232 protein-coding genes, 4 tRNA genes and 3 pseudogenes (2 of these 239 running past the window's edge) are annotated in these 221,568 nt (G+C 71.6%); 104 read left to right on the plus strand and 135 right to left on the minus strand.

What is annotated here, in order from left to right:
• Nucleotides 1-1,632, minus strand: partial view of a bifunctional metallophosphatase/5'-nucleotidase gene (locus MTP10_RS00620; protein WP_310706936.1) — the 5' portion only. Its footprint begins 150 nt before the window's first position; 1,632 of the gene's 1,782 nt are visible here — the first part of the coding sequence; it begins with the start codon at nt 1,630-1,632; the stop codon falls past the left edge of the window.
• 108 nt (nt 1,633-1,740) lie between these two features.
• Between MTP10_RS00620 and mshD the strand changes: the two genes are divergently transcribed.
• On the plus strand, nt 1,741-2,673 hold the full coding sequence (mshD, locus tag MTP10_RS00625; RefSeq protein ID WP_310706937.1) for a mycothiol synthase: 933 nt from the start codon (nt 1,741-1,743) through the stop codon (nt 2,671-2,673).
• Here mshD and MTP10_RS00630 read toward each other — a convergent pair.
• The 3 genes from MTP10_RS00630 to dcd form a co-directional block, all read right to left on the minus strand.
• A complete protein-coding gene (locus MTP10_RS00630) occupies nt 2,639-3,643 on the minus strand; it encodes an anion permease (protein WP_310706938.1) in 1,005 nt (334 codons plus the stop codon). The two genes, mshD and MTP10_RS00630, sit on opposite strands and share 35 nt — an antisense overlap.
• Before the next feature lie 5 nt (nt 3,644-3,648).
• The gene (locus MTP10_RS00635) at nt 3,649-4,266 is read right to left on the minus strand and encodes a DUF47 family protein (RefSeq protein WP_310706939.1); all 618 of its coding nucleotides are present in this window, start codon (nt 4,264-4,266) and stop codon (nt 3,649-3,651) included.
• 208 nt (nt 4,267-4,474) lie between these two features.
• Nucleotides 4,475-5,050, minus strand: coding sequence for a dCTP deaminase (dcd, locus tag MTP10_RS00640; RefSeq protein WP_310706940.1), 576 nt, complete (start codon nt 5,048-5,050; stop codon nt 4,475-4,477).
• Between the two features lie 140 nt (nt 5,051-5,190).
• Here dcd and MTP10_RS00645 point away from each other — a divergent pair.
• Nucleotides 5,191-5,264: transfer RNA gene (locus MTP10_RS00645), tRNA-Gly, on the plus strand.
• A gap of 80 nt (nt 5,265-5,344) precedes the next feature.
• On the opposite strand, the gene MTP10_RS00650 is transcribed toward MTP10_RS00645, so the two are convergent.
• Complete coding sequence (locus tag MTP10_RS00650; RefSeq protein WP_310706941.1) at nt 5,345-5,491, minus strand: hypothetical protein; 147 nt, start codon at nt 5,489-5,491, stop codon at nt 5,345-5,347.
• A gap of 232 nt (nt 5,492-5,723) precedes the next feature.
• Here MTP10_RS00650 and MTP10_RS00655 point away from each other — a divergent pair, with 232 nt between their 5' ends.
• Both MTP10_RS00655 and MTP10_RS00660 read left to right on the plus strand, forming a co-directional pair.
• Nucleotides 5,724-6,263 (plus strand): histidine phosphatase family protein, encoded by a 540-nt coding sequence (locus tag MTP10_RS00655; protein WP_310706942.1) that lies wholly within the window; start codon nt 5,724-5,726, stop codon nt 6,261-6,263.
• A 341-nt stretch (nt 6,264-6,604) separates the two neighbouring features.
• On the plus strand, nt 6,605-7,021 hold the full coding sequence (locus MTP10_RS00660) for an HIT family protein (RefSeq protein WP_310706943.1): 417 nt from the start codon (nt 6,605-6,607) through the stop codon (nt 7,019-7,021).
• A gap of 392 nt (nt 7,022-7,413) precedes the next feature.
• Here the strand turns inward: MTP10_RS00660 and MTP10_RS00665 are convergent, their stop codons facing one another.
• The 5 genes from MTP10_RS00665 to MTP10_RS00685 form a co-directional block, all read right to left on the minus strand.
• Nucleotides 7,414-7,839, minus strand: coding sequence for a spore-associated protein A (locus MTP10_RS00665; RefSeq protein WP_310706944.1), 426 nt, complete (start codon nt 7,837-7,839; stop codon nt 7,414-7,416).
• 453 nt (nt 7,840-8,292) lie between these two features.
• Nucleotides 8,293-8,715 carry a PIN domain-containing protein gene (locus MTP10_RS00670; protein WP_310706945.1) on the minus strand — a complete coding sequence of 141 codons (423 nt, stop codon included), beginning with the start codon at nt 8,713-8,715 and terminating at the stop codon, nt 8,293-8,295.
• Complete coding sequence (locus MTP10_RS00675; RefSeq protein WP_310706946.1) at nt 8,712-8,951, minus strand: hypothetical protein; 240 nt, start codon at nt 8,949-8,951, stop codon at nt 8,712-8,714. Before MTP10_RS00675 ends, MTP10_RS00670 begins: the two co-directional genes overlap by 4 nt.
• Before the next feature lie 272 nt (nt 8,952-9,223).
• Nucleotides 9,224-9,574 (minus strand): replication initiator, encoded by a 351-nt coding sequence (locus tag MTP10_RS00680; protein WP_310707517.1) that lies wholly within the window; start codon nt 9,572-9,574, stop codon nt 9,224-9,226.
• Nucleotides 9,568-10,101, minus strand: coding sequence for a hypothetical protein (locus MTP10_RS00685; protein WP_310706947.1), 534 nt, complete (start codon nt 10,099-10,101; stop codon nt 9,568-9,570). The genes MTP10_RS00680 and MTP10_RS00685 overlap by 7 nt, the downstream gene beginning before the upstream one ends.
• 200 nt (nt 10,102-10,301) lie before the next feature.
• Between MTP10_RS00685 and MTP10_RS00690 the strand changes: the two genes are divergently transcribed.
• Nucleotides 10,302-10,931 (plus strand): hypothetical protein, encoded by a 630-nt coding sequence (locus tag MTP10_RS00690; protein ID WP_310706948.1) that lies wholly within the window; start codon nt 10,302-10,304, stop codon nt 10,929-10,931.
• Nucleotides 10,932-11,056: 125 nt separating this feature from the next.
• Here MTP10_RS00690 and MTP10_RS00695 read toward each other — a convergent pair whose 3' ends face one another.
• Nucleotides 11,057-11,662: a hypothetical protein gene (locus MTP10_RS00695; protein ID WP_310706949.1), complete on the minus strand. Its 606-nt coding sequence runs from the start codon at nt 11,660-11,662 to the stop codon at nt 11,057-11,059.
• Between the two features lie 77 nt (nt 11,663-11,739).
• Nucleotides 11,740-12,108, minus strand: coding sequence for a DUF4440 domain-containing protein (locus MTP10_RS00700; protein WP_310706950.1), 369 nt, complete (start codon nt 12,106-12,108; stop codon nt 11,740-11,742).
• Between the two features lie 120 nt (nt 12,109-12,228).
• On the opposite strand from MTP10_RS00700, the gene MTP10_RS00705 reads away from it, so the two are divergent.
• The 4 genes from MTP10_RS00705 to MTP10_RS00720 all read left to right on the plus strand — a co-directional run bounded on the left by MTP10_RS00705 (nt 12,229) and on the right by MTP10_RS00720 (nt 15,336).
• Complete coding sequence (locus MTP10_RS00705; RefSeq protein WP_310706951.1) at nt 12,229-12,999, plus strand: methyltransferase domain-containing protein; 771 nt, start codon at nt 12,229-12,231, stop codon at nt 12,997-12,999.
• A gap of 72 nt (nt 13,000-13,071) precedes the next feature.
• Nucleotides 13,072-13,530, plus strand: a complete 459-nt coding sequence (locus MTP10_RS00710; RefSeq protein ID WP_310706952.1) for a GNAT family N-acetyltransferase — start codon at nt 13,072-13,074, stop codon at nt 13,528-13,530.
• A 118-nt stretch (nt 13,531-13,648) separates the two neighbouring features.
• A complete protein-coding gene (locus tag MTP10_RS00715; protein WP_310706953.1) occupies nt 13,649-14,365 on the plus strand; it encodes a TetR/AcrR family transcriptional regulator in 717 nt (238 codons plus the stop codon).
• Between the two features lie 260 nt (nt 14,366-14,625).
• Nucleotides 14,626-15,336 (plus strand): hypothetical protein, encoded by a 711-nt coding sequence (locus MTP10_RS00720; protein ID WP_310706954.1) that lies wholly within the window; start codon nt 14,626-14,628, stop codon nt 15,334-15,336.
• 18 nt (nt 15,337-15,354) lie between these two features.
• On the opposite strand, the gene MTP10_RS00725 is transcribed toward MTP10_RS00720, so the two are convergent.
• Nucleotides 15,355-16,815, minus strand: coding sequence for a protein kinase domain-containing protein (locus tag MTP10_RS00725; protein ID WP_310706955.1), 1,461 nt, complete (start codon nt 16,813-16,815; stop codon nt 15,355-15,357).
• On the minus strand, nt 16,815-18,296 hold the full coding sequence (locus MTP10_RS00730; protein ID WP_310706956.1) for a serine/threonine-protein kinase: 1,482 nt from the start codon (nt 18,294-18,296) through the stop codon (nt 16,815-16,817). The genes MTP10_RS00725 and MTP10_RS00730 overlap by 1 nt, the downstream gene beginning before the upstream one ends.
• 163 nt (nt 18,297-18,459) lie before the next feature.
• Between MTP10_RS00730 and MTP10_RS00735 the strand changes: the two genes are divergently transcribed.
• The gene (locus MTP10_RS00735; protein WP_310706957.1) at nt 18,460-18,885 is read left to right on the plus strand and encodes a DNA-binding protein; all 426 of its coding nucleotides are present in this window, start codon (nt 18,460-18,462) and stop codon (nt 18,883-18,885) included.
• 18 nt (nt 18,886-18,903) lie between these two features.
• On the opposite strand, the gene MTP10_RS00740 is transcribed toward MTP10_RS00735, so the two are convergent.
• Nucleotides 18,904-20,118, minus strand: a complete 1,215-nt coding sequence (locus MTP10_RS00740) for a cytochrome P450 (RefSeq protein ID WP_310706958.1) — start codon at nt 20,116-20,118, stop codon at nt 18,904-18,906.
• A gap of 274 nt (nt 20,119-20,392) precedes the next feature.
• Between MTP10_RS00740 and MTP10_RS00745 the strand changes: the two genes are divergently transcribed.
• Nucleotides 20,393-20,587 (plus strand): hypothetical protein, encoded by a 195-nt coding sequence (locus tag MTP10_RS00745; protein WP_310706959.1) that lies wholly within the window; start codon nt 20,393-20,395, stop codon nt 20,585-20,587.
• A 190-nt stretch (nt 20,588-20,777) separates the two neighbouring features.
• Nucleotides 20,778-21,401, plus strand: coding sequence for a shikimate kinase (locus tag MTP10_RS00750; RefSeq protein ID WP_310706960.1), 624 nt, complete (start codon nt 20,778-20,780; stop codon nt 21,399-21,401).
• 15 nt (nt 21,402-21,416) lie between these two features.
• On the opposite strand, the gene MTP10_RS00755 is transcribed toward MTP10_RS00750, so the two are convergent.
• Nucleotides 21,417-22,076, minus strand: coding sequence for a helix-turn-helix domain-containing protein (locus MTP10_RS00755; RefSeq protein ID WP_310706961.1), 660 nt, complete (start codon nt 22,074-22,076; stop codon nt 21,417-21,419).
• A gap of 198 nt (nt 22,077-22,274) precedes the next feature.
• Here MTP10_RS00755 and MTP10_RS00760 point away from each other — a divergent pair, with 198 nt between their 5' ends.
• The 3 genes from MTP10_RS00760 to MTP10_RS00770 all read left to right on the plus strand — a co-directional run bounded on the left by MTP10_RS00760 (nt 22,275) and on the right by MTP10_RS00770 (nt 25,688).
• Nucleotides 22,275-23,411 (plus strand): serine hydrolase domain-containing protein, encoded by a 1,137-nt coding sequence (locus MTP10_RS00760; protein ID WP_310706962.1) that lies wholly within the window; start codon nt 22,275-22,277, stop codon nt 23,409-23,411.
• Nucleotides 23,412-23,667: 256 nt separating this feature from the next.
• Nucleotides 23,668-25,053, plus strand: a complete 1,386-nt coding sequence (locus MTP10_RS00765) for an APC family permease (RefSeq protein ID WP_310706963.1) — start codon at nt 23,668-23,670, stop codon at nt 25,051-25,053.
• The gene (locus tag MTP10_RS00770) at nt 25,050-25,688 is read left to right on the plus strand and encodes a GPP34 family phosphoprotein (RefSeq protein WP_310706964.1); all 639 of its coding nucleotides are present in this window, start codon (nt 25,050-25,052) and stop codon (nt 25,686-25,688) included. The genes MTP10_RS00765 and MTP10_RS00770 overlap by 4 nt, the downstream gene beginning before the upstream one ends.
• A gap of 8 nt (nt 25,689-25,696) precedes the next feature.
• Here the strand turns inward: MTP10_RS00770 and MTP10_RS00775 are convergent, their stop codons facing one another.
• Entirely contained in the window at nt 25,697-26,179 is a 483-nt protein-coding gene (locus tag MTP10_RS00775) for a GNAT family N-acetyltransferase (RefSeq protein ID WP_310706965.1), read from the minus strand.
• 73 nt (nt 26,180-26,252) lie between these two features.
• On the opposite strand from MTP10_RS00775, the gene MTP10_RS00780 reads away from it, so the two are divergent.
• The gene (locus MTP10_RS00780; protein WP_310706966.1) at nt 26,253-26,516 is read left to right on the plus strand and encodes a hypothetical protein; all 264 of its coding nucleotides are present in this window, start codon (nt 26,253-26,255) and stop codon (nt 26,514-26,516) included.
• A gap of 158 nt (nt 26,517-26,674) precedes the next feature.
• Nucleotides 26,675-27,631 carry a MerR family transcriptional regulator gene (locus MTP10_RS00785; protein ID WP_310706967.1) on the plus strand — a complete coding sequence of 319 codons (957 nt, stop codon included), beginning with the start codon at nt 26,675-26,677 and terminating at the stop codon, nt 27,629-27,631.
• A gap of 68 nt (nt 27,632-27,699) precedes the next feature.
• Here MTP10_RS00785 and MTP10_RS00790 read toward each other — a convergent pair whose 3' ends face one another.
• Complete coding sequence (locus tag MTP10_RS00790; protein ID WP_310706968.1) at nt 27,700-28,107, minus strand: SRPBCC family protein; 408 nt, start codon at nt 28,105-28,107, stop codon at nt 27,700-27,702.
• 105 nt (nt 28,108-28,212) lie between these two features.
• Here MTP10_RS00790 and MTP10_RS00795 point away from each other — a divergent pair, with 105 nt between their 5' ends.
• Nucleotides 28,213-28,986 carry an alpha/beta hydrolase gene (locus tag MTP10_RS00795; protein WP_310706969.1) on the plus strand — a complete coding sequence of 258 codons (774 nt, stop codon included), beginning with the start codon at nt 28,213-28,215 and terminating at the stop codon, nt 28,984-28,986.
• Here the strand turns inward: MTP10_RS00795 and MTP10_RS00800 are convergent.
• Genes MTP10_RS00800 through MTP10_RS00810 form a run of 3 tightly spaced genes read right to left on the minus strand, consistent with a single transcriptional unit; the run spans nt 28,952 to nt 31,715 of the window.
• Complete coding sequence (locus MTP10_RS00800) at nt 28,952-29,773, minus strand: FAD:protein FMN transferase (protein WP_310706970.1); 822 nt, start codon at nt 29,771-29,773, stop codon at nt 28,952-28,954. The two genes, MTP10_RS00795 and MTP10_RS00800, sit on opposite strands and share 35 nt — an antisense overlap.
• A complete protein-coding gene (locus MTP10_RS00805; protein ID WP_310706971.1) occupies nt 29,770-30,324 on the minus strand; it encodes an FMN-binding protein in 555 nt (184 codons plus the stop codon). The genes MTP10_RS00800 and MTP10_RS00805 overlap by 4 nt, the downstream gene beginning before the upstream one ends.
• Nucleotides 30,325-30,353: 29 nt before the next feature.
• Nucleotides 30,354-31,715 carry a ferredoxin reductase family protein gene (locus MTP10_RS00810; protein ID WP_310706972.1) on the minus strand — a complete coding sequence of 454 codons (1,362 nt, stop codon included), beginning with the start codon at nt 31,713-31,715 and terminating at the stop codon, nt 30,354-30,356.
• A gap of 145 nt (nt 31,716-31,860) precedes the next feature.
• Here MTP10_RS00810 and MTP10_RS00815 point away from each other — a divergent pair, with 145 nt between their 5' ends.
• Both MTP10_RS00815 and MTP10_RS00820 read left to right on the plus strand, forming a co-directional pair.
• On the plus strand, nt 31,861-32,568 hold the full coding sequence (locus tag MTP10_RS00815; RefSeq protein WP_310706973.1) for a response regulator transcription factor: 708 nt from the start codon (nt 31,861-31,863) through the stop codon (nt 32,566-32,568).
• Nucleotides 32,565-34,076, plus strand: coding sequence for an ATP-binding protein (locus tag MTP10_RS00820; protein WP_310706974.1), 1,512 nt, complete (start codon nt 32,565-32,567; stop codon nt 34,074-34,076). Before MTP10_RS00815 ends, MTP10_RS00820 begins: the two co-directional genes overlap by 4 nt.
• A gap of 68 nt (nt 34,077-34,144) precedes the next feature.
• Here MTP10_RS00820 and MTP10_RS00825 read toward each other — a convergent pair whose 3' ends face one another.
• The 7 genes from MTP10_RS00825 to MTP10_RS00855 are packed head-to-tail and all read right to left on the minus strand — an operon-like array spanning nt 34,145 to nt 42,027.
• The gene (locus tag MTP10_RS00825) at nt 34,145-35,848 is read right to left on the minus strand and encodes an ABC transporter ATP-binding protein (protein WP_310706975.1); all 1,704 of its coding nucleotides are present in this window, start codon (nt 35,846-35,848) and stop codon (nt 34,145-34,147) included.
• Between the two features lie 40 nt (nt 35,849-35,888).
• The gene (locus tag MTP10_RS00830; RefSeq protein WP_310706976.1) at nt 35,889-36,740 is read right to left on the minus strand and encodes an ABC transporter permease; all 852 of its coding nucleotides are present in this window, start codon (nt 36,738-36,740) and stop codon (nt 35,889-35,891) included.
• On the minus strand, nt 36,740-37,690 hold the full coding sequence (locus MTP10_RS00835) for an ABC transporter permease (protein WP_310706977.1): 951 nt from the start codon (nt 37,688-37,690) through the stop codon (nt 36,740-36,742). The genes MTP10_RS00830 and MTP10_RS00835 overlap by 1 nt, the downstream gene beginning before the upstream one ends.
• Nucleotides 37,687-39,309 (minus strand): ABC transporter substrate-binding protein, encoded by a 1,623-nt coding sequence (locus MTP10_RS00840; RefSeq protein WP_310706978.1) that lies wholly within the window; start codon nt 39,307-39,309, stop codon nt 37,687-37,689. The genes MTP10_RS00835 and MTP10_RS00840 overlap by 4 nt, the downstream gene beginning before the upstream one ends.
• An 11-nt stretch (nt 39,310-39,320) precedes the next feature.
• Complete coding sequence (locus MTP10_RS00845; RefSeq protein WP_310706979.1) at nt 39,321-39,845, minus strand: flavin reductase family protein; 525 nt, start codon at nt 39,843-39,845, stop codon at nt 39,321-39,323.
• Nucleotides 39,842-40,996 (minus strand): LLM class flavin-dependent oxidoreductase, encoded by a 1,155-nt coding sequence (locus MTP10_RS00850; RefSeq protein ID WP_310706980.1) that lies wholly within the window; start codon nt 40,994-40,996, stop codon nt 39,842-39,844. Before MTP10_RS00850 ends, MTP10_RS00845 begins: the two co-directional genes overlap by 4 nt.
• Nucleotides 40,993-42,027 carry an LLM class flavin-dependent oxidoreductase gene (locus tag MTP10_RS00855; RefSeq protein ID WP_310706981.1) on the minus strand — a complete coding sequence of 345 codons (1,035 nt, stop codon included), beginning with the start codon at nt 42,025-42,027 and terminating at the stop codon, nt 40,993-40,995. Before MTP10_RS00855 ends, MTP10_RS00850 begins: the two co-directional genes overlap by 4 nt.
• 211 nt (nt 42,028-42,238) lie before the next feature.
• Between MTP10_RS00855 and MTP10_RS00860 the strand changes: the two genes are divergently transcribed.
• Entirely contained in the window at nt 42,239-43,252 is a 1,014-nt protein-coding gene (locus tag MTP10_RS00860) for a zinc-binding alcohol dehydrogenase family protein (protein WP_310706982.1), read from the plus strand.
• Between the two features lie 33 nt (nt 43,253-43,285).
• On the opposite strand, the gene MTP10_RS00865 is transcribed toward MTP10_RS00860, so the two are convergent.
• Nucleotides 43,286-44,389, minus strand: a complete 1,104-nt coding sequence (locus tag MTP10_RS00865) for a YbdK family carboxylate-amine ligase (RefSeq protein WP_310706983.1) — start codon at nt 44,387-44,389, stop codon at nt 43,286-43,288.
• 211 nt (nt 44,390-44,600) lie between these two features.
• Between MTP10_RS00865 and MTP10_RS00870 the strand changes: the two genes are divergently transcribed.
• Nucleotides 44,601-45,158, plus strand: coding sequence for a DUF5709 domain-containing protein (locus MTP10_RS00870; RefSeq protein WP_310706984.1), 558 nt, complete (start codon nt 44,601-44,603; stop codon nt 45,156-45,158).
• Nucleotides 45,155-45,457 carry a hypothetical protein gene (locus MTP10_RS00875; RefSeq protein ID WP_310706985.1) on the plus strand — a complete coding sequence of 101 codons (303 nt, stop codon included), beginning with the start codon at nt 45,155-45,157 and terminating at the stop codon, nt 45,455-45,457. Before MTP10_RS00870 ends, MTP10_RS00875 begins: the two co-directional genes overlap by 4 nt.
• 81 nt (nt 45,458-45,538) lie before the next feature.
• On the opposite strand, the gene MTP10_RS00880 is transcribed toward MTP10_RS00875, so the two are convergent.
• The 5 genes from MTP10_RS00880 to MTP10_RS00900 form a co-directional block, all read right to left on the minus strand.
• A complete protein-coding gene (locus MTP10_RS00880) occupies nt 45,539-46,171 on the minus strand; it encodes a DUF305 domain-containing protein (RefSeq protein WP_310706986.1) in 633 nt (210 codons plus the stop codon).
• Nucleotides 46,172-46,368: 197 nt separating this feature from the next.
• Nucleotides 46,369-48,633 (minus strand): heavy metal translocating P-type ATPase, encoded by a 2,265-nt coding sequence (locus MTP10_RS00885; RefSeq protein WP_310706987.1) that lies wholly within the window; start codon nt 48,631-48,633, stop codon nt 46,369-46,371.
• A 27-nt stretch (nt 48,634-48,660) separates the two neighbouring features.
• Nucleotides 48,661-49,458 (minus strand): hypothetical protein, encoded by a 798-nt coding sequence (locus MTP10_RS00890; protein WP_310706988.1) that lies wholly within the window; start codon nt 49,456-49,458, stop codon nt 48,661-48,663.
• Between the two features lie 224 nt (nt 49,459-49,682).
• Nucleotides 49,683-49,901 (minus strand): heavy-metal-associated domain-containing protein, encoded by a 219-nt coding sequence (locus tag MTP10_RS00895; protein ID WP_310706989.1) that lies wholly within the window; start codon nt 49,899-49,901, stop codon nt 49,683-49,685.
• A gap of 65 nt (nt 49,902-49,966) precedes the next feature.
• Nucleotides 49,967-50,248 carry a metal-sensitive transcriptional regulator gene (locus MTP10_RS00900; protein ID WP_310706990.1) on the minus strand — a complete coding sequence of 94 codons (282 nt, stop codon included), beginning with the start codon at nt 50,246-50,248 and terminating at the stop codon, nt 49,967-49,969.
• Between the two features lie 105 nt (nt 50,249-50,353).
• Between MTP10_RS00900 and MTP10_RS00905 the strand changes: the two genes are divergently transcribed.
• The 4 genes from MTP10_RS00905 to crcB all read left to right on the plus strand — a co-directional run bounded on the left by MTP10_RS00905 (nt 50,354) and on the right by crcB (nt 53,117).
• Entirely contained in the window at nt 50,354-51,715 is a 1,362-nt protein-coding gene (locus MTP10_RS00905) for a potassium transporter TrkG (protein WP_310706991.1), read from the plus strand.
• Nucleotides 51,716-51,835: 120 nt separating this feature from the next.
• Nucleotides 51,836-52,351 carry a CrcB family protein gene (locus MTP10_RS00910; RefSeq protein WP_310706992.1) on the plus strand — a complete coding sequence of 172 codons (516 nt, stop codon included), beginning with the start codon at nt 51,836-51,838 and terminating at the stop codon, nt 52,349-52,351.
• Nucleotides 52,348-52,764, plus strand: a complete 417-nt coding sequence (locus MTP10_RS00915) for a DUF190 domain-containing protein (RefSeq protein WP_310706993.1) — start codon at nt 52,348-52,350, stop codon at nt 52,762-52,764. Before MTP10_RS00910 ends, MTP10_RS00915 begins: the two co-directional genes overlap by 4 nt.
• Nucleotides 52,761-53,117, plus strand: coding sequence for a fluoride efflux transporter CrcB (crcB, locus tag MTP10_RS00920; RefSeq protein ID WP_310706994.1), 357 nt, complete (start codon nt 52,761-52,763; stop codon nt 53,115-53,117). Before MTP10_RS00915 ends, crcB begins: the two co-directional genes overlap by 4 nt.
• An 8-nt stretch (nt 53,118-53,125) precedes the next feature.
• Here the strand turns inward: crcB and MTP10_RS00925 are convergent, their stop codons facing one another.
• Entirely contained in the window at nt 53,126-53,542 is a 417-nt protein-coding gene (locus MTP10_RS00925; RefSeq protein ID WP_310706995.1) for a hypothetical protein, read from the minus strand.
• Between the two features lie 270 nt (nt 53,543-53,812).
• On the opposite strand from MTP10_RS00925, the gene MTP10_RS00930 reads away from it, so the two are divergent.
• A complete protein-coding gene (locus tag MTP10_RS00930) occupies nt 53,813-54,757 on the plus strand; it encodes an ATP-dependent DNA ligase (protein ID WP_310706996.1) in 945 nt (314 codons plus the stop codon).
• An 8-nt stretch (nt 54,758-54,765) separates the two neighbouring features.
• On the opposite strand, the gene MTP10_RS00935 is transcribed toward MTP10_RS00930, so the two are convergent.
• The 3 genes from MTP10_RS00935 to MTP10_RS00945 all read right to left on the minus strand — a co-directional run bounded on the left by MTP10_RS00935 (nt 54,766) and on the right by MTP10_RS00945 (nt 57,824).
• On the minus strand, nt 54,766-55,929 hold the full coding sequence (locus MTP10_RS00935; protein ID WP_310706997.1) for a hypothetical protein: 1,164 nt from the start codon (nt 55,927-55,929) through the stop codon (nt 54,766-54,768).
• A gap of 169 nt (nt 55,930-56,098) precedes the next feature.
• Nucleotides 56,099-57,280, minus strand: a complete 1,182-nt coding sequence (locus MTP10_RS00940) for a hypothetical protein (protein WP_310706998.1) — start codon at nt 57,278-57,280, stop codon at nt 56,099-56,101.
• A complete protein-coding gene (locus tag MTP10_RS00945) occupies nt 57,273-57,824 on the minus strand; it encodes an RNA polymerase sigma factor (protein ID WP_310706999.1) in 552 nt (183 codons plus the stop codon). Before MTP10_RS00945 ends, MTP10_RS00940 begins: the two co-directional genes overlap by 8 nt.
• Nucleotides 57,825-57,986: 162 nt before the next feature.
• Here MTP10_RS00945 and MTP10_RS00950 point away from each other — a divergent pair, with 162 nt between their 5' ends.
• Together MTP10_RS00950 and MTP10_RS00955 are read left to right on the plus strand one after the other, a co-directional pair.
• Nucleotides 57,987-58,970: an NAD-dependent epimerase/dehydratase family protein gene (locus tag MTP10_RS00950; RefSeq protein WP_310707000.1), complete on the plus strand. Its 984-nt coding sequence runs from the start codon at nt 57,987-57,989 to the stop codon at nt 58,968-58,970.
• A 126-nt stretch (nt 58,971-59,096) separates the two neighbouring features.
• Complete coding sequence (locus tag MTP10_RS00955; RefSeq protein WP_310707001.1) at nt 59,097-59,495, plus strand: hypothetical protein; 399 nt, start codon at nt 59,097-59,099, stop codon at nt 59,493-59,495.
• 1 nt (nt 59,496) lies between these two features.
• On the opposite strand, the gene MTP10_RS00960 is transcribed toward MTP10_RS00955, so the two are convergent.
• On the minus strand, nt 59,497-61,296 hold the full coding sequence (locus MTP10_RS00960) for an alkyl sulfatase dimerization domain-containing protein (protein WP_310707002.1): 1,800 nt from the start codon (nt 61,294-61,296) through the stop codon (nt 59,497-59,499).
• Nucleotides 61,297-61,434: 138 nt separating this feature from the next.
• Here MTP10_RS00960 and MTP10_RS00965 point away from each other — a divergent pair, with 138 nt between their 5' ends.
• The 4 genes from MTP10_RS00965 to MTP10_RS00980 are packed head-to-tail and all read left to right on the plus strand — an operon-like array spanning nt 61,435 to nt 64,345.
• A complete protein-coding gene (locus MTP10_RS00965; RefSeq protein WP_310707003.1) occupies nt 61,435-62,076 on the plus strand; it encodes an HAD family phosphatase in 642 nt (213 codons plus the stop codon).
• Nucleotides 62,073-62,576, plus strand: a complete 504-nt coding sequence (locus tag MTP10_RS00970) for a GNAT family N-acetyltransferase (RefSeq protein WP_310707004.1) — start codon at nt 62,073-62,075, stop codon at nt 62,574-62,576. The genes MTP10_RS00965 and MTP10_RS00970 overlap by 4 nt, the downstream gene beginning before the upstream one ends.
• 18 nt (nt 62,577-62,594) lie before the next feature.
• Nucleotides 62,595-63,533 (plus strand): ribose-phosphate pyrophosphokinase, encoded by a 939-nt coding sequence (locus MTP10_RS00975; RefSeq protein WP_310707005.1) that lies wholly within the window; start codon nt 62,595-62,597, stop codon nt 63,531-63,533.
• A 32-nt stretch (nt 63,534-63,565) separates the two neighbouring features.
• Nucleotides 63,566-64,345, plus strand: a complete 780-nt coding sequence (locus tag MTP10_RS00980; RefSeq protein ID WP_310707006.1) for an SDR family oxidoreductase — start codon at nt 63,566-63,568, stop codon at nt 64,343-64,345.
• An 89-nt stretch (nt 64,346-64,434) separates the two neighbouring features.
• Here the strand turns inward: MTP10_RS00980 and MTP10_RS00985 are convergent, their stop codons facing one another.
• Nucleotides 64,435-64,980, minus strand: coding sequence for a helix-turn-helix domain-containing protein (locus MTP10_RS00985; protein ID WP_310707007.1), 546 nt, complete (start codon nt 64,978-64,980; stop codon nt 64,435-64,437).
• Between the two features lie 77 nt (nt 64,981-65,057).
• Between MTP10_RS00985 and MTP10_RS00990 the strand changes: the two genes are divergently transcribed.
• The 3 genes from MTP10_RS00990 to MTP10_RS01000 are packed head-to-tail and all read left to right on the plus strand — an operon-like array spanning nt 65,058 to nt 66,653.
• Nucleotides 65,058-65,684: an NAD(P)H-dependent oxidoreductase gene (locus MTP10_RS00990; RefSeq protein ID WP_310707008.1), complete on the plus strand. Its 627-nt coding sequence runs from the start codon at nt 65,058-65,060 to the stop codon at nt 65,682-65,684.
• Nucleotides 65,681-65,995: a multidrug efflux SMR transporter gene (locus tag MTP10_RS00995; RefSeq protein WP_310707009.1), complete on the plus strand. Its 315-nt coding sequence runs from the start codon at nt 65,681-65,683 to the stop codon at nt 65,993-65,995. Before MTP10_RS00990 ends, MTP10_RS00995 begins: the two co-directional genes overlap by 4 nt.
• A 19-nt stretch (nt 65,996-66,014) precedes the next feature.
• Nucleotides 66,015-66,653, plus strand: coding sequence for a maleylpyruvate isomerase N-terminal domain-containing protein (locus tag MTP10_RS01000; protein ID WP_310707010.1), 639 nt, complete (start codon nt 66,015-66,017; stop codon nt 66,651-66,653).
• Between the two features lie 152 nt (nt 66,654-66,805).
• Here the strand turns inward: MTP10_RS01000 and MTP10_RS01005 are convergent, their stop codons facing one another.
• Together MTP10_RS01005 and MTP10_RS01010 are read right to left on the minus strand one after the other, a co-directional pair.
• Nucleotides 66,806-66,943 (minus strand): hypothetical protein, encoded by a 138-nt coding sequence (locus tag MTP10_RS01005; RefSeq protein ID WP_310707011.1) that lies wholly within the window; start codon nt 66,941-66,943, stop codon nt 66,806-66,808.
• 364 nt (nt 66,944-67,307) lie between these two features.
• The gene (locus MTP10_RS01010) at nt 67,308-67,874 is read right to left on the minus strand and encodes a TetR/AcrR family transcriptional regulator (protein WP_310707012.1); all 567 of its coding nucleotides are present in this window, start codon (nt 67,872-67,874) and stop codon (nt 67,308-67,310) included.
• Nucleotides 67,875-67,947: 73 nt separating this feature from the next.
• On the opposite strand from MTP10_RS01010, the gene MTP10_RS01015 reads away from it, so the two are divergent.
• From MTP10_RS01015 to MTP10_RS01030, 4 genes are all read left to right on the plus strand, one after another.
• Nucleotides 67,948-69,138 carry an FAD-dependent monooxygenase gene (locus MTP10_RS01015; RefSeq protein ID WP_310707013.1) on the plus strand — a complete coding sequence of 397 codons (1,191 nt, stop codon included), beginning with the start codon at nt 67,948-67,950 and terminating at the stop codon, nt 69,136-69,138.
• A gap of 214 nt (nt 69,139-69,352) precedes the next feature.
• Nucleotides 69,353-70,777, plus strand: coding sequence for an alpha/beta fold hydrolase (locus tag MTP10_RS01020; RefSeq protein ID WP_310707014.1), 1,425 nt, complete (start codon nt 69,353-69,355; stop codon nt 70,775-70,777).
• Between the two features lie 80 nt (nt 70,778-70,857).
• Complete coding sequence (locus MTP10_RS01025; RefSeq protein ID WP_310707015.1) at nt 70,858-72,102, plus strand: histidine kinase; 1,245 nt, start codon at nt 70,858-70,860, stop codon at nt 72,100-72,102.
• Nucleotides 72,099-72,740 carry a response regulator transcription factor gene (locus MTP10_RS01030; protein ID WP_310707016.1) on the plus strand — a complete coding sequence of 214 codons (642 nt, stop codon included), beginning with the start codon at nt 72,099-72,101 and terminating at the stop codon, nt 72,738-72,740. Before MTP10_RS01025 ends, MTP10_RS01030 begins: the two co-directional genes overlap by 4 nt.
• 199 nt (nt 72,741-72,939) lie before the next feature.
• Here MTP10_RS01030 and MTP10_RS01035 read toward each other — a convergent pair whose 3' ends face one another.
• The 6 genes from MTP10_RS01035 to MTP10_RS01060 form a co-directional block, all read right to left on the minus strand.
• Nucleotides 72,940-73,959 carry an ABC transporter ATP-binding protein gene (locus tag MTP10_RS01035; protein ID WP_397203289.1) on the minus strand — a complete coding sequence of 340 codons (1,020 nt, stop codon included), beginning with the start codon at nt 73,957-73,959 and terminating at the stop codon, nt 72,940-72,942.
• On the minus strand, nt 73,956-74,975 hold the full coding sequence (locus MTP10_RS01040; protein ID WP_310707017.1) for an ABC transporter ATP-binding protein: 1,020 nt from the start codon (nt 74,973-74,975) through the stop codon (nt 73,956-73,958). Before MTP10_RS01040 ends, MTP10_RS01035 begins: the two co-directional genes overlap by 4 nt.
• A complete protein-coding gene (locus MTP10_RS01045; RefSeq protein WP_310707018.1) occupies nt 74,975-75,871 on the minus strand; it encodes an ABC transporter permease in 897 nt (298 codons plus the stop codon). The genes MTP10_RS01040 and MTP10_RS01045 overlap by 1 nt, the downstream gene beginning before the upstream one ends.
• The gene (locus MTP10_RS01050; RefSeq protein ID WP_310707019.1) at nt 75,868-76,923 is read right to left on the minus strand and encodes an ABC transporter permease; all 1,056 of its coding nucleotides are present in this window, start codon (nt 76,921-76,923) and stop codon (nt 75,868-75,870) included. The genes MTP10_RS01045 and MTP10_RS01050 overlap by 4 nt, the downstream gene beginning before the upstream one ends.
• Nucleotides 76,920-78,731, minus strand: coding sequence for an ABC transporter substrate-binding protein (locus MTP10_RS01055; protein WP_310707020.1), 1,812 nt, complete (start codon nt 78,729-78,731; stop codon nt 76,920-76,922). The genes MTP10_RS01050 and MTP10_RS01055 overlap by 4 nt, the downstream gene beginning before the upstream one ends.
• Nucleotides 78,732-78,849: 118 nt before the next feature.
• Nucleotides 78,850-80,490: an ABC-F family ATP-binding cassette domain-containing protein gene (locus tag MTP10_RS01060; protein ID WP_310707021.1), complete on the minus strand. Its 1,641-nt coding sequence runs from the start codon at nt 80,488-80,490 to the stop codon at nt 78,850-78,852.
• A 46-nt stretch (nt 80,491-80,536) separates the two neighbouring features.
• Here MTP10_RS01060 and MTP10_RS01065 point away from each other — a divergent pair, with 46 nt between their 5' ends.
• Nucleotides 80,537-80,917, plus strand: a complete 381-nt coding sequence (locus tag MTP10_RS01065) for a DUF2809 domain-containing protein (protein WP_310707022.1) — start codon at nt 80,537-80,539, stop codon at nt 80,915-80,917.
• On the plus strand, nt 80,917-81,462 hold the full coding sequence (locus MTP10_RS01070) for a type 1 glutamine amidotransferase domain-containing protein (RefSeq protein WP_310707023.1): 546 nt from the start codon (nt 80,917-80,919) through the stop codon (nt 81,460-81,462). The genes MTP10_RS01065 and MTP10_RS01070 overlap by 1 nt, the downstream gene beginning before the upstream one ends.
• A gap of 48 nt (nt 81,463-81,510) precedes the next feature.
• Here the strand turns inward: MTP10_RS01070 and MTP10_RS01075 are convergent, their stop codons facing one another.
• Nucleotides 81,511-82,587, minus strand: a complete 1,077-nt coding sequence (locus MTP10_RS01075; protein WP_310707024.1) for a Gfo/Idh/MocA family oxidoreductase — start codon at nt 82,585-82,587, stop codon at nt 81,511-81,513.
• A 105-nt stretch (nt 82,588-82,692) separates the two neighbouring features.
• Between MTP10_RS01075 and MTP10_RS01080 the strand changes: the two genes are divergently transcribed.
• Entirely contained in the window at nt 82,693-83,295 is a 603-nt protein-coding gene (locus MTP10_RS01080) for a TetR/AcrR family transcriptional regulator (protein WP_310707025.1), read from the plus strand.
• A 66-nt stretch (nt 83,296-83,361) separates the two neighbouring features.
• Here the strand turns inward: MTP10_RS01080 and MTP10_RS01085 are convergent, their stop codons facing one another.
• A complete protein-coding gene (locus MTP10_RS01085; RefSeq protein WP_310707026.1) occupies nt 83,362-83,913 on the minus strand; it encodes a helix-turn-helix domain-containing protein in 552 nt (183 codons plus the stop codon).
• 114 nt (nt 83,914-84,027) lie between these two features.
• Here MTP10_RS01085 and MTP10_RS01090 point away from each other — a divergent pair, with 114 nt between their 5' ends.
• Both MTP10_RS01090 and MTP10_RS01095 read left to right on the plus strand, forming a co-directional pair.
• Nucleotides 84,028-84,954, plus strand: coding sequence for a zinc-binding dehydrogenase (locus MTP10_RS01090; RefSeq protein WP_310707027.1), 927 nt, complete (start codon nt 84,028-84,030; stop codon nt 84,952-84,954).
• A 74-nt stretch (nt 84,955-85,028) separates the two neighbouring features.
• Complete coding sequence (locus MTP10_RS01095) at nt 85,029-86,558, plus strand: amino acid permease (RefSeq protein WP_310707028.1); 1,530 nt, start codon at nt 85,029-85,031, stop codon at nt 86,556-86,558.
• A gap of 9 nt (nt 86,559-86,567) precedes the next feature.
• Here MTP10_RS01095 and lipB read toward each other — a convergent pair whose 3' ends face one another.
• The 4 genes from lipB to MTP10_RS01115 form a co-directional block, all read right to left on the minus strand.
• Nucleotides 86,568-87,203: a lipoyl(octanoyl) transferase LipB gene (gene lipB / locus MTP10_RS01100; RefSeq protein WP_310707029.1), complete on the minus strand. Its 636-nt coding sequence runs from the start codon at nt 87,201-87,203 to the stop codon at nt 86,568-86,570.
• Between the two features lie 26 nt (nt 87,204-87,229).
• Complete coding sequence (locus MTP10_RS01105; RefSeq protein ID WP_310707030.1) at nt 87,230-87,412, minus strand: PspC domain-containing protein; 183 nt, start codon at nt 87,410-87,412, stop codon at nt 87,230-87,232.
• Between the two features lie 62 nt (nt 87,413-87,474).
• Complete coding sequence (locus MTP10_RS01110) at nt 87,475-87,981, minus strand: HAD domain-containing protein (RefSeq protein ID WP_310707031.1); 507 nt, start codon at nt 87,979-87,981, stop codon at nt 87,475-87,477.
• Nucleotides 87,978-88,898: an AraC family transcriptional regulator gene (locus tag MTP10_RS01115; protein WP_310707032.1), complete on the minus strand. Its 921-nt coding sequence runs from the start codon at nt 88,896-88,898 to the stop codon at nt 87,978-87,980. Before MTP10_RS01115 ends, MTP10_RS01110 begins: the two co-directional genes overlap by 4 nt.
• 74 nt (nt 88,899-88,972) lie before the next feature.
• On the opposite strand from MTP10_RS01115, the gene MTP10_RS01120 reads away from it, so the two are divergent.
• A complete protein-coding gene (locus MTP10_RS01120; RefSeq protein WP_310707033.1) occupies nt 88,973-89,794 on the plus strand; it encodes an NAD(P)H-binding protein in 822 nt (273 codons plus the stop codon).
• Nucleotides 89,795-89,834: 40 nt separating this feature from the next.
• Nucleotides 89,835-90,665: an undecaprenyl-diphosphate phosphatase gene (locus tag MTP10_RS01125; protein WP_310707034.1), complete on the plus strand. Its 831-nt coding sequence runs from the start codon at nt 89,835-89,837 to the stop codon at nt 90,663-90,665.
• A 5-nt stretch (nt 90,666-90,670) separates the two neighbouring features.
• Here the strand turns inward: MTP10_RS01125 and MTP10_RS01130 are convergent, their stop codons facing one another.
• Nucleotides 90,671-91,048: a hypothetical protein gene (locus tag MTP10_RS01130; RefSeq protein ID WP_310707035.1), complete on the minus strand. Its 378-nt coding sequence runs from the start codon at nt 91,046-91,048 to the stop codon at nt 90,671-90,673.
• The gene (locus MTP10_RS01135; RefSeq protein WP_310707036.1) at nt 91,020-92,183 is read right to left on the minus strand and encodes an MFS transporter; all 1,164 of its coding nucleotides are present in this window, start codon (nt 92,181-92,183) and stop codon (nt 91,020-91,022) included. The genes MTP10_RS01130 and MTP10_RS01135 overlap by 29 nt, the downstream gene beginning before the upstream one ends.
• A 200-nt stretch (nt 92,184-92,383) precedes the next feature.
• Between MTP10_RS01135 and MTP10_RS01140 the strand changes: the two genes are divergently transcribed.
• From MTP10_RS01140 to MTP10_RS01155, 4 genes are all read left to right on the plus strand, one after another.
• The gene (locus MTP10_RS01140) at nt 92,384-93,301 is read left to right on the plus strand and encodes a TIGR03620 family F420-dependent LLM class oxidoreductase (RefSeq protein WP_310707037.1); all 918 of its coding nucleotides are present in this window, start codon (nt 92,384-92,386) and stop codon (nt 93,299-93,301) included.
• Between the two features lie 102 nt (nt 93,302-93,403).
• On the plus strand, nt 93,404-93,778 hold the full coding sequence (locus MTP10_RS01145) for a helix-turn-helix transcriptional regulator (RefSeq protein WP_310707038.1): 375 nt from the start codon (nt 93,404-93,406) through the stop codon (nt 93,776-93,778).
• Nucleotides 93,765-96,251 carry an ATP-dependent helicase HrpB gene (gene hrpB / locus MTP10_RS01150; protein WP_310707039.1) on the plus strand — a complete coding sequence of 829 codons (2,487 nt, stop codon included), beginning with the start codon at nt 93,765-93,767 and terminating at the stop codon, nt 96,249-96,251. Before MTP10_RS01145 ends, hrpB begins: the two co-directional genes overlap by 14 nt.
• A gap of 32 nt (nt 96,252-96,283) precedes the next feature.
• On the plus strand, nt 96,284-96,964 hold the full coding sequence (locus MTP10_RS01155) for a hypothetical protein (protein ID WP_310707040.1): 681 nt from the start codon (nt 96,284-96,286) through the stop codon (nt 96,962-96,964).
• Here MTP10_RS01155 and MTP10_RS01160 read toward each other — a convergent pair.
• Nucleotides 96,954-98,153: a pyridoxal-phosphate dependent enzyme gene (locus MTP10_RS01160; protein ID WP_310707041.1), complete on the minus strand. Its 1,200-nt coding sequence runs from the start codon at nt 98,151-98,153 to the stop codon at nt 96,954-96,956. The genes MTP10_RS01155 and MTP10_RS01160 overlap by 11 nt on opposite strands.
• Nucleotides 98,154-98,233: 80 nt before the next feature.
• Between MTP10_RS01160 and MTP10_RS01165 the strand changes: the two genes are divergently transcribed.
• Nucleotides 98,234-99,694, plus strand: a complete 1,461-nt coding sequence (locus MTP10_RS01165) for an amidase (protein ID WP_310707042.1) — start codon at nt 98,234-98,236, stop codon at nt 99,692-99,694.
• Between the two features lie 96 nt (nt 99,695-99,790).
• Here the strand turns inward: MTP10_RS01165 and MTP10_RS01170 are convergent, their stop codons facing one another.
• Nucleotides 99,791-100,828 carry a YihY/virulence factor BrkB family protein gene (locus MTP10_RS01170; protein WP_310707043.1) on the minus strand — a complete coding sequence of 346 codons (1,038 nt, stop codon included), beginning with the start codon at nt 100,826-100,828 and terminating at the stop codon, nt 99,791-99,793.
• 182 nt (nt 100,829-101,010) lie between these two features.
• Here MTP10_RS01170 and MTP10_RS01175 point away from each other — a divergent pair, with 182 nt between their 5' ends.
• Complete coding sequence (locus tag MTP10_RS01175; RefSeq protein ID WP_310707044.1) at nt 101,011-102,120, plus strand: serine hydrolase domain-containing protein; 1,110 nt, start codon at nt 101,011-101,013, stop codon at nt 102,118-102,120.
• An 18-nt stretch (nt 102,121-102,138) separates the two neighbouring features.
• Here the strand turns inward: MTP10_RS01175 and MTP10_RS01180 are convergent, their stop codons facing one another.
• Nucleotides 102,139-103,035, minus strand: a complete 897-nt coding sequence (locus tag MTP10_RS01180) for a LysR family transcriptional regulator (RefSeq protein WP_310707045.1) — start codon at nt 103,033-103,035, stop codon at nt 102,139-102,141.
• Between the two features lie 247 nt (nt 103,036-103,282).
• Here MTP10_RS01180 and MTP10_RS41870 point away from each other — a divergent pair, with 247 nt between their 5' ends.
• The gene (locus tag MTP10_RS41870; RefSeq protein ID WP_397334411.1) at nt 103,283-103,357 is read left to right on the plus strand and encodes a hypothetical protein; all 75 of its coding nucleotides are present in this window, start codon (nt 103,283-103,285) and stop codon (nt 103,355-103,357) included.
• 12 nt (nt 103,358-103,369) lie between these two features.
• Here the strand turns inward: MTP10_RS41870 and MTP10_RS01185 are convergent, their stop codons facing one another.
• The 4 genes from MTP10_RS01185 to deoC are packed head-to-tail and all read right to left on the minus strand — an operon-like array spanning nt 103,370 to nt 106,763.
• Entirely contained in the window at nt 103,370-104,221 is an 852-nt protein-coding gene (locus MTP10_RS01185) for an aldehyde dehydrogenase family protein (protein WP_310707046.1), read from the minus strand.
• Complete coding sequence (locus MTP10_RS01190; RefSeq protein ID WP_310707047.1) at nt 104,214-104,411, minus strand: hypothetical protein; 198 nt, start codon at nt 104,409-104,411, stop codon at nt 104,214-104,216. The genes MTP10_RS01185 and MTP10_RS01190 overlap by 8 nt, the downstream gene beginning before the upstream one ends.
• On the minus strand, nt 104,401-105,825 hold the full coding sequence (locus MTP10_RS01195) for an aldehyde dehydrogenase family protein (protein WP_310707048.1): 1,425 nt from the start codon (nt 105,823-105,825) through the stop codon (nt 104,401-104,403). The genes MTP10_RS01190 and MTP10_RS01195 overlap by 11 nt, the downstream gene beginning before the upstream one ends.
• 8 nt (nt 105,826-105,833) lie before the next feature.
• Nucleotides 105,834-106,763 carry a deoxyribose-phosphate aldolase gene (gene deoC, locus MTP10_RS01200; RefSeq protein WP_310707049.1) on the minus strand — a complete coding sequence of 310 codons (930 nt, stop codon included), beginning with the start codon at nt 106,761-106,763 and terminating at the stop codon, nt 105,834-105,836.
• A 286-nt stretch (nt 106,764-107,049) separates the two neighbouring features.
• On the opposite strand from deoC, the gene MTP10_RS01205 reads away from it, so the two are divergent.
• Nucleotides 107,050-107,196, plus strand: a complete 147-nt coding sequence (locus tag MTP10_RS01205; protein WP_310707050.1) for a hypothetical protein — start codon at nt 107,050-107,052, stop codon at nt 107,194-107,196.
• 119 nt (nt 107,197-107,315) lie between these two features.
• Nucleotides 107,316-110,192, plus strand: a complete 2,877-nt coding sequence (locus tag MTP10_RS01210; protein WP_310707051.1) for an AAA family ATPase — start codon at nt 107,316-107,318, stop codon at nt 110,190-110,192.
• 7 nt (nt 110,193-110,199) lie between these two features.
• Here the strand turns inward: MTP10_RS01210 and MTP10_RS01215 are convergent, their stop codons facing one another.
• From MTP10_RS01215 to MTP10_RS01230, 4 genes are all read right to left on the minus strand, one after another.
• Entirely contained in the window at nt 110,200-110,766 is a 567-nt protein-coding gene (locus MTP10_RS01215) for a TMEM165/GDT1 family protein (RefSeq protein WP_310707052.1), read from the minus strand.
• 241 nt (nt 110,767-111,007) lie between these two features.
• Nucleotides 111,008-112,069 carry a UDP-N-acetylmuramate dehydrogenase gene (locus MTP10_RS01220; RefSeq protein WP_310707519.1) on the minus strand — a complete coding sequence of 354 codons (1,062 nt, stop codon included), beginning with the start codon at nt 112,067-112,069 and terminating at the stop codon, nt 111,008-111,010.
• Between the two features lie 75 nt (nt 112,070-112,144).
• Complete coding sequence (locus MTP10_RS01225; RefSeq protein WP_310707053.1) at nt 112,145-113,131, minus strand: hypothetical protein; 987 nt, start codon at nt 113,129-113,131, stop codon at nt 112,145-112,147.
• Between the two features lie 64 nt (nt 113,132-113,195).
• Entirely contained in the window at nt 113,196-114,017 is an 822-nt protein-coding gene (locus MTP10_RS01230; RefSeq protein ID WP_310707054.1) for an AfsR/SARP family transcriptional regulator, read from the minus strand.
• Between the two features lie 158 nt (nt 114,018-114,175).
• Between MTP10_RS01230 and MTP10_RS01235 the strand changes: the two genes are divergently transcribed.
• Entirely contained in the window at nt 114,176-117,331 is a 3,156-nt protein-coding gene (locus tag MTP10_RS01235; RefSeq protein WP_310707055.1) for a tetratricopeptide repeat protein, read from the plus strand.
• 14 nt (nt 117,332-117,345) lie between these two features.
• Here the strand turns inward: MTP10_RS01235 and MTP10_RS01240 are convergent, their stop codons facing one another.
• The 10 genes from MTP10_RS01240 to MTP10_RS01285 all read right to left on the minus strand — a co-directional run bounded on the left by MTP10_RS01240 (nt 117,346) and on the right by MTP10_RS01285 (nt 123,036).
• A complete protein-coding gene (locus tag MTP10_RS01240; protein ID WP_310707056.1) occupies nt 117,346-118,851 on the minus strand; it encodes an aKG-HExxH-type peptide beta-hydroxylase in 1,506 nt (501 codons plus the stop codon).
• Between the two features lie 60 nt (nt 118,852-118,911).
• Nucleotides 118,912-119,037, minus strand: a complete 126-nt coding sequence (locus MTP10_RS01245; protein ID WP_310707057.1) for a hypothetical protein — start codon at nt 119,035-119,037, stop codon at nt 118,912-118,914.
• A gap of 158 nt (nt 119,038-119,195) precedes the next feature.
• The gene (locus MTP10_RS01250) at nt 119,196-119,624 is read right to left on the minus strand and encodes a MaoC family dehydratase (RefSeq protein ID WP_310707058.1); all 429 of its coding nucleotides are present in this window, start codon (nt 119,622-119,624) and stop codon (nt 119,196-119,198) included.
• Nucleotides 119,624-120,073 (minus strand): MaoC family dehydratase N-terminal domain-containing protein, encoded by a 450-nt coding sequence (locus MTP10_RS01255; protein ID WP_310707059.1) that lies wholly within the window; start codon nt 120,071-120,073, stop codon nt 119,624-119,626. The genes MTP10_RS01250 and MTP10_RS01255 overlap by 1 nt, the downstream gene beginning before the upstream one ends.
• 231 nt (nt 120,074-120,304) lie before the next feature.
• Nucleotides 120,305-120,469 (minus strand): 50S ribosomal protein L33, encoded by a 165-nt coding sequence (rpmG, locus tag MTP10_RS01260; protein ID WP_019632658.1) that lies wholly within the window; start codon nt 120,467-120,469, stop codon nt 120,305-120,307.
• Nucleotides 120,470-120,539: 70 nt separating this feature from the next.
• Nucleotides 120,540-120,613: transfer RNA gene (locus MTP10_RS01265), tRNA-Met, on the minus strand.
• A 379-nt stretch (nt 120,614-120,992) separates the two neighbouring features.
• Nucleotides 120,993-121,065, minus strand: a tRNA-Thr gene (locus MTP10_RS01270).
• Between the two features lie 79 nt (nt 121,066-121,144).
• The gene (locus MTP10_RS01275) at nt 121,145-121,348 is read right to left on the minus strand and encodes a transposase (RefSeq protein WP_310707060.1); all 204 of its coding nucleotides are present in this window, start codon (nt 121,346-121,348) and stop codon (nt 121,145-121,147) included.
• An 82-nt stretch (nt 121,349-121,430) separates the two neighbouring features.
• On the minus strand, nt 121,431-121,958 hold the full coding sequence (locus MTP10_RS01280) for an NlpC/P60 family protein (RefSeq protein ID WP_310707061.1): 528 nt from the start codon (nt 121,956-121,958) through the stop codon (nt 121,431-121,433).
• 55 nt (nt 121,959-122,013) lie between these two features.
• Entirely contained in the window at nt 122,014-123,036 is a 1,023-nt protein-coding gene (locus tag MTP10_RS01285) for a GH25 family lysozyme (RefSeq protein ID WP_310707062.1), read from the minus strand.
• A 283-nt stretch (nt 123,037-123,319) separates the two neighbouring features.
• On the opposite strand from MTP10_RS01285, the gene MTP10_RS01290 reads away from it, so the two are divergent.
• Nucleotides 123,320-124,294, plus strand: a complete 975-nt coding sequence (locus MTP10_RS01290; protein ID WP_310707063.1) for an ATP-binding cassette domain-containing protein — start codon at nt 123,320-123,322, stop codon at nt 124,292-124,294.
• On the plus strand, nt 124,275-125,018 hold the full coding sequence (locus MTP10_RS01295) for an ABC transporter permease (protein ID WP_310707064.1): 744 nt from the start codon (nt 124,275-124,277) through the stop codon (nt 125,016-125,018). Before MTP10_RS01290 ends, MTP10_RS01295 begins: the two co-directional genes overlap by 20 nt.
• A 59-nt stretch (nt 125,019-125,077) precedes the next feature.
• Here MTP10_RS01295 and MTP10_RS01300 read toward each other — a convergent pair whose 3' ends face one another.
• Entirely contained in the window at nt 125,078-126,130 is a 1,053-nt protein-coding gene (locus MTP10_RS01300; protein WP_310707520.1) for a hypothetical protein, read from the minus strand.
• Between the two features lie 188 nt (nt 126,131-126,318).
• Between MTP10_RS01300 and MTP10_RS01305 the strand changes: the two genes are divergently transcribed.
• Nucleotides 126,319-126,831 carry an NUDIX hydrolase gene (locus MTP10_RS01305; protein WP_310707065.1) on the plus strand — a complete coding sequence of 171 codons (513 nt, stop codon included), beginning with the start codon at nt 126,319-126,321 and terminating at the stop codon, nt 126,829-126,831.
• Nucleotides 126,832-126,911: 80 nt separating this feature from the next.
• Here the strand turns inward: MTP10_RS01305 and MTP10_RS01310 are convergent, their stop codons facing one another.
• Nucleotides 126,912-128,363, minus strand: a complete 1,452-nt coding sequence (locus MTP10_RS01310; RefSeq protein WP_310707066.1) for an N-acetylmuramoyl-L-alanine amidase — start codon at nt 128,361-128,363, stop codon at nt 126,912-126,914.
• A 323-nt stretch (nt 128,364-128,686) separates the two neighbouring features.
• Between MTP10_RS01310 and MTP10_RS01315 the strand changes: the two genes are divergently transcribed.
• Both MTP10_RS01315 and MTP10_RS01320 read left to right on the plus strand, forming a co-directional pair.
• Nucleotides 128,687-129,472: an alpha/beta hydrolase gene (locus MTP10_RS01315; RefSeq protein ID WP_310707067.1), complete on the plus strand. Its 786-nt coding sequence runs from the start codon at nt 128,687-128,689 to the stop codon at nt 129,470-129,472.
• A gap of 100 nt (nt 129,473-129,572) precedes the next feature.
• On the plus strand, nt 129,573-129,926 hold the full coding sequence (locus MTP10_RS01320; protein ID WP_310707068.1) for a hypothetical protein: 354 nt from the start codon (nt 129,573-129,575) through the stop codon (nt 129,924-129,926).
• Between the two features lie 75 nt (nt 129,927-130,001).
• Here the strand turns inward: MTP10_RS01320 and MTP10_RS01325 are convergent, their stop codons facing one another.
• Nucleotides 130,002-131,540, minus strand: coding sequence for an MDR family MFS transporter (locus tag MTP10_RS01325; RefSeq protein WP_310707069.1), 1,539 nt, complete (start codon nt 131,538-131,540; stop codon nt 130,002-130,004).
• 146 nt (nt 131,541-131,686) lie between these two features.
• Between MTP10_RS01325 and MTP10_RS01330 the strand changes: the two genes are divergently transcribed.
• Nucleotides 131,687-132,283: a TetR/AcrR family transcriptional regulator gene (locus MTP10_RS01330; RefSeq protein ID WP_310707070.1), complete on the plus strand. Its 597-nt coding sequence runs from the start codon at nt 131,687-131,689 to the stop codon at nt 132,281-132,283.
• Between the two features lie 25 nt (nt 132,284-132,308).
• Here the strand turns inward: MTP10_RS01330 and MTP10_RS01335 are convergent, their stop codons facing one another.
• From MTP10_RS01335 to MTP10_RS01345, 3 genes are all read right to left on the minus strand, one after another.
• The gene (locus tag MTP10_RS01335) at nt 132,309-132,965 is read right to left on the minus strand and encodes a winged helix-turn-helix transcriptional regulator (protein WP_310707071.1); all 657 of its coding nucleotides are present in this window, start codon (nt 132,963-132,965) and stop codon (nt 132,309-132,311) included.
• A 133-nt stretch (nt 132,966-133,098) separates the two neighbouring features.
• A complete protein-coding gene (locus tag MTP10_RS01340; RefSeq protein WP_310707072.1) occupies nt 133,099-134,361 on the minus strand; it encodes an MFS transporter in 1,263 nt (420 codons plus the stop codon).
• A gap of 165 nt (nt 134,362-134,526) precedes the next feature.
• Nucleotides 134,527-135,540 carry a zinc-dependent alcohol dehydrogenase family protein gene (locus tag MTP10_RS01345; protein WP_310707521.1) on the minus strand — a complete coding sequence of 338 codons (1,014 nt, stop codon included), beginning with the start codon at nt 135,538-135,540 and terminating at the stop codon, nt 134,527-134,529.
• 120 nt (nt 135,541-135,660) lie between these two features.
• Between MTP10_RS01345 and MTP10_RS01350 the strand changes: the two genes are divergently transcribed.
• Both MTP10_RS01350 and MTP10_RS01355 read left to right on the plus strand, forming a co-directional pair.
• Nucleotides 135,661-136,659: an RNA polymerase subunit sigma-70 gene (locus tag MTP10_RS01350; RefSeq protein WP_310707073.1), complete on the plus strand. Its 999-nt coding sequence runs from the start codon at nt 135,661-135,663 to the stop codon at nt 136,657-136,659.
• Nucleotides 136,660-136,732: 73 nt separating this feature from the next.
• Entirely contained in the window at nt 136,733-137,677 is a 945-nt protein-coding gene (locus MTP10_RS01355; RefSeq protein WP_310707074.1) for an LLM class F420-dependent oxidoreductase, read from the plus strand.
• Nucleotides 137,678-137,811: 134 nt separating this feature from the next.
• Here the strand turns inward: MTP10_RS01355 and MTP10_RS01360 are convergent, their stop codons facing one another.
• The 4 genes from MTP10_RS01360 to MTP10_RS01375 form a co-directional block, all read right to left on the minus strand.
• On the minus strand, nt 137,812-138,414 hold the full coding sequence (locus MTP10_RS01360; protein ID WP_310707075.1) for a polysaccharide deacetylase family protein: 603 nt from the start codon (nt 138,412-138,414) through the stop codon (nt 137,812-137,814).
• Between the two features lie 140 nt (nt 138,415-138,554).
• A complete protein-coding gene (locus tag MTP10_RS01365; protein ID WP_310707076.1) occupies nt 138,555-139,703 on the minus strand; it encodes a YncE family protein in 1,149 nt (382 codons plus the stop codon).
• 147 nt (nt 139,704-139,850) lie between these two features.
• Nucleotides 139,851-140,051 carry a ferredoxin gene (locus MTP10_RS01370; protein ID WP_310707077.1) on the minus strand — a complete coding sequence of 67 codons (201 nt, stop codon included), beginning with the start codon at nt 140,049-140,051 and terminating at the stop codon, nt 139,851-139,853.
• Nucleotides 140,052-140,077: 26 nt separating this feature from the next.
• Complete coding sequence (locus MTP10_RS01375) at nt 140,078-141,292, minus strand: cytochrome P450 (protein WP_310707078.1); 1,215 nt, start codon at nt 141,290-141,292, stop codon at nt 140,078-140,080.
• 113 nt (nt 141,293-141,405) lie between these two features.
• On the opposite strand from MTP10_RS01375, the gene MTP10_RS01380 reads away from it, so the two are divergent.
• Together MTP10_RS01380 and MTP10_RS01385 are read left to right on the plus strand one after the other, a co-directional pair.
• The gene (locus MTP10_RS01380; RefSeq protein ID WP_310707079.1) at nt 141,406-142,032 is read left to right on the plus strand and encodes a TetR/AcrR family transcriptional regulator C-terminal domain-containing protein; all 627 of its coding nucleotides are present in this window, start codon (nt 141,406-141,408) and stop codon (nt 142,030-142,032) included.
• A gap of 79 nt (nt 142,033-142,111) precedes the next feature.
• On the plus strand, nt 142,112-142,936 hold the full coding sequence (locus tag MTP10_RS01385) for an SDR family oxidoreductase (protein ID WP_310707080.1): 825 nt from the start codon (nt 142,112-142,114) through the stop codon (nt 142,934-142,936).
• A gap of 64 nt (nt 142,937-143,000) precedes the next feature.
• Here MTP10_RS01385 and MTP10_RS01390 read toward each other — a convergent pair whose 3' ends face one another.
• Complete coding sequence (locus tag MTP10_RS01390) at nt 143,001-143,606, minus strand: XRE family transcriptional regulator (RefSeq protein ID WP_310707081.1); 606 nt, start codon at nt 143,604-143,606, stop codon at nt 143,001-143,003.
• A gap of 399 nt (nt 143,607-144,005) precedes the next feature.
• Between MTP10_RS01390 and MTP10_RS01395 the strand changes: the two genes are divergently transcribed.
• The gene (locus tag MTP10_RS01395) at nt 144,006-144,554 is read left to right on the plus strand and encodes an EamA family transporter (RefSeq protein ID WP_310707082.1); all 549 of its coding nucleotides are present in this window, start codon (nt 144,006-144,008) and stop codon (nt 144,552-144,554) included.
• A 49-nt stretch (nt 144,555-144,603) separates the two neighbouring features.
• On the opposite strand, the gene MTP10_RS01400 is transcribed toward MTP10_RS01395, so the two are convergent.
• The gene (locus tag MTP10_RS01400) at nt 144,604-145,401 is read right to left on the minus strand and encodes a class I SAM-dependent methyltransferase (protein WP_310707083.1); all 798 of its coding nucleotides are present in this window, start codon (nt 145,399-145,401) and stop codon (nt 144,604-144,606) included.
• A 680-nt stretch (nt 145,402-146,081) separates the two neighbouring features.
• Between MTP10_RS01400 and MTP10_RS01405 the strand changes: the two genes are divergently transcribed.
• Nucleotides 146,082-146,348, plus strand: coding sequence for a MerR family transcriptional regulator (locus tag MTP10_RS01405; protein ID WP_310707522.1), 267 nt, complete (start codon nt 146,082-146,084; stop codon nt 146,346-146,348).
• Nucleotides 146,349-146,497: 149 nt separating this feature from the next.
• Here the strand turns inward: MTP10_RS01405 and MTP10_RS01410 are convergent, their stop codons facing one another.
• The 3 genes from MTP10_RS01410 to MTP10_RS01420 all read right to left on the minus strand — a co-directional run bounded on the left by MTP10_RS01410 (nt 146,498) and on the right by MTP10_RS01420 (nt 148,713).
• Entirely contained in the window at nt 146,498-147,043 is a 546-nt protein-coding gene (locus tag MTP10_RS01410) for a hypothetical protein (RefSeq protein ID WP_310707084.1), read from the minus strand.
• Between the two features lie 69 nt (nt 147,044-147,112).
• A complete protein-coding gene (locus tag MTP10_RS01415) occupies nt 147,113-147,838 on the minus strand; it encodes a LuxR C-terminal-related transcriptional regulator (RefSeq protein WP_310707085.1) in 726 nt (241 codons plus the stop codon).
• Nucleotides 147,839-147,930: 92 nt separating this feature from the next.
• Entirely contained in the window at nt 147,931-148,713 is a 783-nt protein-coding gene (locus MTP10_RS01420; protein ID WP_310707086.1) for an SDR family oxidoreductase, read from the minus strand.
• Between the two features lie 86 nt (nt 148,714-148,799).
• On the opposite strand from MTP10_RS01420, the gene MTP10_RS01425 reads away from it, so the two are divergent.
• The 4 genes from MTP10_RS01425 (at nt 148,800) to MTP10_RS01440 (ending at nt 151,557) form a co-directional block, all read left to right on the plus strand.
• On the plus strand, nt 148,800-149,657 hold the full coding sequence (locus MTP10_RS01425; protein WP_310707087.1) for a helix-turn-helix transcriptional regulator: 858 nt from the start codon (nt 148,800-148,802) through the stop codon (nt 149,655-149,657).
• Between the two features lie 212 nt (nt 149,658-149,869).
• Complete coding sequence (locus tag MTP10_RS01430; RefSeq protein ID WP_310707088.1) at nt 149,870-150,277, plus strand: DUF6069 family protein; 408 nt, start codon at nt 149,870-149,872, stop codon at nt 150,275-150,277.
• A 133-nt stretch (nt 150,278-150,410) separates the two neighbouring features.
• Complete coding sequence (locus MTP10_RS01435) at nt 150,411-150,896, plus strand: SRPBCC domain-containing protein (RefSeq protein ID WP_310707089.1); 486 nt, start codon at nt 150,411-150,413, stop codon at nt 150,894-150,896.
• Between the two features lie 82 nt (nt 150,897-150,978).
• Entirely contained in the window at nt 150,979-151,557 is a 579-nt protein-coding gene (locus MTP10_RS01440; RefSeq protein WP_310707090.1) for a dihydrofolate reductase family protein, read from the plus strand.
• Between the two features lie 53 nt (nt 151,558-151,610).
• Here MTP10_RS01440 and MTP10_RS01445 read toward each other — a convergent pair whose 3' ends face one another.
• The 6 genes from MTP10_RS01445 to MTP10_RS01470 all read right to left on the minus strand — a co-directional run bounded on the left by MTP10_RS01445 (nt 151,611) and on the right by MTP10_RS01470 (nt 156,383).
• Nucleotides 151,611-152,756 (minus strand): DUF6596 domain-containing protein, encoded by a 1,146-nt coding sequence (locus tag MTP10_RS01445; RefSeq protein WP_310707091.1) that lies wholly within the window; start codon nt 152,754-152,756, stop codon nt 151,611-151,613.
• 6 nt (nt 152,757-152,762) lie between these two features.
• The gene (locus tag MTP10_RS01450) at nt 152,763-153,170 is read right to left on the minus strand and encodes a YciI family protein (protein WP_310707092.1); all 408 of its coding nucleotides are present in this window, start codon (nt 153,168-153,170) and stop codon (nt 152,763-152,765) included.
• A gap of 122 nt (nt 153,171-153,292) precedes the next feature.
• Nucleotides 153,293-153,790: a pyridoxamine 5'-phosphate oxidase family protein gene (locus tag MTP10_RS01455; protein ID WP_310707093.1), complete on the minus strand. Its 498-nt coding sequence runs from the start codon at nt 153,788-153,790 to the stop codon at nt 153,293-153,295.
• A 162-nt stretch (nt 153,791-153,952) separates the two neighbouring features.
• The gene (gene pyrH, locus MTP10_RS01460) at nt 153,953-154,690 is read right to left on the minus strand and encodes a UMP kinase (RefSeq protein WP_310707094.1); all 738 of its coding nucleotides are present in this window, start codon (nt 154,688-154,690) and stop codon (nt 153,953-153,955) included.
• Nucleotides 154,691-154,895: 205 nt separating this feature from the next.
• Nucleotides 154,896-155,666 (minus strand): NAD(P)H-binding protein, encoded by a 771-nt coding sequence (locus MTP10_RS01465; RefSeq protein ID WP_310707095.1) that lies wholly within the window; start codon nt 155,664-155,666, stop codon nt 154,896-154,898.
• 84 nt (nt 155,667-155,750) lie between these two features.
• On the minus strand, nt 155,751-156,383 hold the full coding sequence (locus MTP10_RS01470; RefSeq protein ID WP_310707096.1) for a LysE family translocator: 633 nt from the start codon (nt 156,381-156,383) through the stop codon (nt 155,751-155,753).
• A 53-nt stretch (nt 156,384-156,436) separates the two neighbouring features.
• Between MTP10_RS01470 and MTP10_RS01475 the strand changes: the two genes are divergently transcribed.
• Complete coding sequence (locus tag MTP10_RS01475) at nt 156,437-157,135, plus strand: class I SAM-dependent methyltransferase (protein ID WP_310707097.1); 699 nt, start codon at nt 156,437-156,439, stop codon at nt 157,133-157,135.
• Nucleotides 157,136-157,213: 78 nt separating this feature from the next.
• Here MTP10_RS01475 and MTP10_RS01480 read toward each other — a convergent pair whose 3' ends face one another.
• A complete protein-coding gene (locus MTP10_RS01480) occupies nt 157,214-158,302 on the minus strand; it encodes an NAD(P)/FAD-dependent oxidoreductase (protein ID WP_310707098.1) in 1,089 nt (362 codons plus the stop codon).
• Nucleotides 158,303-158,367: 65 nt separating this feature from the next.
• On the opposite strand from MTP10_RS01480, the gene MTP10_RS01485 reads away from it, so the two are divergent.
• From MTP10_RS01485 to MTP10_RS01505, 5 genes are all read left to right on the plus strand, one after another.
• Entirely contained in the window at nt 158,368-158,700 is a 333-nt protein-coding gene (locus MTP10_RS01485; protein ID WP_310707099.1) for a metalloregulator ArsR/SmtB family transcription factor, read from the plus strand.
• A gap of 196 nt (nt 158,701-158,896) precedes the next feature.
• Nucleotides 158,897-159,031 (plus strand): hypothetical protein, encoded by a 135-nt coding sequence (locus MTP10_RS01490; protein WP_310707100.1) that lies wholly within the window; start codon nt 158,897-158,899, stop codon nt 159,029-159,031.
• Nucleotides 159,032-159,179: 148 nt separating this feature from the next.
• Nucleotides 159,180-160,493 (plus strand): FAD-dependent oxidoreductase, encoded by a 1,314-nt coding sequence (locus MTP10_RS01495; RefSeq protein ID WP_310707101.1) that lies wholly within the window; start codon nt 159,180-159,182, stop codon nt 160,491-160,493.
• 142 nt (nt 160,494-160,635) lie between these two features.
• The gene (locus tag MTP10_RS01500; protein ID WP_310707102.1) at nt 160,636-160,983 is read left to right on the plus strand and encodes a metalloregulator ArsR/SmtB family transcription factor; all 348 of its coding nucleotides are present in this window, start codon (nt 160,636-160,638) and stop codon (nt 160,981-160,983) included.
• Nucleotides 160,980-162,023, plus strand: coding sequence for an ArsO family NAD(P)H-dependent flavin-containing monooxygenase (locus MTP10_RS01505; protein ID WP_310707103.1), 1,044 nt, complete (start codon nt 160,980-160,982; stop codon nt 162,021-162,023). Before MTP10_RS01500 ends, MTP10_RS01505 begins: the two co-directional genes overlap by 4 nt.
• 27 nt (nt 162,024-162,050) lie before the next feature.
• Here MTP10_RS01505 and MTP10_RS01510 read toward each other — a convergent pair whose 3' ends face one another.
• From MTP10_RS01510 to MTP10_RS01555, 10 genes are all read right to left on the minus strand, one after another.
• Nucleotides 162,051-162,452: an arsenate reductase ArsC gene (locus MTP10_RS01510; protein ID WP_310707104.1), complete on the minus strand. Its 402-nt coding sequence runs from the start codon at nt 162,450-162,452 to the stop codon at nt 162,051-162,053.
• On the minus strand, nt 162,445-163,179 hold the full coding sequence (locus MTP10_RS01515) for an MIP/aquaporin family protein (protein WP_310707105.1): 735 nt from the start codon (nt 163,177-163,179) through the stop codon (nt 162,445-162,447). The genes MTP10_RS01510 and MTP10_RS01515 overlap by 8 nt, the downstream gene beginning before the upstream one ends.
• Nucleotides 163,176-163,535: a metalloregulator ArsR/SmtB family transcription factor gene (locus MTP10_RS01520; protein ID WP_310707106.1), complete on the minus strand. Its 360-nt coding sequence runs from the start codon at nt 163,533-163,535 to the stop codon at nt 163,176-163,178. Before MTP10_RS01520 ends, MTP10_RS01515 begins: the two co-directional genes overlap by 4 nt.
• A gap of 122 nt (nt 163,536-163,657) precedes the next feature.
• Entirely contained in the window at nt 163,658-164,893 is a 1,236-nt protein-coding gene (locus MTP10_RS01525) for a GNAT family N-acetyltransferase (RefSeq protein WP_310707107.1), read from the minus strand.
• Between the two features lie 11 nt (nt 164,894-164,904).
• A complete protein-coding gene (locus tag MTP10_RS01530) occupies nt 164,905-165,159 on the minus strand; it encodes a metalloregulator ArsR/SmtB family transcription factor (RefSeq protein ID WP_310707108.1) in 255 nt (84 codons plus the stop codon).
• Entirely contained in the window at nt 165,156-165,911 is a 756-nt protein-coding gene (locus MTP10_RS01535) for a hypothetical protein (RefSeq protein ID WP_310707109.1), read from the minus strand. The genes MTP10_RS01530 and MTP10_RS01535 overlap by 4 nt, the downstream gene beginning before the upstream one ends.
• A 272-nt stretch (nt 165,912-166,183) precedes the next feature.
• Nucleotides 166,184-166,969 carry an ABC transporter ATP-binding protein gene (locus MTP10_RS01540; RefSeq protein ID WP_310707110.1) on the minus strand — a complete coding sequence of 262 codons (786 nt, stop codon included), beginning with the start codon at nt 166,967-166,969 and terminating at the stop codon, nt 166,184-166,186.
• Nucleotides 166,959-168,056, minus strand: coding sequence for an iron ABC transporter permease (locus MTP10_RS01545; RefSeq protein WP_310707111.1), 1,098 nt, complete (start codon nt 168,054-168,056; stop codon nt 166,959-166,961). Before MTP10_RS01545 ends, MTP10_RS01540 begins: the two co-directional genes overlap by 11 nt.
• A complete protein-coding gene (locus tag MTP10_RS01550; RefSeq protein ID WP_310707112.1) occupies nt 168,049-169,125 on the minus strand; it encodes an ABC transporter substrate-binding protein in 1,077 nt (358 codons plus the stop codon). Before MTP10_RS01550 ends, MTP10_RS01545 begins: the two co-directional genes overlap by 8 nt.
• A 251-nt stretch (nt 169,126-169,376) precedes the next feature.
• Nucleotides 169,377-169,976 (minus strand): hypothetical protein, encoded by a 600-nt coding sequence (locus MTP10_RS01555; protein WP_310707113.1) that lies wholly within the window; start codon nt 169,974-169,976, stop codon nt 169,377-169,379.
• A 230-nt stretch (nt 169,977-170,206) separates the two neighbouring features.
• Between MTP10_RS01555 and MTP10_RS01560 the strand changes: the two genes are divergently transcribed.
• From MTP10_RS01560 to MTP10_RS01585, 6 genes and pseudogenes are all read left to right on the plus strand, one after another.
• Nucleotides 170,207-170,746, plus strand: coding sequence for a hypothetical protein (locus MTP10_RS01560; RefSeq protein WP_310707114.1), 540 nt, complete (start codon nt 170,207-170,209; stop codon nt 170,744-170,746).
• A 153-nt stretch (nt 170,747-170,899) separates the two neighbouring features.
• Nucleotides 170,900-172,291, plus strand: a complete 1,392-nt coding sequence (locus MTP10_RS01565; RefSeq protein WP_310707115.1) for a PepSY domain-containing protein — start codon at nt 170,900-170,902, stop codon at nt 172,289-172,291.
• Between the two features lie 42 nt (nt 172,292-172,333).
• Nucleotides 172,334-172,906, plus strand: a complete 573-nt coding sequence (locus tag MTP10_RS01570) for an MFS transporter (RefSeq protein ID WP_310707116.1) — start codon at nt 172,334-172,336, stop codon at nt 172,904-172,906.
• Nucleotides 172,907-172,976: 70 nt separating this feature from the next.
• On the plus strand, nt 172,977-173,606 hold the full coding sequence (locus tag MTP10_RS01575) for a copper resistance protein CopC (protein WP_310707117.1): 630 nt from the start codon (nt 172,977-172,979) through the stop codon (nt 173,604-173,606).
• Nucleotides 173,607-173,804: 198 nt separating this feature from the next.
• Nucleotides 173,805-173,984, plus strand: coding sequence for a hypothetical protein (locus MTP10_RS01580; RefSeq protein ID WP_310707541.1), 180 nt, complete (start codon nt 173,805-173,807; stop codon nt 173,982-173,984).
• Nucleotides 173,981-174,292: pseudogene (locus MTP10_RS01585) on the plus strand (hypothetical protein); the annotation flags it as partial. The gene MTP10_RS01580 and the pseudogene MTP10_RS01585, both read left to right, overlap by 4 nt.
• Here the strand turns inward: MTP10_RS01585 and MTP10_RS01590 are convergent.
• Complete coding sequence (locus tag MTP10_RS01590) at nt 174,289-174,744, minus strand: hypothetical protein (RefSeq protein WP_310707118.1); 456 nt, start codon at nt 174,742-174,744, stop codon at nt 174,289-174,291. The pseudogene MTP10_RS01585 and the gene MTP10_RS01590 overlap by 4 nt on opposite strands.
• 399 nt (nt 174,745-175,143) lie before the next feature.
• On the opposite strand from MTP10_RS01590, the gene MTP10_RS01595 reads away from it, so the two are divergent.
• The 5 genes from MTP10_RS01595 to MTP10_RS01615 all read left to right on the plus strand — a co-directional run bounded on the left by MTP10_RS01595 (nt 175,144) and on the right by MTP10_RS01615 (nt 180,920).
• Nucleotides 175,144-175,746: a superoxide dismutase gene (locus MTP10_RS01595; protein ID WP_310707119.1), complete on the plus strand. Its 603-nt coding sequence runs from the start codon at nt 175,144-175,146 to the stop codon at nt 175,744-175,746.
• Nucleotides 175,747-176,152: 406 nt separating this feature from the next.
• Nucleotides 176,153-177,922, plus strand: a complete 1,770-nt coding sequence (locus MTP10_RS01600; protein ID WP_310707120.1) for a cytochrome c oxidase assembly protein — start codon at nt 176,153-176,155, stop codon at nt 177,920-177,922.
• A gap of 162 nt (nt 177,923-178,084) precedes the next feature.
• A complete protein-coding gene (locus tag MTP10_RS01605) occupies nt 178,085-179,086 on the plus strand; it encodes an ABC transporter substrate-binding protein (RefSeq protein WP_310707121.1) in 1,002 nt (333 codons plus the stop codon).
• A complete protein-coding gene (locus MTP10_RS01610) occupies nt 179,083-180,180 on the plus strand; it encodes an iron ABC transporter permease (protein ID WP_310707122.1) in 1,098 nt (365 codons plus the stop codon). The genes MTP10_RS01605 and MTP10_RS01610 overlap by 4 nt, the downstream gene beginning before the upstream one ends.
• Nucleotides 180,177-180,920, plus strand: a complete 744-nt coding sequence (locus tag MTP10_RS01615; protein ID WP_310707123.1) for an ABC transporter ATP-binding protein — start codon at nt 180,177-180,179, stop codon at nt 180,918-180,920. Before MTP10_RS01610 ends, MTP10_RS01615 begins: the two co-directional genes overlap by 4 nt.
• 409 nt (nt 180,921-181,329) lie before the next feature.
• Here MTP10_RS01615 and MTP10_RS01620 read toward each other — a convergent pair whose 3' ends face one another.
• Nucleotides 181,330-181,884, minus strand: a complete 555-nt coding sequence (locus tag MTP10_RS01620; protein WP_310707124.1) for a helix-turn-helix domain-containing protein — start codon at nt 181,882-181,884, stop codon at nt 181,330-181,332.
• Between the two features lie 94 nt (nt 181,885-181,978).
• On the opposite strand from MTP10_RS01620, the gene MTP10_RS01625 reads away from it, so the two are divergent.
• Nucleotides 181,979-183,232 (plus strand): hypothetical protein, encoded by a 1,254-nt coding sequence (locus tag MTP10_RS01625; protein WP_310707125.1) that lies wholly within the window; start codon nt 181,979-181,981, stop codon nt 183,230-183,232.
• 416 nt (nt 183,233-183,648) lie between these two features.
• Here MTP10_RS01625 and MTP10_RS01630 read toward each other — a convergent pair whose 3' ends face one another.
• Nucleotides 183,649-184,794, minus strand: a complete 1,146-nt coding sequence (locus MTP10_RS01630) for an FAD-dependent monooxygenase (RefSeq protein WP_310707126.1) — start codon at nt 184,792-184,794, stop codon at nt 183,649-183,651.
• Between the two features lie 58 nt (nt 184,795-184,852).
• Here MTP10_RS01630 and MTP10_RS01635 point away from each other — a divergent pair, with 58 nt between their 5' ends.
• Nucleotides 184,853-185,431, plus strand: a complete 579-nt coding sequence (locus MTP10_RS01635; RefSeq protein ID WP_310707127.1) for a TetR family transcriptional regulator — start codon at nt 184,853-184,855, stop codon at nt 185,429-185,431.
• A 408-nt stretch (nt 185,432-185,839) separates the two neighbouring features.
• Here the strand turns inward: MTP10_RS01635 and MTP10_RS01640 are convergent, their stop codons facing one another.
• Nucleotides 185,840-188,182, minus strand: coding sequence for a DUF4132 domain-containing protein (locus MTP10_RS01640; RefSeq protein ID WP_310707128.1), 2,343 nt, complete (start codon nt 188,180-188,182; stop codon nt 185,840-185,842).
• A 322-nt stretch (nt 188,183-188,504) separates the two neighbouring features.
• Nucleotides 188,505-188,894: a nuclear transport factor 2 family protein gene (locus tag MTP10_RS01645; protein WP_310707129.1), complete on the minus strand. Its 390-nt coding sequence runs from the start codon at nt 188,892-188,894 to the stop codon at nt 188,505-188,507.
• Nucleotides 188,895-189,439: 545 nt separating this feature from the next.
• Here MTP10_RS01645 and MTP10_RS01650 point away from each other — a divergent pair.
• Nucleotides 189,440-189,772 (plus strand): hypothetical protein, encoded by a 333-nt coding sequence (locus tag MTP10_RS01650; RefSeq protein ID WP_310707130.1) that lies wholly within the window; start codon nt 189,440-189,442, stop codon nt 189,770-189,772.
• Between the two features lie 389 nt (nt 189,773-190,161).
• Here the strand turns inward: MTP10_RS01650 and MTP10_RS01655 are convergent, their stop codons facing one another.
• The 3 genes and pseudogenes from MTP10_RS01655 to MTP10_RS01665 form a co-directional block, all read right to left on the minus strand.
• On the minus strand, nt 190,162-190,773 hold the full coding sequence (locus tag MTP10_RS01655) for a hypothetical protein (RefSeq protein WP_310707131.1): 612 nt from the start codon (nt 190,771-190,773) through the stop codon (nt 190,162-190,164).
• Between the two features lie 93 nt (nt 190,774-190,866).
• Nucleotides 190,867-191,055 carry a hypothetical protein gene (locus tag MTP10_RS01660; RefSeq protein ID WP_310707132.1) on the minus strand — a complete coding sequence of 63 codons (189 nt, stop codon included), beginning with the start codon at nt 191,053-191,055 and terminating at the stop codon, nt 190,867-190,869.
• Nucleotides 191,056-191,550: 495 nt separating this feature from the next.
• Nucleotides 191,551-192,101, minus strand: a pseudogene (locus MTP10_RS01665) (DNA translocase FtsK); the annotation flags it as partial.
• A gap of 6 nt (nt 192,102-192,107) precedes the next feature.
• Between MTP10_RS01665 and MTP10_RS01670 the strand changes: the two are divergent.
• A pseudogene (locus tag MTP10_RS01670) lies at nt 192,108-192,365 on the plus strand (integrase core domain-containing protein); the annotation flags it as partial.
• A gap of 116 nt (nt 192,366-192,481) precedes the next feature.
• Nucleotides 192,482-192,769, plus strand: a complete 288-nt coding sequence (locus MTP10_RS01675) for a hypothetical protein (protein WP_310707543.1) — start codon at nt 192,482-192,484, stop codon at nt 192,767-192,769.
• 573 nt (nt 192,770-193,342) lie between these two features.
• Here MTP10_RS01675 and MTP10_RS01680 read toward each other — a convergent pair.
• Both MTP10_RS01680 and MTP10_RS01685 read right to left on the minus strand, forming a co-directional pair.
• On the minus strand, nt 193,343-193,696 hold the full coding sequence (locus tag MTP10_RS01680; protein WP_310707133.1) for a DUF2809 domain-containing protein: 354 nt from the start codon (nt 193,694-193,696) through the stop codon (nt 193,343-193,345).
• A gap of 291 nt (nt 193,697-193,987) precedes the next feature.
• Nucleotides 193,988-194,069: transfer RNA gene (locus MTP10_RS01685), tRNA-Tyr, on the minus strand.
• Nucleotides 194,070-194,331: 262 nt separating this feature from the next.
• On the opposite strand from MTP10_RS01685, the gene MTP10_RS01690 reads away from it, so the two are divergent.
• Nucleotides 194,332-194,832 (plus strand): YajQ family cyclic di-GMP-binding protein, encoded by a 501-nt coding sequence (locus MTP10_RS01690; RefSeq protein ID WP_310707134.1) that lies wholly within the window; start codon nt 194,332-194,334, stop codon nt 194,830-194,832.
• Nucleotides 194,833-195,911: 1,079 nt separating this feature from the next.
• Here MTP10_RS01690 and MTP10_RS01695 read toward each other — a convergent pair.
• Nucleotides 195,912-197,987, minus strand: a complete 2,076-nt coding sequence (locus MTP10_RS01695; protein ID WP_310707135.1) for an endo-1,3-alpha-glucanase family glycosylhydrolase — start codon at nt 197,985-197,987, stop codon at nt 195,912-195,914.
• A gap of 413 nt (nt 197,988-198,400) precedes the next feature.
• On the opposite strand from MTP10_RS01695, the gene MTP10_RS01700 reads away from it, so the two are divergent.
• A complete protein-coding gene (locus MTP10_RS01700; RefSeq protein ID WP_310707523.1) occupies nt 198,401-198,871 on the plus strand; it encodes an NUDIX domain-containing protein in 471 nt (156 codons plus the stop codon).
• Here MTP10_RS01700 and MTP10_RS01705 read toward each other — a convergent pair.
• From MTP10_RS01705 to MTP10_RS01740, 8 genes are all read right to left on the minus strand, one after another.
• Nucleotides 198,846-200,333, minus strand: a complete 1,488-nt coding sequence (locus MTP10_RS01705; protein WP_310707136.1) for a hypothetical protein — start codon at nt 200,331-200,333, stop codon at nt 198,846-198,848. The two genes, MTP10_RS01700 and MTP10_RS01705, sit on opposite strands and share 26 nt — an antisense overlap.
• A gap of 189 nt (nt 200,334-200,522) precedes the next feature.
• Nucleotides 200,523-201,374 (minus strand): zinc metalloprotease HtpX, encoded by an 852-nt coding sequence (gene htpX / locus MTP10_RS01710; protein WP_310707137.1) that lies wholly within the window; start codon nt 201,372-201,374, stop codon nt 200,523-200,525.
• A 244-nt stretch (nt 201,375-201,618) separates the two neighbouring features.
• Nucleotides 201,619-203,541 (minus strand): NADH-quinone oxidoreductase subunit N, encoded by a 1,923-nt coding sequence (locus tag MTP10_RS01715; RefSeq protein ID WP_310707138.1) that lies wholly within the window; start codon nt 203,539-203,541, stop codon nt 201,619-201,621.
• Nucleotides 203,538-205,274 carry an NADH-quinone oxidoreductase subunit M gene (locus MTP10_RS01720; protein WP_310707139.1) on the minus strand — a complete coding sequence of 579 codons (1,737 nt, stop codon included), beginning with the start codon at nt 205,272-205,274 and terminating at the stop codon, nt 203,538-203,540. Before MTP10_RS01720 ends, MTP10_RS01715 begins: the two co-directional genes overlap by 4 nt.
• Nucleotides 205,274-207,193: an NADH-quinone oxidoreductase subunit L gene (locus MTP10_RS01725; RefSeq protein WP_310707140.1), complete on the minus strand. Its 1,920-nt coding sequence runs from the start codon at nt 207,191-207,193 to the stop codon at nt 205,274-205,276. Before MTP10_RS01725 ends, MTP10_RS01720 begins: the two co-directional genes overlap by 1 nt.
• Nucleotides 207,190-207,606, minus strand: coding sequence for an NADH-quinone oxidoreductase subunit NuoK (gene nuoK / locus MTP10_RS01730; protein ID WP_310707141.1), 417 nt, complete (start codon nt 207,604-207,606; stop codon nt 207,190-207,192). Before nuoK ends, MTP10_RS01725 begins: the two co-directional genes overlap by 4 nt.
• Nucleotides 207,606-208,295, minus strand: coding sequence for an NADH-quinone oxidoreductase subunit J (locus tag MTP10_RS01735; protein ID WP_310707142.1), 690 nt, complete (start codon nt 208,293-208,295; stop codon nt 207,606-207,608). The genes nuoK and MTP10_RS01735 overlap by 1 nt, the downstream gene beginning before the upstream one ends.
• The gene (locus tag MTP10_RS01740) at nt 208,295-209,707 is read right to left on the minus strand and encodes a 4Fe-4S binding protein (protein WP_310707143.1); all 1,413 of its coding nucleotides are present in this window, start codon (nt 209,705-209,707) and stop codon (nt 208,295-208,297) included. Before MTP10_RS01740 ends, MTP10_RS01735 begins: the two co-directional genes overlap by 1 nt.
• A 139-nt stretch (nt 209,708-209,846) precedes the next feature.
• Between MTP10_RS01740 and MTP10_RS01745 the strand changes: the two genes are divergently transcribed.
• Entirely contained in the window at nt 209,847-211,037 is a 1,191-nt protein-coding gene (locus MTP10_RS01745) for a serine/threonine-protein kinase (RefSeq protein WP_310707144.1), read from the plus strand.
• A gap of 66 nt (nt 211,038-211,103) precedes the next feature.
• Here MTP10_RS01745 and MTP10_RS01750 read toward each other — a convergent pair whose 3' ends face one another.
• The 6 genes from MTP10_RS01750 to MTP10_RS01775 form a co-directional block, all read right to left on the minus strand.
• A complete protein-coding gene (locus MTP10_RS01750; protein WP_310707145.1) occupies nt 211,104-212,087 on the minus strand; it encodes a GNAT family N-acetyltransferase in 984 nt (327 codons plus the stop codon).
• A 68-nt stretch (nt 212,088-212,155) separates the two neighbouring features.
• A complete protein-coding gene (locus tag MTP10_RS01755; protein WP_310707146.1) occupies nt 212,156-213,163 on the minus strand; it encodes a hypothetical protein in 1,008 nt (335 codons plus the stop codon).
• A gap of 91 nt (nt 213,164-213,254) precedes the next feature.
• Nucleotides 213,255-214,196, minus strand: a complete 942-nt coding sequence (nuoH, locus tag MTP10_RS01760) for an NADH-quinone oxidoreductase subunit NuoH (RefSeq protein ID WP_310707147.1) — start codon at nt 214,194-214,196, stop codon at nt 213,255-213,257.
• On the minus strand, nt 214,189-214,743 hold the full coding sequence (locus MTP10_RS01765) for an NADH-quinone oxidoreductase subunit C (RefSeq protein ID WP_310707148.1): 555 nt from the start codon (nt 214,741-214,743) through the stop codon (nt 214,189-214,191). The genes nuoH and MTP10_RS01765 overlap by 8 nt, the downstream gene beginning before the upstream one ends.
• Nucleotides 214,740-215,258 carry an NADH-quinone oxidoreductase subunit B family protein gene (locus MTP10_RS01770; protein ID WP_310707525.1) on the minus strand — a complete coding sequence of 173 codons (519 nt, stop codon included), beginning with the start codon at nt 215,256-215,258 and terminating at the stop codon, nt 214,740-214,742. The genes MTP10_RS01765 and MTP10_RS01770 overlap by 4 nt, the downstream gene beginning before the upstream one ends.
• Nucleotides 215,259-215,354: 96 nt before the next feature.
• A complete protein-coding gene (locus tag MTP10_RS01775) occupies nt 215,355-215,726 on the minus strand; it encodes an NADH-quinone oxidoreductase subunit A (RefSeq protein ID WP_310707149.1) in 372 nt (123 codons plus the stop codon).
• 85 nt (nt 215,727-215,811) lie between these two features.
• Here MTP10_RS01775 and MTP10_RS01780 point away from each other — a divergent pair, with 85 nt between their 5' ends.
• The 5 genes from MTP10_RS01780 (at nt 215,812) to MTP10_RS01795 (ending at nt 221,557) form a co-directional block, all read left to right on the plus strand.
• A complete protein-coding gene (locus tag MTP10_RS01780; protein ID WP_310707150.1) occupies nt 215,812-217,455 on the plus strand; it encodes a polysaccharide deacetylase family protein in 1,644 nt (547 codons plus the stop codon).
• A gap of 38 nt (nt 217,456-217,493) precedes the next feature.
• Nucleotides 217,494-217,568: a putative leader peptide gene (locus MTP10_RS41875; protein ID WP_355437855.1), complete on the plus strand. Its 75-nt coding sequence runs from the start codon at nt 217,494-217,496 to the stop codon at nt 217,566-217,568.
• Nucleotides 217,569-217,712: 144 nt separating this feature from the next.
• Entirely contained in the window at nt 217,713-219,557 is a 1,845-nt protein-coding gene (locus MTP10_RS01785) for a 2-oxoacid:acceptor oxidoreductase subunit alpha (protein WP_310707151.1), read from the plus strand.
• Entirely contained in the window at nt 219,550-220,596 is a 1,047-nt protein-coding gene (locus MTP10_RS01790; protein WP_310707152.1) for a 2-oxoacid:ferredoxin oxidoreductase subunit beta, read from the plus strand. Before MTP10_RS01785 ends, MTP10_RS01790 begins: the two co-directional genes overlap by 8 nt.
• A gap of 64 nt (nt 220,597-220,660) precedes the next feature.
• Entirely contained in the window at nt 220,661-221,557 is an 897-nt protein-coding gene (locus tag MTP10_RS01795; protein ID WP_310707153.1) for an NAD-dependent epimerase/dehydratase family protein, read from the plus strand.
• Here MTP10_RS01795 and MTP10_RS01800 read toward each other — a convergent pair.
• Nucleotides 221,539-221,568: the 3' end of a hypothetical protein gene (locus tag MTP10_RS01800; protein WP_310707154.1), read on the minus strand. 1,299 nt of this gene lie beyond the right edge of the window; only the last 30 of its 1,329 coding nucleotides appear in the window; its start codon lies off the right edge, out of view — the gene reads right to left on this strand; the stop codon is at nt 221,539-221,541. The two genes, MTP10_RS01795 and MTP10_RS01800, sit on opposite strands and share 19 nt — an antisense overlap.

The raw sequence follows: 221,568 nt of genomic DNA on the forward strand, positions 1-221,568 counted from the left end.
GAAGTTGTTGGCCGCGACGCGGATCTGCTGCGTGTCCGTGACGGGGGCGCCGTCGATGCGGATGTCCGACACCTTCGAGCCCCACGGGGCGGACGTGCTGTAGGTGTAGGTCAGGTTCGCCGAGGGCTGGAGGATCTTGGTGAACGCCTGGTTGTTGGGCCCACCGGTGAACTGCTGCTCCAGCACCGTCTTGAGCTGCGCGCCGGTCAGCGTGACCACCTGCATGAGGTTGTTGAACGGCTGGACGGTGAACGCCTCGCCGTACGTCACGACGCCGGGGCCCTCGCCGGCCGGCGAGCCCGCGTAGGTGAGGGGCGCGCGGACGCCGCCCGGGTTCATGAGCGCGACCTGCGCGTTGCCGCCGGTCCTGGTGGCGGCGAGCTGCGCGTCGGCGATGAGGTCGCCCAGCGGCGTCTCGCCGCTCGGCCCGCCCGTGTTCGGGATGTCGGCCGTGATGCGGCCCACGGGCTTGTTGGCGACCGGCGCGACCCGGTCCTTCCAGGCCTTCACGAAGTCCGAGATATCCCGGTCCGGTTCGACCGTGCGCGTCACGACGTGGTTGTCCGCCACGACCGAGGAGCGCACGACGTCCCGCGTGCGGACGTCCACGTTCAGGTCCACCTGCGTGATGACGCGGCCGAACGAGCCGCCCTGCGAGTAGAGGCGGTCCTGGCCGGCCGGGTCCTTGACCTTGCACAGGTACGCCTGGTGCGAGTGACCGCTGAGCACCACGTCGATCTCGGGGTCGACCTGCGTGGCGATGCGGTTGCCGGCTCCGGGGACGGCGCTGCACGCGTCGGGCGACTGCCCGGCGTTGACCTGGTCGCCCTCGTGGACGAGCACGACCTGGGCCTTGACGCCGAGGACCTTGAGCACCTTGGAGGCGACGTTCGCGGCCTTGACCTCGTCCACGAACTTGAGGTCCTTGATGCCCTCGGCCGTGACGATGCCCGGCGTGGTCTGGGTGACCAGGCCGATGAAGCCGACCGGCACGCCGTTCATCCACTTGACGCTGACCGGCGGCAGCGCGGGAACGCCCCAGTCGGACAGCAGCTTCCGGACCGCGGGCTGCTCGCCGAGCGCCGCCAGCGCGTCGGTCTTCTCCCCGCGGTTCTTGAACAGGACGTTGGCGCCCACGTAGTCGTACTGGGCGCCCTTCCACTCCCCGGCGGGCGAGCAGCCGTCGACCGGGTGGCAGCCGCCCTTCATGATGCGCCGCAGCTCGGCGTAGCCCTCGTCGAACTCGTGGTTGCCGACCGCGGCGACCTTCAGCCCGAGCTTGCCGAGGAACTCGACCGACGGCTCGTCGTGGTAGGCCGCGGAGATGAGCGGGGTGGCGCCGATGAGGTCGCCCTGGGCCACCGCGATCGTGTTCTTGTCGGTGTGGGCCTTCATGTGGGTGGCGATGTAGGCGGCTCCGCCGGCTTCCACCGTCGCGCCGGTCTCGTCGACCATGCGTCCGGAGGAGCCCGTGGGGGGTTCGAGGTTGCCGTGGAAGTCGTTGAGGGCGAGCAGACGGACGGGAACCGTCCGGGGGGCCTGCTTCGCGTCCGCCGGGACCGCGGCCAGCAGGGCCGAGGCGGTGGCGACGGCTCCGGCCACCGCGAGCCGGAGGAGGGAACGAGACATCATGGCCCAAGACGTTACGGTGCGAAGCTTTGCGGCCAATGTCGCAAAGGTAACGATTCACCCGCCGGTGTCATGGCGTGTTTTGCCAGTCGTACGCCTAGAGTTCGATCTGTGACGGCACGCGTGGAAGTCCGGCAACGGCTCTCTGACCAGGAAATCACCGAGGTGCTCTCGCTCGTCGAGGCGGCGACGGAGGCCGACGGCGTCCGCCCGCTCAATGAGCACGTCATGCTCCACCTGCGCTACGGCGGCGACCCGCACGCGCGGTCGGTGCTGCTGTACGCGGGCGACGTCCTGACCGGGTACGCGCACGTGGACCCCACCGACGAGGTCGAGGGGCCGAGCGGTGAGCTCGTCGTCCACCCCGCCCACCGCCGCCAGGGGCACGGCCGGCGGTTGCTGGGGGCCGTGCTCGGCGAGGCCGGCGGGCGGCTGCGGCTGTGGGCGCACGGCGACCACGACGGAGCCGGGGCCCTCGCCGCCTCCCTGGGGCTCCGGCGGGTGCGGTCCCTCTGGCAGATGCGCCGGTCGCTGTACGCCCCGCTGGCGCCGTACACGCTGCCCGACGGGGTGGGGCTACGGGCGTTCAGGCCCGGCCAGGACGAGGAGGAGTGGCTCAAGGTCAACGCCGCGGCCTTCGCCCACCACCCCGAGCAGGGCGCGTGGACCCTGGACGACCTGCTCAGGCGGGAGCGGGAGCCGTGGTTCGACCCCGCCGGGTTCTTCCTGGCCGTACGGGGCGAGCGGCTCGTGGGGTTCCACTGGACGAAGATCCATGGATCCTCCGACCACGGGCACGAGCCGCTCGGCGAGGTGTACGTCGTCGGCGTCGACCCCTCCCAGCAGGGCACCGGCCTCGGCAAGGCGCTCACGCTGGCCGGACTGAGCCACCTGCGCTCGCGCGGGCTCGCGCAGGCGATGCTCTACGTGGACGAGACGAACACGGCCGCGATCAGGCTGTACGAGGCGCAGGGGTTCGCGCGCTGGGACGCCGACGTCATGTACGCCGCTACTCCACCACCCAGTGCAGAGCGAAGTAGGTGAGAGCGGCCACCAGCGCCGCGGCCGGGATCGTGAGGATCCAGCCGGTCACGATGTTGCCCGCCACGCCCCACCGCACGGCCGACAGCCGCTTGGTCGAGCCGACGCCCATGATGGCGCTGGTGATGGTGTGGGTCGTGGAGATGGGCGCGCCGAACCCGATCGCCGCGGTGTAGAGCACCGTCGCCGCCGCCGCCTCCGCCGCGAAGCCCTGCGGCGGGTCGAGGGCGATGATGCGCCGGCCGAGCGTGCGCATGATGCGCCAGCCTCCGGCGTACGTGCCGAGGGAGATCGCGCTCGCCGCGGAGATGATGACCCACTGCGGAATGGGGTCCTGCTCCCCGGCGTAGCCGCCGACCACGAGCGCCAGGAAGATCACGCCCATCGTCTTCTGCGCGTCCTGCAGGCCGTGGCCGAGCGCCATGGCGGCGGCCGAGACGGTCTGGGAGTAGCGGAAACCGCGGTTGGTCTTGCCCGGCTGCGCGTGCCGGAAGATCCAGTAGATCCCGATCATGATCGCGGCCGCCAGCGTGAAGCCGAGCAGCGGGGACAGGATCATGGGGACGACGACCTTCTCCAGCACGCCGTCCCAGTGGACGACGCTGGCCGAGGCCAGCGCCGAGCCCACGAGGCCGCCGATCAGCGCGTGGCTGGAGGAGGAGGGCAGGCCGAAGTACCAGGTGATGAGGTTCCAGACGATCGCGCCGACCAGGGCCGACGCCACGATGACCAGCCCGTGCGAGCCCTGTGGCGCGTCGATGATGCCCTTGCCGACGGTCTGGGCCACCTGCGTGCCGAGGTGGGCGCCGATGAAGTTCATCGCCGCGGCCATGAACAGCGCCGCCCTGGGGGTGAGGGCGCGGGTCGAGACCGAGGTCGCGATGGCGTTCGCCGCGTCGTGGAAGCCGTTGGTGTAGTCGAAGGCCAGCGCCACGACGACCACGCCGATGACGAGGGCGAGCGTGAGGTCCACGGGGCCTAGCTTTCCTTGACCGCGATCGACTCGACGGTGTTGGCCACGTGCTCGAAGGCGTCGGCCGCCTCCTCCAAGGCGTCGATGACCTCCTTCATCTTCATGACCGTCAACGCGTCGTACTCGCCGCTGAACAGCTTGGCCAGCAGCCGGCGGTAGACCTGGTCACCCTGGTTCTCCAGGCGGTTGACCTCGATCCAGTACTCGTTGAGGTTCTTCATCGAGCGAAGGCGCGGCATCGCCTCGGCGGTCAGCTCGGCCGCCCGCTCCAGCACCTCGACCTGACGCACGACGTCCTTGGGGAGGTGGTCGATCTGGTAGAGGACGATGAGGTCGGAGGCCGCTTCCATGGCGTCCATCACGTCGTCGAGGTTCGAGGCGAGGCGGTAGATGTCCTCGCGGTCGAACGGCGTGATGAAGCTCTCATTGAGCCGGTTCATGATCGCATGCGTGCGGTCGTCGCCGGCATGCTCGCAGGCGCGCATCTTCTCGGCCAGGGCTTCCCTGTCCGACCCGTCACTGATGATCTCAACCAGCAGACGGGAGGCCGTGACCAGGTTGTTCGCCGAGTCGGCGAACAGGTCGTAGTAGCTGTCCTCACGTGGCGTGAGACGCAGGCGCACGTCGTTCTCCAGATGTGCGGGGATGGTCCGTGGAAGAGAGTACGGCTTACCAGGCGAAATGCGAACTTCATGTCCCCTTCTCCTAGTCGCTACCCTCCGTATGCTCTGCGACACCGGGGAACCTGTCGGTCCGGGGGCCATCTCGCTGGGGACTTGTTTGCCGTACGGTCACCATCTTCGTGAGTTTCCTCCCGTACCGCCAGCCTGGTCAGATCCGCGTCCGATGGAAGTCCTTGAACGACCTGGACGGCGTCGGCCCCCGCTGTCCCTGGTACCGGGAGCCGTACTTCTCCGACCCGTACGGATGCTCCGCCGGCGAGCTGAGCCGGAACACGCAGAGCTGCCCGATCTTCATCCCGGGCCACAGCTTGATGGGCAGAGTCGCCACGTTCGACAGCTCCAGCGTCACATGCCCGCTGAACCCCGGATCGATGAACCCGGCCGTCGAATGCGTCAGCAGCCCCAGCCGCCCCAGCGAGCTCTTCCCCTCCAACCTGGACGCCAGATCGCTGGGGAGCGTGATGACCTCGTACGTCGAAGCCAGCACGAACTCGCCCGGGTGCAGGATGAACGGCTCGTCCCCGTCCGGCTCCACCATGCGCGTCAGGTCCGGTTGCTCGGTCGAGGGATCGATGTGCGGGTACCTGTGGTTCTCGAAGACCCGGAAGAACCGATCGAGCCGCACGTCGATGCTCGACGGCTGGATCATGTCCCGATCGAACGGTTCGAGCGCCAGCCGTCCCGAGTCGATCTCGTTCTGGATGTCACGGTCAGAGAGCAGCACGTGGAGCAACCTACCGTGTACGGGCTCGCTCCTACCGTGTGCGGGCCTGCTCCTGCCTTGTACCGGCTCGCTTCCGGCGTGTGCGGGCTTGTTGAAGTGGGCTGGGTTTCCGCTACAGTGGGACCGCGGCTTCGGCCGATGCGGGTGTAGTTCAATGGCAGAACATCAGCTTCCCAAGCTGACAGCGCGGGTTCGATTCCCGTCACCCGCTCCACGAACGAAAAGCCAGGTCAGGGCTTGCTTCCCGACCTGGCCTTTGATTTTCACGGGCTTGCCTTCGATCTTCCGTGCCCGTTACGTGCCCGATCCGTCGGGATCTTGCTTGCTCAGGGCCTCCTCGGCGAGCCTTCCGAGGGCGTCGGCGATGGCTCTGTCCCGCTCCATCGCGGTGTGCTGGTAGATCAACGCGGCCCGTGTCGTGGAGTGGCCCATGCGGCTCATCAGGTCACGGAGCGTCGCCCCGGACTGGGCGGCGAGAGTGTTGCCGGTGTACGGCTTGGGGGGGCCGGTCCCGGACGGCGGCGGCCCGGGCCGTCACCGCACCGCACACCCGCCGTACCCAACAAACACGCCGACCTCAGCGCCGCACCGCCGCCCCAATCCTTGGTCCTTCGTCGTTCAGCGCAGCAAACCACAGGTGTTCAACTACCAACCCTCTGGCATGATCCACCACATGCGAACACGTCTGTTCTTCGTGCGCCACGGGGACTCCCTCCACAAGAGAGAAGGCGTGATAGGCGGCCCCAAAGGATGCCGCGGCCTCAGCGATGCCGGACGCCAACAAGCCGCACGACTCGGCCGGCAGATCACCGCTGAAATCGGCAGCGACAAGACGACGATCTACTCCTCACCCCTGCCGCGAGCCGTACAAACAGCCGCAGCAATCGCAACGGTCAGCGGCCTACCCTCATCACAAGACTGCGGGCTCTGCACTTGGCACACGCCGCCAGAGGCAGACGGACTCACCCACGCGGAATTCCGGCGCCTCGACATCGAAGGCGGCGGCATCTACCGCCCCTGGCAGAAAGGCAATGAGACCTGGGCCGAGATGGTGACACGCACCAGCCGCACCATCACCGATATCGCCCACCGCCACCGCGGCGAAACCATCATCCTGGTTGGCCACGCCGAGACGGTCGAAATCTCGTCAACGCCCTGGGGCTGCTCCCGGTCTACCGGTCCTTCGATCTCAAGGTGTTGCCTGCCTCGATAACAGAATGGGTTACCGACCAGGACCCGACACAGTGGCCGCCTCCCAGATGGACACTCATTCGATTCAACGAAACCCCAGCCTCCGGCGGGGGCGCTCCGGCTCCGGGATGATCGCCGTGCCAGGGAAGGGGCCGTTGGTGGCTGAGGTGGAAGCCTGATCATCCCACCCACCATCGACCCGGGACAAGCCGAGCGGGCCGAGGTCGACGGCAGCCGGGATGATCAGGTGGCGGCTGGGTATACGCGTCCCGCGAGTATCGGCCGGGTACCGGCTTGCCTCAGCACGAGCATTTTGGCGAAACTTCGTGATCACTATCGGCCGCGACTACGAAGGCATCCGATATGGCCGCGAACGCCTGTGTCTTCTGCAGAATCATCGCAGGAGACGAACCCTCACAGACAATCCATGAAGATGATCACGCCATTGCGTTTCTAAACATCGCCCAGGTCACCAAAGGCCACAGCTTGGTCGTGCCGAGAAAGCACCACAGGGACCTTTCAGAGATCTCGCCCGATGAGGCAGCGCAGGTCATGCGAACTGCCGCTCATGTCTCTCGCCAACTAACTCAGGCTCTTCGTGCGCCTGGCATCAACCTCTGGCACGCGAGCGGCGAAACGGCGTGGCAGAGCGTCTTCCATTTCCACATCCACGTGGTTCCCCGCTACACGCTCACCGACCTCACTCCCCCTTGGACAGAGACCGAATTGCCGGTCGAATCGCTTGCGGGCTTGGCAGAGGAGATTCGCAGTCAGACTTGACCACAGCGCGACCAGCCTGCTGACATGGCCGCCGCCCGAACGTAGCGCCATACGCAGGCCCCGTGCCCGTTGCGTGCCCGTTCATACGGTGATCAACGGGGAGTCGCGGGAACTCACGGCCACTCGACCGACATCTGCCCAGGTCAGCGTTTTCCCTGGTCAGATGGTGTGATCTTGAAAGACTTCCCAAGCTGACAGCGCGGGTTCGATTCCCGTCACCCGCTCCATACACAAAGGCCCGGGTCGGGGACACGATCCCCGTCCGGGCCTTGGCTCATACCGCCAACCCTAGGCAGAAGGCCTCTGTCGGTGCGCGATGCCGGACCACCAACTCCGCCGGTGAACCCGGGGCCGAGTCACCCCGACGTTGAAATGACGACCTGTCTCGGTGATCAGCCGCAGTGAGTCCAGTTCGATTGCCAGCCCTCACCAACACCGGCGCTGTTCGAAGCATGGCCTCCCCACGAGACACAGGTGCCGGCAGCGTTGACCTTCACGGGACCGGCGTAGATCTTGTAGGAGCCGGTGTCACTAATCTTGCTGCCACCCTTCTTTTGGATGGTGGCCCCCGTAAGGGTGTAACCGCCCTGGTACTTGCTGCTCTTCCACGTCACCACACAGTTGGTGCTGCCGTTGTAGAGCAGGTAAATCGTGGCGAGCCCGCCGATGGCGTGGCTGTCGATGACGTGGTAGCTGCCGCCGCCGCACACCGCGGTCGGCGATGACGCGGCCATTGCCGGGCTGCTCATCACCACGGAACTGGCAAGTGCGACTGCCGTGGCGACCGTGAACACCGCTGCCTGTTTGAATCTACGCATTGTGTGGCTCACTCTTCTCAAGATCATACTTGACGCTGGGCAGCGTAACGGATCGTCACCATGCATGGTGACGAAGCTAGACATTTCGTAGAGCCGCACTCCGGGCTGCGGCTCTCATTCTGGGCGCGCCCATACTTAAGATCATGGAGCTGACCACGCCTCGGCTGCTGCTGCGTGACTTCCGTGCCAGTGATCACGCAGCCGTGCACGCGTTCGCCCAGCGACCCAGAGATGACCCGCTACACCGACTGGCCCGGGATGCGCGCGTCGCGCGAGAAACACCAGGTCGCAGACTGATCACCGGGCCATTAGCGGGCCATTAAGAGGGGTGACGAGGGGTCAACCACGGTCACTCAGGACCAGCCTTCCGCCCAGCTCAGTGCCCCAGCGGGCCGTGATCGATGCAGTTCCCAAGCTGACAGCGCGGGTTCAATTCCCATCACCCGCTCCACTTCACGGTAGTGTCTCGGGTAGCAGCGTGAACGCCGCCACATGGCGAGGACGCATCAGTGAGAAATCTCGATCGAGAGTGGCGATGTGCGTGATCGCAAGCCGCTCGGCGATCGCGACAACCGACACGTCGGCCGGGTCTAGGCGTGCGTCCCTGTAGGTCCGGACAAGTTCCGCCATTCGCCGAATGTCCGACGAAATCAGGTTAACTAGTTCAAACTCGTCAGTCACGAGATCCAGAAACTTGGCATGCACGGACGAACCCATGTGTCGATTGATGGTCCAGCCAGCCTCAATCAAGATTGTCGACGGCAGGAGCAGGGGCCCGTCCAAGCTTTCCAGTAGTCGGACGCAGGAAGCGTGGTGCTTGTCATCTCGATCGACCACGGCGATCAAGGGACCTGTATCCAGAAGAACAGCGGTCACGTCGACCGATTGAACCGTTCCGCCAGCAGATCTTCGACCCGTTCCGATAGATCGCCTTCACCGGACGCGCCGATGCCGGCGATCGAGAGACGACGACGTACCGGTTCGTCGCGTTCGTCTGAGACATCGGCGAGTTCCGGGTCGGTCTTGACCAAGCGCAGAAGGCGACGTGCCTGGTCATGCGATAGCCGATCCACCAGGTGGTGAAGCTCCTCATGCGCGTGTCCAGCGCTCATGCTAAACGAGTGTACGCGAGCGGTTTCGCTGGCGACATGGCGCGGCACAGCCGGGCCAAGAGGACCTGTGCCAGAGCGTTCTCGCGCTCGCCCGAAGAGCCCGCCCGCTGCGTGCCCGTTCGTAGGGCGATCAGTAAGGAGCCATGGGGACTCACGGTTACCCGACCCACATAAGCCCAGGTCGCCGCGAAGGCCCAGGTAAGGGAGAGATCCCAACCCGGGCCTTGATTGTCTCCAGGGCCTTCTCGACCTTGCGTGCGACCGGCGTGCGATCAGCCGAGGGGGACGGGGACGCGGCGGCCTGCGTAGCCGAGGTGGTCGGGCTTGTGGGCCTTGCCACGGTGGCGGCCGCGGAGCATCCCGGGTTTGGCGTTCTTGGGTTGGCTGCCGTAGCGCAGCCAGTTGGCGCAGGTGGGCGAGCATGGTTCGGTGCGCAGGGCCTCGACGAGGCGGGCGGCGTGCTCGCGCCGGGTCGCGTTGTCGGCGGTGGCGTCGAGGGGGTCGGCCAGGCTCTTGGTCAGGTACTTGGTGAGGTAGCCGAGGCACTTGCCGGCGGGGGCATGCCCGCGAGTGCGTCGCGCGAGAAACGCCAGGTCGCGGGGCTGATCGATTCGCGTCAGGATTCAGGCTTCAGAAGGTGCCGGAAGGCTTCATCTGTGGTCTTCAGCACGGCCGGGCCGTGGAGTGGCGCCGGCCATATCTGAAGGTAGTGGTCATCTACCCAGCAGCGCTCTTCATCGATTCCTCTGATGTGATATCGCAAACGGTATGTACGGGAGCCGGACAGCAGCGGGGAAAGGTCGTGTGCCTTTTCGTCGTCCCAGTCCATGAGCCATCCCGCCAGGAAGACCTCGCCCGATGGGGCGTCAAAACTCATCTCCCCGATGTCCTCATAGCCGTCGAGGTCAGCACCTGGATCCCGGTCGGCTGCGGTCACCGTAAACGGAATGTCCCCCCACTGCGTGGCGATGTTCAGGCTCGCGAGGCCTCTCCCCTCCGACCTCATGAGCCCAGGTGCGTGAGTTTGTGAGTCGCTTGACCCGTCGGCGGCTTCATAGTCCCCCCGATCCATGAGATAGACCCGACCACAGTCCTCCACCTCCACCTCCATCCGCTTCGTACGCACGGCTGAAGATCCGTCTCTGCTCATGGCGGAAGCATAGAATCCGTCCACGACGGTTTCAGATGCCGGAGCAGCGCAGCCGGCCTGCCCCGCGAACGATGGACACACGGCAGCTCCGTGCCGGACGCGTGCCAGAACAGGCGGGGAACCAAGCATCGCCTTCATGATCGCCGGGGTATCGCGGTCGCCGGCACAGGTGCGAGCTCCGGCGGGCGTAGTCTTCCCCGGTGAACACTCCGAGGGCCTCCTGGCGTAACACGACGCACGACTGGGCGAGCGGCGTGGACATCGAGCACCTCTCGTACATCCGGCAGAACCCGGCCGTGTTCGCTCCGGGTGGCGTCCGGCATCTGATCCTCGAGGTCCTCGCCTATGCGGCTGACGAAGCCGAGAGCAACAACGGGGGGCATTGCACCGTCACCCTCCACCCCGACGACTCGGTGTCCGTGGCGGATGACGGACGAGGCACCGACACCCGCATCGACGATCACGGACAAGCCGTGAAGAAGCCCGTCATGGCATCGAAAGACCTGCGGTTCTTCGACCTTCCCGACGCCCCGTTGCTACCCGATGGCCATCCGCGCCGGGGCATGTCCGTCGTCGCGGCGTTCAGCGTCCGGCTCGTCCACACCAACCGTCGCCGAGGTGGAGCCTGGACGCAGCGCTACGAACACGGCATCCCCGTCACGGGTCTGACGCCGATCAGCGATGACGGCACGACCGGGACGGTCGTCCACTTCCTCCCCCACGAGCACCTGGCCAGGTCGAGCGAAGAACTGGCCGGCGAGCTGGTCAAGCTCCGCGCCCAGTGGGGGATGTTGTCGGTCGAGGTGGACGACCGGCGCTCCCAGGAGTGATCCGAGTAGGTCGCGGGCGATCGGACGGCCTCTTCCGGCTGCCGGACGGGGTACGCGTCCTCGCACTCGCGACGATCAGCCGGAAGCACGGCCCCGGGCTTGCCTCCGGCGTTCGCAGGCATCTGTCATGCGAGGCGGTCTTGAACCAGCAGCCGGTGGTGAGCAGGAATGCGGTGGGCATCCATGGCCCGGTGCAGCAGATCAGGATCGAACCCGTGCGTACCCATGTGGTCGAGGAGAGGGCCATATCGATCAGCCCGGTCTCGCAGGAGCTCCGTGACCAACCGGAGTTCCAGCCGGACCACCGGCACCTGGTGAGAGCCGCAGGCGATCAGGACGTAATGCTGCCATGGCCCGCTGCCCACGCATTCCATGACATCCGAATCGACTTGCCGCTCGACTGTGCTGAGCTCGACTGCGACTCCATTCACCTCGAACCTGGCGAAGTATTGCGAAGATTCAGGCAGCCATGAAGCGGCGTTGAGGCAGGGAAACGATGAGAGTGCTGCGGCGAACGTGTCCACGTCCTCCCGCCCGGCGAGCAAGATGTCGATGTCCCCGACAGGGAGTGGGACGCCTTGCATGAGCGCTGCGCTGGTGCCACACACGCGATACGCCGTTTCGGTGCCCGCAGCTCCGAAGGCAACGAGCGCCATGTCCAATGCCGTCGTTATATCCGTCAGGTTCAGTGATCTCGTCCCGGCGCCCATGTAGATCAACGTATCAATCATGCAGGTGCGCGTGTCAGTCCCGAAACCCAGTGGGAGACGTCTCCGGCTTTCCGGAACGACCTCCGGTTCCAGACCCGTCAGTACGTGCTCAACGTCCCCTGGTGGAAGTACACCTGCCACCCCTTCTCGGTCGAGTACCGCCACAACGAACTACGGCGCGCACGGCGACCGTTGTAGTTCGACACATAGGTCAGGTGAACCAAACCGGGGGCGAGCAGCGTCCCTGCCATCTCGCTCACCTGGATCGGAGCCATCGATCGTTCCGGGTCCTGGGAAAGGGCCGCAATGATCGAATCACGGTCCCACACACGCCCCGAGGCGCCGATCTCGAAGAACTCCAGATCCATCAACTCGCCCATAAGAATGGCCGACGAGCGGACCTCATGGTCGAGAAGTCGAATTTCCCCGGCGACAGCAGCCTGGATCGAATCGTCCTCGCCCACCATGGCGATCAACCTACAGGACATGCCTCCGGCGAGGGCAGGGCCGGGGTCGGCAGGGCCAAGAAAGCCGGCCGAGCCAGTAATCCGGTGGCCACCAGCCGCCTTCCTGATTAGCGTGACCGCGTGCCCGGTTACGACGATCTCGTAGAACAAGCCATTCAGGCATCTGTTCGTGGATGGGACTTCGGCTGGTTGCGCGGCAGAACGACTGGCGGGCAACCATCCTGGGCCTACGCCGAGCGAGCCTCTGTGCTGCTTGCGACCACGCGGCGACTGCTCGACATGGACACCGGCGGAGGAGAGGTACTGGCTTCCCTGGCACCGCTGCCCCGCCACACCGTGGCCATGGAAGGCTGGCAGCCCAACATACCCATCGCCGCCGAGCGGCTCAGACCGATGAACGTCTCCCTGCTGGGTGGTGCGGCAGATCGCATCCCTGCACGCGACGCCACTTTCGACCTCGTGCTCAACAGGCATGGTGCGCTTGACGCAGTCGAGGTGGCGCGAGTTCTTGCCGCAGGTGGCCGTCTGCTCACCCAGCAAGTAGGCAGCCGCAATGGTCTGGAACTGAACCTCGCCCTAGGCGCACCGCCCTCCGCCGATCCGGAGAGCTGGACCTTGGGCATCGCGGTCGAGCGACTCCACGATTGCGGGATGCTCGTGCTGGACGCTCGCGAAGAGATGGTCGCCCACACCTTTCACGACATCGGCGCCGTGGTCTTCCACCTACGCGCCGTCCCGTGGCAGGTTCCCGGCTTCGATCACAAGCGCTACGAGAAACCGCTACGACGGCTCCATGAGCACATGCGGTCCGAGGGCGCTTTCACCCTGCGTGACCACCGCTTCTTCATCGAAGCCGAGCTTCCCCGTACCCGACGGCAAGGTCCGCTCTGACTACGTACTTGTCCGCCCAGAGGATAGGAGGCCCCCGGGTTGGCAGGATCTTGGGGCGATACCATCCCCATCATGGCGGATTGGGAGCTTCGGCTGGCTTCGGCGGCGGATGTCGAGGCGGTGGCCGAGTTGCGGGCCGTGGTGATGAGGCCGGATCTCGTGCGGCTCGGGCGGTACGACGAGCACCGCGTGCGACAGCGCCTGCGGGACGCGTTCGTGCCGGTGCACACCTGGATGATCGAGGTGGGTGGCGCCTTCGCCGGTTGCGTGGCGCTGCGGCCGGCGAAGGACGCCTACTGGCTGGAGCACTTCTACCTGAACCCCGATCTGCAGGGCAGGGGCATCGGTGCCGCCGTGCTGAGCAGGCTGCTGGAACGGTGCGACCGCGAAGACGCCGTGGTCCGGCTGAACGTGCTGCAGGGCAGTCCGGCCCGCCGGCTGTACGAGCGGCACGGGTTCACGGTCGAGACCGAGGACGAGGTGGACGTGTTCATGGTGCGCGCCCCGGCCTCGGCCTCCCCACGGCGATGAGGGAGCCACATCGCGCAGGTCATGGGCCGGATAATGAAGGGCCGGACATGAGCAACAAGGAGCTCGACGTCGCCGCCGTGTGACCCGACTCGAGCGTGAACGAAGAGGAACAGCTTCGGTGAGCCAGCTGGTCGAACACCACTCGCGCAAAGCCGCCCGCATCCTGGACAGCACGCGCCGGCTGGTGCTCGACCACGGCGTGCGCAAGGTCACCGTCACCGAGATCACCCGTTCGGCCGGCGTCGGCAAGGGCACCGTCTACCTGTACTGGCCCACCAAGGAAGATCTCATCCTCGGGCTGTTCGCCCGCGACCTGCTGACCTTCCTGGATGAGGTCATCGGCAGCATCACCGCCGACCCCGCCGACGTGCTGCCGCGCCGCCTCGCCCCGCTGCTGATCCGCACAGGATCACAACTCCCGCTGGCGCACCGCCTGCGCAGCGATGCCGAACTGCTGCGGCTGCTCACCCAGCATGCCGGCGACCGCGAGCTGTTCGCCCGAACCAGGCCCAGCGCCCTGTGCAACGCGGTCATGCCGATCCTGCACCGGCACGGTCTGGTCCGCCACGATCGTCCTCTGCCCAGCCAGGCCTACGCCCTGCACGCCGTGCTCACCGGGTTCGGCACCGCCATGACGGACCCGGCCACCGCCCCGCTCGGCGTCGACGACCCTTACGAGGTCCTCGCCGACACCGTGGCCCAACTGCTCGAACCCTCCACCGCACCCGGAGAGCCGGCCATCACCGCGGCCGCCGACCAGACCGTCGCCGTGTTCCGCGAGACCAGGGACGCCGTACTGGACCTCATCGACCGCGGCCAGACGCTCCAGCAGTGAGCAGGCTCCTGCGACGGCTCGGAGTGCCCGCCCGAGGGCCTGTCGCAGAGCATTCTCGTGATCGCGAGGACTTCAGGGATCACGTGCGGCGCATTCGCCGCGAAGGCCGGGTGCGTGTCCCGGTAGTACGGGAGCGCGGCGAGCGCGAGCAGGCGCGGGCACCGGGCGACGTAGGCGCGTGCTCACCTGACTTTCGACAGGGGTGCTGACTGTCGGTCGGCAGATGATCCGAGCGGCTCGCGGCCGAGAAGCTCGCCGGCATGAACACGTACTTTCCCGGACGGTGGATCGGGGGCGCGACGCTCGTCCTGGGGCCGGTCGTCCTGTGCGCGGGATTCCTGCTGCGCCACCTGAGCACCGTCACCGCGCTCAGCCCTCAGCAGCACGCGTGGGCCGAGAGGCAGCCGTTCGCCGCCTACGGCCAACTCCTCGCCTACACCTCTGCACCCGCCCTGCTCACCCTCTCCTACGCGGTTTTCGCCCTGGGAGCGGTGCTGCTCTTCCCCGCCTTCGTCACCGTGGCTCAACGCGTGGGTGGCGGCCTCGCGTTCTGGGGCGCCACCCTGCTCGTGGCCGGGCTCTTCTCCCGCCTGTACTTCGCCGGCGCCGACCAGACCGCCTTTCAGCTCACCGAGGCCGTCGGGCTGGACCGGGCAACGAACGCGATCATGACGGAGTACGTCGACATCTCCTACGGACCGTGGCGCGTACCGGTCTGGGCCTCGGTCGGCCAGTACGCGGGCTCGCTCCTGCTGGCCGTCGCCGCTTGGCGTACTGGCCTCTTCGGCACCGTCCGTGCCGTGATGCTGCTCCTGGCAGGAGGCACGTGGATGGGCGTGCTCAAGGGCGCTTCGATCTCCGATGTGCTCGTCACCGGCCTGCTCTGCGTCGCCCTGGTGCCGCTGGGAGTCCGGATGCTGCGTGATCGGCTGCCGGCTCCGACCGGCCGCTCGAAGGTACTGAGCTGGTGAGGGGCGGCAGAGGAGCGTCTACGAGTACGGGTCGCACACCGTGAACGACACTCTCCTGGTGGCCTTCGAGGGGGTCAGCAGGTGGAAGGCGATCGTGTGGTGGCCCGGCTCGAAGGCGCCGAAGGGGTTGCGCCGGTTCTTGGCCGTACCGGTCACCCAGTCCGTCCTCCATCCCTCGTCCTGGCCGTCCACGACCCAGCGGTAGCCGAACTCCACCTGCCTGCCCGACGGCCCCTTGATCATGGCTGTGGGGAAGAGGCTGGGCGACCAGCAGCCCTTTTCGGTCTTCAGTCCCTCCAGCGTCAGTGACACCAGGCGTACGGCCCCCGCGGCGGCGGCCGTGGTCGCGGTTCTGGAGGGGGAGGCGGTGGCTTCGGGCGTCGGCCGTCTGTGGGAGGCGGTGGGGCTGGAGCCGCCGGTCCTGGTGGGCTGCGGCTTCTTGGCCGCCGCGCTGGGTGTCGTGGTGGTGCCCGGCTTCGTGGCCGCCGAGGTGTGCGTCGTGGTAGGGCCCGGCTTCGTGGCCGGTGGGGAGGACGCGTCCGTCTTCGCGGGCGCAGGCGTCCACATGATCGCCCCGCCCACCAGGGCGGCGGACACCACCAGTGCCCCGGTGGCCGCCAGCAGCGCCTTCCGGCGTGAGCGGCTCGCAGGAGGACCCGCCGTACCGCCCCAGCGGCCCGTCGGGGCCGCTGTCGTGCCGGCGGCGGGCTGCGCGCCGATGAGCCGCAGGAGGACGTCCTGCATGGCGGGCCGGGCGGCGGGGTCCTTGGCCAGGCAGGAGAGCACGATCGGGCGCAACGGGTCCGGCAGGTCGCCCAGGTACGGCTCGCCGTGCAGGATGCGGCGGATCACCGCGGGCAGCGAGTCGTTGCCGAACGGCGGACTTCCCGTCGCGGCGAACACGATCACCGACGCCCACGCGAAGACGTCCACCGCGGGACCGAGCGGCGCGCCCGCGAGCTGTTCGGGCGCCATGTAGGCGGGCGTGCCGACGATGCTGCTCGTCACCGTCAGGGAATGGCCGGACGCGCGGGCGATGCCGAAGTCGATGACCCGCGGCCCGTCCCTGCCGAGCAGCACGTTGGCGGGTTTGAAGTCGCGATGCACCACCCCTGCCCGGTGGATCGCCGCCAGCGCGGTGGCGGTCGCCACGGCGAGCCGCTGCAGGTCGGCGCCGGCGTGCCGGCCCGCCTGCTGGAGCGAGGGCCCCTCCACGTACTCGGTCACGATGTACGGCCGGCCGCCCAGCGAGGCGTCGAGCACCTGGGCGATGCAGAACGGCTCCACCCGGCGCGCCGCGTCGATCTCCTTGGCGAAGCGGTGGTCACCGGCCAGCCCGTCCTGCAGCACCTTGACCGCGACCGGCCGCCCGTCGGGGCCCTGGCCCAGGTAGACGACCCCCTGCCCGCCCGCGCCCAGCCGCCCGAGGAGCCGGTAGGGGCCCACGGCAGAAGGGTCTTCGGGCAGGAGCGGGTTCATCACTCGGTCCCGGGCGGGCAGGCGGTGAACCGGAGCTCCCTCGACGCCGTCGCCGGCGAGGTGACGCGGAGGGTGATCCGGTGGGGGCCGGCCGAGGTCACGAGCGGGCCGGAGAGCTCCTGGGTGTGGGTCTCGGCGATGGCGGCCTCAGAGCGCCGCATCACCTTTCCGTCCAGGACCCATTCGTAATGGAAGGTGGTGGACAGCTTGGTGCCCTCGACCAGGGCGGAGGTCAGGATGGAGCCTACCTGGCAGTCCTGGGTGTTGGCCTTCCTGGCGCCCAGGGCTCGCACCCACACGACCCGGAAGGCTCCGGTGCCCGACGAGGTCCTCCGCGGTGAGGCCGTCGGCTGGGGGGCGGACCGCGTCGGCCTCACGGTCCGCGTCGCGGTCGGCTTCGTCGTGGTCGGCTTCTTCGTGGTCGCCGGTTTCGGTGTGGACGGGCTCCTGGTCCTCTTCGAGCGCTGGCGCGTTTTCGTCGAGGTCGGTGTCCCGGCGGAGTGGAACGCCAGTTGCCGCGTACTCGTTCGCGGTTCCCGGAGATCCCAGACGCTCGTGGCCCCCCAGACGAGGGCGCCCGCGACCGCCAGCGCCCCCACCCCGGAGACGCCCGCGACCAGCGCCGTCCTGCTCCCCCGCCGTCGCCGCCCGGGAGCCGTGGACGGGCCGCGGCCCTCGGCACCGGCCGGATGGCCGGAGGCCGGTCCGCCCAGGAGCCGCAGCAGCACGTCCCGCATGGCCGGCCGGCGCGCCGGATCCTTGGCCAGGCACTCCAGGACGATCGCGCGCAACGGTTGCGGCAGGTCGCCGAGCTGCGGCTCGTTGTGCAGGATCCGATTGATCACCGCGGGCAGGGAGTCCTCGCCGAACGGGGGTGTCCCGGTGGCGGCGAACACGATCACCGACGCCCACGCGAAGACGTCCACCGCGGGACCGATCCGCTCGCCGGCCAGCTGCTCCGGCGCCATGTACGCGGGTGTCCCCACGATGCCGCTGGTAGCCATGAGCCCCGATTCGACCGACCGGGCGATCCCGAAGTCGATCACCCGGGGCCCGCCCTGCCCGAGCAGCACGTTGGCGGGCTTGAAGTCGCGGTGGACGATGCCCGCCTGATGGACGGCCGCCAGCGCGGTGGCGGTCGCCACGGCGAGCCGCTGCAGGTCGGCGCCGGCGTGGCGGCCCGCCTGCTGGAGCGAGGGCCCTTCGACGTACTCGGTCACGATGTACGGCCGGCCGCCGCCCAGCGAGGCGTCGAGCACCTGGGCGATGCAGAACGGCTCCACCCGGCGCGCCGCGTCGATCTCCTTGGCGAAGCGCTCGTCGGCGAGTCCCTCGCGCAGCACTTTGACCGCGACCGGTCTGCCGTCGGGCCCCCGGCTCAGGTAGACGACTCCCTGGCCGCCCTCGCCCAGCCGGCCGAGCAACCGGTAGGGCCCCACGGCGGCGGGGTCGCCTTCCCGGAGAGGCTCGACGTGCGACATGGCACTCCTGCGACGCGCGTATGGGATCTTCGGCACCATAGCGGGAAATGTCAGACCCAGTGAGCCAGTCGCGTGAACCAGCCCCTCCGAGATCAGGACGGCCCCAGTCCTCGGTTTGAACATAATGTTGACAACGATCGGTTCCATGGCGCACTCTGGTCGCATGTCAGAAGATCCCTTCGTTCCGCCGGACCCCGACCAGGTGCGGGCGCACCGCGTGTACGCCGCCCTCGCCCGCATCGCCGAGCGGCACGCCGCGACGCGAGACCAACGCGATCGTCAGATCCATCCGCAGGTCGTCGGCGCGCATGAGGCCGTCAGGCTGGTGTCGTTCCTCGCCGCGGGAACCGCACAGCACGACGACGGCGAGCCGGAGGTCGACCAGGCCGACATCACCGCCGCGCTCACCCTCGTCCCGCTGGTCCGGGCCGAGATGGACCAGCTGGAGACCTCGCTGCTGCTCATGGCACGGGGCCGTGGCCTCACCTGGCAGGAGATCGCGTTCGGGTTGGGGCTCGGCACCCCGCAGGCCGCCCGGCAGCGGTACGAGCGGCTGGCCGGCCGCGTGGAGGAGAGCCCGGCGCAGTAGGTCGTACGGGTACGCGCGTCAGCCGCCCGTGGTGACGTGCATGGCGACCGGCCGGTACACCAGGCCGTCGGTCCAGGTCACCGACTCGGGCGTACCTGTCAGGCGGAGGCCGGGGCGTTGGGTGACCAGCGCTTTGATCGCCTCGGTGAGTTCGACTCTGGCGAGGCTGGCGGCCAGGCAGCGGTGCGGGCCGTAACCGAATGCCACATGCGGGTTGGGGGGATGGCCGGTGAAGCGGTGGATGTCGAACCGGCCGGGCTCGGCGAACGCCCGCGGGTCGTGGTTGGCCGCGTTCAGGTTCGGCATGACGACCGTTCCGGCGCTCAGCGAGCCGCTGGGGAGGTCGGTGTCCTTCGTGAGGCGGCGCATGAAGGCGCTGGCGGGCGGCCCGTCGAAGCGCAGGATCTCCTCGACCGCGACAGCCGTCAGGGTCGGGTCCGCCACCAGCTCGGCCCACTGGCCGGGATGCAGGAGCAGGCGGAAGACACCGCGGGCGATCATCGAGGCGGTCGTCTCGTGGCCGGCCGTGATGAGGGAGAAGACGGTGTTGACCAGCTCGCCCTCCGACAGCCGGTCGTCCTCGTCCCTGGCCTGGATGAGCAGGTCGATGAGGTCTTCGCCGGGCTCGGCGCGATGCTGGGCGACCAGCTCCGCGGCGTAGGCCATGAAGTCGGTGTAGCCCTCGTAACGAGCCTGCTCGGTGGCCGTGGACGTGGTCAGGAACATGTCCGTCCACCGGACGAACTGCTCATAGTGGTCCAGCGGCACGCCCAGCATCTCGCAGATGACGCGGCCGGGTAACTGCAGCGCGTACCCCTGGACCAGGTCGAAGTCGTCGTCCAGGCCGTCGAGGAGGTCCTGGGCGATTCGCGCGATACGAGGGCGCCACGGCTCGATCTGGCGCGGGGTGAACGTGCCGTGCATGATCCGGCGGTAGCGGGTGTGCTCCGGCGGGTCCTGGTTCACCAGGGCGTCGGGGTCGTCGTCGATGCCGATGCCGCTCACGAACCGCGGCAACCCCGGCAGCCGCAGGTTGCGGCTGGAGGTGGGCGAGGCCAGCAGGGCGCGGACGTCCTCGTACCGGACCGCCAGCGGGACCCGGTCGCCGCTGGGCATGGCCGCCGGCTCCAGCGGCCCGGATTCGCGCCTGTGGGCGAACTCCGGCGGCGGCGTGGCGAGTGGTCCGGGGACGATGTCGGGCCAGATCCCGTCCGGATTCCGTTCGGTGGTCATCACAACCCCTTCCGATCCGGGCCCCCGGGGGGACGGCTCACGCGGAACATACGAAATGCTGTGCCCCGCGTCAACGGACGCCCGGCATCGCGCGTCCGATGGCCGGAATGCGATTCCCGTCACCTACCCCTCGTGGAGGCCCAGGTCGAGGGCCGATTTTCTCGCTCCGAGCTTGATCTTTTGGCAGAGCTTGTCCATCTTCGGTGGCGAGTGTCCTCGCAGGCGGCACATACTGGAGGGGATGAAGCCAGCTAGCGGCGCGTCCCGTCGCCACATGCCCACAAGTCCCTTCAAACCCCCGCCCCCGGCTCCGCCTGCCGAGCGGTTCAGCGTCAACGACCAGGTGACGCATGATCGCTACGGTCTTGGCGTCGTCATCAGCGTGGAAGACGAAGTCGCCGTGTTCGTCGATTTCGGCTCCCGTCAGGAGCGGATAACGGCCCCGTTCAACAAGCTGTACAAGCTCTGAACCCGCGCACTGCGGGCAGGCACGTCAACGCGAGAGCGTCCACGTCGGCGGTCGATCTGGCGGATCGGCCAGTCCGGCGTGGGACGGTGCGGGGTCTTTCTCCGCTCGCCCCGTCTGACGAGCACGGCTGTGCCGATGCTCGGCAGCCGTTACTCGTGCGCTCTCGCCCGTCCGTGCCGCAGAGCCCGCGGTGACGAGTACGCCGTGGATGGTCCTCATCGGGCCGGCCGCGGCAGGCAAGAGCACGCTGGGCCGGTTGCTCGCCGAAGCCACCGGACGCCGGTTCGTCGACGTCGACGAGATCGGCGAGCCGTACTATGCCGAGGTCGGCTGGACCATGGATCGGCTGCGTGAGCGTGCCGCGGTCGTCGGCCGGGTGGCGGCCGAGCGCGAATGGGAGCCCGCCCGCGCCCATGCCGTGCGACGCGCCGTGGAGGCACACCCGCACGCGATCGTCGCGCTCGGCGCGGGGCACAGCCACTACACGGACTCAGGGCTGTTCGCCGACGTCCGGCAGGCGCTCGCCGCCATCCCGCGCGTGGTCCTCGTTCTCCCGTGCGCCCGGCCCGAGCGGTCCGTGGAGGTGCTGCGTCGCCGGAGCATGAGCGCCAAGGGGACCGACTGGATCAGCGGGGACGGGCACGACTTTCTCGACGAGTGGGTGCGCGACCCGGGGAATGCACTGCTGGCCACCGAAACGGTCTACACCGACGGCCGGAATCCCACGGAGAGTGCCGACCGGCTGCTCGCCGTGCGTGTGGAGCCGATGCTGAAGGACGCGTCGGGCGGCGCGCCAGGTGGGCTCCTCAGGTGACCGGGCTGAATCCCGTCACGCCAGCAGGGTGCGCCAGCGGTCGGCCGACTCGATCATGTCCAGGCTGACGCGTTCCAGGAACTCCGCCGTCTTGGCCAGCCGTTGCCCCACGGGGCTGTCGAGCCCGTAGGTCTCGGCCACCGCCATGGTGGCACGCACCGTTTCGAGGGTCTGCCGCCTGCTGATCACGATGGAGTGGTACCAGGCGTCGTTGTCGATCACGTAGATGTCGCGACGGCGCCGCGGATCGCGCTCGCGCCGGGCATACCCCTGCTGGACCAGGAAGTTCACGGCCACGGAGACAGAGGCGGGGCTGACGTTCAGCCTGCGGGTCAGCTCCGCGGCGGTGCGTCTGCCGTCTTCGGACAGCATCAGGTCGTGGTGCACGCGCGCGGCTGTCGCCGGCATCCCCGCTTTGACCGCCATCTCGAGGATCTCCTGCTCCATCGCGCTGCCCGGCGGTGTGGCCGCGTGCGGCAGCGCCGGCGTGCCGCGCCGTGCCCGCTGGACCGTCGCCTGGTGCGCCTGCTGGGGCCGGTAGCCCGCGGGGCCGCCGTTGCGTGCGACCTCCCGGGTGATCGTCGAGGTCGGCCGGTCGAGCCGCCTGGCGATCTCGCCGTAGGAGAGTCCGTCGGCGAGTCCGGCCGCGATGTGCCGGCGGTCCTGCTGGGTCAATCGTCCTCCTGGCATGCCGCCAGTATTGCCTTCGCCGCCATCCATTGCAACATGGCGTTGCTTTCGGGCGCAGCGTCATTGCACCAATTTGTCCTCAACAACCTGCGCAAACGCTTCTGCGTAGATTGACGAAGGTCTGAATGCAACGTAGCTTTCGAGTTGCACAGAACACGTACTATCGCAAAGCGAGGACTGGTCATGGGTGAATCCCTCCACACCGTCGAGGACAGGCCGGCGCCGAAGGCCGCAGCCGGGCAGGATCGCCCGGACCTGCGGCAGGCTGTCCAGGAGTTCGTCGATGCCGGTTTCGCCGGGATGCAGCTGCGCGTGCACGATGAGCGGGGCGAGTGGGCCGGCAGCGCCGGGGTGCGCAGGCTGGGCGAGGAGGCGAAGCCGCCGGCGAACGGGCGCTCCCGGATAGGCAGCACCACCAAGACCTTCACCGCGACCCTGGTGCTGCTGCTGGTGGCCGCCGGCGAGATCGGGCTGGACACCCCGGTGGACGACTATCTGCCCCAGTTCGGCCTGGACCGGCGGATCACGGTGCGGATGCTGCTGCAGCACACCAGCGGGGTGTTCAACCACACGGGCGAGCTCGACCCCGACGGGACATACGTGCCGGGCATCCCCTCGGTGGGCCAGGAGTGGGTGGACCTCCGGCTCAAGACGTACCAGCCGGAGGAGCTGGTGCGGTTCGCGTTGTCGAAGCCGGCGCGGTTCGAGCCGGGGACGGACCAGAGCTACTCCAACACCAACTACACGCTGGCCCTGCTGCTGATCGAGAAGGTCACCGGCCGCTCCTACGCCGAGGAGATGCAGCGGCGGATCCTGGGGCCGCTCGGACTGTCGGACACCGTGATGCCGGGCTCCCGGACGGACATCCCCGGGCCGCACGCCCACGGCTACTACCGGTACGAGGACGCCGGCCAGTGGAAGGTGGTCGACGTCACCCGCCAGAACCCGTCCCTGCTGCCCGGCACCGGTGACATGATCTCGACCACCCAGGATCTCCAGACGTTCATCTCCGCGCTGATGGGCGGCGAGCTCCTGCCGGCCCCGCTGCTGGCCGAGATGCGCAAGCCGCACGGGAAGCTCGGCTACGGCCTGGGGCTGTTCGTGCAGGACCTGGGCCCTGACTGCGGCGGCACCGTCTTCCATCACAACGGCAGCACCCTGGGCTACGGGGCGCTGATGTACAGCACGCCCGACGGCAGCAAGACCCTGACCGCGTTGCTGACCAGCGGGGACGCCGCAATCGACGTGATGCAGGCGTTCCCGAAGGCCCTGGAGGAGCTTTTGAAGGTTGTCTTCTGCGGCGGGCCGGGCGCGAACTGAGCCTGGAGCGCCGGCGACCGGGACCCCCGACGACCCCCGGATCGACCGGCGCCCGCATTGACAGAGTGCTTTGACCACCAAAGGATCACCCTGAGGTCACAACAAGCACTCAGTACCCATTTGCACCATCCGCCCCTTGCGACGCGACCCTCCGCTACGGGAGGATCACGGGTCGAAACTCCGCGATGTCCGAACCTTCGTCCGGACCGGCGGTCACCCCCCGCACACCGGTGCATGGCGACATGGAGAGACTGTCGTGCAGCCACAAGAGCACATCGAGCAGTTCGGCTACCGACAGGAGTTGCGTCGCGGGGTCGGGCTGACCGACCTGGTCCTCTACGGCCTCAACTTCATGGTGCCGATCGCGCCGTTCGCCATCTTCGGCCTGGTCTACTACCGCTCCGCCGGCATGCCGGTCCTCGCGTACCTGGTCGGCATGGTCGCCCTGCTGTTCACCGCGGCCTCGTACGCGCAGATGGTCAAGGCGTTCCCGCTGTCCGGCTCGGTCTACAACTACGCGGGGCGCGGCATCAGCGCGCCGGTCGGGTTCATGACCGGGTGGGCGATCCTGCTCGACTACCTGCTCCTTCCGGGGCTGCTCTACCTGATCGCGTCCAAGGCCATGAACGCCGGCGTGCCGCAGGTGCCGGTGTGGGCCTGGCTGATCATCTTCGTGGCCGTCAACATGGTGATCAACCTGCGTGGCGTCCGCATGACGATCAAGCTCACCAGGGTGATGATCGCCGCCGAGCTGGTCGTGCTGGCGCTGTTCCTCGTGGCCGGCTTCTGGGCGATGCTCCAGGGCGCGGGCAGCGGGTTCAGCCTGTCGCCGCTGTTCAACCCGGAGACGTTCTCGTGGCCGGTGGTGTTCGCGGCGGTGTCGGTCGCGACACTGTCCTTCCTCGGGTTCGACGGGATCAGCATGCTGGTCGAGGAGTCGACCGGCGGCTCGGCGCAGGTGAGCAGGGCCATGCGATTCGCGCTGATCCTGGCCGGCGTGCTGTTCATCGTCCAGGTGTGGGTCGCCGCCCTGCTCGTGCCCGACCCGGCCGGCCTGCTGGCCCACAGCAGCGACACCGCGTTCCAGGACGCCGCCGCCGTCGCCGGGGGCGACTGGTTGCGGCAGCTCACCTCGAACGCCACCGCCATCTCATGGGGCGTGGCCAACACCCTGGTCGCCCAGGTCGCCGTCTCACGCCTGCTGTACGCGATGGCGCGTGACCGCCAGCTCCCGGCGTTCCTGGCCAAGGTGTCGGTCAAGAACTCCGTGCCGACCAACGCGATCCTGCTCGTCTCCGCGCTGTCCGTCGGGCTCGGGCTGTGGGTGTCCGCCCTCAAGGACGGCGTCGAGGTGCTCAGCAGCCTGATCAACATGGGCGCGCTGTTGGCGTTCATCGTGCTGCACGTGTCCGTCATCGTGCACTACCGGATCCGGCAGCGCTCGGCCGACCTCTGGTCGCACCTGGTCTCGCCGTTGATCGGGATGGCGATCCTGGTCTTCGTCGTGATCAACGCCAACATCCTGGCGCAGGTGACGGGCTTCGTCTGGCTCGGCGTCGGGGCGATCATCCTGGCCGGCATGTACGTCGCCGGACGCCGGCCCACCGTCCAGGGCCTGGCAGCCCCACGGGAGCGGGTGTGAACCGGCTGCCGCTCCACCAGGACCTCCACCTCATGGCCCACAACGAGGCCGGCAAGCTCCTGACCCACCAGTCGTCGCTGGCCCTGGCGCTGGCCGGGGCAGTGCTGACCGAGCTGGTCCTGGCCGAACGCGTCGCCGTCGTCCAGGGCCGCATCACCGTCTCCGACCGCCGCCGCACGGACGACCCGGTCATCGACGCCCTCCTCGACCTGATCCCCCGGGACCGGGACCACCGGGACGTGCGGTCCTGGTTCAAGGCGGCGGCCAAGGACATCTACGTCCGTACCCGCGACGACCTGGTCGCCAAGGGTGTGCTGGCCCCGGTGACCAGGCGGCGCATGGGCATGCTGCCCTACCTGCGCTACCAGCTCACCGACATCTCCTGGGCCGTACGGGCGTCGTCGGGGGTGCGGTCGGCCGCGGAGGGCTTCAAGCAGCCCGACGCGGGGTGCGCCACGCTGTGCGGCCTGGTGGCGGTGCTGCGGGTGGAGGCGGAGCTGTACCTGAGCCAGCCGTCGGGCCGGCTCGTCGAACGCCTGCGCGCCATCGCCGACGAGCACTCGCCGACGGTGAAGGAGCTCGTGCACATCGTCGACACCCTGGTCGCCGAGGCCGCCGTCGCCGTGTACCGGTGAAGGGGGGGTCAGAGGGGCTGCTCCAGCATGCGCTTCATGGGCTGGAGGCCGGCCGCCTCGTAGAAGGAGCGCGCGCCCTCGTTGAACTCCCAGACCTCGGTCACCAGGCGCCGGCACCCGGCCTCCCTGCCCGCCTCCCGCACGGCGTCCAGCAACGCGGTCGCGACCCCCAGCCGCTTGGCCTCCGGCGCCACGACGATCTGGTTCAGGGCGATGAACGAGTCCGCGTTCAGCAGCACGCTGGGCCCCCGGTGGTACACCGTCGCCTCCGCGTACCCGGCGCACTCACCGTCCGCCGGCTCGGCCACGAAGATCCGCGTGGACTCCTGCCCGAGCCGCTCCGCGAACCGCTTCGTGAGCTCCTCGGCCGAGGGCCGCGCCTGGAACAGGTCCGGCCGATTGTCGGCGTGCAGGCCGTGGACGTGGGGGTTCATCCCGGCGAGGAGGGCGGCGTCCTGGCGGGTCGCCTGACGGACTTTCAACGCTGACACGGGCTACCTCTCTCTCGGACATGGTGTGCGACCATGGGCGCATGGACCCTGAAAAGGCCCTGGTGGACATCTCATGACGGACGAGCGGATCACCACGATCGGCCGCTGTTACGGCTGCAGGCGGACGTTCGGCTTCGATCCGGCGGCGGTCACGATGTTCGCGATCGACCCGGAGACCGGCTTTCCGCCCGGCATGACGGTCCTGGGCTCGATGCGCGAGCCCACCCCGGAAGCGGTGGCCCGGTCGGTCGAGGAGCCCGTCTGCCCGGACTGCGTGGCCAAGGCGAAACGGTTCCTGGAGCCCCCCGATCCCCTGACCCCCTGGTCACGCCCCTAGCGTCCAGGCGAGATCCGCGACGTCGTCCAGCCGCCACGGGCGCAGCAGGAGTCCGCCGCCGGCCGGGAGCTCGGGCATCGCGAGGGGACGATCATCCATCCCGGCATCATGCCACCGCCGCTTGAGTCTCCCGTACGGGGAGACGGCAGGGTGAGGGCATGGACGGTGACGCGCTCTACTCGATCGGTGACCTGGCACGGCGGACCGGCCTGACGGTCAAGGCCATCCGGTTCTACTCCGATCAGGGCATCGTGCCGCCGGCCGGCCGCACCCCGGCCGGTTACCGCCTGTACGGCGTCGAGGCCGTCGCGCGGCTGGATCTCGTACGGACGCTGCGCGAGCTGGGGCTGGACCTGCCCACGGTGCGCAGGGTCGTGGAGCGGGAGGTGTCGCTGCCGGAGGTCGCCGAGGCGCACGCCGAGGCCCTCGCGGTGCAGATCCGGACGCTACGGCTGCGGCGGGCGGTGCTGACGGCGGTGGCCAGGCGCGGATCAACCCCTGAGGAGACGAAGCTCATGCACAGACTGGCCAGGCTTTCCGAGGACGAGCGGCGCCGGCTGATCGGGGAGTTCCTCGACACCGCGTTCGGCGCTCCCGGCGACGCGGGCGCCGAGGCGTTCGCCGGGATCCGGCGCTCGATGACGCCCGAGTTGCCCGACGATCCCGAGCCCGAGCAGGTGGAGGCGTGGGTGGAGCTGGCCGAGCTCTCCCGCGACCCCGGCTTCCGGGCGCTGATGCGGCGCGTGGCGGACTCCTACGCGGCCGGCACGGCTCCCGGCGCCGTGCCACGGCCGGACGCGGCCGCGATGGTACGGGAGGAGGTGCGGCCGGCGGTGGCGGCGGGGGTCGATCCGGTGTCGGCGGAGGCGGAGCCCGTCGTCGCGGCGGTCCTGGCACGCTGCGCCCGGCTCGTGCCCCCGCCCGGCGGGACGGCGCCCGCCGATGGTGTCGTGGGCGGCGAAGGGTTGCTGGAGTACCTGGAGGCGGTGAACGATCCGCGCAGGGAGCGCTACCTGCGCCTGCTCGCCGTCGTCAACGGCTGGCCCCCTCCCGAGAGCCTGACGCCCTCACTCGACTGGACCCTCCGCGCCCTGCGCGCCCGAGTCGCTCAGTGACCAGGGGGTTCACAAGGCCGGGGTGAGGCATCGGCCACCCAGGCCCTCGTGAGCTGAGCGCCCGGCCGTCACCCGGCGGTGAAGTTCTCGCCCACCTCCTCCTGGAGGTGGGTCAGGGCGCTCTCCGTCAGGCTCTCCACGGTCGCGTGGGCGTCGGCGGGGGCCGTCACGCACACCTCTACCCGGGACGCGCCGGCGCCGGCCTGGCCGACCTCCAGCCAGCCGCCCACTTCCGGCACGTCCTGGGCGCGCCACTCCACGCGCAGCCGCTCGTCGTCCGTGGACAGGGCGCACCGCGTCTCCCCCTGCCGCCCGCCGAGCCGCCAGCGGACCAGCACGAGCCCGTCCTCCAGGTGCTCGGCGGTGACGCCGTCGGGCAGCCAGCGCCCCAGCCGATCCAGGTCGCCGGCGGTGTTGTAGACGACCTCGGCCAGGGCCTCCACCTCGCGGGTGGCGTGGTATTCCTTCGTGCTCATGGTGCTGTCGCTACCCGATCGTCACGAGTGTTACCGCTTGTAGGCGCGCGGGCGGGTTTGGCGGGACTCATGATAGGTAGTCCGGGATGGCGGGGACACGGACGAGTGGGTGAAGGAATGGGGCGGGTGCGGGTGGACGAGCGCTGGGACGGCGCCGGAGGGCGGCGGGTACGCAGCCTGGAGACGGGCCGGGAGAACCCCGACCGCCGGACCGTCGTCATCGTCCCCGGGCTCGGCGCCCTGGGCTACCTGTTCGACACGCTGGCCGGGTGCGGCTCGTGGGCGCGCTCGTTCCTGCTGGACGTGCCCGGGTTCGGGCGCCGGCCGCCGTGGTCGTGCGCGCCCGAGCTGCCCGCCGTCACCGAGCTGGTCACGCGGTGGCTGGAGTCCGTGCCGGCCGGGCCGGTCGTGCTCGCGGGGCACTCCACGGGGGCGCAGGTCGCGCTCCGGGTGGCCGCCGAGCGGTCCGATCTCGTGCGGGCGCTGGTCCTGCTGGGGCCGACGTTCCCGCCGAAGCTGCGCACCGGTCCCGGGCTGATCGTGCCGTACCTCCGGACGACCCGTCACGAGCCGGCGGGCCTGCTGCCGGCCACGATGCCGTACTACGGGCGGGCGGGGCTGAAGGCGCTGGCCCGGTTCGTGCGCACGGCGCAGGAGGACGAGCCGGAGAAGCTGGTCCCGGCCGTGTCGTGCCCGATGGTCGTCGCCCGGGGCGTCCACGACGCGTTCTCGCCCCAGGCGTGGGCCGACCGGCTGGCCACGGCCGCCGCCGACGGGCGGTCGGTGACCGTGCCGGGGGCGCACGCGTTCCCGTACCAGCACGGCGGTCTGACGGCCGCGCTCATCAACGGGGCGGCCAAGCGGGCAGGAATCCTCTGAACTCGGGCGGCACGTGCCGGTGGAAGCCGCTGGTCCGCCACGTCTGCCCCGCAGCCGTGACCGCGAGCGCCTCCAGGTCCTCCATGTCCTCCACCCAGTCGCGGGCCGCCTCCCCCATGGCGAACGCGGCGGTGGCGTAGGCGTCGACGGTCGTGAGGCGGGGGCCGGCCAGGGTGATGGAGGCGAGGGCGGTGGCGGGCCGCCCGGTGTGCGGGTCCACGATGTGGTGGCCGCGCTCGGCCGTGCCGGAGGTGGCGACCGCCAGGCCGGCCCCCGCGACCACGGTGGCCAGCGCGCCGTCCGCGGGACGGCCGGCCGCCGTCGGCGGTGCGGCGACGCCGACGCGCCAGGGGCGGCCGGGCTCGGGCTCGGCGCCGAGCTGGACGTCTCCCCCGCCGTTCACGCTGTGCCGGGGCAGGCCGGCCGCCGTGAGGAGGTCCGAGGCGCGCTCGATCGCCCAGCCCTTGACCAGGCCCGAGGGGTCGAGGCGCCCGCCGGGCGGGTGGGCCGTGAAGTAGCCGCCGCTGTCGCGCTCGACCCGCGCGCACAGCGCCAGTACTTCGGCCACCTCGGCGGGGCAGCTCGTGAGGCCGATCTCGCCGCGGCCGAGCCGGCTGACGGGGCTGTCGGGGCGGTAGGTGGAGAAGACGGCGTCCACGTGGCGCAGCCAGGCGACCGCCCGCCCGATGCCGTCCCGGTGGTCGCCGTCGCCGCGCACGTCGAAGGAGAAGACGGTGCCCATGACGTGCTCGGCGTGCCGCGTCACGGGCGCCGCGGCGGCGGTCACAGGCCCGCCTGGTCGATGGCGCTCTGGAGAGAGGTCATGTAGCCCACGCTGGTGTACGTGGCGCCCGAGACGGTGTCGATCCGCGCGCTCTGCGCCGTCAGCGTCTCCTGCTGCAGGACGGGCAGGGCGCGCTGGTTGATCTCGATGTCGCGGTGGTTGCCGTCGGGCGCCTGGAGCACCTCCACCTGGGTGATCTTCTTGTCGGCGACGGTGATGCGCACCTGCACCGGGCCCCAGCGGGTGTCGGCGGCCGCCCCGGTGACGGTCTTCCCGCCGGAGCCCGCGGCCGGCGGCGTGGCGCTCGTCGTGGGGGCGGGCGCCGGGAGATCGAGCCGGTCGGACCCGCCGGAGCCGTCGGAGTCACCGGAACGGTCGAAGCCGTCGAAGCCGTCGTGGTCGCCGGAGTCGTCCGAGCCGCCGGAACGCCCCGCCGGCGCCTGCGCGACCGCGGCCGGCGGCGTGGCGGCCGAGGTGACCTGGTGCGGTTTGAACGACAGCAGCAGCACCAGGCCCGCGGCTGTGACGACGATGGCGAGCAGTGCCCTGCGCATCGGTTCCCCCTTGGAAGATCGCGAGATTCCTAGAACGTGAACGACTCGTGGTGGACGCGGCCGGCCGGCACCCCCGCGGCCCGCACCGCCGCGATGGCGGCGCGGGTCATCTCGGGCGGCCCGCACACGTACACGTCGTGGTCCCTCAGGCCGGGCGCCAGGCGGGCGAGCACGCCGGGGTCGAACAGCGGCTCCGCGTCGCTCCTGGGCCCGGTCGAGAAGAACAGCCGGGCGCCGCGCGCGTGGGCGATCCGCTCCAGCTCCTCCTTGAGCACCAGGCCGGCCTCGGTGCGGGCGCGGTAGAGCAGGGTGACCTCGCCGGGCAGCGTCTCGAACAGCGCCCGCAGCGGCGTGATGCCGACCCCTCCGGCGATCAGCAGCACCTTGTCGCGGCGGCGCAGGCGGCCGGTGAGCGCGCCGTACGGACCCTCGGCGAGCACCCGGGTGCCGGGCCGGAGCGCCGTGAGGGCGGCGCTGTGGTCGCCCAGCGCCTTGACCGTGATGCGCAGCGTCCCGCCCGGCGCGGCCGACAGCGAGTACGGGTTGGCCGACCACCACAGCTCCCGGGTGAGGAAGCGCCAGCGGAAGAACTGGCCGGGCTCGGCCCGCAGCCGGCCCAGGTCACGGCCGGTGACGTGGATGGACACCACGTCCGGCGCCTCCCGGACCACCTCGGCCACGCGCAGCCTGTGCCGCAGCGACAGCCGGACGGGCGCCAGGAACCGGTACCAGACGACCAGCGCCGCCACCCCCAGGTAGAGCGCGTACCAGGCGACCCGGGCGACCGGGTCACCCGTGAACTCGGCCCCCGTCCCGAGCTGGTGCCCGAACGCCAGGAACGCCGCCAGGTAGGTGTAGAAGTGCAGGTGGTACCAGGTCTCGTAACGCAGCCGGCGGCGTGCCGCGCGGGCGGAGACGATGCCGGTGCCGAACAGGAGGAGCACGGCGACGGTGGCCTTCAACATGTCGGGGAAGGTCAGCACCATCGTGACCGTCTCGTCCACGACGCCGATCCGGTCGGCCAGCGAGTACCCCCAGACGACGGTCAGGACGTGCGCGGCCGCGAGCCCGACGACGTACCTGCCGCCGAGGGCGTGCCAGCGGGTGAGCCGGTCGGTGCCGACGCCGTGCTCCAGCGCCGGGACCCTGGCCATGAGCCCGATCAGGACGGCCATCGCGTAGCCGGCGAGCAGCCCGGTGATGCGGGCGGCGTTGGTGAGCCACCCGTCGGCTCCCGCCACGTACGGCGTGTCGCGCCACCACAGCGCGACGACTGCCACCGCGCCCAGCCCGATGAGGGCGAGCAACGGCTCGGGGCGGACGATGGCGGCGCGCCGGGGCGCCGGGGCCGGCGGCCCGGACACCCGGGTGGGGGCGTAAGCGGTGGTCACGGATCCTCCTCGCGTCGCTCGTGTGCGGGTCACACCGGAGTCACCGTGCCAGCCGAACCTCTGAGAGTCCTCTGAAAGGCCGTGAACCAGGAGTTTTCAGAGGAGTCTCAGAGCTGGGACATATGTTGTGGGAACGGGGGTGGATATGACGACGCTGCTGCGTCCGGACGGCGCGCCGATCCGCGTGCTCGTCGTGGACGACGAGCCCGACATCGTCGAGGTCCTGGAAGAGGTCCTGCGTCAGGAGGGCTGGGAGGTCCGCTCGGCCGGCGACGGCCCGGCGGCGGTGCGGCTGGCGGGCGAGTTCCGGCCCGACGCCGTGGTGCTGGACGTCATGCTGCCCGGCTTCGACGGGCTGGAGATCCTGCGCCGGATCCGGCGGGACGCCCCCGAGGTGTGCGTGCTGTTCCTGACGGCCCGCGACGCCGTGGAGGACCGCGTGGCGGGCATCACCGCCGGCGGCGACGACTACGTGACCAAGCCGTTCAGCCTGGACGAGGTGCTGGCGCGGCTGCGCGGGCTGCTGCGCCGCGCCGGGATGGCCCGCCCCGGCAACGGCAACCGGCTGGTCGTCGCCGACCTGGTGATGGACGAGGAGGCGCGGGAGGTGACCAGGGGCGGGACGCTGATCGACCTGACGCCGACCGAGTTCGAGCTGCTCCGGCTGCTCATGTGCAACCCGCGCGTGGTGCTGAGCAAGTCACGCATCCTCGACGACGTCTGGTCGTACGACTTCGGCGGGCAGGCGCACGTGGTGGAGCTGTACATCAGCTACCTGCGCAAGAAGATCGACGCGGGCCGGTCCCCGCTCATCCACACCGTGCGCGGCGTCGGGTACGTGCTCAAGCCATGACCGGACCCGTGACCGAGGCCGCCACCGGCCCGGCGGCCGGGAAGGGGCGCCGGGCGTGGCGGCCGGCGGCGCCGCGGACGCTGCGCGGGCGGCTGATCGCGGGGCTGCTGGTGCTGCTGGCGCTGGCCTGCGTCGCCGTGGGCGTCGCCACCTCCCTGGCGATGCGGCACTTCCTGCTCGAACGCGTCGACCAGCAGCTCGTGGGCGCCGGCGGCCGGTACGCCGCCAGCCTGGAGCACGCGGAGGAGTCCAGGGAACGGGGCGACACCCGGGGACAGGCGCGGGGCACGCTGGGCGTGCGGCTGCTGAACGGCAAGATCACGAATGCGGCCGTGGTGACCTCCCGGCTCGGCGCCGAGCCGGTGCTCACGGCGGAGGACCAGGCCGTGCTGGCCGCCGTCCCGGCCGACGGGGTGCCCCGCACGGTGGACCTGGGCGACCTGGACGACTACCGGGTGCTCGCGCTGCCCGGCGCGGACGGCGACGTGCTGATCACGGGCCTGCCGCTGCACGAGGCGGAGGAGACGATGCGCCGGCTCCAGTTCTTCGAGGTCGTGCTGTTCGGCGCCGCGCTGGCCGTGACGGGCGTCGCCGGGGCGGTGTGGGTGCGGCTCGCGCTGCGCCCGCTGGACCGGGTGACGGCGACGGCCCGCCGGGTGTCGGAGCTGCCGCTGGCCAGCGGGAAGGTGACGCTCGCCGAGCGGGTGCCCGACACCGACCCGCGGACGGAGACCGGGCAGGTCGGCGCGGCCCTGAACCGCATGCTGGGGCACGTGGCCGACGCGCTGGGCCGACGCCATGCCGTGGAGCAGCGGCTGCGCGCCTTCGCCGCCGACGCCAGCCACGAGCTGCGCACCCCGCTCGCCGCCATCCGCGGGCACGCCGAGCTGGCGTTGCGCGCCACCGATCCCATGCCGGGTTCCGTACGGCACGCGCTGGACCGCATCGACGCCGAGTCGGGCCGGATGGGGGAGCTGGTGGAGGACCTGCTGCTGCTCGCCCGGCTGGACGCGGGACGGCCGCTGGCCCGCGACGAGGTGGACCTGACGCGCCTGGCCATCGAGGCGACGGGCGACGCCCGCGCCGCCGGACCGGACCACCGGTGGCGGCTGGAGCTGCCGCACGAGCCCGTCACGGTCCCCGGCGACCCGCTCCGCCTGCACCAGGTCGTGGCCAACCTGCTGGCCAACGCGCGGGTCCACACGCCGGCCGGCACCACCGTGACGGTCACCGTGCGGCGGCTGCCGGACGGCGCCGAGCTGGCCGTCGCCGACGACGGCCCCGGCATCCCGGCTGAGCTGCGGGAGGAGATCTTCGAGAGGTTCTCCCGCGTGGACAAGGACCGCTCGCGCGCCTCCGGCGGCACGGGCCTCGGGCTGGCGATCGTGCGCGCCGTCGTCTCCGCGCACGGGGGCACGGCCGGCGTGGACGGCGGGCCAGGAAGTACCGTCTTCTGGTTCCGCCTGCCCGACGACCCGCCGTCCCCCGCGGAGCCGCCACCGCCGTGAGCTCACGCCGGCAAGTCTCACGCGGGCGGGTCCCACGGCCGAGGAGTTCCGCAGGCGGCTGGCCGCGTTCACGCCCTCCCAGGAGACGGGGTCAGCCGGGGCACGGCGGCGACCAGGTCCCGCGTGTACGGGTCGCGGGGGCGGTGGAACACCTCGTCCACGCCGCCCTCCTCCACCACCCGGCCGTCCTTCATCACCAGCACCCGGTCGCACAGGTGGTGGACGACGCCCAGGTCGTGCGAGATGAACAGCAGCGCCGTGCCGTCCCGCCGCTGGATCTCCGCCAGCAGGTCCAGCACCTGGGCCTGGATCGAGACGTCCAGCGCGGAGACCGGCTCGTCGCAGACCAGCACCTCGGGGCGGGAGGCGAGCGCCCTCGCGACGGCCACGCGCTGCCGCTGCCCGCCGGACAGCTCGCGTGGATGCCTGCGGGCCAGCTCCGGGGGCAGGCCGACGCGTTCCAGCAGCTCCAGCGCCTGCACGAGGCGCGGCCCGCGCGGCCCCCTCAACGGCTCGGCGACCAGGCGACCCACGGTGTGGCGGGGGTCGAAGGAGTCGAGCGGGTTCTGGGAGACGACCTGGATGAGGGACCGGCGCGAGCGGCGGTGGCGCTCGGGGACGCCGCTCCAGGGGCGGCCGTGCAGCCGCACCTCGCCCGCGTGCGGCTCCAGCAGGCCGAGGACGAGCCTGGCCAGGGTGGTCTTGCCCGAGCCCGACTCGCCGACCACGCCCAGCGCCTCGCCGGGGCGCAGGGTGAAGGAGACGCCGTCCACGGCGGTGCGCGGGCCGTACCGGACGGACAGGCCGGACGCGTCCAGCGCGGCCGGACCGTTCCCGGCGGCCGGGTCCGGTGGCACTGACGGGGTGGGCACGGGAGGAGGGGGCGCGGTGCGGGTGGGAGGTGAGGCGGACAGGCGCGTGCCCTTGGTGGCCGCCGACGGGACCGCCGCCAGCAGGGCGCGGGTGTAGGGGTGCGCGGGCGAGGCCAGGACGTCCCCGGCGGGGCCCTCCTCGACGACGCGGCCGTCCTTCATCACGAGGATCGTGTCCGCGATCGACGACACCACGGCCAGGTCGTGGCTGATCATCAGGAGCGCCGTGCCGGCGGCCTTGCGGGCGGCGAGCAGCCGGAGGATCCCGGCCTGCACGGTGACGTCCAGCGCCGTGGTGGGCTCGTCGGCGATGATCAGCGGGGGCCCGGCGGCGATGGCGGAGGCGATGAGCGCCCGCTGCCGCAGCCCGCCGGACAGCTCGTGCGGGTACTGTCCCGCCCGCACCTCGGGCTCGGGCACGCCGACGGCCTCCAGCAGCTCCCGTACGCGAGCCGCCCGCTCCGCCCGTGACCCGGCTCGGGAGACGGCGGAGGATCCGGGGCCGTGGACGGCGAGGACTTCGGCGATCTCCGCGCCCACGGTGCGCAGCGGGTCCAGCGAGACCAGCGCGTCCTGCAGCACCAGCCCGGCGAAGCCGCCGCGCACGCGCCGCCAGTCGCGCGGCCCGAAGGCGAGCGCGTCCCGGCCGTCCACCGTCAGCGCCGACGCCCCGACGACCGAGCCCGGTCCGGCCAGGCCGAGCAGGGCGCGGGCCGTGACGCTCTTGCCCGACCCCGACTCGCCCACGACGGCCACGCACTCGCCGGGCGCGATCGTGAACGACACGCCCCGTACGGCCTCCACCCCCGCGCCGGGGAACGACACGCGCAGGTCCCGCACCTCCACCAGCGGCCCACCGGCCGCGACGGGACCCTCCTGGCGTACGGCGAGCTCGGTCATCGGTCGTCCTCCGGTGTGGTGTCCTGTACGGCCGGGCGGGTCATGCGGCCCTCCCCTCGAAGCGGCGTTGCAGGCGGCGGCCGACCACGGTGACGCAGACGACGGTCAGGGTGACGGCCAGGCCGGGGAACAGCGCCTCCCACCAGGCGACCCGCAGGTAGTTGCGGGCCTCGGAGAGCATCGCGCCCCATTCGGCGGCGGGCGGCTGCGGCCCCATGCCGAGGAAGCTGAGCCCCGAGGCGGCGACGATCGCCTGGCCGAGCCCGAGGGTGGCCAGGACGGGGATGGGGCCCAGGGCGTTCGGGAGCACGTGGCGGGCGACGATCCGGCCCCGGGAGTGGCCGAAGGTGACCGCCTGCTCCACGTACCCGGACCTGCGGACCACGAAGGTCTGGGCGCGCACCACCCGGGCGTACGTGGGGATCTGGGCGATGCCGATGGCGAGCACCACGTTCACCGTGCCGGGGCCGGTGACGGCGACGACCAGGAGCGCGAGCAGCAGCTCGGGGAAGGTCGAGAGCACGTCGAACGCGCGGGCCAGCGCCTCGCCCGCCCACCGGTGCGCCAGACCGGCGGCCAGGCCCAGCAGCACGCCGGCCGTCACGGCGACGGCGGTGGCCAGGACGCCGATGCTGAGCGAGTGCCGCGCCCCGTGGACGACCCGGGCCAGCACGTCGCGGCCCAGGTGGTCGGTGCCCAGCAGATGCCCGGCGCCGGGGGGCGCCAGCGCGCGCAGCGGGTCGGCGGCGAGCGGGTCGACGCCTGCGACGAGGCCGGGGGCGGCGACGGCCACGGCCAGGACGGCGAGGAAGAGGATCGGGAGGAAGAGGGCCGGGAGGACCAGCGGGGCGCGGGTGGGGCGAGGCGGGGCGGCGTCCGCGGCGGCGGTCATCACGTGCTCCTCAGTCGCGGGTCGATGAGGCGGTAGGCCAGGTCCAGCAGCGTGCTGACGGTCACGTACACCCCCGCCGACAGGATGACCACGGCCATGACGACCGGCATGTCCTTGCCCGTGACCGCCTGCATCGTGACCTGGCCGAGCCCGGGCCGGCCGAACAGCGCCTCGGTGATGACGGCCCCGCCCAGCAGCACGCCGACGAACCAGCCGGTCAGCGTCACGGTGGGGAGGGCGGCGTGCCGGAGCGCGTGCCGGGCCACCAGGGCGCGCTCGGTGAGACCGCGCGAGCGGGCCGTGACCGCGAACGGCTGCTCCAGCGCCCGTTCCAGCCCCTCGCGCAGCACCTGCCCCAGCACCCCGGCGATCGGCAGCCCGAGAGCCAGGGCCGGCAGGACCAGCGCCGACAGGTCCCGCGCCCCCGAGACGGGGAACCAGCCCAGCGAGAACGAGAACACGACCAGGAGCAGCATGCCGATGACGAACTGCGGCACGGACACCGACACCAGCTCGGCGGCGGAGGCGAGGCGGCGCGGCCACCGTGACCGGCCCGCGGTGAGCAGGGCGATCACGACGGCCAGCGCGACGCCGGCGCCGGCCGCGGCGAGGGTGAGCTGCGCCGTGGGCCACACCTGCGTGGCCAGCACCTCGCCGACGCCCCGCTGGAGCTGGTACGACCGGCCGAGGTCGCCGTGGAGGAGGCGGCCGAGGTAGGCGAGGTACTGGACCACCTCGGGGCGGTCCAGGCCCCACTCGGCGACGATCCTCGCCCTGATCTCGGGGGTGTCGGGGCCGTCGCCGACGAGGATGTCCACGGTGTCGCCGGGGGCCAGCCAGAGCGCCAGGTAGGAGACGGTCGCGGCGGCCCACAGCACGGCCACGGCCGACCCGATGCGCAGCACCGCCCGCAGGGCCGCCACCCGTAACGGATTCAAGGGGGCGGTCACGGGGCGATCCGGACGTCGTAGGCGCTCTTCGGGGTGCCCGAGACCGGGTCGAAGCCGAGGCCGCTGACGCTGCGCCGGGCGGCGAGCTGGTCCGACGGCACGTAGATCGGGAAGGCGATCGCGTTCTCGGCGACCACGGCCCGCTGGACCTTCGCGTACAGGGCGGTCCGGGTCTTGACGTCGGACACGCGCGACGCCCGCGTGAGCCACGTGTCGATCGAGGCGTCGGAGAAGTGGGTGCGGTTGATGGGCGCCTGCCTGGCCAGGATGAGGTTGAGCGCCGCGCCGGCGTCGGTGTCGCCGCGGGAGTTCTCGAACACCTCGTACTCGTCGCGGTCCAGCGCCTGCTGCGCCGAGCCCTGGTCCACGATCCTGATCTGGAAGTCGATCCCGGCGTTCTGCTTGACCTGGGCCTGGATGGCCTGGGCGAGGATCTCGCGCCGGTCGCGGACGAACGGCGCCGCGGAGACCGTGCGGACCGTCAGCCTCTTCCCGTCCCTGGTGCGGAACCCCTGGGCGTCGCGGGTGGTCCAGCCGGCCTGGTCGAGCAGGGCGTTGGCCTTGGCGGTGTCGCCCCCGTACGTCCGCTCCAGCGAGGCGTCGTAGAACGGGCCGGCCTTGCCGACGACGCTCCACGCGCGCGTGGCCTGTCCCCGGTAGACGGAGGCGAGCACGGCGTCGAGGTCCACGGCCTCGCGGAACGCCTCCCGCACCCGCTTGTCGTCGAAGGGGGCGTGGCCGGTGTTGAAGTAGTAGGTGTAGGCGGAGCCGGAGTTGAGCGCGGTCTGGAAGGCGAGGTCCGGGTCCTTCTTGACCAGGTCCACCTCGGTGGCCGGGACGCCCTCGATGACCTCGGCCTGGCCGGAGGTGAGGGCGCCGACCCGGACGGCCGACTCGGGCAGGAACCGGTAGGTGACCTCGGCCAGGTGGGCGGGCCCCTGGTGCGCGGCCGTGGGGGGCGCCCAGGCGTAGGCGGGGTTGCGCCGGTAGTGGACCTCCTGGCCCTGGACGTACCGGTCCAGGATGAAGGGTCCGGTGCCGACGAGGTCGGGGCCGCCGGCCTTGAGGTTCTTGGCCGTCCTGAGCGACTTGGGGGAGACCTGCCCGCCGTACGGCGAGGCGAGGAAGTCGAGGAAGAGCGCGTCGGGCCGCTTGAGGTGGACCTTCAGCTCGGCCGGGGACACCACCTCGACCCGTTCCAAGGCGCTGAGCTGGATCGACGCCACGGTCGGGTTGTAGCCGGGGACGCGGAACCGGTCGAGGTTGGCCTTGACGGCCGCGGCGTCGAACTTCTCCCCGTCGTGGAACGTCACACCCTCCCTCAGGTGGAAGGTGTAGGTGCGGCCGTCGGCCGACACCTCCCAGGAGCGGGCCAGCCAGGGCGCGAACGAGCCGTCCTCACCCCGGGACAGCAGCGCGTCGAACTGGTTCCACACGAGCAGGCGGGCCTTGTTCTGCGCCCACAGGTGCGGGTTGAAGGTGACCGGCTGCGTCTCGACGGCCCAGGTGAGGCTGCCGCCGTCGGCGGCCGCGGCCGTCTCGCGGGGCGCGCCGCCGCACGCGGTCACCGTCAGCGACGCGGCGACCAGCAGGGGAAGCGTCCTGCGGAGGTGCTTCACGGGTGTTCCCTTCACGACGGGGGATGGGCGAGGAAACGGCCGAACCGGCCCTGGTGGTAGAGGAGGGGACGGCTCTCGCCGTGCACCGTGGCCTCGGCGACGAGGCCGACGACGAGCACGTGGTCGCCCACGTGCGAGGTGTCGTACGGCAGGCAGATCAGGTGGGCGGACACGTCCTGGAGCAGCGGCGCGCCGAGCGGGCCCGGCCGCCACCGGGTGGGCTCGGCGAAGCGGTCGACGTTCTTGCGGGCGAACCGGGCGGCCAGCTCCGCCTGATCGCCGGCCAGGATGTTCACCGCGAAGTGGTCGGCGGTGCGCAGCCAGGGCCAGGTGGTGGAGGAACGATCGACGTAGAAGGAGACGAGCGGCGGGTCGAGGCTGACGGACGAGAACGACGTCGCGGTCAGCCCCACGGGGACGCCCTCGCTCCGCGCGGTGATCACGACGACGCCGGCGGCGTGGACGGCCAGCGCCTCCTTGAACCGGTCCGCGTCCACCGCCTCGCCCCGCGCCCGGCCGTGCAGGGTCTCCGTCATGCCGCCGTTCCTTCCGTGCGGGCGTCCAGCTCGTGCCAGGCGGCGGCGAGCAGCTCGTACGAGCGGACCCGCTCGGCGTGGCCGTGGGCGATGGTGGTGACGAGCAGCTCGTCGGCGCCGGTGACGCGGCGCAGCACGTCCAGCCGCTCGGCGACCCGCTCGGGGGTGCCGACGAAGCGGGTGTCGATCCGGTCCTGGACGAGCGCCCGCTCCTCGTCGCTCCAGGTGTGCGCGCGGGCCTGGCCGGTCGTCGGGTACGGCGGCGCGCCCGCCCCGGTGCGGATGTCGCGCACCCACAGCCCGTACGGCTCGGCCAGCTCGGCGGCGGTGTCGTCGTCGGGCGCCACCAGCACGTCCGCCGAGACGATCACGTACGGCTCGGCCAGCGCCGCCGACGGCTTGAACGCCTCCCGGTAGCCGGCCACGGCCTCCAGCACCGTCGCCGGGCTGACGTGGTAGTTGGCCGCGAAGGGCAGGCCGCGCTCGCCCGCCACCCGGGCGCTCTCGCCGCCGCTGCTGCCGAGGATCCACACCTCCACGTCGGCTCCCTCGCCCGGCACGGCGTGGACGGTCCAGCCCTCCGGCGCCCGGTACTCGCCGTGGAGGAAGGCGAGGATGTCGTCCACCTGGTCGGCGAAGGCCGGGGCGTGGCCGCCGGGCTGCCACAGCAGCGACGCCTGGAAGGCCAGTCGGGGCGAGGCGATCAGCCGGGTGGGGTCGAAGGGCGGCGGGATGAGCAGCCCGTCCACGACGCGGCCGGCGCGGGTGACCGGCTCACGAGGCGTTCCGGGGGTCTTCTCGGACGACGGCCCGCGGTGGCCGGAGCGGCCGAGGCCGAGATCGACGCGGCCCGGGTGCAGCGCCTCGATCAGGCCGAACTGCTCGACCAGCGCCAGCGGCGTCTGGTGCCCGAGCTGGACGGCGCCGGAGCCGACCCTGATGCGGCTGGTGGCGGCGGCCACGAGCCCGATGAGCACGGCGGGCGCCGAGCCGGCCACCCCGGCGGCGAGGTGGTGCTCGGCCAGCCAGTACCGGTGGTAGCCGAGCTCGTCGGCCCGCCGGGCCAGGTCGAGGGTGTTGCGCAGCGCGTCGGCGGCGCTCCCGCCGGACGGGATGGGTGACAGGTCGAGGACGGACAGCGGGGTCGTCATGCGCGTGCCTCCGGGAAGGGCCGGCTGGGGATCTCCTTGCGCAGCACGGGCGCGATCTCGGCCTGGAACAGCTCCATCGCCTCGCGGTGCTGCTTGTCGGTCAGGCCGTCGGCGTCGGCGTGCAGGTGCATGACCTCGTGGCCGAAACGCCCGTGGTAGCGGTGGACCTTGTCGATGATCTGCTGCGGGCTGCCGACGAGGATGGAGCCGCGTTCGACGGCGTCCTCCAGCGAGTGGAAGACGGGCCGCACCCCGTGCTTCTCGGACAGGGCGCGGCGGGCGTCGAAGATGGGGCGGTAGGTCTCGATGGCCTCCTGGGAGGTGCGGGCGGCGTAGTAGCCGGCGGTGCCGGCTCCGACGAGCGCGTCGGCGGGGTCGTGGCCGTGGTGGGCCCAGCGTTCGCGGTAGTGGTCGATCAGCTCCGCGTACGGCTCGATGGGGTTGGTGACGTTGGCCGAGAACAGCGGATCGCCGTACTTGGCGGCCAGCTCGACGGAGTCCTTGCTGGTGGCGCTGCCGTGCCAGACGCGGATCGGCCGCTGGAGCGGGCGGGGCCAGGTCTCGGCGTCGGTGAGCGACGGGCGGAAGCGGCCCTCCCAGGTGACCTTGTCCTCGCGCCACAGCCGCCGGAACAGCTCGTAGCCCTCCTGGTTGCGCGCCCACTGGTCCTCGGGGGTGACGTGGAAGAGCTGGGCCTGGGCGGCGCCGTTGCCCTTGCCGATGATCAGTTCGAGGCGGCCTCCGGACAGGTGGTCGAGGGTGGCGTAGTCCTCGTAGGCACGGACGGGGTCGAGCAGGCTGAGCGTGGTGACGGCGGTGAACAGGCGGATGGTGGAGGTGTGGGCGGCGATGTGGCTCAGCACGACCGGCGGCGAGGACGAGATGAACGGCCGCTCGTGCCGCTCCCCCACGCCGAACCCGTCGAAGCCGAGCTCTTCGGCGAGCACGGCGTTGGCGACCACCTCGCGGAACCGCTCGGTGGCGGACTTCCGGCCGTCGTACGTGATCAGGGTGATCAGCAGGAACTTCATCGTGCCCCCACGGGCTCGTAGCGGTCGGGCTCGTAGTGGTCGGCCGGCGGGGGCCCCTCGGGGCCGCCGCCGTATTACCTATAAAAACTGTAGGAAAACTAGGTTTCAAGGTCAACCCCTTTGTCCCTTTTTGTCGGCGACCCTTTCGTCGGGCACGAGGCCGGGGCGGGCGCGACAGGGCGGGACCGGGCCGGCATGTGACCATGGAGGTATGGCGGAGACGATGACCGCGTGGGTGGTGGCGCGGCCCGGGCCCATGGCCACGGGACCGCTGGAGCGCGTGCGGACGGCCGTGCCCGTACCCGGCCCCGGCGAGGTGCTCGTCAAGGTCGAGGTGTGTGCCGTCTGCCGTACCGACCTGCATCTCGCGGAGGGCGACCTGACGCCGCGACGGCCGCGCACGGTCCCCGGGCACGAGGTCGTGGGCCGCGTCGCGGGCCGCGGCCCCGGGGCGGACCTGCCCGACGGCGCCCGTGTGGGCGTGGCCTGGCTGCGCTCGGCCTGCGGCACCTGCCGCTACTGCGTCCGCGGCGCCGAGAACCTCTGCCCGTACTCCCGCTACACCGGCTGGGACGCCGACGGGGGCTACGCCGAGTACCTGACCGCCCCCCAGGACTTCGTCCACCCACTGCCCGCCGATCCTCCGGCCGAGAAGCTGGCGCCCCTGCTCTGCGCGGGCATCATCGGCTACCGGGCGCTGCTGCGCGCCGAGCTGCCGCCCGGCGGGCGCCTCGGGGTGTACGGGTTCGGCGCCTCGGCCCACCTGACCGCCCAGGTGGCCATCGCCCGGGGCGCGACCGTGCACGTGCTGACCCGCGCCGCGCAGGCCCGGCGGCTGGCGCTGGAGCTGGGCGCCGCCTCGGCGGGCGACGCCTACGACGCGCCGCCGGAGCCGCTGGACGCCGCCATCCTGTTCGCGCCCGTGGGCGACCTGGTGCCGGTCGCGCTGGCCGCCCTGGACCGCGGCGGCACGCTCGCGGTGGCCGGGATCCACCTGACCGACATCCCGTCCCTGAACTACCAGGAGCACCTGTTCCAGGAGCGCACCCTGCGCAGCGTCACCGCGAACACGCGCGCCGACGGCCGCGCCCTGCTGGAGCACGCAGCGCGCAGCCCGCTGCACGTCACCACGGTCCCGTACGGGCTGGACGAGGCCGGGCAGGCCCTCGCCGACCTGGCGGCCGACCGCGTCACCGGGGCCGCCGTCCTGCACATGGACGCCTGAGCGAGGCCGGGAAGGGCTCCGGGCGCCGCCGTCTCACCCCCTGCGCAGCGTGGCGTCGGCCATCATCCGGGCGAACTCCTGGGGCGAGCCGGCCGCCGCCCACATCGCCCGCTGCCGCGCGGCGCCGGTCCCCCGCTCCCGGAAGCGCTGGAGCAGCCCGGCGATCGGGCCGGGATCGGCGACGCGGTCCAGCAGCGTGGCCAGCATCCGCTCGTGGTTCACCACCCGGCCCGTGTACGGGTCGCGCGTGAGGGCGCCCAGCCCGTGGCGGGCGGCGGCGTTCAGCGCGGCGGCGACGCGCATGTCGCCGATGCGCCGGATCGGCTCGCCCGCCCGCAGCTCGGCCAGGGCGAGGCCGACCAGCGTCCGCGCCAGACCGGTCACGAGGACGGTGTCGTCGATCGACAGGCCGGTGTCCATGACGCGCAGCTCAACCGTCGGGTAGCGGCACGACAGCCGGGCGTGGAAGTACACGCCGCGCTCGTCGATCGCCTTCCCCCGGCGGATCAGCCGGCACACCGCCGCGTCGTAGTCGGCGGCCGATCGCCACACCCGGGGCGCCATGGCCGAGGGCCAGCGCGTCCAGCGTTTGTACCTCGTGCTCTCCCACCCGGTGTCGTGGCCGTTCGCGATCGGCGAGTTGGCGCTGACCGCGAGCAGCGTGGCCAGCCACGGCCGCATCCGGGTCAGCACCTGCACGCCCACCTCGCGCGACGGTATGCCGACGTGGACGTGACAGCCGCAGGTGCCGGTGCGGGCCAGCAGCCGGCCGAAGCGCCTGTCCAGCTCGCGGTAGCGCGGGTCGGGCGTCACGGCGGGCTCGCCGGGAAGGCGCTGCGGCGCGACCCCGGAGGCCAGGAGCAGGCAGCCCGTCTCGGCCGCGGCAGCGGCGGCGCGGCGGCGCAACTCCAGGAGCTGGCCGCCCGCCTCCTCGGGACAGCCGCACACGCCGGTGACCGTTTCGAGCTGGTAGCGCATGACTTCGGTCTTGACCCGCTCGTCGCCGAGCAGGCCGGTGATCTCAGGGCCGCACAGGGAGAGGTCGCCGCCTGCGCGGTTCACGAGGAGGAACTCCTCCTCCACACCCATCGTGAGCGTCCGGGTCGCGGCTCCGACCGCCTCGGAGGTGATGACCACGTGCCCACCTCCTCGCCATCACTAGCTATGCGCACAGAGGGGGTCGTCCGTGGTTCTACCCACCTGAGTTTTTTGTCACCCTTCGTGCGGGTTTGCCTGGGCGGACCCCTCGAAAGACCGGACCGAATCCGTGAGGCCGCGGCGGCCGGGGGTACGTGCGGGGTTCGGACAGGACCAGAGACACGACACCAGAGACCACGAGGGGGACGCAGTGACGCAGCACACTCCCGAGCACGACCCGCGCTCGCGGTTCGAGGACGAGGGCATCCCGGACCTCCAGGACGGCACTCCCGAGCAGCAGTGGGCGGTGGACCCGCAGGAGGCGCCGCTGCCCGGCGACCGGCCGATCGCGGTGGACGAGCACGGGACCACGATCGACGAGCAGATCCAGGGCGAGTCGCTGGACGGCCGCCTGAGCCGCGAGGTGCCCGACGACCAGCCGCTGTACGAGGTGGACGGTCCGGCGACCGTACGCGACGAGACCGCCGGGGACGACGACGAGCGGGTGACCGAGGACGGCGGGCTGGGCGTCGGCTCGGACCTCGACACCGACTTCCAGCCGGACGACGACGTGGACCCCTCCTGGCAGGCGCAGCCGGAGGAGCCGTCCGGCGCCGTCTGGGACGACCCGCGACCGGCGGGCCGGCTGGTCGCGCCCGACGAGGGCGTTCGCGGGGACGTCGAGCCGGACGAGGTGGCCCGGGAGGTCGGCCCGGACGCGGGCGGCTTCACCGCCGAGGAGGCCGCCATGCGCGTGGAGCCCGAGTGAGCCAGAGCGGCTACGCCGAGCCCATGGGGTACGTCACGGGCCGCGACGACGAGTGGGGCGTGACGGCCGGCTCCGGCGAGAAGTCCGTGGCGGCGCGCACGGACGAGATCGAGGACCACCTGGAGACGGCGGGTCCCAGCCCGCACCCGATGCCGCCCGGCGCGGTCGAGCAGCAGGGCCACGACGGGCACCCGGACTTCCGGGTCGAGGGGCCGGTGGACGAGGCCACCCACGGGGTGGTCGAGGACGACGGCGGCTACCTGCCCGGCGAGGGCACCGGCCGCCCGTACGACACCTGACACGACGACGTGGCATGACAGGGCCTGACCCGGCACCTGGCCCAGCGCCGGCACGCGGGCGCCTGCACGCGGGCGCCGCGCTCAGAGGCGGTCGAGGATGCGCCGCATCTGGTCGATCTCATCCCGTTGCGACGACTCGATGCTTCGGGCGAGCTGCTTGGCGCCGGCGTTCAGGCCCTGCCGCTGCTCGGTCTGGGCCATCTCGACCGCCCCCTTGTGGTGCTCGATCATCAGCCGCGTGAACTCCTTGTCGAAGATCTCGCCGCTGACCGCTTCGAGGTCCTCCATGTCGTCGGCGGACATCATGCCGGGCATGCGGTGCCTCATGTGCCCGCCGGCGGACTCCGGCTCACCCCACTCGTGAAGCCAGCCGCTCATGGCGGCGATCTCCGGCTCCTGAGCGGCCTTGATGCGCTCGGCCAGCTTCCTGACCTCGGGGTCCTCGGCACGGGTGGCGGCCAGGTCGGCCATCTCGACGGCCTGCCGGTGATGCGGGATCATCATCCGCGCGAACATCACGTCGGCGTCGTCGTGCTCGCCGGAGGGCTGGGCGCTGGTCTGCCGGGCGGCCGGCACGGGCGCGTCGGCCGCCGCTCCGGGAGCGGCGGCCTCGTCGCCGGTCCCGCCGCAGGCGGTCAGCAGCGCGAGAGCGGCGGCCGCGACGGTCGCGGCGCGGGCGGTCGTACGGTGGGCGAGCATGCGGTGGGCGAGCATGGCGATGTCACTCCCGGCGATGGACTGTGCGTTGACCGTAATCGTGGGAGTGATCGGCCCGTGCGCGCGGCACCGACACGCGGGCGGTCCGGAGACCGAGCCCCGCCTGACCCGCGCCTGACCGGAAACAGAGCCGAGGCGGCCGGGACTCTCTCGTCACCGGCCGCCTCGGCCGCTCTCGGGCGGCTGCGCTTCGATCACTTGAACCCGCGCAGCCGCAGGCTGTTGCTGACCACGAAGACGCTGGAGAACGCCATCGCGGCACCGGCGATCATGGGGTTGAGCAACCCCATGGCGGCCAGCGGCAGGGCGGCCACGTTGTAGGCGAACGCCCAGAACAGGTTCCCCTTGATCGTACGCAACGTCCGCCGCGACAGCCGGATCGCGTCCGCCGCCACGCGGAGGTCGCCCCGCACGAGCGTGAGATCGGACGCCTCGATGGCCACGTCCGTGCCGGTGCCCATGGCCAGGCCCAGGTCGGCCTGGGCGAGCGCGGCGGCGTCGTTGACCCCGTCGCCGACCATGGCCACCGACCTGCCCTCGGACTGGAGCCGCTTGACGACGTCCACCTTGTCCTGGGGCAGCACCTCGGCGATGACCTCGTCGACGCCGACCTCGGCGGCCACGCTCCGCGCGACGGCCTCGTTGTCGCCGGTCAGCAGCACCGGCCTCAGGCCGAGCGCCCGCAGCCGCCGGATCGCCTCGGCCGAGGTGGGCTTGACCACGTCCGCCACGACGAGGACCGCGCGGGCCTTGCCGTCCCATCCGACCGCCACGGCCGTGCGGCCGGCCTCCTGCGCCTTGTCCAGCGCCCGCTCCAGGTCCGGCGGCAGGTGCTGCGACCACTCGGCCAGCAGCCGGGGCCGGCCGACGAGCACGGCGTGCCCGTCCACGATCCCCTGCACGCCCAGGCCCTCGACGTTGGCGAAGTCCTCGGGCACGGGCAGCTCGCCGGCCTGCTCGGCCGCGCCCCGGGCGACGGCCCGGGCGATGGGGTGCTCGGAGGCGTTCTCCAGGGCGCCGGCCAGGCGCAGCACCTCGGTCTCGTCCTCGCCGTCGCCGACGTGCGTCTCGACCAGCGTCATGCGGCCCTCGGTGACGGTGCCGGTCTTGTCCAGGACGACGGTGTCCACCCGCCGGGTCGACTCCAGCACCTCAGGCCCCTTGATGAGGATGCCGAGCTGGGCGCCCCGGCCCGTGCCGACCAGCAGCGCGGTCGGGGTGGCCAGGCCCAGGGCGCACGGGCAGGCGATGATGAGCACGGCCACCGCGGCGGTGAAGGCCGCCGCCGGGCCCGCGCCCGCGCCGAGCCAGAAGCCGAGCGTGCCCAGCGACAGCGCGATCACGATGGGCACGAACACGCCGGAGATCCGGTCGGCCAGCCGCTGCACCTGCGCCTTGCCGGTCTGGGCCTCCTCCACGAGCCTGGCCATCTGGGCGAGCTGGGTGTCGGAGCCGACCCGGGTGGCGCGCACGACCATCCGGCCGCCCGCGTTGACGGTGGCGCCGGTGACCGCGTCGCCCGGCCGTACCTCGACCGGGACGGACTCCCCCGTCAGCATCGAGGCGTCGACCGCGGAGGTGCCCTCGTCGACCACGCCGTCCGTGGCGATCTTCTCGCCCGGCCGGACCACGAACCGGTCGCCGGCGGCCAGCCGCGAGATCGGGACGCGCACCTCGGCGCCGTCGCGCAGCACGGCCACGTCCTTGGCGCCCAGCTCCATCAGCGCCCGCAGCGCCGCCCCGGCCCGCCGCTTGGAGCGGGCCTCGAAGTAGCGCCCGGCCAGGATGAACGCGGTCACCCCCGCCGCGGCCTCCAGGTAGATGTTGCCCGAGCCGTCGGTGCGGGCGATCGTCAGCTCGAACGGGTGCGTCATGCCGGGCACCCCGGCCGTGCCGAAGAACAGCGCCCACAGCGACCAGCCGAGCGCGGCCAGCGTGCCGAGGGAGACCAGCGTGTCCATCGTCGCCGCGCCGTGCCGCAGGTTGGTCCAGGCGGCCTTGTGGAACGGCCAGCCGGCGTAGACCACGACCGGCGCGGCCAGCGTGAGCGACAGCCACTGCCAGTTGGTGAACTGCAGCGGCGGCACCATCGCCATGGCGATCACCGGGACGCTCAGCACCACGGCGGTGATGAGCCGGGCCCGCAGCGGCGCGAGCTCGTCCTGGGCCGCTTCCGGCTCTCGCGGCTCGTCGGTCTCGGGCGCCGGTGGAGCGGGGAGCGCGGCGCTGTAGCCGGCCTTCTCCACCTCCGCGACCAGGACATGGGGGTCCAGCCCGTCGGGGAAGATGACCTTGGCCTTCTCCGTGGCGTAGTTGACCGTGGCGGTCACGCCGTCCAGCTTGTTCAGCTTGCGCTCGATGCGGTTGGCGCAGGACGCGCAGGTCATGCCACCGATCGACAACTCGACCGCGTCGTGCGGCCTCTCACCGGTGATCGGGGACTCCGTGATGGGAGACATCGCCTCTCCTTTCGTCGCGTCCCGCGCTCAGTGCGCGTGCTCGCCCTGGTCGGCGTGGTCACCCTCGCCGGCGCTCGGCGTGCTGCCGGGCTTGCCGCTCGGCGTGGTGCTCGGCGCCGGCTGCGCGGCGGACGGGCCGGCGTGGACGGTGAAGGCGGCGGTGCGAACCTGGCCCTGGTGCTGGAAGTCCAGGAACAGGCGGTAGTCGCCGCCGCTCGGCGCCTCGGCGTAGAAGACGATCTCGGGACCGGCCTTGGTGACGCCGTCGCCGGGCGCGCCCTCCGGGTGGACGTGCAGGTACGCCAGGTCGCCGCCGCGCAGGGCGACGAGGTGCCCGTACGCCCCAAGATACGGCTGCAGGTCGGTGACCGGCTCGCCGGCCTTGGTCACCTTGAGCGCCAGCCTGCTCGACCGGCCGGGGACCAGGTCGCCGGCCAGCTCGACCGTGTAGCCGTCCACGGTCGTCGTACGGCTCGCCGCGGGCAGCGGCCGGGGCGTGTAGCCGCCGGCCACGAACACATCGGCGCCGAGGGTCAGCGCGGGGCCGCCGGCCGGCGCGAAGTCGGCGAAGGCCCGGTAGGCGCCCGCGGCGGGCAGCGTCAGCTTGACCGTCCAGACGCCGTCGGCCGACATCTCCGGATGGACGTGCTGGAACGTCGTCAGGTCGCGCGAGGCCACGATGAGGTGGAGCCGCTTGTCGTGGCGCACCTCGAAGCCGGTGACGTTGCGCCCGCCGGGGCCCGTCACGGCGAAGCGGAAGTCGGTGGGCTCGCCGGGCCGGATCTCGCCGGTCAGCGGGACGAAGGTGTAGCCGCTCTCTGACACTTGAAGCCCCCCGGGGGTATCCTCCGCACCTGCCTGTGCCCCTGTGCCCCGGCCCCCACTGCCGTGACCCTCGCCGCCGTGACCTTCTCCGGGCTGCTCGGCGTGGGCGCCGGGGACCGCGGTCCCCGGCGTGCCCGTGTCACCCACGGCGCCGCCCACACCGAACGCCCCGCCGAACGCCACAGCCAGCCCCAGGGCGTACAGCCCGAGCCTGCCCGCCGTGTTCACGACGTACTCTCCACCGTGTAACCGGCCCCCTCGACGGCGGCCACGATGCGCCCCGGCTCGATCGGCTGCTCGCTGCCGACGGTCAGCAGCCCGCTCGCCAGGTCGACCTCGACACCCGTCACGCCGGGCACCTCGCCGACCTCCTCCTTCACCGAGCTGACGCAGTGGCCGCAGGTCATGCCCTTGACGGTGTAGGTAGCGGTGGTGGTGGCCATACCGAATCACTCCTCGATAACGTCGGTGGAAGAACGCTGAATCAAAAACGGAACTCGAAGCCGGGTCACGAGCGGACGAGCCGCGCGATCGCGTCGGACGCCTCCTTGACCTTGGCCTGCGCCTCGGGCCCGCCCTCGCGGGTGGCCTCGGCGACACAGTGGGCCAGGTGCTCCTCCAACATGGAAAGAGCGAACGACTGGAGGGCGCTGGTGGCCGCCGACACCTGGGTCAGGACGTCGATGCAGTACTTGTCGTCCTCCACCATCCGCTGCAGCCCGCGGACCTGCCCCTCGATCCGGCGCAGCCGCCGGCTGTGGTCGTCCTTGCGTGCGGAGTATCCCGCCATGCCGATCCCCCTCTCCCTTGCTGTCACCCACTCTAACACGATACCCCCCTACCGTATTCCGACGGGGGTGCGGAGCCTGCCGCGAAGGCTGTTACGGTTTGCGCGATGAGACGGCGCGCCGGACGTTACTCGTCCCTCCTCGACCGGTTCCACCACCCCGCACAGGTCATCGCCACCGGGTTCGGCGCGGCGATCGCCCTCGGCACGGGGCTGCTCTCGCTGCCCGTGGCCACCACGACCGGGGAGTCCGCCGGACTGGTGACGGCGCTGTTCACCGCGACCTCCGCCGTGTCCGTGACCGGGCTGGTGGTGGTGGACACCGCCTCCCACTGGTCCGTGTTCGGCGAGGTGGTGATCGCCGGACTGGTGCAGGCGGGCGGGCTGGGCATCATGACGCTGGCCACCCTGTTCACCGTGCTCGTCGCCGGACGGCTCGGACTGCGGGCGCGGCTGTTCGCCCAGGCCGAGACCAAGGCCCTCAGCATGGCCGAGGTGCGGCGGCTGGTGCGCAAGGTGGCGCTCTTCAGCCTCGCCTGCGAGGTCGTCATCGCCGTCGTGCTCACCGCCCGCTTCGTCGCCGGGTACGACGAGCCGCTGTCCCGGGCTCTCTACCTGGGCGCCTTCCACGCGGTGTCGGCGTTCAACAACGCCGGGTTCGGGCTGTGGCCGGACAGCCTGATGCGGTTCGTGGCCGACCCGTGGATCTGCCTGACGGTGGCCACGGCCGTGATCGTGGGCGGGCTCGGCTTCCCGGTCGTCTTCGAGCTGCTGCGCTCCTGGCGGCGGCCGAGCCGGTGGTCGATCATCACCCGCGTCACGGTCGGGGCGACGCTCATCCTGCTGGGGGCGGGCACGCTGGCGTACCTCACCACCGAGTGGCGCAACCCGGCGACGCTGGCCCCCCTGGACGACGGCGGCAAGCTGCTGGCGGCCTTCTTCACCTCCGTCATGGCGCGCTCGGCCGGCTTCAACAGCCTGGACATCGCCCAGATGCAGCCGTCGAGCTGGCTGGTGACCGAGGTGCTGATGTTCGTCGGCGGCGGCAGCGCGGGCACCGCGGGCGGGATCAAGGTGACCACGTTCGGGCTGCTGGCGTTCGTCATCTGGGCCGAGCTGCGGGGCGAGCGGCACGTCGCGGTCGGGCGGCGGCGGCTGCCCGAGTCGGCGCAGCGGCAGGCCGTGTCGATCTCGGCGATGGGCATGGCGCTCGTCGTCGTCTCGACGTACGTGCTGCTGGTCCTCACGCCGCACGGTCTGGACCGGGTGCTGTTCGAGGTGGTGGCGGCCTTCGGCACGGCGGGGATGTCCACCGGCATCACCTCCGACGTGACGACCGCCGGGCACGTGTTGCTCGTGACGCTCATGTTCGCCGGCCGGATCGGGCCGCTCACGCTGGGGTCGGCGCTGGCCCTGAAGGAGCGTACCCGCCGCTACGAGCTGCCGGAGGAACGGGTGATCGTCGGCTGAGGATCTCCGCCCGCGGGTAGCCTCGCTACGAGAGCCGGCACCTGATGGACGTGCCCCATGAGAGATGCCCGGCCGGAATGCCCGGCGAGAACGCCCGGTGGAAGAGCCGGTAGGAGAGCCATGTCCGACGCCCGCCCGGAGTCCGGAGCGCCCCGCCTCGCCGAGACCGGCGTCGGCCCGCGGCCGCCGCGCCCGGACCGGCCCCTGGGGCGCCGGCTGCGGCGGGTCCCCTGGGCCACGCTCGGCGCGGTCTCCGTGGGCGGGATGCTCGGCGCGCTGGCCCGCTGGGGCATCACGCTGGCCTTCCCCCACGCGCCCGGGGCGTTCGCCTGGGCCACGTGGGGGGTCAACGTGACGGGGTGCCTGCTGATCGGCGTGCTCATGGTCGCCGTGACCGAGGCGTGGCGGGTCCACCCGCTGGTGCGGCCCTTCCTGGGGGTGGGCGTGCTGGGCGGGTACACCACCTTCTCGACGTACGTGGTGGACGCGCAGCGGACGCTCCAGGCGGGCGAGCCGCGCACGGCGCTGGCCTACCTGGCGGGCACGCTGGTCGCCGCGCTGTTGGCGGTCCACCTGGGCGACCGTCTGGGCCGCCTGCTGTTCCTGGACCGGCGGTCGAGAGAGGAGGAGCGATGAGACTCCACGGCTCGGCGTTGCGCCTGACCGTCTACGTCGGGGAGAGCGACGTGTGGCGGCACAAGCCGCTCTACCACGAGATCGTGCACCGGGCCCACCGCGCGGGGCTGGCGGGGGCCAGCGTGATGCGCGGCATCGAGGGCTTCGGCGCCTCCAGCCGCATCCACACCACCCGGATCCTGTCGCTGTCGGAGGACCTTCCGCTGGCGATCGTGATCGTGGACGCGCCGGACAAGGTGCGGTCCTTCCTGCCGCAGCTCGACGAGCTGGTCACCGAGGGGCTGGTGATCCTCGACGAGGTGGAGGTGATCCGCTACGCGGGCCGCTCCTCCGGAGACGCCTTCACGGAGCCGGCGGACGGGACGGACGCGGACGGGCCGTACGGGACCGGCGCGGGCGGGCGCGACTCGTGACCGTGCTGCTCGTCGCGCTGGGGGCCGCCGTCGGCGCCCCGCTGCGCTATCTGGCCGACCGGGCCGTGCAGGCGCGCCACGACTCCCTGTTCCCCTGGGGCACCCTCACGGTCAACGTGCTCGGCTCGGCCCTGCTGGGCTTCCTCGCCGCCGTGCCGGCGCCCGGCCCCGTCATGGCCCTGCTGGGCACCGGCTTCTGCGGCGCGCTGACCACGTACTCGACGTTCGGGTACGAGACCGTGCGGCTGGTCCGCGACGGCGCCAGGACGTACGCGCTGCTCAACGCGCTGGGCAGCGTGGCGGCCGGGTTCGGCGCCGCGTGGTGCGGCATGACGGTCGCCCTGGCCCTGTGATCGCCGGATCAGAGGAAGACGTAGCACTCCACCTCGGAGCGCCGGTAGGACAGCCCCTGCGCGACCGAGTCCGTGACGCAGGAGCGCTCGGACGGGCTCAGCATGAGCTTCCCGCACACCGTCACGCCGGAGTAGGTCCGGCAGTCCAGTGACGGGTCGGCCGCGCCGATGCGGTAGGTGGCCCTCACGTTCGAGCGGCAGCGGGCGCGCGCGCCGGGCGTGTTCGCGTACGAGCACTGGCGGAGCAGGATTCGGTACTGGCGGCTGCTGACGTTCTGGCCATCGCCGTCACCGTCCGCAGCGGCCCCATGGCCGTCGGAACTCGCCGAGCTCAGGTCGCGAAGATCCCCGTCGGCCCGCGCCGAGGCGGCGCACAGGCCGAGCATGACCACCACTCCGAGACCAGCGGCAACGATCTGTTTCATGGCACCCCCCACAAGCGGAATACCGTCCCTAACCTCGCCCAAAACACCACAATTCGCCTCCCCCGAGCAGACTCGGCGTGTCGCGCCCGGGAAGGCCTTCGCCCGGCGGGAGAGCCCGGGAGGCAGGAGGTGCCGACGTTACACCTGTGGCCGGTGGCCCACCTGGCGGAGCAGCGCGACCAGGGAGGACCTGAGAGCGTCCAGGTCGCTGTACGGCCGGCGGCGTGGAGGTGTTGCCTGACGAGCCGTGAGGCGGGCAGGGTGGGGCGGGTGAGCAGTGATGAGACGCGCGACGGTGTGCCGCTGACCAACCTGGACCAGCCACTGTTCGACGGGTCCGGCGCCACGAAACGGGACCTGGTCGACTACCTCGACGCCGTCAGCGACCGGATCCTGCCCGCCCTGCGCGAGCGCCCCCTGTCGGTCGTGCGGGTCCGCCCCGGTCAGCCGGCCTTCATGCAGAAGAACGTCCCCAAGTACGCCCCGTCCTGGGTACGCACGGTCTCCGTCTGGGCCGAGGCGTCCCACCGGCAGGTGTCGTACGCCCTGTGCGACGACCGGCGCACGCTGCTGTGGTTCGCCAACCAGCGGGCGGTGGAGTACCACCCGGCGCTGGCGCGTGCCGGCGTCCCCACCCACCTGGTGCTCGACCTCGACCCGCCGGAGGGCGCCGCGTTCGACCTCGCCGTGCGCGCGGCCCTGCTCGTCCGGCAGGCGCTCGCCGACGCCGGCCTGGCCGGGGCGGTCAAGACCAGCGGCGCCAAGGGCGCGCACGTGTTCGTCCCCGTGGAGGAGGGCGTCCCGGCGGAGGACCTGGCGGCGGCCACCCGGGCCGTGGGCGCCCGGGCCGCGCGCCTCGACCCGGAGCTGGCCACGACGGCGTTCATCCGGGAGGACCGCGAGGGCAAGGTGTTCATCGACTCGACCCGGGCGGGCGGCGCGACGGTGGTGGCCGCCTACAGCCCGCGTGTCCGGCCGGAGGTGCCGGTGTCGTTCCCGGTGCCCTGGGAGGAGCTCGAACAGGTGAGCCCGCGCGACTTCACCGTCCGGTCCGTGCCGGGGCTGCTGGACGGTCGTGACCCGTGGGCGGAGCTGATGCCGCCGCCGCAGCGGCTGCCCGCCGGCCTGGTCGAGGAGGGGCACACGATCCCGGTGGCACGGGTGCAGGCCATGCACGAGGGCAAGCGCCGCGCCCGTGCCCGCCGGGGCGAGTGACCTCGTCGCTACTGGATCTGCTCGAACGGGGTCGGGGCCTGGCCGGTCCAGCGGTGCAGCTGGGCGCGGCCGGTCTGCTTGGTCACGCCGTCCTCCACGACCGTGCCGTCCTTGGCCAGGTAGAAGCGGCCGTCGTCGAGCGAGGCCAGGCCGTACTGGCCGCCCGACTCCCATCCCCACACGTCGGTCGCGTCGTGGTGCAGGCCCTGGCGCAGCAGCGGGAGGAGCGCGCCACGCTCCGGCTGCGGCTGCCCCTCGATCGGGCCTTCCACCGGGCGGGCGGAGCCGTCGACCACGAACAGCGAGTAGTTCGGGAACTGGGGCTTGACGCCCTTGTAGACGGCCATCAGCCAGTTGCCCGACCGGCGGTCGTACTCCAGGTTCTGCACGCCGTAGGTGGTGTTGCCCGTGCGGACGAAGTACTTGCCGTCCGACCGCTCCGGGCCGGCCGTGTGCGGCTGGGCCTGGGTGAGCGGGCGCTCGTACCGGCGCCAGTCGCGGATGTCGTACTGGAGGATGACCTGGTGGTCGTTGTCCTGGCGCGTGGTGTTGGAGTAGATGCCGTAGGCGACGGTCAGCTTCTGCCGGCCGCCGCGCTTGCCGAACTCCGGCCCGAAGGCGACGCCGTCGATGCCGCTGCACCCGTAGCGGTGGTCGGGGGTGTTGCCCATGTTGCCGTCGAAGACGCCGTCGCCGTTCATGTCGGCGCTGTAGTCGTCCACCACGTCCTTGAGGTAGACGGCGGTCACCACGTCGGAGCCCTCGGCGTTCATGCCGAGGCTGGTGATCCGGTCCACGTCGAAGATGGCGATGTAGAACGCCTTGGCGTCCTTGTACTCCAGCGAGCCGTAGACGCGGCCGTCCTTGTCGTTGAAGTCGAGGTCGCCCAGGTGGCCGGTGAACCCGGTGACCGAGCCCACCGGCTTGCCCTTCATGTCGGTCTTGACCAGGAGGTTGGTGAAGGAGAAGTACATGTACCCCTTCTTCTGGTCGATGGCGATGCCCTGCACGTGACCCGACTGCCAGGCTCCGCCGTTCACCTCCGCCGGTAGCTCGATCGGCCGTGCCTCCGCCCGCGCCGCGACGGCCGGGGCGGAGGCGAAGGTGCCGGTGAGGGTGGAGGTGAGGGTGGAGGTGAGGGCTGCCGTGAGCAGTACGTGTGCGACCCGCATGTTCTTCCGTGTGCCTTCCGAGGGGGAAAAGTACTCGAAAGATCCTTACAGACCATGTCCGGCCCGTCCATGGCCGGAAGTCAAACTCCGGGCGACGCGCGCCGGAACGGTTCGGCGTCGCCTGAACGCGTTGACCGTCCGCGCCACCGCCTGACCCTCCGCGCTCCCGTCAGGGGATGACGCTCTTGCTGAGCCGGCAGGCGTGGGGCCGCCCGGGGCGCTCGTCGGTCCAGCCCGCCTCGGGCGCCCATGCCTGGTAGTAGATCATCGTTCCTTTCGCGACCCCCTCGGTGCTCTCGCCTGCGGCGGTGGTGTGGGCGAGGACGGTGCCGGTTCGCGGGTCCAGGATGGTGGCGTGCACTTCCGGCACTTCGTCGTCCGCGCCGAACTCCATGAAGAAACCCTCGCTCTTCACGAACGTGACCGCGAGACCCTCGCGGCCCAGGGGGTCGACGGCCGGGCCGAGCACCTTGGTCGTCGGCAGGCCCGCGAGAAGACGCAGGGCCGCCGCCCGGACCGAGGGCCTGACCGGCATCTCCAGGAGAGCCCCGGCGACGGGAAGGAACTCGTCGAAGCTCTCCCGGCGCATCCTGTCCGCACGCCCCTCCCAGCGGGTCCGCAGGACTTCCCGCAGCCGCGCTGCGTCATCCGGCAGCGCCGCGAGCTCGGCGAGGGTGAAGTCGCCCAGCCGCCGGTCGCCGAACACGCCACCCGGGTCGGCCGCGCGTGTGTAGAGGCAGTCGGAGGGCTTGGACCGCAGCCGCGGCATCACGCACTCGTCGTCGGCCACCGACGCGCACACGCGCTGGAGCGTCGTCGGAGAGCCGGCCTTCCGCCAGGCCCGCTCGTCGGCCGGGGTGGCGGGGCGGGTGAACATCTTCCGCTGCACCGCCTGGACGGGATCGCCGGGGTCGCGCGGCTGCCAGAGATCGATTCGGTCGGAGTGCAGCAGGTTGAACGTCTGGTCGCCCGCGCGGACGCGGATGAGCCCGTTGTTGAGCAGCGGCCTGCGCCAGTAGGCGTCGCTGTCGTCGGGCAGACCGGCGACCCGGTCCGCCAGCCGGAGCAGGGCGCCGGCGCCGGCGTCGGGCGCGAGCACCGGCGGCGGCGCGGGCGCGGTGGTCAGGTTCGCGACCAGCGCGACGACGGCCATGACGACGGCGACCGTGGCCGCGGCCGTCCCCAGGGTCCACCCCCAGGTCCTGCCACGCCCCCCTGCCCGCCCCGCCTGGCGTGGCCGTACCGGCTCCTTCCGGGCCGCGGCCAGCCGGGCGCGCGCCTTCTCGACCACCTCCGCCCGGGGCGGCGGCGCGTCCGGCAGTGACCTCGCCAGGAGGTTCAGCTCATCCATGGGTCTCCTCCAAGGGGTTGACGTCGCCGAGTGCTTTGCGGAGCTTCCTGCGGGCCCGGCTGAGGCGGGACGCGACCGTCCCCGCCGGTATCCCGAGGGCGGCGGCGACCTCGGCGTGGCTGAGGTCGCCCAGCACGCTGAGCAGCACGACGTCACGGTCTCCGCGGCTGAGCCCGGCCAGCGCCCCCGCCAGCCTGCCGGTCAGCCCACCTGCCGCCACGCGGGCCAGCGTGGCGTCCTCGTGGTCGTGCTCGGGACGCTCGGCCGTGCGGCTGAGCGCCTTCCATCTGCGGATCTCGGTACGGCGGTGCCGCGCGACGAGGTTGGTGGCGATGCCGTACAGCCAGGGCCGCACCCCTCCGCGTGAGGCGTCGTAGCCGCCCCGGTAGGCCGCCAGGAACACCTCCGCCGCCAGGTCGTCGGCGGCGTCGTCCGACAGCCGCCTGGCGATGTAACGGTGGATCTCGGAGAAGTGCGCGTTGAAGACCTCCTCGAAACCGGCCCGGAGATCGGGCGGGTCGGCCAGGTCAGGGGGAACGGCCATGCAGGCATCTCCGCTGGGTCGGTGGACGACGATCGCCCCTTCTTTCCCGGAGGGCCCCGATGCTTTCACGGCCCGCCCTTCCGCCCGGCTTCCGCTGTGGGCGATTCCGCTGTGGGCGTGCGGAGCCACCCGGGTGTGCCGGAGTGCGCCAGAGTGTGGGGCATGAAGCTGCTGGTGCTGGGCGGGTCCGACTTCGTCGGCCGGGCCTTCGCCGAGGAGGCGCTCACCCTCGGCCACGACGTGACGGTCTTCAATCGGGGCACCCGGGCGGCCCCCGCGGGGGCGAGGGCCCTGCGCGGCGACCGGTCGGCCCCGGGCGGGCTGGCCGCGATCCAGCGCGGCGAGTGGGACGTCGTGGTCGACACCTGGTCCTCCGCGCCGTCTGCCGTCCGCGACGCCGCCGACCTGCTGGCGGGGCGGGCCGAGCACTACGTGTACGTCTCCAGCCGCTCCGTCCACCCCTACCCGACGGCGGCGGGCGCCGACGAGAGCGCGCCGGTGGTGGAGGCGTCACCCGACGACGGCGGCGACGTCGACTACGTCCACGCCAAGGCGGGTGGCGAGCTGGCGGCCGTGGCCGCGTTCGGCGACCGGGCGCTGCTGGCCCGTCCGGGGCTCATCCTCGGCCCGTACGAGAACATCGGGCGGCTGCCGTGGTGGCTGAGCCGCATCGCCCGCGGCGGCACGGTGCCCGCCCCCGGCTCCCCCGGCCTCGGCCTGCAGTACATCGACGCCCGCGACCTGGCCCTGTGGTGCCTCGACGCCGCCGGGCGCGGGCTCGGCGGGGCCTACAACACGGTGAGCGTCCCGGAGTTCACGACGATGGGCGAGCTGCTGGAGACCTGCGTCCGGGTCACCGGCTCCGACGCGGAGCTGCGCTGGATCGACGCCGGCGCGGTCCTCGCGGCGGGCGTCCAGCAGTGGACCGACCTGCCGATCTGGGCCGTGGACGAGGGGCACGAGACCATGCATCAGGGCGACGTGTCCAAGGCGGTGGCGGCGGGCCTGCGGTGCCGGCCGGTCGAGGAGACGGTGGCCGACACCTGGACCTGGCTGACCGGCATCGGCGGCCAGGCCCCGCCCCGCCCCGGCCGCCCCCCGGTGGGCCTCACCCCGGAGGCGGAGGCCAAGCTCCTCAGCCTCTGACCGGCTCACCGAGGCCAGGTCGCCTTCGCGGGAAGCCGGTCGCCTTCACGGAGGCCCGGCGCCGTGGGACTCGCGGGGCCCCGGTGAGTGCCTCGCGCCGCCGCGACGGTTACCGTGGGTGATCGTATGAGTCGATTCCTGTTCTCACCGCGGCGGCCGGGCGCGCTCCGGTGGATCTCCCACGGCGCGTTCGGCGCGCTGCTGGTGTCCGCCCTGGCCATGACCGCCGGCGACGGCGGCACGGCCGTGGCCGCCGGCGGCGCGCTGCTCGGCGGCCTGTACGTCGCCTGGGTGCTCCTGGAGGGCGAGCTGGTCCCGGGCCGGCCGGGGCTCGCGCTGCTGTGCCTGCTCCCGGTCGTGCTGACCTGGGCCGCGCTCGCCGCCGCCGCGCCGCCGTTCGTCTGGCTGGTCCTCCCGCTCGCCCTCACCTGCGCGCGGGCGCTGCCCCTGTGGGCGGGCGCGTTCGCCGCGAGCGTGCTGGCCTGCGGGTCCGTCATACTGATGATCACCCACACCGGCCTGTGACTCAGGGCGTGACCACCGGGAAGTCCGGCATGGCGTCGTCCAGGAGGGCCACCAGGCGTTGCAGCGCCCCGATGTTGCCCTCCCGCTCGACGCCCTCCGCGCCTCGGCCGCAGAGCAGCCCGACGAGCTGCTGCCTGCTCAGCCGCAGCGTCAGGTCCACCGGCCCGTCCGGCGGGTCCTGCTGCCGGACGAGCGCGCCGTTCGACAGCGTCGTGCGGTGGCGCTCCCCCAGGTCCGTCAGGTGCCAGTCGATCGCCAGGCTCTCGTTCCAGGCGCGTGGTCCGTGCAGGCGGATGGCGATCGAGTCGAAGATCCGGTCCACGGGAAGCGCCGCGACCAGGTCGGGGCACTGCGCGGCGGGCACGGCCGGCACGATCCCGTCGGCCAGCTCCAGCGCCCCCGTCAGGTAGAGGTTGCGCCACGTGGCGTTCTCCGCGCCGTGCCCGAGCCTGGTGTAGACCTCGGCGAGCAGGTCGCGGGCCTCCTTGTTGCCCTCGTCGGCGAAGACCGCGTGGTTGAGGAGCTGAGCGGCGAAGCGCAGGTCGCCCTGGGAGAGGTAGCCGCGCGCGAACTCGACCACGGCGCCGCCGCCGCCCAGGCACCTGACGTACCGGATGGCGCTCTCGCGCGGCGGGTGCTCCCACAGGTGCGCGGGGTTGCCGTCGAACCAGCCGAGGTAGCGCTGGTAGACGGCCCGGACGTGCTGGCTGAGCGCGCCGTGGTAGCCGCGCGTGTGCCAGGCGTCCTCCAGCGCCGGCGGCAGTGGAAGCGTCTCGGCGATCTCGGACGCGGTGAGCCCCTTGTTCATCAGGCGCAACGTCTGGTCGTGCAGGTACGTGTGCAGGTCCCGCTGCCCGGTCAGGAACCGGGCGACGGCGTCCGCTCCCCAGACCGGCCAGTGGTGCGAGGCGAGCGCGACGTCGGCGCGGCCGGCGAACCGCGTGATCGTCTCGGTCAGGCAGCGGACCCACACGCGGGGGTCGCGGACCGCCGCGCCGTGCAGGGGCAGCAGGTCGTGCTGGTCACGGGTGACGTTCTCGGCCAGGAAGAGGGCCCGGTGGCCGGGGAGGAGGAACGCCATCTGCGGCGGGTCCCCCGCGCCGGCCATGAGCTGGAACTCCATCCGCACCCCGTCCACGACCTCCTCCTGGCCGGTGCGGGTGACGGTCACCGTGGGCGGGACGAACGAGATCGCGCCCGTGGAGGCGGCCAGGCCGAGGCCCGCGCCGATCTGGCCGAGCGGGGAGCGTTCGAGCGCCTGGCCGTACGTGTAGACCGAGCGGCGCGTCACGGCGGAGCGGGCGTGGCCGTGCTCGGACGCCGCGTGCTCCATGAACCCGTCCGGCGCGAGGATCGGCACGCCGCCGCTCGTGACGCCCCGCACGCCGCCGAAGTGGTCCGCGTGGGAGTGCGTGTAGACGACACCGGTGACGGGCCGGTGCCCCCGGTGCGCGCGGTACAGGCCGAGGGCCGCCGCCGCGCACTCGACCGAGACGAGCGGGTCGACGACGACGACACCGTGTTCGCCTTCGACCAGCGTCATGTTCGACAGGTCGAGCCCTCGCACCTGGTAGACGCCCTCGGTCACCTCGTACAGGCCCTGACGGGCGCAGAGCCGGCCCTGCCGCCACAGGCCGGGATGCGCGCTGTCGGGGCACTCCTCCTGGAGGAAGGCGTAGGAGTCGCCGTCCCAGACGACCCTGCCGTCGCTGTTCCTGATCACCCCGGGGTCGAGCCTGGCGACGAAGCCACGGCCGGCGTCGTCGGAGTCGTCACGATCATGGAATGGAAGGTCCGACATGCTCCCCTGCATGCCCGCCTTCCGGTACGGACAGGGTCAACAGAGTCTGGCAATACGGACAAACCCCTACCTCTGCCGGAGGTGCGCGGGCGCCGTGTGATTGGCTGGAGGCTGACTGATCGTCATGGGGGTTTCGCGGTGGAAGCGTGTGTGTTCGACCTCGACGGGGTGCTCGTCGACTCCGAACCCGTCTGGGAGGAGGTACGGCGCGCCTACGTCGCCGACAACGGCGGCACGTGGCGGCCCGACACGCAGTCCCGGCTCATGGGCATGAGCACCGGCGAGTGGGCCGTGTACCTGCACGAGCTCGGCGTCGGCCGGCCGCCGGAGGAGATCGCCCGCCAGGTGGTGGACGCGATGGCCGAGCGCTACCGCGAGTCCATCCCGCTGATGCCCGCCGCCCAGGAGGCCGTACGGCGGCTGGCCGGGCGCTTCACCCTCGGACTGGCCAGCTCCTCGCCCCGGCGGCTGATCGACGTCGTCCTCGACGCCGCCGGGCTGGACGAGTGCTTCGCCGCCACGGTCTCCACCGAGGAGGTCGAGCGCGGCAAGCCCGCCCCCGACGGCTATCTGGAGGCCGCCGCCCGGCTGGGCATCGACCCCCGCGCCTGCTTCGCCGTCGAGGACTCCAGCAACGGGCTCCGGTCGGCGCACGCGGCCGGGATGCGGGTCGTCGCGGTGCCGCACCCCCGGTACCCGCCCGCGCCCGACGCCCTGGAGCTGGCCTGGCTCGTCGTCCACGACCTGGGCAAGCTCACCCCGGAGACCCTCCAGCCATGACCCGCCGCCCCGCCCTGATCCGCCCCCGGACCGCCGGCGACCTGCCCGCCTGCGTACGCGCCCTGCAGGAGGTCCACGCCGCCGACCGCTACCCCGTGGACTGGCCCACGGACCCGGCCGGTTGGCTCACGCCCGACGACCTCGCCCAGGCGTGGGTGGCCGTCGACGACGACGGCCGGACCGTGCTCGGCCACGTCGGGCTGGCCCGGCCGGACCAGCACGTCAGGCGGCTCGTCGGCGTACCGGTCGGCGCCGTCGTGTCCCGCCTGTTCGTCGTCCCGCGCGCCCGCGGCCGGAGCGTGGCGGCCGGCCTGCTCGCCGCCGCCCGCGCCGCGCACGCCGCCGACGCCCCGCCCCTGGCCCTGGAGGTCTCCAGCGAGGGCCGCGCCGCGATCGCGTTCTACGAGCGGACCGGCTGGCGGCGCGTGGCCAGCAGCCGGGCGGACTGGCTGAACGCGGCGGGCGAGCCCGCCCTGCTGCACCACTACGTGAACCCCTAGGGATATCCTCTGGAAATCGTGCGTGACATCACGGTTTTCTCCGGCTCCGCCCACCCGCAGCTCGCCGAAGAGATCTGCGCCCATCTCGGGACCCCGCTCCACCCCGTGGCGATCAACCGCTTCGCCAACGACGTGCTGGAGGTCCAGCTCCAGGCCAACTGCCGCGAGCGGGACGTGTTCCTCATCCAGCCGCTCGTGCCGCCCGTACAGGAGCACCTCGTGGAGCTGCTGCTGATGCTGGACGCGGCCCGGGGCGCGTCGGCGGCTCGCACGACCGTAGTGCTGCCCCACTACGCCTACGCCCGCAGCGACAAGAAGGACGCGCCGCGCATCTCGATCGGGGCCCGGCTCGTCGCCGACCTCATGGTGGCGGCCGGCGCCGACCGGGTGCTCGCGATGACCCTCCACTCGCCGCAGGTCCACGGCTTCTTCAGTGTGCCCGTCGACCACCTGCACGCGCTGCGGGAGCTGGCCAAGCACTTCCGCCGCTACGACCTGTCCAACACCGTCGTCGTCTCGCCCGACCTCGGCAACGCCAAGGAGGCCGCGGCCTTCGCCCGGCTGCTCGGGGCCGGGGTGGCGATGGGCGCCAAGCAGCGCTTCAGCGACGACCGCGTGGTGATCAGCTCGGTCATCGGTGACGTCGCCGGCAAGGACGTGATCATCCTGGACGACGAGATCGCCAAGGGCAGCACGGTCATCGAGCTGCTCGACCGGCTGCGGGAGCGCGGCGTCAACTCGGTGCGGATCGCCTGCACGCACGGCCTGTTCGCGGCCGACGCGATCGAACGGCTCGGCGCGCTGCCCGAGGTCGCCGAGATCGTCTGCACCAACACCGTCCCGCCGCCCCGGCCGAGCGACAAGCTCACGGTCCTGTCGATCGCGCCCGCCCTGGCCGAGGCCATGCGCCGCATCCACGACGGCGAGTCGGTGAGCGCCCTGTTCAGCACGTCCTGATCGTCGTCCGGGCGGCATGGCATGCTCGTCAGGTGATCGACACGGGACTCGCCGGCCAGGTCGTTCTCGTCACCGGCGGCGGCCGCGGCATCGGGGCGGCCATCGCGCGCGCCTTCGCGGCCGAAGGCGCGCGGGTGGCCGTCCACGGGTTCGCCGGGTCCGCGCCGCCACCGGGCGTCACCTGGGAGCACCTCACCCCTCCCCTGGACGAGGCCGAGGAGCTCGCGGCCGGGCTGGGCGGCGGCGCGATCGCGGTGCGTGCCGACCTGATGGGGCCGGACGCCCCCGTGCGGCTGTTCGACGTGGTGGAGAGCCGGCTCGGGCCCGTTGACGTGCTCGTGAACAACGCCGCCCACTGCGAGAGCCCCGACACGTTCGACACGGTCACGGCGGCCGGGCTCGCGCGCGCCTACCAGGTGAACGCGATCGCCCCCACCCTGCTCATCGCCGAGCTGGCTCGCCGCCGCCGGCCAGGGCACTCAGCCAGTGCGGTCAACGTCTCCACCGACGCGGCCCGCGCGTTCCCCGGCCAGGTGGGGTACGGCACCTCGAAGGCGGCCCTGGAGGCGCTGACCCGGGCGGCGGCGCTCGACCTGGCAGCGGCCGGGATCAGGGTCAACGCGGTGGCCCCGGGGCCGGTGCAGACGGGCTGGATGGACGCCGCCACGGAGGAGCACGTCCGGTCGATCGTGCCGCTGGGACGGGCCGGGGAGCCGGCCGACATCGCCGGCGCGGTGGTGTTCCTGGCCTCGCGTCAGGCCCGGTACATCACCGGCCAGGTCCTTCAGGTCGCCGGCGGCCACGCCCTCTGACCCCCGCCGGCCGACGGAGGCCGGCGGCCGTGGACGGGGCGGCGTCGCGCTGTCGTCGCGGTGGGCAGGGGTCCTCGCTTCACCGGCGGTCACAGGACGCGGGTGAGCCTGGTCAGGGCCTCCGTGATCTGCTCGGTGGTGAGGCCGAGGTCCGAGCGCTGGTAGGAGTACACCTCGGGGGCGAGCGGCGCGAGCAGCGGGTCGACGAGCGCGTCCGGGCGCGGCGTGCCCGCCGCGACGAGCAGCGAGCGGACGTGCGCCCGCCAGAAGCCGTACGCGCCGGTCTCGAACCGCGTGCGGCCGACCTCGCTGCCCAGCACCAGGTGGACGTGGTCCTCCAGCAGCCGCACCATCGCGGCGTAGAACGCGGCGAGCCGTTCGGCCGGCGGCGCCCCCGGGCCGAGCGGCGGGTCGCCGCGCAGCAGGCGCTCCTGCAGCTCCCGCTCGTGCTCGTCGAGCAGCGCGACCGCGATGGACGCGCGGTCCGGGTAGCGGCGGTAGAGCGTGCCCCGGCCCACTCCGGCGGCCTTGGCGATGTCGTCCATCGTCACCTCGTGCGGCGGCCTGGCGGCGAACAGCGCGGCGGCGGCTTCGAGGATCCGGGCGCGGTTGCGCGCGGCGTCGGCTCTCTCCATGCCCACCAGTTTAGGTGGACACCGCGTCCGGTTATGGTTAACTGGACGTAGTGTCCGCTTAGAGATCGGAAGAAGCCATGCTGCTCCACCTGGACGCCAGCGCGCGCCGCGCCTCGTTCTCCCGCCGGCTGTCGAAGGCGTACGCCGAGAGCTGGCGCGCCGCGCACCCCGACGCGGGATACGTCTACCGCGACCTGGCCGCCGACCCCGTGCCGCACATCGGCGAGGCGTGGACCGAGCTGTGCGACCACATCCTCGAACACCAGATCACCGACATCTCCCGCTACGAGGAGGCGGTCCGCACCCCCGCCCGGCGCGAGGCCTGGGCGATCGTGAAGCCGCTGCTGGACGAGGTGGTGGCGGCCGACGTGGTGCTGATCGGCACGCCGATGTACAACTTCTCGATCCCGTCGTCGCTGAAGGCCTGGATCGACCAGATCACGTTCCCGAAGATGTCGCTCAAGGGCCGCTCGTTCGTGGTCACCGGCGCCCGCGGCGGCGCGTACGGCCCGGGCACCCCGCGCGAGCCGTACGACCACCAGGAGCGCTACCTGCGCGACTTCTTCCAGGGCCACTTCGCGGTCGAGGACGTCACGTTCTTCCACGCCGAGCTGGTCAACTCCCGGCTCGACCCGGCACTCGCGCACCTGCGCGGCAAGCACGAGGAGTCGCTGGCCGCGGCCCTGAAGGCGGTGTCGTCGTGAGCTGGCTCGTCCTCCTCCTCGCCGGGCTGGTGGAGGTGGCCTGGTCCCAGAGCATCAAGCCGACGCAGAACTTCACCCGCCCGGTGCCCACCCTGCTCTGCCTCGCCCTGATGGCCGCCGCCGTCTGGCTGCTCTCCCAGGCCATGAACACGCTGCCCGTCGGCACCGCCTACGCCGTGTTCACCGGCATCGGGGCGGTGGGGGCGATCACGCTGGGCGCCGTGCTCGGCGACGACCCGATCTCGGTGGGGCGGATGGCGGCGGTGAGCCTGATCGTCGTGGGGATAGTCTTGGCGCGAATCACGACATAGGCGGAAAGGATCGGATCTTATGGGGGAGATCAGAGCGTCCTACTTGACAGCCGCGATGTCGGCGGTGGCCCTGCTGGGCGATCCCGCCGTGGCCGCCGCCTGGGACAAGCCGAGCGCGCTCACCGAGTTCAGCGTCGCGGGGCTGGCCGGACACCTCGCCCACCAGCTCGTCCGGGTCGACCGGCTGCTCGCCGCCGGCACGACGCCGGGGACGGAGCCGATCGGCCTGCTGGAGCACTACGCCAGGTCCCCATGGGTCGAGGCGGGCCTCGACCACGAGATCAACGTCGGCATCAGGCGCGCCGGCGAGGAGTCCGCCTCCGCCGGCCCCGCCGCGCTGGCCGCCGCCACGGCCGAGCTGCTGGAGCACCAGCGCGCCACCCTGCCCGCCGAGCCGGTCGACCGGGTCCTGGACCTGCCGTCGGGCTGGTCGCTGCTGCTGGACGACTTCCTCCTGACGCGCGTGATCGAGCTGGTCGTCCACTCCGACGACCTGGCGGCGAGCGTGGGCGTGGGGACACCGGCCCTGCCCTCGACGGTCGTGGACCCGGTCGTGGACCTCCTGGCCCGCCTCGCCGTCCACCGGCACGGCGCGACGGCCGTCATCCGCACCCTCAGCCGCACGGAGCGCGCCCCGGCCACCATCAGCGCGTTCTAGGACCAGGGGCCGTCACCCGCGACCCGGCGGCCCGACAGCGGCGGCCCGACAGCGGCGGCCCGACAGCGGCGGCCCGACAGCGGATCAGGCGCGGGCCCGGGGCCCGCGCCTGATCCGTCCGGCACGGAGTCGACGTGCCGGAGGGCGAGCGCTCAGTGACGGCGGCGACTACTGCGGCGGCGCCTGTCGCTGGATTGCTGGAGTTCCTGCAGCGCGACGTCCGGTTGCTTCGGCGGCCGGAACACGAAAGGCAGGAAGTGCTGGATGGACATGGAGTGCTGGATCGACATGACGTCTCCCCACTCATCTCTGGTTCGCCGGTCGGATGCGGACCGGCATGTCGGCTTCGAGCGATTCAATGTCTCCAACCAGGGGCGCGAGGGGAGGCTTCCAGGAAAGCGCGTGGCTTTGGGGGCATTTCGCCCGAGGTTGGCCGCGTGCCAACCTGGTCCGATCGTCCGTTGGCGTTGCGGGACCGATACGCGACCCCGATGCCATGAACCGCGGCCGCGTGCAGTTCTCGCGGGTCGTGCGCCGCTGCCGCCCCGGACGCGAATCGCTCTCTGGTCGGCGGTCTGGGGGTCGCCGCGACGCTCCAGATGAGAGCCGGCTACGTCAAATCTTTCGCGATCGTCAGGTCCCCGCCCTCGTGAGTCAGGCGGTGGCCAGGCGGAGGGCCTGGGCCACCTCATGGCCCCTGAGGGCGCTGGACGGGTCCAGGAGCCACTGTGACAGGAAGCCCGTCAGCATGGCCTGGTAGAGCGAGCCCACCAGCCGGGCCCGCTCCGGGTCCGTCGCCGGGTCGATGCCCGCGAACAGCTCCGCCAGCCCGTCCTGCGCCGCCCGCAGCCCCTGGACGAGGTAGGCGCGCACCTCCGGCAGATGGTCCACCTGGCCGACCAGCTCGAACTGGGTGATCCAGAGCGGCCGGAGCCGGTCCAGCGACTCGACGACCCGGTCCCACGCCACCTCGAAGCGCCGCAGCGGCGTGGCCCCGGGCTCCACGGAGCCGGCCAGCGTGGCCGCCAGCTCGTCGCCCCACTCCCGCATCGCCTCGAACAGCGCCTCGTTCATCAGCGCGTCCTTCGAGCGGAAGTGGTAGCCGATGCCCGCCAGGCTCACTCCCGAGGCGCTCGCGATGTCGCGGGCGGTGGTGCGGGAGTAGCCCTTCTCCATCAGGCACCGCTTCGCCCCGGCCAGCAGATCCTCACGATTTCCCATGCGAAGAGAGTAGCACAACCGTCTCATACAATCGTTCTGGACAAGCGTCTGACACGCGTGTACCGTTCAGGGCATGACGAACATCCTGATCTCCGGGGCGAGCATCGCCGGCACCACGGCCGCCTACTGGCTGCGCCGCCACGGTTTCACGCCGACCGTGGTCGAGCGGGCGCCCGCGATCCGTGAGGGCGGCTACAAGGTGGACATCCGCGGTGCCGCGATCGACGTGATCGAGCGCATGGGCCTGCTGGAGGCGGTCCGCGCCCGGAGCACGGCGATGCGCCACGTGACCCACTACGACGCCACGGGCCGTCGCGTCGCGACCATGGACGCCGACCTGTTCGGCGGCCGGCACGGCGGCGACGCGGAGATCATGCGCGGCGACCTCAACGAGCTGCTGTACGACCTGACGCGCGACGACGTCGAGTACATCTTCGACGACACGATCACGGGGATCGCCGAGGACGGGACCGTGACGTTCGAGCGCTCCGCGCCGCGCCGGTTCGACCTGGTCATCGGGGCCGACGGGGTCCACTCCGTCACCCGGCGGCTGGTGTTCGGCGAGGAGGAGAGGTTCCGGCGCGACCTCGGCTGCCACATCTCCATCTCGACCGTCCCGAACCATCTCGGCCTCGACCGCGAGGAGGCCGTGCACGTGGCGCCCGGCAGGACCGCGAACGTCTACAGCACCCGGCAGGACCCGACCGCCAAGGCGCTGTTCATGTGGTCGTCGGCGCCCCTCGCCTACGACCACCGCGACACGGCCCGGCAGAAGGAGCTGCTCGCCGAGGCCATGGCCGGGGCCGGCTGGGAGGTGCCCGAGCTGCTGGAGGCCGTCCGGCGCTCCGACGACTTCTACTTCGACTCGGTCAGCCAGATCCACATGGACCGCTGGTCGAGCGGCCGGGTCGTGCTGGTGGGCGACGCCGGCTACTGCGCCTCGCCGGCCTCCGGGCAGGGCACGAGCCTCGCGCTGGTCGGCGCGTACGTGCTGGCGGGCGAGCTGGCCCGGGGCGCCGAGGGCGCGCTCGACCGGTACGAGGCCGTGCTGCGGCCGTTCGTCGAGGCCAACCAGAAGCTCGGCCCGGCCAACCTCAAGGGGATGGTGATCGGGTCGCGCCTGGCCATCCGGATCCAGCTCATGATGATCAGGCTGCTGCCCCACCTGCCCGGCCGCGACCGGATGATCGAGCGGGTCGCCGGCGCCATCCACCGCGCCGCCAACGCCATCGCGCTGGCCGACTACACGACCGTGGAGGGCTAGAGCCAGGACCTCCTCATGCGCCCAGGATCCACAGGATCGCGCCGCGCGGGTGGAGTCCGTCGAAGAGGCCAGGCCGAGCCCCGGCGGGTCGGATGTATGCCCTGTGGCAGATGTGGCGGGACATGCCTCTGCCTAGCCTGTGACGACATCCGCGGCGCTCGCCGCACCACCTGTGGAGGATTCGATGATCTGGCCGAGATCAGCCTTGCTCGCTGTGCCTCTGGTGATGACGCTGGGAGCGTACGCTCCCGCCGGCGCCGCCTCCCTTTCGTCCACTTCATCCACCCCGGCCCCGGCGCCGTCCCTCGCCTGGTCCGCGTGCGGCGCGGACGTCCCGGCCGAGATGCGGTGCGCCCAACTGGCCGTTCCCGTCGACTGGAAAGATCCCGGCGGCAAGACGATCTCCCTCACCCTGGCCAGGGCATCCGCGACCGGCGAGGCCGCGGGCACCGTCCTGTTCAGTCCCGGAGGTCCTGGCGCCGCCGGCGTTCAGGCGCTGTCCCGGTCACTGCCCCGTTTCGCCGGTTTGCGTACCCGGATGAACGTCGTCACATGGAACCCGCGCGGCGGGCAGAGCGGCGAGCACCTCCCGCTGGCGTCCTGCGCGACCGGGCCCGCGTTCGCCACTCCGGAGAACCGGCGTGAGTACGACCAGGCGCTCAAGGCGAACGCCGCCGCAGTCGCCGCCTGCAGGGACGCCGCGCCCGGCCTGTTCGGCCACATGGACTCCGCCACCCAGGCCCGCGACATGGACGCCATCCGCGCCGGCTTGGGCGAGGAGAAGCTCTCCTATCTGGGCAACTCCTACGGCGGCGTGCTGGGCGCCTCCTACGCGCGGCTGTTCCCGCAGCGGGTGCGCGCCATGGCGCTGGACAGCGTGCCCGACCACGTGTCCCCGGTCGCGGAGTCCGAGCGGCTGCAGTACAAGGGCCTGGAGGAGGTGTTCAAGCGCTTCGTCCGATGGTGCGCCGGCTCCTCCGACTGCGCGCTGCGCGGGACCGACGCGGAAACGGCCTGGCAGGACGTCGTGAAGCGGGCCGAGCGCCATCCCCTGCCCGGTTCCGCGGCCGCTGGGGAGCGCCGCTACGACGGCGACGACCTCAAGGCACTGGCGCAGGGCATGATCTTGCGCGAGGCGGGCTGGCCCGCGTTCGCCAAGGCCATCGCGAGCGCCTCGAAGGGCGACGCGTCCGGTTTCGACCCGCAGGGCCGCGGCGTGCCGCCGCAGCCGAGCGCCCTGCTCGCGGTGACGTGCGCCGACGGGTTCCGCTATGACGGCTACCGCGCCTACCGTACGGCGGTGCGGCGCTCAGCCAAGGTGTCGCCGAACTTCTCCGGCGTACGGGAGAACGCGCGTCTCACGTGTTCGCCGTGGGCTGCCGAGGCCGCCAACCCGCCGGCGCCGTTGCCTGCTCGCGCGCTTCCGCCGCTGCTCGGCGTCGGGCCCGTCTACGAGTACAGCTCTGTCCGCGCCATCACCGACCAGGTCCCCGGCTCGGTCACGGTCAGGTACGACGGCATCGGCCACGGCCTGTACGTCAACCACGGCGATCCCTGCGTGACCGAGCACGTGGACAGATACCTGATCAACGGTACGCTCCCCGCTCCCGGCGCCACCTGCCCCGCAAGGCCGGCGTGATACTTGGTCGCGTGAGACGGTCAGCGGCTTTCCGGTCCTTGGCACGGGACGCGGACGGCGTCTGGAGGCGTATCCCCGTCATGGGCCGCGACGCCCTGCTGGCCTGCGCCACGGCGATCATCGCGCTGACGCTCTCGGCGCTGGACGGATGGTGGCGCGGCCGGCCTGCTGAGCTCACCGACGTGGGCGCGGCGGCGCTGTGGGCGGTGCCGACCCTGGCGGCCTGCGCACCGCTGGTGGTACGCAGGAGGCTGCCGCTGACGGCGGTCGTCGCCTCCGCGGCGGTGATGCCGGCGGTCAGTCTCGCTCTGGAGCGCGACACCGGCACCTGGATCCTGGGCCTGACCGTCGCGTCGGCGGCCTTCCACCGCCACCGCCTGCGCTCGGCGCTTCTGATCGGCTCCGTCGTCTGGGCGGTGGCGGCAGGCATCGGGGGCATGTCCACGCCGGGCCTCACCAGCATGTCCGTCTACGCGGCGGCCGGGGCGGCGCCGGTCGCCGCCGGATACGCGCTGCGACTGCGGGCCGACCGCGCCGCTCAAGCGGCGCGGCTGCAACGTGCCAGGGAGGAGCGGGCACGCTCGCAGGAGGCAGCACGGATCGCCCGAGACGTCCACGACATCGTCGGTCACCACCTCAGTGCGATCAGGCTCCAGGCGGTCGGCGCCCGGCGGGCGCTGGCCGGTCGCGACTCCGAGGCCGACCGCGCGCTGGCCGGCATCGCCGGTCTGTCGGCCGAGGCGCTGGCCGAGATCCGGGCGCTGCTCACGACATTGGTGCGGTCGGACAGCGAGGACCAGCCGCAGGGGCGAGGCCTCGCCGACCTGCCCGCGCTCGCGGAACGCAGCGGCGGGTCGGAGCTGGCCGTCGCCCTCGACGTCGATCCCCACCTGGAGAGCACCGTCCACCCGGAGACGGCGGCCTGTGCCTACCGGATCGTGCAGGAAGCGCTGACCAACGTGGCGCGGCATTCCACGGCCGGAACGGCCTCGGTCAAGGTTCGTGGGGCGAACAGCCGGGTCGTTGTCACCATCGACGACCCGGGTCCGCCCCGCCCATCGGCCGGCGGCGACCTGGCGGACGACCGCGTTCCGAGCGGAGGGCGCGGCCTGACGGGCATGCGTGAGCGCGTGGAGGCGCTGGGCGGGCACTGCCACATCGGGTCACGCGGCAAGAACGGCTGGCGGGTGCGCGCCGACCTCCCCGTGCTCCCCCCGGACGTCCGTGTGGATCGTGGGCCGGCGGCGAAGGCGGGCGATGGCGGGGCCGGCTCTTCCCCGGAGCCGCCCGGGCACGATCGTCTGGTCCGGCGGGTGGGTTCGTGATCCGCCTCCTGATCGCCGACGACCAGCATCTCGCCCGTGAGGGACTACGGCAACTGCTGAGCCACGAGCCCGACATCGCCTTCCTCGGCGCCGCGCGCGACGGGGCCGAGCTGGTCAGCATGGCGCGCGAGCACCAACCGGACGTGATACTCACCGATCTCCGCATGCCGGGCACGGACGGGATCACGGCCATCCGGCGGCTGATGGCCCGGGCGCCGTACATGGCGATCATCGCGCTGACCACGTTCGACACAGACGAGTATCTTTTCGGGGCGCTCGAAGCGGGCGCCGTGGGCTTCCTGCTCAAGGACGGTGACCCCGACCTCTACCTGGCGGCGGTGCGCGCGGCCCACCGAGGTCAGGGATTGATCGACCCGCAGGTCACCCGCAGGCTCGTGCGCCGCTTCGCGACCCCGCCCGTCCAGGCCGACGCCCGCGAGCTCACGGTGCGGGAGACGGAGGTGCTCCGGCTGGTCGCGCTGGGCCGGTCCAACGCTGAGATCGCCGATGAACTCGGCATCGCCGCGGGAACGGTCAAGATCCACGTGTCACGCGTCCTTGCCAAGATCGGCACGCGCACCCGTGTCCAGGCCGCGATCTACGCGTATCGATCAGGGCTGGTGCCCCCGGACGAGTAGACGCACCGGACGACCTCCCACCGGAGCAGCGGTAGGTCCACGATGTGGTGTCCGAGACGTTGCCGGAGGCATGCAAACACCGGCACCGCTCCGATCCCGCCCGGGCCGCCGCGATGATCGACCCGTCCCAGTCCGTGGGGCAGTCGGCGGAGGCCGGCCGGCGGCGGGATCGTGCTCGTCATGACGTCTGCGGGGCTGACTAGTGGTCTCCCGGACCGGTGGTGGCCGCCGCGTAGTGGCAGGCCGCCTGGGCCGCGGGCACCGCCGGCAGGACGGCCAGCGGCTCAGCCCGGCACCTGCCGTCCACCCCCGCCTCAGCCGCGCGGCCGGAGGCGAGCACCTGGCAGCGGGCGTGGAAGCGGCATCCGCCGGGGATGCGCGTCGGGTCCGGCGGCTCGCCGGTGAGCACGATCCGCTCGGGCGACTCGGGGAGCACCGACAGCAGGGCCTGCGTGTACGGGTGCCGGGGCGCGGTCAGCACCTGCTCGACCGGGCCCGACTCGACGATCCGGCCCAGGTACATGACCGCCACCCGGTCGGCGATGTTCCAGGCGAGGCCGAGGTCGTGGGTGACGACCAGCGCCGACAGGCCCAGCTCGTCGCGCAGCCGGAGCAGCAGCGCGAGGATCTCGCCCCGCACCGAGGCGTCGAGCGAGGCCACCGGCTCGTCGGCGATCAGCACCTTGGGCTCCAGGGCGAGCGCCCCGGCGATCACGACGCGCTGGCGCTGGCCGCCGGACAGCTCGTGCGGGTAGCGCAGGAAGAACCTCTCGGGCGGCCGGAGCCCGGCCCGGGACAGCGCCGAGGCGACGACCTCCTGCTCGCCGGCCAGGCCGTGGATGCGCGGCCCCTCGGCGACGGCCTCGTAGACGGTCTGGCGCGGGTTGAGCGAGCCCATCGGGTCCTGCAGGACGAGCTGCACCTCCCGGCGGTACGCCTTGAGCGCCTTGGAGCCGTACTGCAGGGCCGTCCCGCCGTACAGGACGGAGCCGGAGGTGGGGCGTTCGAGGCCGAGCAGGGTGCGGGCGAGCGTGGTCTTGCCGCAGCCGGACTCGCCGACGAGCGCCACGATCTCGCCCTCGCCGATCGCGAGGTCCACCCCGTCGACGGCGCGGGCGCGCCGCCCGCGCGAGGGGAACTCCACGTGCAGGTCGCGGGCCTCCAGCAGGGTGGGGCGGACCGTGCCGACGGTCTCCACGGGGGCTTGCGTCTCGGTCACGAGGTCTCCAGGGTGGCGGTCTCCGCGGGCTCGGCGGGCTCAGTGGCGGCGTCGGCGGCCGGCCGTACGTGTACGCAGGCCGCGCGGTGTTCGGGGCCGGCGCGCCAGAGCTCGACGTCCAGGGTGGGGCACTCCTCCACCGCGACCGGGCACCGCGGGTGGAACGAGCAGCCCGTCGGCAGCTCCATGGGGTCGGGCGGGTCGCCGCCGAGCCCCTTGGGCGCGAGCCGCGAGACCGGGTCGCCGACCGTGGGGAAGGCGGCGGCCAGCGCGGCGCTGTAGGGATGCCGGGGTTCGTGGAACACCTCGTGCGACGGTCCGTGCTCGACCACCCGGCCCGCATACATGACGGCGAGGCGGTCGCAGACGTCGGCGAGCACCGACAGGTCGTGCGAGATCATGATCAGCGAGATGCCGCGCTCGGCGAGCAGCTCCTTGACCAGGGTCAGCACCTGCGCCTGGACCATCACGTCGAGGGCGGTCGTCGGCTCGTCGGCGATGATCAGCCGGGGCGAGCAGGCGAGCGCCATGGCGATCATCACGCGCTGCCGCTGCCCGCCGGACAGCTCGTGCGGGTAGCTGCGCGCCCGCCAGGCGGGCAGCCCGACCTGCTCCAGCAGCTCGGCGACGCGCCCCCGGGCGGCCTCGGGCCGGGCCAGGCCGTGGACGAGGAGCGGCTCGGCGATCTGGTCGCCGATGCGCTGCACCGGGTTGAGCCCGTGCTGCGCGCCCTGGAAGACGATCGACGCCTCCGCCCAGCGGACGGCGCGCATCCGGCCCCACTTCATGGTCAGGACGTCCTCGCCGTCGAGCAGGATCCGGCCGCCGACGCGGGCGTCGCGCGGCAGCAGCCGCAGCAACGCCATGGCCAGCGTCGACTTGCCGGACCCCGACTCGCCGGCGACCCCGAGCGCCGTCCCCGCGTCCAGCGCCAGCGACACCCCGCGCACGGCGGGCACCTCGCCCGCCGCGATGCGGTAGGTCACGGAGACGTCGTCCAGTTCGAGCAGAGCCATCAGCCCGCCTTCCTGAGTCGCGGGTTGAGCACGGCCTCCAGCGCCCGGCCGCAGAGCGTGAACGCCATGACGACGGCGAGGATGCAGAGACCGGGGATGAGGATGTACCACCACGCGCCCTGCGTCGCCGCGCCGAAGTCGTAGGAGGCGCGCAGCATCGTGCCCCACGAGGTCTTGTTGGCGCTGACGCCGAGGAAGGCCAGCGTCGACTCGGTGACGATGGCGCTGGCGACCTCCAGGGTGGTGCTGGCCAGCAGCAGGGGCGCGACGTTCGGCAGCACGTGGCGGGTGGTGATGTGCCAGTGGCCGCCGCCGAGGGCCCTGGACCGCTCGATGTACGGCCGGGCCTCCACCGCGAGGGTCTGCGCCCGGATGAGGCGGGCCGTGGTGGGCCAGGTGGTCACGCCGATCGCCACGATGATGGTGAACGTGCTGCCGCCCAGGATGGCGGCCAGGACCATGGCGGTGATCAGCGAGGGCAGCACCAGGAACCAGTCGGTGACCCGCATGAGCACGCCGCCCAGCCAGCCGCGGAAGTGCCCGGCGGCGATGCCGACGACCATGCCGATGACGATGCTGAGCAGCGCGGCGAGGAAGCCGATGAGCAGCGAGGCCCGCGAGCCCCACCAGACCATCAGCAGGATGGACCGGCCGGACTCGTCCGTGCCGAACGGCTCGGCCAGGCTCGGCGGCGCCCACTTGGCGCCGGTGCCCGACACGACGCTGGTCACGCTCTCGTCGATGAACAGCGGCGCGACGAGCGCCAGCACCACGGCCACGACCAGCGCCACCAGGCCGGCCATCCCGGCCTTGTTCTGCCGGAAGCTCCGCCAGAACCGGCCGAACGCCAGCCGCCTGCGGCTCCAGGCGACGGATTCCACAGTGGCGGTGGTCACGCCGACCTCACTCTCGGGTCGAGCAGCCGGTAGACCACGTCGGCCAGCGTGTTCATGAGGATCACCGCGACGGTGATGAGCATGAACGTGCCCTGCATGAGCGTGAAGTCCGGCACCTTGATCGCCTCGTAGAAGAGCTGCCCGAGACCGGGCCAGCTGTAGATGGTCTCCACGGTGACCGCGCCGCCGACGACGAAGCCGATGCGCATGAACACCAGCGTCACCGTGGGCAGCAGCGCGTTGGGCACCGCGTGGCGGCGCCGTACCTCGTCGTCGCGCAGGCCCTTGGCGCGGGCCACCGTCACGTAGTCCTGGCTGACCTCCTCCAGCAGGGAGGAGCGCATGACCAGGAGGTACTGGGCGTAGACCACGGCCACCAGCGTCAGGCAGGGCAGCACCATGTGCGAGGCCACGTCCAGCACGTACGCGAACCCGTCGGGCGCGTCCACGCTCTCGATGCCCCGCGTCGGGAACAGCCCCGGGATCGGCCCGATGCCCACGCCGAACACCATGAGCAGCAGCAGCCCGAGCCAGAACGTCGGCACGGACCACAGCACCAGCGAGATCCCGGTCGAGACCCGGTCGAAGCGGGAGTTGTGCCGCCAGCCGGCCCGCGTGCCCTGCCAGAGCCCGAGGCTGACCGCGATGACCAGGCCCACGCCGGCGAGCAGCAGCGTCGGCCCGAGCCGCTCGCCGATCAGGCCGAGGACGGGCCGCTTGTACTCGTAGGAGGTGCCGAGGTCGAAGCGGAGCGTCTTGCCCACGAAGTCGACGAACTGGTCGAGCACCGGCTTGTCCAGGCCCAGCCGGTGGCGCTCCAGGGCGAGCTGGGTGGGGGTCATGTTGCGGCCCTGCGCGAGGTTGCGCACCGGGTCGCCGGGCAGCAGCCGGAACACGAAGAACGTGCCGACGATCACCATGGCGATGCTGAACAGCGCCCCACCCAGCTTCGACAGCGCGTACCGAAGCGTGCCGCCGTGGGTGGAGCGCTCGTCACCAGGACCCGCCGCCTGGACGGCGGCGGGCTCTGCTGCTTCGAGCGGTGCTGTCATTCGCGCTCGTCCGCGACGCCCTTGCGTCGCCTGGTCACGAGGAACACCACCAGTCCGAGGACGACCACGCCGCCGACCACGCCGAGGATCAGCCCGGTGTTGGACCCGCCGTCGGCGGTCGAGCCGGCGGCCGGGGCCGCGACCGTGTCCACGGTGTAGAACGGCCAGTAGCCGCTGCCGCCGTAGAGCAGGCCGTTCTCCTCGGGGATCGAGGTGATGCTGGTGATCCGGTCCTTGCGGTAGCCCTCAAGGTCGTTCGTGTAGTAGACGGCGATGATCGGGGCCTCGGTGTAGAGGCGCTCCTGCATCTGCTTGATGAGGTCGGCGCGCTTGGCGCGGTCGAGCTCCTTGAGCTGCTCCTGGTAGAGCTTCTCGTAGGTCGGGTCGCAGTAGAACGACTCGGTGCCGCCGCCCTCGCCCTTGGGGGTCGGCCGGCGGCTGCACAGGTGCGTCGCCAGGACCTCCTCGGGGTCGGGGTTGACCGACCAGCCGCTGATCGCGATGTCGTAGTTGCCCGTGACGCCGGTCTCCTCGGAGAACTTGCTGGAGTCGAGCTTCACGGTGGTCAGCGTGACGCCGATCTCCTTGAAGAAGCCGGTCAGGTACTCGGCGAGCTTGTCCTCGATCGGCGTGTCGGTGTGGATCGTGAAGCGGAACTCCAGCTTCTTCTTGCCGTCGGGCATCGTGCGGACGCCGTCGGCGCCCTTCTTGTAGCCCGCGTCGTCGAGGATCTTGTTGGCCTTGGCCGGGTCGTAGGTGACCTTGGTGTCGCCGGTGGCCTCCCAGAAGAAGTCCTTGTACATCGGCGGCACGATCGAGCCGTCGGCCGGCTTGGCCAGGCCGCTCTGCACCTCGGCCACGAGCTTCTGCTTGTCGATCGCGTAGTGCAGCGCCTGGCGGACCTTCACGTCCTTCAGCGCGGGGTGACCGTCGCCGACCGGCTTGTCGTCGGTCGTCGTGGCGCCGGGGTTGACCTCCAGGTACGCGGCACGGCGGCCCTGGTTGTTCCACGCCACGATGTTCGGGTCGTTCTGGATGGCCTGGAACTCCGGCGGCGCGAGGCGGCCGATGAGGTCGATGTCACCCTTCTTCAGGCCCGCGATGGCGGCCTGCGGGTTGTCGTAGAAGATGACCTGGAGGTCGTCGATCTTCGGCTTGCCCCGCCAGTAGTTGGGGTTGGCCTGCAGCTTGACGTACTGGTCCTTCTTGTGCTCGACCGCGATGTAGGGCCCGCTGGAGACGGCCGGGTAGGTGTCGGCCTCGTAGTTGGCGAGGTCGGTCACCTTCTCCCAGACGTGCTTGGGCATGATCGGGATCGGGTTCTCCAGGATGGAGGCCTGGGGCGCCTTCAGCTTGATGACCAGGTCCTGGCCGTTGGCCGTGACGCTCTCGAAGTTCTCCACGGCCGGGCCGTTGGCGGTCTTCGCGGCGTCATCGGTCATGATCTTGTTGAACGTCCAGGCGGCGTCGTCGGCCGTGACCGGCTGGCCGTCGGACCACTTGGCCTGCCGGATCTTGAACGTCCACGTGAGGCCGTCCTCGGAGGACGTCCACGACTCGGCGAGGTCGGGGCTGGGCTGGAGGGTCTTCGAGTCGGGCACCGTGAGGTAGCCGTACATCCACCGGTGGATCGAGGTGGAGACGAGACGGACCGCCAGGAAGGGGTTCATCGAGTCCACCGCCTGGGTGGCCCCGACACGGAGGACCTTCTTCCCCGCCGCAGGCTCCTGGGCCAGTGCCACCTGACCCTGACCTGCCAGTAACAGCGCTACGCCCAGCACAGCCAGGCGTGCGATCCATTTCCTCATATGTGCCTCACCTTCAGGCGGGAATTCCTGTGTAGAGAAAGGCACACCATACGAACAGTGCGTGTCAACGAGTGACGGAAAATTGTTTCATCTTCGTTTCCTGATCCGGTGTAAATTTTCAGTCGGTCTCGATGACCTTGCCCTGGTCCACGCGGAGCCGGCGATCCACGTGGACGGCGTCCAGCATCCGGCGGTCGTGGGTGACGAGCAGCAGCGTGCCGGGGTAGGCGTCCAGGGCCGACTCCAGCTGCTCGATGGCGGGCAGGTCGAGATGGTTGGTCGGCTCGTCCAGCACCAGCAGGTTGACGCCCCTGGCCTGGAGCAGCGCCAGGGCGGCCCGGGTGCGCTCGCCCGGCGACAGCGTCGAGGCCGGCCGCAGCACGTGCGCGGCCCGCAGCCCGAACTTCGCCAGCAGCGTCCGCGCGTCGGCGGGCACCATCTCGGGCACGTGCCCGGAGAACGCGTCCAGCAGCGGCTCCTCCCCCTCGAACAGCCCCCTGGCCTGGTCCACCTCGCCGACGACCACGCCCGGCCCCAGCGCGGCGTTGCCCTCGTCCAGCGGGATCCGGCCGAGCATCGCGCCGAGCAGCGTGGTCTTGCCCGAGCCGTTGGCGCCGGTGATCGCGATCCGCTCGGCCCAGCCCACCTCCAGGTCCACCGGTCCGAGCGTGAACGTGCCGCGCCGCACCATCGCGCCGCGCATGGTCGCCACGACCGCTCCCGCGCGGGGCGCGGCGGCGATCTCCATGCGCAGCTCCCACTCCTTGCGCGGCTCCTCCACGACGTCCATGCGCTCGATCAGCCGCTCGGTCTGGCGGGCCTTGGCGGCCTGCTTCTCGGTCGACTCCACCCGCATGTTGCGGCCGATCTTGTCGCCGTCGGTGGCCTTGCGCCGGGCGTTCTTCACGCCCTTCTCCATCCAGGCGCGCTGGGTGCGGGCGCGGGCCTCCAGGTCGGCGCGGGTGCCCGCGTACTCCTCGTACTGCTCGCGGGCCTGCCTGCGGGCGACCTCCCGCTCCTCCAGGTACGCCTGGTAGCCGCCGCCGTACAGCCGGATCCGCTGCTGGGCGAGGTCGAGCTCCAGCACCTTGGTGACGGTCCTGGCCAGGAACTCGCGGTCGTGGCTCACCAGCACCGTGCCGGCCCGCAGGCCCGTGACGAACCGCTCCAGCCGGTCCAGCCCGTCGAGGTCGAGGTCGTTGGTCGGCTCGTCCAGCAGGAACACGTCGTACCGGCTGAGCAGCAGCGACGCGAGCCCCGCGCGGGCCGCCTGGCCGCCGGACAGCGAGGTCATGGCCTGGCCCAGGTCCACGGCGAGACCCAGGTCGGCGGCCACCTCCTCGGCCCGCTCCTCCAGGTCCGCGCCGCCCAGCGCCAGCCAGCGCTCCAGGGCGTCGCTGTAGACGTCGTCGGCTCCGGGCCGCTCGTCGACGAGGGCCTGCGTGGCCGCGTCGAGGTCGCGCTGCGCCGCCGCCACGCCGGTGCGCCGGGCGAGGAACGCCCCGACCGTCTCGCCCGCCCTGCGCTCCGGCTCCTGCGGCAGGTGGCCCACGGTCGCGGTCGCCGGGCTCAGGCGTACGGCGCCCTCCTCGGGGGCGTCGAGGCCGGCGAGCATCCGCAGCAGGGTCGACTTGCCGGCGCCGTTGGCCCCGACCAGGCCGATGACGTCGCCCGGGCTCACCACCAGGTCGAGCCCCGAGAACAGCACCCGATCCCCGTGACCCGCCGCGAGGTCCTTCACCACCATGGTCGCGCTCATGTGGTCCGATGGTATCGAGCCGCGTCAACCCGGCTAGGGTGGCCCGATGCCGCGCCTGCCCGTCGCCCTCGTCGCCGTCCTGACGGTCGTGGCGGGGCTCGGGGTCCGGGCGCTGGCCGACGGCGCCTTCGCCAAGTACGCGGGCGACGCGCTGTACACGGTCCTCCTCTACACGCTCGTCGTGCTGGTCCGCCCGCGGATCCGGCCCGCCGTGGCCGCGCTCGTGGCGGGCGGGCTGAGCTGGGCGATCGAGTTCGCCCAGCTCGCCGAGATCCCCCCGGTCCTGCGGCCGGTGCTGGGCAGCACCTTCAACCCGCCTGACCTGCTCTGGTACGCCGTGGGAGCCGCCGCGGCGTGGGCCGCGCACGCATACATCCCAGGACGCCGGATAGGGGGTGAGGACATCCGCTCCAAGGAGGAATCCTGATGATGGACGGCAAGACGATCGCGTTCCTCGTCGCCCCCGAGGGGGTCGAGGAAGTGGAGCTCACCGAGCCCTGGAAGGCGGTCACGCAGGCGGGCGGCACTCCGAAGCTCGTCTCCACCGCCTCCGGCCGGATCCAGGCCTTCAAACACCTGGACAAGTCAGACACCTACGCCGTGGACGCCACGGTGGACGAGGTCTCGGCGTCGGACTTCGACGGCCTGGTGCTGCCGGGCGGCGTCGCCAACCCCGACTTCCTGCGCATGGAGCCGAAGGCCGTGCGGTTCGTCCGCGACTTCTTCGACGCGGGCAAGCCCGTGGCCGCGATCTGCCACGCGCCCTGGACGCTGGTGGAGGCCGACGTGGTGCGCGACCGCACCATGACCTCCTGGCCCAGCCTCCGGACGGACCTGCGCAACGCGGGCGCCACCTGGGTGGACAAGGAAGTCGTGGTGGACACCACGGGACTCAACATCCTGGTCACGAGCCGCAAGCCCGACGACCTCAAGGCGTTCAACCAGGCGACGGTCGACGCGTTCAGCGCCTGAGCCCGTCCGGCACGGACGGCGGCCAGGAGACGGCCCGCCCGCCGCACTTCACGAGACCTCCTCCGCGCCGCCGCTCAGGGCGGCGCGCTCGACGGCCGCGAGCAGCCGGTGCAGGCGCGCCGCGGCGTGGAAGTCGGGATCGGCCGGACGGCCCTCCCGGATGGCCCGCCCGACCTCCTGGTAGAAGGCGGCGACGTTGGCGACCGGACCGCCGGCCGGGTCGAAGGGCACGGTCCGGTAGGAGGCGGGCACCTCGACGCGCTCGCCGCCGACGCGGATCTCCCAGTCGGTCCAGTGCATGTACACCCCCGGCCGGGTGGGGCCGGCGGTCAGCGTTCCCTCGGAGCCGACGAGCTTGACGAGGAACCCGTCCGGGGTGCCGCTGCCCCCGTGGACCGTGACGGAAGCGGTGGCGCCGCCGGCCAGGGTGCCGTGGAGCAGCACCTGGCTCGGCACCCGGTTCGCGACGGTCCGGCCGGTCTCGCCCACCGCGACCGTGTCGTACCGGCTGGGCAGCCGCGCCGACATCTCGGTCAGCGGGCCCGCCATCCGCTCCAGCGTCGCGAGGAAGTGGCCGGCCATGATCGTGAGGATGGTGGTGCCGCCGGCGGGGTCGGTGCTCCACTCCATGCCCGCCGGGATGACGGCGCCGCCCAGCGGGTCTCCCGCGGCGACCAGGACGGCCGACTCCAGCCGGCCGACGCGGCCCGCCGCGACCAGGTCGCGGACGAAGCGCGCGTCCGGCGAGTGGTGCCCCTGGAGGCTGACGGCGTGGACCACGCCGGCCGCCGTGGCGGCGTGAGCCAGCTCGTCCGCCTCGGCCGGGTCCACGGTCAGCGGCCACTCCGACACCACGTGTTTGCCCGCCTCCAGCGCGGCCCTGATGACCGCGGCGTGCCCGGGCGCCTTCACCGACACCACCACGAGGTCCACGTCGGGATGGGCGGCCAGCGCGCCGGCGTCGGCGAACGCCAGCGGCACGCCGTGCTCGGCCGCCGCCTTCCCGGCGCTGGCCCGGTTCGTGGTCGCCACCGCCGTCACCTCGAACCCGTCCAGCCCGGCCAGCGCGGGCAGGTGGGACACCCCCGCCCAGCCGCTCGCTCCGACGACTCCGGCTCTGATCATGTCGGACCTCTCCTAGTTACGTATCGATCGGTATGAAACTAGGGGAGGCGGAGCGCGGGATCAAGAGGTAACGTACCGATAGGTATAAAACTTGGGAGGTACGGCATGCCCGGCGGCAGACCACGCGCCTTCGACGCCGACATCGCGCTCGACCGGGCGCTGGAGGTGTTCTGGAGACAGGGCTACGAGGGGACGTCGCTGTCTGATCTGACCGCGGCGATGGGGGTCAACCGGCCCAGCCTGTACGCCGCCTTCGGCAACAAGGAGGAGCTGTTCGCGAAGGCGCTCGACCGTTACGTCAGCGGCCCGGGAGCCTTCGCCGCCGAGGCCCTGACCGCGCCCACGGTCCGGGAGGTCGTCCGGCGCCTGGTCGAGGGCGCGGTCGAGCTGACCACCGGCGCCGGCGGGCCGGGCTGCCTGAGCGTCAACAGCGTCCACGCCTGCGGACCGGACTCCGCCACCGCCCGTGAGGCGGCGATCGCGTGCCGCAGGGCCGGCGAGACCGCGCTGCGGCGGCGCTTCGAGCAGGCGCCCGACCTGCCACCGGGCTGCGACCCCGCCGTCCTGGCCCGGCTGGTCCACACCGTCACGGACGGCATCGCGGTGCAGGCGGCGAGCGGCCGCACCCGCGAGGAGCTGCGCCAGGTGGCGGACCTGGCGTTGCGCACCGTCCTCGCGGAGCTCACGGACATCCCCGAGCCCGCCTGATCTGCCCGATCCACCCGGTCTGCCCGACCCACCCGATCTGCCCGACCCACCCGGTGTGGCGCCGGATCAGCCCAGCAGGGCCTCGGCGAAGGCGCGGACCGACGACCGCAGCCGCGTCACCCCGCCCTCGCGCATGACGTGCCTGACCAGGTCGGCGTCGAAGAGCCCCAGCAGGGCGTGGGCCGCGAAGGAGGCGTCGAGGCCGGGCCGCGCCTGCCCGGCGAGCGCGGTGACGTGCGCGTGCCAGCGCACGTAGGTCGGGTCGGCGTACTTGTCCTCCGCGCATGCCCGCTCGTGCGCCGCGAACAGCGCGAGGTTGCGCTCGGCCAGTCCCGCCAGCTCGTCCAGGAAGGCGAGCAGCCTCGTCAGGGGCGGCGAGCCGGGACCCAGCGGCGAGCCCGGGGTGTCGATGGCGCGCGCCAGCGCCTCCGCCCGCTCCGCCAGGAGCTCCTGGAACAGCCCCGTACGGCTGCCGAACCGGCGGAACACCGTGCCCTTGCCCACCCCCGCCGCGGCGGCCACCCGGTCGAGCGAGACGTGCTCGGCCCCGTGCGCGGCGAGCAGCTCCTCGGCCGCGCGCAGGATCGCCTCCCGGTTACGCGTCGCGTCGGCTCGCAATCCGGCCCACCTCGTTCCGTCTCGCCCACTTGCAACCGGACCAACGGTCCCCATACTATCCCCACAACGAAGCGGACCGTCAGTCCGCTAATCTGGATGTCAAGGAGTCAAGCGATGCGTGCCCTGGTCGTCTCCGGCGGAGCCCTTCCCGCCGCACCCGTCACCGTCCCCGACCCCGAGCCCGGCCCCGGCCAGGCGCTCGTCGAGATCCACCACGCCTCCGTGAACCCCTCCGAGCTGCGCCACATCGGCCACTTCCCCGACGGGGCGGTCCTCGGCTACGACTCGGCCGGCGTGGTCCTCCGGGCCGCCGAGGACGGCACCGGGCCGGCCGCCGGCGCGCGGGTCGTGGCCTTCGCGGCGGGGGCGTGGGCGGAGCGGGCGGCGTTCGCGACGGACGCGCTGGCCGTCGTGCCGGACGGCGTCCACCTCGCCGACGCCGCCGCGCTGCCGATGGCGGGCCTCGCGGCGCTGCGCTCCCTGCGCGCCACCGGGCCGCTGCTGGGCAGACGGGTGCTGGTGACGGGCGCGTCCGGGGCGACGGGACGGCTGGCCGTGCAGCTCGCCCGGCGGGCCGGGGCGCACGTGATCGCCCAGGTCCGGGACCCGGCACGCGCGGGCGACCTGGGGGCCGAGACGGTGACGGACCTCGACGGCGTGGAGCCGGTGGACGCGGTCATCGAGCTGCTCGGCGGGCCGTACCTGGTGGCGGCGTGGCGGCTGCTGAGGCCGGGCGGCAACCTGCAGAGCGTCGGGTGGGCGGCCGGCGAGCCCGCGGTGTTCGTCCCGAACTCGACGTTCGTGCTCGGCGAGGCGCGGACGATCAGCTCGTTCGGCGACGCCGCCGCGCCCGCGGCCGACCTGGCGTACCTGGTGGAGCTGGTGGCGCGGGGCGAGCTGTCGGCCGGAGTGGGCGGGCGGTGGTCATGGGAACGGCCGGGCGAGATGGCGGCCGCGATCCGCGACGGAAAGGTCCGCGGCAAGGCGGTCATCGACATGGATCCGACAAGGACCGATGACCCCGCCAACAATCAGCTGTAACGCCTTGCCCTGACCTCCGAAATGGTCTACAGGTAGACCAATCAGTGACTCCCCCCCGCGCACAGGGAGACCTCATGACCACTGAAGAGGATTCCAGGCGGCTCGCCGAGCTCGGCTACAAGCAGGAGCTGGCAAGGACCTGGAGCGGCTTCTCCAACTTCGCGATCTCCTTCTCCATCATCTCGATCCTCGCCGGCTGCTTCACGACCTTCGGACAGGCCTGGAACAACGGCGGCCCCATCGCCATCTCGTGGGGCTGGCCGCTGATCTCCGTGTTCATCCTCATCATCGGGTTATGCCTGGCGGAGCTGGTCTCCGCCTACCCGACCGCGGGCGGCATCTACTGGTGGGCCGCCACGATGGGCAAGCCGATCCACGGCTGGTTCACCGGCTGGCTCAACCTCATCGGGCTCATCGCGGTGACCGCCTCGGTGGACTACGGCTGCGCGACGTTCCTGAGCATCACCCTCAACCGGGTGACGGGCGGCGCCTGGGAAGCGACGCTGCACCAGGCGTTCCTGCTCTTCGTGGTCGTCCTCGTGCTCCACGCGCTGATCAACATCTTCAGCCACCGGCTCATCTCGCTGCTGCAGAACGTCTCGGTCTGGTGGCACGTGGCCGGCGCCGCGGTCGTGGTCGCCATCCTGGTCTTCGCGCCGGCCGAGCACCAGTCGCTCGGGTTCGTCTTCACCGAGAAGATCAACAACTCCGGGTTCGCCAGCGGCGACGGGGGGCTGCCGTTCTGGCTGTACGTGCTGCCCCTGGGCTTCCTGCTGACGCAGTACACGATCACCGGCTTCGACGCGTGCGCGCACGTGTCGGAGGAGACCCAGGGCGCGGCCAGGACGGCGGCCCGCGGACTGTGGCAGTCGATCTTCTACTCGGCGATCGGCGGCTGGATCCTGCTGCTCGCGTTCCTGTTCGCCGCGACGGACGTGGACGAGATCAACAAGCAGTCCGGCTTCGTCGGCGCCATCTTCGAGACCGCCCTGTCCTCGCCGCTGGCCACGGTGATCTTCGCCATCTCCACGATCGGCCAGTTCTTCTGCGGGATGAGCTGCGTGACGTCGATGTCGCGGATGATGTACGCCTTCTCGCGGGACGGCGCGGTGCCGGGATGGCGGCTGTGGTCGAAGGTGGACCGCAACCGCACGCCGGTCAACGCCATCCTCGCGGGCTGCGCGGTGGCCGCCCTGATCACCCTCCCGGCCCTGTACGCGCCGCCCGGCACGACGACGCCGGTCGCCTTCTTCGCCGTGGTGTCGATCGCGGTCATCGGGCTGTACCTGGCGTTCATCATCCCGATCTGGCTGCGGCTGCGGATGGGCGACAGGTTCCGGCCGGGGCCGTGGACGCTCGGCGGGAAGTACCGGGTGATGGGCTGGATCGCCTGCGCGGAGATCGCCATCGTGTCGGTCTACTTCATCATGCCGTTCTCACCGGCGGGTGTGCCGGGCGACCCGAAGTTCACGTGGACGTCGGTCAACTACGCTCCGCTCGCCGTGGGCGTCGTACTGATCGGCATCGCCCTGTGGTGGGCCCTGTCGGCCCGCCACTGGTTCACCGGCCCCCGCCGCACCGTCGACGAACTCCCCGTCAGCTGACGCCACCCGTCAGGCGGCCTCGAAAGAGGCCGCCACGGCGGCGCGGACCTTGTCCATCATGGTCTCGCCCAGCTCGCGCTTGAGCGAGGTCATGTCCACGTCGGGCATGCCGCAGGCCACCGCCCAGTGCCAGGGCTCCAGGTCGCCGTCCACGTTGAGGGCGAAGCCGTGGCTGGTGACGCCGCGGCTCTGCCGCATCCCGATCGAAATGATCTTGCGTCCGGTGGCCGACGTCCAGACGCCCGTCAGCAGCTCCGAGCCCGGCGGGGTGTCGCGGCGCTCGGCGGGCAGACCGAGCGCGCCCAGCGCCTCGACGAGCCGCAGCTCCACCTCGCGGACGTAGTCCACGATCCCCTCGTCCTCGGCCAGCTTGACGACGAGGTAGCCGACAAGCTGGCCCGGGCCGTGGTAGGTGAGCTGGCCCCCGCGGCCGGTCTCGACCACGGGGATGCCGCGCGACGGGTCGGGCAGGTGGGCCGCGGGAGTGCGGCGGCCCACGGTGTAGACCGACGGGTGGCTGAGCAGCCAGAGCGTGTCCGGCCGCTCGTCTCGCTGGCGCTCGGCGACGAGGTCGCCCATGCGCTCCATCGCCTTGTCGTAGTCGACCAGCTCGTCCTGGATGAGGGTCAGCGGCCTAGCCTTCATGGTTAGAGGATAGGCCGCCCGCGCGGTCAGTACTTCCTCGGCTCCTCGGGCACGAGGAGCCACATGGCGACGTACAGGACCCACATGGGGCCGGGAAGAAGCGACAGGATCAGCCACAGGACGCGGACGAGCGTGGGCGGCAGGCCCATCTTGTCGGCGAGACCGCCGCAGACGCCGGCCAGGACTCTGTGCTCTCGTGAGCGGTACATGCTGTTTCCTCCGTGTGGTTGCACCTATCTGGACAACGGACAACCAGACGTTCGCTCTCCCCTCACGCACCCTGAGAAAACCCTGACAGGGTCAGCCACCGGTGCGCCCGCGCCAGATGCTCGCTGGTCAGGCCCCCTCTGGGGTCCACGGGGACGAGCAGGAAGTCGTCGAGACCCTGGCGCTCCCTGAGGTAGTTCTCGTCCTCCCACCGCACCTGGTCGTCGAACCAGACGAACGGCCTGCGCTCCACGTACGCGGCCACGTGCGGCGTCTTGAACATCTCGCCCATGTCGCTGCCCAGCACCGGCCCCATCGGCACGACGGGCAGCTCCGGCAGGCCGATGCGCGGGCCGATCCACTCGTTGGCGTGGTCCTCCCAGGTGGTGGCCCAGGCCAGCTCCGCGCCCGTGGCGATGGCCAGCTCCAGCAGCCGGGCCCCGTGGCGGGGATTGAGATGGACGGTGTAGACCTCGTGGCCGACCGTGCACCGGTAGCGGCGGAAGCCGGGGTCGGGCCGGCCGAACGGGTTGAGCACACCGTCCACGTCGACGAGCAGCAGCGGCTTCATCTGGCCGCTCCCGCCCGGTGCTCCTGCGGGCTGATCCCGCGCACGCGCTTGAAGGCGGCGCTGAGCGCGAACGAGCTGCCGTAGCCGACCCTGCGGGCGACGGAGCCGATCGTGGCGTCGGGCTCGCGCAGCAGGTCGGCGGCCAGCGCCAGCCGCCAGTCCGTGAGGAACGCCATGGGCGGCTCCCCCACCAGGTCGGTGAAGCGCCTGGCCAGCGACGCGCGGGAGACGCCGACGGCGGCGGCGAGCGAGGCGACCGTCCACGCGTGGGCGGGGTTGTTGTGCAGCATGCGCAGGGCCCTGCCCACGATCGGGTCGCTCTGCGCGCGGTACCAGGCGGGGGCGTCGTTGTCCGCGAGCCACGACCGGAGCGTGGAGATGAGCAGCAGGTCGAGCAGCCGGTCGAGGACCACCTCCTGGCCGGGCTCGTCCCGCACGATCTCGGCGCCGAGCAGCCCGATCACCGGGCCGCCCGACTGGACGAGCAGGGGCGGCAGCGCCTCCAGCAGCCGCCTGCTGATCTCGCCCTCCATCTGGTACGTGCCGGTGATGAGCACGGTGGCGCCCTCGGGGTCGTTGCCCCACGTGCGCACGCCGAGCTCCATGGACTGGTAGAGCGCCTCGCCGTCGAGCGTCGTGCAGCGCTGGCCGGGGTGGATGACGATCTGCGGCGGGGTGGCGGGGTCGTCGGCCACGGTGTACGGCTCGGGCCCGCGCATGAGGGCCACGTCGCCGGGTGCGAGGCGCACGGGCTCACGGCCGTCGGGCACCACCCAGGCCGCGCCCCGGACGAGCGCGGCGAGCGTCAGCGGGGCCTCGTCCTGCACGCGCAGCGACCACGGCGGGTCGAGCAGGGAGCGGAGCAGGAAGGCGCCGCGGGCGCGGGGGCCGTCGAGCAGTGCGGCCAGATGATCCATGCGTTAGACGATCGCATATGGAAGTGCGCTTCTCAACCATGGAGAGTCCAACGATCATCGGGCTTACTGGAGGCATGACAACTTTGGTGCTGGGCGGCACCGGCAAGACCGGCCGCCGTGTGATCGACAGGCTCACCGCTCTCGGCCGTCCCGTGCGGTCCGGGTCCCGCTCCTCCACGCCGGCCTTCGACTGGGCCGACCTCGACGGCTGGCCGGCCGCCCTGCGGGGCGCCGAGTCGGTGTACGTGACCTACTACCCCGACCTGGCCGTGCCCGGGTCGCGGCAGGACATCCGGGCGCTCACCGAGCTCGCGGCCGAGAGCGGCGTCCGGCGGATGGTGCTGCTGTCCGGCCGGGGCGAGCCGGAGGCCCAGGCGTGCGAGCGGATCGTCCAGGAGTCGGGGCTGGAGTGGACCGTCGTCCGCTGCGCCTGGTTCATGCAGAACTTCAGTGAGGGCTACCTGCTCGACGCGGTCCAGGCGGGGGTCATCGCACTGCCGGCCGGGGAGGTGGCGGAGCCGTTCGTGGACGCGGACGACATCGCCGACGTGGCCGTGGCCGCGCTCACGGAGGACGGGCACACGGGGCGGGTCTACGAGCTGACCGGGCCGCGGCTGCTGACGTTCGCGGACGCCGCCGCCGACCTGTCGGCCGCGCTGGGCAGGGCGGTGGAGTACGCGCCGGTCAAGCCGGAGGAGTTCGCCGCAGGCGCCGCCGAGGCGGGCGTGCCGCAGGACGAGATCGAGATGCTCAAGGCGCTGTTCGCCGAGGTGCTGGACGGGCGCAACGCGTACCTGGCCGACGGGGTGCGGGAGGCGCTCGGCCGGCCCGCGCGCGACTTCACCGCCTTCGCCCGCGACTGGGCGAAGGGCATGCGGGGTCCCCGCATCCGCTAGCCTCACCTCGTCACTTTCGCGGCTTTGGAAAGGTGCTCCGGTGATCGGCTGGTTCGAAGCGGTGGTGCTGGGCCTCATCCAGGGGCTGACCGAGTTCCTGCCCATCTCCTCCAGCGCCCACATCCGGGTGGTGTCGGCGTTCTTCGGCTGGCAGGACCCGGGGGCGGCGTTCACGGCCGTGATCCAGCTCGGCACGGAGACCGCCGTGCTGATCTACTTCCGGCGCGAGATCTGGGAGATCGTCTCCATGTGGACGCGCTCGCTGTGGACCCCCGCGCTGCGCTCCCACCACGCGGCCCGCATGGGCTGGTACGTCATCGTCGGCAGCCTGCCCATCGGCGTGCTCGGCCTGCTGCTCAAGGACCAGATCGAGACCGTCTTCCGCGATCTCCGCCTGGTCGGCACCACCCTGATCGTCTTCGGCCTCATCCTGTGGTGGGCGGACCGCACCGCCCGCAACAGGCTCACGCTGCAGAAGCACCTCAGCTTCACGCACGCCATCGTGTACGGCTTCGCGCAGTCGCTGGCGCTCATCCCGGGCGTCTCCCGCTCCGGCGGCACCATCACCGCGGGCCTCCTGCTCGACTACCGCCGCGAGGACGCCGCGAAGTACTCCTTCCTGCTGGCCATCCCGGCCGTGCTGTCGTCCGGCCTGCTGGAGCTGCGCGAGATCGGCGGGGGCCAGTCGCCGGCGTGGGGTCCGACGATCCTGGCCACGATCATCTCCTTCGTCGTCGGCTACGCGGCGGTGGCGTGGTTCCTGCGCTACATCAGCAAGCACCGCTTCACCGGCTTCGTCGTCTACCGGATCGCGCTCGGCCTGTTCGTGATCCTCGCGGTCACGCTGGGCTGGATCCCCGCGCAGGGCTGAGGCCGCTACGCGCTCAGGGTGCGCGGGTAGCGGCTGGCCAGGGCGAAGACGACGGCGAACAGGGCCCAGGCCGTGACGTACGCGAGCGGATGGGCCCAGGAGTCGCCGACGACGTCGCCCAGCGCCTCGCGGCCCTCGAAGTAGAGCGTCAGCCCCAGCACGGCTCCCGGCACCGCGCCCCACCAGCGCTGCCACCACACCTCGTGGACCATCACCTCGAACACGACCAGCGCGATCGGCCCGAGCAGCAGGAATTTCAGGCTGGGCGGCTCGTCGAGCAGGCTGGTGACGGCCATGACGGCCACGGCCGAGGCGACGGTCAGGAGGACGACGGCTCCGAAGGGGGCGGGCTCGTCACGCGGGTCGGTCTGCGGCTCGGACATGCGTCAATTCTGGGGCATCCACGGCGGGCCGGTAGGTCGCCAGCGTGAACAGCACCGCCACCACGCCGATCCCGGTCGCCAGGACCACGACCCCCGCGCGGCCGTACCAGTCGAGCGCGAGCCCGCCCGTGATGCCCGCCACGAACAGCCCGAAGTACTGGGCCGAGGCCAGCAGGCCGAGGCCGATCGACACGTTGCCGGGCACCGCGCCGACCGTCCGGTACTGCTGCGCGGGCGCGATCAGCCAGCCGAGCGCGCCCCACAGGAACGCCCACACCAGCGCGACGGGCAGGGCGAGGTTCGCGACGGGGATGAGGGCCAGCGCCACGGTGGAGGCGACCAGGCCGGTCAGCACCATCCGGCGCGGCCCGTACGCGTCGGTGAGCCGCCCGCCGAGCTGGTTGCCCACCACGCCGCCGATCCCCCACGCCCACAGCACGGCGGGCAGCGGAAGGTCGAACAGCGAGCCGATGTAGGTGTAGGCGGTGAACCCGGCGCCGAACATGAGGAGCTGCGTCGTCAGCACCGCCAGCACCCGCCGGTCGGCCAGCGGCGCGAACCGCTCGGCCAGCCGTCCCGAGGTGGCCACCTTGACGTCGGGCACCACGGCCGCCACGCCCACGAACCCGAGGACGCCCAGCCCGGCCACCAGCCACAGCGTGGCCCGCCAGCTCGCGACGCCGCCCAGCAGGGTCCCGAGCGGCACGCCGACCGCCGAGGCCACGGTCAGCCCGCCCATCACCAGCGCCAGGGCCCGGCCCCGGCGCTCGGGCGTGCTCAGCGCCGTCGCCACGCCGGACGCGGTCGGGGTGAACATCGCCGCCCCCGCCGCCGCGATCACTCGCGTCGCCATGACCAACGGGTACGTGGGCGCGAGGGCGGTCAACGCGTTGCCCACGACGAGGACGGCCAGCGCGACGAGCAGGAGCCGCCTGCGGGACAGGCGTGCCGTCGCGGCGGCGAGCACGGGTGACAGCAGGGCGTAGGCCAGCGCGAACACGGTCATGAGCTGCCCGGCCGCCGACGGGGAGACGTCGAGGTCGCGGGAGATGGGGGGCAACAGCCCGGCGGTCACGAACATGCCGGTGCCGACGGCGAAGTTGCCCAGCGCCAGGGGGTAGAGCCGGGTGGTCACATGATCCTCCGTACGCGTCAGTTGGACGCCCATCAAACTGTCGCACGGTTTGATAATTGTCAAACCATTTGGCGGAGAAGCGTTGATCGCCGGGAATGCGGCAAGTCATGAATCGGGCGTTAACCCGCCCCGACGATGGGCTGCATATCGTGAGCAGGTGTGACCCGGTGACCAGGTGTCGATGAGGAGGTGATCCCGCGATGGCCGACACGAGCATCGATGTCGCGGCGTTGAAGCGGCGCATGGGGCGCGTAGGGGTCTGGAGCGGCACCCTGGGCGGGGAGCCGGCCGCGTTCGAGCGGGAGGCCGCCGCCGAGATCGAGAGCCTGGGCTTCGGGACACTGTGGGTCGGCGAGGCTCCGCACGGCAAGGAGGCGCTGGTCCATGCGTCGATCCTGCTGGGCGCGACGCGGCGGATGCTGATCGCCACCGGCATCGCCAACATCTGGGCCCGCGACGCCACCGCCGCCTCGAACGGGGCGAACGCCCTGGCGGAGGCGTTCGACGGCCGGTTCGTGCTCGGGCTGGGCGTCAGCCACGCGCCCGCGGTGTCGATGAGAGGCCACGACTACCGCAAGCCGGTGTCGGTGATGCGCGACTACCTCGACGCGATGGACGCGACGGAGTACGCCGCTCCCTTGCCGGCACCCGCCCCGCGCCTGCTGGCAGCGCTCCGAGCCAGGATGCTGGAGCTCGCCGCGCGGCGCGCCCAGGGCGCCCACCCCTATTTCGTCACCCCCGAGCACACCGCCCGCGCCCGGGCGGCCCTCGGCCCCGATCCCGTGCTGGCGCCGGAGCAGACGGTCGTGCTCGACACCGATCCGCAGCGGGCGCGGCAGACCGCCCGCCGGTTCATGTCGCTCTACCTCTCCCTGCCCAACTACGTGAACAACCTGCGCGAGCTCGGCTGGGACGACAGGGACGTCGCCGACGGCGGCAGTGACGCGCTGGTGGACGCCATCGTGGCGTGGGGCGACCCCGAGACGATCATCGAGCGGGTACGGGCGCACCACGACGCCGGCGCCGACCACGTCTGCGTCCAGGCGCTCGCCGACACCCCCCGCGACATGCTGGAGCACCTGCGCCTCCTGGCCCGCAGCGACCTGACCGCAACCTGACCCGCCGAGCCGCCGAGCGTCCGTACGCATCGATTGGACACCCATCGGACCGTCGCATAGTTTGATAATTGTCAAACTATGCGACGGAGATAGGGTCTGACCATGCGCCAGCTACCGCATCCGGCGACGGAGGCCATCCAGCTCACGGAGGTCCTGCGGGCGCTGGCCGACCCGGTACGCCTGGAGATCGCCGTCCGGCTCGCCGCGCAGACGGAGCAGAACTGCTCGAGCGTGCTCGAGGAGCTCGGCGTGCACAAGTCCACGGCCTCACACCACTACCGGACCCTGCGCGAGGCCGGCGTGCTGCTCACCCGGCAGGACGGGCGGCAGAAGTACATGCGCCTGCGCCGGGAGGACCTCGACGCCCGCTTCCCGGGCCTCCTCGACACCATCCTGCGGGCCGCGCGGACGGACGTCACCACCGTGCCTGACGCCCTGCCCGCCGCTCATGGCGCTTCCGCTCATGGCAGCGTTTGAGCCGGCCTCGGTGACGGGGACCGGGGACGGGCTGCCCGTACGGCACGCGCTGCCCGAGCTGCTGAGGGTCTTGGAGAGGCACGGCACGGCCGTGCTGACCGCCCCGCCGGGCAGCGGCAAGACCACCGTCGTCCCGCCGGCTCTGGCCGAGACGGGGCTGCGCGTGCTGGTGGCCGAGCCGCGGCGGCTCGCCGTCCGGGCGGCGGCCCGCCGGATGGGGGTGAGCTACGCGATCCGCGGCGAGCGGCACACGGGCGCGAATCCCATGGTCGAGGTCGTCACCACCGGCCTCCTCCTCCAGCGGCTGCAACGCGACCCCGAGCTGCCCGGCACCGACGTCGTGGTGCTGGACGAGTGCCACGAGCGTCACCTGGACGCCGACACCGCGCTCGCGTTCCTGCTGGACGTGCGCGAGACGCTCCGTCCCGACCTGCGCCTGCTGGCCACCTCCGCGACGGCCGACGCCGGACCCTGGTCGCGGCTGCTGGGCGGGGCTCCGGTGGTGGCGGCGTCCGGGGCGCCGCATCCGGTGGAGACCGTGTGGGCGCCGCCCGTCCGCCCGGTCGCGCCCCCGCACGGGCTGCGCGTCGACCCGGCGCTGCTCACGCACGTGGCCCAGGTCGTACGGCGGGCACTGACCGAGCGCGAGGGGGACGTGCTCTGCTTCCTCCCCGGCACGGCCGAGATCGGCAGGGTGGCCGGCCTGCTGCACGGCGTGGCGGACGACCGGGGAGCGCCTGTGGAGCTCCTCCAGGTGCACGGGCAGGCGCCGGCCAGGGTGCAGGACGCCGTCCTGTCGCCCGGGACGCGCCGCCGGATCGTGCTGGCCACCTCGGTCGCCGAGTCGAGCCTCACCGTGCCGGGCGTCCGCGTCGTGGTGGACTCCGGCCTGTCCCGCGAGCCGCGTACCGACCATGCCCGCGGCCTCGGCTCCCTCACCACCGTCCGCGTCTCCAAGGCCGCCGCCGTCCAGCGCGCCGGCCGGGCGGGCCGCGAGGCCCCCGGCACCGTGTACCGCTGCTGGCCCGAGGCCGAGCATGAGCGCCTGGCCGAGCACGGCAGACCGGAGATCGCGCTCGCCGACCTGACCGGATTCGCCCTCCATGCGGCGTGCTGGGGCGTGACCGACCCGGCGGCGCTGGCGCTGCTGGACCCGCCGCCGGCCGCCGCGATGGCCGCCGCCGCCCGGACCCTGACCGCTCTCGGCGCCCTGGACGGCGGCCGGGTGACCGCCCGGGGCAGGCGGATGGCCAGGCTCGGCGTGCATCCCAGGCTGGCGCGGGCGCTCATCGACGCCGGTCCGCGCGCCGCCGAGGTGGTCGCCCTCCTGTCGGAGCAGCTCCCCCGGGACGCGGGCGACGACCTGGTGGAGGTCTGGCGGGCGGCCCGCCGCGGCGGCGACGCGTTCGCCGCCCGCTGGCGCCAGGAGGTCGGACGCCTGTCGAGATCGGCCTCCGGAGGCGACCGCGACGACGGCCGGACACCGGGCGGCGGTGCCGCCGCGGACGACGCGCTCGCGGGGCTGGTCGTCGCGCTGGCGTTCCCCGAGCGGGTCGCCAGGCGGCGTGGCGGCGGTTACCTGATGGCCTCCGGCACGGCCGCCGCCCTCGGCGAGGGCTCGAAGCTGGCCCGCGCCCCATGGCTGGCCGTGGCGGTGGCCGACCGTCCCACGGGCTCGGCGTCGGCTCGCGTAAGGCAGGCCGTGGAGATCGACGAGGCGACGGCACGGCTGGCGTACCCGGTCACGTTCGAGGAGGAGGTCGTCTGGCGCGTGCCTCCGCGGGAGCGGCGCGGCGACGTCTCCGCGCGGATCGTCGAGCGGCTGGGCGCGATCGAGCTGTCGTCCGCGCCGCTCCCCGACGCGGACGTGCGCGCCGCCCTCCTGTACGGCCTGCGCACCGAGGACGTCCTCACCTGGACGAAGGAGGCGCTGGCGGTGCGCGACCGGCTGGCGTTCTGCCACCGCGCCGCCGGCGACCCCTGGCCGGACGTAGGCGGCCAGGGCGGGGGGACGGGCATGGACGCCCTCGTCGACCTGGCCGACCGGTGGCTGGAGCCCGAGCTGTCACGGGCCCGCCGCCGGGCCGACCTGGAGCGGATCGACGTGGCGTCGGCACTGCTGCGGCTGGTTCCGTGGAGCGAGCGGCTGGAGTCGGTCGCGCCGGAGCGCGTCGAGGTGCCCAGCGGCTCGCGCGTGCGCGTGGACTACTCCGGGGAGCGGCCGGTGCTCGCGGTCAAGCTCCAGGAGCTGTTCGGCTGGGACGCCGCCCCGGCCGTCGCGGGAGTGCCGCTGCTGGTGCACCTGCTCTCGCCGGCGGGGCGTCCGGTGGCGGTGACGGCGGACCTGGCGTCGTTCTGGCGCGACGGCTACCGCGCCGTCCGGGCGGAGCTGCGCGGCCGCTACCCCCGGCATCCGTGGCCGGAGGACCCGCTGACGGCGACGCCCACGCGCCGGGCCAACCAGCGATCATGACACGCGCCCGCCGGCCGGGCGGGGAGGACACCATGACCCACGCGCTCGCAGCGGCCCGCGACAACGCGGCCTGGTGTGACACGATGTGCCGCGCCCACGGGCTGACCGGCCGCTTCACCTCCCTCGCCTGGACGAGCCCGTGCCGGACCCCGCCGTACTATCCCGACGCCGTCACCCTCTCCCCGGACGCCACCGAGGCCGACGTGCTCGACGGCATCGACGCGGGCCCGGGGGCCTCGGTCAAGGACAGCTTCGCCACGCTGGACCTCACGCCGCACGGCTTCCACGTGCTGTTCGAGGCGCAGTGGATCCACCGGCCGCCGATGCCGGCCCCGGAAGGAGCCGGGAACGCCGGGGAGGTCGTCTGGCGGCGGGTGCGCACGGCGCCGCAGCTCCGCGCGTGGGAGAACGCCTGCTTCGGCGGCGGGACGGACGGGCTCTTCCCGCCGTCGCTGCTGGAGGAGGTCGCGATCCTGTACGGCCGGCGGGACGGCGAGATCGTCTGCGGCTGCGTGCTGACCGTCGGCGGGGAGGCGGTGGGGGTGTCCAACGTCTTCGCGAACGGCTGCGACGACGACACGGCCTGGGCCGGGACGGTCGCCCGGGCCACGGGGTCCGGCCGCCCGCTGGTGGGTTACGAGGCGGACACCGCGCCCGCCGAGCGCCACGGCTTCACCCCGGCCGGCCCCCTCAGGATCTGGCTCAGGAGCTGAGGGCGCGGAGCACGTCGTCCAGCCCGGCGTTCTCCCGCACGCTGACCCGCTCCCGGCCGGTCTCGATGTCCTTGAACCCGCTGGAGGTGCCCACGCACACCACCGGCCCGTCGAACTCCCGCCCCAGCCTCCGGTAGCCGGCCAGCCCGGCGGCGCCGGACAGCTCCTGCCACAGTCCCTGCCCGGCCAGGACGTCCCGGGCCGCCAGCAGCTCGGCGTCGGTGACCGGCACCGCCTCACCCCCGCTGTCGCACACCGCCCGCACGCCCCGGTGCCCGCCGACCGTGCAGGCGATGCCGTACGCGCCGGTGGGCCCGGTCTCGACGATCGCCGCGGGCGCGCCCGTCGCCAGGGCCCGCGCGTGCGGGGCGCCCACGGCCGGCTCGCAGGCGAACATCCGCGGCGCCGACTGCGCGACCCCGAGCCGGCGCAGCTCCGTGAACCCCTTCCACACCCCGTACAGCATCTCGGCGTAGCCCGTCGGCGCGAACACCGCCGCCGGGACCCGCCCGAGCTGGGCGAACAACTCGTACGCGATGGTCTTGTAGCCCTCGGCGCCGAACGGGTGCCCGGTGTGCGTCACGGTGAGGTTGCTGACCGGGTGGTAGCCGAGCCGGTCCACGATCTGGCGCATCAGCGGCCAGCGTTCCTCCTCCGGCACGGTCAGCACCTTGGCCCCGTACGCGCGGACGAACGACTGCACGGCCGGCGGCGAGCCCGCCGAGGCGAGCACGATCGCGGGCAGCCCGGCGCGGGCGGCGTAGGCGGCGGCCGAGGCGCCGTGGTTGCCGGAGGAGGAGACGACCACACCCGGCGCGCCGGCGCCCACGGCGGCGCTGACGGCGACCCGGTTCAGGCGGTCCTTGTGCGACCAGGTGGGATTGCGCGACTCGTCCTTGAGGTGGACGCCGGGCAGCCCGTCCAGCTCCAGCAGCGGCGTGCCGCCCTCCCCCAGCGTCGGCACGCGCAGCGGCGGCAGCAGCGGCGCCCAGCGCGCCAGGTCCGGCCCGGGCTCCTGGCCGAACAGCGCGGTGTCCACGCGCGCGTAGTCGTAATCGACCTCCACGGGGTACGCGATCTCGTCCGTGCTCGTCCCGGGGCAGCCGAGCAGCTGCGGAGGCCACAGCGGGAACGTGACGGACGGGTCGCCCAGGGAGCGCTGGCAGGTGGCGAGGGAGGGGCCGTTCATTCCGCCGAGCCTAGGCGGAGACCCACGAGCGCCCGAAAGGGGCCTCGCCACGGGACGCCGGACGTTGCACACTTCTAGGCATGTCGTGGGCCGGAAGATCAGCAGGAGAGATCGCCTCCGCCGTGCGCCGCGGCGAGGTCAGCGCCGCCGCGGTCGTCGAGGAGCATCTGGACCTGATCGCCCGGCGCGACCCGCAGGTGGGCGCGTTCCGGGTGGTCAGGAAGCGGGCCGTGGAGGAGGCGCGGGCGGTGGGCGAGCGCCGTGACCTCGCCGATCTGCCGCTCGCCGGGGTGCCGGTGGCGGTGAAGGACAACCTGGAGGTCGCGGGCGAGGCCATGCGCGCCGGTTCGGCCGCGACGGCCGACTCGCCCTCGCCGCGCGACCACGAGGCCGTTGCCCGCCTGCGCGCGGCCGGCGCGATCGTGGTCGGCCTGACGAACCTGCCCGAGCTGGGGCTGGTCGCGTTCGGCGACAGCGTGTTCGGCACCGTCCGCAACCCGTGGAACCCCTCCCGCACGGCCGGCGGCTCCTCCTCGGGCAGTGCCGCGGCCGTGGCGGCGGGCATGGTGCCGATCGCGCTGGGCAACGACGGCATGGGCTCGCTGCGCATCCCGGCGGCCGCGTGCGGCGTGTACGCGGTCAAGCCCGGCGCGGGGCTCGTTCCGGCGCCCGGTGACGACTGGGACGGGCTGAGCGAGAACGGCCCGCTGGCGGCGCGCGTGCCGGACCTGGCGCTGGCCCTGTCGGTGCTGGCGGCCGATCCCACGCTGGCCGAGTCGTGGCGGGCCGGCCGGCGGCTGGAGCCGGCGCCCCGGATGCTGCGGTCGGTGTGGGCGGGCGAGGACGAGGTATGGGACGCGCCGCCGCCGCCCGCCGAGGTGGAGCCGTTCGACCTGCGGATCGCGTACGCGCCGCAGCCGCTGCCGACGGGGCTGCCGATGGACCGGGAGTTCCGGGCGGCGGTGCGCGGGGCGGCGGAGACGCTGCGGGTCGCCGGGCACACGGTGGTCGAGCATGAGCGCCGTCTGCCGTTCTGGCTGGGGCCGTCCACGGTCGCCACCTGGCTGTCCCGCGCGGCGCAGGCCGCCGACGCCCTCCCGGCCGCGGGGAGGGCCGGTGGCCGGGGGCTCGATCGTCGCAGCCGGGCGCTGGCCCGTGCCGGCCGGCTGCTGCGGACGCTCAGCCTGGACGGGGCCCGGGGACGGGCGCGCTGGCAGGCGTACGGAGCCGACCAGTGGTTCGGGGACGCGGACGTGCTCATCACGCCCGTCCTGGCCACCGTGCCGCCCGCGGCCGGGGGCTGGCGGGAGCGCGGGTTCGCCCGCAACGCGCCGGCCAACATCAGGTTCGCCCCCGCGACGGGGCCGTGGAACATGTGCGGCTGGCCGGCCCTGGCCGTGCCGATCGCGACGCATTCGAGCGGCCTGCCGATCGGCGTGCAGCTCGTCGCGCCTCCGGGCGGCGAGCCGCAGCTCCTCGGCCTGGCCGCCCAGCTCGAAGCCGCCCACCCGCTGGTCCGCCCGCCCGGCATGTCCGCGTGACGCCCGCCGGGCATGTCCGCGTGACGCCCGCCAGGGCCGGGAGCGCGGGCTCGACGGCCGCCCCCTCCGACCGGTCGGGCCGGCCGCCGCCCGCGGTCAGGGCTTGCCTGGACGCTTCCCGCCCAGCATGGTGACCACGCGGCGGGCAGTCGTGATCACGCCGGAGCCGACCGCCCCGACCAGGGGCTCGCGCTCCTCCTCCGCTGTGGGCCCCGTGTCGGGGTGCGCGGGCGGGACACCGCCGGCCCGGCAGGCTTCGAGCTGCGCCGCGAAAGCGACGCCCAAGAAGAGCGCGATCGAGCTGAGGAACGACCACAGTAACAGCGCCATGACCGCCGTCAGCGGGCCGTACGTGGCGCCGAAGGTGCTGTTGTTCGCCGTGTACAGAGCCAGCGCCAGCGTGAACAGGGTCCACAGGGCCAGCGCCACCAGCGCGCCGAAGGCGAGCCAGCTGTGTCCGGGCTGCCTGCGCCGGGGCGAGGCCCTGAACAGGGTGACCGTGGACACCAGCGCGAGAAGGAAGCCGAGCGGCCACCGGACGAGCGCGAACGCCTGCCGCGTCCCGTCGCCCCAGCCGAAGACCTCGGTCATCGCCTCGCCGATGGCCCCACCGCCGACCATGACCGTGAACCCGGTGACCATACTCACTCCGGCGACCAGCGCGAGCAGGGCGGCCCTGGCGTACTTGCGATGGAACGGCCGGTCGCGCTCGACACCGTAGATCCGGTTCGCGCCTCGCTCGAACTGCGCCATCGCCGTGGTCAGCGCCGCCAGTGTGGTCGCCAGGCCCAGCCACAGGGCGAGCGCGCCCCGTGCGTGATGCCCGTTGCCCAGGGCCTCCGTGACCGCCGCGCCATCGCCGGGGGCCAGGCGGCGCAGGGTGAGTTCGAGCACCTGGCCGAGCTCTTCCTGGTGGGTGACGGAGCTGAGGCCGACCAGCGCGATGGCGCCGGGGATGATGGCCAGGCAGATCTGGAAGGCGAGCGCGCGCGAGTGGCTCATGCCGTCGCCGTACCTGAACCGGATCAGCGAGTCGCGCGTGAGATGCCATCCGCCGTACTTGCGCAGGGTCGCCCACGCGTCGTCGGCGGACAGCTCGTCGCCGACCATGGCGCGCGTCTGGGGGACGGACACGGTAGATCCCACGGCGAAGACTTATACCCGTTTTCGACGGAAACGCGTAAGCGCGGCTCGACATCGACCGCTGGACGGTCGGACTTACCCCGATTGAACACTCCCCTCCCTAGAACAGTGACTCGACATCTGTTGCTTCGGCTTCCGACAAGGGAGATCTCATGGTTTCGCATCGAGCGGCAATGGCTCGCATGGCCTCGGTGGTGTGCGCGGCGCTGGCTCTGAGCGTGGCCGCGCCCGCCACCGCCTCGGTGTCCGCCGGCCCCGTCAAGGTCGGGGACGTGCAGAAGGCCATGGAAGGCTTGGTGAAGACGGGCCACGTGGTGGGCGCCATCGGCGAGGTCTACGTGGACGGCAAGCGGGTCGGTAAGGGATCGGCCGGCTCCCGCCTGCTCTACGGCAAGGGCGGCGCCATCCCGTCGAACGCCCGCTACCGGATCGGCTCGCAGACCAAGACCATGACCGCCACCGTGGTGCTGCAACTGGTCAAGGAGGGCAAGCTGAGCCTGGACGACAAGCTCGGCGAGGTTCTGCCCGAGGTGGCGGAGAAGGACCTGGTCGAGCGGGCCGGCGAGATCACGGTACGCCACCTGATCCAGCTCACCTCGGGCATCCCCGACTACATCGGCCCGGACACCTCGGACCCCGCGCGTGACTACCGCCCGACCGACCTGCTGGCGGCCTCGCGCAGGAACTCCCGGCCCGTGGAGGTCGGGACCTTCAACTACTCCAACACCAACTACATCCTGCTCGGCATGATCATCGAAAAACTGTCCGGAAGGTCACTGGCGGCCGAACTCAACCGGAGACTCTTCGCCCCACTCGGAATGCGCGACACCTACCTGCCCACCAAGGCGACCGAGGGCATCAAGGGCCCGCACGGGCACGGCTACGCCCCGGACGAGACGGGCAAGCTGCGCGATGTCGACAGGCTCAACGTCACCACCATGCTCGGCGCCGGCGGAGTGGTCTCCACCGCGCGCGACGTCAGCACCTTCCAGAGCGCCTTCCGACAGGGCAGGCTCCTGCCGGAGTCACTGCGCAAAGTGATCACTGATCCGGCGCCCGGCCAGCTGCCGCCGCCTTCGGGCGGCCCGTGCGCCGGCAACCCCGAGTTCGCCGCAGGGGGCGGGGGCAGCGCCCCCGGCTTCACCGCCGCGACCTACACCTCCTCGGACGGCCGCCTGCAGTTCGCCGTGTCCGTGACGGTGGCCATGGACGATGCCGAGCGCATGACCATGCCGCGACGCATCACCAGCGCTCTCCAATCGGTGTTCTGTCCGGCGACATGAAGCGAGCGCGGTGTGCACCTACTCGGAGCCGAGGTCGGGGAGGCGGCGTCTGGCGTGGTCGATGAGCGCCCGGGCCGCCGGGCCGGCCTGTCCCTCGGACCGCCACGCGATGGCCATCCGGCCGCGCAGCCGGGGCCGGGTGATCTGGATGACGTGCAGCCGTCCCTCGGCCGCGCTCACCGCCGTCTCCGGCAGCACGGCGATGCCCAGGCCACGGGCGGCCAGCCGGGCGAGCACCAGCGGCTCGCTGGCCTCCAGCGCGACCCTGGGCCGGAACCCCGCCGCCGCGCACCCCTCCTCCAGGCCGGCCCGCAACCCGGTGCCCGGCGGCAGGCTGAGCAGCACCCGCCCCTCCAGGTCGGCCAGCTCGACGCCGGGCCGGCCGGCCAGCTCGTGGTCGAGGCTCACGGCGGCGACGAGCGGCTGACTCGCCACGATCTGGACGTCCAGCCCCGGCGGCACGGCCGGTCCGAGGCCGAACAGCCCGAGGTCCATCCGCCCGGACCGCACCTCCTGGATCACGGTCTCGGGGTCGGCCTCCTTGAGGGTGATCTCGACGGCCGGGTGGGCGTCGTGGAAGTCGGCCAGCAGCCCCGGCACGTCGAGCACACCGGGCAGGGAGACGGCGCCCATCACGACGTGCCCCCTCAGCAGCCCGGTCAGCTCGTCCACCACCTGCCGGACGCCGGCCACGGCCTTCAGCGCCGCCCGCGCGTAGGGCAGGACGGCCTCGCCCGCCGCGGTCAGCCGCACCGTGCGCCCGGACCGGTCGAACAGCGGCTGGCCCAGCTCCCGTTCGAGCTGGCGGATCTGCGCGCTGACCCCGGGCTGGGCGACGTGCAGGGAGGCGGCGGCCCGGGTGAAGCTCGCCTCCTCCACGACGGCCACGAAGTAGGCGAGCTGACGGAGCTCCATAACTGAAGCTTATACCAAGGAGTAGAAGCATCTCTTTGACTTCTGAGTCCGGCCTGGCCGGCATGGCTGCCGGTGCCGGCCGAGGGCGGGCTGCTCGTCAGCACGCGGCGGATGACGGGCGTGCGGGTCGACCCGCGCGACGCCCTGGCCCCGTGGTCGACCGGGGGCCGCGCGCTCACCTTCCTGTCCGGCGAGCACGCGGCCCCCGACCACGTACGAGCGGCCTACGCCCCCGGCGACTACACGCCTGGCCGCGCTCAAGGCGGTGCGGGACCCGGCCGACGTCTTCCGCCTCAACCACAACATCCCGCCGGCGACCTGAGCCGGACGGGGCTCAGACGCCCAGCGGATGCCAGACGGTCTTGGTCTCCAGGAAGCGGGTCATCCTGGTCAGACCCGGATCGGCCGTCCAGTCCACGGGCTCCGGCGCCGGCCGCAGGACCCTCTTGAGGTTGCCGGCCGCCTCCTGCTCGCAGCGCAGCGCGAGGTCGGCGTCGTCCACCCCGGTCAGGTCCAGCCCGTTGACGTCCATGTGGGCCGCCAGCCACGGGGCCAGCTCCGCCTGCCGCCCGGTGAGGACGTTGACCACCCCGCCCGGCAGGTCGGAGGTGGCCAGCACCTCCGCGAACGTGATCGACGCCAGCGGCGACGGCTCGGAGGCCACCACGACGCACGTGTTGCCGGTGACGACGACGGGCGCCACCACCGACACCAGCCCGAGCAGCGGGTCGGCCGGCGCGACGACCGCGACCACGCCGGTGGGCTCCGGCGACGAGAGGTTGAAGTACGGCCCCGCCACCGGGTTGGCCGTGCCGTGCACGGCGGCGATCTTGTCGGACCAGCCCGCGTACCAGACCAGCCGGTCGACCGCCGCGTCCACCGACGCGAGGGCCTCCGCGCGGCCGAGGCCGAGCTCGTCGGCGAACTGGGCGCGGCGGCCTTCCAGCATCTCCGCGACGCGGTAGAGGATCTGCCCCCGGTTGTAGGCCGTCGCCCCGGACCAGCCGGGGAACGCCTTGCGCGCGGCCACCACGGCGTCGCGGGCGTCCTTGCGCGAGGCGCGGGAGGCGTTGGCCAGGAAGTCGCCGTCGGGCGAGGTCACGGTGTAGGACCTCCCACTCTCCGAGCGGGGGAAGGCCCCGCCGATGAACAGCTTGTAGGTCTTGCGCACGGCCAACCTACTCATCGCCGCGTCCCCTCCACGTGATCTCCTGCGACATCTCGACCGGCACGAAAACCTGGCCGCACCGGCTCACGCCGCAGCGGTGGGCGTACCAGCCGGTGCGTACGGGCCGCCCGGCGCGGGCGTAGGCGTGGCCACGGGTGGCCTGGGCACGGCGCGCCCTGCGGCGGGCGCGGCGGTGGTCACACGTCAAGGTACGCCTCCAGCCCGTGCAGCCCGCCTTCCCGGCCGTAGCCGGACTCCTTGTAGCCGCCGAACGGCGAGGCGGGGTCGAAGCGGTTGAAGGTGTTGGCCCACACGACCCCGGCCCGCAGCCGCTCGGCCATCCACAGGATGCGCGAGCCCTTCTCGGTCCAGACGCCGGCAGACAGCCCGTACGGGGTGTTGTTGGCCTTCTCCACGGCCTCGGCCGGGGTGCGGAAGGTCAGCACGGACAGCACGGGGCCGAAGACCTCCTCCTGGGCGATGCGGTGGGACTGGGCCACGCCGGTGAAGAGGGTCGGCGGGAACCAGTAGCCGCGCTCGGGCAGGTCGCAGGCCGGCGACCAGCGCTCGGCCCCCTCGCTCTCCCCGATGTCGCTGAGCGAGCGGATCTTGGCGAGCTGCTCGGCGGAGTTGATCGCGCCGATGTCGGTGTTCTTGTCGAGCGGGTCACCGAGCCGCAGCGTGCCGAGCCGGCGCTTGAGCGCGGCCAGCAGCTCCTCCTGGACCGACTCCTGCACGAGCAGGCGGGAGCCGGCGCAGCACACGTGGCCCTGGTTGAAGAAGATGCCGTTGACGATCCCCTCGACGGCCTGGTCGATCGCGGCGTCGTCGAAGACGATGTTGGCGGCCTTGCCGCCGAGCTCCAGCGTGAGCTTCTTGCCGGTGCCCGCGACGGTCCGCGCGATGAGCCGGCCGACCTCCGTGGAGCCGGTGAAGGCCACCTTGTCCACCTCGGGGTGGGCCACCACGGCGGCGCCGGTCTCGCCCGCGCCGGTCACGATGTTGACCACGCCGGGCGGCAGCTCGGCCTGGCGGCAGATCTCGGCGAACAGCAGCGCGGTCAGCGGCGTCGTCTCGGCGGGCTTGAGCACCACCGTGTTGCCGCAGGCCAGCGCCGGGGCGACCTTCCAGGCCAGCATGAGCAGCGGGAAGTTCCACGGGATGACCTGGCCGGCCACCCCCAGCGGGCGCGGGCTCGGCCCGAACCCGGCGTGACCGAGCTTGTCGGCCCAGCCGGCGTAGTAGAAGAAGTGCGCGGCCACGAGCGGCAGGTCCACGTCCCGCGACTCGCGGATCGGCTTGCCGTTGTCGAGGGACTCCAGCACCGCCAGCTCGCGCGAGCGCTCCTGGATGATCCGCGCGATGCGGAACAGGTACTTGGCCCGCTCGGAGCCGGGCAGGGCGCTCCAGCCGCCGAACGCCTTGCGCGCGGCGCGCACCGCGCGGTCCACGTCGTCGGCCGAGGCGAAGGCCACCTCGGCGAGCGTCTCCTCGGTGGCGGGGTTGACGGTCTTGAACTCCGGGCCGGAGCCCTCGGTGAACTCGCCGTCGATGAACAGGCCGTAGGACGGCCGCAGGTCGACGACCTCGCGCGACTCGGGGGCCGGCGCGTACTCGAACATCGCCATCCTCAGTCCAGGGTGAAGTAGTCGGGACCGGCGTAACGGCCGGTGGCCAGCTTCTCACGCTGCATCAGCAGGTCGTTGAGCAGCGACGAGGCGCCCAGGCGGAACCAGTCGGGCGAGAGCCAGTCGTCGCCGGCGACCTCGTTGACGAGCACCAGGTTCTTGATGGCGTCCTTGGTGGTGCGGATGCCGCCGGCGGGCTTGACGCCGACCTGGCGGCCGGTGCGGTCGCGGAAGTCGCGCACCGCCTCCAGCATGACGAGCGTCACCGGCAGCGTCGCCGCGGGCGAGACCTTGCCGGTGGAGGTCTTGATGAAGTCGGCGCCGGCCAGCATCGCGAGCCACGAGGCACGCCGCACGTTGTCGTAGGTGGCCAGCTCGCCGGTCTCCAGGATGACCTTGAGGTGGGCGTCGCCGCAGGCCGCCTTGACCGCGACGATCTCCTCCCACACCTTGAGGTAGTCGCCGGACAGGAACGCGCCCCGGTCGATCACCATGTCGATCTCGTCGGCGCCCGCGGCGACCGCGAGCTCGGTGTCGGCCACCTTGACGTCGAGGGAGGAGCGGCCGCTGGGGAAGGCCGTGGCCACGGAGGCCACCTTCACGCCCGAGCCGGCCACGGCCTCCACGGCCACGGGAACCATGTCGGGATAGACGCAGACGGCCGCCACGCGGGGGACCCCGGCGCCGGGGTGGACGGCCTTGACGCACATGGCCCGCACCTTGCCACGGGTGTCGGCGCCCTCCAGAGTGGTCAGGTCGACCATCGAGATGGCCAGATCGATCGCCCGGGCCTTTGCCGTCGTCTTGATGGAACGGGTGCCCAGCATCGCCGCCCGCTGGTCCGCGCCGACCCGGTCCACACCGGGCAGGCCGTGCAGGAACGCTCTGAGCGTCGTGCCGGAAGCGGCCACGTCCGCGAGCGAAGTAGTCATAGTTGACACCTCCACAGCATCGCCGACCAGGGTGGCCAGCTCCAAACCGGATCTTTCCCCTGGTGTCCGGCCACTCGTGTCCGGCGAGCCGAGGAGAGGGCTCCCAGGGCGGCGTAAGGCGGCTCTGAGGTGCGCGTAGGGCTGTCTAAGGCGGTACGGGGCCACGTCCTAGGTACCCCTCTGCCAGAACCGCCCCGGAGATAGGGAATCCGCCCGATGTGGCGGGGTGGGCCTTAGCCCGAATCTTAAAGATGTCAGGAAGAAGCGGGTTGAAACAGGAGACACCATGAACCCCGAGATGGACTACCAGCTGATGAAGAGCCACGCGCGGGAGCTGCGCGCCGCCGCCGAGGAGCACCGCCGCGTACGCGAGGCGGAGAAGGGCAACAAGTCCGAGCGTCGCTCGGTCTTCGGCAAGCGCCGTTCTTCATGAGCACGTCACGAGAGCCCGGCCGCATCCTCCCTCGCGGCCGGGCCTCTGCGCCCACCTGAAGAACCGTCCCCACCGGGAATCCCTCATAAATACGGCGAAAGCTCACCAAAGGGCATGACATGCTGGAAGACATGCTGGGCCGTTCGGTGAGTCCCGTCTTCGTCGGACGGGCGGAGGAGTTGACGACTCTCTCCCAGGCGTTCGCGGAGGCCCGGCAGGGCAACGCGACGGCCGTGCTGCTCGGCGGCGAGGCCGGCGTCGGCAAGACCAGGCTCGCGCAGCGCTTCGCCGAGCAGGTCACCCGGGACGGCGCCCTCATCCTGTACGGCGGATGCGTCGAGCTGTCGGCCGAGGGCCTGGCCTACGCGCCGTTCACCGCCGCGCTGCGGCAGCTCGTCCGGGAGCAGGGCCGCGCCCGGGTGGCGTCACTGCTGCCCGAGGGCGCCGAGCGCGACCTCGCCCGGCTGCTGCCCGAGTTCGGCGAGCCCAGCGGGGACGGCGACACCGACACCGGCCGGGCACGGCTGTTCGAGCAGATCCTCACGCTGCTGGAGCGGCTGGCCGAGAGCCGTCCGACCGTCCTCCTCATCGAGGACATCCACTGGGCCGACAGGTCCAGCCGCGACCTGATCGCGTTCCTGTGCCGCAACCTGAGCGCGCCTCAGGTGCTCATCGTCATGACGTACCGCTCCGACGACCTGCACCGGCAGCACCCCCTGCGCCCGGTGCTGGCCGAGCTGGGGCGGGTCAGCGGCGTTCTCCGGCTCGACCTGCCCCGCCTGTCCAAGGACGAGGTGGCCCAGCAGATGGCCGGCATCCTCGGCAAATCGCCCGCCTTCCACAAGGTGGAGAAGGTCTACGACCGCAGCGAGGGCATCCCGCTGTTCGTCGAGGCGCTGCTCGACGGCGGCGTGGACTGCGCGTTCCCGTCCTCGATGCAGGACCTCATCCTCGGCGCGGTCGAGCGGCTGCCCGAGGAGACGCAGCGGGTGCTGCGCATCGCCGCCGCCGGCGGCATCCGCGTCGGTCACGCGCTGCTCGCCGCCGTCAGCGGCCTGTCCGACCCGGAGCTGGAGGGCGCGCTGCGCCCGGCCATCGCCGGCAACGTGTTACAGATCGCCGACGGCCGCGCCTACCTCTTCCGCCACTCGCTCATCCGCGAGGCCGTCCACGACGAGCTGCTGCCCGGCGAGCACCAGCGGCTGCACGCCCGCTACGCCGAGGAGATCTCCCGCGACCGCACGCTCGTGCCGCCCGGCCGCGCCGAGGTCGAGCTGGCCCACCACTGGCACGGCGCGCGCGACGACGAGTGGGCGCTGATCTCCGCCTGGGAGGCGGCCCGCGCGTCGTTCCACGCCTTCGCCTACACCGAGGCCATCCCCTTGCTGGAACGCGTGCTCATGCTGTGGGACCGCGTGCCCGACGCGGCCGAGCGCATCGGCGCCGACCACACCGCGGTGCTGGAGAAGGCCAGCGAGGCCGCGCGCGCCAGCGGCGACCTCGACCGGGGCCTGAAGTTCGTCAAGGCGGCGCTGGCCGAGCTGGACGAGACGCGCGAGCCGGCCCGGGTCGCCAAGCTGCTCGTGCGCTGGGCCCAGCTCAAGGTCTACAAGGAGAAGACCGACGTCGTCGAGCAGCTCCGCCACGCGCTGCGCCTCGTGCCCGAGCCGAACCTGGCCCGCGTCGACGTCATCGTGCCGATGTCGCAGCACCTCATGCTGCGCGGCGACGCCGAGGAGGGCATCGCGCTCGCCGAGGAGGGCCTGGCCCTGGCCAGGAAGCTGGGCGACCGTTGCCAGGAGGCCGAGCTGCTGCTCAACCTGGCGCTCGGCCAGTCGCTCGCCGGCGACACCGAGGCCACGCTCGCCACCAACCTGCGCGCGCTGGAGATCGGCCGCGAGGAGGGCTCCGGCCGGGTGATCACCCGCGCGATCGGCAACAACGTCGACACGCTCAACGACCTCGGCCGCTGGCAGGAGGCCCTGGCGCTGGGAGAGGAAGGCTGGCGGCAGGCCAAGAAGTACGGCCGGGTCCGGCTGTCCGGCCTGTTCAGCCTGCTCAACATGGCCGAGACGCTGGAGGCGATCGGCCGCTGGGACGAGGCCCTCGACACCGTCGATCGGGCGCTCAACCTCGGCCCGGTGCTGCGCAACCGCCACCACCTGCTGCGGGTGCGGGCCGACGTGGCCATCGGCCGGGGCGAGGTGGACCTCGTGGAGAGCATCCTGCGCGAGACCGGCGTGCTGTCCGAGCGGCCGGAGGACTTCGTCCAGGACATCACCAACAGCATGCGGCTGCACATCGGCTGGCACCTGCTGCGGGGCGAGCCGGACGCAGCGCTGGCGGTCGCCGAGCGCACGCTCGCCCGGCCCGCCCAGTCCCCGAAGGCCATGCTCGGCTGGCGGCTGCTCGCCCTGCTGACCGTGGTCTGCGACGCGATGCAGGACGCCGAGCCGGCCCGTGCCCGCGCGGTGCGCGAGCAGGCCGCCGAGGTCGCCGCCCGGCTCAAGGTGAGCGGGCCGGTCGCCGAGGCGTACCGGCTGTCGTACTCACGCGACTTCGACGCGGCCGCGGCGGCGTGGGAGCGGCTCAACCGCCCGCACAACCAGGCCAAGGCCCTCCTGCGGGCCGCCGGGGTCGCGGCTCGGTCGGGCGACCGCGAGGGGGCCGCGTCACGGCTGGCGCCGGCCCGGCCGCTGGCGGCGGAGCTGCGGGCCGCGCCGCTGCTGGAGGAGATCGACGCGCTGGCCCGCCGCGTCGGCGGGATCCAGCCGCAGCAGCCCGGCCAGGTGACGCCGGAGCTGCTCACGCCGCGCGAGCTGGAGGTGCTGCGGCTGGTGGCGCTCGGCCGCACCAACCGCGACATCGCCGGCGAGCTGTTCATCTCGGCCAAGACGGTCAGCGTGCACGTGTCGAACATCCTGGCCAAGCTCGGGGTGACGACGCGCGGCGAGGCCGCCGCAGCGGCCCACCGCCTCTCGCTGCTGTCGCTCTAGGCACGCCTCACACGAACGCCTCCACCAGCAGGACGACGCCGAACACGGCGAACGCGGCGGCGGCGCCGTACCGGATGACCTTCTCCGGCAGGTGCTTGCCCAGCATGCGGCCGACCACGATGGCCAGCGCGTCGGCGGCCACCATGCCGACCGTGGAGCCGATCCAGGTGCCCAGCCAGCCGTGCTGCGTGGCCAGCGTGATCGTGGCCAGCATGGTCTTGTCGCCCAGCTCGCTCAGGAAGAACGCCACGGTGACGGCGATGATCGCGTTGCGGGTGGTGCGCTGCGCCTTGTTCGACTCCTCGTCGGACAGCTCGTCGCCCCTGAGCGTCCAGAGGGCGAACCCGAGGAACGCGATGCCCGCCACGACGGAGATGGCGGTGGTGGGCAGCGCGTCGCCCACCAGCCGGCCGACGGCCACGCTGAACAGGTGGACGACGGCCGTCGCCAGGGTGATGCCGGTCAGCACCGGCCAGAACTTGAAACGGGTGGCGAACGTCATCGCCATCAGCTGGCTCTTGTCGCCCAGCTCCGCCACGAAGATGACGGCGAGACTGATCCAGAACGCTTCCAACGGTCCTCTTCCGCGCGGCCGGGCCGTGAGCGGGCCGCCCGGGGGAGATCCGGGCATGACTCCGGCCCGGCAGCGTCTTCGTCCATGACGTACATGTCCACGACTGCCAGGCCGAAGGTCTCGTCCGCCCGTCAAAGGCCCGCGTGACCGGGCGCCGCGGCGCCAGTGTGTCGATCACGCGATTGGGACTACTCCCCCTCGGTGTGTTTCCGGAGAACTCTAACAAGCCTCCGGGTGTGCCCTATTCCGGGGCCCCGGCCACGGGCGGCTGCCCGGGGTCCAGCTCGCAGCCGACCAGCACCGGCTCGTTGACCAGCGTCACCCCGAACTTCTCCCGCACCCCGTCGCGCACCTCGCCGGCCAGCGCCAGCAGGTCGGCCGCGGTGGCCTCGCCCTGGGGGTTGGTCAGCGCCAGCGTGTGCTTGGTGGAGATGCGGGCCGGGCCGCGGGAGTAGCCCTTGGCGAAGCCCGCCTGCTCGATCAGCCAGGCCGCGGGGATCTTGACGGAGCCGTCCGGCAGGTCCCAGCGCGGGTGACCGGGCGCGCGGGTCCCCAGCTCCTCCGCCTCCTCCCGGCTCAGCACCGGGTTGGTGAAGAACGAGCCCGCGCTGCGGGTGTCGGGGTCGGCCGGGTCGATCACCATGCCCTTGGAGCGCCGCAGCTCCAGCACGGCCTCACGGGCGTCCGCCAGCGGCACCCGCTCGCCGGGCTCGACGCCGAGCCGCCCGGCCAGCTCCTTGTACGCGATGGGCGCCGACAGCCCGGACACGTCCAGGGCGTAGGTCACCGCGAGCACCACGTGCCGCCCGGGGTCACGCTTGAACGCGCTGTCGCGGTAGGAGAAGGCGCACTGGCGCGCCTCCACGTCGACGACGTGACGGGTGCGGCGGTCGTAGGCGCGTACGCACCTGATGGTCTGGGAGACCTCCTGGCCGTACGCGCCGACGTTCTGGATGGGGGTGGCGCCGACGAGGCCGGGGACGCCCGACAGGCACTCGACGCCGGCCCAGCCCTCCGCCACGGCGCGGGCGGCCAGCGACTCCCAGCTCTCGCCCGCCTCGACCGTGACGAGCACCTGCTCGCCGTCGCGCGAGACCGACACGCCCTCGGAGGCGACCTTCACGACCAGGCCGTCGAAGCCGTCGTCGGCCACCACGACGTTGCTGCCGCCGCCGAGCACGAGCACCGGCTCGCCCGTCCGGTCGGCCTCGGCCACCTCGGAGACCAGCTGCTCAGCGGTGGCTGCCTCGACGAAGCGGCGGGCCGGGCCGCCCAGGCCCAGCGTGGTGTACGGCGCGAGCATCTCCATGAGCCCCAAGCTTAGGAGATGCCCGGACCGCTCCGGAGTCGCTCCTCTTCGATGGGATCGGGAGGCTCGTCAGCGCTGGCGGCGGACCGGGAGGCGGTCGCCGGGGACCACCTGGACGCCGCGCAGTCCCCGGGACAGCTCCGAGCCGTCCCGCGCGTCCTCGGGTGCGTCGCCGAGGGCCGCCGACCTCCGTACCGCCAGCAGGTCGCCGCCGAGCGCGGAGACCTCCCGCGCGGCCTCTCCCGGACCGCTCTCGCGCCAGGCGCCGCCGTCCTGCTCCAGGCCCGTCCACCCGGCCGCCACCGCGCCGTCGTCGATCGCCGCGACGAGAGGCGTGATCGCGTCGCCGTCCAGCACGACGGAGCTGTCCATCACGACGTGCACCTCGGCCGTGTCCAGCCGCAGCAGCTTGGCCCGGCACTCCCCCCACGTGGCCGTGCCGCCCCGCCAGGCGGGCTTCTCCTCGACGTGCCAGACGGTGAAGCGCTCCGGGTGGCGGCCGGCCAGCTCGCTCAGCACCGCTCCGGCGCCGTCCACGTCGCCGAGGTCGAGGGCCAGGATGTGCGCGGCGGTGTGGTCGATCACCGAGCGCAGCGTCCGGCGCGTGTCCTCGGGGTTCCCGTCGACCACGACGCCGACGGTGGTCGTGATGTCCTCGGTGCGTACCCGCTGCCGCTCGGCGTTGACGCCGAGGTCGTCCAGGCGGTTGACGGCCAGCGAGCCGTCCCAGACGCGCTGGGCGTGGAGGAGGTCGTCGCCGGGGTCGCCGTGCTGGGCCGGGTCGCCGGAGAAGCCGAACTCCGCGGCGGGGTTGCCGCGCGCGCCGGACCCGGCGGCGCCCCCCGCGCCCGCCCCGGCGGAACGGGCCCGGCCCGTGCCGACCCCGGTGGCTACCGTCTGAGCGCTTCCCGCCGGCCGGTCGGCGGGGCTCGGGCCCGCGCCGCCCGGGCCCGCGCCGCCCGCGGTGTCGCGGCCGGTGCCCGTGCCGCCCGCGATGTCCTGCGGCCTCGGGGGATGCAGGCGGCGCGACGGCGTGCCGTCGGTCACGGCGGACACGGGGATCGATCGGACCGTTGGCCAGACTGTGACATGGTGCGGAGCTTCGGTCATGTCCACCCCGCTACCCCGAAGCCACCCGCCCTATCGACTCGCTCGGCTGATCCGCGTCCGGACGCCCGTCGGTCCGGTCGAGGGCCGGGTCGGCGGCCAGGATGCGGCGGTGGAGCTCCTGGACGGGTCTGCCGGGCTCCAGGCCGTGGTCGGCGATCAGCGTCGCGCGGAGCACGCCGTACGCCGACAACGCCTCCGCCTGGCGGCCCGCGCGGTACAGCGCCAGCATGAGCAGCGCGTGCAGCGGCTCGCGGGCCGGGTACGTCAGGGTGAGCTCCCGCAGCTCCGGGATGGCCGCCGCGGGCCGGCCGAGGTCGACGTCGGTCCGCAGGACCGCCTCGACGGCCAGCAGCCGAGCCTCCTCCAGGCGGCCGGCGTGCGCCCGGACCATCGGCGTGGCGGGGACGTCGGCCAGCGCGGGCCCGCGCCACAGGGTCAGCGCCGCCTCCAGCCGCGCGCGGGCCTGCGTCAACTGCCGGTCCCGGACGGCACGCCGGCCGTCCGCGAGCAGCCGCTCGAAGCGGACGACGTCCGTCTCCTCCGAGGCCACACTCAGCTCGTACGAGCCCTGCCGCGTGCGCAGGTCGTCGCCGAGCAGCCGGCGCAGCCGCCACACGTACCCCTGGAGCGTCTTGCGCGCGAACTTCGGCTCCGAGCCCTGCCACAGCTCCTCGGCGATCCGGTCCGCCGAGACGGGACGGCCGGCGTTGATCGCGAGGATGGCCAGGACGGCGCGGTGCTTGGGCGCGGTGACGGCCACCGCGCCGTCACCCCGGAGGACCTGCAGCGGGCCGAGCAGGCCGAGACGGACTCCATGGGACGTCGGGGGCAATGACTCCTCCTGAGCTCCTGCTGAAACGGACAGGCCACATCAGTGCTATCGGGCGGAGCGGATCCCGATCTAGACTGCCACGCCGCGCTTGCGCGGACCTTGCGCGCATGGGGCGGCTTCGCCGGGTACTTCGCCGGGTACGAGGGGGCTTGACAGGCTTGACGGGTTCGACAGGTGCGACGGGTGCGACGGGATGCCTGGAATTCCGGATCCTCGGGCCCCTGGAGTTCCGGCGCGAGGGCTCTCCCGTGCCGCTGACCGCGCCGAAGCAGCGGGGGCTGCTGGCCGTTCTGCTGATCAGGGCGGGGCGGCCCCTGCCGGCGGAGAGACTGGTCGACGAATTGTGGGGAGCGGAGCCTCCGCGCAGCGCGGACGGCACGCTGCACTCCCTGCTCTCCCGGCTGCGCGGCAAGGGCCTGAGCGGGCTGGTCAGAGAGCCGGGCGGCTACCGGCTGGAGCTGGACGGGGCGACGCTCGACGCCCGCGTCTTCGAGCGGCACGCCGTACGGGCGCGCGAGCTGGCCGAGGCAGGACGGCTCGAACGCGCCGCGGGGGTCTTCCGTGAGGCCCTGGGTCTGTGGCGGGCGGAGTCCCTCACCGACGTTCCGGACTCGCCGATCGTGACGGCCGAGCGGGCGCGCCTCGACGGGCTGCGGCCCGCGGTCGTCGAGCAGTACGCCGACGTGCTCGCCCGGCTCGGCCGGCACGCCCAGGCGGCCGGGGAGCTGCGGGAGATGCTGGCCGAGCACCCGCTGCGCGAGTCCCTGTGGGAACGGCTGATCCTGGCGCTGGACCGGTCGGGACAGTCGGGGGAGGCACTGGCCGCGTACGAGGAGGCGCGCCGCGTGCTCGCCGAGGAGCTGAGGCTGGACCCGGGGCCGGAGCTGCGCCTGCTCCAGCAGACGATCCTCCGGCGCCGCGCCAGAGCCGCCACCGGCGGCTCCCAGGCGGGCGGCTCCCAGGCCGGCGGCTCCCAGGCGGGCGGCTCCCAGGCCGGTGGTGACGGGGAGGCCGGGGTGGAGGCCGGCGGGGAGGCCAGCGGGGAGGCGGGCGGGAAGCCCCAGGGGCTGCCGCCCGATCTGGCGTACTTCACCGGCCACCGCGCCACCCTGCGGGAGCTGACCGCGCTCGCCGAGGGCGGGAACGCGACGGCGACCGCGGAGGGCGGGGGCCCGCCGCCGGCCCTCGTCAGCCGCCCGCCGGCCGACCACGGGCCTTCCCCGGCCGACCACGGGCGGACCCCGGCCGACCACGAGCGCACCCCGACCGGCCGTGGGCCGTCCCCGGCCGACCTCGGGCGCGAGACCGTGGTCGTGGTCAGCGGCATGCCCGGCGTGGGCAAGTCCGCGCTCGCCGTCCACTGGGCGCACCGGATGGCCGGGCGCTTCCCCGGCGGGCGGCTCTTCATCGACCTGCGCGGGCACCGGCCGCGGGAGGCCGTCACGCCCCGGGAGGCGCTGGACCGGTTCGTGCGCGCCCTCGGCATGCCGCCGGAGCGCGTCCCGGCCGGGGAGGACGAGCTCGCCGCCGCCTACCGGTCCTTGCTCACCGACCGGCGCGTGCTCGTCGTGCTCGACAACGCCCGCGACCCCGCCCAGGTGGAGCCGCTCCTGCCGGGCACCGGCGGCTGCCTGGCACTGGTCACCAGCCGCGACCGGCTCGCCGGGCTGGCCCTTCGCCACGCGGTGACGACCGTCGAGCTGGACGTCCTGACCGAGCCGCAGGCCGTGGCGCTGCTGGCCGCGGTCGTCGGCCCCCGCGCCGCCGACGATCCGGAGGCGGTGGCCGAGCTGGCCCGTCAGTGCGGGCGGCTGCCGCTGGCTCTGCGGATCGCCGGCGCCCACCTGGCCGGCCACCCCCACCGGCCGATCCGGACCTACCTGGCCGACCTCGCCGAGCGGGGACGGCTCGCCGCGTTGCGCCTCGGCGACGCCCCGCCCGCCGCGGTCATGGCCGCGTTCGACCTGTCGCACGAGGCGCTGGCCGGGCCCGACCGGGTCGCGTTCCGCCGTCTCGGGCTGGTCCCCGGCGGCGACTTCACCGCTCCGGCGGCGGCCGCGATGCTCGGCGTCTCCGCCGCCGAGGCCCGTGCCCGGCTGGACGCGCTGCGCGCCGCGAGCCTGCTCCAGTGCCGTCGCGGCCGGCTGGGCGAGGAGCGTTACCGCTTCCACGACCTCCTCCGCGACTACGCCCGTCACCAGGCCGAGACCGAGGACGCCCCCCACACGCGACAGGAGACGCTACGGCGGCTGCTGGAGTGGTACGTCACGCTCCGCGACCCCCGCGCGCTCGACGAGGAGCACGAGAACGTGCTCGCCGCCACGCGCCACGCCGCGGAGCACGGCCTCGACGCCGCCTGGCGGCTGCCTGCCGCGCTCGCCGAGCCGCTGCGGCTGCGCCACCGCCTGATCGACGCCGCCGAGCTGCACGCCCTGGCCGCCGCCGCCGCGGGGCGGGCGGGAAGGAGCCGCGAGGAGGCCGCCGCCCGCGGTGACCTCGGCACCGTGTTCGAGCATCTGGGCCGCTACCCCGAGGCCCTGGCCGAGCACCGCGGAGCGCTCCAGATCCACCGGCGGCTCGGGGACGCACATGGCGCGGGCGTCGCGCTGCGCAGCATCGGCGCCGTCTCCTGGCTGCTCGGCCGGTACGACGCCGCGCTGGCCGAGCTGGACGAGGCCCGGCGCCTCCTGGAGAGGTCGGGCGACGACGACGCCGTGGGCCGGACGCTGAACCTCACCGGCATCGTGCTGCGGCACCTCGGCCGCCTGGAGGAGGCCGTCACCTGCTACGAGCGGGCGCTGGCCGTCCACCGTGGCACCGGTGACGTCCACGGCCAGGCGAACACCCTCAACAACCTCGGCGTCGTCCGCAACACCCAGGGCCGGCCCGCCCAGGCGCTGGAGTTGTACCGCGAGGCGCTGGCCCTGCGCCGGGCGGCGGGCAGCCGCAAGGGCGAGGCCCGCGCGCTCAACAACATCGGCCTGGCCGAGGTCGCCCTCGGGCGGCACGCGGCGGCGCTCGGGCACCTGCGGCAGGCGCTGGCCCTGCACCGCGAGACGGGCGACCGCAGGGGCGAGGGGCAGGTGGCCAACGACCTCGCGGGCCTCTACCACCGGCTCGGCCGGGAGGAGGAGGCGCTGGCGCACTACGCCGCGGCTCTGCGCATCCGGGACGGCATCGGAGACCGCAAGGGGCTGGCGGAGACCCACCAGGAGCTGGCCGAGGCTCATGCGGCCCGGGGCGACGCCGAGGCCGCCCGGCACCATCTGGCGACGGCCGAGCGGCTCTTCGACGAGCTGGGCGTGACCGGCTGACCGCACCCCGCCGGTCAGGCGCCGACCGGCTCGATGAGACCGGCCGACAGGAGGCCCGCCAGGCCGGCGCCGAGCCCGGCGTCCGCGTCCGGCCCCGCCGCCTCGCGGTAGCGGGCGCGCAGCGAGGTCAGGTCCCCGCCGTCGCACAGGGCGTACAGCAGCCAGGCGTGGCCGTTGAGCCACTGGAACCGCGGCGTTCCGGGAGAGACGGCCACGAGCTGCCCCTGCTCGGGGATCGGGCACACGTGAACCGGCCGCGCCTGGCGGTAGCCGCGCGCCTCCAGCTCCACCTCCGGCCGCACATCCGGCCGCGCCTGGGCAGGACGAGAGGGGGCGGGCACGGGCAGGTGGACCGGCGCGAGGGGAGACACGGCTCCCACCAGCCAGTCGACGAAGCGCCGGCCGTTGTCCGTCAGCCCTTCGCCGTACGCCAGCGCGGCCTGCCGGGCGAGGTAGGCGACCCGTTCGAGGCCGGTGGTGTGCGTGCCCTCCGCCGCGGCAGGGCTGCCCGGCGTGGCCCGGTCGGCGAACGCGGTCGCCGGCGGCGTGCCGTACCGGGACCGGACGGCGGGACTCGCCGCCGCGGCCGCCGCCTGGAACAGCAGCAGGTGGGCGTACACGTGCAGGGCGAACAGGACCCGCGTCAGCGTCCACGGCCGCACCCGCCACGGGATGGGGACCATCTGGTCGGCGTCCGCGACCATGGAGCCGGTGCGGAGCACGTCGAACAGCTTCAGGTGCAGCCCCTCGTGGAACAGCGTCTCGGCCGCCGTCCACGGGTCGTCCAGCCGTTCGGGAGCCAGGAACAGCGCCGAGGGCAGCGGGTCGCCGCCGGAGATCGAGTTGAGTGCGCCGTCGGCCAGCTCGTCGCGGACGAACCCGGTCAGCGAGACGTGCGGCAGCACCCCGGCGCCCGTGCGGGGCAGCAGCTCGCCAAGGAGCGCCGCGGCGCGGGTCAGGGCCGACAGCAGGCCGGCGTCGGGGCGGACCCGGCCGCCGGAGCCCTCCTGCGACAGCGTCCCGGCCAGCAGCTCCTCCAGCCGGGCGCTCAGCTCGCGCTCCGGCCCCGAGGACGGGTGGAGGTCCGTCCACACCCACGAGACGGCCCCCGGCCAGGGGCGCACCCTCGGCTCGGACAGGCGCTCGCACGGGCCCACCCCGTCGAGCGTGTCGGCGACGCCGCTCTCCAGGAACCCGGCGAGGGCCCCGATCTGACCGGCTCCCCGCTCCAGGGCCGTCAGGTCGTTCTCGAACGCGTTGCGCAGCACCGGGTCGTACATCAGGGGCCGCAGCTCGGCGTCCCCGGCCTGCGCCAGCCGCTCCAGCCTGCCGGCGGCGCCCGGATGGTGCCGGGCCAGCACGCCAAGACCGAGGCGGTGACGGGCGAGGTTGCGGGTCTCGATGGCGGCGGCGTCGCCGAACCGGGGGTCGGAGCCGAGCGCCAGGTCGATGCGGGATATCAGGTCGTCGTTCGGTACGGCGTCCACGGGCGTCACCTCGATCTCACCAGGGGGTCTCATGGGGGACCTCGCCGGGCGGCCGGCGGCGGGAGTGCCCGCCGCCGGCCGCCCGTCCTCGCGTTACTCGGCGCGGGGGGACGCGAAGGGCGGGTACCAGGCGCGCTCGTGCTGCGCGTCGGTCGTGACGGCCGGCGTCGCGTTCGCGGCCAGCGTGAACTGCGGTACTTCCACGGTCTGAGTCGGCATGCTGTTGGCTCCGTTCTCCTTGATCGCTTGGCGTACTCGAATGTACGGAGCGCCGGTGTGGAGCCGGTGTGGCGGCGATCTCGCCGCAGGAGGAGCACGGAGCGGAGGGACGCGGAGGGCCGGATGAGCGGAGGGTCGGAGGGTCAGGCGGCCACGGCTCAGGCGAGCTGGACGACGGCGCGCGCCTTGGACAGCACCCTGGCGTCGCCCGAGCGGGCCGTCAGGCCGACGACCACGCGCCGGTCCGCCAGCTTCTCCTCCACCACGCCACTGACCGTGATCGTGGCGCCCTCGTCGTCGTCGGGCACCACCACCATCGAGGAGAACCGCACCCCGTAGTCGACCACCGCCGCCGGATCCCCGGCCCAGTCGGTGACGAAGCGGCCGGCCTGCGCCATGGTGTACATGCCGTGCGCGATGACGTCGGGCAGCCCGACCACCTTGGCGAAGCGCTCGTTCCAGTGGATGGGGTTGTAGTCGCCCGACGCCCCCGCGTACATGACCAGGTTGACCCGCCGCACCGGGTAGTCGACGGCCGGGAGCTCCCGGCCCACCTCGACCTCGTCGTACTGCACCGTCGCGGTCATCAGGCCGCACCTCCGCGCTCGACGATCGTGTTGTACGTGGTGCAGACCGCCTCGCCGGACACGGTGGTGACCTCGCTGCGGATGGTCAGCAGCTCGTTGCGGCCGGCGCTGCGGATGTCGGTGATCGTGGAGCTGGTGACCAGCTCGTCGCCCGCGTAGATGGGACGGACGTACTCGAACCGCTGCTCGCCGTGGACGACCATCGCGATGTTCAGGCCGAGCTCGGGGTCCACCAGCGCCTCGCTGCCGCCCTGGAGACTGAACACGATGGGGAACGTCGGCGGTGCGACGACGTCGGGATGACCGGCCGCCCGCGCGGCCTCCTTGTCCCGGTAGATGGGGTTGCCGTCGCCGATGGCGGCCGCGAACTCCCTGATCTTCACCCGGCTGACCTCGTACGGGGCGCTGGACGCGTACGTGCGCCCGACGAAGTCACGGTTCAAGGCCATCTGTGCTCCTTCGCATCGGCTCCCCCGCATGGGCTGCGCCGTCGAGCCAGACGCTAACAGAACAAGGTTCGGCTGTCGTCGCCGCTTTCCCGGGATTTTGCCGAGCGGATCAGACCACCGGGCGGGCGACACCGGTGGGCGAACACGACAAACCGGCGCCTCGATCCGGGGCGCCGGTTGTGTGGTGCGTGTGGCCAGGCAGTGCTGCCCGGCGAGCCGCGCTCGGAAGAGCTAGCGGGTCTCGCGGTGCGCGCGGTGGCAGCGGCAGTTGGGGCAGTACTTCTTCAGCTCAAGCCGATCCGGGTCGTTGCGCCGGTTCTTCCGCGTGATGTAGTTGCGGTGCTTGCACTCCTGGCAGGCCAGCGTGATCTTCGGCCTAACGTCGGTGGCAGCCACGTGGGAGTGCCTTTCTACGTTCGGGACTAGGACATGCCCAAGCCCAGGTCGGCGACCTGGGGAGGGGCAGTAGCGGAGGCCGGACTTGAACCGGCGACACAACGATTATGAGCCGTTTGCTCTGCCTGACTGAGCTACTCCGCCTTTGAGCCGGATGAAACGACCCGGCCCGTCGAGGATACCCGACCCGTGAAGCACATATGTACTTCGCCTGATCGGGTGAGTGCTCCCAGTATGCCTCAGGAACACCACTCTGACGAAATCAACGTCAGGGGCCCGTTCCCGCATTCCGGGGACCGGCCGATCGCTCCGAGCGGGGCTGGAGGGGCGGCGGGCTCACTGGCCGCGCGGAGTGCGCGTCAGCGTAGCAGCGGGGCCCCGGCCGCGCGACCTCTTCCCGCTCTTCCATGGACCGGTGGTCAGTGGTCGGTGGGTCGGTGCGCGGGGCCGGAAAAGGCGGCACAACGAGAAACGCCCGACTCCGCGTTCCTGCGGGTCGGGCGTACTGTCTGCTCGTGCTGTGAGCCCCCAAACGGAATCGAACCGTTGACCTTCTCCTTACCATGGAGACGCTCTGCCGACTGAGCTATAGGGGCCTGTCCGGCGCTGCGGACAGGTGTAACCATACACGGCCCTCAGCGATGATGCGAACTCGTCGAGGCCGCGCAGGTCGCGCTAGCCGACGGCCTCGAAGCCCCGCCGTGGCCGCAGGCTGACGACCTCGCAGAGATCGGCCAGGTCGACGAACGCGGCCACCTCGGCGACGGAGAAGCAGTCGGCGACGACCTGCCCCTGACGGCACACCCGCAGCACCTGCCGCCCCTCGCGCAGCCCCGGAACGATCTCATAGCCGTCGGGCCCGACCCATCGCCTGTCCATAGCGGCACAGATTAGCCCTCCGGTCTCTCATTTTTCGGCAGGCGACTGTCGTTACACCCCTACCAAGCAGGTCCGGACGGCGTCAGAGCCGGTAGAAGCCGGCGAAGTCCTTGAGCCGGGAGATGGAGTCCACGCGGACGAACGCCCCCGTCTCGGGCGCGTTGATCATCTTTCCGTCGCCCAGATAGATCCCGACATGGTGGGTGTCGAGGCCCTTCCGCGTGGCCCTGCCGAAGAAGACGAGGTCCCCGGGCGCGGCCGAGCCGACCCGGCGCATCCGGCGCACCTGGTCGTTGGTGGTGCCCGGCCCCAGCACGTCCTCGCCGTGCGCCTGCGCGTACACCCATCGGGCGAACCCCGAGCAGTCCAGCCCGCGCGTCCGCTCGGCCGGGCACGGCAGGATGCTCCCCCGGTAACCGGCGCACGTGCCCTTCGACGGACCGGGCTCGGCGCCGTGGCCGCCGCCCCACGAGTAGGCGATGCGCTGCCCCTCGATCCGGAGCGCGATCCGCACGATCTCGGGCTGCACGTACGGCATGAGCGGCACGGACGCGGTCGCGGTCAGCAGGAGGAGCGCCGTCACGAGCGCGAGCCGCCGCCTCACCGACACCCAGGGCTCCCTCCGGTCACAAAGGTCTGCTCTGGACAGATACTGCCTTATCAGCTCACGAGGCGCTCAGCGTGAGCCGTACGGACCCGACCTCGAACCGCAGTCCGACAGTGCCCTTGGCCGACCGGGGCCTGGTGGTGAAGGTCAGCGTGGCCTTCTGCCCCCGCCGCAGCTCGGCGATCTCGCAGCGCACCGCCGTGCCGCTGAACGAGCAGCCGGGCGCCGCCACGACGCGCTGCCCGCCGTATGCGCGGCCGGAGACCTTGATGCGCGTCACCGGGTGCGGCCCCGTGTTGGACACCGTGACCGTGTAGTGCCTCCTGTCCCTGGCCGCTCCCGCGACCGTGATCTCGGCCGGCGGGTTGGCCAGGTCGTCCAGCTCGTCCTGGGTCCCGTTGAAGGAGTTCTGCCCGCCCGGCAGCGTCCCCTTCTCGGCCGACTGCCAGAACGTGTGCCGCTTCCACCCCTTGGGCAGCTCGCCCGGGTCGGCCCCCCAGCGCGCCAGCCACAGCGGGTTGGCCTTGAAGGCGGCGGAGTCGCCCGTGCAGGTCCGCCACCAGCTCACGGTCGTGTAGATGATCGCCCGGCGGCCGGTCTCCTGCAGATACCTCCCCGTGAACCCCTTGATCCAGGTCACCATGTCGGCGGGCGACAGGCCGTAGCAGGAGTTCTTGCCGTTGCGGTCCTTGTACGGGTTGTCCTCCAGGTCGAGCACGCCGGGCAGCGTCCACCCGTCGGACCTCCAGGCGCCGCCGTTGAGCAGGAAGAAGGCCGCCTGCGTCGCGCCGTCGGACTCGTGCGGCTGGGCGAAGTGGTACGCGCCGCGGGCCAGGCCGGCCGCCGCGGCGCCGTCGTACTGCGCGTCGAAGCGCGGGTTGCGGTAGTCGACGCCCTCGGTGGCCTGGACGAAGGCGAACTTCCCGCCGCCGGACACGACGGTGCTCCAGTCGACCTCGCCGGTCCAGTTGCTCACGTCCACCCCGGCGATCGCGCCGTCCGCCGCGGCGGCGGCGCCGCCGGACGCGCTCAGGGCGCCGGCCATCACGGCCGCGAGCGCGGCCCCCAACAGACGATTCACGCCGGTGATCATCGTGGAGCCCGTACGGGCCCGCAAGGCGATTCAGTTCACCGTTATCAAAGCGCTTTCTCCGAAAAATGTCCTTATTTCTAGAAATCGCAGCTCAATGACCGAAAAGACCTCATATCGAGCGCGTGCTCACGACACCATCTCCGCAGGTCAGCGCCGTACATGAACATGCGTTTCACGTTTGCCGGAAAGGGACATGCGGCCGCAAGATGTCCTGGATTCCCCAGACCGACCCCGCCCGGGGTCTCCCCGCCATGCTCAGAGGAGCCACAGCATGATCCATACCCGGGGACTGACCCGAGACTTCACGGTGAAGAAGGAGACCGTCCACGCCGTACGCGGCATCGACCTCGACGTGGAGGCCGGCCGGCTGGTCGCCTTTCTCGGCCCGAACGGCGCCGGCAAGTCCACGACGCTGCGCATGCTCACCACCCTGCTGCCCCCGACCTCCGGCACCGCCGTCGTCGCCGGCCACGACGTCGTCCGCGACCCCGGCCGGGTGCGCGCCCACATCGGGTACGTCGGCCAGAAGAGCAGCGCCGGCGAGAACTTCCAGGTCCGCGACGAGCTGGTCAGCCAGGGCCGCTTCTACGGCATGACCACCGCGACAGCGGCCGGGCGCGCCGACGAGCTGCTGGACCTGCTGGGCCTGCGCGCCCTGGCCCGCCGCCGGCCGGGCACGCTGTCCGGCGGCCAGCGCCGCCGCCTCGACATCGCCCTGGGGCTCGTCCACCGGCCCTCCCTGCTCTTCCTGGACGAGCCGTCCACCGGTCTCGACCCCAAGAGCCGCGCCGACATCTGGGAGCACATCCTGCGGGTGCGCGAGGCGTACGGCATGACCCTGTTCCTGACGACGCACTACCTGGAGGAGGCCGACACCATGGCCGAGCGGGTGGTGATCGTGGACGGCGGCCGGATCATCGCCGACGGCACGGCCGAGCGGCTGAAGAACGACCTCGCCGGCGACCACATCACGATCACGACCCGGACCGAGGGCGAGGCGGCGACGGCCGCGGTCGTCGCCCGCACGATGGCCGCACCCAGGACCTCGGGCGACGCTGTCACCGTGGACGGCACGACCGTGCGCCTGCGCGTCCCCGGAGCTCCCACCGCCCTGCCCGTCTACCTGCGCGCGCTGGAGGAGGCGGGCGTCAAGGCCGTCACCGCCGAGACCGGCCGCCCCACCCTCGACGACGTGTTCCTCACTCTCACCGGGAGAAGCCTCACCGATGAAGACCTTCCTGCGTGACACCGCCATCGTCTTCGGCCGCGAGGTCACCCCGGCGCTCCGGCAGCCGGCCGGGCTCCTGCTGGAGATGGGCCAGCCGCTGCTGTTCCTGTTCCTGTACGGGGCACTGCTGGACGGGGCGGTCGGGTCGTCCTGGCAGTGGTTCGTGCCGGGCATCCTCGTGATGATGTGCCTGACCGGGCCGATGGCCTCCGGCTACACGATGCTGGTGGAGCTGATCGGCGGCTCGCTGGAGCGCCTCCTGGTCACCCCGCTCAACCGCACGGCCATGCTCGTCGGCAGGACGATGAAGGTCACCGTGGTCCTGCTCTGCCAGGCCCTGCTCATCGTGGTCCTGGCGCTCCCGCTCGGGTTCCGGCTCCACCCCACGGGGGCGCTGGCCGGGATCGCGATGCTGCTGCTGTTCGCCACGGGGCTGGGCTCGCTGTCGTACACGCTGGCCATCAGGTCGGCGCCCGACGGCACCCTGTTCTACCTGGTCACCCAGGCGTTGTTGTTCCCGCTGATGCTCCTGTCCGGGGTGTTCCTGCCCATGAGCGGAGGGCCGTCCTGGCTGCGGGCGGTGGGCGAGGTCAACCCCGTCACGCACGTCGTGGACGCGCAGCGCGCCCTCTTCTCCGGCGACCTCACCCACCCCTCGGTCCTGTACGGGACGGCGGCCGCGGCGCTGGTGGCCGTCCTCGGCCTCGTCGCCGGCAACCGGGCCCTGCGCAAGGGCGTCTGAGACCCTGGGCGGCAGGCGTCACGGCCGGCCGCCAGGTGTCACGGGCCGATGGCCGTTCGTCAGGGGCTGACCGCCAGGAAGAGGAACGCGGCGAACAGCCCGAGGTGCACCCCGCTCTGCAGCAGCGTGGCGCGCCCCGGGACGACGGTGAGCGTGGAGACGGCCACGGTCAGCGCCAGCAGCACCAAGTGCGTGCCGCCCAGGCCGAGGAGCAGGGGCCCCTTCAGCCAGATGGACATGACCGCGATGGCCGGGATCGTCAGGCCGATGCTGGCCATCGCGGAGCCCAGCGCCAGGTTCAGGCTGATCTGGATCTGACCGCGCCGGGCCGCCCTGACCGCGGCGATCGTCTCGGGCAGCAGCACGAGCAGCGCGATCACCACGCCGACGACGGCCTGGGGCAGCCCGGCGTTCGCCACGGCCAGCTCGATGACCGGCGACTCCACCTTGGCCAGGCCGACGACGGACACGAGGGCCACCAGCAGCAGCCCGAGGCTGGCCAGCGCCGTGCGCCCGGACGGCCGCGGCGCGTGCTCCACCTCCGCGACCTCCGCCTTCCCCTCCCTGGTCTCCGTGGTGACCGGGAGGAAGTAGTCGCGGTGCCGTACGGTCTGCGTGAGCACGAACAGCCCGTACATCGCCAGCGACACCACCGCCGCGAACGCGAGCTGGGCCGACGAGAACGCGGGCCCGCGCGCGCTGGTCGTGAACGACGGCAGGACCAGGCTGAGCGTGCTCAGCGTGGCGACCGTGGCCAGCGCCCCGCCGGTCCCTTCGGCGTTGAACACCGCGACGCGCCGCCGCAACGTGCCGGCCAGCAGCGACAGCCCCACGATGCCGTTACACGTGATCATCACGGCGGCGAACACGGTGTCGCGGGCGAGCGACGCCGTCTTCTCCCCTCCGGAGAGCATGAGGCTGACGATCAGCGCCACCTCGATCACCGTGACAGCCACCGCCAGGACCAGCGAGCCGAACGGCTCGCCGACCCGGTGCGCGATCACCTCGGCGTGGTGAACGGCGGCCAGCACGGCTCCGGCCAGGACGATGGCCAGCAGGACTGCCCAGGCCATGGGCAGGCTGCGGCCCCAGCCGAGCGCCAGCGAGAGCACCGCCAACGCCGGAACTGCTACGGTCCACCACTTCGCGATGTGACGACGCATATAGGCTGTAACGCCCTTTCTTTCGCAAGAACAACGACAATCACTTCCATCATGCCCGTTTCATGCGAAATGTCGCTCAGCGTGACGCAAGGGAGGATCGGCGCCCCGAGGGTGGCCCGCCGGTGGAGAATGAGCCAATGACCCGTGTCCTCGCCACCATCACCGTGCCGTGGATCCCCGCGCCCCACCGCCTGGAGGTCGCGCTGACCCGGAGCCTGCCGCCGGTGGAGCAGACCACCTCCGCCTTCGCGTTCGTCCTCGACGGCGCGGGCCGCACGCTGCTGACCCGCGTCGGCCGCGAGGGGCGCGGCTGGGACATCCCGGGCGGCCACCTCGACCCGGGCGAGCAGGCCGCCGAGGCCGCCTCCCGCGAACTGGCCGAGGAGACGGGCCTGGCGCTGCCGCCGGAGCGGCTGTCGGTGTTCGCCTGGCAGCGCATAGAGCTGACCGGCCCGCCTCCGGCCGGCTACCGCTACGCGCCGCTGACGTACATGGTGATGTTCGAGGCCCGGCTCGCCGAGCCTGGGCCGCCCACCGCGCCGCCTCCCGGGTCGGAGAGCACGGGGGCGGAATGGCTGGCGCCCGAGGAGGTCGAACGGCGCTGCGCCGGCCAGGTGTGGCTCACCGCCCACCGCGCCCTCCTCGGTTGACCGGCCACCCCAGAACCGGCCACACGGAGAAGGGTGCCGGCCGGTGAACCGGCCAGCACCCTTCGCGTCGTTCTCAGCCGCTATCCGCAGTGCTCGAAACCGCTCTCGTAGGTGGACGAGCCGGCCTTGCCTCCCCACTTGACGCACTTGTCGGCCGCCGCCGCGATGACCGGCCCCGCGTAGTACGAGAAGTTGCCGCTGTCGGTGACCCGGGTCTTGCCCTGCACCTCCAGGAAGGCGCTGGTGGCCGTGGCCTGGCCGAGGGAGGACGTCTTGAGCGTGGCCACGCAGTTGTTGCCGCTGGTGGAGTTGTAGAGCAGGTAGACGTTGCCCGCCGTCCCGAGGGGCGCGGAGTCGATCACCTTGTAGCCGGTGCCGCAGACCGACTCGGGCGTGTGCGGGTTCGTGGCCCCGCCGCCGTTGGTGACGTACCGCATGTACGTCGTCCAGTTCCAGTTAGGACCCGGGTCGGTGTGGTCGGCGGTGGGGACCTCGCTGTGCCCGATGATGTGGGCGCGGTCCTTCGGGATGCCGTAACGGTCGGCGATGCTGCGCGTCAGCGCGGCCGAGGAGCGGTACATCGCATCGGTGAACCAGGACGCGTTGTCCACGTAGCCCTCGTGCTCGATGCCGACCGACCGGCGGTTGTAGTCGCCGGCGTGGAAGGCCCGGTCCTTCTCCCTGACCATCTGCGTGATGGCGCCGTCGGAGGAGCGGACGACGTAGTGCGCGGAGGTCGGGTTCGGCCGGGGCCCGGTCTGGAACCATGAGATCGTCCCGGCGTACGAGCCCTGCGTCACGTGGATGACGATCCGGTCGATCGCATCGCTGTTGGGACGGTCGGACACGGCGTAGTTGGAGCTGTGGGCGGCCGCCCAGGTGGCCCCCGGGTAGTCCACGGCCGCCGCGGCGAGCGTGGAGCCCTGCTCGCCCAGCTTCTGGACCTTGGCGTACGTGCCCCGGTCGGGCTCCACACCGCGCGCCGCCACCTTCACGGTCTCGCCGGCGGGCGTGGTGGCGCTGACGCCGTCGCCCATGATCTCGTACACGGTGTCCGCGTACAGCCGGGCGACCTCGGGCGAGGCGGAGTTGCCGTACCTGGCCACCGCGGAGTACCACTTCGCGGGGTCCTTGCGCGCGGCGGCGCCCAGCCCCAGCTCGTCGGCGTAGGCGCGCAGCACGGCGGCGCCGCCCGTGATGTTGGCCGCGGTGTCGGACTTGAGGGCGGACACGGACTGCTTGGTCAGCGTGGCGGCCCGCTCCAGCGAGTGCACCTTGGGGTTGCTGACCAGGTGCATCACGCCGTAGCCGCCCGAGGAGCTGGGCTTGCCGTCGTGCCCGTCGAGGTGGGTCTCGGCGTACGCGACGGACACCAGCAGATCGCGCGGCACCTCGTACGCGGAGGAGGCCCGCGCGAAGGCGTCGGCGACGGGATCGGCGCTCGCGGCGCCGGCCGGTTGCCCCGTGAGAAGCGAGAGGGGGATGATCGCGCCCGCTAACAGCGCGGCTGGACGGCGGAGTCGAGCCTTCAACGTGTGTCTCCTCAACATTACGTCGGGGACCCGCACGGACGCCGAGGACGTACCTCGGCGGGCGCCGTGTTCACCGAGCCCCCGAAACGCTCCTGCTAGCGGACAAGCGTGATGGGAGCGCGCACAGAAAACGTCCAGAAACCGCGGACGGGGATGCTTCAGGCGCGCCGGCGACGCCCCCGCGGACCCTCGGAAGAGAATGTCAGCCCTCTCCCATACCGTTGACCTCGGCCTTGTCCTGGCCGCGTGCCCACCCGGCACTCCGGAGGGGCGGAGCCCGACCAACGATCATCCGACCGCCATCACGCAGGGAAGGCACGATCTTGAGCACAGTCACCTCGCAGGACGGCACGGTCATCGACTACGACCGCCACGGTGACGGGCCCGCCATCGTCTTCGTCGGCGGGGCCACCCAGTACCGCGGCATCGACCCGAGCACCGGGCAGGTCGCGCGGCGGCTCGGCGCCGAGGGCTTCACGGCGATCGACTACGACCGGCGCGGACGCGGCCGATCCGGCGACACCGCGCCGTGGGCACTGGAGCGAGAGGTCGAGGACGTCGCCGCGCTGATCGAGGCAGCCGGGGGCAGCGCGACCCTCTACAGCAGCTCGTCCGGCGCGACCGTGGCCCTGGCCGCCGCGACCGCCGGTGTCGGGGTCACCGCGCTGGCGCTCTACGAGCCGCCGCTGTTCGCCGGCGCCGACCATGCCGAGCATCTGGACACGCTGCGCTCCTTGCTGGCCGCCGGCAAGAACGACGAGGCGATGCGCTACAACCTGACCGCGGTGATCGGCGTCCCGTCCGAGGCCGTCGACGGGATGGCCCGGTCACCCGGATGGGCGGACATGGTGGCCGTCGCCCCGACGCTCGCCTACGACCTCGCGGCCGTCCACGACATCAACGTCGACCCGGACTGGACCGGCCGCTGGTCCTCGATCACCGTGCCCACGATCGTGTACTCGGGCGACCAGACCTTCCCCGGCATGCCGGAGGCCGCCGACGCGGTGGCGGCAGCCCTCCCCCACGCCGGCCGACGCATCCTCCCGGGCCAGGGCCACGGCCCCACCCCGGAGGCCATCGTCCCGGTCCTCCTGGACTTCCTCCGCTGAGCGGCCCACCCCGGCGCGCGGATCTCCGGCAGCGGACGGGCCTGTTCACGTGCCGGTCTACGCTGGCCGGTCAGAGACACCGTCGTCACTTGGAGGTTCCGTGCCCTTCCAGAGGCCGCTGCCGAAGCGAGCGATCGGCCGCTTCAACTCCTGTGTCATGACGTTGCGCACCTCTCCTCGATGGGGCCGGCTGGTCAGCGGGCATCTCACGGTCGTCACCTACACCGGACGCCGCTCGGGACGTACCTTCAGCACACCGGTCGCCTTCCGGCGCGCGGCCGACACCGTGACGATCGGCGTTCAACTCCCCGACGCCAAGGTGTGGTGGCGCAACTTCCTGGACGAGGGTGGTCCGATATCGCTGGAGTTGGAGGGGATCGACCGCACCGGGCATGCGGTGGCCCGACGTGACGAGGCGGGCCGCGTGACCGTCACCGTCCGCCTGGACCCCTGACGAACAGGGACTCCTGACCAACAGGGAAGGCCGCGTCCTCGCGGGCGATGCGAGGACGCGGCCTCCCGGATCGGGTCAGGCGGTGGTGGTCGCGGGCTCCGGCGTGGCTGCCTGCTCGGGCAGGTCGAGGCTGTCGCGCAGCTTGGCCGGCTTGAGGAAGGCCGCGGCGATCAGGCCGACCACGGTGATCCCGGCCGAGATCAGGAAGATGTGGCCGGTGGCGTCGCCGTAGGCGGACCGGACGATCACCTTGATCGGCTCGGGCAGCGCGGCGATGTTGAGGCTGCTGCCCGCCGCGCCGCCGCCGGTGGGGATGCCCGCCTTGGCCAGGCCTTCGGCGATGTTGGCGGCGACCCGGTTGGCCAGGACGGCGCCGAGCACCGAGACGCCCACGGTGCCGCCGAGCGAGCGGAAGAACGTGATCGCACCGCTGGCGGCGCCGATCTCGCGCAGCGGGACGGTGTTCTGGATGACCAGGACGAGGTTCTGCATGGACATGCCGACACCGATGCCGACGGCGAGCATGTACGCCGAGACCAGCACCAGCGCGGTCTCGTGGTCGATCGTGGCCAGGCCGGTGAAGCCCAGGAACAGGATGACCAGGCCGACGAGGATGAACGGCTTGGTCTGGCCGGTGCGGGAGACCATCCTGCCGCTGATGGTGGAGGAGAACAGCACGCCCGCCATCATCGGGATGGTGAGCAGGCCGGCGGCGGTGGGGCCGTAGCCGCGCCCGATCTGGAAGTACTGGCCGAGGAAGACCGCACCGCCGAACATGGCCATGCCGACGGCGAGGCTGGCCAGGATGGCCAGGGCGGGCGTCCGCCTGCTGATGACGTGCAGCGGGACGACCGGCTCCTTGACCTTGGACTCGATCCAGGTGGCCAGCGCGAGCACCAGCACGCCGCCGCCGGCCATGGCCGCGGTCTGCCAGGACAGCCAGTCGAAGTCGTTGCCGACGAAGGTGACCCAGATGAGGAGAACACTGACGCCGACGGCGATGAGGGTGGCGCCCCAGTAGTCGATGCTCACGTTCGCGCGGCGCTGGGTCGGGAGGTTCAGGGTCTTGGCCAGCAGCGCCAGAGCGGCGACGGCGAACGGGACGGCGATGAAGAAGCACCAGCGCCAGCCGAGCCAGGACGTGTCGGCGATGAGGCCGCCGAGAAGCGGGCCGCCGACGGTGGCCACGGCCATGACGGCGCCGAGGTAGCCGTTGTAGCGGCCGCGCTCCTTCGGGCTGATCATGGCGGCGATGACGACCTGGACGAGGATCTGCAGGGCGCCCATGCCCAGGCCCTGGATCGCGCGGAAGGCGATGAGTTGCCCGGTGTTCTGGGCGAAGCCGCAGGCCAGCGAGCTGACCATGAAGATCGCGATGGAGATCTGGAGCAGCAGCTTCTTGTTGAACAGGTCGGCGAGCTTGCCCCAGATGGGAGTCGAGGCGGTCGAGGCCAGCAGCGATGCGGTGACGACCCACGTGTACTGGGACTGGCTGCCCTCCAGCGCTCCGATGATCTGCGGGAGCGCCACCGAGACGATGGTGCCGCTGATCATCGCGACGAACAGGGCGAGCAACAGGCCGCTGAGGGCTTCGAGGACTTGACGGTGGGTCATCGGCTCCGCCGCGGTTGGCGCTGCCGGCTGTGCGCTCACGCGCAGCCTCCGATCTGAGGACTGAGAGGTAACGGGGACACCATACATGCACATACGGCAACTTTGCGCACTGAGCAATTATTCCCGTTGGGTAAGCTGTCCGCATCATGGACAGCACAGCAGGGTTGCGCGAGCGCAAGAAGGCCGAGACCCGGCAGGCGGTGCACGAGGCCGCGCTACGGCTCACCGTCGAGCACGGCCTGGACCACGTCACGGTCGAAGCCATCGCCGACGCCGCGAACATCTCCCGGCGGACGTTCTCGAACTACTTCGACGGCAAGGAAGACGCCCTGCTGTACGGCGACGAACAGCGCCTGGGCACCCTGGTGCAGCGCGTGCGCGAGCAGCCCGCGGACCGCTCCGCCTGGCAGGCGCTGCGCGGCGCGCTGGAGAGCCTGTACGACGAGGTCGGCGACACCGACCGTGAGCTGCACCAGCGCACCCGGCTGGCCATGCGCCACCCTTCCCTCCTGGCCAGGCAACTGGCGAACAGGGTCCGGCTGGAGCGCGAGCTGAGTCAGGCGGTGGCCGGCCGGGAGCAGCAGAGCGACGTCAGCCCGGAGATGCTGACCGCCGCGTTCCTGGTCGCTCTGCGCGTCGCCACGCAATGGTGGTGCGCCGAGCAGGAGACGCGTACGCTGCGCGAGCTCACGGAGGAAGCACTCACGCAGATCGCCGAGCCGTTCGGCCGACGTCCCGCCTGACCCCCATGATCAGACGGGCCGCCGGTCATCCCGTGGCGAGGGCTTCCAGCAGACGCTGGAAGGCGTCACCGTCGCCCCCGATCTCCACCCGGTCCCCGAACTCGGCGACGGACGCCCCGTCGATCACCAGTGCCTTGAGGACGGCGGTGTCGGCACGTACCTCCGCGTCCCACTGCGGCGGTTCGCCCCGCTGGATGGTCAGCTCTCCTGCGGCGACGCGGAGCGTGAAGACATCCTCGCCGAGCTCCATCCGGAACGTGGCGTCCAGGTCGCCGAGGCGCGCCGGGTCGAGATGGCTCTTCACGGCGAGCATCAGGGAGTCGGCGCCCAGCGTCCCGGCGGCCTGCGTCATGGGGGCCCGGCTGCCCCACCGGCCGAGACGGACGAGGATGGGCTCCAGCTCGTGCCCCCACCTGGTGAGCTCGTACACCCATGCCCGGATCGGCGCGCCCATCCTGCGCCGCTGGATGACCCCGCCCGCCTCCAGATCGCGCAGCCGTTGCGACAGCACGGTGGGGCTGGCGCCCGGAAGTCCGGCCTGCAGGTCGCTGTAGCGCTTGGGACCGAAGAGCAGCTCTCGGACGATCATGAGCGCCCATCGTTCGCCGAGCAGGTCCAGGGCGCGGGCAGCGGCGCAGGGATCGCCGTACGTGCGGGCCGTGGCCATCTCGTCAACCTCCACCGTTCGAAGCGGCTGCTCCTCCATACGTAGTCAATCAGGTGTGCGGGGCGGCGACGTTCGCGTCGCCGCCCCGGCCGTCGTCCTAGTTGGGCAACCAGTTCGGGATGTCGGTGGTCTCCTTACGCATGTCGTCTCACCTCCTTTCACCTGCACTTTCACCTGGACCGATGCGAGCGCGCCCGGCTGAGCGGCGCACCGACCGCAGGACGCCGAGCACGCTCAACGTGCCGATGGCCCCGGCCCCGCAGATCACCGCGTCCGCGGGCACCACGTCCGCGATGGCGCCGCCGACGGCCATGCCGAGTCCCTGGAGCGTCATGATCCCGGCGCCGAGCAGGGACATGGCCTGCCCGCGCAGCCGCTCGGGCACCGCTTCCACGAACCACCTGTCCATGCCGAGCGTGTAAGCCGCGCACAATCCGGTGAGCAGCATGAACCCCACCCCCACGGGCAGCGGCGGATGAGCCGCGAACGCGACCATGGGAAGCAGGGACACGGCGGCGAGCGGCAGCGCGACGCGGTCGCGGGTGGCAGCCGCGAGCAACGTGCCGGCCAGGACCTCGCTCACCACGGTTCCCGCGGGCATCGCGGCCAGGAACAGGCCGAAGCCCGCCGAGCCCGCCCCCGCGTCCCTCGCGTACGGCGCGGCCACTCCTTCGGCGACGACGAAGAACATCGGCGGGATCCACCACATCAGCAGCAGGGCGCGGATGCGGCGCTCACCCAGCAGCCGCCCGGCCGAGGCGAGGGACTGGCGCATGGTCGCGCCGCTCGCGGACGCGCGGGCCGGCCGGTCATGTGTTCCGAGGCGGAGCAGGAGCGCGGAGCCGAGGAAGGTGGCGACGGCCACGCACAGCGCCACGCGCGGTGACAGCCACACCAGCGCCAGTCCGCCCAGCCCGTAACCGATGATCTGGGAGCTCTGCGAGACGATCCGCACCAGCGAACGGCCCAGGACGTACAGGTCGCCCTGGAGGATGTCGGCGAGGCTCGCCGCCCGGGTGCCGGTGAACAGCGGTGCGATGCTCGCAGTGGCGAACCGCAGGACGAACAGCACGGCGAGCGGCGTCCGCGGTGCGGCCATCATCGCCATGCACGCCGCGCTGAGCAGGTCGCAGACGACGAGCAGCCGACGGGGCGGATACCGGTCGGCGAGAGCGGACAGCAACACCCCGCTGAGGGCGTACGGCAGGAACCCGAGAGCGAAGATGAGCGCCGTCAGCAGCGCCGAGCCGGTGCGGTGGAAGACGAGCACGGCCAGCGCGACCTCGGCGAAGACGCCGCCCAGGACGGAAAGGAGATGCGCGGCGAAGATCGCCCGATACTCCCGCACCGCGAACACGGCCCGGTACCCGCCGATCGGGCGCGGGCTCTTCCGCCGCGCGTGGCGGGTCATCGAGCCTCGTCCTCGATCAGTGAGCGGGGCGGCTTGCCCCGCCGCGCCGTGACCGCTTGTTCGTGCAGATCGGAACTCATCCCGTCCTCCAGAGATGGGCTGGCCGCCGTCCGGCGGTCCACCTGACCGGCGCGGCGCCCGCGCCGGTTCCGACAGCGGGCCGCCTCAGAACACCAGGAGGGGTCTCCCGCCACGGCCGGCCGTCTCGGCCAGGCGGGCCGCGTGCGCCGCCCGGTCGGCGGGGATCGGCTGCCCCTCGGGGATGACCATCACCGCCGTCTCGACCAGCGCGATCACCGATTCAAGTGCGCGCCGAACGTCATCCGGGGATGTCGTGGCGAACCAGTGGGGCAGGAAGAAGCCACGCACGGTCTTGCTGCCGTAGACGACGGAAGGAGCGGAAACGGGGATGGTCAGCATGGCCGGGTCGGTCTGGCGGTGCGTGGACAGCGCCCCGTAGACCACGAGCTCCCCGCCGGGGGCCAGGACGCGGGAGACCTCTGCCCCGACCTGTCCGGCGACGCAGTCGATCGCTCTGGTGATCGGCCGGTCGGCGGTGTGGTGGGCCAGCCGCTCCGGCAGGTCCTCGTCCTCGGTGCAGATGACCTCCGTGCCACCCCGGGCGTGGATCAGCTCCGCGGCCGCGCGGCGACGTATGACGTTCAGCGTGTGGAAGCCCAGGTGGTGTGACAGCGCGATGACGAGCTGCCCGACCGTGGACCCCGCGGCCGTCTGCAGCAGCCAGTCGCCGCGTCCGAGCCCCAGATGGGTGACCAGCAGCCACGCGGTCAGCGGGGCGATGACCATCTGGGCCGCCGTGGAGGTGCTCAGCGACTCCGGCACGGGCAGGACCCGCGAGGCGTCGGCGACCACGAACTCCTGCCAGGTTCCGGTCACGCCCACCGTCGCCACCCGCCGGCCCAGCCGAAGCCCCTGGGCGCCGCCGCCGACGCCTGGCCCGAGCGCGGCGACCATGCCGACGCCCTCCAGGCCGAGCACCGCGGGAAACGACGGCGCGAAGCCGTACCGCCCACGCATGAGGTGCAGGTCACTGGCGTGCACCGGGGCCGTGTCCACCCGAACGAGCACCTGTCCCGGACCTGGTTCGGGTGCGGGCACCCGCTCGACCGCGAGGACGTCGTCGGGTTCACCGACCTCCCGCGCGATCACCGCTCGCATCGTCACCACTGGCGACCGCCTCCTGTAGTGCCCGCCGTTCCGGCCGAAAGGATCACAGGTACGACGGTAGTATCAATTGCTACAGAAAAACAAGTAGTTCCTGCGACAAGGAGGAGTGCCATGTCGGCAACGGTGCTCACCGGGGCCACCCGCGACGAGTTCCTGCGGGAGGCCGACGCGTACCGCGGCGAACTCATCGCGCACTGCTACCAGCTGGTCGGCTCGGTCCACGAGGCCGAAGACCTGGTCCAGGAGACGTTGCTGCGGGCGTGGCGCGGCCGGGACTCCTTCGAGGGCCGTTCCTCTCTACGCACCTGGCTGTACCGGATCGCCACCAACGTCTGCCTGACCGCGCTGCGGCACAGGAGCCGCCGGGTTCTGCCGTCCGGCCTGGGTGCGCCCGCGGACGACCCGGACACGGCCATGGCGCTCGCCCCCGCCGGGACCCGCTGGCTGCAGCCGTTCCCGGACGGCGCATACGGCTCCGGCGATCCTGCCGACGTCGTCGCCGGGCGGACCGTCGTGCGGCTGGCGCTGCTGGCCGCGCTGCAGTACCTGCCCGCCCGGCAGCGGGCGGTCTTCATTCTGCGCGAGGTGCTCGAGTTCTCCGCCGCCGAGATCGCGGGCATCCTGCGGATGAGCGTCCCGGCGGTGAAGAGCTCCCTGCAGCGCGCCCGCGCCCGGGTGGAGGAGATCGCCCCGACCGCCGACAAGCTCACGGAGCCGGATTCGCCGGAGGCGCGCCGCGTCCTGGACCGCTACATGGCCGCCTTCGAGAACGCCGACGCCGGCGCCCTTTCCGACCTCCTGCGCGACGACGCCTTCCTGCAGTCGGCCCCGATGACGACCTGGTTCTCCGGCAAGGCGAGCTGCGTCCCCCACCTGATCCGGCACACGCTGGCCCGCGCCGTTCCCGGTACCTACCGGATGTACGCCACCGTCGCGAACGGCCAGCCCACCGCCGTGGCGTACCTGCGGGAGGACGCCGGCCGGCCGTACACGCCGTTCGGGGTCGCCGTCCTCGACACCGACGGCACGCACATCACCGGCATCAGCGTGTTCGCCGATCCCGCCCTGGTCGCCCTGTTCGGGTTCCCTGACGAGCCGCCTGTGCCGTGATCCCGCGATTCCTCCCCGCGCCGCGACCGGTCTACCTCCCCGGCGTATCGACGCGGAAAGGATCACGCCCACCATGAAACTGAGCTTGTACATCCCCACGGGGACCACCCAGGAGTTCGCCGCGTACACCGACCCGGTGGCCGCCTTCGACACGATCCGCGAGCTGGCCGCCGTCGCCGACGGCAGCGGCTTCGAGACCATCTGGGCGCCTGACCACTTCGTCCCGTTCGGGCCTCCCGGCGCGTACGTCTTCGAGGTGTGGACCACTCTGGCCGCCCTGGCCCGCGAGACCAGTCGGATCCGCCTGGGTCAGCTGGTCACCGGCAACGGATACCGCAACCCGGCGCTGCTGGCGAAGATGGCCTCCACCCTCGATGTCATCTCCGGCGGGCGGCTCACCTTCGGCATCGGCGCCGGCTGGTACGAGGAGGAGTACCGGGCCTTCGGATACGACTTCCCGCACGCCCCCGAACGGCTGCGGCGGCTGGACGAGGCCCTGCAGATCATCACCTCGATGCGGACCGGGCAGCCGACCACCTTCGACGGGAAGTACTTCCAGGTCCGGGACGTGGTCAACCAGCCGGCCGGCATCCAGCGCCCGCACGTCCCCATGATGATCGCCGGTGGCGGGGAGAAGGTGACCCTCAAGCTGGTCGCCAAGTACGGCGACCTGTGCAACATCCAGGAGCCGCCCTCCGAGGTCGCCCGCAAGCTCGACATCCTCGCCGGGCACTGCGAGGCGGTGGGCCGCGACTATTCCACGATCACCAAGACGTCGACGTCGTACTGCATCATCGCCGACACCGACGAGGAGGCGCGGGCCACCGTGCCGCCCTGGGCGCCGATGGTGTTCCCGGGCGACCTGGCGGAGTACGGCCTGGTCGGGACCCCCGACACCATCCGCGGGAGGCTGGCGGTGTACGAGGAGGCCGGCGTGGACGAGCTGATCGTCGGCTTCCATGACGGGCTCAACCCCGAGACGCTCAAGCTCTTCGCGGCCGAGTTCATCGACCGCTGACCTCCCGGGCCGCCGGCCCGTGATGCTCGGGGCGGCGGCTGGGAGCAGTCCTGCGATGTGCTGCTCAGGCACACGGCGAACACGCGAAGATCTTCCTGTTCGGCGGGGTGCGCTTACCAGGGAAGCGCCGATGGTCAGGTGAGCAGTTCGGTGACGGTGACCGCACGCAGATCGCGGCGGTGCAGGCCGTCCAGGATGCGGGGGATCGCGGCCAGTGTCCCCGGGTGGCCCAGGTGCAGGCTGACCAGGCTGCCGGGCCGTACCTCGCGCAGGACGTCGGCGGTGATCGCCCGCGCGCCCGGGTTCAGGTAGTCGCGGGAGTCCACGTCGTAGGACAGGCACGTCAGGTATCCGGCTCGGCGGGCCAGCTCCTGGACCAGGGGCGTGGCTCGGCGGGCCGCGGACGGGCGGAACCACGAGCCGACGGTCCCGGTCAGCGCGTGCAGCCTGGCGGCGCAGTCCTCGATCTCCCTGCGGGCCTGGTCCGCGGGCAGCGCGGAGATGTCCAGGTGGTGCATGGTGTGGTTGCCCAGGTCGTGGCCCGCGCCGGTGATGCGGTCGGCGATCGGCCGGTCCAGCCAGGTGCCGACGGCGAGGACGGTGGCACGGGCGTGTTCCCGTTCGATCGCCGCGAGCACCTTCTCGGTCAGCGCGGGCGTCCCCGCCCCGTGGAAGGTGAGCGCGACCAGCGGGCGGTCACGTGGACCGTGCAGCACCTCGCCGGGCAGGCGGGGCACGGACGGGCCCCACCTCGCGGACGACGGCTGTGGCGCCCCGGCGGCCGGTTCCCCGGAGGGTTGAGCCGTCGGAGGACGAGGCGTCGAGCAGGCGGAGAGGGCCGCCGCTCCACCGGCGGCCAGGAAGCCGCGGCGGTCGATCACCGGAACACTCCGGTGTGGCCGAGGGAGTAGCGTCCGGGCTGGGGATAGACGCACAGGCCGTGCGGTCCCCGGCCGACCTTGATCGTGTGGAGCAGCTTGCCCGTCTCGGTGGAGAAGACGTACACGACCCCGTGGTACCTGCCGGACAGCCACAGCTGCTTGCCGTCCGCCGACACCCCGCCCATGTCGGGTGAGCCGCCTCCCGGGATCCGCCACCGGTCGACCACCTTGCGCCTGCCGAACGAGATGACGGAGACCGTTCCCTGTCCCCTGTTGGAGACGTAGAGGGACCGCGAGTCCCTGCTGACGTACAGGCCATGGGCGCCCTTGCCGGTGTGCAGGAAGCCTGTCCGCCTGAAGGTGCGGGCGTCGATGATCCACACGCCGTCGGCCATCATGTCGGCGACGTAGAAGAGCCGTCCGTCGGGCGAGAGCTTGACGTCCTGCGGCATGTTGCCCGCGTGCACGTCGATCGTCTTCAGCACCCGCGGGCGTTTCCAGTCGATCGCCACCATCTGGCCGGAGAACTCGCAACTGGCCAGGAACACCGATCCGTCGGCGGTGAAGTCGCCGTGGTTGATCCCCCTGCACGGCACGGGGAGTGAGCGGATCAGGCGCATCGTGTGCGGGTCGCGGAAGTCGAGCCGGTTGAGGCGTTCGGCCATGACCAGCGCGTACGAGCCGTCCGGGGTGAAGTACAGGTTGTACGGGTCCTCCACCGGCACCGGCTTACCGGGGCGGCCCGTCACCGGGTCGATGGGGGTGAGCCGGTTGCCCTTGTTCTCGTTGACCCACAGTGTCCTGAGGTCCCAGGAGGGCACGACGTGCTGTGGCAGGCTGCCCATCCGGTAGCGGTGCACGACCCGGAACGTCCGCGGGTCGATGACGTCCACGGTGTCGGACTCGCTGTTGGGGACGTACACGCGCGGTGTCAGGTCCTTGGCCTTGGGGCTGAACATCCCGGGCCGGTCGTGGGCGTAGACGTCCACCGGCGCCTTGTGCGCAGATGTCCGCGCGTGCTGCGGGGGCGCGGGCTGCTGGGGCGCGGGCTCGGGGGCCGCCATCATCGGCTGGGCCGGCGCGCTGCACGAGATCACGGCGATGGACAACGCGCCCAGCATGCTCAACATCCGCGGCAGTCGCATGCGGCTCAGCCTAGAAACGTGTTCGGCAACGTCCGCCGAGGTGAGGGTCAAGGTCGCGTACGGTCGGCGCCCGGGAATGGCATCGTCCGCCCGCCGGGTCGAACCCTCAGCCGCCCACGTCCCGCGCGGGGCACGGACGGCTGATGGTCAGGCCTGGTCGATCACCTGGATGGCGGCGCCGGGGCAGACGGCGGCGGCCTCGCGGACCTGGGTGTGCTGATCAGCGCCGGGCTCGGACGCCAGCAGGATGACGATGCCGTCGTCGTCGCGCTGGTCGAACACCTCCGGCGCGATCAGCACGCACTGGCCGGCGCCGCAGCATCTGGCCTCGTCCACAGTGACTTTCATCCGGGATTCCTCCTTCTCGATCCAGGTCACCAGCGGACCGGGACGGTACGCAGGCCGCCGACGGCCAGCCCCTCCACCCGCTCCAGCTCCTCGACGGGCACGGCCAGCTCCAGCGACGGAAGCTTGCGCAGCAGCACCTCCAGGACGACCTGCAGCTCGGTGCGGGCCAGCGCCTGGCCCAGGCAGGAGTGCGCGCCGGAGCCGAACGACAGGTGCGGGTTGGGGCTGCGGGTCAGGTCCATCCGGTCGGCGGCCTCGAAGGCGCTCTCGTCGCGGTTGGCCGCGGCCATGCTGCAGATCACGGTGGTGCCCTTGGGCAGGACCGTGCCGCTGACCTCGGTCTCCTCCTTGAGGTACCGCGGCAGGCCGAAGCCGGAGTTGGCGTCCATGCGCAGGCTCTCCTCCACCGTGGTGCGGATCAGCGACGGGTCGGCCAGCAGCGCCTCCCACCGGCTGCGGTCGGCCAGCAGCATGGAGATCATCTTGCCGATCATGTTGGCGGTGGTCTCGTGCCCGGCGACCAGCAGGGCCATGCCGGTGACCAGGATCTGGATGTCCGACAGGCCGCCGTCCTCGGGGCCGCCGGCCGCGATCAGCTCGCTCAGCAGGTCCTCGCCCGGCTCGGCGCGCTTGGCGGCCAGAAGGTCGGACATGTACTGGAAGAACTCGGCCTGGGCGGCCTCGATCTCGGCCTTGTCGTACCGGGTGAGGTTGAGCAGCGTGTCCGACCAGTACGAGAACCGGTCCCGATCACTGGCGGGAACGCCGAGCATGTCGCAGATGACGTACACCGGCAGCGGGAAGCCCAAGGACGCCTTGAGGTCGCCGGGGGCGCCGCTCTCGACCATGTCGTCGATGAGGTTCTCGGCGATCCGGGTCATCACGGGGCGCAGGGCGTTCATGCGCTTGGCGGTGAACCACTTGCCGACCAGGCGCCGCCAGTGCTGGTGCTCCTCCCCGCCGTCGGGGATGATCGTCGCCATCTCGCTGTTGAACAGCCCGCCGTCGTCGGTGGCCGACAGCCGGGCGGCGTCAGGCGCGTTCAGCAGGCGGCTGAAGCGCGGATCGGCGAGCACCTGCTTGACGTCGTCGTAGCGGGTCAGCAGCGCCGCCTGGTCACCGCTGGGCAGCTTCACGTGAGCCACCGGACACGTGCCGCGCAGCTCGGCCCATTCCGCGGGCGGCTCCAGTGCCGCGTCGGCGGGGATCGGGTAGCTCAGGACCTGCTCATTGACACTCATTCGGCGTCTCCTCGTGAACGATCGTGAAGGGGAAGGGTCTCGCCACCGGCAGGCACATTCGCCTACAACTGCAAGATAACTTACATCTGTCGTCGTTCGGTATGCTGGGAGGCATGGCCGGCACCAGAGCGAGCAATACCCCGTCGGGTGACCGGCGCGTGCGCCGCACCCGCTCAGCCCTGGCGCGCGCGCTGATCGAGCTGGTCGAGGAGCAGGACCTCGCCCGGATCAGCGTCTCCGACGTCGCGGAGGGCGCCGGGGTGAGCCGCTCCGCCTTCTACGCCCATTACCGGGACGTGCACGAGCTGGCCGAGGACGCCTGCACCGCGATGATCGACGGCCTGATCGAGTCCTTGCCCGCTCCCGCCTTCGACTCGGCCGACCTGGCGCAGGAGGCGACCCGGTCGCTGGCGGCGTTCTTCGCCAGCCTCTCCGCGCACGCCGGGCTGTATCGCGCGCTCCTGGGGCCGCTGGGCAGCGCGCGCGTCGTCGAGCACACGCGCCGCCGGATCGCCGACGTCATCCGTGAACACCTGGTCCACACCGGCACCGGCGAGCCGCTGCGGCGCATCCCGCATGACGTCACGGCCTCGTTCACCGCCGGCGCCCTCATCGGCGTGGCGATCGACTGGCTCCAGGCCGGGTGCTCCCGGACCCCGACCGAGATCGCCGAGATGACCTGGCCCCTGCTGCAGGGGTACTACCGCATCGACACGCGCGACGAGGACAGCGCGCGATGAGGCGCGTCAGGTAGTCGAGGCGCGGTTCACACCGGTCCAGGGCCGGCGCCATCCCCTTTCACCCTGAAGGAGACCATTCATGTCCATTGCCGATGTGTCCGGCAAATCCCTGGCCGAGCTCGTCTCCCTGCGCGGGCGGCGTGCGGTCGTGACCGGAGGCGGTCGCGGGCTCGGCAAGGCCATCGCCTCGCGCCTGGCCGAGGCGGGAGCCGACATCCTGATCGGCGACATCGACGAAGCGCTCGCCGTGACCGCCGCCAAGCAGATCGCGGAACAGCACGGCGTGCGCGCGGTCCGCGCCGCCATGGACGTCACCGACGCGGCGTCCGTGGCGTCGGCGGCCGCCCGCGCGCTCGCCGAGCTCGGCGGCCTGGACATCTGGGTGAACAACGCCGGCGTCTTCCCGGCCGTCCCCGTGCTGGAGATGACCGAGGAGACGTGGGACAACGTGTTCGCCGTGAACGCGCGCGGCGTCTTCTTGGGCGCTCGTGAGGCGGCACGGCGCATGTCGGCCGGGGGCACGGGCGGTGTCATCGTGAACATCATCTCGACCGCCGGCTTCCGCGGCAGCGCCCCCGGCCTGGCCGCCTACGTCGGATCCAAGCACGCCGCCCGCGGTCTCACCCGGGAGCTGGCCCTCGAACTCGCTCCGCTCGGCATCCGCGTGCTGGGCGTCGCACCGAGTTATGTCCCCACGGAAGGCAACATGATGGCGGCCGCGGCCGCGCTGGGCGACGACGCCCCGCCGACCGACGTCCCCCCGACCGACCTCATGCTGAACGGTCCCGTCGGCCGGGTCGGCGTTCCTGACGACATCGCGCGCGTCGTGCTGTTCTGCGCGTCGGACCTGTCGGCCTTCATGACCGGCAGCACGCTGCTCGCCGACGGCGGCGACACCGCCTGAACGGCCGCCGGCGGGCCCGCGTGGGGCCCGCCGGCGGACTGCCTTCCACTCGGTGGCCGGCGGTTCACGCCCGGCGGGCGGCTTCCGGCGGGCCCGCGCCGGGGCCGGGCGGCAGATGGACGGTCATGATCAAAGTGCAGGTCTCGGTGCCCGAGCCACGGTAGGTGTGCGAGGCGTCGCCGTCGAACGTGGCGGTCTGCCCGGCTTCGACGGTGTGCTCGGTGCCGTCGACGACCAGGGTCATCCGGCCGGAGATGACGCTGACGGTCTCCACGACTCCGGCGTGGTGGGGCTGGCTGGGGTACTCCTCGCCCGGTTCCAGTCTCCAGCGCCAGACCTCGACCGGGGCCGGCCCTGAGGTCGTCAGCATGAGCCGGGCCTCGCTGCCCCGCTCGCCGGTCCACAGTGGCGCCACGGCCTCGGCGGTCACGACGCGGACGCGACCTTCGGACGGCCCCTGCATCAGGGCGGACACCGAGATGCCGAGGGTGTCGGCCAGCCGGACCAGGGTGGCCAGGTTGGGGTTGCCCTGGGCCTTCTCCAGCGCGACCAGAGCTCCCTTGCTGACCTGGGCGCGCCGGCTGAGCTCCTCCAGGGACAGGCCCGCGCGGGTGCGCGCCGCCCTGACGTTGTGCGCGACCGTCCGCAGGGCTGCGGCCGTCTCGGCCATCTGATCACCATCCTCGCAATGGACCATTTCGATGCACCGTGCGGTCGTTCGATTGGCAGTTACCGGTCGATTGATTGTACTCTGTGGTCGTTCCATTGATGGTGAGGTCTGTTGTGTTCGCTCTCCTGCTCGCCCTGGGCAGCTCCCTCGCATACGGATGCGCCGACTTCCTCGGCGGCCTGGGCGCCCGCAAGGCTCATGTGCTGCGCACCGTGATGATCGCCGCCCCGGCCAGCCTCGTGGTCGAGCTGCTGCTGTGGCCGGCCCTCGGCGCCTCGTTCAGCCCTGCGGCCCTCGGCTGGGGCGCCGCCTCGGGGGTCGCCTCGGCCGCCGCGTTCGCCCTGCTCTACCGCACTCTGGCGATCGGTCCGATGAACGTGCTGTCGCCGGTGAGCGCTGGTGTCGGCCGTGCTGCCCGTCGGCGTGGGTCTGCTCCAGGGCGAGCACCTGTCCGCCACCGGACTGGTGGGCCTGCCGCTCGCACTGGCGGCGGTGGTGCTGGTCAGCGCCGGTCACGGCGCGGGCTCGACGCGCCCCTCACGGACTGCGCTGCTGCTGGCGTTCGGCGCGGGCGCCGCCATCGCCCTTCAGCTCGTCTTTCTGCACCAGGCGCCGCCGGACAGCGGGGTGGCTCCGCTGATCGTGGGCCGGGCGGTCGCCTCGGCTGTCACCCTGACCGCGGCCGGGCTGATGCACCGCAGGCTGGGCTCCGAGCGGCCCGCGTACGCGATGTCAGCGACCGCGGGTGTGCTGGACTCCGTTGCGAATTTGCTGTTCCTGCTCGCCGCCCGCAGCGGGGACCTCGCCGTCGTCGCCGTGATCGTCGCCCTCTACCCGGCCGGCACGGTCCTGCTCGCCCGCGGCGTGCTCGCCGAACGCATCGGCCGCGGCCAGCTTGCCGGCCTGGGCGCCGCCGCCGTCGCCGTCACCCTCCTCGCCCTGACCTGAACCACCCGCGGCCGGCCCCTGAGCACCGGCCGCACCCCTTACCCCAAGGTCACAGGCGTCGGCCGACGGTGAGGACGGCCGACCAGTGGCGGGTGAGCGTTCCGTCCGAGCGTGCGGCGAGGCGGCGGCGTATCTCCTGGTAGAGGTGTTCGCGCTTGGCCCGCTCCATGGCGATGTGGCCGGAGAAGGTATCGAGCAGGGCGATGTACTCGCCCGCCGTGTAGCGCAAGGCCCATACGTAGAGCCTCGTCCCCACCACCGTGAAGTGCCCGGAGGCCTCGAACTCGGTGGCCATGGGATCTGGCTGGTCCTCGGGCAGAGGCGGGGGCCACGGGTCGCCATGGCCTTCGCCGATCTCCTCATAGACCTCCTGGATTTCCGCGAAGAAGGGATCGAAGCCTGCCGGGAAGGCGTGGTCGGCGTTCCATACGGCCAGGTGGCCGCCCCGGGCGAGAAGGGCGGCCGCTTTCGCGTACTTGACCTCCGGGTCCACCCATTTCCACGCCGTAGCCGCGTAGAGGAGATCGAAGCGGACCCCGGCCGGCGGTTGCCAGTCTTCGAACGACGACGTGATCACGGAGACGCCGGCGAATCCAGCGAGTCGGTGCCGCGCCTCCGCCGCCAGGGCGCCGCCGAGTTCGACCCCGGTGATCCGGAAGCCCATCCGGGCCAGGGGCAGCGTGGCCTTCCCTGGACCGCATCCGACTTCGAGCAGGTGCGCGGCCGGCGTGACCCCCGTGGCTGCCAGGAGGTCGGAGTACAGCTCCCCCGGGTAGTCGGGGCGCGCGTCCTGATAGAAGGCAGCCGCTTGGTCGAAGGTGGCTCGCAGCCGAAGATCGCGGGACATACGCCAAGCCTGGCAGCGTTCTCGCCTTCGCGAGTAAGAAAATCTGCATCCGTCGCTGTAGACATCCGCGTTGGGTGGGGGTAGAGTTTCTGACATCGCAAGGGACGGATCCACGAGGGCAGCGCAGTACGAGCACGACGACGAACTGCCCGGACGAACGTGGACTGCAAGCTGGAAGTGAGAAGTAGGCAGAAGGTCGGACTGCCGCGGCCAGTGCGGTTGCAGGAAGGGCCGGGGCGGTGGACGCGCTGCCATTGCACGAAGTCGGCACAGCTGTCGAGGTGCCGACGTACGAATAAAAACGGAAAGGAGTGTTGAACGCCATCAGGATCGCCCGTCGCCGGCCGCAAGGCGCCGCACGGGTACCGCAGCTCCACGAACAGGACGGTGGTCTACGGTCACGCTTACGCGATCCCCGCATCCCGCCCCGACGGGCCGGCAGATGCGGAGCAAGTGAACCGGCCTCAAAGCCGGTGGATGGTGTTAAACCTCATTCGGGCCCCGGCGCAGCATGGCGCCGGGGCCCCTGTCCGCGTTCGGGAGGTTGAATGGATCGAACCCACCAGGCATTGGCCACCACCTTCAGGCGAGACCGGCCCCGCCAGAGCGACGAGCCGGTCGGCGCCTCAGGTGACAGTCCCGAGCTCCGGCTCGACGACGAGGACTACCCTGCCTACAGCATGGGCCGGGCCGCCGAGATTCTCGGTGTCACCCCGGCGTTCCTGCGCAGTCTCGGCGCCGCCAAGCTGATCGAGCCGCTGCGCTCGGAGGGCGGCCATCGCCGCTTCTCCCGCTACCAGCTGCGCCTGGCCGCCCGCGCCCGCGAACTCGTCGATGCCGGCACCGCCCTGGAGGCGGCCTGCCGCATCATCATCTTGGAAGACCAGCTCGCCGAGGCCCTGCGCATCAACGAAGAACTTCGCCAACGCCACACAGTACCCAACTGACCACACCCGGCGCGGTCCGCCCGGCCGGCGCCCACGACACCCCGGCCGACGCCTGCGACAGCGCGCGACGACGAACTCTCACCGTTGCTCGCTGTCCCGCCGTGCTCCTTCACCGGCCGAGGCGTCGCGTCAGGAGGTCGCGGCCGCGCTCATGACGCCTGTGCTGCCCGAGTCGCCACAGCGCGCCAGCCGAAGGCGACGGCCCCGGTCAGCAGCACCACCCCGGACAACACGCCGCTGACGAACGACACCCAGGCGACGGCGTCCGTCGACGCCAGTACCAGACCCACGGCGCCGAGCAAGGTGAGAACCACGCCGGGTACGGCGATGCTCCAGTCCTTCCAGATCGGCGCCAACGCGATGAAATGCACCCCCACCACCAAGGCCACCCATCCCACGTTGGCCTGCTCAGGTCGTCCCAGGGCGGCCAGCATCCGGAGCCCGCCGAAGAGCAGGATCGCCTCGGCGGCGACGACGATCAGGTAGCCGCGGCTGAACATGTTCCGCTGCCGCCCCGCGGTGGACGGCTCTCTCCGGGCGGAGACGAACCACATGCCGATGACGCTCGCGGCCGCCAGGCAGGCGGCTGCCCGCAGCAGGTTGACGGTCACGGTGTTCAGCGGACTCTGCGCGTTCACGATGACGAAGACCGCGCCGAAGACCGCGCCGACCAGTAATCCATTCATTCGTTGCATGACGTCATTGAAGTGCGCCCCGGATTGCGCCCGCAGGGGGGCTGGGGCGAGAACATGGTCGGCTTGGCCCTACCTCACTGTGCCGCGCAGGTAAGCGAGCACCGCCAGCACCCGCCGGTTGTCGTCAGGGGTCTCGGGCAGCTCGAGCTTGGCGAACACGCTGGCCACGTGCTTGCCGACGGCCGCCTCTGTGATCGAGAGGGCGCGCGCGACGGCGCTGTTGGAGCGCCCCTCCGCGATCAGAGCGAGCACCTCCCGCTCGCGGGCACTCAGCCGGTGCGTGGGTTCGTCGACCTCCCTGGCCCTGTCCCAGGTCCGCTCGAACAGGTCGATGAGGGCGGTGAGGAGACTCTGCTGCCTGATCACCAGAGTGCCCGGCGCGTACGCGAAGGGCGTCATCCGCAGGAACGCCACGGCGCGGTCGAAGATGAGCACCTGCTGAATCGGCTCGTCGACGATCCGGTGCAGGTCGCCGGAGGCATGCAACTGCCTGATCCGGGCTGCCTTGCGCGGGTCGTCCATCACGCTCATGTGGATGATCGTGCGCATCCTCATGCCACGCTCCAGCGCGTCGAGTACCGCGCGCCTGCTCTTGTGCTCGTCAGAGCCCTTGTCCATCGCGCCCCAAGGGTGCATGGCCCGCAGCTCGCCGGCCGCCGGGACCACCTCCGCGATCCGCTGCCGGACGAGCGCATCGTCATCGACCCGCTCGACGTCGACGGGAATTCCTCGTAGCTCGCCCACCACCCCTTCCAGGCGATTCATGAGCTGGTTCAACGACCCGCTGTCGTCCACGTGCCTCCCTCATGTCCTCTCGCTCACCGCCAACATTCTGACCGATGCACTGCTACGGGCGCGGGCGTGGTGGCGAGAGCGGCCGGCAGGTTTCAGGCGCCGGCGCCGCCGTCCACCGGCACGATCGCGCCGGTCACCATCGATGCCCGGTCGCTGAGCAGCCACGCCGCCACCTCGGCGACTTCGCGGGGCTCGGCCATCCGTCCGAGCGGGATCGATCCCTTCACGTGCTCGACGATGCCGGGGGTCGCCGCCTCCCACGCGTCGATCATCTCCGTGGCGGTGCCGCCGGGGGTGATGCCGTTGACCCGGATGCCATCACGAGCCCAGCTCACCGCGGCGGTCTCGGTGATGCTGTTGAGCGCACGCTTCATGGCGCCGTATGCGGGTAGGGCGGGGTTCGCGCGGCGGCTGCCGATGCTCGAGGTGTTGACGATCGCCCCGCCACCGTTCCGTCGCATGAGTGCGGCCTCGGCGGTCATGGCGGTCCAGTGCGCCCGGAAGTTCACCGCGAACTGCTCGTCGACGTCCTCGTCGCTCGTGGTGTCGAGCGGGCCGGGGTGCTGGATCACCGCGCCGTTGTTGAACGCGCCGTCGAGCCGTCCGTGCAGCTCCTCGACGCGGTCGACCGCCGCGCGGATGCTCGCACGGTCGGCCAGGTCCAGGGTGACGGCGTCGGCGGCGCCGCCCTCGGCGCGGATCTCGGTGACGATCCGCTGCAGGGCGTCGGTGCTACGGGCGGCGAGCACGACGGCGGCACCCTCGCGGGCGAAGAGCCGGGCCGCGGCCGCCCCGATGCCGCGGCTGGCGCCGGTGATGAACACCACCTTGCCGGTGAGCAGGCCGATGGGTGCGATGTCGATGTTGTTCGTCATGACGACAGTGTCGGGTCGGCCACCGGACCGGATGCAGGCACAGGCAGTACCAGGATCTGTCGCCGCACAGCGTGCACACTTGCGATATGGACAAACAGGAACTCGGGGCGTTCCTCCGCAGCCGTCGCGAGCGGCTCCGGCCGCAGGACGTGGGCCTGCCCGCGGGCCCGCGACGCCGGACCCCGGGGCTTCGCCGTGAGGAGGTGGCGGTCCTCGCGCACATCTCCACGGAGTACTACGTCCGGCTTGAGCAGGGCAGGGCGCCGCGACCGTCGGGCGAGGTCCTCGCCGGGATCGCCGGCGCGCTGCGGCTCACGGACGCCGAGTCCGATCACCTCCACGTCCTCGCCGGTACGGCGCCGAGCCGTACCGGGCTGCATCGGCGCGACGTCCGCCCGAGCATCCTCGCGCTCCTCGAACGGCTGCCGCAGACGGCCGCCATCGTCACGTCGGCCGTGTTCGAGGTGCTCGCGTGGAACGACCTCGCCGCCGCGCTCATGGAGGACTTCGCCGAGCTCGCGCCCAAGGACCGCAATCTCGCGCGCCGGGCATTCCTCACTTCGGCACGTGCCGATGCGACGCCGTACGGCATCTCCGACGCCGCGGAGTTCCGGCACCACGTCGTCATGGGGCTCCGGTCCACCCTCGCCCGGTACCCGTCCGACCCCGCGGTGACCGAACTCGTCGACGAGCTCCGCGACGCCAGCCCCGACTTCGCCCGCCTCTGGGAGCGGCACGACGTGCACGCCGCGCCGACGCTGACGAAGACGTTCCGTCACCCGGTCGTCGGGGAGATCACCGTCGACTGCGACTCGCTCACGCTCACCGACCGCGACCAGCGCCTCGTCCTCTACAGCGCACCGCCGGGATCCCCTGGCGCCGACGCCCTGGCTCTCCTGCCCGTCCTTGGAACCGAGTACATCAAGGCGAGCAGGTCACTCTGACGGAGGGGCGGGAACGCGCGCGATCGGCGTGATCGGCACCGGCTGTTCGTTCGAGTTCGACGCCGTGGTGTGTTCGTCACTGGTGGGGTCGGTCCCTCCTTCGTGGCGTCTTCTGATTTTTTTTCCGGTGGTGGTGTCGGATGGCGTCGAGCGCGTTCGTAGCCAAGGTGAGAGACCGGCAACGGCCGGTCGCCACACAAGGGAGGCCCACGATGTCCGTCCACACCACCGTCACCACCACCGCTCCCGCTAAGCCGCTGATCATCGGCGGCCTGGCCGCCGCGGCCGTCGCCGCCGCGGCGACCGCGGCCGTCGCCGCGGCGGGTGACTTCGCCGGGATCAGCCTCGCTGTCGGCGGCGTGCCGATCCCGGTCTCCGGATTCGCCCTGCTGACCGTCGTCTTCTCCGTGGTGGGCCTGGTACTGGCCCTGGTGCTGGCCCGCTCGGCCCGCCGCCCGCGCGCGGCGTTCGTCCGCATCACGATCGTGCTCGCCGCGTTGTCGCTGGTGCCCGATGTGCTCGCGGACGCGTCCGCGGCCACGAAGGCGCTGCTGATGCTGACGCACGTGGTCGCCGCCGCGATCGTGATCCCGGCCGTCGCCCGCCGCCTGTCCGCCTGATCCTTTTCGAGCAGTTCGCCGTGAAGCAGTACCCAACGGCACGACCACGATGACGGACGGACCCGAACGAACCGTCCCGCGGACGCGACGGACGCGCCCGGGGCGGAAGACCGGAGATGGGACGACAAGGAGCGTGCACACCGTGGACCAGGAGAACGTGAGCGCCACACTGACCGTCGCCGTGCCCGCCGCGAAGGTGTTCGCGGTGCTGGCGGACCCGACGACCCATGCGGCGATCGATGGCACCGGCTGGGTTCAGGAAGCCGCCGACCGGGCGCCGCTGACCGAGGTGGGGCAGATCTTCCGGATGGACATGCACTACGCCAAGCACCCGGACGGTGACTACAGGACGGCCAACCAGGTCGTGGTGCTCGACCCGCCGCGCGCCATCGGCTGGCTCGCCGGGTACGAGAAGGACGACGGTCAGCTGGAGCTCGGCGGCTGGATCTGGCGTTACGACCTTACGCCGCTCGGTCCGTCCGAGACTGAGGTCACCCTCACCTACGACTGGTCGGCGGTGCCCCAGTTCCGCCGGGAGTACATCCGGTTCCCGCCGTTCGGCCCCGAGCATCTGGCCAACTCGCTGCACCACCTCGCCGAGCTCGTCTCCGGCGGGTGATGTCGTCGACCAGACGACCATCCTTTCGCCGTGGTTCGCAGTCCGTGTCCACACCCGATCAACCGCGTTCGAGGAGAGCAGCATGGCCGCTACCTACACCTTCGACGTCTTCACCAGCCTCGACGGCTTCGGCGCCCACAGCGGCGACTGGGGCGGCTACTGGGGCAAGCAAGGCCCCGAGCTGCTCGACCACCGCCTCGCCTTGTACGACAAGGAGCAGCGGATGGTCTTCGGAGCCAACACGTATCGGGCACACGCGCAGATGCTGGCCTCGAGCACCGAGGAGTCCGAGGCTCGTGACCCATGGGTCACCCGGATGAGGAATCTGCCGGCAACGGTGGTGTCGACCACGCTGCGAGGACCGCTCGACTGGCCGGACGCGACCGTCGTGAGCGGCGACGCCGTCGACATCGTCGCCCGGCTCAAGGAGGAGTCCGAGGTGCCGTTGCGCTCGCACGGCAGCCTGTCGCTGAACCGGGCGCTGATGGCCGCCGGTCTGGTGGACCGTGTCCAGGTGACGCTCTTCCCTGTGATCACCGGTCGGACCGGAGCGGACCCGATCTTCCAGGGTGGGGCCGACTTCGACCTCGAGCTGATCGAGAGCCGGACGCTCGACGGCCACACCCAGGAGCTGACGTACCGGCCCACTCTGCATGTCTGATTCCGTCCATGCGCGGGTGTCCTGGACCGACGTTCAGACCTTGAGGGGACCGCTCAACCCCGGAGTTTCGCGTTGAGGCGGGCGGCCTGCCGGGTGAGGTGGTCGCGTTCGGGGAGGTTCGGCGCTGATTGGGCGGCTTCGGCGTAGAGCCGTGCCGCGGTCACCAGGTCACCATCGCGCTCGTGCAGGTACGCCGAGACCGCGGTGTGGCGGGGCAGGGACGGGTCCAGCTCCGCCAGGGCGGCCAGGCCGGCCCGCGGGCCGTCGGCCTCACCGACCGCGACGGCCCGGTTGAGGCGGGCCACCGGGTTGCCGGTGAGGCGGACCAGCTCGTCGTACCACTCGACGATCTGCACCCAGTCGGTCTCCTCGGCCGCGCGGGCGTCTGCGTGCAGCGCGGCGATGGCGGCCTGGGCCTGGAACTCACCCAGCCGGTCGCGGGCGAGGGCGGCCTGCAGCACGTCCACGCCCTCGGCGATCAGGCGGGTGTCCCACAGGCTGCGGTCCTGCTCGGCGAGAGGGACGAGCCTGCCGCCGGGAGCCGTGCGTGCCGGCCGCCGCGCGTGGTGGAGCAGCATGAGCGCGAGCAGCCCCGCCACCTCCTCGTGCCTGGTCCTGGCCGCGAGCTGGCGGGTGAGCCGGATCGCCTCGGCGGCGAGGTCGACGTCGCCGGAGTACCCCTCGTTGAAGACGAGGTAGAGAACGCGCAGCACCGTGGCCACGTCACCGGGCTGGTCGAACCGGATGGAGGAGACGGTCCGCTTGGCCCGGCTGATGCGCTGGGCCATGGTCGCCTCCGGCACGAGGTAGGCCTGCGCGATCTGACGCGTGGTCAGGCCGCCGACCGCGCGCAGCGTCAGAGCGACGGCCGAGGCCGGGGTCAGGGACGGGTGCGCGCACAGGAAGTACAGCTGGAGCGTGTCGTCCGCCATCTGGCCCTGGCCGGGTACGGGCTCGGCCTCGACGAGCACCTCGCGGTGCCGCCGGGAGGTGTCGGCGCGGGCCGCGTCGAGGAACTTGCGCCACGCCACGGTGACCATCCAGCCCTTGGGGTCGCGCGGCGGGTCGTCCCGCCACACGCGTACGGCCTCGATCAGGGCGTCCTGCACGGCGTCCTCGGCCGCCGCGAAGTCGGCTCCGCGACGGACGAGGACGCTGATCACCGTGGGGGTGAGCGTCCGCAGCAGGGACTCGTCCACCGTTCGTCACTCCGTGATGGTCGGGGGCTCGGACAGGAACGGGCGCACCTCGAGCCACTCGTGGATCGGCCTGCCACCCGCGCCCGGGGCCGCGGACAGCTCCGCGGCCAGTTCGAGCGCCCGCTCGTAGCTCTCGACGTCGATCATCATCCAGCCGGCGATCAGGTCCTTGGTCTCCGCGAACGGGCCGTCGGTGACCGGCGGACGCCCCTCGCCGTCGTAGCGGACGAACGTGCCCTCCGGGGAGAGCGCCTGGCTGTCCACGAACTCACCGGTGCTCTCGAGCCGGGCGGCGAAGTCCCGCATGTACTGCACGTGGGCCGTGACCTCCTCCGGCGTCCACTGGTCCATCGGCACGTCGTTGACCGCTGCCGGCGCGCCCCGGTAGTGCTTGAGGAACAGGTACTTGGCCATCGTGTTCTCCCTTGAGCGGTACGGCCATTGTGGCCGGTGTTCACTGCGGGGACGGAGTCGCGCGCGGGTTCTCGACATCCCGCCGTGAATTCTTCTGCGGCGGCTGTGTGCGCGGGTCCCGCTCAGGCGCTCCGGCGTTCTTCGCGCGCCCGGACGAGCTCCTCGACCGCGCTCGGCAGGGTCGTCTCGAAGTCGATCAGCTTGGCCCACGTCGGGGTGACCACGATCCGCACCATGCCGTCGTAGAGCGAACGCACCTCCGCCTCCCACTCGACCCGCTGCTCGGGCGTCATCTGGTAGCTGCCGTTCATCTGGAGGTACTCGTCCGGGATGCCGTCGACGACGTCCAGCTCGGCCCGGCCGCGAATGAGCAGGATCTTGGGCGGGTGCGCCTCGGTGTCGATCGTCAGGGCGACCGCCGGGTTCTCGCGCAGGGCCGGGAGCTTCGGGGCGTTCTTCGTCGTGCACATGACGATCTGCGAGCCGTTCCAGGTGAACGCGATCGGGATGTTGCGGGGGGTGCCGTCCTTGGCGATGTAGGCGAGGCGGGTCAGGTCGCGGGCGAGCAGCTCCTGGCTGATCGGCCGGTTCAGGATCTCGTCGATCTCGTGCGGGATCATGGTGGCTCTCCTCCGTCCGCGGCGGCCCGTGGTGGCCGCTGATGCCCCTGGGACGGAGCCGGGAGAGCATTCTCGACATCCTCAGCGTGCCGAATCTCCTGCCTGGTTCGTCTCCGGAAGGACGCCCAGGGCCTGGCGAATGCACACGGCAGTCACCCGGTCCTAGGCGGGCGGCGCCGGGTCGTCGGTGGTGATGCGGGTGCCGATGTCCTCGCCCTCGCAGATCGCCCGCATGACGCCCCGCGCGGCGACGTCGAAGACGTGCATGCGCAGGCCCCGCTCGTTGGCGAGCACGAACGCGCTCTCGTCCATGACCCGCACCCCGGCCGCCAGCGCCTCCCGGTAGGTGAGGGTGGTGAAGCGTTCGGCGTCCGGGTTGAGGTTCGGGTCGCTGTCGTAGACGCCGTCCACGCCTCGCTTGGCCACCAGCAGGGCGTCGGCGTCGAGTTCGAGGGCTCGCTGCACGGCGGGATAGTCGGTGGTGACGTACGGCTGGCCGATGCCGCCGGCGAGCAGCACGATCAGGTCGCGACGCAGGTGCCGGTCGGCGCGCAGCCGGATGAACGGCTCGGCCACGCTCTGCATGGGCACGGCCGTCATGACCCGGACGTCCGTCTCCGAGCGGGCGGTCAGCACGCCGCGCAGCATCAACGCGTTCATGACGGTGCCGAGCATGCCGATGTTGTCGGCCTCGGCCCTGCCGATGCCCCAGCCCTCGGCCATGCGCCCGCGGAAGTAGTTGCCGCCGCCGATCACCACGGCGATCTGCACGCCGAGGTCGTGGACCGAGAGGATCTCGTCGGCGAGCTGGGCCAGGCTCGCCGGGTCGGTGCCCCAGCCGGCCTCTCCCGAGAGTGCCTCGCCGCTGAGCTTGACCACGACACGTGAGTAACGACGCATGCCCGCGATCCCTTCTGCGGTCGCGCGCTCGGCGACCCGATCAAGAGTACGCGCACACCGTCACACGGCCGGTACGCCGACCGTCCGGTCGCCGCTCGTCTCCCCCATGAGCTCGAACCCGAGCCTGCGATAGAACCCCTCGGGCGCGCCGTCCGCGGATGCACGTGGGCCTCGGCCGGCGACTTCACCACCGACGTGACACAGGTCAGGCATCATGTACGGACCCCGCGACAAGGCGGGAGACGACCGTCTCGGCGGGCCTGCCGAGCACGGCCTCCAGATCGGGGGTCTGCCGCTCCAGCTCCCCCGCCCGGATCCGGCCGTTGATCCAGCTCATCGGGCCGGGGCCGGTGTCCGGCACCTCGCGGTAGGCGACGCCCAGGGCCTCGGCCACCTCGGGGTGGCTCCAGAGCGGACCGGTGAAGTCGTAGGCGCGGCCGAGGTGGGCCCGGCTCTCCAGCACGTTCGCGGCGGCCTCGGCCAGGTCGGAGCGGAACGCGGTGTTCAGACCGCGGCCGGCGGTGCTGCTCATGAGCTCCCCGCCGGTGACCCGCGGTAGGAAAGCGTCGCTGTAGAAGGGGTGGCGCAGGAACGTGTACGGCAGGCCGGTGGCGAGGATGGCCTGCTCCGTCGCGTGATAGGCCTCGGTGAGGCCGGTGGCTGCGGTGTCGGCGCCCAGGAAACTGGTGAAGGCGATGCCGCCGACGCCGGCGTCCGCGGCGGCGGTCACGGCGGCCAGGTGCTGGGCGATCCTGCGGGGGGTCTGGAGCTCCGGGGAGGAGATCAGCAGCAGGCGCTCGACCCCCTCGAAGGCCGCGCGCAGGCTCGCCGGGTCGTCGTAGTCGCCGCGCCGTACCGGGACGCCCGCCGGGGCGCGTACGGGATCGCGGACCACCGCCACCACCTCCGCCCGCGCGCGTAGACGGTCGATGACGAGGCGGCCGAGCGCGCCGGAGGCGGCCGAGACGGCGATCACTGTGAGCAGACTCCCTCAGGAAACGGTCGCTCCAGTGCACCCCCACCGGCGGCCCCGCCGCCACTCATTTTCCGCGCGCCGCCGTCACCGCTCCAGCGCCAGCTTTACGCCCAGCCCGACGAAGATGCCGCCCGTGGCGACGTCGATGCGGCGGCGGGCGGCGCGGCGGTGGCGGAGCCAGCCGCCGATGCGGCCCGCGAGGACGCCGACCGCGCCGTCCACGAGGAACTCCAGCGCGATGAGAATGACCCCGAGAATCGCGAACTGCAGCCACACCTGGCCCAGGCCCGGGTTGATGAACTGCGGGAGGAAGGCGATGGTGAAGGTCACCATCTTCGGGTTCAGCAGGTTGGTCATCAGCCCGCTCAGGTACGCCCGCCGCCCCGTGATGCTGCCGCCGCCCACCGCCACGTCCATGGGGCTGTCGTCGCGCTTGCGGATGGCCTGGACACCCAGGTGGATCAGGTACGCGGCGCCGGCGATGCGCACCACGGTGAACGCGACCGGCACCGCCTCGAACAGCGCCGCCAGGCCCGCGGCCGCCACGGCGACGTGGATGGCCTCGCTGGTGGCCACGCCCGCGGTGGCGAGCAGGCCGGCCCGCGGGCCGCCGCGCATCCCGCATCCCAGCACGAACAGCATGTCCGGCCCCGGTGTGATCATCGCAATGATCGTGGTGACGCTGAAGAGTGCGAGAAGGTGGGGGTCGATAGGCATAGTCGAATTCTCCCATGGTGTCGAAAAGTGCGACTGGTAGGAGGAAAAAGGGCGTGACATCAACCTGGGACGAGGCGTTCGCGCGTCGATATGCGGAATGGTCGGGCCACATGGCGGCCGACATCGCCTTCTACGTTGCCCTCGCCAGGGAGGCGGACGGGCCGCTCGTCGAGCTGGCGATCGGGAACGGGCGGGTCGCCGTTCCCGTCGCGCGGGCGACCGGGCGGCAGGTCATCGGCGTCGACCTCTCACCCGCGATGCTCGAACAGGCCCGCACGCACGCCGCCGAGCAGGGCGTCCGGCTCGACCTGCGCGAGGGCGACATGCGCGAGCTCACCCTGGAGGAGCCGGCGGCACTGGTCTACTGCCCGTTCCGGTCGCTGCAGCACCTGCCCACCTGGGCCGACCGCCGCCGCGTCTTCGAGCGGGTGGCCGCGGCGCTGCGCCCGGGGGGCCGCTTCGCCTGGAACGCCCTCGCCTTCGACCACCACATCGCCGCCCGCTTCGACGGGACGCGGCAGTCGGAGCCGGTGCCGCACACGACCCGCTTCGCCGTGGGCGACAACCGGATCGACCTCGTGCTGGACGACGGGGCGACGAGCTCGTCCTGGTGGGCGACGAAGAACGAGTGGCTCGGGCTCATCGACGTGGCGGGGCTGGAGGTGGAGGCGCTGTACGGGGGGTTCGCCGGCGAGCCGTTCACCGAGGACAGCCGCGAGTACGTGTTCGTCACCCGCAGGCCCGCCCGGTAGCGCCTTCACCGCGCATCGCGGAGAACGCCATCGGCCGTCCGACCAGGCCGAGCGTCACCACGGGTGAGCCGTCCATCGCTACACGCCTGCCCGGACGCGGCGCGCACCCAGGCGGCTCCTGAGCTTGCCGATCAAGTAGCGAGCGTCACGGCCCACTCCGCGCAGGCTGTTGGAGGCCGGGTTGCGCTGCCACTCCAGGCCGAGGAAGCCGAGTCCTGGGTGGGTGGTGGAAAGGCCCCGGTCATGGCGCGGGTGGCCGCGCTCGTCCAGGGCCCCAAGGCCGTCGAGGTAGCCGAGTTGCGGCCGGTATCCGGTGGCCAGCAGCACCACGTCGGCGTGCTCGCGACCGCCGTCAGACCACACGACCTCCTCGCCGTCGAGGCGGGTAAGCATCGGGCGCCGGTCGACCCGTCCTTCGCGCAGCGCCTGGCGGTAGCTGCCCTCGTCCAGGACGGGGCCGGTGGGCGGAGAGGTGACCAGGCGGGCGGGCAGGCGGTCGAAGCCGGTGACCTTGAACCAGAAGTGCACGTCCTTGCCCAGGGGGCGCTGTTCGAGGAAGCGGACCGGCTCGCGGGTGGCCAGCGTCACCGTGGCGATCTCGGCGAGTTCGGCGGCGATCTGGACGGCGGAGTTGCCGGCGCCGACCACGATGATCCGCCTGCCCGCGTACGGCTCCGGGTTCTTGTAGCCGGCGGCGTGCAGGAGCTCCCCGGCGAAGCCCTCCTGTCCTTCCAGGCGGGGCACGTGAGGGTTGGCGAACGAGCCGGTGGCGGCGATCACGGCGGGCGCGTTCAGCGTGGTGCCGTCGGCGAGCCGGACCGTGAAGCGCTCGCGGTCGGCCCGCACGTCGGTCACTCGGGCACCGGTGCGGATCTCCACGCCCCGGCGGGCGAGGTCGCGGGCGTAGCTGGCCAGGTAGGCCACGACTTCGTCGCGGTGCGGATAGCGGTCAGGGCCGCCCGGGAAGGCCATGCTCGGCAGAGCGCTGTAGCGGGCCGGGCAGAACACGGTGAGGCTGTCGTAGTAGTGCGGCCATGAACCGGTGGCCTGCTCGCCGGCTTCCAGGACGACGGGGTCGAGCCCGGCGTCCAGCGCGGCGCGGGCGGCGGCCAGGCCGGACTGGCCGCCACCGATGACAACGACATCGAACGCGTCTACGAGGGTCATGGCCCGCTATCATATCTTCAAATCCAGAAGTGACAATATTATGTGGACGGGGTGATGCTATGACCATGAGCACGGACGGGGTCGAGCTGACCGAGGCGGCGCGCGGGTTCCTCAAGGCGCTGGCCAGCGACACCCGCCAGCAGATCCTGACGCTGTTCGCCGGCGGGATCGAGCTGACGGTCAACGAGGTCGCCGAGCGCATGAGCCTCGCCCAGTCGGCCACCTCCACCCATCTGGCGACCCTGCGCGACGGAGGGCTGCTGACCTCCCGGCGGGAGTGGAAGACCGTCTACTACCGGGCGGACCCGGCTCGCATCGGACGGGCGTTGAGCGACCTGCAGGTCTCCTTGCAGGCATGCTGCCCGCCCGCCGACTGCTCCCCGGGCGCCTGCGGCTGATCCCGGTCCGGCCGGTCAGTGCGGATCCAGGACTCCATCCCGGGGAGCGACAGGCCGAGCCGGCAGGCAGCTTTGGCCTCCGCCGCACTGGGCATGGATACACCGCTCTGATTAGATCAAAGTCTAATTTGACATTTCTCTAATCAGAGGGCACACTCCAGGCTACTTAGATGAATATCAAAGCAAGGATGTGACGATGCGCTTCCTGTCCCGCCGCCGACTTCCGCGGACCGTCTCTTTCGACGAGGCCACCGGCCGCATCTGTGACCGCACCTGCCGAGCCGACGCTGCGATCGAGCGCGCTCGCATCGCCGCCTTGATGGCCCGCTGAACCCCGACAACACCCCGGCGCAAAAGGAAAGATCATGAGTGGTGGATGTTGCGGCCCTGCGGCCGCTCCCGTCGAGCAGTCCGGACCGCGGGTGCGAACCACGCCCCGGCCGCACGGCCTTGCCCCGGAATTCGGCGACCTTCCGGTCGTGGTGATCGGGGCCGGCCCTGTCGGGCTGGCCGCCGCCGCGCACCTGGCTGAGCGCGGCATGGAGTTCGTCGTACTGGAGGCGGGCGAGCAGGTGGGCGCCTCGGTCGCACAGTGGGGCCACGTGCGCGTGTTCAGCCCGTGGAAGTTCGACATCGACGCCGCTGCCCGCCGGCTGCTGGAAGCCACCGGCTGGACGGCGCCCGATCCCGACTGGCGGCCCACCGGCGCCGAGCTGATCGACGCCTACCTCGCCCCGCTGGCCGAGCTCCTGGGCGACCGCGTACGCACCGGCGCCAAGGTAACCGCCATCAGCCGGCTCGGCCACGACAGGGTGCGCACCGACGGCCGCGAAGGCGTCCCCTTCCTGGTCCGCCTGGACGGAGGTGAGGAGCTGCGTGCCCGTGCGGTCATCGACGCCTCCGGCACCTACAGCACACCCAACGTGCTCGGCGCCAGTGGCATACCCGCCCACGGCGAGGACACAGTGCTCGCCGACCACGCCCTGCCGGACGTGCTGGGCGCCGACCGCGAGCGTTATGCGGGCAAGCACACCCTGGTCGTGGGCGCGGGCCACTCGGCGGCCACCACGCTGCTGGCCCTCGCCCAACTGGAGGACACGCCGATCACCTGGGCCATCCGGGCCGGCGGCGCCGCCCGCACCTACGGCGGCGGCGCCGCCGACGCGCTCCCCGCCCGCGGCGCACTCGGCACCCGCCTGCGCGCGCACGTCGAGTCCGGCCGCATCACCCTGTTGACCGGCTTCTTCACCCACGCCGTCACCACCGACGGCCGACAGGTCACGGTGATCAGCCGCGATCCGTCCGGAGCCGAGAAGACCGTGACCGTCGATGCCATCGTCCGCGCCACCGGCTACCGCCCCGACCACTCCATCGCCTCCGAGCTGCGCCTGGACCTGGACCCGATCCTGGGCTCCACCCGTGCCCTCGCCCCGTTGATCGACCCGAACGCCCACTCGTGCGGCACCGTGCCCGCCCACGGCGTCGACGAGCTCGCCCACCCCGAGCCCGGCTACTACGCCGTGGGCGTCAAGAGCTACGGCCGCGCGCCGACGTTCCTCATGGCCACCGGCTACGAGCAGGTCCGCTCGGTCGTGGCCGCGCTCGCCGGCGACTGGGAGGCGGCCCGCGACGTCCGACTCGAGCTGCCCGAGACCGGCGTGTGCTCCTCGAACCTGGCCGAAGCGCAGGAGCAGCGGGCCGGCCTGGCCACCGGGATCAGCGGCGGCCTGCTGCTCGCACCGTTGCCGCTGGTCGGCGTGTCCGCTGCCGAAGGCGGCGGCTGCTGCGGCTGACCAGGCCCGACGCATCCTCGTGAGCATGACCTCCCCCACGCAGCCAGGCCGCCGCGGAGTCCGGTGTGCACGATCTCCGCATTCGCGCCGTTTGCCTACCATCGCCTAGAATTTCGATGAACGTCGAATCAGGGAGGGTTGGATGACCGCGGTCACGATCCAGTGCTGCGCACCCATAGCGCGTGAACCGCTGTCGGAGAGCGACGCGGCCGACCTGGCGGTCATGCTCAAGGCGGTCGCCGACCCCGTACGGCTGCGTCTGCTGTCGATGATCGGCTCCCACGCGGGCGGCGAGGCGTGCGTGTGCGACCTGACCGACGCCTTCGACCTCACCGCGCCCACCATCTCCCACCACCTGAAAGTGCTGCGCACCGCAGGGCTGATCAGCGGCGAGCGGCGCGGCACCTGGGTGTACTACCGGATCATCCCTGAGGCGGTGAACAGGCTCGGCGCCCTGTTCGCCCCGCTGGCCGAGTCCGTCTCCGCGTGACGCGTCCGGTCGACGTCCTGGTCATCGGCGGCGGCCAGGCCGGACTGGCCGCCGGCTACCACCTGCGCCGAGCCGGCGCCGACTTCGCCATCCTCGACGCCCAGGACCGCCCCGGCGGCGCCTGGCGGCACGCCTGGCCGTCGCTGCGGCTGTTCTCCCCCGCCCAGTACAGCTCCCTGCCCGGCCGCATGATGCCCTCCCCGCCCGGCGGCGGATACCCGGGCGCGGCCGACACCGTCGCGTACCTGACCGACTACGAGCGCCGCTACGACCTGCCCGTGATGCGGCCGGTGAAGGCCCACGCGGTACGACGCGGCGACGAGCGCCTGACGGTCGAGACCGACGCCGGCACCTGGCAGGCCCGGGTCGTCATCAGCGCCACCGGCACCTGGTGGCGACCGTACGTCCCGCACTGTCCCGGCATCCGCGACTTCCAGGGCGAGCAGCTCCACACGGCCGGCTACCGCGGCCCGGAGCCGTTCCGCGGCCGGCACGTGGTGATCGTCGGCGGCGCCAACTCCGCCGCGCAGATCCTGGCCGAGGTCTCCACCGTCGCCGACACCACCTGGGCCACCCTGCGCCCGCCCCGTCTGCTGCCCGACGACGTCGACGGCCGGGCGCTGTTCGCACTGGCCACCCGCCGCATGCGGGGCGGAGGCGGCATCGGCGACCTGGGCGACATCGTCGCCGTCCCACCGGTCCGGGAGGCCCGCGACCGCGGCGTGCTCAAGGCCGAGCCCATGTTCGACCGGATCACTCCTGAAGGCGTCTCCTGGCCCGACGGCACGGGCCTGGCCTGCGACGTCATCATCTGGTGCACCGGCTTCCGTCCCGCCCTCGGCCACCTGACCCCGCTACGGCTCCGGCAACGCGGCGGCCTCATCGCCACCAACGGCACCCTCGCCGTCGGCGAGCCCCGCCTGCACCTGCTCGGCTACGGCGACTGGACCGGCCCGGCCTCCGCCACACTCATCGGCGCCGCCCGTACCGCGAGAGACACCGTCGCGGAGATCATCGCGGGCCTGGGCAACCGTCAGTGAGCGGCCCAGAGTCCGCGAAGGCTCTGCTCAACCGGTCAGCTCGGTGATGAGCTTCTCGACGCGGGCGCGGATCTCATCCCGGATGGGGCGGACGGCTTCGATACCCTGGCCTGCCGGGTCGTCGAGTTTCCAGTCTTCGTAGCGCTTGCCGGGGAAGATCGGGCAGGCGTCGCCGCAGCCCATGGTGATGACCACGTCGCCGGCCTGGACGGCCTCGGTGGTGAGGATCTTGGGCCGGGCGGTGGTGATGTCGATGCCGACCTCGCGCATGGCCTCGACGGCCACGGGGTTGGTCTGATCGGCGGGCGCGGACCCGGCGGAGCGGACCTCGATACGGTCGCCGGCCAGATGGGTGAGCCAGCCGGCGGCCATCTGGGAGCGTCCGGCGTTGTGGACGCAGACGAACAGCACGCTGGGCTTGTCACTCATGAGCGGGTTCCTTCCGGTTGTTCTCGTCTTCAGGCTTCGGGATTGCATTCGACCCCGTCGCAGGCCGGCCGAACAGGCCACGCACCAGCACCAGGCCCACCACGCCACCGATCAGCTGCGCGAGGATGAACCCGGGCAGCGAGGCCGGGGCGATGCCGGCGAAGGTGTCGGAGAAGGCCCGGCCGATGCTGACCGCCGGATTGGCGAAGCTGGCCGATGAGGTGAACCAGTAGGCCGCCCCGATGTAGCCGCCCACCACCAGCGGAGCCGCCGCCGTACGACCCGAGCGGGTGAGAGCGAAGATCACCATGACCAGGCCCGCGGTGGCGACGAGCTCGCCGAGCCACAGGTGCGCGCTCGCCCGATCAGTGGTCGACCAGGTCACAGCGGGCTTGTCGAACATCGCGTTGGCCAGCACCGCCCCGGCGATGCCCCCCAGAACCTGGGCCCCGGCATAGCCCGCGAGCTCCCCCGCCGTCAGGCCCACGCCGCTCCGCCGCCCCTGCCACCAGTCGGCCAGCGACACCACCGGGTTGAGATGGGCGCCGGAGACCGGGCCCAGCACGACGATGAGGACCGCCAGCCCGAACACGGTGGCGGTGGAGTTCTCCAGCAACTGCAGGCCCACGTCGTGCGGAGACAGCGTCTGCGCCATGATGCCCGACCCCACGACCACGGTCACCAGCAGCGCGGTGCCGAGGAGCTCGGCCAGCAGGCGGCTCCTCACCCGGCCACCTCGGCCGGGATCTCGGCGGGCACGGCCAGCAGGGCAGACAGCTCGGCGAGCCGCTCGGGCACGACCCGGTAATACACCCACGAGGCCCGCCGCTCGCTGGTCAGCAGGCCGACGTCCTTGAGCACCTTCAGATGGTGGCTGATCGTCGGCTGCGCCAGCTCGAAGGCTTCGGTGATGTCGCACACGCACGCCTCGCCGCCCTGATGACCGGCCACGATCGACACGATCCGCAGCCGTACCGGATCACCGAGGGCTTTGAACACCCGCGCCAGACCGACCGCCGCACCTTCGCCCAACGGCTGGCGCCCCAGCGGCGGGCCACACTCCAGCACCTTCAGCGCATCCATGAGCATCAATATTGACAGGCATGAATATCAGGAGGGTGACGGCGCGATGAACGGCAGTTGGCCGGCCTCGACGTCCTGAGGCAGGGCATCATTGACGCCGGCCGGCCAGGCCGGCCGGGGCTTCAGCAGGCGATGACCGTACTGCGCCGTTCCACCAGCAGCACATCGCGCCAGGTACCCCGATGACAGCCGACGCGCTCACGGGTGCCGACCGCGCGGAAGCCCAGCGCTTGGTGCAGGGCAAGACTGGCCGCGTTCTCCGGGAAGATCCCGGACTGGATCGTCCAGACTCCGGCGTCCTCACTGGCGGCGATGAACGCGGTCAGCAGGGCGCGGCCGATGCCGTGCGCCTGGCAGCCGGGATGGACGTAGACGCTGTGCTCGACCACCCCGGCATAGACGGGACGCGCGGACACTGTGGAGGCGGCCACCCAGCCGACCACCTCGCCGGTCTCGGTATCGGCGGCGACGTACCGCAAGTGTGGCAGCCTGCCCGCGACGAAGCCCTCCCAACTCGGTGCGACCGTCTCGAAGCTGGCATGCCCGCTGTCCAGCCCCGCCTGGTAGATGGCCAGCACCTGTTCGGCATCGCTGTCGCGCATCGGCCGGATCTCCATCCCGGGCCCGATGACCGGCTTGGCCGCCTGGATGATCGCCGAGTGCACGCCCTCGCCGTGATCGGCGGTCAGCGTGATCCGTATGCCGACGAACCCGGCACGGCCGAGCAGTTCCTGGTAGCCGGCAACGGACAGCGTGCCGGCCGAGCAGCCGATGCGCCGCTCGACCGTCTCCCGCCGCTCGGAGTCGGCGGCCGCCTCGTCGGCGGTGACGACGTCGCTGACCCCGAACCGGCCGCCCGGCCGCAACACGCGGAACGCCTCGGCGAGCACCGCCGCCTTGTCGTCGGAAAGGTTGATCACGCAGTTGGACACGACCACGTCGACCGACCGATCGGGCAGCGGGACGTCCTCGATGGTGCCGTGCAGAAACTCCACGTTGATCGCGCCCGCTTGCTGCGCGTGACGCCGGGCGAGCTCCAGCATGTCGACGCCGGCGTCCAGCCCGTACGCCCTGCCGTGCGGGCCGACGCGGCGGGCCGACAGCAGCACGTCGATGCCGCCGCCCGAGCCGAGATCCAGCACCGTCTCGCCGTCCCGCAACTCCGCCACGGCCAACGGGTTGCCGCAGCCCAGGCTGGCCCGCACGGCGCCCTCCGGCACCTCAGCCGTGTCGTCATAGCCGGCGGCGCCGAAGCAGCCCTCCTCGAAGCCTGCAGAACCGCAGTCGACGATGCGCTCACCGCTCAGCGCCGCCCGGGCCAGGCTGGAGTAGCGGTCGACGATCTCATCCTTCGCCATGAGGAGCTCCTTCACGCACAGGCCGGGGTGGCGGGCGCCGGGTTGCCCATCACCACGTCGGCAGCCGTGGGGAAGCAGCTCACGCACGCCTCGTTGATCCGGTACAGGCTGGATGTGCCCTGCCGCTCGACCAGGACGAACCGCACCTCGGCCAGGATTCTCAGATGATGCGACACCGTCGACTGGCCCACTCCGGAGGCGGCCACGATCTCGCCCACGCTCATCGGCTGCCGTCGCCGCGCCAGCAACGACACGATCTGGATCAAGTCGATAGAGCAGCACACCGACACCCCTTGACGGCACAATCCGCAGCAATGTCTCCAGGAAAGGGCCAGAGCAGCGCAGAATCCCCCTGGACGTTGTCACCCAGCCTGTCACCTGGGCCATTGCGTGATCCACTGCTTATGGCTTCTTGAGCGAGCGTCGCTCGATGGGCGAAGGGCTCCCACTGGACAGCGATAAGTCCGCCATACTGCCTGGCCAATCTGTGGCGCATATCCTGGTCGAACGCGTTCACTCTGAGAACCGTCCGGTTGAGTTCCGGCTCGATGCCCATGCTCAGAGAAGACTCCGTCTCCTCCAACGGCCCGCCGTCCTTCTCCATCAACGTCTTCAGCTCCGCCTGGCTGTTCTCCACCAGTCTCAGCTGAGGCACGGTCCTGAAGCGGACGCTCTTCCCGCTCGACCAGTACTCCCCGGAGATCGGCGGCATCGCCAGTTCGCGTCCGCGCGCGGTGACGTATGGTGCGACGAGCCGGTACGGCTCGTGCAGGATGTACGGCGGAGCAAGATCGTGCGGGTAGGTCTCGGCCCTGTGCTGAGCGATCTCCAAAGCGCGATTGAACGGCTCGATGCCCTCGTAGGACCTGAGCAGTACGAGATCGACCGGCGTGAAGTAGACCTCAACCGCGTCGTTGGCCGCAGGCTGCACGATCACTCGCCCATCTCCTGGGAAGAACGCGGGTGCAGCGGCTATGGCGTAGAGGGCGAAAAGGGCAAAGAGCAACCTTAATCGCATGTGCGAAGAGTGTACGAGACAAAGTCCAGCTCTTTCGGCCCACGACACGGGCCGGGTCGAGCGCCTGCCCCTCGCCCCCAGCTCAGACGTGGTGAGGCCTGGTTCCGATCTCGCGTGGTCCTTGCCCGCACGAAATCGCCCTGATTCCATGGGCGGGCTCGACCCCGGACGGCTGTACCAGATCATCGATATCCAAGCGCGATGATCCGGAGTTCCGGGCCGGGGCCGTGCGGATCGTCAGAGACCGGCAAGCCTGTCGCGCATGTGCATGCTCACCTCTCTTGGTCGATGACGCTCGGCGACGCCACGGCGATGTGCGGGCGCCCGGTGATGGGGTGGGGACCGACGTGGGCGCGGACGCCGAAGACCTCCTCGATGAAGGCGGGGGTCAGCACCTCCAGGGGCGGCCCGTGCCCGGCGACCCTGCCGTCGCGCAGGACGACGACCCGGTCGGCGTAGGCGGCGGCCTGGTCGAGGTCGTGCAGCGCGGCCAGCAGGGTCAGGCCGAGGGAGCGGATGAGGTCCAGCAGGAGGAGCTGCGACCCCACGTCCAGGTGGTTGGTGGGTTCGTCGAGCACCAGGAGCGGGGCCTCCTGCGCCAGCGCGCGGGCGAGCAGGACGCGTTGCCGCTCGCCGCCCGACAGGGTGGTCATCAGGCGATCGGCCGCGCCGTCCATGCCGACTCGTCGCAGCGCGGTGACGACCATGGCCCGGTCGGTGTCGTTGTCCCGTTCGAGCGGCCCTTTGCGGCTGTGGCGGCCGGTGGCGACCACCTCTGCGACAGACAGCCCCTCGGCGATCTGGCTGTGCTGCGGCAGCACGGCGCGGTGGAGCGCGGCCTGGCGGGGCCGCATCCGCCACAGGTCCTCCCCGTCGAGCCGCACCACGCCGCCGGACGGCCGCAGCGACCGGTAGACCGTCCGCAACAGCGTGGACTTGCCGCTGCCGTTCGGCCCGACCAGCGCGACGAACTCCCCCGGCCCGGCTGTCAGGTCGACGCCGTCGACGATGGGACGGGAGTCGATGTTGGCGCTGACGCCCTCGAGGTCAAGCCGCATCGGTGCCTCCACGCGCCCGGCGGCGCAACAGCCACAGGAAGAACGGCACACCGAGCCCGGTGGTGAAGATCCCCACCGGCAGCTCGTTGGGCCGGTCGGCGATCCGCGCCGCCAGGTCCACCAGCACCAGGAACAGCGCCCCCGCCAGCAGCGACACCGGCAGCACCCGGCGGTGGTCGGCGCCGACGAGGAACCTGACCATGTGCGGGATCATCAGCCCGATGAAGCCGATCCCCCCGACGACGCTGACCACGGTGGCCGTCAGCAGCGACCCGGCCACCAGCAGCCCGATGCGCAGGACGGCCACCGGCACCCCGATGGCGATGGCGGCCTCCTCGCCGGCCAGCAGGGCGTTGAGCGCGCGGGCCTGCAGCGACAGCCACGCCATGCAGGCGACGATGAGCAGGGCGGGCACGCCCAGGTCGCCCCAGGAGGCGCCGGCGACACTCCCCATGAGCCAGAACATCATGCCCTGCAGCTCCGTCGGGTTGAGCTGGAGCTGCACGAACGTGGTGGCCGCCGTGCACAGGTAGCCGACGGCGACCCCGGTCAGCACCAGCCACGAGTCCAGCAGCCGTCCCGAGCGCTGGGCCAGCAGGTAGACCAGCAGCGCCGACAGCATCGCGGCGGCGAACGAGGCGCCCGTGACACCGAAGGCGCCGGCCATGGCCGTGCTGCCGACGACCGGGACCAGCACGGCTCCGAGGGACGCCGCCGAGGACACACCGAGGACGTAGGGGTCCGCGAGCGGGTTTCGTACCAGGGCCTGCAGGGCGACCCCGGCCACCGACAGCCCGGCTCCGGAGAGCGCGGCCAGCAGCGCCCGTGGGGTGCGGATGTCCCAGACGACCTGGCTGAGCAGCGGGTCGGCCTGCGCGCCCCGCCCGGTCAGGTGGTCCCGGACCACTCCCCAGACCTGGCCGAGGGGAAGGTTGACCGAGCCGACGGAGATGCCGACGACCAGCGCCGCGACGAGCCCGGCCATCAGGCCGGTCAGCAGCAGCCCGGTCGCGGGCCCGGAGATGAGGTGCGGGCGCCGGGACGGCAGAGCTCTGGTCTCCGGCGCGGAGGTAAGGGTGTCAGTCACCGGGGTGAACCACCTTGGAGATCTTCTCCACCGCCAAGGCGTTGAGCGGGCCGAGGTAGACGCCGTCGGAGACCAGTGTGTAGGTCCTGGTCTTGGACGCGGCCCAGTGCGGGTAGGCGGCCATCAGCTTGGCCGCCTCCTCCTCCCCCTTCTCCTGCGGCGTGAACAGGCCGACCACCAGCACGTCCACCTGCGCGGTGGCGAGCTGCTCCTTGTTGAGGGTGCGGGTGGCGTCGGCGGTCTGGCCGGCGAAGGCGTTGACGCCTCCCGCGGCCTTGATCACGTCGTCGTAGATGCCGCCGGTCATCACGGCGGGCAGCCCGTTGGCGTTCATCATGGACATGCCGGGATAGGCGATGAGGACCTTCTTGGCGGGCCGGCCCGCCACCCGGTCCCGTACGGCCTGCACGCGGGCGCGCAGCTTGCCGATCAGGTCGAACGCGCGCGGCTGGACGTCGAACACCCGGCCGAGCAGGACGATGAACTCCAGCGAGGAGTTGATCGACTGGTTGCTGTAGGCGCGCTTCTCCTCCTCCGTCGCCTCGGGCTTGCCCATCGCGCAGTTGACCGGGTTGACCAGTGACGTGATGCCGGCCGCCGCGAGCTGCTCGCGGGTGGCGAAGCCCTGCTTGGCGTCGAACCCGCCGGACCAGGTGGACACCACGAGGTCGGGCTTGAGCTTGAGCACCTGCTCGGCGGGGACGTCGAAGTTCTTGTTCATGGTCAGGCCGCCGGTCGGCAGGGCCCTGATTTTGTCGATCATGGACGGGTCGTCGGAGACGCCGTAGCTCTGGGCGTTGGCCAGGATGTTCTTCTCCAGGCCGAGCAGGATGAAGCTCTCCACCTCGCCCACGCTGGTGCCGTTGAGGATCAGCACGCGCTGGGGCGGCTTGGCGAAGGTGACCCGCGTGCCGCAGTTGTCGAAGCTCAGGGGGTAGGTGGTCCGGCCGCCGGAAGCGGTGACGGTCTCCGTCGGCGCGGCGGAGGACACCTCGGGGGCGCCGCAGCCGGCGGCGGTGAGGGCCACGAGCGCGGCCACGGCGGCGATGGAGGAACGACACAAGTTCATGGGGTTTCGGGCTCTCCGTGGATCGAGTCTGGGCAGACGCATGCCACCGCCGTCCATGCCGGCGACCGGCGCGGCGGCGCCCGGCTCAGGGCCGGGGAACCCACAGATGGCGACAGGAGGATCACGGCCGGGACCACGTCCCCGGGCAGCGGTCTGCTTCCGGGCACGCTGACGTCCAGGCATGGCGGACCGCGCGTGCGGCGCCCTACGGCACGCTCAAGGACACGAGCTGCCGTCGAAGGATCACCAGGTCACAAAGCCACTGCGGGCGTGGCCGGCCCTCCAGGCGGTCCACGGAGCACGAGGACATGCCTGAGGTACACCCGGATGCGCGCGTTCTCGTCCCCGAACGCATGAGTGAGCACCCGCGGCCCGGCGGAGACCCAACCGGCCGCCATGAGGAACAGGACCACGAGGGGGCGCAGCACCCAGCCGGCGAGCTGGCGTGCCAGGGCGCACAGGCCCTCCTCCAGCCACCGCAGCCAGACAGAAGTGAGGACCACACTCGCCGCGTGCACGAGCAGCATCCCGAAGCTCAGCGAACCAGCGTGCGACCCGTGGGCCATCCCGGCCATGTCCGCGCAATGTTGCGCCGGCCGCCGGCCGGTGCTCTGGGCGAGCAGAATGTGCAGGACGACCTGCGACGCGGCCGTCGCGGGCAGGATGGAGGCCAGAGTGCGCTCGCGCCCGGTCACGGCCAGCGCGGGCAGCAGTATGAGCAGGAAGCCGCCCATCGCCGCCGCGGGGTCGAAGAAGCCCCCACCGGCCAGGTGCCCGAGCGTGGCCAAGGCGGCGCACGTGGCGGCGAAGCTCGCCGCGCGCACCCACCTCACCGCCGAGAACGGACCCATAGTGGCCAGATCCTTTCACACCACTGCCGCGCCCTACCCGCCGCCGGATCAAGCCGACGCCTGTAGACGGTGATACGCGGCACGTAGTCGCCCGGTTCAGCGCGGCGCCCCCAGCCGGCGGCGGCGGCCGCAAGCACCCTTCTCTGACGTGCGCGGATCCTCGGCCGCAGGCCGGGGACGTCGCGTGGAAGGATTACCCGATGCATGCCGGTCAGCCACTCTTGCGCGTGATGCGGGCCGCGGTGTTCGCGGTCGTGTGCGTGCTGGTGTCGGCTTTCCTGCACGGGCTGGCCGGAGGAGCCCCCGTACGGCCCGGCACGCTGGCCGGTGCGCTGGCGCTGACCTGGGCGGGCGCGTTCCTGCTCGGTGCCCGCCCGCGCGGCATGGGGGTGCTGCTCGGCGCCTGCTTCGCCGCGCAGTACGGCATGCACCATCTGTTCAGCGCGAGCGGCGATTCCGCGGTGTCCGCCCTTCCCGCGCACCAGCACGGCACGGGGCTGGGCATGCTGCTGGTTCACGCCGTGGTGGCGGCCGGCTCGGCCTGGTGGCTGGAGCGGGGCGAGTCGGCGCTGGCCATGATGGCGCACCTGGCCGTCACGTCCCTGGCCTGGCTGTGGGACGTCCTGCGCGCCCTGGCGCCGGTCCCGGGCGAGGTCGAGACCGGTCCACGCCTTGGGCGGTGGACCCGTGTCCGCGCTCGGCGCTGGTCCCGCCTGTTCACCACGGCCGTCGCCCGGCGCGGTCCGCCGGCGTTCCTCTCCCTCACCTGATCGGGCTGTCGCCCGGATCGCGGGCCGCGGCTTGTCATGCCGTGCGCCCGACGCCGTGCTGGGCCGCGTGGACACGGCTCACCGGCTGAACCCTTTTCTGGTTGGACGCGTACCTGTCGACGTGCGCGTCCCCTGTGAGCGGAGAAACACCTCGTGACTTCCACGACCGACGTGCGCAGCCACGCCGAGCCGTCCCGGCCGGCACCGTCCCGGCGCGCGGGCTGGACCGCGCTGCGCCCCCTGGTGCTACGGCTGCACTTCTACGCCGGGATCCTCATCGCCCCCTTCCTGCTCGTCGCCGCGTGCACCGGGCTGCTGTACGCCGCCTCGTTCCAGATCGAGCAGGTCGTCTACCGGCACGAGCTGACCGCGCCCGCGGGCGGGACCCACATCCCCTTGACCGAGCAGGTCGCCGCGGCCCGCGAGGCGCATCCCGAGGGGAAGGTCGCCGCGCTGCGGCCCGCTCCGGAACCGGGCCAGACCACCAGGGTGCTGCTCGACGTGCCGGGCCTGCCCGAGAGCACCCAGCTGGCGGTCTTCGTCGATCCCTCCACCGGCCAGGTGCGCGGCACGCTGGAGAGCTACGGCAGCTCGGGTGCGCTGCCCGTGCGCGCCTGGATCTCCAGCCTGCACCGCACCCTGCACCTGGGGGAACCGGGGCGGATCTACAGCGAGCTCGCCGCGAGCTGGCTGTGGGTGGTCGGCGTCGGCGGGCTCGTCCTGTGGCTCGCCAGGCGCCGACGTACCGGCCGCCGGCTGCGCGACCTGGTCACTCCCGACCGCACCGTCAAGGGGCCGCGCCGCCTGCTGTCCTGGCACGGCTCGGTCGGCGTGTGGGCGGTGCTCGGCCTGCTGTTCCTGTCCGCCACCGGCCTGACCTGGTCGAAGTACGCCGGCGAGAACGTCGAGGAGCTGCGCGCGGCGCTCGGCTGGGCCACCCCGGCGATCAGCGTCTCCGCCGGCGACCACGCCTCCCACGCGGCGCCGACGGGCCACCACCACGCCGCCGCCTCTGACGTCGGCGTGGACCGGGTCGCCCAGGCGGGGGCCGGCAAGGGCCTGTCCGGCCCGCTGGAGATCGTCTGGCCGGGCGGGCCAGGCGAGCCGTACCTGGTCAAGGAGATCGACAAGACCGCGCCCACCCGCCTGGACCAGGTCGCGGTCGATCCGGCCTCCGGCGCGGTGACCGCCGAGTTGCGCTTCGCCGACTACCCGCCGGCGGCCAAGCTCGCCCGATGGGGCATCGACGGGCACATGGGCCTGCTGTTCGGCCTGGCCAACCAGATCCTCCTGGCGGCACTGGCCGTCGGCGTCATCACGCTGATCGTGCTGGGGTACCGGATGTGGTGGCGGCGGTGTCCGTCCCGCGGCTTCGGCCGGCCGTACCCGAGGGGCGGCTGGAGGCAGGTGCGCTGGGGTGTCCTGGCCCCGCTGGCCGTCCTGGTCGTGGCCGCGGGCTACTTCCTGCCGCTGATGGGCGTCTCACTGGCCGCGTTCCTGGTGCTCGACGGCCTGCTCGGGCTCCGCTCCCGGACGGCGGGCTGACATGGGCTCTCCGCGGATGCCAGGGCTGCGATGATGACGAATGTGTCTCCTTCGGAGCCGGTACTACGCTCCGCGCGCGCCATCGTCTTCGCGGTGGTGTGCGTGGTCGTCTCCGCGGGTGGACACGTCCTGGCCGGCGGGGCGCGCGTCGCCCCGGCGGTGATGCTCGCCGGCGCCGCCGGGGCGGGCGCGCTGGCGTACGCGCTCAACGGGCGCGAACGCGGGCGCGCCGTCGTGCTCGGCGCGACGATCGCCGCCCAGACGGCGCTGCACGACCTTTTCTCCCTGACAGCCCCCATCCCGGATCTTCACACCGGCCACGCTCACACGAGCGTGGGCATGCCGCTCGCCCACCTGACCGTGGCCTGGCTGACCGGATGGTGGCTGCACCGAGGAGAGAGCGCGTTCTGGCTCCTGCTGTGCCTTTGGGGCACAACCCCGCTCGCGTTGACGCGCCGGCTGCTGGCCGGCGCCCCCGAGCCCCCGGCGCCCGGGCGGCGGACCGTCCCGGACGACCGGCCCATGTCGTGCTCCCCGTGGGACAGCACGGCGGCCGTCCATCTCCGCGGACCTCCCGCGAACACCACGCCGGCCGCGGCCGGCGTGGTCCGGTGACCAGGCGCCTTCGGTAGCGCCTTTCCGGTACGTCCCGGACCCGTTCCGGGATTCTTGTCTGGAGTTCAAGATGGCATTGTCGCCGCGATTCCTCCGCAGCCTGCTGGCTGTGATGCTCGCCTGCGGGGCATGGATGGTCTTCACCGCTTCTCCCTCACTCGCGCATGACTCGCTCAAGAGCAGCTCTCCCGCGAAGAACGCCAAGGTGGCGTCGGTCAAGGAGATAGAGCTGGAATACTCCGCGCAGGTGCGGTTCCCCGCCGTCGTCCTGCACGACTCCGCCGGCAAGCAGGTCACCGTCGGCACTCCGCGCACCGCGGGCCACAAGGTGTTCGCCGAGGTCCCCCAGCCCCTGGAGCCCGGCTCCTACGTGATCGGCTGGCGGGTGGTCTCCTCCGACGGCCACCCGATCGAAGGGGAAATCCTTTTTACCGTGACCGCCAAGCGCACCTCCACCCCTGAACCCACTCCGACGGCAGTCCCGAGCACGACGACGGCGTCTCCGTTCCCGTCGGATTCCACCGCGTCGCCCGGCCCTGTGAAGTCGCCGGTCTCCGGCTCGACGGCCCGCTCGGGCACCGCACAGGGATCGGGCGGCGCGCCCGCATGGCTGTGGGGGGCGGGTGCCGCGCTCTTGGCTGTCGGCGCGGGGGTCTGGCTGTGGTCGCGCCGCCGTGACGGCTCCGGCCCGGCCGAGTGAGAAAGGCAGCGGCCTTCGTTTCGTACCGGGGTGTTAGCCCTGGTGAGCCCGGGATACGGCGCCTTGGTTCACCCCTGTGCCCGGCCGCCGTCGGAAGTCCCGTGGCAGTCGCCCGCGTGCGGGCCCGGCCGCGCGCCGTGTCCGCCCTGGAACGGGTCTCGCGCCTGGCACGCGCCGCTGTCTTCGCGGCGGTGTGCGTTGTCGTGTCCGCGGGCGGCCATTCCCTCGCCGGCGGCGCTCCGGTCGCGGCCCGAGGCGCTGGACGAGGCGCGGGCCGGCTGGGAGGGCGAGGGCCGCACTGTCGTCCTGGTCGCGGCCGACGGCACGGCGCTGGGAGCGCTCGCGCTCGCCGACGCCGTCAAGCCCTCGGCCGCCTGATCCGCGACGACCTGGACGTGGTCCCCACCGCTCTCACCCTGGCCCGCGCCACCCTGGCCACCATCCGGGGCAACCTCGTCTGGGCCTTCGGCTACAACGTCGCCGCGCTCCCGCTGGCCGCCACCGGCCTGCTCAACCCGCTCATCGCGGGCGCCGCCATGGCCCTGTCGTCGGTGTTCGTGGTCTCCAACAGCCTGCGGCTACGCCGCTTCGCCCCATCTGCCGCGACCGGGGACTTCCTCACCGACCAACCGGACGACGCGGCGGTACGTGAGATCGAGGTGGGAGCGCAGGGCAGGACTCGCTAGCGGGCGGCGTTCCCGGCCAGTTGCAGAGCGGGCGCCAGTTCCCGCGCCAGCCCCTCCATGGCAGAGGCGATGGAGGGGTGGCGCGACAGGGCGCGGCACACCACGGCGTCCGTGGCCATCAGGAACGCCAGGTGGCGGACGGCGTGGCCGGCCACGTTGACGACGTCGATCTGCTCCGGCGTAGGCGTCGCCGGAGCCTTGCCCCGCGCGATGTCCAAGGTCGGCAGTTCTTCGGCGGGCAGGTGGGGCGCCGGGTCGGGACACACGGCATAGGTCAGCACCACCTGCCCCTCAGGCCGGTGACGCCAGCTCGTCGAGTGCACGACCGTGGCCGGATCGTCCGCCGATGTACCGCTGATCCGGCGCGCGACCTCGTCAGGGCTCTCTCCCGGGCCGGGCACTGCCGCGAGCCGCCGGTAGAGCCAGCGGCCGTCGACCCCTGCCCGGAACATGAACGTCTCCACAGCAACCGGGGCAGGCCCAGCGTCGCTCTGATCGACCACTGGCGATCCCGTCCTCGTCCGCACCCAACTGCGACAGATATGCAGGAGCAACATTATGGCGTACGGCCGTCCTCGGATCGGGCGGCCGTGACCACCTCGGTGCCGAGCATCCCGAGATAGCCGCCGCCATTGGCTCGCCGACCCCCCGACTGTCCTTGCCCTTCGCCTTCGCCGTGCGGACGCGTCCGGCATGAAACGTCGACTTCGACGAGACCACGGCCCGCCTCGGCCTGCGTCTGCACCGGGCTGGTGCCGGCGCTGTCGGCATGCCGTTCATGACGCGAGCTAGTTGCAAGGCTATGGTTGTTGCGAGTTATATGCAATTAGGTGCTTTGGAGGAGAGACATCATGGGTGAGTACACCCTTCCGGACATGCCCTACGACTACGCGGCGCTTGAGCCAGCGATCACCGGCGAGATCCTGGAGCTGCACCACGCCAAGCACCACGCCGCGTACGTCAAGGGCGCCAACGACACGCTTGAGCGGCTGGCCGAGGCGCGTGACAAGGGCGAGTTCGGCGGCCTGGTCGGGCTGGAGAAGACGTACGCCTTCAACCTGTCCGGGCACGTTCTGCACACGATCTTCTGGCAGAACCTGTCGCCCGACGGCGGGGACCGTCCCGACGGTGAGCTGGGCGACGCCATCACTGAGCACTTCGGCTCCTTCGAGGCCTTCCAGAAGCAGCTCACGACCGCCACCGCCACCGTGCAGGGCTCCGGCTGGGGCGTCCTCGCCTGGGAACCCCTGGGTCGCCGCCTGGTCGTCGAGCAGGTCTACGACCACCACGGCAACGTCGGCATGAACACCACCCCGCTGCTCGTGTTCGACGCCTGGGAGCACGCGTACTACCTGCAGTACCGCAACGTGCGCCCGGACTACGTCGAGAAGCTCTGGGGCCTGATCAACTGGAACGACGTCATCGCCCGCTACGACGCCGCCCGCGGCGCGTAACGCACCCCCCATGCCGGCGACGCCCGCCCGGCCCGAGCTTGGTCCGCGGGGCCAGGCGGGCGCCGCCCCCCTCGACATTCGTCTCGTCCCGTCAGGCGACGTACGCCATGTGCTCTCTGCCGTGAGGGTGGTGGCAGGCGAGGTCTTCACCCGGCCCCATGGGCCGAGCCCCGCACGGCCGCGGATCATCGGACGGCCGACGCACACGCCGCCATGTTGCCAGGGCGCACCACCGCGTTCCCAGAAGCGCAGAAAAGGGCAATGGCTGAACCGGCGACCGGTCGAGCGCGTACCTCAGCACATGCATGGCCGCACTTGTGCCTATGTGGCACCATTCGGGAGTCGCACCTCCTGCCCCCCATCGCGGCGTTCGCGGCGGCGGGCGCCCTAGCCTGGCGGAGCCGCCATGAAGGTGTCGGAGCGCATGTACGCCGGGACGGCGGTCGCCGCCGGCGTGGTGGTGCTCGTCGTCGTCCTGCGGTACGGCGGCGCGATCGAGCCGGAGATCCCCGGGCTGCCCACCGCCGGGCCGGTCACCGTCTGGGGTCTGCCGCTGGTCCGTCTCTGCTACGACGTGTGCGCGCTGGCCTGCGTCGGAACGCTCACCGCGGCCACCCTCGCCCCCGCCGGCTCGCCCGAGGCCAGGAGGTGCGTACGCGCCGCCGGGCGGTGGGCGCTCGGCTGGGCCTTCACGGCCGCGCTCAGCTACCTGGCGACCCTGTCGGACCTCATCCCGCTACCCGTCGTCAACCTGCTGACCTCGCCGGACATGCTGGAATTCGGCCTGTCCATCCCGCAGACCCAGGCTCTGCTGCTGGTGCTGGGCGTGGCGCTGGTGGTGGCCGTGTCCGCCGGCGCTCCGGTGTGGGCCCGCCTGGCGGTCGCCGCGTTCGGGCTGTTACCGCCCGCGTACGTGGGGCACGCGGCCTCGGCCGGCGACCACGACATCGCGATCTCGGCCCTGATGGCCCACCTGGTGCCGGTGTCGGTCTGGGTGGGCGGCCTCGGCGCCGTGCTCGTCCACTTCCGCCGCTCCCCCGACCTGCCGGTGGTGCTGCCCCGGTTCAGCACGGTCGCCCTGTGCTGCTTCGCGGCGGTGACGGTCTCGGGCGTGGCGAGCGCGTGGGTGCGGCTCGGCACGCCGTCCGACCTCTGGCTGACCGGGTACGGGCAGCTGCTGCTGGCCAAGACGGCCGCCCTGGTGCTCCTCGGGCTGTTCGGCTGGAACCATCGCCGCCACACGGTCGCAGGGGTCGCGGACCGTGGCGTGCGACAGACCTTCGTCCGGCTGGCGACGGGCGAGGTGACGGTGATGGCCGCCGCGATCGGGCTGGCCGTCGGCCTGTCCCGTACGCCACCGCCGCCCGGCAGCGGCGGCGGCCACGAGCATCTCGTCCTGGAGTACGCCCTCGCCCCCTTCAGCCCGTCGGCGCTGGTCACCGAGGTCCGGCTGGATCCGGCGATCCTGCTGCTCCTTGCACTACCGGCGGCCGGTTACTGGGCGGGCGTGCGCAGGGTGCCCGGCTGGCCGGCCTCCCGGACGCTCGCCCTCTCCGCCGGCCTGGCGTTGACCGCGTTCGTGCTCCTCGGCGGCGTGGGCGGGTACGCGCGGGCGATGCTGTCGGTCCACGCGCTCCAGCACGCCGCGCTCACCGTGGTCTCGCCCCTGCTGATCTGCCTGGGCGCCCCGCTCACGCTCGCGGCCCAGGCCACCACCGCGTCACCGGGCTCCTGGCGGCTGCCCGGCCCCCGAGTCCTGGTGATCGCCTACCCGATCGCGTTCCTCCTGCTCTACGCCACTCCATGGCTGCCTTGGTCCCTGTCCGGCTATGCCCCGCACGTGCTCACAGAGCTCCTCTTCTTCGGTGCGGGCCTGCTGGTGTTCCGGGTGCTGGCCGGCGTGGACCCGCTGCCTCATCCGGTTTCCTGGACGGCCCGCGTCCGGCTCCTCGCCGTGGTGACCGCCGTTCACGTCGCGCTGGGCGCGTACCTGATCCTCGGCCCGCAGCTCGCGGGCGAATGGTTCGAACTCGCCGCCCCGCCCGGCGTGCCGGACGTCCTGGGCGACCAGCGGCTGGCCGGAGCCGTGGCCATGCTCCTCCCCCTGACCGCGCTCGCCGCGCTGGCCGTCCGCATGGCATGGCTCAGGATGGACGCTCTGACCCGGGTCCGTTGAGCCGGTGACGGTTTCGCAAGGTGGACACACATTGACCTGCGCCCTTCCGCCACTTACGGTGCTTCTTGCGAATTATTCGCAAGTGCAATGCAACTGCAAGCGGGTCGGCACGCCGGCCCTCATCACCCGCGACCGTGAACTGCTGGAGGCTGTGGTTTCGGCATGAGACGACTCCTGGTCCTGGCGATGGCCCTGACCTTGACCGCCTGCTCGCAGGCGCCCGCCGTTCGACAGGCCGAGCAGCAGCCGCAGGCCGGCTTCCCGGTCACGATCGAGAACTGCGGGCGCAAGCTCACCTTCGACAAGCCGCCCGCCAAGGTGGTGACCGGCTACCAGCCCGCCCTGGAGACCCTGCTCGCCCTCGGCCTGGGCGACCGGATCGCCGGGCGCACGAACTTCTCCGAGAGCGCGTTCCTGCCGGGGCACAAGGAGCTGTACGACAAGATCCCGGAGATCTCCGACACGATCATGCTGCCGCAGAAGGAGGTCATGCTCGCCCAGGGCGCGGACTTCGTCCTGGACAACGCGATGGCCGGCTTCGACTCCGCCGGCGGTCACGCCACCGTGGACGAGCTGAACGCGGCCGGAGCCCCGGTCTACATCCTCGGCGGCTGGTGCAGCCCCGAGCAGGTGCTCGAGTTCACCATCGACAAGACCTTCGCCGACCTGCGCGACCTCGGCGCGATCTTCGGCGTCCCCGACCGCGCCGACAAGCTGATCAGCGAACTGCAGGGCGAGCTCGCCGACGTCAAGAAGCGCGTCGCCGGCCGGACCCCGGTCAAGGTGCTGGCCACCGACGGCGGCAAGGGCCCGGTCAACGCCTACGGCGGCGCCGGGCTGACCCACCAGATGATCACCCTGGCCGGAGGGGTGAACGTGCTGGCCGACGTCAAGGGCGACTACACCGAGGTCAGCGCCGAGAAGATCAGCGCCGCCCAGCCCGACGCGGTCCTGGTCAGCGACTACGCCACCCTGCGCGGCGAGAAGACGCCGAGCTCGCCGGCCAAGGCCGCCGAGACTCTCGCCATCGCCAGGAACAGCCCCGCAGCCAAGGACAACCGCTTCCTCGCGCTCCCGGTGGCCGCCCAGCACCCCGGCTACCGCAACATCCTGGCCGTCACCGAGATCGCCCGTTTCCTGCACCCGAACGCCTTCACCCAGTGACCAGCACAACCCAGCAGAACCCGGCACAGACCGCGCTCCTGCCCAGGAACCGCCGCGCGAGCCGGTTCCTCGTGCTCGTCGCCGTGCTCATCGTGGCCGTCGTCGCCTCGACCTGGCTGGCGGTGAGCATCGGCGCGGTGCACGTCGCCCTGCCCCAGGCCTGGGGCATCGTCGCCGACCGCCTCGTCCCCGGCCTGGTGCCGCGCACCTGGACCTCGGTGCAGGAGCAGATCGTCTGGGAGTTCCGGTTGCCCCGCGCGCTGCTCGCGCTCCTCGTCGGGGCCGGACTGGCGGTGGTCGGGGCGGTGCTGCAGGCACTGGTGCGCAACCCGCTGGCGGACCCGTTCCTGCTCGGCGTCTCCTCCGGTGCCTCGTTCGGAGCGGTGCTCGTGTTGATCCTCGGCGCCTCCGCGCTCGGCGGGCTGTCGCTGTCGGCCGCCGCCTTCGCCGGCTCCCTGCTGGCGCTGGGGCTGGTGTACGTGCTGGCGCAGCGCTCCGGACGGATCACCCCGTCCCGGCTCGTGCTGGCCGGGGTGGCGCTGGCCTACCTGTTCCAGGCCGCCTACAGCTACGTCCTGCAACTGGCCCAGAGCGGACGGGCCGCCCAGCAGGTGCTGTTCTGGCTGATGGGCAGCCTCGGCGGCGCCCGCTGGCACATGCTGCCGCTGCCCGCCGTCGTCCTCGCGGCCGGGGTGACGTACCTGCTGCTGCAGCACCGCCCGCTGAACGCGCTCGCCGCCGGGGAGGAGACGGCCGTCTCGCTCGGCGTGAACGTCAACCGCTTCCGCCTGACCCTGTTCGTGCTGACCTCGCTGCTGGTCGGCGTGCTGGTGGCCACCAGCGGCGCGATCGCGTTCGTCGGCCTGATCGTGCCGCACGCCGCCCGGCTGCTCGTCGGCGCCGACCACCGCCGGGTGCTGCCCGTCACCGCCCTGCTCGGAGCGGTGTTCCTCCAGCTCGTGGACGTCGCCGCCCGCACGGTCAACGCGCCGCAGGAGCTGGCGCTCAGCATCGTCACCGCGCTGTTCGGCGTGCCGTTCTTCCTGTGGCTGCTGCGCCGCCGCTCCGTGGACCGGGCGGTGAGCGTCACGTGAAGCTCGACCTGCGCGGCGTGTCCGTCGCGCTCGACGGCCACCCGATCGTCCACGAGGCGGACCTGCTTGTGGATGACGGCGAGTTCGTGGGACTCGTCGGACCGAACGGCTGCGGCAAGTCCACCCTGCTCCGCACCGTCTACCGGGCGCTGCGCCCCGCCGCCGGGCTCATCACCGTGGACGGCGACGACGTGCACCGGCTGCCCGCCCGCCAGGCCGCCCGGCGCACCGCCGTCGTCGCCCAGGAGGCCCCGGCCGACCTCGACTTCACGGTGGCCGAGATCGTCTTCATGGGGCGCACCCCGTACAAGGCCGACGCCCTTGTGGACGAGGAGCTGGCCGCGCGGGCGCTGGACCGCGTCGGCATGGCCGGCGCCGCCGAACGCGTCTTCGCCACCCTGTCCGGCGGCGAGAAACAACGCGTCCTGCTCGCCCGCGCCCTCGCCCAGCAGACCCGCCTGCTCCTGCTGGACGAGCCCACCTCCCACCTCGACATCCGCCACCAGCTGGAGATCCTGCACCTGGTCCGCGAGCTGGGCATCGCGACGCTGGCCGTCCTGCACGACCTCAACCAGGCCGCCGCCTTCTGCGACCGCCTCTACGTCATGAACGCCGGCCGCATCGTGGCCGGCGGACCGCCGGAACAGGTCCTCAACCCCGACCTGATCTGCCAGGTGTACGGCGTGCGCGCCGTACACCGCACCCAGCTCGTCTTCGAACGGCTCAAGGAGGAGCAGTGATCCCCCGGCTGCCGGCCTTGTCGCCCCAGGTCCGGTTCGGGCGTCTTCGCCGGTCAGGGCGCGGGCTCGATCGTGTGGCCCGTCGTCGCCTCGTCCTCGACGGGCCACCTCCAGCGTCGACGCCGCCAACGAGGCCGCCACCCAGCACGCCCTCGACACCCTGTCCGGCGGCCGGTCAACGCTCGTGATCGCCCACCGTCTGCCCACCGTCCTAGCCCGGCCGGCGATCGTGGTTCGGAGTGGATCGGCTGGTCGGCGACGTCCGATGATGGCGATGGCTGACCGGACGCGGATGATCTGGATGTGCGCCGGTCCAGCCGAGGGACGGTCAGAAGCGGCCACCAGTAGGTCATGTTCGTGATCTCTGGACCCGGTATCTCCTGCGGAGGAAGACGTCGGGCTGGAGGGATCAGGAGCCGCGGGAGTCGGGGAAACCGATCCAGCGCAGCAGGATCAGCCGGGCGTCGGCGGGTGCGTTGTCGTGGTCGGCACCGAAGCGGTGCACCAGTTTCAGGTACTCCTCGTGGAATTCCTTGAGCTGTGCCTTGGTCATGAAGGTGCTGGCGCGGGAGCCCTGCTGCCAGTCGCCGTCCTCGTCGCGGTTGTGGGCGAAGGCTGACAGCAGCCGTAGGTCCTCGGCGAGCTGGGAGTCGCCCAGTCGCTCGGCGAGGTCTTGTTCGGCGCCGGTCAGTTCTTCGCGGGCGGGCATCCGCCGGTCGGCTTTGACGACGTCCCACCAGCGCTCCCGCCCCTTGGCGCGCTCGCGCAGCTCGGTGACGAAACCGGTGTCGGACAGCATGCGCAGGTGGTAGCTGGTGGTCCCGGTGTTCTGGCCCATGGCTTTGGCCAGCGTGGTCGAGGTGGCCGGGCCGTGATTGGCGAGGTGTCTGAGGATCTCTCGCCGCAGTGGGCTGGCGAGCGCCTTCATCGCCGCCGGGGTGTGCATGACCGGTTCCGTCGACATGTGACCAGCCTAGCCGTACCGAGACAGTTATGCAGAAAGAATCATGCAGAGAAAAACTTGCAGAAAAAATTCTGTAAGACTAGGGTCGGCGTCCATGAACGGGAAACGAGTCGCCGGGGTGTCCTTCGTCACCGCACCACTGCTGGTCGTGGCCGGCTGGGCTCTGATGCGTCTGGGCGGTGCCGGTGGCCAGGAACCCGGCTGGACCCTGGCCCACATCGCCTGGGTCCTCAACAACGTCATGTACGCGATCGTCTGCGTCGAGCTGTACAGGCGTGCCAAGGACACCACCTCGGGAGGGCGGCTGCTGGCCACCGGCTCGCTGATCGTCGGTGTCATCGGCGCGGGCTGCCTGCTCATCCAGATGGTGATCGATCTGGTGGTGGGCTTCTCCACCGACAACCGCGCCGACATGCGGGCCTTGAGCGGCCAGATCCACGACCTGCCCGGGGTTCAGGCGGCCATCTACGACATCGGGCCGGTGCTGCTGTTCCTGGCGCTGATCGTGCAGGCGATACACCTCGCGGCGCAGGGCAGGGCCACCGTACTGTTCGCGATCCTGGTGACTGCGGCGGTACTGGTCAACGGCGCCGAGCTGCTGGTGGAGATCCCGTTGCGGCTGGCGCAGGCCGGATCGGCGCTGATCCTGTGGCTGGCCTTCCTGCGGACAGGACGGGAACTGTTGCGCGGCACATCCGACCCGGCCCGGACGGCGACGACGACCTGGGCGACGCTCGCCGGGTGGGCACTCATCCTGGCGCCGGTGGCGCAGCTCGGCGGCTGGACCTTGATGAGGTTCGGCGGCAACGAAGGAGTGGAGCCATGGGCGACGATCGCGCATGCGGTGTGGCTCATCGGTTTCGTGCTGCTGGCCATCGCCTGCGTCGAGCTGTTTCGCCGGGTCCGAAGCCGCGGTGCCGCGCAGCTCCTCGCCAGGGTGAGCCTGGCGGTGGCACTGATCAGCGTCACCGCCTCGATCGCCGAGATGCTCGTCGACCTGTACGTCCTGTCCACCACCGACAATCACGCGCAGCTGAAGGCCCTGGACCAGCAGATCCGAAGCATCCCGGCAGCCGAGCCGATCCTGTACGGATTCGGCACCCAGCTTGTCTACCTCGGGCTCCTGGCCCTGATCATTCAGCTGGCCGTCCTGAAGCGAATCAGCGCTACGACCCTGATACTCGTCCTGACCACCCTGGCCCTGTTCATCAGCTACGAAGTGCTGGACGGGCCCGGCCGCCAGGCCCTCATGCCGTTCGCGGTCCTGTGCATGTGGCTGGCCCTGGCGCCCCTGGGATGGCAACTGCTGAAGCCGGTGGCCCGGGCCGCCGACGCGATCACGCCGTAGCGGTTCCGGGGCCTGATGGTCCACGACCATGTACCGAACCCGGCTCTGTGCCGGCTGTTTCATGACATTGAACGTGGCAGGGTCTCCAAAGGCGCTCGGAACCCCGTCCGGAGACGGCGGCACCGAGTCTTATCGGCCGGCCCGCGCCAAGGCCCAGCACGACGGCAAGCCTTGCCCGCCCTGCCCTGCGTCGATCGAGACGAGGGCATCGGCCCCCTCGCTCCCCGCCCGCGCAGCCCCAGAGCGCAGGATGACTCAGTGATCATTGCCCGGCTCCATCGGGCGATCGCTGACATGACGAGCCGGACGGCGAGGTCGCGCAGGCTGAGGTTCTGGCCGCGCAGGTGCAGAGCCATGGAGAGCATGTTCTCGTCGGTGACGGCGGCGCCGCCGATGGCCTTGCCGCAGGCGCACCCTCAGACGTGCCAGAGGGTGGCGATCTGCCGAGTGGCCAGCCGGGACGGCACGGCCCGCAGCGACAGGTCACGCAACCACGCGGAGATCCCGGTCCGGGACGTCAGCCGCGACTGCCTGGCCGCCCCCAGCATCATGCGGTTGGCGCGGGGCCTGCGCTCGGCGTCATAGCGCAGGAGCCGCTCGACGGCGTCCGCCGGCCCGGCGCCGCTCAGGTGGCGGGTCAGTACGGCAGCGTCCTCGAATGCCTGGCTGGAGCCCTGGCCGAGGTCGGGTGACATGGCGTGCGCGGCGTCGCCGAGCAGCGCGATCCTGTCGACCGCGAACGAGGGCAGGGGCTCGGCCAGGCGCGCGATCGGGTCGACATAGATGTCCTCGGGCGGCGTGGCCCCGATCAGTGCCGTGACGAGGGGATGCCAGTCGGCCATCAGGGACAGCATCTCCCGGCGCGCCTCCTCCGCGCCGGGCGGCGGGCCGTGCAGGAGGGAGTCGGTGAACCAGTACAACCGGTCCTCACCGACGGGGAACAGTCCGAACATCGCCCCGTTGCGGCGGTCGACCAACTGGCTGAGGAGCAGGTCCGGCGCCAGGCCGGGAGGGCGGGGCAGCATGCCGCGCAGGTCCATCCGGCCGGTCCGCCGCAACCCGGGGTGGCCGGGGAAGAGCTGCGCACGCAGTCGGCTGCCGCTGCCGTCGGCCGCGATCACGGCGTCCGCTCTCGCGACGGGCGCGCCGTCGCTGATCACCGTCACTCCGGTGGGGTCAGGCTGCAGGCGCTCGACCGGGGTCGCGGTTCGCACGAGGTCGGGCGGCAGCGGGGCGCGCAGAGCTCTGTGCAGCTCCGCTCGATCGATCATGGCGGGCGTCCCGATCCCCTGCTCCACCTGGGCCAGGTCGGCGATCAAGAGCGGCCTTCCATGCCGGTCCCGTAGCCCCCCGCTGGTCGCGTGCATGACGCGCCTGCGAACGTCCTCGGCCAGCCCCAGGTCGTCCAGCGCGCGAAGCCCGTTGGGCATGACCACGATCCCCGTGCCCTTCTCCCGGAGCTCGGCGCCCCGTTCGAAGAGCGTCACCTCGTGGCCCTGGCGATGCAACCCCACCGCGGCCGCCACCCCTCCGAGCCCAGCTCCGACCACCGCGATCCTCATGAGGCCTCCCGCTCATACACTACGCACGTACTAGTACGGATATTGGTAACATGGTCATATGCCGCCCACGAATCCGGCCCGCCGCCAAGCCCTCGCCGACGCCGCCATCGACCTGCTGGCGTCGTCAGGCGCGCACGGGCTGACCCACCGCGCGGTGGAGAAGGCGGCGGACCTGCCGCCGGGTACGGCCTCCAACTACTTCCGCAGCCGCGAAGCGCTCCTGGTGGCCGCCGCCGAGCGCATCCTCGATCTGCACCACGCCGACACCGACCGGGCCGTCGAGCGGCCCGCGACGCTGGCCGACATGCTGACGGAATCGCTGCTCACCGCGGCGACCACCCTGCGCCGCCGCTATCTGGCGATCTTCGAACTGCAACTGGAGGGCGCCCGCCGACCGGCGCTCGCAGCCGCGCTGGCGGGCCTGAAGGACACGTCGATACAGGTCACGGCCGGCCACCACGACCAGCTCGGCCTGGCCATCCCGCGCGAGCGGATCCCCGCCATGATCACGCTCTACGCGGGCGCGCTGTTCACCCTGGTCAGCGCGCCGCCGGGGAGCGTCACCAGGGATGTCGTACGGGACGTGGTTCAGGTCATCGTGCACGGCTGCACGGGACATGCCGAGCAGCGGCCGTGACCCGCCGGCCCCGTCACGCCGAGGCGGGAGAACTCCAGCGGATCAGCCGGATAGCACCCGAGGTAGCGAACAGTCACGAGCTGGGGAGCGAAGATGACCATCGCGCCCGGCAGGCGGACGGTGTCCTCGCGGGGCAGCGGTTCGGGGGCGGCAACCCCCGAGACCACAGATCGCACGATCACTCCAACGCTGACCTTCACGCTGCCCAGAACCTAGCCGCGCATTAGCCGCGGATGGCCGTAGCCCGCCGTCGATGACCATGGACAGCGGGACACAACGGGAGAGCTGCTGACCCGACCGCTGACCCTGCGTTCCTCGACCCCGGACTGGGCACCGGCTGAGGACGCCCGATCTGCCCAGGCGGCTGGTAACTCCCGGGAATCTGATGCGACGGTGTAGGGGGGTAGTTCAGCCGAGCTGCCGGGTGATCGTCGGGTCGGTGATCGCCGTGTCGTCGGCCAGGAGGAACGCCTTCGAAAGGACCAGCGACAGCGTCCCCCCATCGTCCTCGAACGGCAGGAACACCGATCCGGCCGCGCGCCCGCTCGCCGGGACGATGCACAGGTACGCGTCGTTGGGCTCCATCAGGATGTTCGTCGACCCCAGATGGATCTTGTACGTCTTCAGATCACCCCGGACAAGAAGAAATCTGTCGGTCAGCTCCACCCGGGAGGCGATCTTCAGTTTCGGCAGCAGCCGCGCCAGCACCTCGCGCCGGATCTTGGCCGTCTCGGTCAGCTCGCCGAAGCCGTGGGAGCGCCAATAACCTTCGTGGCCGATCAGCGCCTGGTCGTCGCGGGCGACCGAGGCCACGCCCACGGCGAGGTCGGCCTCGCGGAGGATCTCCGACAGCACCAGCGGCGGCAGATCGGCCATCGACGCCGGTTGCCCGTCGCGGTGGAAGGTGATGCCCTCGGTGGCGCACAGCATGGCGGTCTCGGCCCCGGGGACGGAGACGGTGTGCATGGCCCATCGGGCCTGCCAGCCTGCCAGGTCGCGCACCACCTCGCCCTGGTCGCCGCCGTTGTCGTAGCCCCAGTTGCCGATCGACCGGCCGGTCCAGCCGCGCTGGCCCAGCAAAGTCCGGGCCTGGCCGTAGCGCAGAATGTGGCCGGCGAAACGGTTGGAGAAGGTGCCGGCCCGCTCCTCGGCGGGGGTCAGCAGGTAGATCTCGCGGAAGACCTGCTTGAACGGCTGGCGTACACCACCTTCGAGAAGATGGTCGCGCCACGCCGCCACCTCGTCGGCGGTCGCGTGGATCGGATGCCACAGGCCTGCCACCGCGTCGGGGGCGGGGCTGTAGCCGGCCAGTTCCCAGCCGTCGGAGGTCTTGACCGGCAGGGCCGCCGGGCCGCCGGCGATCTGCCAGACCAGGGTGCGGGCGTAGGGGCCGGTGACGGGATGGTCGAGGAAGTACTCGCTCACCTCGCGCCAGCGCCACGTCCGTTCATGGACGATCGCCTGTTCCAAGCGGGACCGCACGGCCGCCTGCGCCAGCTTGAGCTCCTTCACGATGGCCCGCAGATCGGACAGCTCCGCGCGCAGATCCTTCGGCAGCGACTTGACGGTCTTGCCGGCGGCGTTCATGTAGCGCAAGGCGGGCACGTCGGCGGACAGCCTGACCCGGTAGTCGCCGATCTTGTCCTCGCGGACGCCGCCGGTGTCCAGGCCGAAGGTGGGGACCGTCCGATCGAGCAGTTGCTCGCGGGTCAGCCCGTTCTCGCCGGCCACCGTGTCGAGGGCGAGGCTCAGATTCCTCTGTACGGACCTCGCGCGCACCTTCGCCTGGATCCTGGACAGCGGGACGATCACGTCGAGGCCGCCCCTGCGGGCCAGGACGCCGACGGCGGCGTTGGTGACGGGTTCGCAGCGGCACGTGGAGCCCATCCCGTTGCTGCCGGTGCCGCAGGTCATCGCGACGTCGGTGACGAGCGAGGTCACCCAGCGCTCGTCGATGACCTGGCAGCTCCACAGGATGCCGCGCACCAGGACGATGGTGTCTTCCCTGAGGAAGACCTTGTCCCGCCACTCCTCGTGGTCGTAGTGGACAACCCAGTCTCCGCCCCGGTAGGCCGCCAGCCGCGTGAGTAGCTCACGGACCAGCGCGATCGCGCCGGGGGTGAGCATCCGCGCGGCGTCCCTCAGCCACCGGGCGCTGGGTCTGGTCGAGCGGGCGGTGTTCCAGTGGCGGAACAGCGGCAGCACCTCGACCAGGCGCGGGCCGTACTCCTCGGCCAGCATGCGGGCGAAGTGGTCGGTGTCCCCGATCTCGGTCCGGACCACCCCGGCCGGGCCGTGCTCGGCCGGTTCGGTGAGCAGCTCGGCAACCTGCTCGGCCAGGAGCGCCCGTGCGTCCTTCAGCCGCGGCCCCGCCGTCAGCCAGCGCAGCAGGTCCCGGCGCCGCTGGTAGTCGAACCGGCGGGCGGCCGCGAGCGGGATCCGGAACAACTCCTCGTAGCGGGTGTGCCCCTGCCGCACCCAGTACCCGGCTCGCTCCATCAGGTGGTGCGCTTCCCGGTAGGAGAAGTCGATGTCGCGCTCGGCCACCGACCGGACCACGCGCAGCACCCGCTCGTCGTAGTCGTGGCCGCCTTCGGGCCCCAGCCAGAGTTTCATCTGCGCGTAAGTGCCGTAGATCCGCCAGTCGACGCCGGGGCCGGGCTCGAATCCCTGCTCAGTGAGCTCGTCGAACCGCTGGTAGGCGGCCCTCGTGGCCGGATCCAGGTAGTCCCATCCGCCCGCTGACGTCATCACACGGCTCCACTCATGCCCGGAAACGCTGGGTGATCATGGATACCAGCCGGAGCCGACAGATTCCCCACGCCATGATCCGAGACATGTAAGCGAGAGATCAAAGCACAACAGAGATCATTCTGTTAGGACCTCTTAGCGGCTTGACACGCAGATCAGATCCGGGGACGTGCCCAGCATCCGGCATCAAGATGAGCCAGAGCCGAAGACCCGTACAGTCCCGAAGAAGGCGGACGGCGGGAGCCCGCAACTTCCTCCGCCGAGGCTTGTTGAAAGTACGCCCCATACTCGGCAGGCCAGTCAGCCTGTGCTGCGCACCCGCTTACGCCGGGCTGGCGTGGGCGGCCAGGATGCGCCACCCGTGCTCGTTCGTATGAACCCACGTCCGCGTGTAACTCATCCGTCCGGCGAACGGCGTTCCGGCGACGCTGCCTTCCAGCGTGCCGAGGAAGCAGGTGACGCCGGTGTCCCCCACAACGAGCACGGTGAGGTCTTCCTGGAGGAGTTTCGTCAGGACCAGTGTTCGTGAGCGGTGGTTGTGGAGATCGAGCTGCTTGGCATCCGGGTGGCACTGGTTGTCCGGCGGTCCGGTGAAGACGAGCCGCTCGTCGAGCAGCCGGTCCAGCTCTTCGACGTCTCCGGCGAGCTGTGCCGCCTGCAGGCGCTGTTCGGCCTTGGCCAACTCGTCAATGAGGGTGGTGTGGTCCGCCATGAGGAACCCTCTCCAGCGATCAATCCCGCGCGAAGTGAACAGAGTACAACAGGTTGAATTCGTAGAGTCGGCCGCGTGATCACTCTGGTCCGAGGGTCAAGCCTGTCCGTTCCAGGCATCCATTGATCAGGTGCGGGCGGTACTGGATCTTCTTTAGCTTGCGCTTGATGATCCGGCCTGAGCCCCTGCCCTGCCTCAGGGTCTCTAGATAGTCGGTACGTACTTCGGGCACGGACCTGGCCCGAGGTGGCCTCGACAAAAGCCACAGACCGGCGGCTGGGAGGTCAAAGCCGGGCGGGTGCTGTCGGACGCGAACGCCAAGCGGCTGCGCACCGCGGTCGAGATCCTGCGCGAGGTGCTGCGGCCGCCGGCATCCCGCTCGACCATGATGAGACGAAGCTGCCGCACCAGGACGAGGAGAACCCGCCTCCCCCGCCGTCGATCATGCCCGACTCGACGGCGCCGTCAGCGATGCCGAACGAGCTGAAAGAAGTCACTTCCGCGGAGATCAAGGCCGGGCTGGACATCCTTGCCGAGGTGTCCGCGTGGTGACCATCCTCAAGCGTCTGGCCAGCCGCCAGCGTCACATCGGTCAGCTCCGCCGGCAGCTCGACGCCGCCCGCCAGGAGGCGCGCACGGCGGTCGAGCAGTCGGAGGAGGTGCGGGCTGACCTGGGCCGCGCGTACGAGACCATCACTCGGTTGACGGGCCGGTTGAGGCGGTGGACGCCGACCGGCTACGCGCCGAGAACGCCGACCTGCGGGTGGAGAAGGCGACGCTGCGCGCCCGCAGGGAGGGCCCTTCCCCGGGAGGAGTATCTGCGCGAGAGGCAGACCAACGCCGTCCTGGTAGTTCCTCCACTCGGGTCCGTGTCATGAGCCGCAAAGCAGAGCGTTGCGGAAGGCCACAGCGGGTGACGGCTGCGGTGCCCGACTCCGGGTTCCGGTCTGGGCGTTCGGGATGAGTTCGGGGCTCGCCCCGCCCATCCAGGCGGCAGGCGATCCCGGTTTCCGGGCGGTGCGTGACCCGGCACATCCGGCTCCCTTCACACAAGGACCCATCCTCCTCGGCCCCGAAAAGCCGGCACCTCGAAGCTGACCGCTCCGGTTCCGCGCGAAGGCGCCCTTCCCGCGGAACCGGGCCTGTCACGTGGCGGTACAACGCCGCTCGCTGCGGGCAACTTCCCGCTCGAGGAGGACACCCCCGTAGGTAAGCGGCGGGGGCGGGCCCCGCCACCACCCATTGGGGGTCAGGATGCGTCAGCCGCTTAGAGGACGTCCCTCCACTTGGACAAATCCGTGCCCGGCGGGCTCGTTTCGTAGATGCCCTTTCTGCGGGTGGGCACGGCTTCGCCGGACAGTTCGACCTGGTCGAAGCGCCACTGTTGGTTGGCGCCACCGAGGGCCGCCAGCACGGCCTGGTGGTTGCCGTGGCCGTCGGACAGGACGGTGGCGACCTTGTCCTCATGCGGGCGCGGCCAGATCATCCCCCCGCCGGAGTTCCACTGGGTCTGGCCCTGCACACCCCAGCCGATCAGGCCCAGCCCGACCGGCTGGGAGAAGCCGTCCAGGGGGCCGACGTGGAGGGTGAAGGTGCTGCGGATGTCCTTGTTGACGTTGACCAGGTGCCAGTCCTCGTCGCCGTAGGTGTTCTTGATCTCGCTGAAGAACCACACCTCGCCCCGGTGGCCCGTGGGCGTGCGGAGGGTGAGGACCTGGTCGTTGGTGTGGGAGTAGGGGATGTAGCCCTCCTCGCCGGTCCAGCGGTCCTGTGCCTTCTGGGCGCCGTGGGTGGTGCCCCCGTGTGCGGCGGCCAGGCACAGCCCGGTGCCCTCGTTGACGATGCGGAAGAACTTGCCGGATGGGAACGCGTCGCTCACTTCGCTCCTTGAAAATGATCCATGACTCATAGTGACGAATCGGGGGGCAGCCGACCCTCTCGCTAATGTTACCCAGAGTGACATTTTATCTACCTAAAGTTCATCCCAACGGGCTTCTCCCCGCTGCACCGCCCACATAGCGGACTGGGCGTACAGCATCACCTGGTGAGCTGCCCGGTCGGGTTGGTCGCGGAATTCGGTGATGGTGTCGGTGAAGAACTGCTGGAGGCGCTGCTCGTGGTTGGTGTTGCGGAAGCCCGGCGGCGCCTTGAAGACCTCCACCTCCGCGGCGAGCTGCTCGGCGCGGGCCTGCGCGAGGATGCGCGCATCGTGGGGGCAGCTTGCCGACGCGCTGCACCGTGATGGTGTACCGCTCTCGGGCCTCGCCGGTCGGGGGTGCAGGGGGATGGTGATGGAGTGCAGGAGTTCGGGGTGCGTGTTGGCCGCCGGGGGAGTTCGTACTCCGACTCGGCGTAGTTGACGGCGTCGCCCAGCGTCGACTGGGCGAAGTACAGCCATGTGGCGGCGATCTCCTCGGGCGGCACCATGCGGAGGGTGACGCGGGTGCCGTCGACGGAGATGCCGCCCAGCATGGTCTGGTCGGCGAGCCGCTCAGCTTCGGCGTCGATGTCGATCACGGCGAGACCCGCGTTGGCGAGTTCCTGCATGACGGTGTCGCCGAGACTGCGGCCGGGCCGGTCCATGACGTCGGGTCCGAGTTCGGCGATGAGCGTCCGGTTGATGATCTCGGCGACCTGGTTGGACGTCGGTGTGGGGTCACGGCGTGTCCTCCCTGGGGGCGTAGCCGGGCACGAGGCGTGCCAGGAGGTCGGGGAGTTCGTCGGGCTTGGCCAGCACCTCGCGGGCCTTGGAGCCCTCGCTAGGGCCGACGATGCGGTGGGATTCGAGCAGGTCCATGAGTCGTCCGGCCTTGGCGAAGCCGACGCGTAGCTTGCGCTGGAGCATCGAGGTGGAGCCGAACTGCGTGGTGATGACGAGATCGGCGGCCTGCACGAACAGGTCGACGTCGTCACCGAGGTCCTCGCTCGGCGCGGCGGACGCGGGGGCGGGGGTGAGCTGGTCGAGGGGCGGCGGTGTGCTGGCGGCGCGGGGCCTTCCAATGCGCGACGATCTCGGCGATCTCCTTCTCCGAGACGAACGCGTTCTGGACGCGTATGGGTCGTTGGGCGCCCATCGGCAGGGACGGCGAAGGCCAGCCGGGAGGGGACGTTGGCCTTGATGAGGCCGGTGACGACGTCCACGGAGGGCCGCTGGGTGGCGATGACAAGGTGGATGCCGGCGGCGAGGGCGAGCTGCGTGATGCGGACTGGGCGATGCGCTCCTATGGGGTGCCGCTGGAGGTGCTGACCGACAACGGCAAGCAGTTCACCGGCCGGTCGGGCGGGCCGAGGGCCGGCGAGGTGTTGTTCGAGCGCATCTGCCGGGAGAACGGCGTGACGTTGCGGCATACCCAGCCGCGATCTCCGACGACCACGGGCAAGATCGAGCGCTTCCATCAGACGGTTCGCCGGGAGTTGCTGGATGAGGCGCTGCCGTTCGACTCGATCGAGGCGGCCCAACAGGCGGTGGACAGCTTTGCCGACTACTACAACACCGCCCGCCCGCATCAGGCGCTGGACATGGCTTGTCCCTCCGACAGGTTCTTCACCGGCCCCCGGCCGAAGCGTGCCCGTCGGGTGAGCAGGAGATGCCGCTGCAACTGCCGCCCAACCTGGCCCCGGTGCCCGACACCGGCCCCACCAAGCCCACCTCGGGCGAGCCCGTCGTGTCCGACCCGCTGCTCGACCCGCTGGCCACCCACGTCGTCGAGGTGAAGCGGGTCGTGCCCGCCTCCGGCAACCTGTCCATCGGCCGCCAGCAGGCCTGGCTCGGCCCCGAGCGGGCCGGACTGCCCATCACCATGCTGATCAGCACCGACCATCTGCATGTGTTCACCGCAGCCGGCGGCCGAGTGAAAAGCGTGCCTCCCAGCTGAGGTCAAAGACTTGACCGCCCTGCTCGCCTCCGGTCGGGCTCACCCGGCCACCCGAGCCCTCCCCGCACCTGCCGACGACCACAGTACGGCGGTGGAGATCGACAGGATGGTCAGCTCGATAGGCACCGTCAGCCTGGCCAACCACGCCCTGTGCATCGGCGCCCATCTAGCCGGCCAACGCGTCACCCTGCGCCTGGACGGCATCACCGCTCAAGTCATGGACGAACACCGGCTACTGCTGCGCATCGCAGTCTGCCCACTCCGAAGCAGCAGTGCGCCACGCTCCGCGGCGCCCGCCCCGCGGGACCATCACCCACCTGTCCGTCCGGGCCTGTTACCGTCCAGCGGGTCGTCTCCAGCCGCGGTCACTTTCTTGCCGTTTCTACCGGAGCTCCTGGAAGGACGACAATGACTGACCGCGATCAAGAAGAACGCGGCGCGACACGCCGGCTTGTCCTAAGATACGGCGGTCCTGCTTTGCGACGGCTGGCCGCCGCGCAGGACGAACCCGATGACCTCGCCGCTGTGGGGGCATCCGTACCGTCAGCGTGCCGATGGGGTGGCGTTCGAGAGTCAGCCGGCCTGATCATCGGATCGGACCAATCGGCGTTCCCAGGCCAGGGCCGCGACCACACCGATGGCATAGGCGACCAGGTCCCATGGGTCGGGGAACGCGCCGACCAGGACACCGCCGATGCCCGGCGGGGTCATGCCGACTATTTGGTAGAACTCGACGGCGGCGGCGATCGCGGCCGTGGCCAGGGTGCGACGTGCGGCGGTGGTGCGCCACAACAGCCCCAAGAACGCGTAGACCAGCATGGTGGCGCCGACGTCGCTCACGTAGCCGCGGATGAACGGTTGTCCCGGGCCCCGGTAGAAGAGGACGAACGCGCCGATGGCGAGGGCGACGCCACCCAGAAGGACCATGGCGCGGCGCATGAGATTGACATCTTCTCCGAATCTCAACAATCAGGACGAACCTGATCATAGAGCTCGTCACCTTGGCCCGCTCCCCTGACGGGTGGGACGACGGCGACGGGAAGATCCGGCGGGAGGGGTGCGTGCGTCCGCACGGGGCAACCGAACGCGGGCGATCGCCGTGCCAGATCCGTGCCAGATGCCACGGGAAAACAGGGGGAACCACGGGCATTAACGGGCGATCAACGAGAGAGGCCCCTCACCGCGTTTCCGCTGGTGAAGGGCCTCTTTCTGCTGGCGTGGCAGGTGCAAGGTTCGAACTTGCGTAGGCTGAGCCGACGGTTTTACAGACCGCTCCCTTTGGCCACTCGGGCAACCTGCCGTGTCTTCCGCTCTCGCGGCGACAGACAGAAGAATAGCGGACTTCCGGGGTGCACGTGACACCGGTTTGTACCGTCGGGGATCGCCGTCGCGGAGGCTGTGGGTGGTGGCAGGGTGGAGGGGTACGGGCCTGGTGGACTGCACTGCGGGCCGATGCTGGCTAGGCTCGTGCGCTGGGTCCGTGTTCACGGGGGCGCGATGCGTGGTCGGCGAGCCCTGAGACCGGGGCCGGACACCGCAGACATGCGTACGCAGCTGAGAGGATGTGCGTTTTGGCCGATTCGTCTTTCGACATCGTCAGCAAGATCGACCGCCAGGAGGTCGACAACGCGCTGAACCAGACGGTCAAGGAGATCGGGCACCGCTTCGACTTCAAGGGCACAGGGGCGAGCATCAGCTGGTCCGGGCAAGACAACATCGAGATCAAGGCCAACAGCGAGGAGCGGGCGAACGCCGCCCTCGACGTGTTCAAGGAGAAGGTGGTCAAGCGGGGTCTGTCGTTGAAGATCCTGGACGCGGGTGAGCCCAAGCTGTCGGGCAAGGAGTACCGCATGCTGGTCAGCCTCAAGGAGGGCATCGACCAGGAGAACGCGAAGAAGATCTCCAAGTTGATCCGCGACGAGGGGCCCAAGGGGATCAAGGCGCAGATCCAGGGCGAGGAGTTGCGGGTCAGCTCGAAGAAGAAGGATGACCTGCAGGACGTCATCTCCCTGCTCAAGGGCAAGGACCTCGACATCGCGCTGCAGTTCGTCAACTACCGGTAACAAGGGCCTGCTTCGGGACTCTGAACTGGCGTTTCAGCCCTACGGGGACCGCGGAGGGCACATCCGGGGCACACGGCCGAACGCGCTGTCCACCAGGGCACGCGTCCTCTCCTGTGCCTCGGGTAACTCCCCCACGTATGTGTTCAGCGTGACCATCGGCGTGGAGTGGCCGAGGGCAAGCTGCACGGTCTTCACGGAGGCGCCCTTGTGGATCAGCCCGGAAAGCAGCATGTGCGTGGTGATCAGCAGTTTGGCGACGCGACGGCTGGGCCGACGAGGGTGCGCAAGGTGTCGCCCGGCCTCCTGTCGGGACTCCATATGTACGCGCGGTGGCTGCCACTGAGGGAGAAGACGACCGCGTCGCCGTCCCGGTAGACCGTATTGAACGTCAGGACGCCGACTGTCCGACGCCCCAGCACCTCGTCCTTACCCAACGTGCGGGCAACGGCCTCCATCTGGAGGCCGAGTCAGCGAACCGATCGTCCTCGCCGGGCTTGAGCCAGAAGAGCCCCACGAGGAGAAGTGCGCCGGCCAGGCGCATCGCTGCCCAGCGTAAGACCGGGCCGCTGGTGGTCGTTCGTCCCATGCGTGTATTTTCACACGCTTCCGTGCGGGCCGATCTTGGTCCGCCAACTCGTCGAAGACAGCCGTCAGGCCGTTGCTGATGAAAAGAGCTCTTGGGATGTGGCGCAGTTCGCGACCATCCCTGCGGCGCGGGGAGCACCCTGACTTCGGGTTGCAGTGATCAGCGGCTTCCTCCCTGAGGAAGCCGATGCCGTGCTCGCTCCGCGGCCGAACCACGCCGACGGCCTGGCGAGACTGTACTCGCCTGGCTCTCCGGCGGCGATCGCAATGCGGGCCTGTTTCCCGGTGGGCGGCGGCACCGCTGAAGACCCAGTGACCGAAAGCACGTGCTCGACCAGACGTCGAGGGAGCAGGAAGGGCACGCTCGGCCACGAAGTTATCGACCCGATCCTGGCAAGGCGATCGGCGCCGTGGCGACCCGGCCCGCTACGGGCCTCGCACCGCGCTGCGGCATAGGACAGCCTTCCGGCTCAAGGGCCGGAAGGCTGTGGTGGTTACAGGGGGCGCCGGCAGTTCGGGCCGCCGCCCGCGTGGTTGATCAGATCCTGGTAGACGACGCTCTGCTTGATGGGCGTGTGGCTCTTGACGGTCTGGATCACCTTGCCGTCCCGCTTGAGCTCGAAGACCGGCGTGGTCCCGGGCTTCAGCGCCGCCTTGAAGGACACCATGCCGGCGGCGGTGACCTCCTTGGTCTGCACATCGCCGCCCTGCGTGATCGTCAGGGTGCCGGGCTCCTTGAGGAAGGCGAGCAGTTCGACCTCGTCGGCGGCCTTGTCGCCGTAGGGGATGGCGATGGGGCCGATCGTCTGCTTGGCGGCGTCGAACGGCGCGTCGGTGCGGTGGCTGCGGTGGAAGTAGTACAGCGCGTCGCGCTTGATCGTGGGCCACTTGCCGGTCTTGAACCACATCGTGTGGTAGGCGACCACGTCGAGCGGCGCGTAGCCGCGTTCGACGGACGGGGCCAGCCACGACTCCGCGTAGTCGTTCCAGGTGAGCAGAGAGATGATGTCCGCGCCACCCTCCTGCGCCTTGATGAACGACTGGCGCAGGGTGCCGCTGTTGGAGGGCTCCCAATAGCGCTTGTCACGCGGACGTACGTCCTCCAGCGCCGCCGGGGCCATGTAGAAGCGACCGCGCTTGGCGGCCTCCAGGCCGGCCTTGCGGTAGCCGTCGGTGGAGCTCTGCCAGCGCACACCCCAGGAGGAGTAGCCGGCGACGGAGTTGTTCCACTCGGTCTTGCCCGACCCGGACCAGTCCAGGAAGATCGGCACCAGCACCGTCTTCATGCCCTGCGCGGACAGCTTCGTGCGCAGCTCGTCCCACCAGGCGGGCGTCTGGCGCTCCGGGTAGAACGGCGCGAGCGGGATGGTGCCGTCCGACAGGTGGTACAGCGAGGGGTGGCCCTTGGCCATGAGGATGTCGCTGATCACCTTGTCCTGCGCGGCGCCCTTGGCGGTCGGGAAGTCGGGGCTCAGCATGATCTGGAAACCCGGGTCCACTGCCTTGGCGGCGGCCAGCAGCTTGGGGAACTGGTTGAAACGCTGGTCGGAGGCGGAGGTGTGGTGCTCGTAGATGAAGCCGTCGATCCCCGCCGCGATCGCCTGCCGGATCTCCACCTCGAAGTCGGCCTGCCGCCAGTCGCCGCTGCGCACCGGGCGCGGTAGCGGCCGGTCACGTGAGTGGCCGCCCTGCGCGGCGTACATGCCGCTCGAGCCGGCTGGGTCGAGCCAGGAGGCGTACTGGTCCTTGGCCGGGTCCTTGTTGTCGACGGACAGCGGATAGGGCGGGAAGTAGAAGGCGAAGACCTTCTTGTCGTACTCGCGCAGCGCGGCGGCCGAAGGCTTGTCGAAAGGCAGACAGGTGGCGCTGGCCGTGGGCTCGGCGGTCGGCGACGGGGACGTGGTCGGTGTGGTGGACGGCGACGTGGTCGGTGTCCGCGTGGGAGTGGCGGATCCGCTCGGTGTCGGGGTCGGGGTCGCGGTGCTCGTGCCCACCGTGTAGGTGATCTTGAGGCTGGGCCCCTTGCCGCTGGTGCGCGAGGAGTGCAGCACGGCGACCGGGCCCGCGGAGGCGGTCAGGCCGAAGGAGTAGGCGCCGTTGCCGGTGTAGGCCTTGGACACGTCCAGGGCGGCCACCGCACCGGCGGTGAATCCGGTACGCGTCGCCAGCGCCGTCGTCCCGAACGTGGGCCGCGTCTTCCAGTTCGTGGCGCTCTCCGACCACGTGCCGCTGACCTTGTGCGCGGAGACGGTGGTAGCGCTCGTCCGGGCGGCGCTCACCTGCAGCGTCATGGTGACGTTCTGGGCGTTGGCCGGGACCCCGGACACCTTGAAGCTCATCAGCGCCCGGCGCTCGGCATTGGTGGCGTCGTTGCATGTCTTGACGCAGACCGACATCCACTCGGCGCTGCCGTACACGGTTTCTGGGGCAGCCTGGCTGATGAACACGTCATCGGATGCCTGAATCACAGCGCTCACCGGCGCCGTGGCGGCCGCCGGCGATAAGCCGGTGGCCGCCACGTACGCCACGGTGGCAGTGACGGCCAGCAACGGCCGTCGCGGGATCGACAAGGTGAACCTCCTGTGCATCCGGAAAGTTGTGGATCACCATATCCGTGCGTTCCGGCCAGACAAGATCACCACCATGTCCTGGAGAGGCCCATCCCTGTACCGGTTTCCGGTTGGAACGAAGCAGGCGATCAGACGGCTCCGCTTCACCATTGCCGGAAGCCCTTTCCAGCTGTGGCGTCGCGCCAAGGAGGATCCTGTGTGATGTGCATCACCTCGCCTTTTGCTCACTCACCGTGATGGCGAGCAACAACAGAAGCCGGACGTGTCCAGCCCGGCCGAGCAGCCCCAGGGCGCAACCGGGGCACACCGCAGCGAGAAGCGGCCGAAGGCGACGGCAGACGAAGAGCGGGCGGTCTGCGTGTTCCTCGACATGACCTCGTCTTCTCCTGCGAATAGGCTCGGGCGGCGTGACGATGATTCCTCTGCGGCGGTTCACCGCCCGCGTCCTGCCCATCGATGATCAGGATCGGGTTCTGCTGTTGTACGGGTTCGATCCCGCGCGACCCGGCGAGCGGTTCTGGTTCACCGTCGGCGGCGCGCTGGAGGGCGGGGAGACGCTCCAGCAGGCCGCCGCGCGGGAGCTGTACGAAGAGGTCGGCATCCGGGCCGAGGCGGATGAGTTCACCGGTCCGTACGGCGCCGGCACGGTCGAGTTCAGCTTCGCCGAGTACGCCATCACGCAGGACCAGACATTCTTCGCGGTACGGATCGGCGACGGTCAGGCCGAGGTGTCGTTCGACAAGATGGAGGAGATCGAGAAGGCCACCACGGTCGGGCACCGGTGGTGGAGCGCCGAGGAGTTGGACGCCACGGACGAAATCGTCCATCCCGCGGACCTGGCGGGCATCCTGCGGCGCGTCACTGCGGGCGGAGTACCCGCGTAGCGCCCGCGATGAGGGCGGTGGCCAGGATCCAGCCCGCGACGACCAGCCCGTACGCCAGCCCCTGCGTCCACCCCGCCGGGTCGAACATCTCCCTCTGCCCGAACGCCGGCAGCGGCAGCAGCAGGTCGAAGCTGTAGGCGAAGGAGTCGAAGACAGGGGCCTCGTCCGGTTTGAGGGGGCGGGGCGGGTTGAGACCGAAGGCAACCGTTCCGACCATGAGCAGCAGCGCGAACCACACGCCGGCCAGCCAGGGGCGGTAGCCGTAGCCGACCGTGACGTCCAGCAGCCGGCCCCACACGCGCAGTCCCGGGCCCTGGGTGCGGCGCCGGGCGCGGAGCTTGGCGAGCTGGGTGCGGCGGGCGAGCCCGTCGTTGCCGTCGCGCAGGTACCAGGCGGCGAGCTGCTCGTACGGCTGAGGCCGGAAGCCCTCCGGGTCGCGGCCGACCCAGTCGATGCGCCGTTCCACCTTGCCGCTGCGCAGCCGGTCGTAGGTGAGGCCGTTGAGCCGCAGCTTCTCGGGCCAGGTGTGGGGGTCGTCCTGGAGGGTGCCGACGCGCGAGTGGGCGAGGGTGACGACCCCGTCCACGGGCTCGGCGGGGTTGAGATAGAACTCGCGGACCTCCATGTGGCTGGCGTGCAGCGCGTACGGGGTGTCGGGGCTGTGGACGGCCCCGGCGAAGCAGAACGTGCCGCTGATCCGCGCCCCGCGCACCCGGATGCAGCCCTGCGCCGTGAAGCCTTTCGTGCAGTGCACGGTGCCCTCGACCACCATGTCGTCGGCCCTGATCGCGTAGCCGCCGGGGTTGCGGACGGTCGCGCCCTCGAAGTTGACGTCGCCGTTCATCCGGCTGCCAGCCAGGCGGACGCCGCCGGTGATGTCGGCGCCGCGGAAGGTCGCGCCGCTGTCCACGACCATGGATCCGGCGGACAGAGCCCACACGTCGTCGGCGGTCAGGCGGATGCCGCCCAGCCACAGCCCGCTCTCGAACACGGCACGGGCGAGGCGGACGGTCCCGGTGATGTGCGAGCCGGACAGGCTCAGGTGGCCGGCGACGCGCATGCCGCCGCCGCTGAAGCCCGGCAGCGTGCAGTCCGTCAGCCGTACGGAGCGGGTGGTAGTGGCGGTGAGGAGGACGGGTTCGTCCAGGTGGCAGCCGCTGAGCACCAGTTCGTGCTCGACGCGGCCGCCGAGGATGGACAGGGAGCCGGTGATCCTCGCCCCGCGTAAGCGCACGGCCGGCACCGAACCAGGGGCGGCCTCGCGGGCGCCGAGCAGCAGGGACGTGATCACGCTGGCGCGGACCGTCCGGTCGGGGCCCCAGGTGTCGCCGTCCTTGGGGGCGTTCTGCCCGGCTACGGTGCCGTGGCCGGTGACGACCTGGGCGAGCTCCACGGTCTCCCCGGTGGGGAAGGCGTTCCACAGCTTGCGCTCAGCCTCGCTGAGGCGCGGAGATCGGCCCATAGGGATGATTATGTCTGCCGCAGGCGGGAAGTGACGGCGTCGCCGAGAAGCACGGAGTCCCTGTTGAGGCGGTGAGACTGAAGGCCCGGCACGTTGGAGATCCCGACCCGCCAGCTGGTGGCCATCCAGTACGGCGCCATCCTGGCGGGCGCCACCCACGCCTCAGCCTTCAGCGCGGCAGCGTGGGTCCTAACGCCGGTAGCCCGCCATGCGCTCCAGCCGGGCGACGCGCTCCGACGTGGGCGGGTGGGTGGAGAACAGCCTCCCGAAGCCGGAGCCGCTGAACGGATTGGCGATCATCATGTGGGAGGCCGAGGTGAGGCGGCTGTTCTCGGGCAGAGGAAGGCGCCGGGCGCCCATCTCGATCTTGCGGAGGGCCGAGGCCAAGGCCAGCGGGTCGCCCGTGAGCCGGGCCCCCGCCTCGTCCGCCTGGAACTCCCGCGTCCGGGAGATCGCCATCTGCACCATGCCCGCCGCCACCGGCCCCAGCACCATCATCAGCAGCGCACCCACGAACCCGGGCCCCTCGTCGTCGTCCGAGCCGCCGAAGAACACCGCCACGTAACTCAGCCACGTGATCATCGTGGCCAGCGCCCCCGCCACGGACGACACCAGGATGTCGCGGTTGTACACATGCGACAGCTCATGCCCGATCACACCGCGCAGCTCCCGCTCATCCAGCAGCCGCGTCAGCCCGTACGTCACACAGACCGCCGCGCGGCGGGGGCTCCGGCCGGTGGCGAACGCGTTCGGCTGCACCGTTGGAGACACGTACAGTCGCGGCATCGGCTGGCGGGCCTCGGTGGAGAGCTCACGGACGATGCGGTACAGGGTGGGATGCTCCACCTCGCTCACCGGCCGCGCCCGCATGGCGGACAGGGCGATGCGGTCGGAGAAGAGGTAGGCGAAACCGTTGGTCGCCACAGCCAGCATGAGCGCCATCCGCAGGCCGGTGCCACCGCCCAGCCACGCACCCGCGGTCAGGATCAGCGCCGACATCCCACCGAGCAGGACAGCGGTACGCAGGCCGTTGTGGTGCAAGGGTCCCTCCCTTCGTGGTGCGGGTTCACCTGCTCCAACGACTGTGCCGGGGTCCATCGTTCCCCGGTGTGCACACTCGGGGGCGCAGCGCTACCCAACCCCAGGCGCCACGCCGCCCTCAGCAGGCGCGGTGACACCGGAAGGTGGCGGAACACGGCGCAGTCGGCCGACGACCGTACAGCGACCAGTCAGCCCGGACACGCGAGCAGGGCAACAGCCGGCCGAGGGGACGAAGAACCGCCAGTCAGCTGAAGGGCGAGAGCAACGCCAGGTCCATGGCCACCTGAGGAGCGATCGAGAACACGACCGCCACCGCCACAGCCAGTCCCACGGCCACCCAGGCAGCCGGGAACGCACGTCCGAGGCTGAGATGGGGTGCCGAGCCGGGCCCCGGTGCCGAGCTGCCCCCGGAGGCGGGTGTGAGCTCAGATGTGGAGGTGAGCGTCGATGCGCTGGGTCTTGGTGCTGCGGTGAGTTGCGGTGCCACGGCGAGCCCGGGCGCCGGGGTGAAGATCTGGGCCGTCCACGACACGTAGTAGTACAGGCCGAGCACCGTGTTGACGGCCATGATCACCGCCAGCCACCCCGCCCCGCCGTTCACGAGCTCGCGGAAGACCACCACCTTGGCGAACAGCCCCGCCAGGCCGGGCGGCAGGCCGGCGAGGCAGATCAAGCTGAACCCCAGCGCGAGGCCGGCCACCGGGCTGCGGTAGGCCAGCCCCCGATAGTCGCTCAGCTCGTTGCGCGCGGCCCCTCGGGAGACGAGCATGACGACGGCGAACGCACCGAGGTTCATGGCGGCGTAGATGATGAGATAGGTCAGGGAGGCCCCGACGGCGCCGCTCAGGAGCGCCTCGCCTCCTGGCACGCCCGTCAGCGTCGTCCCCCCGGGAGACGTGGTCGTTGCCGGGCCTGACGCGGATGTGGGTCCGGCCGGTGACATGCGCTCGGTGGCGTGGTGGGCGACCGCGAGCGGGGCGAGGATGTATCCCGACTGGGCGACCGAGGACCAGGCCAGCAGCCGTACGGCGGAGCGTTGGCGCAGGGCCAGCAGGTTGCCCACGGTCATGGTGAGCGCGGCGATGATCGCGACGATGGGTGTCCACGTGGCGGCCCGGCCGGACAGCGCGGTGACGAGCAGCAGGATGAGGCCCGCGAACCCGGCGGCCTTCGAGATGACGGACAGCAGCGCGGCGACCGGCACGGGGGCGCCCTGGTAGACGTCCGGCGCCCACGAGTGGAACGGCACCGCGGCGATCTTGAACGCGAACCCGGCCAGCACCAGGACGACGCCCACCGTGATCACGCCCGCCGTGGGGGATGTCATCCCCTGGGCGGTCACCATGCCCGCCGCGGAGGACGTGACCGCGCCCGCCCCCAGGGCCCCCGCCCCCTGACCCCCCGTGCCGACCGCTCCCGGAGCGGGGACGGCGCCGCTGAAGACCTCGGCCAGCCGGGACAGGTACACCGTGCCGCCGATGCCGTACAGCAGCGACACCCCGAACAACATGACCGCCGTGGACACGACCGAGACGACGAACAGCTTGACCGCGGCCTCCGAGGCCCGGCCGTCGTACCGTTTCAGTGCCGTGAGCGCGAACACCGGGAGCGACACCAGCTCAAGCGCGACCACCAGCATGATCAGGTCGCGTGAGGCGGGGAGCGTCACGGCGCCGGTGATGGTGCAGAGCAGGAGGAAGTACCACTCTCCGGCGGGGATGCCTCCGGCGGCCAGCTCGGTCATGGACATCAGCACGACGACCAGGGCCGCGACCAGGACCAGCCCGGCGAAGACCAACGTGAAGCGGTCGGCGACGAACGAGCACAGGGCCGGGACGGACGCCGATCCGCCGGCGGAGCCACGGCCGGCGGCGGCCGGCGCGAGAGCGTCGGGCACGCAGAACGTCTCCATGCTGCGGCCGCCCTGGCCTCCGCCTCCGCCTCCGCCTTGGCCACCGCCTCCGGCCCGTACGCCCGCTCCCGCCCGAGTGGCCTGGGCGACGATGAAGCCGAGGGCCACAAGGACGCCGCCGATCGTCACCAGGCCCAGCGCCGTCCTGATCCTCGGACCGGAGGGGAGGAACGCGTCGAGGAGCAGGACCAGCCCGGCCGCGAGCGCGAGCGCGAGCGGTGGGGCGATCACGAAGTAGTCGATCTGCTGGATCATGACAGGGCTCCCAGCAGGGTCTGCACGGCAGGCGTGGTGAGGGACAGCAGCAGCCCCGGCCAGAGGCCGAACAGGAGAATCAGGACGATCAGCGGCACCCAGGCGACCCACTCGTACCGCCGGATGTCGCGCGGCGGTCCGCCACTGCGACCGGGCTCGCCGAGGGGAGCCACGCTCTCGGGTCCTTCCGCGTGACTTTCCGAAGGGCTCGGCCACTCCTCAGTCGCGCTCGCCTCCTCCATGTCCCCCCGAGGCCCCCCGATTGGCACCGCGTCCACCCCAGCCGCGAGCCCTCCTCCGGCCCCGCCCCCGACTCCCACTCCGGCTCCGGCTCCGGCTCTGTCCCCGGCTCCGGCCAGGCTGGGGCGGGGTGGGAGGCCGTGGGTGACGCGCGACAGCATGACCAGGAAGTACGCCGCCGTCAGCACCGCTCCCAGCCCGCCGATCACCATGAACGTCAGGAACAGCCCCCGGGACAGCCCGGCACCCGGCTGGAAGGCCCCCAGCAGCGCCAGCATCTCCCCCCAGAACCCGGCCAGCCCCGGCAGCCCCAGCGACGCGACCGCCGCGAACGTCAGGACTGACCCGAGGCGCGGCAGCGTGGCGAGCATGCCACCGCCCAGCGACGGCATGTCGGCCGTGCCGTACCGGTCCTTGACGGCGCCGGCCACGAAGAACAGCAGCCCGGTGATCAGCCCGTGGGCGATGTTGGCGAACAGGGCCCCGTTGACGCCCACGGTCGTGAGCGTGGCGAACCCCAGCAGCACGAACCCCATGTGGCCCACCGAGGAGTAGGCGATCATGCGTTTCAGGTCGCGCTGGGCCAGGCAGGCGAGGGCCCCGTACACGATGCCGACCACGGCCAGCGCCCCCAGCCACGGCGCCGCGGCCACCGCGCCCTCCGGCAGGACCGGGACGGCGATGCGGGCGAAGCCGTAGGTGCCCATCTTGAGCAGCACGCCGGCCAGCAGGACCGAGCCGACCGTCGGCGCCTCGGTGTGCGCGTCGGGAAGCCAGGTGTGCAGCGGCCACATCGGCGTCTTGACCGCGAGACCGAGCCCGACCGCCACGAACGCGAGGATCTGCACGCTCCTCGACATGCCCGCGCCGTGGGCCCGGGCGAGGGCGACGATGTCGAGCGTGCCGGTCTGCGCCCAGACGAGCAGCAGGCCGAGCAGCATCACCACGGAGCCGAGCAGCGTGTAGAGGATGAACTTGGTCGCCGCGCCCCGTCGTCCCTTGCCGCCCCAGACGGCGATCAGGAAGTACATGGGGATCAGCACGATCTCGAAGAACACGAAGAACAGCAGCAGGTCCAGCGCGAGGAACGTGCCCACCATGCCGACTTCGAGCACCAGCAGCGTGAACACCAGCGCCCTCGGCCGCGCCGCCATGAGCCGTCCCGGGCCGCGCGCCCGGCCCCAGCCGAGGTAGGCGAAGCAGAGGAACGTCAGCAGCGCCGTCAGCGCGACCAGTGGCAGCGAGATCCCGTCGACGCCGAGGTGGAAACGCAGGCCCAGCCCGGGGATCCACGGCAGGTCGACGGTGAACTGCGGCGTGGCCGACCGCCCGTAGTCGAACACCGCCACCATGACCACGGCCAGAGCCAGCGCGAGCCCCGACACCGCCTGCCCGTACAGCGGCAGCGCCGGTCGGAGCGCGGCCGGGGCGGCCACCAGGAGCAGCGCGCCGAGCAGCGGCACCGCGAGCAGCGTGACCGGAAGCCAGCCCATCACGTGAACACCACCGCCCCCACCGCGATCAGCAGCAGTCCGGCGAGCAGACCGCTCACGTAGAGCTGGACGTTGCCGTTCTGGGCGAGCCTGAGCAGTCCGGACATTCCGCGGGCCGCCCGTCCGGAGCCGCGCACGGCCCCGTCCACCACCACGTCGTCCGTTCTGACGACCAGCCGGGCCAGCGCCAGCACCGGCCGCGCGAACACCGCGGCGTAGACGGCGTCCGCGTAGAACGCGCGCTCGCACGGGACGCGCAGCGGCCCCAGCAGCCGGGCCGGGTCGGCGAGCGGCGCGGACCGCCAGACCGCGTACACCACTCCCGCGCCGAGCAGGGCCAGCACCACCCCGACCGTCGCCACCCCGAGATCGACGTGAACGCCGCCCGCGAACCCGAGCAGCAATGTCGGCACGACCAGCAGCGCCACCGGCACCAGCATCGTCCGCGGCGCCTCCCGCACGTCGATGACATGGGCCGTGCCCGGCTCCGGCTCGGGCAGCGCGACGGGCGCGGCCTGGCCGAAGAACGTCCGCAGCCAGGCTCTGGTGGCGTACGCGCCGGTGACGGCGACGGTCGCGAGCGCGCAGCCGTACAGGAGCAGGGCGGCGGCGTCGGTCAGGCGTCCGGCGGCGAGCGCGCCGTCCATGGCCGCCAGCACGGCGTCCTTGCTGAAGAAGCCGCTGGCCGGCGGCAGGCCCATGAGGGCGGCGAAGCCGACGGTCATCGCCGCGAACGTCACCGGCAGCGGCCCCCGCAGGCCGCCCATCTGGCTCATCAGGTTGGAGCCGACGTGATGGATGACGACGCCCGCGCACAGGAACAGCAGCGCCTTGAACGCCCCGTGCGTGAGCAGGTGGAAGATCGCGGCCTTCGCCGAGCCCGCCGCCAGGCCGCCCGCCATGTAGGCGAGCTGGCTGATCGTGGAGTAGGCGAGCACCCGTTTGAGGTCGTCCTGGGCGAGCGCGGCCAGGGCGGCGCCGAGCATGCCGAGCGCCGCCATGACGGCCAGCACGTCGAGCGTGGGGCCGGCGGCGGCGTACGCCGGGAAGAGCCTCGCCACGATGAAGATGCCGGCGGCGACCATGGTGGCGGCGTGGATCAGCGCGCTGATCGGCGTGGGGCCCGCCATGGCGTCGGGCAGCCAGGTGTGCAGCGGCACCTGCGCGCTCTTGCCCGCCACTCCGGCGAGCAGCAGCATGGTGGCGGTCACGAGGGTGGCCGCGGACATCTCGGGCACCTTGGAGAGTACGTCGGAGATTCGGAAGCTGCCGGCCGCGAAGCCGAGCGTGAACAGGCCGAACAGGAAGCCGACGTCGCCGAGGCGGGTGACCAGGAACGCCTTGACCGCCGCCCGCGAGTTGGCGCGGTCCTCCCACCAGTGGCCGATGAGCAGGTACGAGCAGAGGCCCATGATCTCCCAGCCGACGTACAGGACGAGGAGGTCACCGGCGTACACGACCAGCAGCATCGCGCTGGTGAACAGGCTGACGAAGGCGCTGTAGGAGGGGTAGCGCGAGTCGTGGTGGAGGTAGCCCACGGAGTAGACCTGTACGGCCAGGGCGACCAGTGTCACGAGGACGCCGAGGATCGCGGACAGGTCGTCGGCCTGGAGGGTCAGGGAGATGGGGATGCCGCCGGTGACGATCGTGCCGTAGGTACGGCCCACGGGCGGGCCCGGGGCCGCGTCTCCGAGGTACGCGAAGCCGGGGGCCCAGGCGAGGGCGGTGGCGAGCACGGCGGAGGCGGCGGTCGGCAGGACGGCGAACCAGGCCGCCCGTCCGCGCGCACGCCGGTCGTCGGCGTCGCCCGTGTCACCGGAGGCGCTGGTGGTGCGGTGGTGCGGCCGGCGGGTCAGCAGGAGGCCGGCCGCGGCGGCGACGAAGGGCAGGAGTACGACGAGCAGCGGGAAGGTCGTCACCGGTTGCCTCCTCGCTCGGCGTCGGCCCCTGGCCGGGTGGCCTGGGTGTCGCCGCGGCCGTCGCCGGCCGGTTGCGTGGGGGCGGGCGGGGTCGCGGTGTGGGGCGGCGGCTCGGACAGGTCGCGGAGGGCGTCGATGTCGACGGTCCTGCGGTTGCGGTAAAGGGCCAGGATGATGGCCAGGCCCAGCCCCACCTCGGCCGCGGCGATCACGATGACGAACAGCGTGAGCACCTGACCGCTGTGCAACCGGTCGCGCAGCCACACGTCGAACGCGACGAGGTTGAGGTTGACGGCGTTGAGCATCAGCTCGACGGACATCAGGACGAGGATCGTGTTGCGGCGGGCGAGCACGCCGTACACACCGACGGAGAAGAGGAGCGCCGACACGACGGCCGGGTAGACGATGTGCATCAACGCCCCCCGGGCCGGTCAGCGGGCGGGCCGGGCATGGCGGATGGATCGTCCGGCGTACGGGATGAGTCCGGCGTACGGGATGAGTCCGGTGGACGGGGTGAGTCCGGTGGACGGCTTGCGTCTGCGGGCTGCTCAGGGTGGCTCGGTGGGGAGCCGCCCTGGATGTCCGTGCGGGACAGGACGATGGCGCCGATCAGGGCCGCCAGCAGCAGCACCGACAGCGCCTCGAACGGCAGCACCCAGGTGCTGAACACGCTGGCGCCGAGCGCCTTGGCCGCGCCCTGGCCGGGATCGAGCCGCGCGTAGGCCGTACGGAAGCCGTCGACCACCACCGTCACCAGGACGGCGGCAGTCGCCACGGCCACCAGCGCGGCGACCACCCGGTTGCCGCTGTCGAGGTCGGCGGAGCGGCCGATCGGGGCCCGCGTGAGCATGATGCCGAACAGCATGAGCACGACGACCGCGCCCACGTAGATGAGCACCTGCACCCAGGCGACGAACTCCGCCGTCAGCACGAGGTAGCAACCGGCGAGCGCGCCGAAGCAGACCACGAGCCACAGGGCGGCGTGGACGAGCTGGCGGGTGGTGACGACGAGCAGCGCCGATCCGACCGCCGCCGCGCCGAGCAGCAAGAAGACGATCTCCTGGCCGGTGGGCGACAGATAGGAGGGCACCGCCTCGGTCACTACTCCTCCTCAGGCTCCCTTGGGTCTGCAGGGTCGAGACGCCCGGGCGGACGGATGGAGCGAGGATCGGCCATCCGGCGCCTGCGCGGCCTCGGGGCAGAAGTCTGCTCTTCCGCTTCGGGGTTCGGGCGCGGCTCGCCCGAGGCTGTGGACAACTCTTCGCCGGATGTGGAGCCTGTGGACAACTCTCCTGCCGACTCGGCCGCCGCTTCGCTCGATGCGGGGGCTGCTTCGCGGGGAGCGGAGTCGGCGTCGTCCGGTGCGGGGGCTGGGGACGGCGCCTCAGGGGATACGCCGTGCTGCGGGGATTCGGGAGAGCGCGTGTCGGTTTCGGGCGTCTTCGGGTGCCGGGCTTCCGACGCGGGCGGCGTGGTGCCGGGCTTGTCTCCGGTCGGAGGGGGCGCGGGGAGGGATCCGGGCGGCCGGATGCCCCGGATGTTCGCCATCCGCGTCCTGCGCTCCGCCGGGCCGGGCCGGTCCGGGCCGGTCGCCGACTGGTCTGCGGCCCGGGTCCCATGGGCGTCCTGGGTGGTGGGGTCGGACGGGCGTGGCCCTGGGGCGGCTTCCCGCGCGTCGGGCTCACCGGCGGATCGGCGAACGGGCGGGGCCGGAGGACGAGCATCCGGTGCGGAGTGGGGATCCTCCGGTGCGGGGCGGGGATCCTCCGGTGAGCGGGCGTCGGGCGACCCGGTCGTCGAAGCGTCCTGCGCGGAAGCGGGACGTGTCGAAGCGGGACGTGCGGAAGCGGGACGTGCCGAAGCGGGACGTGCGGAAGCGTCCTCGCCAGAAGGTGTACGTGCGCGGACGTCCCCCGTGGCAGGAGGAACCGGCGGTGCGTCCGTGCCGGCGTCCGGTCGTGCGGGCGGCCGGCCGGGTGTACCTCCCGCACGGGGCCCGGCGGGGCGGCGGGGGGCGGCCGCGAGCTCCTTGGGCGGCTCGGCGCCGGGGTCGTGGGCCGGGGGCGGCGGGACCGTGGGCACCCAGGCGGCGAGCCGGTCCTTCTCGTGCAGCAGGTTGCGGATGTCGCCCTCGGCGTACTCGAACTCCGGAGACCAGAACAGCGCGTCGAACGGGCAGACCTCGATGCAGATCCCGCAGTACATGCACAGGGAGAAGTCGATGGCGAACCGGTCGAGGACGTTGCGCTGACGCGGGCGTCCGCCCTCCGGCGCCGGGAGGGTCTCCTTGTGCGAGTCGATGTAGATGCACCAGTCGGGGCACTCGCGGGCGCAGAGCATGCAGGAGGTGCAGTTCTCCTCGACCAGGGCGATGACGCCGCGGCTGCGGGGCGGGAGAGCGGGCTTGACCTCGGGATACTGCTGGGTGACGGATTTGCGCAGCATGTGGCGGAGGGTGACGGAGAGCCCCTTCGCCAACCCCACTCCCGGTATCCGCGCCATGGTCATCATCATTGCGCACTTGTCCGCGCGCGTGAATGCGCTCGTCGCGTTGTCCCCAGTTTTTCCACAGTTATCCACAGGTTATCGGGAGGTTATCCACAAGATGGCTCCGCGGCCGTTATGTACCACGGTGTGGCGATAGCCTTCCGGCATGTCGAACAGCCGGCCGCGCGGTCCCAGTGGTCTGGCATGGACCGCCGGGGTGGCGTGGGCGGCGCTGCCGCTGTTCACATGCGGGATGCTGACGCCGTTCACGATCGGCTTCGCGGCGTTCTGGCTGCGCAGCGTGTGGCAGCTGATCGCCGCCGCGGTCTACACCGTGTGCCTGGGTTCGTTCCTGATCGTGGTGTTCGCGTACGACCAGTTCGAGGACATCCCGGAGCCGATGTCCTCGCTGATATCCCTCGCCCTGGTCGTGACCTGGTTGGGCGGTGTCATCCACTCCGGCATCCTGGTTCCGGCCATGGTCAAGCGCCGTCACCGCGGCGCTCCGCCGTTCACGCCTCGCCCGTTCGTGCCTGCGGCGAACATCCACCAGCGCACCACCGCTCCGACCTTCCAGCGGCCCTCCGGCGCGCCGGAGTGGATCGGGCACTACCGGGTGCTGCGGTCCCTGGGCAGGGGCGGGCAGGGCGCCGTCTACCTCGCGCAGGCGCCCAACGGTGCGCGGGTGGCGGTGAAGGTCCTGCACGACCTGGTCGACGAGACCGCCCGTGCCCGCTTCGCCCGCGAGGTGGACACGGCGCGCAGGGTCGCGACGTTTTCCACAGCCCGGGTGCTGGACGTGAGCATCAGCGGGCAGCACGCGTACATCGTCAGTGAGTACGTCGAGGGACCGTCGCTGGAGCAGCTCGTCCGCAACCATGGTCCGCGGGACGAGGACAGCCTCACCCGGCTGGCGTTGTCCACAGCCGGGGCGCTCGCGGCCATCCACAGGGCCGGGATCGTGCATCGTGACTTCAAGCCGAGCAACGTGCTGATCGGCAACGACGGGCCGCGGGTGATCGACTTCGGCATCGCCCGCGCGCTCGACCAGATGACGGTGACGTCGGGGAAGATGGTCGGCACCCCGCCGTACATGTCGCCCGAGCAGTTGACGGGGGCGCCGGTGGGGCCGCCGTCGGACGTGTTCAGCTGGGGGGTGACGATGATGTTCGCGGCCACGGGGCGGCCGGCGTTCGGGGAGGACACGGTGCCGGCGGTTTTCCACAGGGTGCTGACGGTCCACCCGGACCTTTCGCCCTTACCGCCGGGCCTGCGGAAGATCGTCGGGACGTGTCTCCACAAGAGCCCGGAGGATCGGCCGGCGGCCGCGGACGTGATGCTCGCCATCATCCACTGATGGGCCGCAGTGCCGCGGGGATTCGGGTGCCTCCGGCGTACTGCGGGGGAATGCCGATGCGCACGCTCAGAGCACCAGCCGCCAGGTGTTCCACTCGTCCAGCAACGTGAAGCCCATCGCCTCGTTGATGGCCAGCATGTGCGCGTTGGACGTGGCGTTCCACGTGATGACCCGCTGGACCCGCGGTTCACGCTCGCGCAGCCGTAGCAGGTTGGCGAGCTTGAGGAGAAGGCCGAGCCGGTGACCGCGGTGCGGCCCGAGCACGGCGGTGTCCGTCTGGAACGCCCAGCCGTCCCGGCGGTCCACCTCCAGGAAGATGCGGGTGAACCCGGCCGGGGCGCCATCGCTGATGCGCCGGGCGAGCGCGGTGTAGCAGTCGAGCCCACCCGGCACCATCTCCTCCTCCCGCGCGCGCACGCGGTCGGCGTCGAAGCGGGCGTCCTCCATGGCCGCGTCCGTGGGGGCGTCGTTCATGCCGGCCATCACCGCGGCCAGATCGGCCAGCCGCTCCGCCGTGGCCCGCTCCCCCGGCAGCTCCTGCGTGGCCGGGCCGCTCCACAGTTCCAGCTCGTAGCCCTCCGCACGCGGCCGCATCCGCCGGAACGCCGCCCAGTCGGCCGTACGCAGGTCGAGGGTGCGACGAGCCTCCGCCACCGACACGGTGAAACCGTGCGCCCGGGCGAACCTAGCGCCCGGCCCCTCGACGGGGGTCTCGGTGAACAGCAGGCCACGGCCGAGGGCGCGGGCCCGTCCGGCCGCCTCCTCCAGCAGGTCCGCGCCGATGCCGCGCCCCCACCGGTCGGGCCGGACGAACAGCGGGTCCAGCCAGGCGGTGTGCGTGTTGTCATGCTGGGGAAGCCCCAGCCGGTAGCCCGCGACGGCCTCGCCGCCCTCCTTGACCACCCGGACCTCCTGTCGCCTCCCGGAGGAGTCGTGGATGAGCTGCCACTCGAAGCGCCGCCGGCCCATGAGCGGTCCCCGCTGGTGGGCGTGGGCCCGGAGGTAGGTGTCGTGGAGGGAGGTGAGCGTGTTCTCGTCGATCGTCGTCACGCGGCCAGGTAACAGGATCGCGGCCGACACGGCGACGGATTTTCTCCTGGACGCGGGGGGTGGCGTGGTCAAGGGGTGGCTTCGGGGCAGGTCCGGGTGAGGGCGAGGTAATCGGCGTGGGTGAGGCGGCGGGCCTCCAGGTACATGTCGTGGTGCTGGGTGAAGCGGTTGACGTCCTCCGGCGGCCAGGGACCGGGCAGGTGGTGGAGCGGGGCGCCGTCGGAGTCGAGGACGAACAGGCCCGTGCGGTCCTCGTAGCCGTACAGGAGGAAGGCGCAGGCGTGACGGGGCCGGCGGCGGAAGGCGAGGTCGGCGACGAGGGTGCCGCCGCGGCGGATCTCCATCCGGGGGCCGCGGTGGCGGTCTCGCCGGGTGGTGACGGTGAGGCCGCCCGGCAGGCCGAGGATCTCGCCTCGGGCGGCGCGGCGTCTGTGCATGCGGGCCGACAGGGGGCGCAGCACCAGGAGTGCCGGGCTGAAGCCGACCAGGAGCCACTTGGCCTCCAGGACGTACGCCAGCCCCCTGCCGAGCGTGGACAGGCCCCGCCAGGCGGGCCACAGCCCGATCATGGCCAAGTACGTCATCACGGCCAGGCCCGCGACTCCGGTCCCGATGGTGACCGGCCTGCGCCACCTGGCGAGAAAGGTCGGACGGACGCCGTGCAGGCGGCGCCAGCCGGGGGCTCGGGCGGCGAGGGCGGTGCGGACCTCGCGGGAGGGGCGGGTGCGGGCGTTCACGACCGGGATGCCGGCCGCGACGGCGAACGTCTGGACGTCGGGGGCGTGCCAGGGGCCCGGGAGGTCCAGGAGGACGAGACCGTCGGCGTCCAGGACCGCGAGACCGGAACAGGTCTGCCGCTCGGCGTCCTTGGCACGGGTCGCCGGCTGGTCGTAGCGGTAGTGGTACAGGCGCGTGGGGGCGGCGGTCGATCGGAACGCGGTGGGCGGCGCGTGGCCCGTCACGGCGTCCGTCGCGGTCAGGGTGTGGCCGTCCCAGGAGAGCGTCGTCTCCAGGCAGGTCACACTGTGGACGGTGCCGGCCGGTTCGTCCCCGGCTGACGCGGGCTGCGCGTTCATGAAGTCACCCCTGATGCTCCGGTCCCCAAGGGAGAGACGACCGGCGGATGGGTGGAGTTTCGCGGCGCCGGGGCCGTTCGGTCGGATCGAGTCAGGTGAGGACCTTCACCACGCCCGTCAGGGCGAGCTGGACCAGGGCCAGCGGCACCAGCCCCGCCCAAGCCAGCTTCTGGAGCTGGTCCTCGCGCAGCCGCGGGAAGCTCACCCGCAGCCAGATCACCACGAACGCCAGCGCGAACACCTTGACCAGCGTCCACAGCCAGCCCGGCAGGAACGGGCCGTGCCAGCCGCCGAGGAACAGCACCGTGGTGAGGAACGACAGCACCACGATCCCGACGTACTCCGCCAGCATGAACAGGGCGAAGCGCATGCCGGTGTACTCGGTCATGGGGCCCATGATGATCTCGGACTCGGCGATCGGCATGTCGAACGGCGGCCTGCGCAGCTCGGCGAGCCCGGCGAGGAAGAAGACCACACCGCCGATCGCCTGCCAGGGCAGCCACCACCACTGCCACGCCTCGACGATCCCCGGGATGGACAGCGTGCCCGCGGCCATCGCCACCGAGGAGGCGGCCAGCACCAGCGGCAGCTCGTATGACATGAGCTGGGCGGCCGCGCGCATGCCGCCGAGCACGGAGTACTTGTTGGCCGAGGCCCACCCGGCCATGATCGAGCCGAGCACGCCGATGCCCATCACCGCGAGCACGAAGAACAGCCCCAGGTCGAGGTTCACCGCGACGCGGCCCTGGTCGATCGGGATGGCGATCATCACGACGAGGTACGGGACCAGCGCCACCCCGGGGGCGATCATGAAGATGCGCCGGTCCGCGGCGGCCGGGATGACGTCCTCCTTCTGCGCGAACTTCACCCCGTCGGCGATCAGCTGCGCCCACCCGTGGAAGCCCCCCGCGTACATCGGCCCGAGGCGCGACTGCATGTGCGCCATGACCTTGTGCTCGGTCTGCCCCACGATCAGGGGCAGCACCAGGAACACGGCGAGGATGACGACGAAGCTGATCACCACGTCAAGCATCGGGCGCTGCCCCCCAGTCGGCGGGAACTCCAGGCGGAAGGGTCCTGCGGCGGCTCGGCGAGCCGTGCCCGGACTCGCCGGGCTCCTTCGCGCCCGGCCACGCCTTGGCGACGCGGGCGGCGAGAACGAAGTCCTTGCGCAGCGGATGTCCCTCGAACCCGTCGGGCAGGAGCAGCGGCACCAGGTTCGGGTGGCCGTCGAAGACGACGCCGAACATCTCGTACGTCTCCCGCTCGTGCCAGTCGGCGCCCCGGTACACGCCGACGGCGGAGGGCAGGCGCGGGTCCGCGCGCGGCACACTCACGCGCACGAGGAGCCGGCGGCAGGCGGCCGGGTCGTACAGGTGCGCGACGACCGTGAACGTCTCGGGCGGCTCGTCCACGCCGGTCAGCCAGTCGAAGAACACGTAGCCGGAGTCCCTGAGCGCGGTCAGGACGTCGATCCAGTCGCCGGGGTCCGCGACGTCGAGGGTCGTCTCGCCGTACGACTCCGAGACCTGGACGCGGTCGCCGAAGCGCCCGGCGGTGTCCTCGGGGACGGGAGTCACACGTCACCGCCGGGTTCGCCGTGGGCGCGGGACAGGAGGTAGCGGTCGCCGAGCTTCTCGCCGGCGATCTTCTCCTGGAGCTTCATGATCCCGTACAGCAGCGCCTCCGGCCTGGGCGGGCAGCCGGGCACGTACACGTCCACGGGGATGATCTGGTCCACGCCGTTCGTGACGCAGTAGGAGTCCCAGTACGGGCCGCCGCTGTTGGAGCAGGCGCCGAACGAGATGACGTACTTGGGGTCGGGCATCTGCTCGTACAGGCGCTTGACGGCGGGAGCCATCTTGTCGGTCACGGTGCCTGAGACGATCATGAGGTCGGCCTGCCGCGGCCCGTTGGCGAACGGGATCACCCCGAACCTGATGAAGTCGTGCCGGCTCATCGACGTGGCGATGAACTCGATGGCGCAGCACGCCAGCCCGAAGTTGAACACCCACAGCGAATACCGCCGCCCCCAGTTGAGGACGAACCGCATCGGCTTGGGCGCCAGCCGGGAGACCGGCCCCACGGTGGGCATCGGGAGATCCGTCGCTGCCATGTCTCCATTGTCCCGCCTGATCGGCGTAAGGAGTAGAGGCGGGCCGATCTCCGGCCGAGGAGACTCAGAGGAGACTCAGGTCCAGGTGAGGACGCGCTTGCGCCAGGCGTACAGGATGCCGAGCGCGATGAAGCCCAGGAAGACGAACATCTCCACGAGTGTGGTCACGCCGTACCCGGGCGCGTCGAACACCGTCGCCCACGGGAACAGGAACACCGCGTCCACGGCGAACACCACGTACAGGTACGTGAAGACGTAGTAGCGGACCTGCGACTGGGCCCAGCCCTCGCCCACGGGGTCGACGCCGCACTCGTACGTGGTCAGCTTCTCGGGGGTCGGCCGGGTGGGGCGGAGCAGGCGGTTGGCCATGAGGGCGCCGGCCACGATCGCGACGCCTGTCGCGATCAGCACGGCGACCAGCGCATAGGACTCGAAGTAACCGTCCACCTCCCGATCGTAACCCAGTCAAACCTCTGGCCCTATAGTCTCAAATCGGGGTAAAACGGAAGATCACCCCCATAACCTGACACGTATGCACAAATTGCGCCATGTTGGTGGACTCGCGTTGCTCGGCCTCATGGCCGGCGGCTGTGGCCTCGGCTCGGGTTCCCATGAGCGCAACATCGTCGTGCCCTCGGACCCGACCCTGCTCCACTACGTCGACCCGGCGACGGTGGGCGGACTCGTCCCCAGGACGTTGAGCGGGGGCGAGAGCGCGCGCCGTTACGTGCACATCAGCTATCCGCGGGTCGAGGGCGCGCCCAAGCTCGACCAGGCGCTGAACAAGGAGGCCGAGCGGCAGCTGCACGCCTTCAGCGCCGCCGTGGACGCCGCCTCCTCCGACGCCCTCCGCCCCCGCGCCGGCGGCGCGCGGGCCGTCACGTCCCGCGCGAGCGCCCACGTCGGCGCGTCCCTGCGCCGTCCCGAGCTGAACGTCCAGTGGGACCTCACCGCCGCCTCCCCCGACGTCGTGGGGGTACGGCTGCGCACCGGCGAGTACCTCGGGGTCGGCTGGGCCCGCTCCACCAGGACCCTCTGGTACGACCGGCGGCGTGACCGGGCGGTCGGCTCGGCCGGGCTGCTCGCGGGCAAGGCGGCGCTCGGGGAGACGGCCCGGCTGGTCCGCCAGGGCCTGGAGCCGCGCGGCTCGACCGTGGACCTGAGCTCGGTCAAGGCGACCGACGAACGGCTCGACTCGATGGCGTTCAACCGGGCGGGCGACCTGGTCGTGGAGTTCGACGACTGCGAGATCGGGTCCTGCTCGCTGGGTCGGGTCGCGGTGGCCGTGCCGGCGTGGCAGGTCGAGCCGCTGCTGTCGGCGACGGGCCGGCTCGCGCAGGCCGCCGCCATGTCGGCGCCCAGGACGGCGAACCCCATCCCGTCCGACCCCGAGGAAGAGCCGGGCGGCTCTCCGATGACCAGCGGCATCACCCCGCGGCGGGGCGCGGGGCCGGGGGTCGGGGCCGGGACGCGGGCCGGGGCGGGCGTGGAGGCCGCGGTCCCCGCCGGCCCGGCGGCCGAGCGCGTGAACTGCGCCGAGACGAAGTGCGTGGCGCTCACGTTCGACGACGGGCCGGGCCCCGACACGCCGCGCCTGCTCGACGCGCTGCGCGCCGCCGACGCGCGCGCCACGTTCTTCGCCGTCGGCGTCAACGCCGTGGCCGATCCGTCGGTGCTGCGCCGCATGCATGACGAAGGTCACCTCGTCGCCAACCACAGCTGGGGTCACCGCGACCTGACGAAGATGCCGGTGAACAGGGTCGTCGACGGGCTCACCCGCGCCCAGGACGCCATCACGGCAGGCACGGGACGGGTGCCGGCGCTCGCCCGCCCGCCGTACGGCGCGGCGAGCACGGCGGTGCTGGACGCGGCGCGCCGGGTGGGCGTGGCGCTGGTCGGCTGGGACGTGGACGCTCGCGACGCCTTCGACCGCCCCGGCACGAGGCAGGAGGCCGGGGAGATCACCCGGCGTGTCGTCGGCGGCGCCCACGACGACGCGATCGTCCTCATGCACGACACCAACAGCGCGACCGTGGACGCGGTCCCGGGCATCCTCAAGGAGCTGCGCCGGAAGGGCTACACCTTCGTCACCGTTCCGGAGTTGTACGGCTCTGCAGGTATGGAGGCCGGGCACTTCTACCGCTCGGGGATCACCGTCGAGGCGGACCGCCCCTGAGATGGCGCACCCCTTAGGGGGACGTATAGTTGGCCCTCGTGACCCGAACCGTCCTCTTCGCCCGCCTGCATGTCGACCTCGGCAGGCTCGCGTCGGCGCTGTGTCACCCCTAGCGGTTCTCCGGCCTCCCCCTGACTCCCACCGCGTTTACCCGCGCTATGCGCAGAGGAAACGTGTTGAACCTCGCGAGGATCTAGCATGGAACTGAGAACGCGCCCCAAGCGACCGCGCATTGGCGCGTCGAGGAGGACTGAGCTGTGACGAAGCAGGTCCAGCAACTCGACCGCGTGATCATCCGCTTCGCCGGCGACTCCGGCGACGGCATGCAGCTCACCGGTGACCGCTTCACCGCCGGCACGGCGGAGTTCGGCAACGACCTGTCCACGCTGCCCAACTTCCCGGCCGAGATCCGCGCGCCCGCCGGCACCCTGCCGGGCGTCTCCAGCTTCCAGCTGCACTTCGCCGACCACGACATCCTCACGCCCGGCGACGCGCCGAACGTGCTCGTGGCGATGAACCCGGCGGCGCTGAAGGCCAACCTGGGTGACCTGCCGCGCGGTGCGGACATCATCGTCAACACCGACGAGTTCACCAAGCGCAACCTGCAGAAGGTCGGCTACGAGACCAACCCGCTGGAGGACGACGCGCTCGCCGAGTGGCGGGTCCACGCGGTGCCGCTGACCTCGCTGACGGTCAAGGCCCTCGAAGGCTTCGACCTGTCGAAGAAGGACGCCGAGCGCTCGAAGAACATGTTCGCCCTCGGCCTGCTGTCGTGGCTCTACCACCGGCCGATCGAGCACACGATCACGTTCCTCCAGCAGAAGTTCGCCAAGAAGCCGGAGATCGCCAAGGCCAACATCGCGGCCTTCCAGGCGGGCTGGAACTACGGCGAGACGACCGAGTCGTTCTCGGTGTCGTACGAGGTCAAGCCGGCCCGGCTGGCCCCGGGCGTCTACCGCAACATCTCCGGCAACCAGGCGCTCGCCTACGGCCTGATCGCCGCCTCGGTGCAGTCGAAGCTCCCGCTGTTCCTCGGCTCGTACCCGATCACCCCGGCCAGCGACATCCTGCACGAGCTGTCGAAGCACAAGCGGTTCGGCATCCGCACGTTCCAGGCGGAGGACGAGATCGCGGGCGTCGGCGCGGCGCTGGGCGCGGCGTTCGGCGGCGCGCTGGGCGTGACGACGACCTCCGGTCCGGGAGTGGCGCTCAAGGCGGAGACCGTGGGCCTCGCGGTCACCACCGAGCTGCCGCTGATCGTCGTGGACGTGCAACGGGCCGGGCCGAGCACCGGCATGCCGACCAAGACGGAGCAGACCGACCTGCTGATGGCCATGTTCGGCCGCAACGGCGAGTCGCCGGTGCCGATCGTGGCGCCGATGTCGCCGAGCGACTGCTTCGACGCGGCGGTCGAGGCGGCCCGGATCGCGGTGAAGTACCGCACGCCGGTCATGCTGCTGTCCGACGGCTATCTCGCCAACGGCTCCGAGCCGTGGCGGTTGCCGGAGGTGTCCGACCTGCCGGACATCTCGCAGGAGTTCACCACCGTGCCCAACGGCGACGACGGCGAGTTCCTGCCGTTCAAGCGGGACACCGAGACGCTGGCGCGCCCGTGGGCGATCCCCGGCACGGCGGGCCTGGAGCACCGCATCGGCGGCATCGAGAAGGCCGACGGCACGGGCAACATCTCCTACGACCCGAACAACCACGACCACATGGTCAGGGTGCGCGCCGCCAAGATCGCCGGGATCGACGTGCCCGACCTGGAGGTGGACGACCCCGACGGCGACGCCCGGGTGCTCGTGCTCGGGTGGGGCTCGACGTACGGGCCGATCGCCGCGGCGGTGCGGCGCATCAGGAAGAGCGGCGGCAAGGTCGCGCAGGCCCACCTGCGCCACCTCAACCCGCTGCCCGCCAACACCGGCGAGGTCCTCAAGGGCTACGACAAGGTGCTGCTGCCGGAGATCAACCTCGGGCAGCTCGCGCTGCTGCTGCGGGCCCGCTACCTCGTCGACATCATCAGCTACAACCGGGTGCGCGGCCTGCCGTTCAAGGCCGAGGAGCTGGCCGGAGTGATCCAGGACGTGATCGACAGTGACTGAGCTGCTCAACGGGAAGGGCCTGTCCCTCATCCCCAAGACGGATGCCAAGCAGACCCTGAAGGACTTCAAGTCCGACCAGGAGGTCCGCTGGTGCCCCGGCTGCGGCGACTACGCGATCCTGGCCGCGGTGCAGAGCTTCCTGCCGGAGCTGGGGTTGCGGCGCGAGAACATCGTGTTCGTCTCGGGCATCGGCTGCTCCTCGCGCTTCCCGTACTACCTCAACACGTACGGCTTCCACTCGATCCACGGCCGCGCGCCGGCGATCGCGACGGGCCTGGCCGCGAGCCGGCCGGACCTCAGCGTGTGGGTGATCACGGGTGACGGCGACGCGCTGTCGATCGGCGGCAACCACCTGATCCACGCGCTGCGCCGCAACGTCAACCTCAACATCCTGCTGTTCAACAACAGGATCTACGGCCTGACGAAGGGGCAGTACTCCCCGACCTCCGAGGTCGGCAAGATCACCAAGTCGACGCCGATGGGGTCGCTGGACAAGCCGTTCAACCCGATCTCGCTGGCCCTCGGCGCGGAGGCGTCGTTCGTGGCCCGCACCATCGACTCCGACCGCAAGCACCTGCAGTCGGTGCTGCGCGAGGCGACCGCCCACCGCGGCACGTCGCTGGTGGAGATCTACCAGAACTGCAACATCTTCAACGACAACGCCTTCGAGCCGCTCAAGGACCCCGAGGTCCGCGACGACATCACGCTCCGGCTGGAGCACGGGCAGCCGATCGTGTCGGCGTCCAAGGCGGTCGTGCGGGGCGACAACGGCGGCATCCAGGTGGTGCCGCTCGCGGAGGCCCCGGCGGAGCGGATCGTGGTCCACGACGCGCACTCGCCCGACCCGTCGGTGGCGTTCGCGCTGTCGCGGCTGGACGAGCCGGCGTTCGAGCACGTGCCGATCGGCATCTTCCGCCAGGTGGACCGGCCGGCGTACGACGTGCTGATGGCCGAGCAGCTCGACGAGGCCGTGGCGCAGCAGGGCCAGGGCGACCTCACGGACCTGCTGATGGGCGGCGACACCTGGCGCATCAGCTGAGGCGATGGACCGAGGATGAGGGGACGGCGAGCAGCCGTCCCCTCTGTCATGTCTGGGGGGACACATGCCCGGGTCGCTGGTGACGGGCGCCACCGGCTTCATCGGCTCGCACCTGGTCCGGCGGCTGGGGCTGTCGGGCGAGGCGCACGGGGTGAGCCGCTCGGAGCCGCCGGCCGTGCCGGGGGTGACGTGGCACCGGGCCGACCTGCGTGACGCGGCGGCGGTGGAGAGTCTGCTCGCCGCGGTGCGGCCGGACGTGGTGTACCACCTGGCGGGCGAGGTGGACGGCGCTCGCGAGACCGGGACCGTGCTGCCCACGCTGCAGGGCAACCTGACGAGCACGGTCAACGTGCTGGCGGCCGCGGCCCGGTCGGGCAGCCGGGTGGTGCTGGCGGGGTCGAGCGAGGAGCCGCGGCCGGGCAACGGGCACGCGGCGCCGCCCTCGCCGTACGCGATGGCCAAGGCCGCGGCCTCGGGGTACGCGGACCTGTTCCACCGGCTGTGGGGCGTTCCGTACACGATCGTGCGGCCCACCATGGTGTACGGGCCGGGGCAGCGTGACGGGACGAAGCTGGTGCCGTACGTGACGCTGTCGCTGCTGCGGGGCGAGGAGCCGCGGCTGACCAGCGGCGCGAAGGTGGCGGACTGGGTGTACGTCGACGACGTGGTGGCGGCGTTCGCCGCGGCGGGCGCGAGCGGGCGGGCCGTGGGGCGGGCGTTCGACGTGGGCACCGGGGTACGGGCGTCGGTCCGCGAGGTGGTGGAGCTGCTCCACCGGATCGTGGGGAGCGGCCGCGGGCCGCGTTTCGGCGCGGTGTCGGACCGGCCGCTGGACGTCCCGCAGGCGGCCGACACCGGTCCGGCGCGGGAGCTGCTCGGCTGGGAGGCGGGCGTCGGGCTGGAGGAGGGCCTGCGCCGGACGGTCGCCTGGTACGCGGCCCGTCAGGGTGTGATCCGGTAGATGTGGTAGGT

The organism is Nonomuraea sp. 3-1Str (assembly GCF_031570565.1).
GTDB lineage: Bacteria > Actinomycetota > Actinomycetes > Streptosporangiales > Streptosporangiaceae > Nonomuraea.

Bases quoted from the DNA above. Each gene is read 5' to 3' on its own strand.
- MTP10_RS01635 (WP_310707127.1), top strand. From the start codon at position 184,853: ATGCCGCCCACGAATCCGGCCCGCCGCCAAGCCCTCGCCGACGCCGCC.
- MTP10_RS01640 (WP_310707128.1), bottom strand. From the start codon at position 188,182: ATGACGTCAGCGGGCGGATGGGACTACCTGGATCCGGCCACGAGGGCC.
- MTP10_RS00725 (WP_310706955.1), bottom strand. From the start codon at position 16,815: ATGAACCCGCTCCTGCCCGAAGACCCTTCTGCCGTGGGCCCCTACCGG.
- MTP10_RS01780 (WP_310707150.1), top strand. From the start codon at position 215,812: ATGCACAAATTGCGCCATGTTGGTGGACTCGCGTTGCTCGGCCTCATG.
- MTP10_RS00900 (WP_310706990.1), bottom strand. From the start codon at position 50,248: ATGGCGGGATACTCCGCACGCAAGGACGACCACAGCCGGCGGCTGCGC.
- MTP10_RS01345 (WP_310707521.1), bottom strand. From the start codon at position 135,540: ATGCGAGCGGTGATCGCGCGGGAGGTCGGTGAACCCGACGACGTCCTC.
- MTP10_RS00910 (WP_310706992.1), top strand. From the start codon at position 51,836: ATGTCCGACGCCCGCCCGGAGTCCGGAGCGCCCCGCCTCGCCGAGACC.
- MTP10_RS00710 (WP_310706952.1), top strand. From the start codon at position 13,072: ATGGCGGATTGGGAGCTTCGGCTGGCTTCGGCGGCGGATGTCGAGGCG.
- MTP10_RS01325 (WP_310707069.1), bottom strand. From the start codon at position 131,540: ATGACCCACCGTCAAGTCCTCGAAGCCCTCAGCGGCCTGTTGCTCGCC.
- MTP10_RS00940 (WP_310706998.1), bottom strand. From the start codon at position 57,280: ATGGATGAGCTGAACCTCCTGGCGAGGTCACTGCCGGACGCGCCGCCG.
- MTP10_RS01160 (WP_310707041.1), bottom strand. From the start codon at position 98,153: ATGAACGGCCCCTCCCTCGCCACCTGCCAGCGCTCCCTGGGCGACCCG.
- MTP10_RS01165 (WP_310707042.1), top strand. From the start codon at position 98,234: ATGTCGTGGGCCGGAAGATCAGCAGGAGAGATCGCCTCCGCCGTGCGC.
- MTP10_RS01600 (WP_310707120.1), top strand. From the start codon at position 176,153: ATGAAGGTGTCGGAGCGCATGTACGCCGGGACGGCGGTCGCCGCCGGC.
- MTP10_RS01110 (WP_310707031.1), bottom strand. From the start codon at position 87,981: ATGAAGCCGCTGCTGCTCGTCGACGTGGACGGTGTGCTCAACCCGTTC.
- MTP10_RS01355 (WP_310707074.1), top strand. From the start codon at position 136,733: ATGAAACTGAGCTTGTACATCCCCACGGGGACCACCCAGGAGTTCGCC.
- nuoH (WP_310707147.1), bottom strand. From the start codon at position 214,196: ATGCTTGACGTGGTGATCAGCTTCGTCGTCATCCTCGCCGTGTTCCTG.
- MTP10_RS00945 (WP_310706999.1), bottom strand. From the start codon at position 57,824: ATGGCCGTTCCCCCTGACCTGGCCGACCCGCCCGATCTCCGGGCCGGT.
- MTP10_RS01590 (WP_310707118.1), bottom strand. From the start codon at position 174,744: ATGTTCCGGGCAGGGGTCGACGGCCGCTGGCTCTACCGGCGGCTCGCG.
- MTP10_RS00950 (WP_310707000.1), top strand. From the start codon at position 57,987: ATGAAGCTGCTGGTGCTGGGCGGGTCCGACTTCGTCGGCCGGGCCTTC.
- MTP10_RS00960 (WP_310707002.1), bottom strand. From the start codon at position 61,296: ATGTCGGACCTTCCATTCCATGATCGTGACGACTCCGACGACGCCGGC.
- MTP10_RS00720 (WP_310706954.1), top strand. From the start codon at position 14,626: ATGAACACGTACTTTCCCGGACGGTGGATCGGGGGCGCGACGCTCGTC.
- MTP10_RS00685 (WP_310706947.1), bottom strand. From the start codon at position 10,101: ATGAGCAGAGACGGATCTTCAGCCGTGCGTACGAAGCGGATGGAGGTG.
- MTP10_RS01295 (WP_310707064.1), top strand. From the start codon at position 124,275: ATGAAGACCTTCCTGCGTGACACCGCCATCGTCTTCGGCCGCGAGGTC.
- MTP10_RS00895 (WP_310706989.1), bottom strand. From the start codon at position 49,901: ATGGCCACCACCACCGCTACCTACACCGTCAAGGGCATGACCTGCGGC.
- hrpB (WP_310707039.1), top strand. From the start codon at position 93,765: ATGGCAGCGTTTGAGCCGGCCTCGGTGACGGGGACCGGGGACGGGCTG.
- MTP10_RS01060 (WP_310707021.1), bottom strand. From the start codon at position 80,490: ATGAGCGCGACCATGGTGGTGAAGGACCTCGCGGCGGGTCACGGGGAT.
- MTP10_RS01050 (WP_310707019.1), bottom strand. From the start codon at position 76,923: ATGACAGCACCGCTCGAAGCAGCAGAGCCCGCCGCCGTCCAGGCGGCG.
- MTP10_RS01245 (WP_310707057.1), bottom strand. From the start codon at position 119,037: ATGCCGACTCAGACCGTGGAAGTACCGCAGTTCACGCTGGCCGCGAAC.
- MTP10_RS00780 (WP_310706966.1), top strand. From the start codon at position 26,253: ATGACGGACGAGCGGATCACCACGATCGGCCGCTGTTACGGCTGCAGG.
- MTP10_RS01130 (WP_310707035.1), bottom strand. From the start codon at position 91,048: ATGTCCGAGCCGCAGACCGACCCGCGTGACGAGCCCGCCCCCTTCGGA.
- MTP10_RS00760 (WP_310706962.1), top strand. From the start codon at position 22,275: ATGGGTGAATCCCTCCACACCGTCGAGGACAGGCCGGCGCCGAAGGCC.
- MTP10_RS00740 (WP_310706958.1), bottom strand. From the start codon at position 20,118: ATGACCACCGAACGGAATCCGGACGGGATCTGGCCCGACATCGTCCCC.
- MTP10_RS00955 (WP_310707001.1), top strand. From the start codon at position 59,097: ATGAGTCGATTCCTGTTCTCACCGCGGCGGCCGGGCGCGCTCCGGTGG.
- MTP10_RS01180 (WP_310707045.1), bottom strand. From the start codon at position 103,035: ATGGAGCTCCGTCAGCTCGCCTACTTCGTGGCCGTCGTGGAGGAGGCG.
- MTP10_RS01425 (WP_310707087.1), top strand. From the start codon at position 148,800: ATGGACAAACAGGAACTCGGGGCGTTCCTCCGCAGCCGTCGCGAGCGG.
- MTP10_RS01055 (WP_310707020.1), bottom strand. From the start codon at position 78,731: ATGAGGAAATGGATCGCACGCCTGGCTGTGCTGGGCGTAGCGCTGTTA.
- MTP10_RS01350 (WP_310707073.1), top strand. From the start codon at position 135,661: ATGTCGGCAACGGTGCTCACCGGGGCCACCCGCGACGAGTTCCTGCGG.
- MTP10_RS01720 (WP_310707139.1), bottom strand. From the start codon at position 205,274: ATGGGCTGGCTTCCGGTCACGCTGCTCGCGGTGCCGCTGCTCGGCGCG.
- MTP10_RS01715 (WP_310707138.1), bottom strand. From the start codon at position 203,541: ATGATCCAGCAGATCGACTACTTCGTGATCGCCCCACCGCTCGCGCTC.
- MTP10_RS01000 (WP_310707010.1), top strand. From the start codon at position 66,015: ATGGGGGAGATCAGAGCGTCCTACTTGACAGCCGCGATGTCGGCGGTG.
- lipB (WP_310707029.1), bottom strand. From the start codon at position 87,203: ATGAAGGCTAGGCCGCTGACCCTCATCCAGGACGAGCTGGTCGACTAC.
- MTP10_RS00990 (WP_310707008.1), top strand. From the start codon at position 65,058: ATGCTGCTCCACCTGGACGCCAGCGCGCGCCGCGCCTCGTTCTCCCGC.
- MTP10_RS01075 (WP_310707024.1), bottom strand. From the start codon at position 82,587: ATGATCAGAGCCGGAGTCGTCGGAGCGAGCGGCTGGGCGGGGGTGTCC.
- MTP10_RS01080 (WP_310707025.1), top strand. From the start codon at position 82,693: ATGCCCGGCGGCAGACCACGCGCCTTCGACGCCGACATCGCGCTCGAC.
- MTP10_RS00850 (WP_310706980.1), bottom strand. From the start codon at position 40,996: ATGACGACCCCGCTGTCCGTCCTCGACCTGTCACCCATCCCGTCCGGC.
- MTP10_RS01675 (WP_310707543.1), top strand. From the start codon at position 192,482: ATGCCGCTGCAACTGCCGCCCAACCTGGCCCCGGTGCCCGACACCGGC.
- pyrH (WP_310707094.1), bottom strand. From the start codon at position 154,690: ATGCGTCGTTACTCACGTGTCGTGGTCAAGCTCAGCGGCGAGGCACTC.
- MTP10_RS01140 (WP_310707037.1), top strand. From the start codon at position 92,384: ATGGCCGACACGAGCATCGATGTCGCGGCGTTGAAGCGGCGCATGGGG.
- MTP10_RS01560 (WP_310707114.1), top strand. From the start codon at position 170,207: ATGCGGGCCGCGGTGTTCGCGGTCGTGTGCGTGCTGGTGTCGGCTTTC.
- MTP10_RS00735 (WP_310706957.1), top strand. From the start codon at position 18,460: ATGTCAGAAGATCCCTTCGTTCCGCCGGACCCCGACCAGGTGCGGGCG.
- MTP10_RS00830 (WP_310706976.1), bottom strand. From the start codon at position 36,740: ATGACCGCCGCCGCGGACGCCGCCCCGCCTCGCCCCACCCGCGCCCCG.
- MTP10_RS01090 (WP_310707027.1), top strand. From the start codon at position 84,028: ATGCGTGCCCTGGTCGTCTCCGGCGGAGCCCTTCCCGCCGCACCCGTC.
- MTP10_RS00885 (WP_310706987.1), bottom strand. From the start codon at position 48,633: ATGTCTCCCATCACGGAGTCCCCGATCACCGGTGAGAGGCCGCACGAC.
- MTP10_RS00915 (WP_310706993.1), top strand. From the start codon at position 52,348: ATGAGACTCCACGGCTCGGCGTTGCGCCTGACCGTCTACGTCGGGGAG.
- MTP10_RS01340 (WP_310707072.1), bottom strand. From the start codon at position 134,361: ATGACCCGCCACGCGCGGCGGAAGAGCCCGCGCCCGATCGGCGGGTAC.
- MTP10_RS01240 (WP_310707056.1), bottom strand. From the start codon at position 118,851: ATGAGACCCCCTGGTGAGATCGAGGTGACGCCCGTGGACGCCGTACCG.
- MTP10_RS01705 (WP_310707136.1), bottom strand. From the start codon at position 200,333: ATGGGCCGATCTCCGCGCCTCAGCGAGGCTGAGCGCAAGCTGTGGAAC.
- MTP10_RS01155 (WP_310707040.1), top strand. From the start codon at position 96,284: ATGACCCACGCGCTCGCAGCGGCCCGCGACAACGCGGCCTGGTGTGAC.
- MTP10_RS01440 (WP_310707090.1), top strand. From the start codon at position 150,979: ATGGCCGCTACCTACACCTTCGACGTCTTCACCAGCCTCGACGGCTTC.
- MTP10_RS01145 (WP_310707038.1), top strand. From the start codon at position 93,404: ATGCGCCAGCTACCGCATCCGGCGACGGAGGCCATCCAGCTCACGGAG.
- MTP10_RS01500 (WP_310707102.1), top strand. From the start codon at position 160,636: ATGACCGCGGTCACGATCCAGTGCTGCGCACCCATAGCGCGTGAACCG.
- MTP10_RS01195 (WP_310707048.1), bottom strand. From the start codon at position 105,825: ATGTTCGAGTACGCGCCGGCCCCCGAGTCGCGCGAGGTCGTCGACCTG.
- MTP10_RS01620 (WP_310707124.1), bottom strand. From the start codon at position 181,884: ATGTCGACGGAACCGGTCATGCACACCCCGGCGGCGATGAAGGCGCTC.
- MTP10_RS01380 (WP_310707079.1), top strand. From the start codon at position 141,406: ATGGCCGGCACCAGAGCGAGCAATACCCCGTCGGGTGACCGGCGCGTG.
- MTP10_RS01095 (WP_310707028.1), top strand. From the start codon at position 85,029: ATGACCACTGAAGAGGATTCCAGGCGGCTCGCCGAGCTCGGCTACAAG.
- MTP10_RS01470 (WP_310707096.1), bottom strand. From the start codon at position 156,383: ATGCCTATCGACCCCCACCTTCTCGCACTCTTCAGCGTCACCACGATC.
- MTP10_RS01185 (WP_310707046.1), bottom strand. From the start codon at position 104,221: ATGAGTAGGTTGGCCGTGCGCAAGACCTACAAGCTGTTCATCGGCGGG.
- MTP10_RS01770 (WP_310707525.1), bottom strand. From the start codon at position 215,258: ATGCCCACCGTGGGGCCGGTCTCCCGGCTGGCGCCCAAGCCGATGCGG.
- MTP10_RS01485 (WP_310707099.1), top strand. From the start codon at position 158,368: ATGAGCACGGACGGGGTCGAGCTGACCGAGGCGGCGCGCGGGTTCCTC.
- MTP10_RS01175 (WP_310707044.1), top strand. From the start codon at position 101,011: ATGGCTCGCATGGCCTCGGTGGTGTGCGCGGCGCTGGCTCTGAGCGTG.
- MTP10_RS00905 (WP_310706991.1), top strand. From the start codon at position 50,354: ATGAGACGGCGCGCCGGACGTTACTCGTCCCTCCTCGACCGGTTCCAC.
- MTP10_RS01455 (WP_310707093.1), bottom strand. From the start codon at position 153,790: ATGATCCCGCACGAGATCGACGAGATCCTGAACCGGCCGATCAGCCAG.
- MTP10_RS01510 (WP_310707104.1), bottom strand. From the start codon at position 162,452: ATGAGTGACAAGCCCAGCGTGCTGTTCGTCTGCGTCCACAACGCCGGA.
- MTP10_RS00805 (WP_310706971.1), bottom strand. From the start codon at position 30,324: ATGCGCAGGGCACTGCTCGCCATCGTCGTCACAGCCGCGGGCCTGGTG.
- MTP10_RS00880 (WP_310706986.1), bottom strand. From the start codon at position 46,171: ATGCTCGCCCACCGCATGCTCGCCCACCGTACGACCGCCCGCGCCGCG.
- MTP10_RS01385 (WP_310707080.1), top strand. From the start codon at position 142,112: ATGTCCATTGCCGATGTGTCCGGCAAATCCCTGGCCGAGCTCGTCTCC.
- MTP10_RS01275 (WP_310707060.1), bottom strand. From the start codon at position 121,348: ATGGACAGGCGATGGGTCGGGCCCGACGGCTATGAGATCGTTCCGGGG.
- MTP10_RS01065 (WP_310707022.1), top strand. From the start codon at position 80,537: ATGCCGCGCCTGCCCGTCGCCCTCGTCGCCGTCCTGACGGTCGTGGCG.
- MTP10_RS00665 (WP_310706944.1), bottom strand. From the start codon at position 7,839: ATGCGTAGATTCAAACAGGCAGCGGTGTTCACGGTCGCCACGGCAGTC.
- MTP10_RS01795 (WP_310707153.1), top strand. From the start codon at position 220,661: ATGCCCGGGTCGCTGGTGACGGGCGCCACCGGCTTCATCGGCTCGCAC.
- MTP10_RS01625 (WP_310707125.1), top strand. From the start codon at position 181,979: ATGAACGGGAAACGAGTCGCCGGGGTGTCCTTCGTCACCGCACCACTG.
- MTP10_RS01205 (WP_310707050.1), top strand. From the start codon at position 107,050: ATGAACCCCGAGATGGACTACCAGCTGATGAAGAGCCACGCGCGGGAG.
- MTP10_RS01690 (WP_310707134.1), top strand. From the start codon at position 194,332: ATGTGCGTTTTGGCCGATTCGTCTTTCGACATCGTCAGCAAGATCGAC.
- deoC (WP_310707049.1), bottom strand. From the start codon at position 106,763: ATGACTACTTCGCTCGCGGACGTGGCCGCTTCCGGCACGACGCTCAGA.
- MTP10_RS01535 (WP_310707109.1), bottom strand. From the start codon at position 165,911: ATGCGATTAAGGTTGCTCTTTGCCCTTTTCGCCCTCTACGCCATAGCC.
- MTP10_RS01575 (WP_310707117.1), top strand. From the start codon at position 172,977: ATGGCATTGTCGCCGCGATTCCTCCGCAGCCTGCTGGCTGTGATGCTC.
- MTP10_RS01520 (WP_310707106.1), bottom strand. From the start codon at position 163,535: ATGGATGCGCTGAAGGTGCTGGAGTGTGGCCCGCCGCTGGGGCGCCAG.
- MTP10_RS01390 (WP_310707081.1), bottom strand. From the start codon at position 143,606: ATGGCCGAGACGGCCGCAGCCCTGCGGACGGTCGCGCACAACGTCAGG.
- MTP10_RS00650 (WP_310706941.1), bottom strand. From the start codon at position 5,491: ATGAGCCGCATGGGCCACTCCACGACACGGGCCGCGTTGATCTACCAG.
- MTP10_RS01015 (WP_310707013.1), top strand. From the start codon at position 67,948: ATGACGAACATCCTGATCTCCGGGGCGAGCATCGCCGGCACCACGGCC.
- MTP10_RS00815 (WP_310706973.1), top strand. From the start codon at position 31,861: ATGACGACGCTGCTGCGTCCGGACGGCGCGCCGATCCGCGTGCTCGTC.
- MTP10_RS01330 (WP_310707070.1), top strand. From the start codon at position 131,687: ATGGACAGCACAGCAGGGTTGCGCGAGCGCAAGAAGGCCGAGACCCGG.
- MTP10_RS01680 (WP_310707133.1), bottom strand. From the start codon at position 193,696: ATGGTCCTTCTGGGTGGCGTCGCCCTCGCCATCGGCGCGTTCGTCCTC.
- MTP10_RS00855 (WP_310706981.1), bottom strand. From the start codon at position 42,027: ATGAAGTTCCTGCTGATCACCCTGATCACGTACGACGGCCGGAAGTCC.
- MTP10_RS01555 (WP_310707113.1), bottom strand. From the start codon at position 169,976: ATGGGTCCGTTCTCGGCGGTGAGGTGGGTGCGCGCGGCGAGCTTCGCC.
- MTP10_RS01630 (WP_310707126.1), bottom strand. From the start codon at position 184,794: ATGAGGATCGCGGTGGTCGGAGCTGGGCTCGGAGGGGTGGCGGCCGCG.
- MTP10_RS01010 (WP_310707012.1), bottom strand. From the start codon at position 67,874: ATGGGAAATCGTGAGGATCTGCTGGCCGGGGCGAAGCGGTGCCTGATG.
- MTP10_RS00970 (WP_310707004.1), top strand. From the start codon at position 62,073: ATGACCCGCCGCCCCGCCCTGATCCGCCCCCGGACCGCCGGCGACCTG.
- MTP10_RS01305 (WP_310707065.1), top strand. From the start codon at position 126,319: ATGACCCGTGTCCTCGCCACCATCACCGTGCCGTGGATCCCCGCGCCC.
- MTP10_RS01525 (WP_310707107.1), bottom strand. From the start codon at position 164,893: ATGGCGAAGGATGAGATCGTCGACCGCTACTCCAGCCTGGCCCGGGCG.
- MTP10_RS01405 (WP_310707522.1), top strand. From the start codon at position 146,082: ATGGGCCGGGCCGCCGAGATTCTCGGTGTCACCCCGGCGTTCCTGCGC.
- MTP10_RS01210 (WP_310707051.1), top strand. From the start codon at position 107,316: ATGCTGGAAGACATGCTGGGCCGTTCGGTGAGTCCCGTCTTCGTCGGA.
- MTP10_RS01070 (WP_310707023.1), top strand. From the start codon at position 80,917: ATGATGGACGGCAAGACGATCGCGTTCCTCGTCGCCCCCGAGGGGGTC.
- MTP10_RS00860 (WP_310706982.1), top strand. From the start codon at position 42,239: ATGGCGGAGACGATGACCGCGTGGGTGGTGGCGCGGCCCGGGCCCATG.
- MTP10_RS00785 (WP_310706967.1), top strand. From the start codon at position 26,675: ATGGACGGTGACGCGCTCTACTCGATCGGTGACCTGGCACGGCGGACC.
- MTP10_RS01740 (WP_310707143.1), bottom strand. From the start codon at position 209,707: ATGATGATGACCATGGCGCGGATACCGGGAGTGGGGTTGGCGAAGGGG.
- MTP10_RS01005 (WP_310707011.1), bottom strand. From the start codon at position 66,943: ATGTCGATCCAGCACTCCATGTCCATCCAGCACTTCCTGCCTTTCGTG.
- MTP10_RS00695 (WP_310706949.1), bottom strand. From the start codon at position 11,662: ATGATTGATACGTTGATCTACATGGGCGCCGGGACGAGATCACTGAAC.
- MTP10_RS01220 (WP_310707519.1), bottom strand. From the start codon at position 112,069: ATGCTCGCGCCGTACACCACGCTGGGCCTGGGCGGCCCGGCCCGCCGC.
- MTP10_RS00745 (WP_310706959.1), top strand. From the start codon at position 20,393: ATGCCCACAAGTCCCTTCAAACCCCCGCCCCCGGCTCCGCCTGCCGAG.
- MTP10_RS00675 (WP_310706946.1), bottom strand. From the start codon at position 8,951: ATGAGCGCTGGACACGCGCATGAGGAGCTTCACCACCTGGTGGATCGG.
- MTP10_RS01540 (WP_310707110.1), bottom strand. From the start codon at position 166,969: ATGCGGCTTGACCTCGAGGGCGTCAGCGCCAACATCGACTCCCGTCCC.
- MTP10_RS01745 (WP_310707144.1), top strand. From the start codon at position 209,847: ATGTCGAACAGCCGGCCGCGCGGTCCCAGTGGTCTGGCATGGACCGCC.
- MTP10_RS01550 (WP_310707112.1), bottom strand. From the start codon at position 169,125: ATGAACTTGTGTCGTTCCTCCATCGCCGCCGTGGCCGCGCTCGTGGCC.
- MTP10_RS00655 (WP_310706942.1), top strand. From the start codon at position 5,724: ATGCGAACACGTCTGTTCTTCGTGCGCCACGGGGACTCCCTCCACAAG.
- MTP10_RS00820 (WP_310706974.1), top strand. From the start codon at position 32,565: ATGACCGGACCCGTGACCGAGGCCGCCACCGGCCCGGCGGCCGGGAAG.
- MTP10_RS00790 (WP_310706968.1), bottom strand. From the start codon at position 28,107: ATGAGCACGAAGGAATACCACGCCACCCGCGAGGTGGAGGCCCTGGCC.
- MTP10_RS01290 (WP_310707063.1), top strand. From the start codon at position 123,320: ATGATCCATACCCGGGGACTGACCCGAGACTTCACGGTGAAGAAGGAG.
- MTP10_RS00660 (WP_310706943.1), top strand. From the start codon at position 6,605: ATGGCCGCGAACGCCTGTGTCTTCTGCAGAATCATCGCAGGAGACGAA.
- MTP10_RS01255 (WP_310707059.1), bottom strand. From the start codon at position 120,073: ATGGCCTTGAACCGTGACTTCGTCGGGCGCACGTACGCGTCCAGCGCC.
- MTP10_RS01400 (WP_310707083.1), bottom strand. From the start codon at position 145,401: ATGTCCCGCGATCTTCGGCTGCGAGCCACCTTCGACCAAGCGGCTGCC.
- MTP10_RS01595 (WP_310707119.1), top strand. From the start codon at position 175,144: ATGGGTGAGTACACCCTTCCGGACATGCCCTACGACTACGCGGCGCTT.
- MTP10_RS01250 (WP_310707058.1), bottom strand. From the start codon at position 119,624: ATGACCGCGACGGTGCAGTACGACGAGGTCGAGGTGGGCCGGGAGCTC.
- MTP10_RS01370 (WP_310707077.1), bottom strand. From the start codon at position 140,051: ATGAAAGTCACTGTGGACGAGGCCAGATGCTGCGGCGCCGGCCAGTGC.
- MTP10_RS01115 (WP_310707032.1), bottom strand. From the start codon at position 88,898: ATGGATCATCTGGCCGCACTGCTCGACGGCCCCCGCGCCCGCGGCGCC.
- MTP10_RS00985 (WP_310707007.1), bottom strand. From the start codon at position 64,980: ATGGAGAGAGCCGACGCCGCGCGCAACCGCGCCCGGATCCTCGAAGCC.
- MTP10_RS01700 (WP_310707523.1), top strand. From the start codon at position 198,401: ATGATTCCTCTGCGGCGGTTCACCGCCCGCGTCCTGCCCATCGATGAT.
- MTP10_RS00700 (WP_310706950.1), bottom strand. From the start codon at position 12,108: ATGGTGGGCGAGGACGATTCGATCCAGGCTGCTGTCGCCGGGGAAATT.
- MTP10_RS01025 (WP_310707015.1), top strand. From the start codon at position 70,858: ATGGGCCGCGACGCCCTGCTGGCCTGCGCCACGGCGATCATCGCGCTG.
- MTP10_RS01450 (WP_310707092.1), bottom strand. From the start codon at position 153,170: ATGGCCAAGTACCTGTTCCTCAAGCACTACCGGGGCGCGCCGGCAGCG.
- MTP10_RS01120 (WP_310707033.1), top strand. From the start codon at position 88,973: ATGACAACTTTGGTGCTGGGCGGCACCGGCAAGACCGGCCGCCGTGTG.
- MTP10_RS01480 (WP_310707098.1), bottom strand. From the start codon at position 158,302: ATGACCCTCGTAGACGCGTTCGATGTCGTTGTCATCGGTGGCGGCCAG.
- MTP10_RS01040 (WP_310707017.1), bottom strand. From the start codon at position 74,975: ATGGCTCTGCTCGAACTGGACGACGTCTCCGTGACCTACCGCATCGCG.
- MTP10_RS01375 (WP_310707078.1), bottom strand. From the start codon at position 141,292: ATGAGTGTCAATGAGCAGGTCCTGAGCTACCCGATCCCCGCCGACGCG.
- MTP10_RS00935 (WP_310706997.1), bottom strand. From the start codon at position 55,929: ATGCGGGTCGCACACGTACTGCTCACGGCAGCCCTCACCTCCACCCTC.
- MTP10_RS00730 (WP_310706956.1), bottom strand. From the start codon at position 18,296: ATGTCGCACGTCGAGCCTCTCCGGGAAGGCGACCCCGCCGCCGTGGGG.
- MTP10_RS01365 (WP_310707076.1), bottom strand. From the start codon at position 139,703: ATGCGACTGCCGCGGATGTTGAGCATGCTGGGCGCGTTGTCCATCGCC.
- MTP10_RS01430 (WP_310707088.1), top strand. From the start codon at position 149,870: ATGTCCGTCCACACCACCGTCACCACCACCGCTCCCGCTAAGCCGCTG.
- MTP10_RS01420 (WP_310707086.1), bottom strand. From the start codon at position 148,713: ATGACGAACAACATCGACATCGCACCCATCGGCCTGCTCACCGGCAAG.
- MTP10_RS01490 (WP_310707100.1), top strand. From the start codon at position 158,897: ATGCGCTTCCTGTCCCGCCGCCGACTTCCGCGGACCGTCTCTTTCGAC.
- MTP10_RS00825 (WP_310706975.1), bottom strand. From the start codon at position 35,848: ATGACCGAGCTCGCCGTACGCCAGGAGGGTCCCGTCGCGGCCGGTGGG.
- MTP10_RS00845 (WP_310706979.1), bottom strand. From the start codon at position 39,845: ATGACGGAGACCCTGCACGGCCGGGCGCGGGGCGAGGCGGTGGACGCG.
- MTP10_RS01410 (WP_310707084.1), bottom strand. From the start codon at position 147,043: ATGCAACGAATGAATGGATTACTGGTCGGCGCGGTCTTCGGCGCGGTC.
- MTP10_RS01605 (WP_310707121.1), top strand. From the start codon at position 178,085: ATGAGACGACTCCTGGTCCTGGCGATGGCCCTGACCTTGACCGCCTGC.
- MTP10_RS01105 (WP_310707030.1), bottom strand. From the start codon at position 87,412: ATGTACCGCTCACGAGAGCACAGAGTCCTGGCCGGCGTCTGCGGCGGT.
- nuoK (WP_310707141.1), bottom strand. From the start codon at position 207,606: ATGCACATCGTCTACCCGGCCGTCGTGTCGGCGCTCCTCTTCTCCGTC.
- MTP10_RS00925 (WP_310706995.1), bottom strand. From the start codon at position 53,542: ATGAAACAGATCGTTGCCGCTGGTCTCGGAGTGGTGGTCATGCTCGGC.
- MTP10_RS01645 (WP_310707129.1), bottom strand. From the start codon at position 188,894: ATGGCGGACCACACCACCCTCATTGACGAGTTGGCCAAGGCCGAACAG.
- MTP10_RS01755 (WP_310707146.1), bottom strand. From the start codon at position 213,163: ATGAACGCGCAGCCCGCGTCAGCCGGGGACGAACCGGCCGGCACCGTC.